The organism is Planococcus sp. ANT_H30, assembly GCF_008369335.1.
In the GTDB taxonomy this organism is placed as follows: domain Bacteria; phylum Bacillota; class Bacilli; order Bacillales_A; family Planococcaceae; genus Planococcus; species Planococcus kocurii.
This window is the reverse complement of record NZ_VOBJ01000003.1, coordinates 171881-375879: the sequence shown is the minus strand read 5'-3', so window position 1 is coordinate 375879 and position 203999 is coordinate 171881. Positions and strand designations below refer to the sequence as shown.

Annotated in this window: 208 protein-coding genes, 7 tRNA genes, 1 rRNA gene, 1 pseudogene, 3 riboswitches and 1 other annotated feature (1 of these 221 cut by a window edge); of the genes and pseudogenes, 167 read left to right on the top strand and 50 right to left on the bottom strand. The window is 41.4% G+C overall.

Translation table 11 applies throughout. The annotated features are described in order from the left end of the window. Positions 1-151 precede the first annotated feature (151 nt). The 8 genes from rrf (at position 152) to FQ085_RS10335 (ending at position 974) form a co-directional block, all read left to right on the top strand. Positions 152-267, top strand: a 5S ribosomal RNA gene (gene rrf / locus FQ085_RS10370). 42 nt (positions 268-309) lie between these two features. Further along, positions 310-382 (top strand) — tRNA-Thr (locus FQ085_RS10365). Between the two features lie 52 nt (positions 383-434). After that, positions 435-509: transfer RNA gene (locus tag FQ085_RS10360), tRNA-Glu, on the top strand. A 4-nt stretch (positions 510-513) separates the two neighbouring features. After that, positions 514-589 (top strand) — tRNA-Val (locus tag FQ085_RS10355). A 20-nt stretch (positions 590-609) separates the two neighbouring features. Further along, positions 610-693: transfer RNA gene (locus FQ085_RS10350), tRNA-Tyr, on the top strand. 19 nt (positions 694-712) lie between these two features. Then, a tRNA-Gln gene (locus FQ085_RS10345) sits at positions 713-787 on the top strand. Positions 788-797: 10 nt separating this feature from the next. Next, positions 798-870: transfer RNA gene (locus tag FQ085_RS10340), tRNA-Lys, on the top strand. A 31-nt stretch (positions 871-901) separates the two neighbouring features. Beyond that, a tRNA-Ala gene (locus FQ085_RS10335) sits at positions 902-974 on the top strand. Between the two features lie 70 nt (positions 975-1044). On the opposite strand, the gene FQ085_RS10330 is transcribed toward FQ085_RS10335, so the two are convergent. Beyond that, the gene (locus FQ085_RS10330) at positions 1045-2124 is read right to left on the bottom strand and encodes a citrate synthase/methylcitrate synthase (RefSeq protein WP_149456531.1); all 1080 of its coding nucleotides are present in this window, start codon (positions 2122-2124) and stop codon (positions 1045-1047) included. 104 nt (positions 2125-2228) lie between these two features. Between FQ085_RS10330 and FQ085_RS10325 the strand changes: the two genes are divergently transcribed. From FQ085_RS10325 to FQ085_RS10275, 10 genes are all read left to right on the top strand, one after another. Continuing rightward, positions 2229-3110 (top strand): LysR family transcriptional regulator, encoded by an 882-nt coding sequence (locus FQ085_RS10325; protein WP_149456530.1) that lies wholly within the window; start codon positions 2229-2231, stop codon positions 3108-3110. A gap of 15 nt (positions 3111-3125) precedes the next feature. Then, a complete protein-coding gene (locus tag FQ085_RS10320; protein ID WP_149456529.1) occupies positions 3126-3689 on the top strand; it encodes a GNAT family N-acetyltransferase in 564 nt (187 codons plus the stop codon). A 70-nt stretch (positions 3690-3759) separates the two neighbouring features. Beyond that, positions 3760-4668: an arginase gene (gene rocF / locus FQ085_RS10315; protein WP_071154072.1), complete on the top strand. Its 909-nt coding sequence runs from the start codon at positions 3760-3762 to the stop codon at positions 4666-4668. A gap of 472 nt (positions 4669-5140) precedes the next feature. Beyond that, positions 5141-5704 carry an RNA polymerase sigma factor SigW gene (gene sigW, locus FQ085_RS10310; protein ID WP_058386699.1) on the top strand — a complete coding sequence of 188 codons (564 nt, stop codon included), beginning with the start codon at positions 5141-5143 and terminating at the stop codon, positions 5702-5704. Positions 5705-5716: 12 nt separating this feature from the next. Beyond that, positions 5717-6340 (top strand): anti-sigma factor, encoded by a 624-nt coding sequence (locus FQ085_RS10305; protein WP_078080035.1) that lies wholly within the window; start codon positions 5717-5719, stop codon positions 6338-6340. A 102-nt stretch (positions 6341-6442) separates the two neighbouring features. After that, positions 6443-7279, top strand: coding sequence for a diadenylate cyclase CdaA (cdaA, locus tag FQ085_RS10300; RefSeq protein ID WP_058386697.1), 837 nt, complete (start codon positions 6443-6445; stop codon positions 7277-7279). Next, positions 7272-8276, top strand: a complete 1005-nt coding sequence (locus FQ085_RS10295) for a CdaR family protein (protein ID WP_058386696.1) — start codon at positions 7272-7274, stop codon at positions 8274-8276. Before cdaA ends, FQ085_RS10295 begins: the two co-directional genes overlap by 8 nt. 70 nt (positions 8277-8346) lie before the next feature. After that, positions 8347-9696 carry a phosphoglucosamine mutase gene (gene glmM / locus FQ085_RS10290; protein WP_058386695.1) on the top strand — a complete coding sequence of 450 codons (1350 nt, stop codon included), beginning with the start codon at positions 8347-8349 and terminating at the stop codon, positions 9694-9696. A 1110-nt stretch (positions 9697-10806) separates the two neighbouring features. Next, positions 10807-12609, top strand: a complete 1803-nt coding sequence (gene glmS, locus FQ085_RS10280; RefSeq protein ID WP_058386694.1) for a glutamine--fructose-6-phosphate transaminase (isomerizing) — start codon at positions 10807-10809, stop codon at positions 12607-12609. A 256-nt stretch (positions 12610-12865) separates the two neighbouring features. Further along, entirely contained in the window at positions 12866-13684 is an 819-nt protein-coding gene (locus FQ085_RS10275) for an STAS domain-containing protein (protein ID WP_078080037.1), read from the top strand. Between the two features lie 80 nt (positions 13685-13764). On the opposite strand, the gene FQ085_RS10270 is transcribed toward FQ085_RS10275, so the two are convergent. Further along, the gene (locus FQ085_RS10270; RefSeq protein WP_149456527.1) at positions 13765-15582 is read right to left on the bottom strand and encodes a putative bifunctional diguanylate cyclase/phosphodiesterase; all 1818 of its coding nucleotides are present in this window, start codon (positions 15580-15582) and stop codon (positions 13765-13767) included. A 417-nt stretch (positions 15583-15999) separates the two neighbouring features. On the opposite strand from FQ085_RS10270, the gene FQ085_RS10265 reads away from it, so the two are divergent. From FQ085_RS10265 to FQ085_RS10220, 10 genes are all read left to right on the top strand, one after another. Continuing rightward, positions 16000-17430: a purine-cytosine permease family protein gene (locus FQ085_RS10265; protein WP_149456526.1), complete on the top strand. Its 1431-nt coding sequence runs from the start codon at positions 16000-16002 to the stop codon at positions 17428-17430. 466 nt (positions 17431-17896) lie between these two features. Further along, a complete protein-coding gene (locus FQ085_RS10260) occupies positions 17897-19048 on the top strand; it encodes a GAF and HD-GYP domain-containing protein (RefSeq protein WP_149456525.1) in 1152 nt (383 codons plus the stop codon). Then, positions 19045-19389 carry a DUF3307 domain-containing protein gene (locus FQ085_RS10255; protein ID WP_071154076.1) on the top strand — a complete coding sequence of 115 codons (345 nt, stop codon included), beginning with the start codon at positions 19045-19047 and terminating at the stop codon, positions 19387-19389. Before FQ085_RS10260 ends, FQ085_RS10255 begins: the two co-directional genes overlap by 4 nt. Positions 19390-19391: 2 nt before the next feature. Then, the gene (locus tag FQ085_RS10250) at positions 19392-21224 is read left to right on the top strand and encodes an adenylate/guanylate cyclase domain-containing protein (RefSeq protein WP_262499783.1); all 1833 of its coding nucleotides are present in this window, start codon (positions 19392-19394) and stop codon (positions 21222-21224) included. Between the two features lie 105 nt (positions 21225-21329). Continuing rightward, entirely contained in the window at positions 21330-21785 is a 456-nt protein-coding gene (gene fliW / locus FQ085_RS10245) for a flagellar assembly protein FliW (protein ID WP_149456523.1), read from the top strand. Positions 21786-21788: 3 nt separating this feature from the next. Then, positions 21789-22013 (top strand): carbon storage regulator CsrA, encoded by a 225-nt coding sequence (gene csrA, locus FQ085_RS10240; protein WP_149456522.1) that lies wholly within the window; start codon positions 21789-21791, stop codon positions 22011-22013. A gap of 229 nt (positions 22014-22242) precedes the next feature. Further along, positions 22243-23484: a flagellin N-terminal helical domain-containing protein gene (locus tag FQ085_RS18395; protein ID WP_149456521.1), complete on the top strand. Its 1242-nt coding sequence runs from the start codon at positions 22243-22245 to the stop codon at positions 23482-23484. A gap of 320 nt (positions 23485-23804) precedes the next feature. After that, positions 23805-23939: a flagellin gene (locus FQ085_RS10230; RefSeq protein ID WP_058386684.1), complete on the top strand. Its 135-nt coding sequence runs from the start codon at positions 23805-23807 to the stop codon at positions 23937-23939. Positions 23940-24367: 428 nt separating this feature from the next. Beyond that, on the top strand, positions 24368-24544 hold the full coding sequence (locus FQ085_RS10225) for a YjfB family protein (protein WP_149456520.1): 177 nt from the start codon (positions 24368-24370) through the stop codon (positions 24542-24544). Positions 24545-24618: 74 nt separating this feature from the next. Continuing rightward, a complete protein-coding gene (locus tag FQ085_RS10220; RefSeq protein ID WP_149456519.1) occupies positions 24619-25140 on the top strand; it encodes a hypothetical protein in 522 nt (173 codons plus the stop codon). 83 nt (positions 25141-25223) lie between these two features. Here FQ085_RS10220 and FQ085_RS10215 read toward each other — a convergent pair whose 3' ends face one another. Both FQ085_RS10215 and FQ085_RS10210 read right to left on the bottom strand, forming a co-directional pair. After that, complete coding sequence (locus FQ085_RS10215) at positions 25224-25535, bottom strand: helix-turn-helix domain-containing protein (RefSeq protein ID WP_149456518.1); 312 nt, start codon at positions 25533-25535, stop codon at positions 25224-25226. A 1-nt stretch (position 25536) separates the two neighbouring features. Beyond that, positions 25537-25899, bottom strand: coding sequence for a type II toxin-antitoxin system RelE/ParE family toxin (locus FQ085_RS10210; protein ID WP_149456517.1), 363 nt, complete (start codon positions 25897-25899; stop codon positions 25537-25539). Between the two features lie 355 nt (positions 25900-26254). Here FQ085_RS10210 and FQ085_RS10205 point away from each other — a divergent pair, with 355 nt between their 5' ends. The 13 genes from FQ085_RS10205 (at position 26255) to flgL (ending at position 36031) form a co-directional block, all read left to right on the top strand. Beyond that, a complete protein-coding gene (locus FQ085_RS10205; protein WP_149456516.1) occupies positions 26255-26995 on the top strand; it encodes a glucosaminidase domain-containing protein in 741 nt (246 codons plus the stop codon). Between the two features lie 306 nt (positions 26996-27301). Next, the gene (gene flaG, locus FQ085_RS10200; RefSeq protein ID WP_149456515.1) at positions 27302-27646 is read left to right on the top strand and encodes a flagellar protein FlaG; all 345 of its coding nucleotides are present in this window, start codon (positions 27302-27304) and stop codon (positions 27644-27646) included. A gap of 18 nt (positions 27647-27664) precedes the next feature. Then, positions 27665-29152 carry a flagellar filament capping protein FliD gene (gene fliD, locus FQ085_RS10195; RefSeq protein ID WP_149456514.1) on the top strand — a complete coding sequence of 496 codons (1488 nt, stop codon included), beginning with the start codon at positions 27665-27667 and terminating at the stop codon, positions 29150-29152. Then, positions 29152-29541 carry a flagellar protein FliT gene (locus FQ085_RS10190; protein ID WP_149456513.1) on the top strand — a complete coding sequence of 130 codons (390 nt, stop codon included), beginning with the start codon at positions 29152-29154 and terminating at the stop codon, positions 29539-29541. The genes fliD and FQ085_RS10190 overlap by 1 nt, the downstream gene beginning before the upstream one ends. 16 nt (positions 29542-29557) lie before the next feature. Beyond that, on the top strand, positions 29558-29935 hold the full coding sequence (fliS, locus tag FQ085_RS10185; protein WP_149456512.1) for a flagellar export chaperone FliS: 378 nt from the start codon (positions 29558-29560) through the stop codon (positions 29933-29935). Positions 29936-30522: 587 nt separating this feature from the next. After that, positions 30523-31320: a flagellar motor stator protein MotA gene (gene motA / locus FQ085_RS10180; protein WP_149456511.1), complete on the top strand. Its 798-nt coding sequence runs from the start codon at positions 30523-30525 to the stop codon at positions 31318-31320. After that, a complete protein-coding gene (gene motB / locus FQ085_RS10175) occupies positions 31310-32074 on the top strand; it encodes a flagellar motor protein MotB (protein ID WP_078080044.1) in 765 nt (254 codons plus the stop codon). The genes motA and motB overlap by 11 nt, the downstream gene beginning before the upstream one ends. A gap of 10 nt (positions 32075-32084) precedes the next feature. Further along, positions 32085-32510 (top strand): flagellar basal body-associated FliL family protein, encoded by a 426-nt coding sequence (locus FQ085_RS10170; RefSeq protein WP_149456510.1) that lies wholly within the window; start codon positions 32085-32087, stop codon positions 32508-32510. A 70-nt stretch (positions 32511-32580) separates the two neighbouring features. Next, complete coding sequence (locus tag FQ085_RS10165) at positions 32581-33006, top strand: hypothetical protein (RefSeq protein ID WP_058386677.1); 426 nt, start codon at positions 32581-32583, stop codon at positions 33004-33006. Positions 33007-33044: 38 nt separating this feature from the next. Next, the gene (flgM, locus tag FQ085_RS10160) at positions 33045-33314 is read left to right on the top strand and encodes a flagellar biosynthesis anti-sigma factor FlgM (RefSeq protein WP_149456509.1); all 270 of its coding nucleotides are present in this window, start codon (positions 33045-33047) and stop codon (positions 33312-33314) included. A gap of 28 nt (positions 33315-33342) precedes the next feature. Next, positions 33343-33828 carry a flagellar protein FlgN gene (locus tag FQ085_RS10155; RefSeq protein ID WP_149456508.1) on the top strand — a complete coding sequence of 162 codons (486 nt, stop codon included), beginning with the start codon at positions 33343-33345 and terminating at the stop codon, positions 33826-33828. Between the two features lie 25 nt (positions 33829-33853). After that, positions 33854-35122: a flagellar hook-associated protein FlgK gene (gene flgK, locus FQ085_RS10150; protein WP_149456507.1), complete on the top strand. Its 1269-nt coding sequence runs from the start codon at positions 33854-33856 to the stop codon at positions 35120-35122. A 27-nt stretch (positions 35123-35149) separates the two neighbouring features. Then, complete coding sequence (flgL, locus tag FQ085_RS10145) at positions 35150-36031, top strand: flagellar hook-associated protein FlgL (RefSeq protein WP_149456506.1); 882 nt, start codon at positions 35150-35152, stop codon at positions 36029-36031. Between the two features lie 384 nt (positions 36032-36415). On the opposite strand, the gene FQ085_RS10140 is transcribed toward flgL, so the two are convergent. Both FQ085_RS10140 and FQ085_RS10135 read right to left on the bottom strand, forming a co-directional pair. Next, a complete protein-coding gene (locus FQ085_RS10140) occupies positions 36416-37258 on the bottom strand; it encodes a flagellar hook-basal body protein (protein WP_149456505.1) in 843 nt (280 codons plus the stop codon). Between the two features lie 14 nt (positions 37259-37272). Continuing rightward, on the bottom strand, positions 37273-38109 hold the full coding sequence (locus FQ085_RS10135; RefSeq protein WP_149456504.1) for a flagellar hook-basal body protein: 837 nt from the start codon (positions 38107-38109) through the stop codon (positions 37273-37275). Positions 38110-38331: 222 nt separating this feature from the next. Continuing rightward, positions 38332-38418, top strand: a riboswitch (cyclic di-GMP riboswitch). 79 nt (positions 38419-38497) lie between these two features. On the opposite strand from FQ085_RS10135, the gene flgB reads away from it, so the two are divergent. From flgB to FQ085_RS09965, 34 genes are all read left to right on the top strand, one after another. After that, on the top strand, positions 38498-38899 hold the full coding sequence (flgB, locus tag FQ085_RS10130) for a flagellar basal body rod protein FlgB (RefSeq protein WP_058386670.1): 402 nt from the start codon (positions 38498-38500) through the stop codon (positions 38897-38899). A 5-nt stretch (positions 38900-38904) separates the two neighbouring features. Beyond that, the gene (gene flgC, locus FQ085_RS10125; RefSeq protein WP_058386669.1) at positions 38905-39360 is read left to right on the top strand and encodes a flagellar basal body rod protein FlgC; all 456 of its coding nucleotides are present in this window, start codon (positions 38905-38907) and stop codon (positions 39358-39360) included. Between the two features lie 395 nt (positions 39361-39755). Beyond that, on the top strand, positions 39756-40052 hold the full coding sequence (fliE, locus tag FQ085_RS10120; RefSeq protein ID WP_058386668.1) for a flagellar hook-basal body complex protein FliE: 297 nt from the start codon (positions 39756-39758) through the stop codon (positions 40050-40052). Positions 40053-40077: 25 nt separating this feature from the next. Then, a complete protein-coding gene (gene fliF, locus FQ085_RS10115; protein ID WP_058386667.1) occupies positions 40078-41718 on the top strand; it encodes a flagellar basal-body MS-ring/collar protein FliF in 1641 nt (546 codons plus the stop codon). A gap of 11 nt (positions 41719-41729) precedes the next feature. After that, entirely contained in the window at positions 41730-42743 is a 1014-nt protein-coding gene (gene fliG, locus FQ085_RS10110; RefSeq protein ID WP_058386666.1) for a flagellar motor switch protein FliG, read from the top strand. Next, entirely contained in the window at positions 42736-43533 is a 798-nt protein-coding gene (locus FQ085_RS10105; protein ID WP_058386665.1) for a FliH/SctL family protein, read from the top strand. The genes fliG and FQ085_RS10105 overlap by 8 nt, the downstream gene beginning before the upstream one ends. Beyond that, positions 43514-44830 (top strand): flagellar protein export ATPase FliI, encoded by a 1317-nt coding sequence (gene fliI / locus FQ085_RS10100; RefSeq protein WP_058386664.1) that lies wholly within the window; start codon positions 43514-43516, stop codon positions 44828-44830. Before FQ085_RS10105 ends, fliI begins: the two co-directional genes overlap by 20 nt. Then, on the top strand, positions 44796-45302 hold the full coding sequence (gene fliJ, locus FQ085_RS10095; protein ID WP_262499782.1) for a flagellar export protein FliJ: 507 nt from the start codon (positions 44796-44798) through the stop codon (positions 45300-45302). The genes fliI and fliJ overlap by 35 nt, the downstream gene beginning before the upstream one ends. Positions 45303-45306: 4 nt before the next feature. Continuing rightward, a complete protein-coding gene (locus tag FQ085_RS10090; RefSeq protein ID WP_058386663.1) occupies positions 45307-46626 on the top strand; it encodes a flagellar hook-length control protein FliK in 1320 nt (439 codons plus the stop codon). A gap of 16 nt (positions 46627-46642) precedes the next feature. After that, a complete protein-coding gene (gene flgD, locus FQ085_RS10085; protein WP_058386662.1) occupies positions 46643-47098 on the top strand; it encodes a flagellar hook assembly protein FlgD in 456 nt (151 codons plus the stop codon). Between the two features lie 42 nt (positions 47099-47140). Next, positions 47141-47929 (top strand): flagellar basal-body rod protein FlgF, encoded by a 789-nt coding sequence (gene flgF, locus FQ085_RS10080; RefSeq protein ID WP_058386661.1) that lies wholly within the window; start codon positions 47141-47143, stop codon positions 47927-47929. A gap of 23 nt (positions 47930-47952) precedes the next feature. Next, positions 47953-48168 carry a flagellar FlbD family protein gene (locus tag FQ085_RS10075; protein ID WP_058386660.1) on the top strand — a complete coding sequence of 72 codons (216 nt, stop codon included), beginning with the start codon at positions 47953-47955 and terminating at the stop codon, positions 48166-48168. Positions 48169-48181: 13 nt separating this feature from the next. Further along, entirely contained in the window at positions 48182-49165 is a 984-nt protein-coding gene (gene fliM / locus FQ085_RS10070; protein WP_058386659.1) for a flagellar motor switch protein FliM, read from the top strand. Next, positions 49155-50186 (top strand): flagellar motor switch protein FliN, encoded by a 1032-nt coding sequence (gene fliN, locus FQ085_RS10065; RefSeq protein WP_058386658.1) that lies wholly within the window; start codon positions 49155-49157, stop codon positions 50184-50186. Before fliM ends, fliN begins: the two co-directional genes overlap by 11 nt. 26 nt (positions 50187-50212) lie before the next feature. Further along, entirely contained in the window at positions 50213-50860 is a 648-nt protein-coding gene (locus tag FQ085_RS10060; RefSeq protein WP_058386657.1) for a flagellar biosynthetic protein FliO, read from the top strand. Next, complete coding sequence (gene fliP / locus FQ085_RS10055) at positions 50857-51546, top strand: flagellar type III secretion system pore protein FliP (RefSeq protein WP_058386656.1); 690 nt, start codon at positions 50857-50859, stop codon at positions 51544-51546. Before FQ085_RS10060 ends, fliP begins: the two co-directional genes overlap by 4 nt. Positions 51547-51563: 17 nt before the next feature. Next, on the top strand, positions 51564-51833 hold the full coding sequence (fliQ, locus tag FQ085_RS10050) for a flagellar biosynthesis protein FliQ (RefSeq protein ID WP_049693911.1): 270 nt from the start codon (positions 51564-51566) through the stop codon (positions 51831-51833). A 6-nt stretch (positions 51834-51839) separates the two neighbouring features. Continuing rightward, complete coding sequence (gene fliR, locus FQ085_RS10045) at positions 51840-52619, top strand: flagellar biosynthetic protein FliR (RefSeq protein WP_058386655.1); 780 nt, start codon at positions 51840-51842, stop codon at positions 52617-52619. After that, entirely contained in the window at positions 52620-53708 is a 1089-nt protein-coding gene (gene flhB / locus FQ085_RS10040) for a flagellar biosynthesis protein FlhB (RefSeq protein ID WP_058386654.1), read from the top strand. Between the two features lie 22 nt (positions 53709-53730). After that, the gene (gene flhA / locus FQ085_RS10035; protein WP_058386653.1) at positions 53731-55770 is read left to right on the top strand and encodes a flagellar biosynthesis protein FlhA; all 2040 of its coding nucleotides are present in this window, start codon (positions 53731-53733) and stop codon (positions 55768-55770) included. After that, complete coding sequence (gene flhF / locus FQ085_RS10030) at positions 55767-56867, top strand: flagellar biosynthesis GTPase FlhF (RefSeq protein ID WP_058386652.1); 1101 nt, start codon at positions 55767-55769, stop codon at positions 56865-56867. The genes flhA and flhF overlap by 4 nt, the downstream gene beginning before the upstream one ends. Beyond that, on the top strand, positions 56860-57729 hold the full coding sequence (locus FQ085_RS10025) for a MinD/ParA family protein (RefSeq protein ID WP_058386651.1): 870 nt from the start codon (positions 56860-56862) through the stop codon (positions 57727-57729). Before flhF ends, FQ085_RS10025 begins: the two co-directional genes overlap by 8 nt. A gap of 35 nt (positions 57730-57764) precedes the next feature. Then, on the top strand, positions 57765-58523 hold the full coding sequence (locus tag FQ085_RS10020; protein ID WP_058386989.1) for a FliA/WhiG family RNA polymerase sigma factor: 759 nt from the start codon (positions 57765-57767) through the stop codon (positions 58521-58523). Between the two features lie 30 nt (positions 58524-58553). After that, positions 58554-58982, top strand: coding sequence for a DUF6115 domain-containing protein (locus tag FQ085_RS10015; protein WP_237150192.1), 429 nt, complete (start codon positions 58554-58556; stop codon positions 58980-58982). Continuing rightward, a complete protein-coding gene (locus FQ085_RS10010) occupies positions 58983-59420 on the top strand; it encodes a YaaR family protein (protein WP_058386650.1) in 438 nt (145 codons plus the stop codon). Positions 59421-59440: 20 nt separating this feature from the next. Then, positions 59441-59791: a PilZ domain-containing protein gene (locus tag FQ085_RS10005; RefSeq protein WP_058386649.1), complete on the top strand. Its 351-nt coding sequence runs from the start codon at positions 59441-59443 to the stop codon at positions 59789-59791. A 365-nt stretch (positions 59792-60156) separates the two neighbouring features. Beyond that, complete coding sequence (locus FQ085_RS10000; RefSeq protein ID WP_058386987.1) at positions 60157-60891, top strand: hypothetical protein; 735 nt, start codon at positions 60157-60159, stop codon at positions 60889-60891. Then, entirely contained in the window at positions 60888-61559 is a 672-nt protein-coding gene (locus tag FQ085_RS09995) for an HAD family hydrolase (RefSeq protein WP_058386648.1), read from the top strand. The genes FQ085_RS10000 and FQ085_RS09995 overlap by 4 nt, the downstream gene beginning before the upstream one ends. Positions 61560-61594: 35 nt before the next feature. Further along, on the top strand, positions 61595-62065 hold the full coding sequence (locus tag FQ085_RS09990) for a hypothetical protein (protein WP_058386647.1): 471 nt from the start codon (positions 61595-61597) through the stop codon (positions 62063-62065). A 248-nt stretch (positions 62066-62313) separates the two neighbouring features. Then, positions 62314-63138 carry a transporter substrate-binding domain-containing protein gene (locus tag FQ085_RS09985; protein ID WP_058386646.1) on the top strand — a complete coding sequence of 275 codons (825 nt, stop codon included), beginning with the start codon at positions 62314-62316 and terminating at the stop codon, positions 63136-63138. 83 nt (positions 63139-63221) lie between these two features. Then, on the top strand, positions 63222-64385 hold the full coding sequence (locus tag FQ085_RS09980) for a saccharopine dehydrogenase family protein (RefSeq protein ID WP_058386645.1): 1164 nt from the start codon (positions 63222-63224) through the stop codon (positions 64383-64385). Positions 64386-64415: 30 nt separating this feature from the next. Continuing rightward, positions 64416-65072: an amino acid ABC transporter permease gene (locus FQ085_RS09975; protein ID WP_058386644.1), complete on the top strand. Its 657-nt coding sequence runs from the start codon at positions 64416-64418 to the stop codon at positions 65070-65072. Between the two features lie 67 nt (positions 65073-65139). Then, positions 65140-65898: an amino acid ABC transporter ATP-binding protein gene (locus FQ085_RS09970; protein WP_058386643.1), complete on the top strand. Its 759-nt coding sequence runs from the start codon at positions 65140-65142 to the stop codon at positions 65896-65898. A gap of 63 nt (positions 65899-65961) precedes the next feature. Further along, positions 65962-66588: an NUDIX hydrolase gene (locus FQ085_RS09965; protein ID WP_058386642.1), complete on the top strand. Its 627-nt coding sequence runs from the start codon at positions 65962-65964 to the stop codon at positions 66586-66588. Positions 66589-66760: 172 nt separating this feature from the next. On the opposite strand, the gene FQ085_RS09960 is transcribed toward FQ085_RS09965, so the two are convergent. Continuing rightward, positions 66761-67117, bottom strand: a complete 357-nt coding sequence (locus tag FQ085_RS09960) for a DUF3899 domain-containing protein (RefSeq protein WP_058386641.1) — start codon at positions 67115-67117, stop codon at positions 66761-66763. Between the two features lie 135 nt (positions 67118-67252). Between FQ085_RS09960 and FQ085_RS09955 the strand changes: the two genes are divergently transcribed. From FQ085_RS09955 to FQ085_RS09940, 4 genes are all read left to right on the top strand, one after another. After that, on the top strand, positions 67253-68893 hold the full coding sequence (locus FQ085_RS09955; RefSeq protein WP_058386640.1) for a peptide ABC transporter substrate-binding protein: 1641 nt from the start codon (positions 67253-67255) through the stop codon (positions 68891-68893). A gap of 555 nt (positions 68894-69448) precedes the next feature. Then, positions 69449-70378, top strand: a complete 930-nt coding sequence (locus FQ085_RS09950; RefSeq protein ID WP_058386639.1) for an ABC transporter permease — start codon at positions 69449-69451, stop codon at positions 70376-70378. After that, a complete protein-coding gene (gene opp3C / locus FQ085_RS09945; RefSeq protein ID WP_058386638.1) occupies positions 70375-71433 on the top strand; it encodes an oligopeptide ABC transporter permease in 1059 nt (352 codons plus the stop codon). The genes FQ085_RS09950 and opp3C overlap by 4 nt, the downstream gene beginning before the upstream one ends. A 13-nt stretch (positions 71434-71446) precedes the next feature. Beyond that, positions 71447-72478: an ABC transporter ATP-binding protein gene (locus FQ085_RS09940; protein ID WP_071154114.1), complete on the top strand. Its 1032-nt coding sequence runs from the start codon at positions 71447-71449 to the stop codon at positions 72476-72478. 50 nt (positions 72479-72528) lie between these two features. On the opposite strand, the gene FQ085_RS09935 is transcribed toward FQ085_RS09940, so the two are convergent. The 5 genes from FQ085_RS09935 to FQ085_RS09915 form a co-directional block, all read right to left on the bottom strand. Further along, positions 72529-73734, bottom strand: coding sequence for an NRAMP family divalent metal transporter (locus FQ085_RS09935; RefSeq protein ID WP_058386636.1), 1206 nt, complete (start codon positions 73732-73734; stop codon positions 72529-72531). A gap of 22 nt (positions 73735-73756) precedes the next feature. Next, positions 73757-74527: a LamB/YcsF family protein gene (locus FQ085_RS09930; RefSeq protein ID WP_149456503.1), complete on the bottom strand. Its 771-nt coding sequence runs from the start codon at positions 74525-74527 to the stop codon at positions 73757-73759. Beyond that, entirely contained in the window at positions 74524-75504 is a 981-nt protein-coding gene (locus FQ085_RS09925; protein ID WP_149456502.1) for a 5-oxoprolinase subunit C family protein, read from the bottom strand. Before FQ085_RS09925 ends, FQ085_RS09930 begins: the two co-directional genes overlap by 4 nt. Next, entirely contained in the window at positions 75488-76186 is a 699-nt protein-coding gene (gene pxpB, locus FQ085_RS09920) for a 5-oxoprolinase subunit PxpB (protein ID WP_149456501.1), read from the bottom strand. The genes FQ085_RS09925 and pxpB overlap by 17 nt, the downstream gene beginning before the upstream one ends. Positions 76187-76418: 232 nt before the next feature. Continuing rightward, positions 76419-77267, bottom strand: coding sequence for a transporter substrate-binding domain-containing protein (locus FQ085_RS09915; protein WP_149456500.1), 849 nt, complete (start codon positions 77265-77267; stop codon positions 76419-76421). Between the two features lie 376 nt (positions 77268-77643). On the opposite strand from FQ085_RS09915, the gene FQ085_RS09910 reads away from it, so the two are divergent. Together FQ085_RS09910 and FQ085_RS09905 are read left to right on the top strand one after the other, a co-directional pair. Continuing rightward, the gene (locus tag FQ085_RS09910; protein ID WP_058386631.1) at positions 77644-78555 is read left to right on the top strand and encodes an ABC transporter ATP-binding protein; all 912 of its coding nucleotides are present in this window, start codon (positions 77644-77646) and stop codon (positions 78553-78555) included. Beyond that, on the top strand, positions 78555-80159 hold the full coding sequence (locus FQ085_RS09905; protein ID WP_149456499.1) for an ABC transporter permease: 1605 nt from the start codon (positions 78555-78557) through the stop codon (positions 80157-80159). Before FQ085_RS09910 ends, FQ085_RS09905 begins: the two co-directional genes overlap by 1 nt. Positions 80160-80285: 126 nt before the next feature. Here the strand turns inward: FQ085_RS09905 and FQ085_RS09900 are convergent, their stop codons facing one another. Both FQ085_RS09900 and FQ085_RS09895 read right to left on the bottom strand, forming a co-directional pair. After that, positions 80286-80975: an LrgB family protein gene (locus tag FQ085_RS09900; protein WP_058386629.1), complete on the bottom strand. Its 690-nt coding sequence runs from the start codon at positions 80973-80975 to the stop codon at positions 80286-80288. After that, complete coding sequence (locus tag FQ085_RS09895) at positions 80975-81340, bottom strand: CidA/LrgA family protein (protein WP_058386628.1); 366 nt, start codon at positions 81338-81340, stop codon at positions 80975-80977. The genes FQ085_RS09900 and FQ085_RS09895 overlap by 1 nt, the downstream gene beginning before the upstream one ends. Positions 81341-81808: 468 nt before the next feature. Here FQ085_RS09895 and brnQ point away from each other — a divergent pair, with 468 nt between their 5' ends. Beyond that, positions 81809-83179, top strand: coding sequence for a branched-chain amino acid transport system II carrier protein (brnQ, locus tag FQ085_RS09890; RefSeq protein WP_149456498.1), 1371 nt, complete (start codon positions 81809-81811; stop codon positions 83177-83179). A 100-nt stretch (positions 83180-83279) separates the two neighbouring features. On the opposite strand, the gene FQ085_RS09885 is transcribed toward brnQ, so the two are convergent. Further along, a complete protein-coding gene (locus FQ085_RS09885) occupies positions 83280-83942 on the bottom strand; it encodes a GntR family transcriptional regulator (RefSeq protein WP_058386626.1) in 663 nt (220 codons plus the stop codon). A 183-nt stretch (positions 83943-84125) separates the two neighbouring features. Between FQ085_RS09885 and FQ085_RS09880 the strand changes: the two genes are divergently transcribed. Beyond that, on the top strand, positions 84126-84482 hold the full coding sequence (locus tag FQ085_RS09880; protein WP_149456497.1) for a SpoIIAA family protein: 357 nt from the start codon (positions 84126-84128) through the stop codon (positions 84480-84482). 53 nt (positions 84483-84535) lie between these two features. Here FQ085_RS09880 and FQ085_RS09875 read toward each other — a convergent pair whose 3' ends face one another. Continuing rightward, a complete protein-coding gene (locus tag FQ085_RS09875) occupies positions 84536-84739 on the bottom strand; it encodes a hypothetical protein (RefSeq protein ID WP_058386624.1) in 204 nt (67 codons plus the stop codon). A 118-nt stretch (positions 84740-84857) separates the two neighbouring features. On the opposite strand from FQ085_RS09875, the gene FQ085_RS09870 reads away from it, so the two are divergent. The 5 genes from FQ085_RS09870 to FQ085_RS09850 all read left to right on the top strand — a co-directional run bounded on the left by FQ085_RS09870 (position 84858) and on the right by FQ085_RS09850 (position 90616). Then, entirely contained in the window at positions 84858-86051 is a 1194-nt protein-coding gene (locus tag FQ085_RS09870; protein WP_078080065.1) for a class I SAM-dependent rRNA methyltransferase, read from the top strand. A gap of 164 nt (positions 86052-86215) precedes the next feature. Next, on the top strand, positions 86216-86527 hold the full coding sequence (locus FQ085_RS09865) for a DUF3817 domain-containing protein (protein ID WP_058386622.1): 312 nt from the start codon (positions 86216-86218) through the stop codon (positions 86525-86527). A 147-nt stretch (positions 86528-86674) separates the two neighbouring features. Next, complete coding sequence (locus FQ085_RS09860) at positions 86675-88414, top strand: ABC transporter ATP-binding protein (protein ID WP_149456496.1); 1740 nt, start codon at positions 86675-86677, stop codon at positions 88412-88414. A 62-nt stretch (positions 88415-88476) separates the two neighbouring features. After that, positions 88477-89241 (top strand): MerR family transcriptional regulator, encoded by a 765-nt coding sequence (locus tag FQ085_RS09855; protein WP_149456495.1) that lies wholly within the window; start codon positions 88477-88479, stop codon positions 89239-89241. A gap of 535 nt (positions 89242-89776) precedes the next feature. Next, positions 89777-90616, top strand: coding sequence for an endonuclease/exonuclease/phosphatase family protein (locus tag FQ085_RS09850; protein ID WP_071153390.1), 840 nt, complete (start codon positions 89777-89779; stop codon positions 90614-90616). 43 nt (positions 90617-90659) lie between these two features. Here FQ085_RS09850 and FQ085_RS09845 read toward each other — a convergent pair whose 3' ends face one another. Continuing rightward, entirely contained in the window at positions 90660-91310 is a 651-nt protein-coding gene (locus tag FQ085_RS09845; RefSeq protein ID WP_149456494.1) for a queuosine precursor transporter, read from the bottom strand. 12 nt (positions 91311-91322) lie between these two features. Then, on the bottom strand, positions 91323-91817 hold the full coding sequence (gene queF, locus FQ085_RS09840) for a preQ(1) synthase (RefSeq protein WP_058386617.1): 495 nt from the start codon (positions 91815-91817) through the stop codon (positions 91323-91325). A 97-nt stretch (positions 91818-91914) separates the two neighbouring features. After that, positions 91915-91962, bottom strand: a riboswitch (PreQ1 riboswitch). Between the two features lie 105 nt (positions 91963-92067). Here queF and FQ085_RS09835 point away from each other — a divergent pair. The 5 genes from FQ085_RS09835 (at position 92068) to FQ085_RS09815 (ending at position 95531) form a co-directional block, all read left to right on the top strand. After that, entirely contained in the window at positions 92068-92970 is a 903-nt protein-coding gene (locus FQ085_RS09835) for a cation diffusion facilitator family transporter (protein WP_149456493.1), read from the top strand. 107 nt (positions 92971-93077) lie between these two features. Next, the gene (locus FQ085_RS09830; RefSeq protein ID WP_149456492.1) at positions 93078-94010 is read left to right on the top strand and encodes a phosphotransferase family protein; all 933 of its coding nucleotides are present in this window, start codon (positions 93078-93080) and stop codon (positions 94008-94010) included. Positions 94011-94103: 93 nt separating this feature from the next. Beyond that, positions 94104-94631 carry a TraR/DksA C4-type zinc finger protein gene (locus FQ085_RS09825; protein ID WP_058386614.1) on the top strand — a complete coding sequence of 176 codons (528 nt, stop codon included), beginning with the start codon at positions 94104-94106 and terminating at the stop codon, positions 94629-94631. Between the two features lie 83 nt (positions 94632-94714). Beyond that, positions 94715-95077 (top strand): nuclear transport factor 2 family protein, encoded by a 363-nt coding sequence (locus tag FQ085_RS09820; RefSeq protein WP_149456491.1) that lies wholly within the window; start codon positions 94715-94717, stop codon positions 95075-95077. 55 nt (positions 95078-95132) lie between these two features. After that, complete coding sequence (locus FQ085_RS09815) at positions 95133-95531, top strand: thiol-disulfide oxidoreductase DCC family protein (RefSeq protein ID WP_058386612.1); 399 nt, start codon at positions 95133-95135, stop codon at positions 95529-95531. A gap of 58 nt (positions 95532-95589) precedes the next feature. On the opposite strand, the gene FQ085_RS09810 is transcribed toward FQ085_RS09815, so the two are convergent. Further along, a complete protein-coding gene (locus FQ085_RS09810) occupies positions 95590-96780 on the bottom strand; it encodes a hypothetical protein (RefSeq protein ID WP_149456490.1) in 1191 nt (396 codons plus the stop codon). 158 nt (positions 96781-96938) lie between these two features. Here FQ085_RS09810 and FQ085_RS09805 point away from each other — a divergent pair, with 158 nt between their 5' ends. Continuing rightward, positions 96939-97808: an STAS domain-containing protein gene (locus FQ085_RS09805; protein ID WP_149456489.1), complete on the top strand. Its 870-nt coding sequence runs from the start codon at positions 96939-96941 to the stop codon at positions 97806-97808. Between the two features lie 62 nt (positions 97809-97870). Here FQ085_RS09805 and FQ085_RS09800 read toward each other — a convergent pair whose 3' ends face one another. Continuing rightward, complete coding sequence (locus FQ085_RS09800; RefSeq protein ID WP_058386609.1) at positions 97871-98371, bottom strand: metallophosphoesterase family protein; 501 nt, start codon at positions 98369-98371, stop codon at positions 97871-97873. Positions 98372-98827: 456 nt separating this feature from the next. Here FQ085_RS09800 and FQ085_RS09795 point away from each other — a divergent pair, with 456 nt between their 5' ends. The 7 genes from FQ085_RS09795 to FQ085_RS09765 all read left to right on the top strand — a co-directional run bounded on the left by FQ085_RS09795 (position 98828) and on the right by FQ085_RS09765 (position 103825). Beyond that, entirely contained in the window at positions 98828-99364 is a 537-nt protein-coding gene (locus tag FQ085_RS09795; protein ID WP_058386608.1) for a dihydrofolate reductase family protein, read from the top strand. A gap of 253 nt (positions 99365-99617) precedes the next feature. After that, positions 99618-100241 carry a cell wall hydrolase gene (locus FQ085_RS09790; protein ID WP_058386986.1) on the top strand — a complete coding sequence of 208 codons (624 nt, stop codon included), beginning with the start codon at positions 99618-99620 and terminating at the stop codon, positions 100239-100241. Between the two features lie 102 nt (positions 100242-100343). Continuing rightward, positions 100344-100691 carry an ASCH domain-containing protein gene (locus tag FQ085_RS09785; protein ID WP_058386607.1) on the top strand — a complete coding sequence of 116 codons (348 nt, stop codon included), beginning with the start codon at positions 100344-100346 and terminating at the stop codon, positions 100689-100691. 7 nt (positions 100692-100698) lie between these two features. Continuing rightward, positions 100699-101130, top strand: a complete 432-nt coding sequence (locus FQ085_RS09780; RefSeq protein WP_058386606.1) for a hypothetical protein — start codon at positions 100699-100701, stop codon at positions 101128-101130. Positions 101131-101193: 63 nt separating this feature from the next. Then, the gene (locus FQ085_RS09775) at positions 101194-101445 is read left to right on the top strand and encodes a hypothetical protein (protein ID WP_149456488.1); all 252 of its coding nucleotides are present in this window, start codon (positions 101194-101196) and stop codon (positions 101443-101445) included. 129 nt (positions 101446-101574) lie between these two features. Continuing rightward, positions 101575-101785: a binding site (T-box leader), on the top strand. A gap of 97 nt (positions 101786-101882) precedes the next feature. Next, a complete protein-coding gene (trpE, locus tag FQ085_RS09770; protein ID WP_058386605.1) occupies positions 101883-103235 on the top strand; it encodes an anthranilate synthase component I in 1353 nt (450 codons plus the stop codon). Next, positions 103232-103825, top strand: coding sequence for an anthranilate synthase component II (locus FQ085_RS09765; protein ID WP_058386604.1), 594 nt, complete (start codon positions 103232-103234; stop codon positions 103823-103825). Before trpE ends, FQ085_RS09765 begins: the two co-directional genes overlap by 4 nt. 481 nt (positions 103826-104306) lie before the next feature. On the opposite strand, the gene FQ085_RS09760 is transcribed toward FQ085_RS09765, so the two are convergent. Further along, on the bottom strand, positions 104307-105161 hold the full coding sequence (locus FQ085_RS09760) for a dimethylarginine dimethylaminohydrolase family protein (protein ID WP_058386602.1): 855 nt from the start codon (positions 105159-105161) through the stop codon (positions 104307-104309). Between the two features lie 149 nt (positions 105162-105310). Between FQ085_RS09760 and FQ085_RS09755 the strand changes: the two genes are divergently transcribed. Next, positions 105311-105745, top strand: a complete 435-nt coding sequence (locus FQ085_RS09755; protein ID WP_149456487.1) for a GNAT family N-acetyltransferase — start codon at positions 105311-105313, stop codon at positions 105743-105745. Between the two features lie 32 nt (positions 105746-105777). Here FQ085_RS09755 and FQ085_RS09750 read toward each other — a convergent pair whose 3' ends face one another. After that, complete coding sequence (locus FQ085_RS09750) at positions 105778-106161, bottom strand: nucleotide excision repair endonuclease (protein WP_058386600.1); 384 nt, start codon at positions 106159-106161, stop codon at positions 105778-105780. Positions 106162-106255: 94 nt separating this feature from the next. Beyond that, complete coding sequence (locus FQ085_RS09745) at positions 106256-106903, bottom strand: SDR family oxidoreductase (protein ID WP_058386599.1); 648 nt, start codon at positions 106901-106903, stop codon at positions 106256-106258. A 132-nt stretch (positions 106904-107035) separates the two neighbouring features. Here FQ085_RS09745 and FQ085_RS09740 point away from each other — a divergent pair, with 132 nt between their 5' ends. Next, positions 107036-107317: a DUF6509 family protein gene (locus FQ085_RS09740; RefSeq protein WP_058386598.1), complete on the top strand. Its 282-nt coding sequence runs from the start codon at positions 107036-107038 to the stop codon at positions 107315-107317. A 39-nt stretch (positions 107318-107356) separates the two neighbouring features. Here the strand turns inward: FQ085_RS09740 and FQ085_RS09735 are convergent, their stop codons facing one another. Continuing rightward, positions 107357-108094, bottom strand: a complete 738-nt coding sequence (locus FQ085_RS09735; protein ID WP_149456486.1) for a SurA N-terminal domain-containing protein — start codon at positions 108092-108094, stop codon at positions 107357-107359. A 266-nt stretch (positions 108095-108360) separates the two neighbouring features. Between FQ085_RS09735 and hisC the strand changes: the two genes are divergently transcribed. The 12 genes from hisC (at position 108361) to FQ085_RS09675 (ending at position 119641) form a co-directional block, all read left to right on the top strand. Further along, complete coding sequence (gene hisC / locus FQ085_RS09730; RefSeq protein ID WP_149456485.1) at positions 108361-109470, top strand: histidinol-phosphate transaminase; 1110 nt, start codon at positions 108361-108363, stop codon at positions 109468-109470. Positions 109471-109633: 163 nt separating this feature from the next. Next, a complete protein-coding gene (locus FQ085_RS09725; RefSeq protein WP_058386595.1) occupies positions 109634-109933 on the top strand; it encodes a hypothetical protein in 300 nt (99 codons plus the stop codon). 207 nt (positions 109934-110140) lie between these two features. Then, positions 110141-111145: a LacI family DNA-binding transcriptional regulator gene (locus FQ085_RS09720; RefSeq protein ID WP_149456484.1), complete on the top strand. Its 1005-nt coding sequence runs from the start codon at positions 110141-110143 to the stop codon at positions 111143-111145. A gap of 18 nt (positions 111146-111163) precedes the next feature. Continuing rightward, positions 111164-112120, top strand: coding sequence for a sugar kinase (locus FQ085_RS09715; RefSeq protein WP_149456483.1), 957 nt, complete (start codon positions 111164-111166; stop codon positions 112118-112120). A gap of 60 nt (positions 112121-112180) precedes the next feature. Beyond that, a complete protein-coding gene (allD, locus tag FQ085_RS09710) occupies positions 112181-113194 on the top strand; it encodes an ureidoglycolate dehydrogenase (protein WP_149456482.1) in 1014 nt (337 codons plus the stop codon). A 20-nt stretch (positions 113195-113214) separates the two neighbouring features. After that, positions 113215-114216, top strand: coding sequence for a TRAP transporter substrate-binding protein (locus FQ085_RS09705; protein ID WP_149456481.1), 1002 nt, complete (start codon positions 113215-113217; stop codon positions 114214-114216). 69 nt (positions 114217-114285) lie between these two features. Beyond that, on the top strand, positions 114286-114783 hold the full coding sequence (locus FQ085_RS09700; RefSeq protein ID WP_149456480.1) for a TRAP transporter small permease: 498 nt from the start codon (positions 114286-114288) through the stop codon (positions 114781-114783). Then, the gene (locus FQ085_RS09695; protein ID WP_149456479.1) at positions 114783-116054 is read left to right on the top strand and encodes a TRAP transporter large permease; all 1272 of its coding nucleotides are present in this window, start codon (positions 114783-114785) and stop codon (positions 116052-116054) included. The genes FQ085_RS09700 and FQ085_RS09695 overlap by 1 nt, the downstream gene beginning before the upstream one ends. 12 nt (positions 116055-116066) lie before the next feature. After that, positions 116067-117086, top strand: coding sequence for a zinc-binding alcohol dehydrogenase family protein (locus FQ085_RS09690; protein ID WP_149456478.1), 1020 nt, complete (start codon positions 116067-116069; stop codon positions 117084-117086). A gap of 12 nt (positions 117087-117098) precedes the next feature. Continuing rightward, the gene (locus tag FQ085_RS09685) at positions 117099-117719 is read left to right on the top strand and encodes a bifunctional 2-keto-4-hydroxyglutarate aldolase/2-keto-3-deoxy-6-phosphogluconate aldolase (protein ID WP_149456477.1); all 621 of its coding nucleotides are present in this window, start codon (positions 117099-117101) and stop codon (positions 117717-117719) included. 15 nt (positions 117720-117734) lie between these two features. Then, on the top strand, positions 117735-118793 hold the full coding sequence (gene uxuA / locus FQ085_RS09680; protein WP_149456476.1) for a mannonate dehydratase: 1059 nt from the start codon (positions 117735-117737) through the stop codon (positions 118791-118793). Between the two features lie 11 nt (positions 118794-118804). Beyond that, a complete protein-coding gene (locus tag FQ085_RS09675) occupies positions 118805-119641 on the top strand; it encodes an SDR family oxidoreductase (RefSeq protein WP_149456475.1) in 837 nt (278 codons plus the stop codon). A gap of 309 nt (positions 119642-119950) precedes the next feature. Here FQ085_RS09675 and FQ085_RS09670 read toward each other — a convergent pair whose 3' ends face one another. From FQ085_RS09670 to FQ085_RS09660, 3 genes are read right to left on the bottom strand one after another with little or no spacing between them, the layout of a single operon-like run. After that, a complete protein-coding gene (locus FQ085_RS09670; RefSeq protein ID WP_149456474.1) occupies positions 119951-120523 on the bottom strand; it encodes a 5' nucleotidase, NT5C type in 573 nt (190 codons plus the stop codon). Then, positions 120520-121623 (bottom strand): bifunctional diaminohydroxyphosphoribosylaminopyrimidine deaminase/5-amino-6-(5-phosphoribosylamino)uracil reductase RibD, encoded by a 1104-nt coding sequence (gene ribD, locus FQ085_RS09665; protein WP_149456473.1) that lies wholly within the window; start codon positions 121621-121623, stop codon positions 120520-120522. The genes FQ085_RS09670 and ribD overlap by 4 nt, the downstream gene beginning before the upstream one ends. Then, the gene (locus FQ085_RS09660) at positions 121610-122371 is read right to left on the bottom strand and encodes a GTP cyclohydrolase II (protein WP_058386592.1); all 762 of its coding nucleotides are present in this window, start codon (positions 122369-122371) and stop codon (positions 121610-121612) included. The genes ribD and FQ085_RS09660 overlap by 14 nt, the downstream gene beginning before the upstream one ends. A 236-nt stretch (positions 122372-122607) precedes the next feature. Here FQ085_RS09660 and FQ085_RS09655 point away from each other — a divergent pair, with 236 nt between their 5' ends. The 3 genes from FQ085_RS09655 (at position 122608) to FQ085_RS09645 (ending at position 124648) form a co-directional block, all read left to right on the top strand. Continuing rightward, positions 122608-123105, top strand: coding sequence for a ferritin (locus FQ085_RS09655; protein ID WP_058386591.1), 498 nt, complete (start codon positions 122608-122610; stop codon positions 123103-123105). Positions 123106-123170: 65 nt separating this feature from the next. Beyond that, the gene (locus FQ085_RS09650; RefSeq protein ID WP_058386590.1) at positions 123171-123902 is read left to right on the top strand and encodes an ABC transporter ATP-binding protein; all 732 of its coding nucleotides are present in this window, start codon (positions 123171-123173) and stop codon (positions 123900-123902) included. Further along, positions 123899-124648, top strand: a complete 750-nt coding sequence (locus FQ085_RS09645) for an ABC transporter permease (RefSeq protein WP_058386589.1) — start codon at positions 123899-123901, stop codon at positions 124646-124648. The genes FQ085_RS09650 and FQ085_RS09645 overlap by 4 nt, the downstream gene beginning before the upstream one ends. Positions 124649-124695: 47 nt before the next feature. On the opposite strand, the gene FQ085_RS09640 is transcribed toward FQ085_RS09645, so the two are convergent. Beyond that, positions 124696-125757 carry a saccharopine dehydrogenase family protein gene (locus tag FQ085_RS09640; RefSeq protein ID WP_149456472.1) on the bottom strand — a complete coding sequence of 354 codons (1062 nt, stop codon included), beginning with the start codon at positions 125755-125757 and terminating at the stop codon, positions 124696-124698. 255 nt (positions 125758-126012) lie between these two features. Between FQ085_RS09640 and FQ085_RS09635 the strand changes: the two genes are divergently transcribed. The 5 genes from FQ085_RS09635 (at position 126013) to FQ085_RS09615 (ending at position 132046) form a co-directional block, all read left to right on the top strand. Then, entirely contained in the window at positions 126013-126405 is a 393-nt protein-coding gene (locus tag FQ085_RS09635) for a DUF485 domain-containing protein (RefSeq protein WP_082707510.1), read from the top strand. Then, on the top strand, positions 126402-127937 hold the full coding sequence (locus tag FQ085_RS09630; RefSeq protein ID WP_058386587.1) for a solute symporter family protein: 1536 nt from the start codon (positions 126402-126404) through the stop codon (positions 127935-127937). Before FQ085_RS09635 ends, FQ085_RS09630 begins: the two co-directional genes overlap by 4 nt. 119 nt (positions 127938-128056) lie before the next feature. Next, positions 128057-129061 carry a S8 family peptidase gene (locus FQ085_RS09625; protein ID WP_149456471.1) on the top strand — a complete coding sequence of 335 codons (1005 nt, stop codon included), beginning with the start codon at positions 128057-128059 and terminating at the stop codon, positions 129059-129061. 272 nt (positions 129062-129333) lie between these two features. After that, on the top strand, positions 129334-130950 hold the full coding sequence (locus tag FQ085_RS09620; RefSeq protein WP_470382024.1) for an ABC transporter substrate-binding protein: 1617 nt from the start codon (positions 129334-129336) through the stop codon (positions 130948-130950). Positions 130951-130966: 16 nt separating this feature from the next. Then, positions 130967-132046 carry a M42 family metallopeptidase gene (locus FQ085_RS09615; protein WP_149456469.1) on the top strand — a complete coding sequence of 360 codons (1080 nt, stop codon included), beginning with the start codon at positions 130967-130969 and terminating at the stop codon, positions 132044-132046. Positions 132047-132097: 51 nt separating this feature from the next. Here FQ085_RS09615 and FQ085_RS09610 read toward each other — a convergent pair whose 3' ends face one another. Beyond that, positions 132098-132919, bottom strand: a complete 822-nt coding sequence (locus tag FQ085_RS09610) for a sensor domain-containing diguanylate cyclase (protein ID WP_262499781.1) — start codon at positions 132917-132919, stop codon at positions 132098-132100. A 138-nt stretch (positions 132920-133057) separates the two neighbouring features. Next, entirely contained in the window at positions 133058-135082 is a 2025-nt protein-coding gene (locus tag FQ085_RS09605; protein ID WP_149456467.1) for a sensor domain-containing phosphodiesterase, read from the bottom strand. Positions 135083-135857: 775 nt separating this feature from the next. Between FQ085_RS09605 and FQ085_RS09600 the strand changes: the two genes are divergently transcribed. Then, the gene (locus tag FQ085_RS09600; protein WP_149456466.1) at positions 135858-136706 is read left to right on the top strand and encodes a mechanosensitive ion channel family protein; all 849 of its coding nucleotides are present in this window, start codon (positions 135858-135860) and stop codon (positions 136704-136706) included. Positions 136707-136997: 291 nt separating this feature from the next. Here the strand turns inward: FQ085_RS09600 and FQ085_RS09595 are convergent, their stop codons facing one another. Further along, positions 136998-137474 (bottom strand): DUF948 domain-containing protein, encoded by a 477-nt coding sequence (locus FQ085_RS09595; protein WP_149456465.1) that lies wholly within the window; start codon positions 137472-137474, stop codon positions 136998-137000. A gap of 214 nt (positions 137475-137688) precedes the next feature. Here FQ085_RS09595 and coaW point away from each other — a divergent pair, with 214 nt between their 5' ends. After that, entirely contained in the window at positions 137689-138504 is an 816-nt protein-coding gene (gene coaW, locus FQ085_RS09590) for a type II pantothenate kinase (protein ID WP_149456464.1), read from the top strand. A 91-nt stretch (positions 138505-138595) separates the two neighbouring features. Here the strand turns inward: coaW and FQ085_RS09585 are convergent, their stop codons facing one another. From FQ085_RS09585 to FQ085_RS09575, 3 genes are all read right to left on the bottom strand, one after another. Next, positions 138596-139141, bottom strand: a complete 546-nt coding sequence (locus FQ085_RS09585) for an MFS transporter (RefSeq protein ID WP_058386579.1) — start codon at positions 139139-139141, stop codon at positions 138596-138598. After that, entirely contained in the window at positions 139138-140568 is a 1431-nt protein-coding gene (locus FQ085_RS09580; RefSeq protein WP_149456463.1) for an FAD-binding oxidoreductase, read from the bottom strand. Before FQ085_RS09580 ends, FQ085_RS09585 begins: the two co-directional genes overlap by 4 nt. A gap of 282 nt (positions 140569-140850) precedes the next feature. Then, on the bottom strand, positions 140851-141408 hold the full coding sequence (locus FQ085_RS09575; protein WP_058386983.1) for a nitroreductase family protein: 558 nt from the start codon (positions 141406-141408) through the stop codon (positions 140851-140853). 154 nt (positions 141409-141562) lie between these two features. On the opposite strand from FQ085_RS09575, the gene FQ085_RS09570 reads away from it, so the two are divergent. Continuing rightward, the gene (locus FQ085_RS09570) at positions 141563-142966 is read left to right on the top strand and encodes a protoporphyrinogen oxidase (protein WP_149456462.1); all 1404 of its coding nucleotides are present in this window, start codon (positions 141563-141565) and stop codon (positions 142964-142966) included. Positions 142967-143076: 110 nt separating this feature from the next. Here the strand turns inward: FQ085_RS09570 and katA are convergent, their stop codons facing one another. Together katA and FQ085_RS09560 are read right to left on the bottom strand one after the other, a co-directional pair. Beyond that, on the bottom strand, positions 143077-144543 hold the full coding sequence (katA, locus tag FQ085_RS09565) for a catalase KatA (RefSeq protein WP_149456461.1): 1467 nt from the start codon (positions 144541-144543) through the stop codon (positions 143077-143079). A 175-nt stretch (positions 144544-144718) separates the two neighbouring features. Then, positions 144719-145732 (bottom strand): C40 family peptidase, encoded by a 1014-nt coding sequence (locus FQ085_RS09560; RefSeq protein ID WP_149456460.1) that lies wholly within the window; start codon positions 145730-145732, stop codon positions 144719-144721. A gap of 432 nt (positions 145733-146164) precedes the next feature. Between FQ085_RS09560 and FQ085_RS09555 the strand changes: the two genes are divergently transcribed. From FQ085_RS09555 to FQ085_RS09515, 9 genes are all read left to right on the top strand, one after another. Beyond that, positions 146165-147721, top strand: a complete 1557-nt coding sequence (locus FQ085_RS09555) for a fatty acid--CoA ligase (RefSeq protein ID WP_149456459.1) — start codon at positions 146165-146167, stop codon at positions 147719-147721. 50 nt (positions 147722-147771) lie between these two features. Continuing rightward, positions 147772-148161, top strand: a complete 390-nt coding sequence (locus tag FQ085_RS09550) for a hotdog fold thioesterase (RefSeq protein WP_410477398.1) — start codon at positions 147772-147774, stop codon at positions 148159-148161. Between the two features lie 132 nt (positions 148162-148293). Further along, entirely contained in the window at positions 148294-149256 is a 963-nt protein-coding gene (locus tag FQ085_RS09545; RefSeq protein ID WP_149456457.1) for a hypothetical protein, read from the top strand. Between the two features lie 186 nt (positions 149257-149442). Then, positions 149443-151107, top strand: coding sequence for a formate--tetrahydrofolate ligase (locus tag FQ085_RS09540; protein ID WP_149456456.1), 1665 nt, complete (start codon positions 149443-149445; stop codon positions 151105-151107). Positions 151108-151241: 134 nt separating this feature from the next. Beyond that, positions 151242-151463, top strand: a complete 222-nt coding sequence (locus FQ085_RS09535) for a hypothetical protein (RefSeq protein ID WP_149456455.1) — start codon at positions 151242-151244, stop codon at positions 151461-151463. Between the two features lie 29 nt (positions 151464-151492). Further along, positions 151493-152794: a DUF4139 domain-containing protein gene (locus FQ085_RS09530; protein WP_149456454.1), complete on the top strand. Its 1302-nt coding sequence runs from the start codon at positions 151493-151495 to the stop codon at positions 152792-152794. 222 nt (positions 152795-153016) lie between these two features. Continuing rightward, positions 153017-153631, top strand: a complete 615-nt coding sequence (locus FQ085_RS09525) for a PH domain-containing protein (RefSeq protein ID WP_058386568.1) — start codon at positions 153017-153019, stop codon at positions 153629-153631. Positions 153632-153828: 197 nt separating this feature from the next. Further along, positions 153829-153930: riboswitch (purine riboswitch) on the top strand. Positions 153931-154077: 147 nt separating this feature from the next. Further along, a complete protein-coding gene (locus tag FQ085_RS09520; protein WP_058386567.1) occupies positions 154078-154665 on the top strand; it encodes a xanthine phosphoribosyltransferase in 588 nt (195 codons plus the stop codon). Continuing rightward, a complete protein-coding gene (locus tag FQ085_RS09515) occupies positions 154662-155978 on the top strand; it encodes a nucleobase:cation symporter-2 family protein (protein WP_149456453.1) in 1317 nt (438 codons plus the stop codon). The genes FQ085_RS09520 and FQ085_RS09515 overlap by 4 nt, the downstream gene beginning before the upstream one ends. Positions 155979-156020: 42 nt before the next feature. On the opposite strand, the gene FQ085_RS09510 is transcribed toward FQ085_RS09515, so the two are convergent. Next, complete coding sequence (locus tag FQ085_RS09510) at positions 156021-157016, bottom strand: alpha/beta hydrolase (RefSeq protein ID WP_149456452.1); 996 nt, start codon at positions 157014-157016, stop codon at positions 156021-156023. 267 nt (positions 157017-157283) lie between these two features. On the opposite strand from FQ085_RS09510, the gene FQ085_RS09505 reads away from it, so the two are divergent. Both FQ085_RS09505 and FQ085_RS09500 read left to right on the top strand, forming a co-directional pair. Continuing rightward, entirely contained in the window at positions 157284-158045 is a 762-nt protein-coding gene (locus tag FQ085_RS09505; protein ID WP_058386566.1) for a hypothetical protein, read from the top strand. 86 nt (positions 158046-158131) lie between these two features. Next, positions 158132-159079: a ring-cleaving dioxygenase gene (locus tag FQ085_RS09500; protein WP_149456451.1), complete on the top strand. Its 948-nt coding sequence runs from the start codon at positions 158132-158134 to the stop codon at positions 159077-159079. A gap of 75 nt (positions 159080-159154) precedes the next feature. Here the strand turns inward: FQ085_RS09500 and FQ085_RS09495 are convergent, their stop codons facing one another. Beyond that, positions 159155-160063, bottom strand: a complete 909-nt coding sequence (locus tag FQ085_RS09495; protein ID WP_058386564.1) for a proline dehydrogenase family protein — start codon at positions 160061-160063, stop codon at positions 159155-159157. 382 nt (positions 160064-160445) lie between these two features. Here FQ085_RS09495 and FQ085_RS09490 point away from each other — a divergent pair, with 382 nt between their 5' ends. Further along, positions 160446-161858, top strand: coding sequence for a hypothetical protein (locus FQ085_RS09490; RefSeq protein ID WP_149456450.1), 1413 nt, complete (start codon positions 160446-160448; stop codon positions 161856-161858). 132 nt (positions 161859-161990) lie between these two features. Beyond that, the gene (locus FQ085_RS09485) at positions 161991-163310 is read left to right on the top strand and encodes an acetamidase/formamidase family protein (protein WP_149456449.1); all 1320 of its coding nucleotides are present in this window, start codon (positions 161991-161993) and stop codon (positions 163308-163310) included. A gap of 105 nt (positions 163311-163415) precedes the next feature. Here FQ085_RS09485 and FQ085_RS09480 read toward each other — a convergent pair whose 3' ends face one another. Beyond that, positions 163416-163976, bottom strand: a complete 561-nt coding sequence (locus tag FQ085_RS09480) for a shikimate kinase (protein ID WP_058386561.1) — start codon at positions 163974-163976, stop codon at positions 163416-163418. Between the two features lie 152 nt (positions 163977-164128). Between FQ085_RS09480 and FQ085_RS09475 the strand changes: the two genes are divergently transcribed. Next, the gene (locus tag FQ085_RS09475; protein ID WP_058386560.1) at positions 164129-165169 is read left to right on the top strand and encodes a lactonase family protein; all 1041 of its coding nucleotides are present in this window, start codon (positions 164129-164131) and stop codon (positions 165167-165169) included. A gap of 35 nt (positions 165170-165204) precedes the next feature. On the opposite strand, the gene FQ085_RS09470 is transcribed toward FQ085_RS09475, so the two are convergent. Next, positions 165205-165534, bottom strand: coding sequence for a hypothetical protein (locus FQ085_RS09470; protein WP_149456448.1), 330 nt, complete (start codon positions 165532-165534; stop codon positions 165205-165207). Positions 165535-165537: 3 nt separating this feature from the next. Continuing rightward, a complete protein-coding gene (locus tag FQ085_RS09465) occupies positions 165538-166116 on the bottom strand; it encodes an SCO family protein (RefSeq protein WP_058386980.1) in 579 nt (192 codons plus the stop codon). A 231-nt stretch (positions 166117-166347) separates the two neighbouring features. Here FQ085_RS09465 and glgB point away from each other — a divergent pair, with 231 nt between their 5' ends. From glgB to FQ085_RS09425, 8 genes are all read left to right on the top strand, one after another. Continuing rightward, positions 166348-168216, top strand: a complete 1869-nt coding sequence (gene glgB / locus FQ085_RS09460; RefSeq protein ID WP_149456447.1) for a 1,4-alpha-glucan branching protein GlgB — start codon at positions 166348-166350, stop codon at positions 168214-168216. Continuing rightward, positions 168206-169354 carry a glucose-1-phosphate adenylyltransferase gene (locus tag FQ085_RS09455; RefSeq protein WP_071153423.1) on the top strand — a complete coding sequence of 383 codons (1149 nt, stop codon included), beginning with the start codon at positions 168206-168208 and terminating at the stop codon, positions 169352-169354. The genes glgB and FQ085_RS09455 overlap by 11 nt, the downstream gene beginning before the upstream one ends. Next, positions 169351-170370 (top strand): GlgC family sugar phosphate nucleotidyltransferase, encoded by a 1020-nt coding sequence (locus FQ085_RS09450; protein ID WP_149456446.1) that lies wholly within the window; start codon positions 169351-169353, stop codon positions 170368-170370. The genes FQ085_RS09455 and FQ085_RS09450 overlap by 4 nt, the downstream gene beginning before the upstream one ends. Continuing rightward, positions 170370-171797 carry a glycogen synthase GlgA gene (gene glgA / locus FQ085_RS09445; protein WP_149456445.1) on the top strand — a complete coding sequence of 476 codons (1428 nt, stop codon included), beginning with the start codon at positions 170370-170372 and terminating at the stop codon, positions 171795-171797. Before FQ085_RS09450 ends, glgA begins: the two co-directional genes overlap by 1 nt. Before the next feature lie 15 nt (positions 171798-171812). Continuing rightward, complete coding sequence (locus FQ085_RS09440) at positions 171813-174200, top strand: glycogen/starch/alpha-glucan phosphorylase (protein ID WP_149456537.1); 2388 nt, start codon at positions 171813-171815, stop codon at positions 174198-174200. Positions 174201-174219: 19 nt separating this feature from the next. Beyond that, positions 174220-175029, top strand: a complete 810-nt coding sequence (locus FQ085_RS09435) for an SDR family oxidoreductase (RefSeq protein WP_149456444.1) — start codon at positions 174220-174222, stop codon at positions 175027-175029. A 92-nt stretch (positions 175030-175121) separates the two neighbouring features. Beyond that, a complete protein-coding gene (locus FQ085_RS09430; RefSeq protein WP_262499780.1) occupies positions 175122-176252 on the top strand; it encodes an MBL fold metallo-hydrolase in 1131 nt (376 codons plus the stop codon). Between the two features lie 4 nt (positions 176253-176256). Next, complete coding sequence (locus FQ085_RS09425; protein ID WP_058386552.1) at positions 176257-176517, top strand: DUF3006 domain-containing protein; 261 nt, start codon at positions 176257-176259, stop codon at positions 176515-176517. 500 nt (positions 176518-177017) lie between these two features. On the opposite strand, the gene FQ085_RS09420 is transcribed toward FQ085_RS09425, so the two are convergent. The 3 genes from FQ085_RS09420 to FQ085_RS09410 form a co-directional block, all read right to left on the bottom strand. Then, positions 177018-177317, bottom strand: coding sequence for a DUF3219 family protein (locus tag FQ085_RS09420; protein ID WP_058386551.1), 300 nt, complete (start codon positions 177315-177317; stop codon positions 177018-177020). Positions 177318-177335: 18 nt separating this feature from the next. Further along, the gene (locus FQ085_RS09415) at positions 177336-178391 is read right to left on the bottom strand and encodes a YkvI family membrane protein (protein ID WP_058386550.1); all 1056 of its coding nucleotides are present in this window, start codon (positions 178389-178391) and stop codon (positions 177336-177338) included. Between the two features lie 227 nt (positions 178392-178618). Then, entirely contained in the window at positions 178619-178948 is a 330-nt protein-coding gene (locus FQ085_RS09410) for a YflT domain-containing protein (RefSeq protein ID WP_058386549.1), read from the bottom strand. 122 nt (positions 178949-179070) lie between these two features. Here FQ085_RS09410 and FQ085_RS09405 point away from each other — a divergent pair, with 122 nt between their 5' ends. The 5 genes from FQ085_RS09405 (at position 179071) to FQ085_RS09385 (ending at position 183484) form a co-directional block, all read left to right on the top strand. Next, positions 179071-179805: an MBL fold metallo-hydrolase gene (locus tag FQ085_RS09405; protein ID WP_058386548.1), complete on the top strand. Its 735-nt coding sequence runs from the start codon at positions 179071-179073 to the stop codon at positions 179803-179805. A 98-nt stretch (positions 179806-179903) separates the two neighbouring features. Further along, positions 179904-180926 (top strand): LLM class flavin-dependent oxidoreductase, encoded by a 1023-nt coding sequence (locus tag FQ085_RS09400; RefSeq protein ID WP_149456443.1) that lies wholly within the window; start codon positions 179904-179906, stop codon positions 180924-180926. Between the two features lie 114 nt (positions 180927-181040). Beyond that, a complete protein-coding gene (locus FQ085_RS09395) occupies positions 181041-181682 on the top strand; it encodes an NAD(P)-dependent oxidoreductase (RefSeq protein ID WP_058386546.1) in 642 nt (213 codons plus the stop codon). 166 nt (positions 181683-181848) lie between these two features. Continuing rightward, a complete protein-coding gene (locus FQ085_RS09390) occupies positions 181849-182118 on the top strand; it encodes a hypothetical protein (protein ID WP_058386545.1) in 270 nt (89 codons plus the stop codon). Positions 182119-182203: 85 nt separating this feature from the next. Continuing rightward, positions 182204-183484 (top strand): purine/pyrimidine permease, encoded by a 1281-nt coding sequence (locus tag FQ085_RS09385; protein ID WP_058386544.1) that lies wholly within the window; start codon positions 182204-182206, stop codon positions 183482-183484. A gap of 441 nt (positions 183485-183925) precedes the next feature. Here FQ085_RS09385 and pepF read toward each other — a convergent pair whose 3' ends face one another. Continuing rightward, positions 183926-185737, bottom strand: a complete 1812-nt coding sequence (gene pepF / locus FQ085_RS09380; protein ID WP_058386542.1) for an oligoendopeptidase F — start codon at positions 185735-185737, stop codon at positions 183926-183928. 709 nt (positions 185738-186446) lie between these two features. Here pepF and FQ085_RS09375 point away from each other — a divergent pair. Both FQ085_RS09375 and FQ085_RS09370 read left to right on the top strand, forming a co-directional pair. After that, positions 186447-186908 (top strand): PaaI family thioesterase, encoded by a 462-nt coding sequence (locus FQ085_RS09375; RefSeq protein WP_058386978.1) that lies wholly within the window; start codon positions 186447-186449, stop codon positions 186906-186908. A gap of 33 nt (positions 186909-186941) precedes the next feature. After that, positions 186942-187145 (top strand): hypothetical protein, encoded by a 204-nt coding sequence (locus tag FQ085_RS09370; protein WP_149456441.1) that lies wholly within the window; start codon positions 186942-186944, stop codon positions 187143-187145. Between the two features lie 28 nt (positions 187146-187173). Here the strand turns inward: FQ085_RS09370 and FQ085_RS09365 are convergent, their stop codons facing one another. After that, the gene (locus FQ085_RS09365) at positions 187174-187470 is read right to left on the bottom strand and encodes a hypothetical protein (protein ID WP_058386540.1); all 297 of its coding nucleotides are present in this window, start codon (positions 187468-187470) and stop codon (positions 187174-187176) included. A gap of 129 nt (positions 187471-187599) precedes the next feature. Between FQ085_RS09365 and FQ085_RS09360 the strand changes: the two genes are divergently transcribed. Next, a complete protein-coding gene (locus FQ085_RS09360; protein WP_058386539.1) occupies positions 187600-188277 on the top strand; it encodes a hypothetical protein in 678 nt (225 codons plus the stop codon). A 117-nt stretch (positions 188278-188394) separates the two neighbouring features. Here the strand turns inward: FQ085_RS09360 and FQ085_RS09355 are convergent, their stop codons facing one another. After that, on the bottom strand, positions 188395-188667 hold the full coding sequence (locus tag FQ085_RS09355) for a GNAT family N-acetyltransferase (protein ID WP_058386538.1): 273 nt from the start codon (positions 188665-188667) through the stop codon (positions 188395-188397). A gap of 142 nt (positions 188668-188809) precedes the next feature. Here FQ085_RS09355 and FQ085_RS09350 point away from each other — a divergent pair, with 142 nt between their 5' ends. Further along, positions 188810-189718 (top strand): catalase family peroxidase, encoded by a 909-nt coding sequence (locus FQ085_RS09350; protein ID WP_058386537.1) that lies wholly within the window; start codon positions 188810-188812, stop codon positions 189716-189718. 40 nt (positions 189719-189758) lie between these two features. On the opposite strand, the gene FQ085_RS09345 is transcribed toward FQ085_RS09350, so the two are convergent. The 3 genes from FQ085_RS09345 to FQ085_RS09335 form a co-directional block, all read right to left on the bottom strand. Continuing rightward, positions 189759-191132 (bottom strand): Glu/Leu/Phe/Val family dehydrogenase, encoded by a 1374-nt coding sequence (locus FQ085_RS09345; RefSeq protein ID WP_058386536.1) that lies wholly within the window; start codon positions 191130-191132, stop codon positions 189759-189761. 106 nt (positions 191133-191238) lie between these two features. After that, positions 191239-192729: a glycine betaine uptake BCCT transporter gene (locus FQ085_RS09340; protein ID WP_058386535.1), complete on the bottom strand. Its 1491-nt coding sequence runs from the start codon at positions 192727-192729 to the stop codon at positions 191239-191241. 85 nt (positions 192730-192814) lie between these two features. Next, positions 192815-193375 carry an SLOG family protein gene (locus FQ085_RS09335; protein WP_058386534.1) on the bottom strand — a complete coding sequence of 187 codons (561 nt, stop codon included), beginning with the start codon at positions 193373-193375 and terminating at the stop codon, positions 192815-192817. Between the two features lie 201 nt (positions 193376-193576). On the opposite strand from FQ085_RS09335, the gene FQ085_RS09330 reads away from it, so the two are divergent. From FQ085_RS09330 to FQ085_RS09285, 10 genes and pseudogenes are all read left to right on the top strand, one after another. After that, positions 193577-194527 carry a threonine ammonia-lyase gene (locus FQ085_RS09330; protein ID WP_149456440.1) on the top strand — a complete coding sequence of 317 codons (951 nt, stop codon included), beginning with the start codon at positions 193577-193579 and terminating at the stop codon, positions 194525-194527. Positions 194528-194986: 459 nt separating this feature from the next. Beyond that, entirely contained in the window at positions 194987-195760 is a 774-nt protein-coding gene (locus tag FQ085_RS09325) for an SDR family oxidoreductase (RefSeq protein ID WP_149456439.1), read from the top strand. Between the two features lie 31 nt (positions 195761-195791). Then, entirely contained in the window at positions 195792-196349 is a 558-nt protein-coding gene (locus FQ085_RS09320) for a TetR/AcrR family transcriptional regulator (protein ID WP_058386531.1), read from the top strand. 21 nt (positions 196350-196370) lie between these two features. Beyond that, the gene (locus tag FQ085_RS09315; RefSeq protein WP_058386530.1) at positions 196371-196793 is read left to right on the top strand and encodes an acyl-CoA thioesterase; all 423 of its coding nucleotides are present in this window, start codon (positions 196371-196373) and stop codon (positions 196791-196793) included. Further along, the gene (locus FQ085_RS09310) at positions 196783-198549 is read left to right on the top strand and encodes an acyl-CoA dehydrogenase family protein (RefSeq protein WP_149456438.1); all 1767 of its coding nucleotides are present in this window, start codon (positions 196783-196785) and stop codon (positions 198547-198549) included. The genes FQ085_RS09315 and FQ085_RS09310 overlap by 11 nt, the downstream gene beginning before the upstream one ends. Positions 198550-198561: 12 nt before the next feature. Further along, positions 198562-199536 (top strand): annotated as a pseudogene (locus FQ085_RS09305) (quinone oxidoreductase family protein). A gap of 361 nt (positions 199537-199897) precedes the next feature. Beyond that, on the top strand, positions 199898-200821 hold the full coding sequence (locus tag FQ085_RS09300; protein WP_058386527.1) for a ketopantoate reductase family protein: 924 nt from the start codon (positions 199898-199900) through the stop codon (positions 200819-200821). 287 nt (positions 200822-201108) lie between these two features. Then, on the top strand, positions 201109-202845 hold the full coding sequence (locus FQ085_RS09295) for a carbon starvation CstA family protein (protein WP_058386526.1): 1737 nt from the start codon (positions 201109-201111) through the stop codon (positions 202843-202845). A 68-nt stretch (positions 202846-202913) separates the two neighbouring features. After that, positions 202914-203177 carry a cory-CC-star protein gene (locus FQ085_RS09290; RefSeq protein ID WP_006829350.1) on the top strand — a complete coding sequence of 88 codons (264 nt, stop codon included), beginning with the start codon at positions 202914-202916 and terminating at the stop codon, positions 203175-203177. Between the two features lie 24 nt (positions 203178-203201). Continuing rightward, positions 203202-203999, top strand: partial view of an ArsA family ATPase gene (locus FQ085_RS09285; RefSeq protein ID WP_149456437.1) — the 5' portion only. Its footprint extends 135 nt past the window's final position; the window shows 798 of its 933 coding nt (coding positions 1-798); its start codon is at positions 203202-203204; the stop codon falls past the right edge of the window.

Here is a 203999-nt window from a genome sequence, read left to right as displayed (position 1 = left end):
GGTAGATAGGTTCGAGGTGGAAGCGTAGCGATACGTGCAGCTGACGAATACTAATCGATCGAGGACTTAACCAACACATTGTATGCGAAAAACTTGCTTGTTTCACCTGTCGTTTATCCAGTTTTGAGTGAACAAACACTCAACCAAATAGTCCAGTGATGATGGCAAAGAGGCCACACCCGTTCCCATCCCGAACACGGCAGTTAAGCTCTTTTGCGCTGATGGTAGTTGGGGGTTTCCCCCTGTGAGAGTAGGACGTCGCTGGGCTATTCTATGTTTATTTTTTATTCCTAATGATTCTTTTACCTTGCTTCCATAGCTCAGCAGGTAGAGTGCTTCCATGGTAAGGAAGAGGTCACCGGTTCGAATCCGGTTGGAAGCTTTTATTCTTTTGAGAGTTTCTGAATAGGAAGTTAACTAGACAATTTTACCAAGGCCCCTTGGTCAAGCGGTTAAGACACCGCCCTTTCACGGCGGTAACACGGGTTCGAATCCCGTAGGGGTCACCATTTTGGAGGATTAGCTCAGCTGGGAGAGCATCTGCCTTACAAGCAGAGGGTCGGCGGTTCGATCCCGTCATCCTCCACCATTTTTTTCGCAAATTCATACGGTGGGGTAGCGAAGTGGCTAAACGCGGCGGACTGTAAATCCGCTCCTTCGGGTTCGGCAGTTCGAATCTGCCCCCCACCACCAGTTTTCTTATAGTTATGAATGGGGTATAGCCAAGCGGTAAGGCAACGGGTTTTGATCCCGTCATGCCCTGGTTCGAATCCAGGTACCCCAGCCATTTTTACTATGAGCCATTAGCTCAGCTGGTAGAGCATCTGACTTTTAATCAGAGGGTCGAAGGTTCGAATCCTTCATGGCTCATTCTTGTAACATCCTTGCGCCTGTTCAGCGCGGGGCCTTAGCTCAGCTGGGAGAGCGCGTCGCTGGCAGTGACGAGGTCAGGGGTTCGAGCCCCCTAGGCTCCATTGTTCCATGTGTATTTGTACTATCCATGTGTAAAAACCCCGTATCCATTAACTTGGATACGGGGTTTTTTTAGGTTCCGATGTATTCGGATTGAGGACGGAAAATCACGTTATGGTCTTGCTGCTCGAGTGCGTGTGCCGTCCAGCCGATAATTCGCGCGACGCTAAACGTTGGCGTAAATAATTGTGTCGGCATCGCAATGGATCGCATAATTGCCGCCGCATAAAATTCGACGTTGGTATAGAGTGCCCGTCCTGGTTTACGGGCATTCAACCCTTTAATGATCTGACTTTCAGCAGCAACTGCTAAATCAAGCCACGAATCTTCTCCTTGGAGTTCCAAGCATTTTTTTCGGAGGACGATTGACCGCGGATCTTCTGTTCGGTAAACACGGTGACCAAAACCCATGATTTTTTCACCTCGGTCTAGCTTGTCTGCAATAACGGCGTTGATTCGATCTTTTGTTTGAATGGTATCCAGTAAATCAATGACCCCTGATGGAGCCCCTCCGTGAAGCGGTCCTTTCATGGTACCAAGAGCTGAGACAACTGCAGATACGAGATCGGATTCAGTGGAAATGGTAACGCGTGCTGCGAATGTCGAAGCGTTCATGCCATGTTCCATTGTTAATTTTAAATAAGTTTCGAGCGCTTGCGTTTGCCCATTTGTGGGTGGCTGTCCGGTGATCATCCATAAGTAATTGGCTGTATGACCAAGATCGTCTCTTGGGCTAAGGGCTTGCTGCCCGTTTTGAAGGCGATAAAAGAGCGCAGTCATTACCGGTAGTGCGGCAGTTAGCGCAACTGCTTGTTCTGCAGAAGGCAAGGTTTGAAATTCACTATGTGTGTAAGCCGATACCAATGTCCGTGAAGCATCCATTAGCGAAGTTTCTTTTGGCAGCAACTGAGCCATTTCAACAATATGTGCCGGCAATTTTCGGTAACTCAGCAATTGGTGTTGGAGGTTTTCCAATTGAACATCATCAGGCCATTGCCCATGCCATAAAAAATAGGCAGTTTCTTCGAATGACCTACCGCGTATGACGGTCTCTACCAATTGTCCACGGTAGCGTAATTCCCCTATATCTCCATCCACAGAAGCAATCGCTGTTTGAACAGCGACAACACCTTTTAATCCAGGCTGAAACATCATAAACTCCTCCTTTTCTTTTAGTTTACGCTCTCTATTTGATAATAAAAATTAAAGATATATAATTGAGACAATTAAGAAAAGTAATCGAGACGAGGGATGTTATGGAAGTCCAGTGGTTGAGAACCTTTGTGGACGCTGCAGAAACCTTAAATTTTAGAATAAGTTCAGAACGGCTGATGATGTCGCAACCCGGCGTGACTGTTCACATTCGGTTATTAGAAGAAAATTTGGGTCTTCTGTTATTCAAGCGCAGTCACAACCGGGTGTCGTTAACAGAAGAAGGCAGGTATTTTAGAGACAAAGCCGAAAAAGTATTAGCACAATTAGATGACAGTGTTGAAGAATTGCATTCCTTTGCTCAAGGGTACCGGAAGACCTGGACGCTTGCTATTTCCCCGTTGATGGCGGAAACAATTTTGCCTTATGTGCTGAAATCATTTATTCGTGAACATACGGAAGTAGAATTGGTAATTCGTGTGGAAGAATCGGAACAAATCGAAGCTTTAGTCGAATCGGAGCAAGTATCGGCTGGGATTTCTGCTTTACCGCCTACGGGTCGGAGCATTGCGCAAGTTGTTGTTTACAACGATCCAATCCTGTTCGTTTTGCCGAGAGATGCTTATGATGACGAGACCGGGCCGCAAGTTTCAGTGGAAGATGCTTTGCGGAATTCCGTACTGTTTACACATCATCACCCTGTTTTTTGGGAAGAGCTATTAGGCAAGTTGCGTTTGCACGTGCCGGGAATTCGAACGATGAAAGTGACGCAAGCTCATATCGCCAAGCGCTTTATACAAGAGGGTCTCGGGGCATCCTTTTTACCAAAATCAATGGTTCGCCGGGAATTGGTGGAAGGACGTTTAATGGAAGCGCATTTTGAGTTGTTTCCATTGCCCGTCGTGTCCACTTACTTTTTAACAAAACATATGGGGATACTTGAAAAAGATTTTATGCGCCGCATTCAATCGGTATACTTTACGTGAAAAGGGGAGAGGGCAATGATTATTGAGTCAGGTGGTATTCGGTTACGCTTATTGAAAAGAGATGATTTTGAAGCCTTATGGGCGCTATACACACCGGAAATTTTCGAACACATGCTCAGCCAAGTAGCGGTTTTTGAAGATTTGGTAGCGTGGCTAGAATCTGGGCTTAATCAGTCTAATGTCCTTATTTTCGCAGTGGAAAATCCACAAACAGCAGAAATCATCGGCACAACGCGCATATATGCAATTGATGAAGCGAATAAAAGCTGTGAAATCGGTGCAACATTCTATGCGCAATCCGCGCAGCGAACGCATGTCAACACAGCAGTTAAGCTTGCTTTACTTAGTTATTGCTTTGAAGAACGTGGCATGATTCGAGTCCAATTCAAAACAGATGCCGATAACATCCGTTCACAGAAGGCGATTGAACGCATGGGCGCAGTGAAAGAAGGCGTGCTTCGCAATGAACGCATTCGCTCAACCGGCAAGCCGAGAGATGCAGTGGTGTATTCACTAATTGACAAAGACTGGCCAACAATAAAAAAGGAGCTGACGAAAAAAGCGAATAAATATGCGTGATTTTGTCTAGTTGAGCCAAAGAGACCTTAGCGGTTACAATAAGTCTATCTTGCTAAGGGGGTATAGAATAATGAATAAATTAACTATTTCTATTATCGGAGTTCCAATGGACCACGGACAAAATCGTCGCGGTGTCGATATGGGACCAAGCGCGATCCGCTATGCGGGCGTAGTAGACCGCATTGAAGAGTTGGGCCATACGGTTACGGATGAAGGGGACATCCAAATTGGTCAAGCAGACGGAAGCGTCGATACGTCCACGAACTTACGTAACTTAAAAGCAATCACAGAAGCGACAGAAACGCTTGGCGATAAAGTATTTGAAGTAGCACAAGCTGGGAACTTCCCGCTCGTGTTAGGCGGCGATCACAGTATTGCAATCGGTACACTCGCTGGGATTTCTGAGCGTCATGAAAACTTAGGCGTTATCTGGTACGATGCACACGCTGACATGAACACAAGCGACACGTCACCATCAGGCAATATCCACGGCATGCCACTTGCAGCAAGCTTTGGACACGGCCACGAGAAATTGACGAACATTCGCGGCTATTCACCAAAAGTAAAACCTGAAAACATCGTCATTATCGGGGCTCGTTCAGTTGACCCAGGTGAGCGTGAATTGATCAAAGAACACGGCATTCGCGTTTACAGCATGCACGAAATTGATAAAATGGGCATGCATGCCGTCATCGAAGATTCGATCCGTTATTTGAAAGAAGAGCGCAAAACAGATGCGGTTCATTTGTCACTCGACCTTGATGGCATCGACCCAATGTACACACCAGGCGTTGGTACTCCTGTTCCAGGCGGCATTAGCTACCGTGAAAGTCATTTAGCAATGGAAATGTTGTATGATGCAGACATTATTACTTCTGCTGAATTTGTAGAAGTGAATCCGATTCTTGACGAGAAAAACAAAACAGCGGATGTTGCGGTTGCGTTGATTGGTTCATTATTCGGCGAAAAATTATTATAAGCAAAAACAAGCGAAAGCCTGTTCAGACTGTAGACAAACTCGAGTTATTCGAATTGTCTACAGTTTTTTTATTGAATACATCGCTCGGGTCGCTTCATCTTGTGTATACAGGATTGTGCGCTTCATGCGACGCTTTCCGCGGATGAAGCTAGTGCACGATATAGGAGCATCTCTTTGCCCTTCGCTGGAACAACGGAAGCTGAAGTTGAGCCCGCAAAAAGCAAAGTGGCTAGACTGATTGGGTTGTGAATCGTTATTTATTTTAATTCGAATTTTTCTGCATTCTGAATAGGCGAAAGCCTGTTTTTTTGTTTCATCAGTTAATAAACTTCCTTAAATGAAAAAACTTGTAAAAAATAGTTGGATTTATTTGGGTACTGTCTGCTACGATAGAATAAGAAAAATAAATGAAACTTTTTCAATCGAGATACGTATACAAAGTACAGCCGCATAGGCGGAGGGAAATGAGATCATGGATGCGTTAGTCAATAAACGAATAGCGAAAGTAATAAAAGGCGATCAGAACGCATTCGCCGAAATCGTGGAGCTTTACCAGCACCAGCTGTATCATATCTGTTACCGCATGCTTGGCAACAAGCAAGAAGCAGAAGATATTGCTCAGGAAGCTTTTATGCGTGCTTATGCAAATATCCGCACGTTTGACCAGAACCGCAAATTTTCCACCTGGTTGTACCGCATCGCTACCAATTTGTGCATCGACCGGATTCGGAAGAAAAAACCGGATTACCACTTAGATGCGGAAGTGCGCGGAGCGGAAGGCTTGAATATGTATTCAAAAATTGCCAATGACGATGAGCTTCCAGAAGAAGAGTTAATGCGGATGGAAGTTCAGGAGCGGGTGCAGTATGAAATTAGTCGCTTGCCAGACAAGTATCGTGCCGCTATTGTATTAAAGTATATTGAAGAATTGCCGCTAGCGGAAATCAGTGAAATTTTAGATTTGCCGTTGGGAACGGTGAAGACGCGTATACACAGAGGCCGAGAAGCTCTTCGCAAGCAATTGAGCAATTTGTAGGAGGCGATCACGATGAATGCGTGTCCGGAAAACATTATCCAATTAATGAACCATCACCTTGACGGCGATACAAGCCCGAGCGAGGAACAACAATTAAAAGAATACTTGGAGAGCTGTGAGGATTGCCGAGAACAATACCAGGCATTAAGTAAAACCGTTGCATTTATCCAAAGTGTTTCCCATATACAAGCGCCACCCAATTTTGTCCAAACAACAATGGAGCGCTTGCCGAAAGAAAAGCAGCGGGCTGGGGTTCAGCGTTGGTTAAGAAAACACCCAATGCTCGCAGCAGCGGCTTTGTTTTGCGTATTGATGAGCACAGCGCTGTTTACGAACTTTAACAACGAACAACAATTTTCTTTTACCAATCAACCGAATCTTGTTATAGAAGGACAGACTGTCGTTGTTCCAGAAGGACAAACAGTTGTGGGTGATATGACCATACGTAATGGAGATTTACGTGTAGAAGGCGAACTTGAAGGAAACGTGACCATTGTTAATGGCGAGTACATGGCATCGAGTGGGGTCATTACCGGTGAAATTGAGGAAATCGACCAAGCGTTTGAATGGCTATGGTATACCATTAAAAACGGCTTTAAAGACGCAGCCACTGTTTTTGACAAAAATGAAGATTAAACCCTTCCTCTCCTAAAGGATGGGTTTTTTCTATGAAGGCAAGCCCAATTCACTTATGCTATAATAAATGCATATGCAGATGTAGAAAAGCGAGGGTTGCAGATGCCTTTTTTTGAAAATTTAACCGACCAAACATCATTTAGACTTCTAGCAAACATCATCGACATTTTATTGGTGTGGTTTGTTGTTTATAAATTGATCACCGTTATCAAAGGAACAAAAGCGGTTCAATTGTTAAAAGGGATCTTTGTTATTATTATCGCGCGCCTCGTGACACAAGCACTTAACTTGGAAACGTTAGGCTGGATTATGCAACAAGTATTAGAATGGGGCTTTTTAGCCATTATTATTATTTTCCAACCGGAATTGCGTCGCGCACTTGAACAGCTCGGGCGTGGCAAATTGTTCTCTAGCAGTACATTAAACGAAGAGTCCGAACGCAACCGATTGATTGAAGCGATGTCCAAGTCCGTTAGCTATATGGCAAAACGACGCATTGGGGCATTGGTATCGATTGAACGCGAAACAGGATTGAGTGAATACATTGAGACCGGCATTCCAATGAACTCAGATTTAACATCTGAATTAATGATCAATTTATTCATTCCAAACACACCGCTGCACGACGGAGCGGTAATTGTTCAAAAAAACCGAATTGCCGCAGCGGCTTGTTATTTGCCACTGTCTGAAAGTCCGTTCATTTCAAAAGAACTCGGAACGCGTCACCGTGCCGCTCTTGGCATTAGTGAAGTGACGGATGCGATTACCATTGTCGTGTCAGAAGAAACAGGCGCCATCAGCTTAACAGCAAATGGCGATTTGCACCGTAATTTATCACTTGAAGACTTTGAAGTAAAGCTTCGTCGAATCTGGTTTGGCGCAGAACAGCAAGAAGTCACTCTTCCTTGGTGGAAGTGGAGGGGGAAAAAGAATGGATAAGATGATGGACAATCGCTGGTTTTTACGGATTACGGCGCTGTTATTAGCCTTCCTTTTATTTTTCTCGGTACAGGCAGACGATAATTCCGCGGTGACAACAGATACTAGCCGTGTGTCGGAAGTGATTGAAGAAGTAGAACTTGAGGTCTACCATGACAATAGTTTGATGGTTAGCGGTGTCCCAAAAACCGCTGATTTGCATTTGAGCGGCCCTGTAAGTGTCGTACAAACGGCACGCCAATTAGAAGACTTCACCTTATTTGTGGATTTGCGTAATTTGCCGATGGGCGAGCACCAAGTCCCGATTCAAACTGAAAATCTTTCTGAACAATTAACGGTTCGAGTCGATCCGGCGTTTGTTAATGTCGTCATTGAAGAGCGGGTGTCGCAAGAATTCCGTGTAGATCCAGAAATCAATGAGCGGATGTTAGCGGATGGTTATATTTTGGATAACGTATCAGTCGATCCAGAAACGGTCATTGTAACGGGTCCTAAAAGCATGATAGACGCTATCAGCTTTGTCAAAGCTACGGTTTCTGGTGAGCAAGGCGTCAAGGAATCCTTCAACACCGCCGCCCGCGTTCGGGTGCTAGCAGAAGATTTGACGAAGCTGGAAAGTGCAGAAATCGAACCGGCAGAAGTGGAAGTCGCGGTTGAAGTTGTTGAATACAGCAAAACCGTGCCGGTAAGAATTGAACCGACTGGCAAAGCCGGTACCGGCATTACCATTAAAAATTGGACGACAACGACGGAAGAAATCCAAATTTTCGGCCCCAAAAGTGTCGTAGATGAAATTACCGAATACGTCGTTGAAGCAGACGCTGCACTGGTCACGGCTAAAGATAGTACCTTAGAGGTAGAACTGGACATTCCTGCGGGAGCTTCTGCGGTGTCACCAGGACAAGTAACGGTAGAAGCCGAAACGGTAATTGACGATTCTGCAAAACGACCGACAGATCAAAAAGATTCAGAAGTGGTCGATAATACAGAGTCATAAATGCTTTAGACATGAAAGAAGCATCAAATAAACTAAATTGAAGCAATTGACTGAAGGAGCGAGTATGGTAATGGGAAAATATTTTGGAACAGATGGAGTACGTGGAGTTGCAAACAGTGAGTTAACACCTGAATTGGCGTTTAAATTAGGTCGCATTGGCGGATACATTTTGACAAAAAGTGCGAAAGACAAGCCGAAAGTGCTAATCGGTCGTGATACACGAATTTCAGGCGAAATGCTAGAAGGTGCTTTAGCAGCAGGGCTACTTTCTGTAGGTGCAGAAGTGATGCGTCTTGGCGTTATTAGTACACCCGGTGTCTCTTATTTAACACGTGTCATGAGTGCAGAAGCGGGCGTGATGATTTCTGCTTCACACAATCCAGTAGAAGACAACGGCATCAAATTCTTTGGTTCAGACGGTTTTAAACTGTCGGATGCACAAGAAGCGGAAATTGAAGCATTATTAGATAGCGCTGAAGATCTATTGCCACGTCCAACGGGTGGCGATCTTGGTAGCATTACCGATTATTTCGAAGGCGGACAGAAATACCTTCAATACTTAAAACAAACGGTTGATGAAGAATTCGAAGGCATTCTGGTAGCACTTGACTGTGCACACGGTGCCACATCTACACTGGCAACGCATGTCTTTGCTGACTTAGATGCTGACATTACGTCAATGGGTGCGTCACCAAATGGCTTGAATATTAACGCAGGTGTAGGTTCTACACATCCTGAGAAATTAGCAGAACTGGTACTTGCTAAAGGCGCAGACATTGGTTTGGCATTTGACGGAGACGGCGATCGTTTAATCGCAGTCGATGAAAAAGGGCAAATTGTAGATGGCGATCAAATTATGTATATTTGTGCGAAGCACTTGCATTCAGAAGGCCGTCTGAAAAAAGATACGGTCGTATCGACTGTTATGAGCAACATGGGCTTTTACAAAGCATTAGAAAGCCACGGCATGAAGAGCAACAAAACCGCTGTTGGTGACCGTTATGTAGTCGAAGAAATGAAGAAAAATGATTACAACTTGGGCGGCGAACAATCGGGTCATATCATTTTCCTTGATTACAATACGACAGGCGATGGCTTGTTAACAGGTCTTCAACTAGTAAATATTATGAAAATTACCGGCAAGAAATTGTCTGAACTGGCGTCTGATATGACGATTTTCCCTCAAAAACTTGTAAATATTCGTGTAACAGATAAACACGCAGTAACAGACAACGCGAAAGTTGCAGACGTCATTTCTGAAGTCGAAAAAGAAATGAATGGCAACGGCCGTGTGCTTGTCCGTCCATCGGGCACAGAGCCACTTGTCCGCATTATGGTAGAAGCCGCTTCATCAGAAGACTGTGAAAGCTACGTAGAACGTATCGCAGAAGTGGTACGTTGCGAAATGGGCTTAAACTAATCAAATCAACTAGTCCCAGTCCGTAAGCATCTTGCTTACGGACTTTTGCTTGTTTAGAAAGTTTTGGATAACCGTAGTTGGAGAAGCTTTTTTGTCAGATTGGTTCTATGATCGAGTTTTGGGGTAAATGAGTGGAAAGAGAGAAACGAAGAAAGCATAATAGACGGACGCTTTCTTGTCTGTAGTCAAGCACTTTTCTGTGTTTCAAAGGAATGAGCATAAGGGTGGCTGCTTTCCGTTCCAGCGCTCGCTTTCCGCGGGCACGGCCTCAGCAGCTTCACTCACTGTGTTCGCTCCAGGGTCTTCGCCACGCGCTGGTCCTGCAGGTGTCGAGCACTTGCACTTCAAGTAGTTGCTGAGATTCCCGACAGAAAAAATAGGCGCATCACAGCCGTTCGTATGTTCGCTTCTAACGGATTTAATCGAGTGTCAGGATCGTTGAACGGTGTGAAGCGAGTCGGTTTCCTGGTTCGGATTCTGAGACCCCCGCGTCCGTACGATCTCAATTCTCTAGCTATGGAGCAAACTAGCGGAGACTCCCGCGGGACAGCGAAGTACCAAAATCCACTCGGGCGCATAGCCCGAGTTAGTTCGGTGCAAGCCCGCAGGACAGCGGAGCTGGTTTGCGGAATAGCTCGTGGCTGGAGAACCATAAGCGTTTTAAAAAAGCGATAAACCTATCAACTGTTTGATTTACATCAAAATTGTAACGTGTTGAAAATGTATTTTTACAGATAAATCAACCAGTATACGGAAAAAAATGATGAAATAGACCTAAATAACTATTTGCTTTAATTGACGGGATTGTGTGGACACTGTATGATAGTAGAGTTGGTTTACGACCGCAGAAAAAGGAGGATCGAAGTAGCTGCGAGGAAAACAATTATAGCGCCTGTACTGAAGAAATGGACGGACAAGTCATCTTCAGTAGACGAGGAGAAGGAGTATCGAGATTTCGGCGGATCCCTTCCGGCCATGAAGCCTGGTCGTTATGTCTATTCTTAAAACAGTCGAGTGATCGATTGGACAACAAGATGGATGGGCTCAAAACAAAGGTGTTTGCGTAAGAGCAAACGCTTATTTGACTTAGACAAATGGAGGAATTACATTATGTGTGGAATAGTAGGATATATTGGTGAAAATGATTCAAAGGAAATTTTATTGAAAGGCTTAGAGCGTTTAGAATACCGCGGTTATGATTCAGCTGGAATTGCGGTTCGTAACGGCAGTGGCGTCAAAGTGTTTAAAGAAAAAGGACGTATTGCTGATTTACGTGGCGTTGTAGACGAAGAGGTTATGGGTTCTACAGGAATCGGCCATACACGCTGGGCGACACACGGCAAGCCAACACGTGCCAACGCGCACCCGCACCAAAATACATCGGACCGTTTTACGCTTGTGCATAACGGTGTGATTGAAAACTATCATCATATTCAGCGCGATTATTTGGCTGGTGTGGAAATGGAGTCGGATACGGATACCGAGATCATCGTTCAATTGATCGGGAAATTCGTTGAAGAAGGCCAGTCTACACAAGATGCTTTCAGTAAAGCACTAACTTTACTGAAAGGTTCGTATGCCATTGCGTTATTAGACGCAGAAGAAGAACAAACAATTTTTGTAGCGAAAAACAAGAGCCCGCTACTTGTCGGTCTGGGTGAAGATTTTAACGTTATCGCATCAGACGCTATGGCGATGCTGCAATTAACAGATCAGTTTGTGGAATTAATGGACAAAGAAATCGTCATCGTTCGTAAGGACAGCGTCGATATTTTAACGTTGGATGGCCAATCGGTAAGCCGTATGCCATTTACTGCTGAAATCGACATGAGCGATATTGAAAAAGGCACATACCCACATTATATGTTGAAAGAAATTGACGAGCAGCCAGCGGTTGTCCGCAAGATCGTTCAAGCATACCAAAACGAACACGATAAATTGACCATCCAACCAGAAATTCTAGAAGCGATGCAAGCAGCTGACCGCATCCACATTATCGCGGCGGGTACGAGCTACCACGCAGGATTGATCGGCAAAGAGTATATTGAAAAATTAGCGGGTATCCCAGTTGAAGTGCATGTTTCAAGCGAATTTGGCTACAATATGCCATTGCTATCGGAAAAACCATTGTTCATCTTTATTTCGCAATCAGGTGAAACTGCGGATAGCCGTCAAGTATTGGTGAAGATCAAAGAAATGGGTCACGCATCGTTAACCATTACAAACGTTGCAGGATCTACGTTGTCACGTGAGTCTGACCATACCTTATTGTTGTTTGCAGGTCCTGAAATTGCGGTTGCGTCAACAAAAGCGTACACAGCACAACTCGCAGTCTTGTCGATTTTAGCTGCTGTAACGGCAGAAGCACGCGGCATTGATATCGGTTTTGATTTGGTTCAAGAGCTAGGAATTGTTGCCAATGCGATTCAAGCACAAGTCGATTCAAAAGAAGAAATGGAACAAATTGCGACAGAATTCTTGTCGACAACTCGCAATTGCTTCTTTATCGGACGCGTCATGGATTATTTCGTGGGACTTGAAGGTTCATTGAAATTAAAAGAAATTTCGTATATCCAAGCAGAAGGTTTTGCAGGCGGGGAACTAAAGCACGGAACAATTGCCTTGATCGAAGAAGGCACACCGGTTATCGCACTTGCCACGCAAGAAGCGGTAAACTTGAACATCCGTGGTAACGTGAAAGAAGTAGCGGCACGCGGGGCACACACGTGCATCATTTCGATGGAAGGCTTACAAGAAGAAGGCGATAGCCTGGTCTTGCCGAAAGTAAACGAATTGCTGTCACCGCTAGTATCGGTTATCCCAATGCAGCTGATCAGCTATTACGCAGCGCTTCACCGCGATTGTGACGTTGATAAGCCGCGTAACTTGGCGAAGTCGGTAACGGTTGAGTAAAGAGTGTTAAATGCATCAACTGTTGATTGACAGCCTCTAGCGGGTGAGCCTAACTGTTTGGCTTTCTATTTTCATGAACTACTCAAAAATCCCCCCTTCGGATGGAAATCCGAAGGGGGGATTTTGAGTTGATGAGCTTAGCTAGATTTTTGAAAAACACTCCTTTAAAAATTCTCCACACAGTAGTGGTTAAATTTCTATCCGCTCCCTGCCCAATGGTATAATCAAAGCAATATAAGAAAAAGGTGTGAAATAGATGTCTTCTTTTAAAGAATTTTCCAAATACATAAGTGAAAACGCTGAACTATTGTCAGCAGAAGTAGTCGATTCAGTGATGCAAGAAGCGAGCTTGGATATTCCGGATTGGGAAAGAGAACGAGCAACTGCAATGTACATTGAATTGCTTGGTTTTTTTGGTTACTCTCTCCTTGAAGGTCAACAAGTCGAAGTGCCAGAAGCTTTAATCGAATGGAGCAAAAAAAATGCTGAAATTCAAGTTTCTTCAGGAGGGCAAATTTCGGCAATTGTTATTCGTTATCCGGTAACGCGTGAAGTGTTTTCAGAGATTTTTACACGCCTTAGTTTGCAATTCGACTTGTCTGTTGTCGAGAGCATGAAAGCGATCAAAGCGATCAATGCTATGTTAGATGTTAGTTTAAATGAGACCTTTTATGCATTTGAACGACTTACTGAAAGGCACCAAGCAGAGACGCGCGTTGAGTTAATCAGTTTATCAGCACCGATTGTACCGGTTTTAGAAGACGTCGTCGTGTTGCCGCTAATTGGGGTAATGGATAGTTACCGAATCGCTCATATTATGAACAACGTCATTCCACGAATTGCCGAGATGGATGTCAATCACGTCATTACGGACTTTTCAGGTGTTTTGACAATCGATGACCACATTGCGCAGTCTCTCCAACAAATTGGAGGAACACTTCGGTTGATGGGAATTCATGTGATTATTGCGGGATTGCGGCCTGACTTGGTTCAAGCCATCGTTCGCAGCGGCATTGATATGCTAGATGCTGAGACCTATGCAACTGTAAAGCAAGCGTTAGAAAGCGTGAAATAACTGAAACAACAATAAAGCCACGTCCCGCAATTTATTGCGGGACGTGGCTTTATTTGATTGGCTCGCTCATTATGTATGCATCAACTGTGAGAAGGCGATTGCGTATTGTGTGCCGGTCGGTAAAGTCGTTCAATTTCTGTAGGAGGGAGCGGGCGATTAAAGTAGTACCCTTGCGCTTGGTTGCAGTCTTTTTGTTTCAAGAATTGAAATTGTTCAGCTGTTTCAACACCTTCCGCAATGACGTTTAACTGAAGGTCATTAGCCATACGGATGATAGTCGCGACAAGTGCTGCGTCTTTTAGATCGGTAATAATATTCCGAATAAAATATTGATCGATTTTCAGCGTATCAATCGGGAATAGCTTTAAGTAACGAAGCGACGAATAACCGGTGCCAAAGTCATCAATCGACAAATAAACGCCCATGGTTTTGAGTTCGTTCATCGTCGCAATAGCTGTAGAAGAGCTTTGAATAATGCTTTCAGTCAGTTCGAGTTCCAAATAACGAGGTTCAAGTCCTGAATCTATTAATGCCGCATGGACCGTTTCCGTCAAATTGGATTGCGAAAACTGGTGAGAAGAAATATTGACGGCTACGCGAAACTTCGGCAATCCTGCTCGTTGCCAAGCTTTGTTTTGCAGACAAGCTTGACGCAAGACGTATTCACCAAGTTGGACGATGCTTCCGGTATCTTCAGCAATCGGAATAAACTCAGCAGGTGAAATTGCGCCCCATTCCGGATGATTCCAGCGAACTAAAGCTTCCAAGCCAACTAGTTGTTCGGTTTTCAAATCGATTTGTGGCTGGTAATGAATAAAGAATTCATCATGCTCCAAGCCTTTTCTCAAATCAATGGCCAATTTAGACTTTCTCAAAACGGATTGATTGATTTCTTTTGTGAAAAACTGAAAATTGTTTTTGCTTCGTGCTTTTGCTTGATACAGCGCAATATCTGCATTTTTTACCAACGTATCTAAATCGGTTCCATCAGTAGGGTACATACTGATGCCGATAGAAGGCGTAACAAATAATTCTTCCGGCTGGAAACGAAAAGGCTTTTTAAAGAGCTCTAAAATTATACGCGCATGATTTGCCGCTTGGGTCTTATCTGTATTTTGCAATAACATAATGAACTCATCTCCGCTCAACCGGGAAATGGTGTCATGTTCATATGCGATGCTTTGAAAACGCGCAGCCACTTCCATCAACAATTGATCTCCTACAGAATGGCTATACGTATCATTCACCATTTTGAAATGATCCAAATCGATGTACAGCAGAGCAAAAGGCTGTTTATTGTCGACATCGTTAAGTAGTGAAACCAAGTGGTCATTAAACAGTCGCCGATTGGGTAAACCGGTTAAGGAATCTTTGTAGACAAGGCTGTGAATTTTTTCTTCTGCCTCTCTTCGCTTGGTGATGTCGCGAATGATGCTTCCGAAAAAGACAACTTTATCGCTTTTCCATGTGCTGAGAGACATTTCAATCGGAAACTCGCTGCCGTCTTTGCGCTCACCCATCAATTCAATTCGCTGACCAATTACATGCGGAACAGCGGTATCCAGGTAACGTTGTAAACCTTTTCGGTGAGCTTCTACAAAGGACTCCGGAATAATGATTTCCAGATTGGAGCCGAGTGCCTCTTCTTTGCTGTAACCGAAAATGGATTCGGCACCTGAATTCCATTGCATAATGATGCCCGTTTGATCAGCTACGATGATGGCATCTGTCGTCGATTCGAAAATGGATTCAAATTTCTTTTCTGATTCAGCAGAGCTGACTTTTAGTTTGAAATCCTGACGATGTCGCAAATAGACAAACAGTGAAATCAGTAAAAAAATAAAAACAGTGGATAGCATCGGGACTAAAAAATGAGTGGGCAGTGAAAAAATATCCATGGAGTAAGCAAAGTCTCCTTTATAAAAAAATTTACTAAGGCTAGTAGTTGTTAAAAGTTTGTTTACACAGCATAGCATAAAAATATACATTAATTGCTAAAAAAATGTTCTTTCAAACTGGGTATGAAAGGATTTTGGTTTCTGCGAATGGGGACTTTGTCCATTTGTGCGAGTTGAATCGATGGGATAAGTTGATTATGGAAAAACAGTGAGCGTACAACTGTTATGCTACAATAGAAAAGAACGTGATTCTTTCCGCTGCAGCAACACTCGTGAGCGGAGAAAATTCGTTTTTTTGTCTTTTTATGAGGGATGTACAAGCTTCGATGCCCTTCTCCTTTTGCAAATGAACGGAAATAGACAAGCTCCTATCTTTTCCAAAAGACAGTAAAAAATGAATACGAAAGGAATGATCAAATGAGATCTGAGATTACCGCAGATCACCAATTGATTGGCAAGAAAAAAAGCTATGGAGATGAATCCACAGGCGATTATACGTTTGACCGTGTTCCGCGTGAAGAACGTAACATGGGCTGGTTGAGTATCACCAATATTACGTTCGGCATCGCAACCGCTATTTTTTACTTCCAAATGGGAAGTGTCATGGCTTTGCAATTTGGAGCTGCCAATGCCATCATTTCCGCCACCTACGCGATACTCGTTGCAGGCATCCTCGGAACCATCATCGTTTACCTATCGGCCAAATCCGGCATGAACGTCAATTTATTATCCCGCGGAGGGTTCGGTTACATCGGGGCCTCGTTAACTTCCTTAATCTATGCATCGAACTTTATCATGTATTGTGCGTTTGAAGGCATGATTTTGGTCACTGCTGTCCATACCTATTTCCCCGCCATCCCCACATGGCTCTTGATCGTTGTATTTGGCACAGTTGTCATTCCGTTAAATTGGTTTGGCATTAACCAATTGGATAAATTGCAGAAATGGTCATTGCCGTTATTTGCCGTATTTTTGATTGCGGCGATTGTCGTTGCTTTCAATACGACATCACAATATGACGGCAGCTTTTGGACATATATGCCAGAAGGTGTCCAAATCGGTGGAACGGCGTTGCTGTTGTGCATCGGGATGCAACACGGCATTATGGGATTAACGGCGTTGATCGCTTCTGATTACGCGCGTTTCTTAAAGCCAAAAGATTTGAAAATCGGTTCGGTTGCCATTGGGTTTATTCCACAAATTTTCTGTTTTGGCGTTATGGGAGGTCTCGGTATTTGGTTTGGCGTAACGCTCGGCGAATCAAATCCCGGCATTTACATTGTGGTGTTGCTTGGGCTTGGCGGTGTGCTGTTTACGATGCTGACGCAAATCCGCATCAACATTACCAATATCTACAGCAGCTCACTATCCTTGTCGAGCTTTTTTGAAAATATGTTTGGCTTTACACCCGGGCGCCGTTTTTGGGTAGTGGTATCCAGTGTCACAGCGATGATGCTCATGCTTGGTGGAATCGTTGACCATTTAGATACGGCAATGACGTTCCAAGGTGTGGCGCTGATGAGCTGGGCTTCGATTTTAGTGACGGATGCATTGGTCGTCAAAAAATGGCTGAACATCGGTCCGGGCTATTACGAATCGAGGCAGAAAAATCTATACAAATGGAATCCAGTCGGCGTCGTGTCGTTGCTCGTGCCAACTGCCATCGGAACAATCGCAGCACTCGGCTACATGGGAACTTTCCTGCAAAGCACAGCCGCATTTTTCGCATTGGTTTTAGCCTCGATTTTAACAGTGGTTTTAGCGGTAGCTACAAAAGGCCGTTATTATTTGAAAAAAGAAACAACCGATATTCCGAAAGAAGATTGGATTGCCGAATCAAAAATCTAAAGCTTAGTAGAAGCAATAAGTAAGCGTCTATTTCCACTTAGAAGGAAGTACAAGAGCTCAAGCAAAAAGGCTCGAGCTTAACGTCCGAGAAGGTGCGGCAGTTGGTGGGAAAAAATAGCAAACACGACCGCAACCTCTCAAAATCGGAGAGGTTGCGGTTTTTTTAAGCCGAATTACTAAGAATGTCAAATTGAGTAAAGAAAAATAAAATAATTTGGGTAATATTGCATAATGGCAAATTCCGCGCTATGATCGACAAGAAACAATAAAACGATAGATAGTGAACGAAGGAAACGAACTTTTCATCATCGCCTCGCCGGTGCAAAGAGACGGAGTCCAGTGAAAAACGAAATTTTTCTACTGGTTTCCTAAAAAGGATGCAAATTAGCAGGCGAAACGCATGAATTCAATAGATGCAACCTAAAATAAAATGTTTTTGATTCGGATCAGCTATCGGAGGAAGTTCATGACACAACTAAAAGAGTTAGAATCCCAAGTTCGCGAACTGGTGATGTTACTGGAAGCTTCTAAGCAGCTCAATTCAAACTTGGAAATGGGTGAAGTGCTGGAAAGCATCTTGCTGCAGATGGTACAAGTGGTGGGAGCCGAAGCAGGAACCTTGTGGGTACTCGACGGAGAGCGCCAAACGATCAAAGCGGACGCGGCGTACGGACCTTCTTCAGCGGATATTCTCAACATCGAATTAAAGAGAGATGAAGGCATTGTCGGCAAAGTGATCGAAACAGGCAAAGCCGAGTTGATCGAAAACGTCGCATGGCATCCAAACTGGGCAAATCGTGTAGACGACTCGAGCGGCTTTATCACCAAGTCGATGATCACCGTTCCGTTAGCAGTGAAAGGCAAGGTGCTAGGTGCTTTGCAGTTATTAAACAAAAAAGACATCGCTTTTTTCTCCGAACAAGACATCCGTTTAGCAGTAGCACTTGCCAACCAATCGGCGCTGGCACTCCACAACAGCCAAATGTACGACGAACTGCAGCGCATGTTGCTCAGCATGATACGAACACTGGCGAAAGTGCTAGATGCGCGTGACCCATATACAGCGGGTCATTCAGAGCGAGTGGCGAAATATTCGTTGTGGATTGCCGAAAAACTCGGAATGGATGCGCAAAGCTGTGAAGAATTATACAAAGCCGCTCTTTTGCACGATATCGGAAAAATCGGTATACCGGACAACATTTTAAGAAAGTCTGAACGACTAACAACGGATGAATATACCACTATTAAACAACATACGGTGATCGGTGCAGGTATCTTGTCCAATATCGAACCAAAAGAAGCCATGGTTCATGCCATTGAAACGGCGTTGTCCCATCACGAGCGACTTGATGGCACCGGCTATCCACATGGCTTGGCAGGCGAAAACATCCCGTTGTTTGCTAGAATCGTTGGAGTTGCCGATGCGTTTGACGCCATGACCACAGCGCGTTCTTATAGCGCAGGTGCTTCTTTCGAGTCGGGAGTGGCAGAGTTGCAGCGCTGCAAAGGGAGCTTGTTCGACAGCCGAGTCGTTGATGCATTTGCGGCGATTTTACAGGGCTGTAATTACCAAATCGAACAATACGAAGCAGGGCAGGGAAGAGGCTACCGTTTATGAATCAGTTTGATGTGTTATTGCTTGGTCATTTAATTGGAGACTTTTTACTGCAAACGAGTTGGATGGCCAAATACAAAGCGACCAAGTGGCTGCCGTTATTCACGCATGTGTCCGTTTACACAGCGGTGATTGCCGTCTTTGGCATGTTATCAGGTGGATTGTCTTTGCCCGCACTAGCGATTGTGTTTATTGGTCATCTTGTCTTAGACCGGAAAACCTTCGTTATGTTCTGGGTGGAACGGATCCAAACCGCGAAAGGTCCAGAAAAAGTGTGGTTGTCGATTGTGGCTGATCAAATTTTCCATGTGATTTTACTGGCCATTGCCATTGCGATTTCCTAGGAGTGAAACGATTGAAACCGAAAACCTACATACTTGAAAAAGAATACGCACTGGACCGAAAAACCGTTTGGCAATTGCTTGCGGACAACAACCGCATGAATTTGTCTATTGGCTTGTTTCCGGTCCGCTTTAGTCCGGCTAAGCAAGACGGAGCGGACGTGTTTTACCGAGAAGCTCATGCCAAAGTGCTCGGACTTGTGCCAATCAGTTGGCAAGAGTTTCCGTTTCAGTGGCAAGAACACGAGAGCTATACAGTCGAACGCCGTTATCTTACCGGGCCGATGAAGCATTACACGTTGACAGTCGAGCTATTCGACAGCGCGGAAAACGGAACCCGGATCAAGCTGACCGCTCGCTTTGTGCCACTTAACGTAATCGGTTACGGAGCGATTTGGGTAACCGCTCTGCCCGCTGTCAAAAAAATCATGGGGTATGTCGATGATTACTTACAGTCTGGAGCAACGACTGTTTTAGAAGCACCACAAAAAACAAGCAAGGTGAATACCAACTTACCCGAACTCGAGCGGTTATCGGCCCTACTCGCAAAGTCACCGGTCAACGGAGACTATGTGGAGTTGTTGCATCGTTATTTAGCGGATAAAGGCGATCACGACGTCGCGCAAATCGAGCCCGTGCAAGTCGCTAAGTTGTGGAACGTCGATTTGGACGAAGTGTTGCGCGTCTTGCTGTATGCCACAAAAGCGGGATTACTAAATCTCAGCTGGAACGTCATCTGTCCGAACTGCCGCGTTTCAAAAGTCGAACACGGTTCACTCGCACAGCTAGAGCAGCAATTTCATTGCGATTTATGCGGCATAAACTATGACGCTAATTTTGATCAGTTTGTCGAGTTGAATTTTTCAGTTCATCCAACGGTACGTCAAGCCTACGCCGAAGTGTATTGCATTGGCGGCCCAATGATCACCCCGCACGTTAAAGCGCAGCAAGTGATCGAAGGGGGCAAAACCGCGAGCTTTGTCGTTCCACAAGGCGAAGACGCGCTACGTTTTCGCGTGCTTCAGGCAAATGACCATGTGTCTGTGAACAGTGGAATAAAATCAAACCAGCTTGTTTACACGGATCTTGGCTGGTCACAAAGTGCAGTGAATGGCTCTCGAAACGTCGCAATCACAAACACCAGCAGCGCAGACATCGTTGTCGCATTAGAACATGCCGATTGGAACAAACAAGCAGTAACGGCTGCTAAAGTCACTGCCATGCAAGAGTTCAGGGATTTGTTTTCTTCAGAAGTGCTATCACCCGGACAGAAAATCGGCATCGATCACGTGACGATCTTGTTTACCGATTTAAAAGGCTCCACACTGCTGTATGAGACGGCCGGTGACTCGAGTGCTTACGGACAAGTGCGCAATCATTTTGACTTTCTGACGGGTCATATTGCCCGAAATTCCGGCAGTGTCGTCAAAACCATTGGCGACGCCGTCATGGCGGTTTTCCATAAGCCAGAAGACGGGCTGAAAGCGGCACTGGCGATTCAAAAAAACCTAGCAGTGTTTAACAAGACAGCGAAAGAAAACTTGGTGTTGCGACTCGGCTTGTACAGCGGAGCAGCCATCGCGGTTAATTCCAACGAACGCCTCGATTATTTCGGCCGCACCGTGAACATTGCCGCACGCATTCAAGGGCAAGGCAAAGGCGGCGACATTGTCCTTAGTAAAGACGTACTCGCGCTACCGGAGTCGGTGGAGTTGTTGAACAGCGCGGACGTACAACTAGAAGAGTTTTCGGCTGAGTTAAAGGGCATCAACGTAGCAGTGGAGTTGGTACGGGTTCGGTTAGCGGAGAATTTAGTGGTGGAAGAATGGGTCGTTTGAGTGCTTTCCACTAGATGGAATCGATAAAAATTGATTGTTAATAAATGCCTGTTGAGATATCTTTATCTGAAGAGGCATTTTTTTGTTAGGGAAAGGGAGTTGGGCATGAAAATTCAAACAGAACAATTCGGAGAAATCGAACTAGCAGAAGAGCGGGTCATTACGTTTGATAAAGGAATTCCAGGATTTGAAGAGGTCAAAGACTATGTATTGATCCCGGCAGACACAGAAGGTGAGTCGCCATTCTTTTTCTTGCAGTCGGTAGAACACGTGGAAGTGAGCTTTTTCTTAGTTGATCCGTTTACGTTTTTTAAAGACTATGACATCAAGCTAGAAGAGCAAATGGTGGAGCGATTGCAGCTAGAAGAGCCGACAGATGCCATCGTTTTAACGACGGTAACAGTCAAGGGTGACATTAGCAGCGCCACAACAAACTTAAAAGCACCACTTGTCATCAACAACAAAAAGCAACAAGGCATGCAAATCGTGTTGAACAACAAAGACTATCAAATCAAGCAGGCGTTATTTCAAGTCGACAACACCGTTGCAAGGCAGGTGTAGAACATGTTAGTACTCGGACGCAAAAAAGGCGAAACCATTGTCATCAACGACGATATTGAAATCACGGTAACTTCGATCGAAGGCGATATGGTGCGTCTCGGCATCAACGCACCAAAGCAAATCACCATTCACCGGAAAGAAGTCTATTTAGAAATTCAAGAAGAAAACAAACAAGCAACCTCGAATGTTATCAACTTGAGTGATTTTTTGAGGTTGCGAAAGAAATAACCCAAAGCCTGCAAAATTTGCAGGCTTTTTCTATACCAATCGCGCCACGGTGGCAGACTCAATTGTTCCTCCAATTGTGGCTGCCGCGGGGGCGCAAAAAATATTCGAAATCTTTTTTCAAAAAACCCTAAACATTTACCAAAGCCCTCCGATATAACTACTGTAAGGCAGTTCAAAAGGATTTGGACGCTTACAAAAAACAAAAAACATTACACGGAGGTAATACACAATGATTATCAATCACAATATCGCAGCACTTAACACGCACCGTCAAATGGGCTCAGCTCAAAGCGCACAAATGGACAGCATGGAGAAATTGTCATCAGGACTTCGCATCAACAGCGCGAAAGATGATGCAGCTGGACTAACAATTTCTGAGAAAATGCGCGGTCAGATTCGCGGATTGGAACAGGCTTCAACAAACGCTCAAGACAGTATATCTTTGATTCAAACTGCTGAGGGTGCTTTAAACGAAACTCAAGATATTCTTCAACGTATGCGTGAGTTAGCTGTGCAATCTTCCAACGATACATACACAGATGATGACCGCAAAGAAATTCAAGAGGAAGTAAACGAACTTTCTAAAGAAATTTCAAGAATTGGTAACGATACTGAATTTAATACGAAAAAATTGTCAGATGGTAGTTTCAAAGCAACTTTCCAAATTGGAGCTAACCAGGGGCAAAGTCTTAACCTCGAAATTAACGACATGAGAGGTAATGCTTTGAATATAACTGGAGTAACTGAAGTTACTGCAGGTGGAGCAGCACCTATGGCTGGTACGCTAACTAAAGCTTCAACTGATGGAACAACACAGACTGCGAATACCATTATTGATGGCAGTTATACTATTAGTGAAGGAGCTCCAGGCACACTTAACTTAGTGGATAGTAACGGTGCTACTGTTGCTACAAGTTCAAATGGTACTACCTTTACTGGTGGCGGAACTGACACTGGCGGAACTCCTACTCAAGCAACTGAAGACTTAGTTTTCGGGTCTGCTTTAACTGCCGGAGCAACAGTTCAAGTATCTGCTAGTGGAGCAACAGTCTCAGCAACTCCTCCTGTTACTTTAACCAATGATAAGCTAGAAGCTGGCGAATACTCAGTAACAAGTGACGGTGGAACCGGTTTTAATCTTCTAGCTTCAAATGGCGATACTATTGGTACATCAGCTAACGGAACGACTTTTGTCAACGCCGATAGTGAAACAATTCTAACTTCTTCTGTTGCATTAACGGCAGGTACTGAATTTAAAGTAGGCGGAATTGACGTTTCGACACGAGAAAATGCTGGAGCAGCTATCACGACAATTAATAATGCAATTAACACAGTATCTTCTGAACGTTCGAAATTGGGAGCTAATCAAAACCGTTTAGATCACACAATCAACAACTTGAACACCTCTTCTGAAAACATTACAGCTGCGGAATCACGTATCCGCGATGTTGATTATACCGAAGCCGCGTAAGCGAGTGGAGGTACAGTCGTCCTGGCCGGTAACAGCCAGAGATTACGACCGGGTGAATTGCTGGAAAGCCCTTAAGCTTTTATTGCCACAACGTAGTTGGAAACGACAAGCGTGACGGCTCGAAAAAATAAAAGATTGGGCAATCAGCAGCCAAGCTCCTGTCTCGAAAGAGTGGAGAAGGTTCAACGACTAGGATAAACCATCTAAGGCAAAAGCTATGGTGATGAAATCCGTAGGTGAGACAGTATACATCAGTACTGTGGACCCGAAGTGCCCGGCCCCTACTAATACTAGAGGGTGAAGATATAGTCTAGTCATTTATGAAAGTAAATGTTCGCACGATGGCGAAAGAAATGATGGAACAAACAAAGAACTCGATTCTTGCACAAGCATCACAAGCAATGCTGGCTCAAGCAAATCAAATGAATCAGTCAGTTTTACAACTGTTGAGATAATTGATTTTAGGGCGTCTAACCGGGTAACGGGTTAGAGTATAACTGGGTGAATTGCTGGAACTTCCTAAAGCCCCATCAACCACAACGTAACTGGAAACGGTCAGCGTGACGGTTTGAAAATGATGAGGATGCACCAATGGATAATCAGCAGCCAAGCTCCTGTGAGGAAACTCTGGGGAAGGTTCAACGACTAGGATAAACCGTCTAAGGCATAAGCTATGACGATGAAATCCGTAGGGTGGCAAGCGCCATTCGAAGTGCCCAGCCCCTCAAGTGTGAGGGTGAAGATATAGTCTATTCTATGATCGAAAGACATAGCGGCAAAGCAAGCCAACCAAGCACCACAGCAAGTACTACAATTGCTACGTTAATTTTAAGAAATCGAGGAGCCTGAGTTTAGGCTCCTTTTTCTATAAGGAGGCGCGTCTATGGATATCGCTGCATTATCAATGGCAATGAGTCAGGCAAGCGTGAGAACTGAAGCGAATGTATCGATTATGAAGAAAACGATTGATCAAGCGGAGACAAATGGTCAGGATGTTGTGAAGATGCTCGAGCAGTCTGTTCAGCCTCATATTGGCGGTTCGGTTGATTTAAAAGGGTGAGCTGAATTTAATCGAAATATAAAAAGGCCATGGAACTGTCCATGGTCTAAAAATATTGAAAGGGGTTTAATAGGTTGGCAAAAGCAGGAGAAAAAAATGTCGAAAGTTATTTACAGGGGATGGATCTCTGGCCTCAGAAAATAGAAGAAGGAGAAGGAAAAACGCCTGATTACAAAGTGTTCAATAATAATAGAGATACGATTTTGTTTTTTTGTGAGGAAAAAACTTTACAATACAAAGAGTTTGTAGGTTTAGAAAACGATACATCGGAAGACGCTATTAAACGTCACATTAGAAAAGCTTTTAAACAATTTGAAGCTGTTAACAAAGAACATAACGTCCCAAATGTATTGATTTTTAATAATTTAGATACAATGATAAATCCTCACGACTTATTTATAACGGTTAGTGGTTACGCCATTACTGAGAATGGAGAAATACTTAAATTGCATAATGTGGGAAGAATCGAAGAAAAGTTAAAATTCATAGATTTATATTTATGGCTTGAAAATGGAGAGTATGTAAATCATATTTGGTCGGAATTAAATGACGAACATGATACAAAATTGAAAACTATTTTTTCTGGATACCTTTGAATTAAAACCGAGTCCTGTAAAGGTTGCTATAAGTAAGGACCGGCTAAGCAAAATCACCAGCCAGCCCATCAAGAGATCACATCTTATTTATTTGCAATCAAATCATCGTGTTCAATCTCAATCTTCAGCCGTGCTCCTGTTTGGGTTCTAACCAATATCCGCTGAAGCTTCTCAACTGTAATATTTTGTGAGCCATTTTCTAACCGTGAGATGAGCGGTTGAGCTACCCCGACCAATTCGGCAAACTGTTGTTGGGTCAGTCCCAGCTGTAATCTCAATGCGATCAATTCTTTTCTTAACTGAAAGTTGATTTGTTCTTCGGGATCGTTCCATATTTTTTCGAAATCCGGATCTTTTTCAGCCCGTTTTTTTGCGTATTGCTCCGCGAAATTCATATTATTCACCCTTCCTATTTATCCAGTCCTTGCGGCTTCGGACAGCTCGCTGAATTTCAGCTTTTGGCGTCTTTTGAGATTTCTTGGTAAAGCCGTGCGTCAGAAGCAAGATAGTTTCTTTCCAAGTAAAGAAGAAGATGCGGTAAATATTGCTGCTATGCTTTACTCTTAACTCATAAATTTTTTCATGCTTAAAATAATCGATATGTGGGTGGCCCCAACGCGGACCAAACCGTTGTAAAAGTTGAATGTCCCTCAATATTTTCTCGGTATCTTTAGCAGGAAGAGCGTCCAAAAATTCTTCTATTGGAGAAGCTCCATCTTCTGTTTCATATATCTTTGTCTCCCAATTCAAATTATCCATAATAGTATATACCTCATAAGTTATATTTCCCTTTATTATAAGGAACAAATCTCCGATTGTCCAAAGTTAGAAAAAACAAGCTATGAAGCTACCTTTCAACTCGAAGAACTTAAAAGTAAATAGAGCTTTCTAGAAGCAAAACGTGCTCCTCTCCTGGCGTAAAAGTACAGTATCACTTTCTTTCGAAATGTCACCTTTTCGTTTCCCAGCGTCAGTCGCAAATTAAGGAACATTTGCGGCTGTCACTGTGACGCCTGAAGTAAGAATTTTTCCTCCCACAATTATCCTATTCTTTTTTCACCCATAATCTTGTACACTAAACAAGATTAACTCGAGCAAAGGGTGTGACAGCTGAATGACCAGTCCAATTTCTTCTAATTTATTTTTATATAATACGATCGCGACGATGGCGAAATCGATGCCGGCTATGGGGCAAACTGGCAGTGACAGTAGTTCTATCGGCAGTTCGACAAGTCCTAGCACGTTTTTCGCGATGCTGATGAATGCCATGATGGAAAGCATGGAACAAACAAATACAGGAACAGCTCCGCAAACAGGCGCTCAAGTTTCATTGCCAACTTTGACGACACCTTTAACAGCGCCACTAACGAATTCTTATAATCCAGCTGTCACAATTCCACCGATTAACACAAAAGAAGTTCCAACGGCTGCAACAGACACGAGTGACTTGAAGTTTAAACCGACGCAATTTATCAAATTAGATAATACATTAGAAGGTAAATTAAACGGAACGGCCGCTCACTTTATCAATGCCGGGAAAAAATACGACTTGGATCCAAATTTATTGTCAGCGATTGCGATTCACGAAACGGGCAATGGCTCGTCACGCGCGGTTAACGATAAAAATAACGTTGCGGGCATGATGGGCAAAAACGGTCTGCGCAACTATGTTTCTGTAGAAGACAGCATTTTCGACATGGCGCGCAATTTGCGTCAAAATTATTTGAATGAAGGCAAAGACACCATCGCGAAAATCGGTGCGAAATACGCGCCCGTTGGAGCCGCAAACGACCCGACAGGATTAAACAACCACTGGACACAAGGTGTCAGCAGTCAATATTCCAAATTGACATAACATCGATTTTCGAAAATATGAGCGTGTAGACAAAAGAGGTATTGGGACGAACTTGTTCCCATACCTCTTCTTTATATTTTTTTACCCAGACGCTAGCGATGGCGCGTCTACGGGGTAGACGGAGTAAGAAGACAGGTGGTTTTCCTGGCTTCTTGCGGGAGTCATCCCCAAAGCGACCAGCGCGGTTTCATTTTCACAAACCTGTCTTATTTTTTTTTGCTTTTTTACTAAAAAAATCTGCTGTTCTGCCGATAACTACTATATAGAGCCCTTTAGTCGATCTGAAGGGAGAGGAGTGTAACCTACATGGAAATAACAAAACTGCCTTCGATAGAATTTCCGAGAGTGAGCGAACCAACCCCAGTAGTACCGAACCAACCCATCGCTCCAGAAGAAAACCAACACCAAGAAGCGCATCAACCCATTACGAAAGAAGCACTTACCGATAAAGTCGACAGCATGAACACATTTTTAGAATCAGCTCAGACCAATGTGAAATTTCAGTTTCATGAAGAAATGAATGTTTATTACGTTCAAGTAATAAATTCGTTAACAGAGGAAATTTTACGCGAAATTCCAAACAAGAAATTTTTAGATATGTATGCCTCGATGGCCGATATGGCAGGCCTCATGGTGGATGAGAAACTATAAGATCGGAGTGAATACACTATGCGTGTTGGTGGATTAGCATCAGGGATGGACACCGAATCAATTGTGAAAGACATGATGAAAGTCCAAAAACTTCCTTTAGATAAATTAATGCAACAAAAAGTATTCACGGAGTGGCAACAAGAAGCATTTCGCGATACCAACCTGTCAATGTCGAATCTCCGGACGAGTGCGAGCAATATGCGACTTCAGTCGTCGTTCAACTCTTACAGTGCAACGTCATCAAACCCGACAAGCTTCACAGTCGCTACGACACCAACTGCGATGAGCGGTTCGTATAAAGTGGAAGTCGTGAATGTTGCGAGTGCGGGGAAGTTAAATTCAACCCTTGGCGTCAGTACAACAGCCGCTGATGGCAAAGTAAATCCAGCAAAATCGACAGACCAGATCGGCGTAGCCGGAAAAATAAAAGTCGGCACCATTGAAATTGAAGTAGCGAGTACGGATACGTTTGAAGGCGTTGCTAAAAAACTTCAGGATGCCACAGCAGCATCCGTTCCAGCGCTTCGGGCAAGTTTCGATAACACGACATCCCGTTTTTTTATCGCTACAAAAGGAATGGGCAGTGAACAAGCTTTTACAATGGAATTTACGGACGCGAACGGAGCAGCCAGTACCGTACTGGCCGACAAAATTATTAATAACGGTACCGCTACAGCAACGGCAGATGGAGCTACAGATGGCTTGATCAAGTTTGACGGCATTGAAATTAAAAATTTAAAAACCAATCAAACCGTAGTGAATGGAATTACGGTCAACCTTCTGCAAAAAGGTGCCGAAACAATCGTTAACGTCCAGTCGAACCCTGAAAAGCCATTAGCCATGATCAAAGACTTTGTCGATAAATACAATGCATCCATCGAGACATTGCAAAAGCAAATCATTGAAAAACGCTATCCCGATTTCCAGCCTTTATCAGACGAACAGAAAAAGGATCTAACGGAAAAAGAAATCGAATTATGGGAAGAAAAAGCGCGCAGTGGATTGCTTCGCAACGATCCAGTGTTAAAAAGTGCCATGCAAGATTTGCGTAGAGCATTTATGGACAAAGTATCCGGTATTGCAGATGGCAACATCAATCACTTGTCGCAGATTGGCATTAACACCGGCTCTTATACAGAAGGCGGTAAGTTGTTCATTGATGAAAAAAAACTGAGCGAAGCGTTAGCGAACAAACCCGATGAAGTGATGGCGTTATTCACGACACGAGACGCTGCGGGCAACGGAGTCGGCGTACGTGTCTACGATACCTTGAACGCCGTCGTTAAAAACCTTAGTGCCAAAGCAGGCAGTGCTTCGGTTAGCATTGACAATAGCACGCTTGCTAAAAACATCAAACAAATGGACGAAGAAATCAGCCGCTGGCAAGATCGTCTGACGCGTATTGAGGATCGTTATTGGAAACAGTTCACAGCCATGGAGAAAGCACTCAGTCAGATGAACTCACAAAGTACCTGGATGCAACAAAGCTTATTCGGTGGCGCGTAATGAGTGATTCAAAACCAATCATGGTTGCTTTTCTCAAACAGACACGTGAGCTTTACGAAAAAGCGCAGCACATCAATTCGCGCATGGAAGACAACGACGAAGGAATCGTTGAATCACTTGAAACCTTGTTCGTTCGCCGGCAAGAATCCATCCGTCAATTGGACACCTTCATGAAGCAACGAGATTTTCGGTGGACAGACGAAGAACATTCGATGATCGAGCAACTAAAAGAACTCGATCAACAACTTCAGCCACTGATCATTAACTTGCACCAATCTTTTTTTACGCAGATCAAGCGCATTACACAAACAAAAGAAATATCCAAAAAATACAGCGGTGCTTATCAGGGGATGGCTACCGCCGGTTCATTTATCGACAGGCGCAACTAAGCAAGGGGGAAAAAGAGTGGCAATCATCAATCCGTACCAAACCTACCAACAAAACTCAGTCATGACAGCATCACCTCAGGAACTAACGTTAATGCTTTACAGCGGCTCTGTAAAATTCATAAAACTAGCAAAACGAGCAATGAACGACAAGAACTTCCAAGAAAAAAACACCAACATCATCAAAGCTCAAAACATCATCCAAGAACTACGCAGCACCTTAAACGCAGACATCGACATGTCAAGAGATCTTGAGCAAATGTACGAATACATGTATAGCCGTCTACTAGAAGCCAACATGAAGAACGATTTAGAAGCATTAGAAGAAGTAGAAACACTCATGACAGACATCCGCAGCACCTGGAAGCAAGCTATGGCGTTGGCCAAAAGCAACTAACTTCTAATCCGCATCGGGCTTAGCTCCTGGACGGTTCGACGCTTAGTACTAGAGTGAATGTAAAGCTAGAGCAGTTTCTCAGTGCTTTCATAAAGAAATGAACTCCACTGGTTACACTCTACAAACTATAAGAACTCGAAAAATAAGAACAAAGAGTGTAAGGCGGCGAAGGGCAAAGATGTGCTCCTGCATTGCTACGCTAGCTTCGTCGCAAAGACTTGCCCTCGCAAGCTTCGGTCAATGTCTTTCCTGCGAGAACAGCACGACCCGCGGCAGCTAGCACCGCGACGTCCTGTCGCGCTAGCTGCATGACTCACATCGTGTGAGCCCGAAAGCGTCCGCCTGAAGCGATTTCTTCTAGAACCTTTCACTTTAACAAAAAAATATGAAATTCACTATTTTTAGAAATAAGATATGGAGCAAAACAACGGAGACTCCCGCGGGATAGCGAAGTGGCGAAATCCACTCGGGCCCATAGCCCGAGTTAGTTCGACGCAAGCCCGCAGGAAAGCGGAGTTGTTTTGCGGAATATCCTCAACCAAGTAAAAAGTATGAAACTACACCTGTAAAAGAAATGAGGTATAAACGTGGATAAGACGTCATGGATAGGAGTCATAATGGGATTTGCTGTGTTGATCGGTGGGATGATCTTGAAAGGGTCAAACCCGATCGCCCTATACAATCCAGCGGCACTCGTCATCATCTTTGCCGGCACCGTCGCCTGTCTGCTCGTTGCCTTTCCGATGGACGAAATCAAGAAAATCCCCAGCCTGTTCAAAGTAATTTTCAGCGATCAAAAATCAGTGTCGATCAGAGAAATGATTCCCATGTTCACGGGATGGGCGATGCTCGCACGAAAAGAAGGCTTACTGGCGCTCGAAGAAAAAGCAGAAGAAGTAGAAGATGCTTTTTTGCAGCGCGGCTTGAAAATGGTCGTGGACGGCCAGTCGCAAGAACACATTCGGGACTTGATGGAAGAAGAAATCGCCGCGATGGAAGAACGCCATGAACTGGGTGCGAAAATTTTCGCGCAAGCCGGTACATACGCCCCGACACTCGGTGTACTCGGTGCCGTTATCGGACTCGTTGCAGCACTCGGTCACTTAGACGACGTAGCGCTTCTCGGTAAATCAATTTCCGCCGCCTTTATCGCCACGCTATTCGGGATTTTCTCAGGCTACGTATTATGGCATCCATTTGCCAATAAGCTCAAGCGGAAATCAGAGTCAGAAGTGAAAACGAAAATGATTATGCTAGAAGGTTTGCTCGCTGTGCAAGAAGGCCTGCCTGTCCGCACCGTAGAAGAAAAACTATTAACGTACTTACCGACGAAAGACCGTGTACTTGAATCTGAAGAGGAGAGCGGTGTTCAAGTTGAAGCGTAAAAAAAAGCATGAAGAACATGTCGATGAAGCTTGGCTCTTGCCTTATGCCGATATTTTGACGCTCCTCTTGGCGTTGTTCATCGTATTATTTGCTTCCAGCCAAGTCGATGCTGAAAAACTAAGTGCTATTGCTAAATCGTTTAACAGCGAACTGCAAGGCGGTACCGGCGTACTCGATGAGCAAGCACCCGTTGAAAGTTTTGATACATCGCCAACAGCCGAGCTAATTGAAGATCCGCCATCAGGCGAAAGCCCAGAAGAAATTTTAGCCGCTAAAGATCAACAGGAACTGCAAGAGTTCCAAACAAGAATTGACGCTTATATTGATGAAAAAGGATTGTCCCCTCGTCTTCAAACTGAAATGACCGTGAAAGGCTTGATGATTACGATTAAAGAAGGCGTGTTATTTGAGTCGGGCAGTTCGGATATGCGAAGCGGGTCCGAGGCAATTGCGAGTGAGATTTCAAATTTATTGATTTCCGATCCGCCGCGGATGATTTTTATCGAAGGACACACAGACAATATTCCGGCAGGGACAAAAGAGTTCCCAACCAACTGGGAATTGAGTTCTGCACGCGCTGTTAATTTCATGCGGATTTTGCTTGAAAACGATGAGCTCGACCCACAGAAATTCAGCGCTTCTGGCTATAGTGAATACCATCCAGTTGCCTCAAATGATACACCTGAAGGACGAGCGGAAAACCGCCGCGTGGAAGTGCTGATTTCACCTTATGAAAAAGAAACTGACGAGTAAGAGGTGTGACATGGGAAAACTAAAGAAAATTATGGGTGTGCTGATTATTGCCATCGTTATCGGAGGCGGAGCCGCATTTTACTTCCTGCAAAAAGATGCTGGAGCCGAAGAAGAAACGTCGTTAAGTGCTGAAGAAATAGCAGAACTAAGCATTGACACCGACATTATTACGACCAACCTAGCATCTTCCGGAAATTTCGGAGTGGTGCAGTTTAATATTTTACTTAGTGATAAGGACACAAAAAAAGAAGCTGAAAAACGGACAGCCGAAGTACGCGCGGCTATTATTGCAACAGTTGCTAGTTTTACGAAGGAAGAATTGATCGGAGAAAGCGGCATTACGATGATCGAGGAAGAACTCATAAAACGGTTAACCGAAGTTTTTGAAAAAGGTACAGTCGAACGTGTATTAGTGACTGAATTTAAATTGCAATAATCACGAATTCCGCTAAACATTTTGTGAAATCTGCCGATATAAATTTATAGAGAAGGTCAGGTGGGTGCATATGAAAGCAAATCAGCTGGATAATTGCCGAATTTGCGGTACGTTATTCTTTAAAGACTACACTGACTATTGCCTGGACTGCTACAAGGAAATCGAAGATGAATTCAAGTTGGTCAACAATTTTTTGAAAATCGAAGCCAATCGCTTTGCGGATATTCAAGAAGTCAGCGAGTCGACGACGGTCTCTGTCAAACAAATTGCCGAATTTATTCGTGACGGCCGTATTTACGCAGAGGACTTCGCCAATTTGGGTTACCCGTGCAAGCATTGTGGTAAAGTAATCAAAAGGCAGATCCTGTGCAGTGACTGTTTCGAGGATTTTTCAGCAAAAATTGATGCGACATTAAAAAATGATAAATTCTTAGAAGAAACCGGAAGAAAACGAGTCAGGCCAAAGGTCAACGCACAGTATTGGAAAATACGGTGATCGAACGAAACTAAATTACACTAGAGGGTGGTGAAGGAATGAATATCGATAAGACCAATAGTTCTTCCTTTATTCAATCTTACCAAAAAATGCAAGTGGCTCCTGTGTCGAAAACAAAGCCATTGCAAAAAGAAGACGAGCTGCAAATTTCAAATGAGGCAAAAGCCATGTTCGAAAAAAATGCCAGTGTGGATGTTGAAAGACAAGAAAAAATTCAGTTGCTGAAAGCTCAAGTGGCATCAGGTGAGTATCAGGTAGACGCAGAAAAAGTAGCAGATAAAGTGCATCAATTCTGGTTTGATAAATAAGTAAAGCGCGTAAAAGAGGAGGAGACGGATGCTGAACTTAGTAGTAAATGCGCTGGACGAACTAATCAGCATACAAAAACAGCTTATCCGTTATGCCGAACGCAAGCAGACGGTGTTGATCGAACGGAAAGTCGATGAGCTAACCGAGCTTGTAAAAGAAGAAACCAAGCTAGTCAAACAACTTGGCCAATTAGAAGACGAACGGCAGCAACTCGTAGCCGACGTGTTGGAAGAGCATCCGGGTTTAACCTTTAGCCAGTTTGCCGAACAAATTCCAGATGAAGAGATAAAACAAGAGCTCTACTCACAATTGACAACGTTACAAATGCTGTTGACCGAGCTTCAAGCAAAAAACAAAACGAACGAAAAAATTCTTGAAGACTCGGTAAGCTTTGTTCAACATATGATTACCCAAGTAACAAAATCAAAACAACAGCATTTTAATTATCAATCACCGGCAAATCAGCAAAAACCACCAACAAACAATCAAGGCTTTTTTGATACAAGAGCTTAGGAATTGTTAGAGAGCGGGGAGAATTATGGTTTCAACATTTCACGGATTAGAATTAGGAAAACGCGGATTATCCGTCGGCCAGGCAAGCATTGCGACGACTGGACAGAATATCGCCAATGTTAATACAAAAGGCTATTCACGCCAACAAGTCAACTCAAGCTCGTCGCCATCTTTAGATATTTGGACAGGCCAAGGTGCTCATACAGGCCAACTCGGAACCGGTGTCACGATTGATTCGATTACACGTGTAAGAGACCGTTTTCTCGATCAGCAAGTACGCGATCATTCCGAAACACTCGGACAGTGGCAAGCCAAGCAAGCAACATTGGACCGCTTAGAAACGATCGTCAATGAACCGAGTGATAGCGGCTTAAGTAGCGCGATGGACGGATTGAAGAACGCGTGGCAAGACTTAGCTAACGAACCGGATAGTTTATCTGCACAAGCCGTTGTAAAAGAACGTGCACAAGGCTTTATCGACGTAGCACAATCAATGAACAAATCACTAGACAGTTTGAAAAGTGAACTGACACAACAATCTACCGAAACAGTGGCCGAAGCAAACGGCTATTTAAAACAAATCGCTGAGCTCAACAAAAGCATCGTCCGCGATGGCAGTCAATCAAATGACTTAAAAGACAAACGGGACGCGCTAGTAGAAGATCTTTCGAAATTGATGTCTGTAAAAGTAGAAGAAAAAGCAAATGGCAGTTACTCGATTAGCCTCACTTCCAACAACCAAGCGCTGGTCACAGGTGAAGCAGTTTCTGAAATCACAGCCGAGGATGCAACGAATACCCCTCAAAAATTTGGTGGGAAATTAGCAGGGTTGGGCGAATCATTAAATACCGCAACAAAATATCAGACAAACTTAACAACTGTAGTTCGCGATTTTGTCCAAGCAAATGGCATGTCGGGAACGGGTGGCAAGGATCAAGCTTTATTCATTGGCGATGCCGCAAACTTTAAGCTGTCTGAGCTAAAAGTGAATTACGAAGCAGATCCTTTGGAACAACAAGCAGCAACAGGAAAAACAATCGCCGCTGCACAAAGTGATTTCAGAAAACTGGTCAGTCAACTCGGTGCAGAAAGTCAATCAGCGACCAACTCGGTTGCCAATCATAGTGCAGCACTTCAAGCGACAGAAAACCGCAGACAATCCGTAACGGGTGTTTCGCTCGATGAAGAAATGGCCAATTTGATCAAGTACCAGCATTCCTATAATGCGGCAGCGCGGTTAGTATCAATGACGGATCAAATGCTGGATACCATTATTAACCGAATGGGTAGCTAATAGCAGAAGCAACGTGGAGGGGAAAACATGAGAGTCACGCAACAGATGCTAAACCAGAATTCCATACGCAATATGAGCCAAAACTTGAGCCGCTTTGAAAAAATCAATAACCAAGTATCGAGTGGCAAACTGCTTCACCGCCCATCGGACGACCCCAATGGTGTCAGTAAAGCGATGAACCTAAAAAGTACGCTTGCCACCAACGCACAATTCGAGCGAAACACAGGCGAAGCCAAACTGTGGATGGACGAAACCGGTCAAAACATCGACTCCATGGTCAATGCCATGCAGCGGGTGCGCGAAATAGCGGTTCAAGGAAATAATGGTACGTATTCAGAGCTGGATCAGACAGCAATGGCCGCTGAAATAGAAGAATTGACAAAGCACATGCGGCAACTGGCAAATGCTAAAGTCAATGGCAAGTCCTTGTTTAATGGTCAAAAAACCGGCGAATTGCCTTTCCCTGAAAAAGGAGACATGACGCCAAGTAGTGCGGACTTAGTCGCTAAAACCTTTACGATCGGAGAAGGCATCAGCATTCAATCGAGTGTTTTGCCCGAGCAGTTGTTTGGCGCTTCAGCTGATGCGGCGAACCTCTTTAACACACTGGAAAGCATGTCCGCCAATTTAAAGGCTGGAACTGCCATCGATTTGGAAAAAATTGATGCCGGAATTGACCGGTTGTTGACAGTGGGCGCTGAAAACGGTGCACGACAAAATCGTCTAGAAGCCGTTGAAAATCGCTTGCTTGCCAGCAATCTTGAAATCAAATCGATGTTGTCAAGAGTGGAAGATATCGATTACGCAGAAGCCGTTATCAAGTTAAAGAGCGAAGAAAGCATCTACCAAGCCAGCCTCGCCGCAACATCAAAAATCATCCAGCCAAGTTTGATGGACTTTTTGAGATAAGAAGTTATGCTGATATTACACAAACCAGCTCCGCTTTCCTGCGGGCGAGCGCCAAGCCGCTTCGTCGCTACGCTCCTGCAGGGTCTCGGCTGTCTCGCTTTCCCGCGGGAGTCTCCACTGGTTTGCTCCATATCTTAAATAAGTCGAACTGGTTATTGATGATAAAGATTGCTACTAATCATTTGTTACCATGCTTCCTAGAAGAAAGAGCGGAAGGCGGCGACTCCTGGGGGATCAGCGCGAGCTGAAGACCCTGGACTGAGCAGAGCGAGGGAAGCGGCTGAAGCCGTGCCCCCCGGAAAGCGTCCGCCTGGAGCGATTTCTTCCGCACAAGCTACATAGAAAAAAGAGCAGGCACCCCGCGGGGTGCCTGCTCTTTTTTTGTTATCCCTTAATTGTATTAACTAATCCCATCATGTCATCTGCGTAGGAAATCGCTCTTCCTTGTGATTGAAATAGCCGTTGCGTGGAAATCAATTCCGCCATCTCATCAGTCAAATCGACATTGGACATTTCCAACGCGCCTTGTTTGATGCCAATCGTTCCATCCGTTTGCTGGGACAAATCGATTAACTGTAAATTGCCATTTGCGAGTTGTTCAGCTTCAGTACCGGTCAGGCGAAAAAGATTGCCACCTATTTTTTCGAGTGAGCCTTGCCGGTTTATCTGGGCAATACCCATTTGGATTTCAGTAGGTTGCTTAGTGGCATCGGTATAAGAAATTTCCAAAGTGCCATTCCCGCTTAACTGAATATCCTTATAATCAGCATCGAAAACGATGGGCTGATTGGTAGCTCCGAGTACCGCATCCCCGTTCGAGGTAACCAAACTCACTTGATTGGAGTTGGGAACTGGTTGAACTTGAAAAGATCCGTCTTTTGTATAAAAAGTATTGCCCTCAGCGGCAATGCGGAAGTAGGCGGATTCCCCTTGGATCATAAAATCGAGAGGGCGATCGGTTTGGCGAATCGAACCTGGCTCATTGCGAACAGCGGTTTGGGACAGAATCGCGCCGGCGCCAATCCGTAAACCGTAAGGCGTGGTTCGTCCAATTTCATTTTGTTGACCGACTTGTTTTTCGATAGACTGGACGAGTGCATCTGAAAAACTCGCTTCTTGCCGTTTATAGCCATTGGTGTTGACGTTGGCGATATTGTTGCCAATCAAGTCGATTTTCTTTTGCAGTTCACTCATCGTGTTACTCGCAGTATTCATTTGGATATTCAATGGTTCACTTCCTCCTAAACGCGTCCGATTTCATTGACGGCTTTTTCCATGCTGCGGTCGTATGCTTGAATTACTTTTTGGTTGGATTCGAAGCCGCGGTATGTCGTCATCATGTCTGTCATGGTTTTGGTCAAGTCCACATTCGATTGTTCAATAAATCCTTGTTTTAAAAAGCTGTTTGTGCCAGCAAGTCGAGCAACATTATCGATAAACTGAGGAGCAGCTTCTGCATCTCCCGTCCAGCGTAAAAGATTCTGACCTTCTTTTACAAATTGCTGTGGGTTGTCCGTGTGACCAATCCACAAGCGATCGCCTTGTGTACCATCTGCTAGAATAAGTTGGCCATTGTCTTGGACAGTAAAATCGGCTGAACCAACTTGAATGGGTTGTTGGTTTTCGCCGAGAACAGGAAAGCCGTCACTAGTCGTTAAAAATCCTTCAGTGTTTACTGCGAAAGAGCCGTTTTTTGTGTAACGCATCTCACCGTTTTCAGCTGTCACTGCGAAAACCATCGACCCTTTTTGTTGGGTATCCGTGTTTAGTGGTAATAATTCATCCAACAACGCCATATCTGTTGAATTTCCAGTTTCTCGTAACGGACCTTGAAGAAAAGACGGAATACCCTCCTGTGGATATACTCCTGTAGTCAAACTACCGATATTTTGGGGGACTATTGTACCTTTTTTTCCGTTTTCGATCGCTACGATGAGTTGGTCTGGAAATGCGCGTAAGACGGCTTTGTCTTCTTTAAATCCTGGAGTATTGGCGTTTGATAGGTTATTTGTCAATATTTGTTGATTCCTATTATTGGCCATCATCCCTGATGTAGCAGTATATAATCCGCGAAACATAGGTTTTTCTCCTTCTTATTAACATAATGATAGATATCGCGTAGCATAACATTAACGAATGAATAAAAATAGTGTCTTATTGATTAATATGGAAGAAATATCATTTTATATTTATAAAAAGAAAAATATACAAAATTATTGAAACATGATACTATCACTTTGTTATTAATTTTTGAAAATAGTACAAAATGATGAGTTTAATAAAAAAATAATAGAATATCATGATGAAAATGGCAAACTTACTCGAAAGGTAAAGACGCAAAGCTACGGGCCTAAATACACAGTGTACAAGGCAGCCGGGTTACCTAAGTGGTATATTTGATAAAAATCCACTTTTTTTAAGTGGGTTTTTATTAGCATATTGATTGTAAAAAAAAGGAGTTTATCGATGAATATATTCCCTAAATCTCTAGAGACCATGGAACAAGCTTTATCGGCTTCTACACTTAAACAGCGAGTTCATTCAGCGAATATCGCCAATGTAGACACGGCTAATTACAAAAGCAAAAAAGTAGATTTCCAAGCAGCGCTCGATACAGCGATGAATCAGCAAAGTCTTTCAAGCTATAAAACAGACAATCGCCACCTGTCGTTTAGCAATGAAGCGGCTGTAGGATCGACTAAAGTTTTAACAAACAACTCAACCCAATATAATAACAATGGCAATAATGTCGACATGGATGTCGAGATGGCTGAACTGGCAAAAAACCAATTATGGTACAACGCCGTAACCGAACGGGTCAACGGCAAACTCAATAGTCTTAGCTCTGTTATTAATGGAGGGAGATAACAAAAATGAGTTTATTCAGTGGATTTAATATTAGTGCTTCAGGGCTGACGGCTAACCGAATGCGCATGGATGTGGTCTCTGCGAACATCGCAAACGCCAATACGAACCGTGCCGAATTAGTGGACGGGGAATGGGTGCCGTACCGAAGAAAATCAGTTGAGTTGTCTCAAAGTGGAACCTCGCCTTTTGCCAATCAATTGCAGTCGGCAATGAATAGGGGAAACACTGCAGTGACAGGTGTTAACGTGTCGGAAATTAGAGAAGACCAGACGCCTTTTACACTAACGTATGATCCGGAACATCCAGATGCTGGAGAAGACGGCTATGTTCGTTCATCCAACGTGGATCCACTAAAAGAAATGGTCGATTTGATGTCGGCAACCCGTTCGTACGAAGCAAACGTCACGGCATTGAATGCATCAAAAAGCATGTTTATGAAAGCTTTGGAAATCGGCAAATAACTCACTTTACTTAAGGTGAAAGAAATTGCTCCAGGCGGACGCTTTCCAAGAGATGGTCCAAAGGAATTTGGACCATCTCTTTGCGACGAAGCTAGCGCAGCGATGCAGGAGCAGCGGTTTCCTAGTGGCACCTACTTAAAATAGTCGGCGCCTTCCGCTTTTTCTTCTAAGAGTCGTGAAGTCACTTATTACTAAATGCTTGATTAGTGAATAACAATTAAGATATGGAGCAAAACAACGGAGACTCCTGCGGAATAGCGAGACGACCAAGACCCCGCAAGGAGCAGAGCGACTGAGGAGGCTTGGGTGCGAGCCCGCGGAAAGCGCAGTTGGTTTGCGGAATATCTCCAGAAAAATGACAAAGCTAAACCTACTATAACTACCTAGGAGGCACCATGGAAAAAATCAGCGGGATTCAAACGCCTTTTATTCAAAACCAATTATTCGACAAAGTGAAGCCGGATAACAAAGTTGAAGGGTTCGGAGAAATATTCAAAGATGCATTAAAAGGAGTAAGCAAAGCACAAAACGAATCAGATAAATTGACCAATCAATTGGTGACAGGAGAAGTTCAGGATGTTCATGAAGTAATGATCGCTTCGCAAAAGGCCAGCTTGTCGTTGCAAATGACGATGCAGGTACGAAATAAAGTGGTTGAAGCTTATCAAGAAGTGATGAGAATGCAAGTATGATTGAAACCGGCAGGATGATGATGAAATGAAAGAAAAGCTTTTAGTATTCAAAACGAAAATGAGCGAATCATGGACCAGTTTTTCTCCTGTAACGAAATGGTCTGTTATCGGCTCTTTTTTTATCACATTAATGATTTTAGGAATCTTCGTTTTCTTTAGCAATCAATCTAATTTTTCTGTATTGTATTCTGATTTGACGGCGGCCGAAGCTGGTGAAATCAAGACGGCGATTGAAGAACAAGCGATTCCTGTGGAAGTGTCGGCAGATGGTAAAACGATCAGTGTGCCTGAAGAGCATTTGGCTAATTTGAAAGTAAGTTTAGCAGCTGAAGGCATTCCGAAAAACGGCAATGTCAATTACGGTACGTTTAGTGAAAATATGGGACTCGGGATGACCGATCGTCATTTTGATGTGGTTGAACGGGATGCGATGCAAAATGAGTTAGCGTATTTGATTGAGCAAATTGACGGAGTGACAGAAGCCAATGTCATGATTACGTTGCCAAAGGAAAATATTTGGATTACCGACGAAGAGCAAACGTCAACGGCTTCGATTGTGGTTCAAGGTGATTCGACTTTGCAGTTGGATCAAAAGCAAATTAATGGCTTGTATCATTTAATCAGTAAATCAGTGCCAAGTTTGCCGCCAGAACAAATTGTGATTATGGATCAAAACGGCCAAGTGTTTGAAGTGCAAGATGCCAATCAAGCAGATACCAATTTGTCGGTTTACCAGCAGCATCGTGAAATTCAAAAAGGCATTGAACAAGATATTCAGCGAGAGTTGCAACAAATGCTTGGCTTATTATTAGGTCAGGATAAAGTGGTTGTTTCTGTTATGACGAATATCGATTTCACTAAAGAAAAACGAGAAGAACAATTAGTGGAACCGGTTGATGTTGAAAATAACGAAGGCTTGGATATTAGTGTTGAACGAATTGTTGAAACGTATTCAAGTGAAGGAACAGTTATTGAAGATGCAGCGGGAACCGGAGAAACGGAAGTGGCTAATTATCCAGGTGTAGACGGTGCTGGAAACAGTGAATCTGAACGAACAGAAGAACGCATTAACAGCGAAGTCAACCGAATCAATCGCCAAATTGAAAAGAGCCCATATGTCGTTGATGACATTACAATCAACGTTGGTGTAGAGCCGCCGATTCCGGATAACCCGGCAAGTTTGACGCAAGAAAACATTGCGGATATCAGTAATTTATTGAAAAATGCAGTGAGTACATCGCTAAGCATGAATGAATTTCAAGCGACAGATGTTGAATTGGAAGATCGAATTTCCGTTTTTGCAACCGAATTCCAAGGACGTCCAGCTGTTGAAGATGAAAAGCCAGAAGTGACATTTTTCGCTGGTATTCCTAATAATCTTCTGCTAGTAATTGGAGCGGCAATTGTGCTGGTAATTGTGATTATTGTTGCCTTGTTATTCCTTCGTAGAAAGAAAAAAGTGGATATAGAAGAAGAAGAATATAGTTTTGAAGGGTTCGAACAGGCATTAGCCAAATCAAATTTACTAGAACCCGAAGAGGAAGAAATCGATTTGTCTGAGTTTAGTAATCGATCCAATCCGAAGCGAAAAACGATTGAAAAGCTTGCCAAAGGACGACCTGAAGACTTTACGAAATTGTTGCGGTCATGGATGGCAGATGACTAGGAGAGTGTCTAATGGTTAGAGGAATACATGATTTAACAGGGATTCAAAAGGTAGCCATTTTATTGGTTGGTTTGGGACCTGAAGTTTCTATTGAGATATTCAAGCAATTGACCGAGCCAGAAATTGATCAACTGACGATGGAGATTTCCAATGTTCGGCAGTTGAAAAACAGTCAAACGGAAAGAGTCATTAATGAATTTTATGAAATGATTTTGGCGCAGGATTATATGAATGAGGGTGGGTTGGTTTATGCCCGAAACATTCTCGAACAAGCGCTGGGGAAAGACAAAGCAATGGACACGATTAGTCGTTTGTCGAACCGACTTCAAGTAAAACCGTTTAGTTTTGCTCGAAAAGCAGACCCTAATCAGATTTTAAACATTCTTCAACACGAACAAGCGCAAACCATTGCGTTAGTGCTGTCTTATTTAGATGCGAAACAATCCTCTAAAATTTTGTCTGAGCTACCAAGTAGCAAACAAGTGGAAGTTGCAAGACGTATTGCTTTAATGGAAAGCACTTCCCCAGACGTTATCCATCAAGTCGAGCAAATTTTGGAACGGAAGCTGACTGCGACTGGCAGCCAAGATTACACCGCGACTGGAGGAGTTGAAGCCATTGTTCGCGTGTTGAGCAATGTGGACCGCAGTACAGAAAAATCCATTTTGGGCGAACTTGAAAAAGACAATGCCGAACTGGTTTCAGAAATCAAGAAACGGATGTTTGTCTTTGAGGACATCGTCAAACTTGAAAGTCGTTCTGTTCAACGAATTGTCCGTGAAGTTAGCGATGCTGATTTGACATTTGCATTAAAAGTAGCAAGCGAAGAAGTGAAAAACAGCATTTATCAAAATATGTCGACACGTCGAGCAGAGGCTATCCATGAAGAAATCGAAGTTATGGGTCCAGTAAAACTGAAAGATGTAGAAAATGCGCAAACAAATATTGTTGGCTTGATTCGTAGTATGGAAGAAAAAGGAGAAATTGATGTATCGCGTGGAGGAGGAGAAGAAATAATTGTCTAATATTATTCGACTTTCCCAGCCTCTTTCTGAAGAAATGAAAATTATTCAGACACGCAAAATTGAGACTCAAAAACCTGTTTTTACTGATCCCAAAATAGATCCGAGGCAACAGCAACAGCAGTTGCTTCAAGAAATCAATGAATTGGAAGCTAAGCGAGAGCAATTGCAGGCTCAACTCGTAAACGATCAGCAAAATGCACAACGAGAAATCGATGAGTGGTGGCAAGAAAAGCAACAAGAATCACAACAGCATGCGCAAAGAGTCGAACAACAAGCAAAGCAACAAGGGTTTCAGGCTGGATTTACAGAAGGACTGGAACAAGCGGAGCAAGACAGCGTTGAAAAACGAGCAGAAATGACTCGTTTACTGGAAATAGCCTATGAAGAAAAGGCCACTATTATTCAGCAAGCCGAACCTTTCTTGCTGTCACTGAGTGTGACGATTGCCGAAAAAGTGATCCATAACGAACTGATACAAGATAGACAGCAGTTATTGAGCATTATTCAGCACGCATTAAAGCAAGTAGAAGAAGCTGAAGACGTCACGATGCAAGTTTCTCCCGAAGATTACTCGGTCATTATTCCCTTTTTAGAGGAGTTAAAAACCTATATCAAAGCCGATTCAGAATTAAAACTAGTTCCTGTAGCGAATCTGACATCAGGTGGCTGCAGAATTCATACAGCGAGTGGATCTTATGATGCGATGATTGATCATCAACTAGAAGAAATCAAAAATCAATTGCTCGCTTACTGTGAGGAGAAAACCAACGATGAACTTGTGGGAAGATGAATACCTGGAATTGCTGAGTGACATTGAACCGATCAAAAAGCACGGGAAAGTGATTCAAGTAATTGGTTTGACGATTGAATCACGAGGACCTAATGCAAAAATTGGTGAATTGTGTTTGCTTTACCCAAATCGCAACGAGCCACCGATTGAAGCCGAAGTTGTTGGATTTAAAGAAAACAGAATCATGCTCATGCCACTTCAGGATCTTTCGCAAGTTGGACCCGGTTGTTTAGTCGTCGCCACGGGAGGGCCACTGCAGATTAAAGTGGGGCCTTCTATTTTAGGGAAAGTTTTGGACGGAACGGGGATGCCACTTGATGAAAGCTTATTGCCTCGGGGGTTGAAAAAATATTCTACTAATAATGCCCCGCCGAACCCGTTAAAGCGCCCGAGAATCGATAAACCTTTAGAAGTCGGAGTTCGTGCCATTGACGGTTTGCTAACTGTTGGCCAAGGTCAACGCATTGGGGTATTTGCCGGAAGTGGTGTTGGGAAAAGTACGTTGATGGGCATGATTGCTCGCAATACAGAAGCAGATATTAATGTCATTGCGCTCGTTGGAGAACGTGGCCGTGAAGTTCGTGACTTTATTGAACGTGATTTAGGTCCTGAAGGGCTGAAGAAATCCGTCGTCGTCGCAGCAACCTCCGATCAAACACCCATGCAGCGCATTAAAGCCGCACTAACCGCAACAGCGATTGCTGAATATTTCCGGGACCAAGGAAAAAACGTCATGTTGATGATGGATTCGGTGACGCGTTTTGCGATGGCACAACGTGAAGTGGGGCTCGCAGTAGGCGAACCACCAACGAGTAAAGGCTATACCCCAAGCGTTTTTGCATTGTTACCGAAATTACTCGAACGCTCGGGTACTTCCAGTAAAGGGACGATCACCGCTTTTTATACTGTTTTAGTAGATGGAGACGATATGAACGAACCGATTGCCGATGCGGTGCGCGGAATTTTAGATGGACATATTGTGTTGGACCGAAAAATTGCTCAAAAAGGTCAATTTCCAGCGATCAATGTAATGGCGAGTGTTAGCCGGGTGATGCACGAAGTGGTATCAGAAGAACATCAACAAGCCGCACGAGATTTCAAACGTCTGTTAGCAGCTTACGAGACTTCTGAAGATCTGATTAATATCGGAGCCTACAAGAGTGGTGCAAATAAAGAGATTGATGACGCCATTCGAGCGTATCCATTGATCCGAGAATATTTGCAGCAAGACATTTACGAGAAAGCCAAAATAGAAGAAAGTGTTGAACGGCTATCCGCACAATTTGGAGGGATTTAAACTGACACAATTCAACTTTCGATTTCAAAAGATATTGGATTTAAAAGAAAATGAAAAGGGCTTTGCGCAGATCCAAATGGCTGAAGCTATCAAACAACATGAAGTAGGACATCAGCAAAAAAGAATGATTCAAAAGAAAATCTCAGATGCTGAGTTATTAAAAAATGCCAAACAGCAAAGTGGCGTCAACATTTCAGAACTTCGCATGTTAGAAGACTATATTTATCAGCTTCAAGGTCAATCGCTTTCTTCCGAAAGAGAATTGGAACATTTACAGAAAAAAGTTTCAGCGTCTCAAGGTGTATTGCAAGAAAAAGCGAAAGAAGAAAAAACGTGGGAAAACTTAAAGCAACAAAAGTTAACACATTTCCAAGAAGAAAACAAAGCGGCCGAACAAAGCTTTTTTGACGAAATGGCCAGTACGCGGTTTTATCGCTTAGCTAAGGCAAATAACTTGGCGGAAGGGACTTGAACGTATGGAAGCTTTAAAGCCGACGTTTCAACAAACCATTAGCCCTGTCACGAAAACAACTTCGAAACCTGTTGTGAATCAAGCGGCATTTGCTTCTTTACTGGAATCATTGGCACTTCCACCTGTTAGCGAACCACAAGCACCTACAGAAAACCTGTTGGAAAACGTGGAATCTGTGCTAGCGTCTTTACAAGAACTACTAGTTGAAGAGCCAACAACTGAGCAGCAGGAAATTCAATACGCCATTCTGCAGTTGCAGCAACTGCAGGCTGACAACAAGCCAACTGGTTTGGCAGCGCCCGGTCAGGTAGCTGCGAATGCATCAGAAGATCCTAGTCAACTCGTTCCACTGCTTCAGAAAATACAACAGCAGCTCCAAATTTTAGTCGAACAATCAGCTGGAGAAACTGTGAAATCCCTGATGCTGAACGAGGTAGAAGGAAAAGCGAATAAGACAAGCGTTAATGGCCTAACACAACTTTCTAAACAACTCGATGATTTGTTGGGGATGCTTGAAAAACAACAAGCCCTAATCACTACGAGTCTTCAACTAAAGCCGGTTATAGCGTCTAGTGAAGAAAGTCGTGCGGTAAAGGATATTCCCACACTTGTTGGTGAATTACTGAAGCCAGTGAGCAACAGTTCTAAGGTGTCTGTTGAAATGCAAGAGGCGTTAAAAGAACTTGAAGCAGGAGAAGGGAAGGTTGTTCCGAAGCTCCAAAGTGGAGAAGAACTTCAAACTCCCAAAGAATCCATAGAAGTGAAAGCGACTCCAGATCTAGCTGCGCAGCCTTTAACGATGACAGCAGATGCTGGAAAGGTTGCCGGGACTCTTGTAAAAGCAGAAGCCAGTCTACAGCCAGTTCCATTAGTACGTTTACCCAATCTTCTAGAAGACCTCGGCGGGATGTTGAAAAATTCAATGCGCTTAGTCGACGGCCAAGAAGGTATGAAAATGCGTGTTAATATTTTCCCGGAACATTTGGGACACCTTGAAATCTTATTGACATCAACCAATGGCAAGCTAGCCGCTCAAATTATGGCAAGCACACCGATGGCAAAAGAAGCGATTGAACTTCAGCTAAATCAGTTGAGAACTTCATTGATTCAACAGGGTGTGGAAGTTGAAAAAATTGAAGTGCTCGAACAAAGCCCACAGCAGCCTTTTAATCAGCAACAACCTCATGCAGAACAGCGGTTTACGCAACAACAAAGTAAAAATTCGCGTAGTGGTCATAGCTATTTTCAGTCTGAAGAAGACGTAGTTAAAGAAACAACAAAGCGATTGCCTGAAGGCTTACCAAAAGTAGATTACACCGTATAGAAGAAAGGGTGTTTGGATGAACATTTCGACAGCGACAACGGGAGCGGCTACTGCCGCAGCGCCAGTGGCCAAGACGGCACCAACAAATGCACTTGGACAAGATGCATTCCTTAAAATTCTAGTGACTCAAATGCAACACCAAGATCCGATGGAGCCGTTAAAGGACACCGAATTTATTGGCCAAATGGCTCAATTTACAAGCCTCGAACAATTGACCAATCTAAATAAAACGATGACGCAATTCGTCAACAATCAAGGAAATTCGTCATTGGCAGATTATGCGCATTTAATCGGAACATCGGTTAAGTGGCAGTCCGAAACAGCGTCAGGTGAAGGAATTGTCAAAGCCTTGTCCAGTAAAAACGGAGAAGTAATGGCAGAGCTTGAAGGATCAGATGTAAAAGTGCCAATCAACTCAATCATTCATATTGAAAAAACGACAGCACCAGCTAATAAACAAGAAACTGTGTAATCCATGGTGGATGAAACGCGGTTCTTGAAAGGGGAAAATTAAATGTTACGTTCAATGTACTCAGGTGTGTCAGGTATGAAAAACTTCCAAACAAAGTTAGATGTTATCGGGAATAACATTTCTAACGTTAATACAGTCGGCTACAAAAAAAGCACCATTAATTTTCAAGATTTGTTAAGCCAGAATATGTCGAGTAGTGGTGCGAATCCGATGCAAGTGGGTCTAGGTTCGGTAACTTCTTCCATCAACGTCAATCACAATGCAGGTTCATTAATGTCTACGGGGGTGGGAACTGATCTTGCCATTATGGGAGACGGCTTTTTCGTTGTGCAAGACCCAGAAGCTACTGGTACGGCAGGACGATACTTAACGCGTGCAGGAAATTTCACGGTAACAGCTGCAGGCGACTTAGTAACAGCTCAAGGGTATAAGGTTTTGAACAATGCCGGAAACGCGATTAACATTGATGCGAAAACCTATGAATCATTTAGTATTAATCGATTGGGTGAAGTGATTGGTAAAGCGGCAAACGGTAATGAAACAACTATTTCTTCTATCGGCGTATCAAAACCTGAAAATCCTTCAGGTCTTCGCAAGTTTGGTGGCTCACTATACGAGATGACGGAAATAGCGAGTGCGGGTGGTTTAGTTTTACAAACAGCTACAGCCGCTAAAACAGAAATCGGTTCTGGCATGCTCGAAATGTCCAACGTTGACCTAACGGAAGAGTTTACGGAAATGATTATAGCGCAACGCGGATTCCAAGCTAACTCAAAAACCATTACCACTTCTGATGAAATTTTACAGGAAATTATGAACCTAAAACGTTAATGGAAGGAGCTTAGTCCATCGAAATGATTAACTTAACTAGGTTAAACCGTTCATCTATCGTATTAAACGCAATCTATATCGAGCGACTAGAATCGACACCGGATACAGTGGTGACGTTAACAACCGGTAAGAAAGTCCATGTACTGGAAACTGTAGAGGAAGTTATGGACAAAGTAACCGATTATTACCGGAAGCTGAACATTTTACCTCGTTTGCATGAGCCGAACCTAGACGAATGAGGAGGCAATCAAGTTGACAGACGTTTTATCAAATGAAAATATCGAAACCATCCTTTCGGCAATGGGCAATCAAGAACCGAAAGTGATTGATAAAAAAAGAAATGTTCAAGCATATGATTTCAAGAAAGCGTTACGTTTTTCACAAGATCAAATCCGTACCTTATCGCGTATCCATGAGAATTTTTCGCGCTTGTTGACTTCTTATTTCTCGGCACAGCTTCGAACATTTGTTCAAGTGACCGTTGAAAAAGTTGAAGAGGTTTCTTATCAAGAATTTGTTCGAAATGTCCAAAAAAAATCGATGTTGGGTGTTTTTGAAGCAACACCGCTACAGGGCAGCATGGTGATGGATTTTTCTCCAGAGGTGGTATATGTCATGTTTGACCGGCTACTGGGCGGGCAAGGCAATCTCTTGCAGAAGGACAGTGAGTTGACTGAAATTGAAATCAGCGTCATTGAACGGGTGTTTTCAAAATCACTGGATTGTTTTGAAGAAGCCTGGTCATCTGTAGTGAAACTGTCTCCAGAACTCAGAGAGATTGAAGTGAATTCACAATTCCTAACCACTTCTCCTCCAAACGAAACGGTCATTTTAATCAAGTTGCAAACAAAAATTGGACACGCAGAAGGCATCATCAATATCTGTTTGCCTCACACAGTGCTCGAGCAAATTTTGCCGAAGCTGTCAGCGAAACATTGGCTGGCAAACCAAAAAAAGGCTGTTGAAACACATGAAATGGAAGCGTTAGAAGAAAAGCTGCAAAGCACCAAAATGGAAATCAAAGCGGTACTGGGAAAATCAACGATCGAACTTGGAGATTTCCTGAACCTGAAAAATGGCGATGTCATTCGTTTGGACGAATCTTACGAGTCACCTGTCACGCTTCAAGTAGACAACAAATTAAAATTTTATGCCCAACCTGGTGTTTCAAAAGGTCGGATGGCTGTACAGGTAACAGAACTATCGATTCAAGGAGTTCAATTTGATGACGACTAATCATCATTCTCCAGAAGAACGTAAAAATTCTTCGGATTACCAGAAGACAGGAGGAAAGGCGATGCCTGAAAACGCATTATCAAAAACAGAGACAGAAGCTATCATCGAATTATTGAACACGTCTCTAGGAGGTTCGGCTGCTTTACTCACGTCGTTGCTTGCAGAACAGGTTTTTGTCACTTCTCCAACGCTAACTGTGACCAGTCGAGATGCTGTATTTGGTTCTATCGGCGCACCGTTTTATGTGGCGCTTGGTGAATATACGGGTTCAGCTAGCGGAATGCAGGTTCTTGCTGTTTCTAAAAAGGACATGGATGCTGCATTAAAGACTACAGAGGACCAAACAGAATTTCAAGCGGTTCAAGAGTTGGTTAGTAAAATGTTTGATTCAGTGGCACAGTCGATGTCAGCGCTGTTAGAAAAAGAACTTGCTTACTCTTTGTCGGGTATGGACGTTGTGGACCAAACGGGTGAATTTTCGTTAGCTAACTTTACGAAAGAGCAGTGGTTTACAGAGTCGGAATTTCAGTTGAATGTTAGCGGAAAGCAAAACATCCGTTTTTGTTTATGTTTGCCTCTACCACTTGCAAAAACCTTGGTGGAGATTTTAACGGCACCGTTTAATCCGCAAGAACTAAAGGAGACAAGTGAAATGCCAAAGCAATCAGATGATGGGCTAAATGAGCAGGCTCAAGCAACACCGACCGTACAAAATGTTCAGTTTTCAAGCTTCGACAATACGGAAACAGCGCCATCTGCACCGAATAATTTGAATATGTTATTGGATATTCCGCTCCAAGTCACTGTGGAGCTAGGCCGTACAAAACGAGTGGTCAAGGAAATACTGGAAATCTCGCAAGGGTCTATTATTGAATTGGATAAATTAGCAGGAGAACCCGTTGATATCTTAATCAATAATAAATTGATTGCAGTTGGAGAAGTAGTTGTCATTGATGAGAACTTCGGTGTCCGGGTAACAGATGTATTGAGCACAGCTGAACGCATCTCAAAACTACGTTAATGATGGATAAAAGGAGTTTACTAAGAGTGCCTAAGTCAAGTTATATGTGGATGCCATTGCTCTTAGCGCTGTTGTTTTTGAGCGCAATGTCGGTACCACTAGCTGTTCAAGCCAGTCCGAATGTGGTGGAATGGCTAAATAATGAAGATCCGGTAGAAAAAACACCCGTTGATGATGTAGAAAGAGCACCGGTAGAAGAAAAAAGCTTAGCCGGTATTATTGTTCAATTAATCTTTTATACGTTGTTGATTGTGGTGATGATTTATGGACTTATTAAGTTTTTAGCGGCACGTCAGAAAAACCTGCAACCGAACCAAGCCGTTAAACTGATGGGTGGTACGCCGCTGGGCAATAACAAGTCGCTGCAAGTGGTGAAAATTGGCAGCCAGATGTACTTACTTGGCGTGGGTGATGAAGTAACGCTCATCAAGGAATTTTCAGATGCGATGGAAATTAACAACATTGAAAAAGACTTTGAGCAGCAACAACCCGCATTATCGAAAAACTTGTTTGATTTAACAAAGAAAAAGATGGAAGGTTTTTCAAAAAAAGCGCAAAAAAATGGCTTTGATCAGTTATTTAAGCAAAGCTTAAACAAACAAAAAGCCCAACAACAAGCGCTTGAAGATGAGTTTGAAAAAGAAACGCAAGACAAGGAAGGACGTCCGCTATGATTCCGGAAATCTTATCTGCTATTAATATTCCGGGCATTGATTTTGGCGCAGAGTCCCCTGAAGATGTCTCAACAACGCTTCAATTATTCTTCCTGCTAACGATTTTGTCTTTAGCTCCAGGAATTCTAATTATGATGACTAGTTTTACGCGGATCATCATCGTTTTGTCATTCGTGCGAACTGGACTCGGTACACAGTCGATGCCACCGAACCAAGTATTGGTTGGCTTGGCACTATTTCTAACATTTTTTGTCATGTCTCCTATCGTAGTAGAAATGAATGAAACTGCACTTCAACCGTATTTAGATGGCGACATGGCGCAACAAGAAGCACTGGATACCGCTATTGTGCCATTAAAAGAATTTATGGCAAAAAATACAAGAGAAAAAGATTTGGCTTTGTTTTTTAAATACGCGGAGCTAGAAAAACCTGACAGCATTGAAGAGATTCCGCTAACTTCATTGGTTCCGGCATTTGCTATTAGTGAGATGAAAACTGCTTTTCAAATTGGGTTTGTTATTTTTATTCCTTTCTTAATCATTGATATGGTTGTCGCCAGTACGTTGATGGCAATGGGGATGATGATGCTGCCGCCAGTCATGATATCGTTACCGTTTAAAATATTGCTATTTGTGTTGGTCGATGGCTGGTACTTAATAATCGAATCGCTGCTGGTCAGCTTTTGACGAAAGGAAGAATACGAATGACTCCAGATATGGTGATCAAACTAGCGGAACAATCAATTTTTACAGTGATTCTTATATCCGCTCCAATGCTGCTCATTGCGTTAGCTGTTGGATTATTGGTCAGCGTGTTCCAAGCGATGACACAAATTCAAGAACAAACCTTAGCGTTTATCCCGAAAATACTGGCGGTCTTTATCTCGCTCGTGGTCTTTGGCCCGTGGATGTTGACCTTGTTGCTAGATTACACACGGGACTTGTTTGAGCAGCTGCCAAGAATTATCGGGTAAACGGACATGGACAAAATTTTTGATATCTTGCCTTATTTTTTACTCATGCTCGTCCGTTTAACTAGTTTTTTTCTAATTGCTCCTATTTTCTCAATGCGAGGGGTGCCCGCTCAATTCAAAGTAGGCATCGCAGCATTTTTAGCGTTTGTCGCTGTGTCGACCTTGCCTATGGGCGAAACGATTCTTTTGGACTCGACGTATCTTTTGTTAATTATTAAAGAGCTGGCGACGGGTTTGGCACTCGGCTTCACTGCAGCTCTCGTGTTGTACACGGTTCAAATTGCAGGCGCTTTTATTGATTTTCAAATGGGCTTTTCGATGGCCAACGTGCTGGATCCACAAACCGGTGCGCAAGTGCCGATTATCGGTCATTTCAAGTACATGATGGCGTTGTTGTTCTTGTTAACTGTAAATGGTCATCATTTGATGTTAGACGGTGTGATGCAAAGCCTGCGCGTGTTTCCGGTAGAGCGATTAGCTATTTCGGTGAAAGCTGAAGACATCGCACAATTTATGACGGGCTTGTTTGCAGAAATGTTCTTGATTGCGTTGCAAATTGCCTTGCCAATCGTTGGCGCTTTGTTTTTAGTGGATATTGCCCTTGGTATTTTGGCGAAAACGGTGCCTCAGCTGAATATATTCGCTGTCGGGTTGCCGTTGAAAATTTTTGTCGGTTTTATCATGCTTTTTCTAACCATGCCCGTGTTTTTCTATATCCTGCAGGTTCTCTTTGAGAAACTCTTGGTGAGTATGGCTCAACTGATTCGTTTGTTAGGAGGAACGTAAGTGGCAACTAGATATCCCTTGGATTTGCAATTTTTTGCGGGTGAGAAAACTGAAAAAGCGACACCGCAAAAAAGGCAAGAATCCAAGCGGAAGGGCCAAGTAGCCAAAAGCCCGGAAGTCGCAGCTGCCATGATTATTATCGGGGGGATTGTGCTGCTGAATTCGCTCGGTGGCTGGATGATGGACCGAATTTTAGCTATTTACCGGATTCACTTTACGCAATATATTTCCTGGGAAATAACACCGGCCACCATTCGTACCTTGTTTGAGCAGATGGCCATGAATGCCTTTTTGTTGATGCTGCCTATCATGCTCGTCGGTATGGTCTTCGGCTTTCTCGGAAACTTTATCCAAGTGGGTGTTATTTTCACATCAGACCCCATCATGGCCAAGTTTGAACGACTAGATCCAATCAAAGGGGCAAAGCGAATATTTTCAATGCGCGCTTTAGTCGAGTTAGGGAAGTCCCTTTTGAAAATCGGCATTATCGGCGGCGCTGCATTTGGCGTATTGTGGGTAGGCAAAGATGAGTTATTTACGCTGTCACAAAAAAGCATTGGCTATTCGTTTTCTTTTATCGGTTCATTGGTTTTCCAAATGGGCTTGATTGCAGGACTGATCCTGCTGAGTTTATCTATCCTAGACTACATTTATCAGAAATACGAATTTGAAAAAGGCATCAAGATGTCAAAACAAGACATCAAAGATGAATACAAAAAAGCGGAAGGCGATCCGCTCATCAAATCAAAAATAAAAGACAAGCAGCGACAAATGAGCATGAACCGCATGATACAGGATCTGCCAAGTGCAGATGTGTTAATCACCAACCCCACGCATTACGCTGTCGCGATCAAGTACGATGCCGAAACGATGGAGGCTCCGGTCATCATCGCAATGGGCAAAGATCATTTGGCGCTGAAGATTAAAGAAAAAGCGAAAGAATTTGGAATTGTGACGATGGAAAACAAACCTCTCGCACGAGCACTGTATGCCCAAGTTGAAGTTGGGGATGCTGTACCGGAAGAATTGTTCCTAGCTGTGGCTGAGGTTTTAGCATATATTTACCGATTAAAAGGAAAAATCCGATAACCCGGATAGAGGAGGGACCCGCGTGAAATTCAGAGATTATGCCATCATGGTAGCCGTTATCATGATTGTGGTGATGATGGTCATCCCTCTTCCGCCGCTCTTGTTAGATGTGTTGATTATGATCAATATCAGTTTGGCACTAACGATCTTGTTAGTGGCTATGAATACAAAAGAACCTCTGCAATTTTCTATTTTTCCTACGTTACTGTTGTTAACAACTTTGTTCCGACTGGGGTTAAACGTTTCGACAACGCGTTCGATTTTGACCAATCAAACAGGTGGACAAGTGATTGAGACGTTTGGTTCGTTCGTTGTTGGAGGAAGCGCCATTATCGGGATCTTGGTATTCCTCATCTTAGTGATTATCCAGTTTCTCGTGATTACGAAAGGCTCCGAGCGAGTAGCCGAAGTGGCTGCACGATTTACGCTCGATTCCATGCCGGGTAAACAAATGAGTATTGACGCCGACCTCGGCGCAGGAATGATTTCGGATCAAGAAGCAAAAAGCCGTCGTGAAAAAGTAAGTTCAGAAGCAGACTTTTACGGGGCCATGGACGGTGCGAGTAAATTCGTTAAAGGAGACGCGATTGCCGGAATCATTATTACCCTCATCAACATCATTGGTGGCTTGCTAATCGGTGTCATGGTTCACAAATTGCCATTTGCAGAAGCAGCGCAGCTGTTTACGCTACTGTCTATTGGAGATGGCTTAGTTTCTCAAATTCCAGCGCTATTAATTTCGACAGCGATGGGTATTGTCGTCACACGTGCAGTATCAGACGGCAATTTAGGGTCAGATATCACAAAACAACTTTTCGCCTATCCAAAGATGTTGTATATTGTGGCCGGAACGTTAGTGATGTTTGCAGTTTTTACACCAATCAGTCCAATGCTCGTTGTGCCGATTGCGGGTGTCATCGCTTATGGTGCTTTCCAAATGCAAAAAACCTTGAAATCTGAGGAAAAACAGGAAGTTGAAATAGGCAAAGAAGATAAAGAAATAGCAGGAATGAAAAGTCCGGAAAGTGTCATTGATTTACTGCATGTGGATGCCATTGAATTTGAGTTTGGCTATGGATTAATCCCAATTGCCGACAAAAATCAAGGCGGCGATTTACTGGACCGTGTTATTATGATTCGTCGACAATGCGCGATGGAGCTAGGTATTGTCGTTCCCGTCATTCGGATCCGTGACAACATCCAACTGCAGCCGAATGAATACATGATTAAGATCAAAGGCAACCAAGTCGCATCAGGTGAAATTATGCTTGATCATTACTTAGCCATGAGTCCGGGCATTGACGACGAATCAGTAGAAGGCATTGAAACCGTGGAACCCGCCTTTGGTATGCCTGCTTTATGGGTCGATGAGGACATGAAAGAAGAAGCGGAAATGGCAGGTTACGCCATTGTTGATCCGCCGTCTGTTGTGTCTACTCATTTGACAGAAGTGATCAAACGCCACGCGCATGAATTAATCGGTAGACAAGAAGTAAAATCGCTCATTGAAAATATGCGCGAAACAGCACCAGCAGTAGTCGAAGAGTTAGTACCAAATTTAATGACCATTGGTGAAGTACAAAAAGTATTAATGAAACTTTTGAAAGAAAAAGTATCTATCCGCAATTTATTGGCCATTTTGGAAACGTTGGCAGATTACTCTACGCAAACAAAAGACGCAGATTTGTTGACGGAGTATGTACGTCAATCCCTATCACGTCAAATTACCTTGCAATACGCTACGCCAAAAGAGCCGTTGCAAGTGATTACAGCAGGCGCGAGTCTTGAAAAGAAATTCGCTGACTCTGTGCACCGGACAGAGCAAGGCAATTACTTGTCCATTGATCCAGAATCTTCTCAAACAATTTTCCAAAAGATCACAGAACAAGCGGCGCAACTGCAGCAAACCGGCGTTCAGCCCATTTTACTGACGTCTCCTGCTATCCGTATTTACATGAGACAATTCGTCGAGCGTTTTGCACCCGACCTGCCAGTGCTGTCCTATAACGAACTAGAGCCGGAGATTGAAATTCAAAGTGTTGGAGTGGTGAACGTCTCATGAGGTTGAAAACATATATCGTCAATACGATGGCGGAAGCACTCCCAATGATTAAAAAGGATCTAGGCGAAGATGCGTTGATTTTAAATACCAAAAAAATCAAGACAGGTGGATTTTTAGGTTTTTTCAAGAAAGAAAAATTAGAAATCACAGCTGGCGTTGATCCAATCCCGCCGAAAAAAGGATTGCCTACTGAAGCGAAATCTCCATCAAAGTGGAGTGATCCAAAAGACTCCTCAGCAGAATTGATCCATGAGTTAAAGAATATGAAACAATTTATGATGAAACAGATGAAAGAAGAGGATCTTCCTGAATCTCTTCGGTTGTTGAAAAAGCAATTGATTGCGCAAGAAATAGCGCCGGATATTTTGACAGACTTGCTAGCAAAATTGATCGCAAGAGATGAATTTAACACTGACCAAACGTTAGAGCGTGTTCAGCGCTTTGCTCGTGAAGAATTGGTCGCAATGATGGATTCGCATCAGTGTGATGAAATTACACAACAACCAGAAATTATTTGTTTTATCGGCCCAACAGGGGTTGGGAAAACAACGACAATCGCAAAAATTGCGGCTGGCTATCTGCTTGCAAAGGATAAAAAAGTGGGATTGATTACTGCGGATACTTACCGTATTGCGGCAGTTGAGCAATTAAAAACCTATGGCAGCATCTTGAATATTCCAGTTAAGGTAGTGGAGTCTTCTGCAGATTTAACGAAAGCAATCGAAGATTTTCATGACTGCGATATCATCTTAATGGATACGGCAGGCCGAAATTATCAGCAGACGCAATATATTGAAGACCTTAAGCAGTTACTGCCAACTGATAGTAAGGTACAGATTCACTTAGTATTGAGCTTAACTGCCAAATACGAAGATATGAAAAAAATAATTAATAATTTCCGCTCCATTTCTATGGATGAACTGCTATTGACTAAAAAAGACGAAACCAGTTCTTCGGGCGCTATCGTGAATTTGATTTGCCATTACGACATTCCGATACGCTATATCGCTAATGGCCAAAATGTACCGGATGACATTATGGCCTGCACACCGGAATTAGTAGCGGACTTCATCTTGGGAGAAAAAACTAATGCTTGATCAAGCCAACCAGTTAAGAGAAAAAATGCTGATAAAGCAATCGGATAAGCCTAGCAAAAAAACCGTTAAAAAAACACGAGTATTGGCAATCGCTAGTGGCAAAGGCGGAGTTGGAAAATCAAATTTCGCATTAAATTTTGGCTTAAGCCTTATTGAACAGGATAAAAAGGTATTGATTCTTGATGTTGATATGGGATTCGCTAATATTGATGTGTTACTTGATCAGATTCCACGTGAAACCATTGCTTCCATGATTGAAAAAGATTTGGCTGTTCGGGATATTATTGAAAAAGGTCCAAATGGCTTGCTGTTCATTTCAGGGGGCAATGGTTTTAACGAACTGTTTCGAATGGATGATCACAAACTGCATAAATTTTTTCAGGAACTGGCCACTTTACAGGGTGAAGTAGACTACATCATCTTGGATACGGGAGCAGGTTTGTCCTACGAAAATCTTCGCTTTATCTTAGCCGCTGATGACGTCATCTTAGTTACTACTCCTGAGCCAACGTCGATTACTGACGCCTATTCAGTCGTCAAGATGGTGCATGGCAAAGATCCAAATGTTCATATGAAGTTAGTAGTCAATCAATGCGTCAGTATCAAAGAAGGACAACAAACAGCTGATAACTTTACCCAAGCAGCAGCTCAGTTTTTAGGGAAAGAGATTGGTGCCTTGGGTTCTATCCCAAATGATTTACACGTGCCAGAAGCTGTCAAAAAGCAACAGCCGCTACTGCTGGTTTATCCGAATAGTGAATCGGCAGTGGCCATTCGTCAACTAACGGGTGAATTTCTACATCTCCGTGTTCCTTATAAACTGGGACTGAAAGGGTTTATTATGAAAATATTTTTTAAATAAGAGCGGCTTGACGCTTGGAAATGGTGGTGAAAATCATGCTGAATCCCAAATTATCAAAAGAAGAACTCTCCTGCTGGAGCGATTGGCAACAACACCAAGATCCAGAAGCTGGCGAATACTTGGTTGAACAATATCTTCCTTTGGTTGATTACGTGATTCAACGGTTCATGATCAGTTTACCGAAAACTGTGGAAAAAGATGATGTCCGCAGCTATGCCTATGAAGGATTACTCGATGCCTTAAGTAAATTCGATATCGAAAGAGATTTGAAATTTGAAACCTATGCTTCCTGGCGCATCAAAGGCGCGATTATTGACGGGTTGCGACATAGTGATTGGTTGCCGCGATCCGTTAGAGAAAAAGTAAAGAAAATTGAAAAAGCCTATCTTTTATTAGAGCAGCAAAATAGCGCTTCTGTGTCTGACGAGGAAGTTAGTTTGTATTTGGGTATTACGAAAGCTGAGCTTAATAAGACAGTTTCAGAAGCAGCGCTATCAACAATGATTTCAATGGATGACGAACACTTTGAAGAACGACGAACAGTGAAAAACCATCACGTAGGCTCGCCAGAACGCCATTTATCAGATCGAATGATGAAAGAATCGCTAGTTCGTGCCATTGAACGGTTGCCTGAAAAAGAAAAAATTACGGTGTCATTATGCTATTTTGAAGAAATGAAATTAACCGAAATTGCCGAAATTCTCGGCGTTAGTGTATCAAGAGTTTCACAGCTTCACTCAAAAGCTATGCTTCGACTGCATGCTTCGATTTTATCTGTACACGATCATTATTGAAGTGAAACTACCAAACAGAAGGCTAAGGTGATGGGGATGGAATGGCTATTGATAGCAGTTAGTACGGGGCTAGTGCTAATGAATATACGGCTGATGCTGATAGTAAAAAAACAGCACATAAATAACAGCTCACCTGAAATTCATGAAAAGATGGCCCAGTTTGTGGCCCAACTTGAAGAAGAAAACAATGAACTTTACAATAAATTAACTACTTACATAAAGAACAGCGAAACCCAACTCGTCGAACGCGTTGAACGATTAGAACAAACCAAGATTGAACAAATCGACAGTCCCGAAAAGTCTACTGTAGAAACAGAGAAAATCATTCAGCTGTCTAGACAAGGGTTTTCTTCGAGACAAATTGCTAAAGTGCTTCACGCCGACTTTGGCGAAGTAGAGCTTGTCCTTAATATGAACAATAAGCAGTACAGTAATTTAAAAGAAGAAGAGGTGCTGTAAATGCGTATTGATAGTCAGAGTACGATTCAAAACGACCGGCTGTTGAAACAAACGAATGGTAACAAGCCGAACGAACTTTTCTCAAATGCCATGAGAAAATCTCAGTCAAAGCTGCAAAATGATTCGTTAAATCAGTTGATGAATAATGTGGATACGCAAGGTCAAAAATTAGCCAATCAACGTACACTTGAAAATTTAGTGAATTATAAGCAAGCTGTTAAGCAATTTGTCTCAGAATCTGTGAGTTATGGTTTACATTTATCAGATGAGCAAAGTCTTACATCAGGCGGTAACTTAAAACCCCAACGAATTATCAAAATAATCGATAAAAAACTAATTGAAATTCAAGACGAAGTATTGAATAATGAAGAAGAAGGAATCGGTACTTTAGATCTAGTAGGAGAAATCAAAGGTCTGCTTGTAAATTTGTATATGTGACCGAGGATGGGGAGAGTGAAATGTCGGAAAATCGTCGCGAATTTTTTCGAGTTATTTTCAACCAGGCTTTGAATGGCAAGGTTTCAGTTTACGGAGGTAATTTTTTACCGGTCGAAATTTATGATGTTAGTGCCGGAGGTTTAGTGTTTTCTTCTGTACTTAATATTCCTTTGGGAGAAAGCGTACGCTGTAGTTTTGAACTAGTAGATAGCGCTTTCTTAATAGAAGGGACTGTTGTTCGAAAAGCGACAGGTATCGACGTGGTAGAATGCGGGGTTGAATTTTCTGTGGATCAAGGAACTTCCTCAGAGTTATTCAAGCAACTAAACCATTACCAAATCCGCAACCGAAAAAGTTTTCTGACGGATTAACTCTAGTACTTGATGAAAAGGGGCTATCCCAAAAGGTCATGAGCAATGACTTTTTGGGATAGCCCCTTTTGCCTACTGAAGAACAGTTAGATGTTCAATGCCATCAGCTAGTTTGGAGCTAAAATAAAAGATCATTTTGTAAGTGAAAGCAAAGATCAAAAGAGCCCTTGAATCTGAATCGCTGACGTCAATAGACTGGATATGAAAACTTGTACACCGAGTTCGAAATAGCTTAGTTCTTCTAACAGCAGGAATTTCTACAGAATATAGAGAAGTAATAGCATACAAAAAAGAAAAAGAAGGTGAAGCAAATAAAAGCGCCCGCAGAGATTCTTTCAGTTTGGCAGCAGTTTGATGGATTTCCCATGGAGACTTTGACAAAAGCTTGGTATTATCAGCGATCAGGCGACCAAAAGCAACGCGATGTCGAGCTCATGAAACAGCACCATGACCAATACGGTATCACAGGGAATTGTTTTGACTTGGCAATTTGGCTGTTAGCAGCTTTTGATGACGCACGGGTTAACGCTTATCCAATAGGCAGTAAGCTAGGAACAGTAGATGCTCACGCAGCTATCATAGCTGAAGACAGGGATGGGCGCAGATTTCTATGTGATTTGGGTGATCAGTGGATCCAGCCCATCTTAATAGATGGAGACAGTCAGAATTTTACAAGCAGTCAATTGTCTGGGTATTTTCCAGGAGCAGAAGTGCAAGTAAAGTCGGTTGGTCAAGAGGTTGAGATGGTCTATTACCGACCCAATGGCAAACAATCCCGTCAACTCTACAAGGTAAAGCCAGTGGAACGTCTCCAGTTTTTAGCGGCAGCTGAGTATTCTCAACATCATATCTCTCCTGAGCCGCTGGTCGAAGTTCGGCTGTATGAAAAAGGAGAGACGCGCCACTGGGAGTTTGATAACTGGAACAGTTTTTTGAGTACAAACACGGGACTTTATCACGATGAGCCGTTAGAAAATCTGGAGGATTGGGTAGATAGAATTCATGAGAAAACAAAGTATGATAAAGCATTTTTATTAGCATCTTTAGGGTTTTATGAGAAGCTGAATCTAGAAAGTAGCGAGACAGGAGAAGTCGAATGATCAAAGTGGTTATTTTTGATTTGGATGGCACATTATTGGACCGGGATAGTTCGCTGTTAGCGTTTGTAGATGAACAATACAACCGGTTAGATGAACACGTAAAGCATGTACCTAAGGCTCTTTTTAGTAATCGCTTTATCGAATTAGATGCCAAAGGATACGTTTGGAAAGACCGTGTTTATCAACAATTAATTGAAGAGTTAGAGATTGAAGGGATAACTTGGCAAACCTTATTAGAAGACTATGTAACCAATTTTAACAAGCATTGCGTACCGTTTCCGAATTTGACTGTGGTGCTTAAGAACTTAGCGAAGCAGTCGCTACGTTTAGGGATGATCACCAACGGCAGGGGACAGTTTCAGTTAGATAATATTCTGTCACTAAAAATTAGCGAGTATTTTGAAGAACTTTTGATTTCTGAATGGGAGGGAATGGCCAAACCCAATCCGGCTATTTTCCATAAAGCGCTGGCACGTTTCGGTGTTTCTCCGAACGAAGCTGTCTATATTGGAGATCATCCAAAAAATGATATACAGGCTGCAAAAGCAATAGGCATGAAAACGATCTGGAAAAAAAGTCAGCATTGGAGCTGCTTGGAGGCAGATGGAGAAATTGATCATTTACAGGAAATCAGCGAAGTGGTTAGGCGCTTAAATACAGAGAACTAATAGACCGAAGAGAGAACGCGGGAGGTGGCACAAACATGATACCTAAAAAGCAATTGCAATTTGAACTGACCGAATTTAAAGATGACCCAGAGTTTATGCGTATACCCGCTACAGAAAATTACGATTACTGGCTCTTGCTGATGGAGTATTTTTTAGCTAAGTCCGACACTTTTGAAATTCATTGCTTTAATGAGGAAGTGACGGCCATAAGAGAGATCACTTCTGACTTAATGGGATTGTTCGAAAGTAAAGAAAAACAAGGTATGACGATTTTTACAGGCTTTCTATCAGCAGATATCATGAAATTTCTGCTGACACGTCACCTCATAGACCAAAAGAGATTGGCATGGTTTTCAGTATTCTTGATCAGTGGGGACCAGCTTATTTTCACTTCTGAGCATTGGGGAACAGAGTTTTTTGTTCCAGACGTAACAGAAGAAGATTTGCTATTTATCAAACATGTGGCACCGGATGAGACGACATTCGACCATTATGAAGAAAATTAAAACTTCCACAGCTTAGTTGTGGAAGTTTTTTATTTTATGCAAAATATTCTTAAAAATCTGAAATTTGTTTGACTTTACTCCTTATTAAGACAATAATAAGAAGACAATCGTTTCTAAAATATGGAAGTAAACAGGGCGATTGTTACGGGTAATTATGCGTATACAGGTTTTGTCACCGCACGTGCTTTAATCTTCTCGTTTATGTACTAATCAACAGAGACAGCCAATTTGAAGATGGAGGAATGAAAATGAAAAAAACGACGATCAGTGCTATTATTTTCTTATTTATTTTTGGCTTTTTAGCAGCATGTGGGGCTGAAGACACATCAAAACCTGCTTCTGAAGGTGGAACAGAAGGAAAATCTGGCGGAGTGCTGGAACGAATGGAAGAATCTAAAGAATTAAATGTAGCATTTGAAGGTACGTATCCACCTTTTAATTTCATCGATGATAAAGATGAATTCCAAGGATTTGACGTTGATATTTCTAATGAGATTGCAGAACGTCTCGGTGTAAAAGCTAACTTTATCGCAACCAAATGGGACGGTTTGATCGGTGGACTAAAAGCGGATAAATTCGATATCATCATTAGCCAAATGACGGTGACAGAAGAGCGGAAAAAGAGTGTCGACTTTACCGACCCGTATGTAATTTCAGGATCAGTGCTAATTACACGTGAAGACACAAACGATATTACAAAGCTTGAAGACATCAAAGGAAAAAAAGTAGGCGTTGGTGGTGGAACAACTTTTGAAGACGTGGCGAATAGTGTAGAAGGCGCTGACGTGAAATTGTACAAAGCTGTAGGCGATTACATTCAAGATTTAACGAATAAGCGTCTAGATGTCATCATCAATGATCAATTACTGATTAGCTACAACATTAAAGAACAAAATCTTCCGATTAAAATTTCAAGCGATATTTTAAACAAAGACGAAATTGGCATGGCCGTTAACAAAGGCAACGAAGACTTTATCGAAAAAGCCAATGCCGCTTTAAGTGAAATGAAAGAAGATGGGACATACGATGAAATTTATAAAAAATGGTTTGGAACAGAACCGTTAGAAAACTAAACGTTCATTGATTGTCTGGAACAATTTCTTTGTCACAAATTTTGATGTTTTTTGTATAAGCGCCATAAGTGAGGGGTGGAGAAATGCATATCTTCGTTTTAGGGACAGGCATGATTGGCACAACAGTAGTAACAGAATTGGCTAAGTATGCTGGTGTAAAAACCATCACAGCTGTTGATATTAACCAAGCAAGCATCGACAAATGTCTAGCTATCGCTAACGATCCGCAAGTAATTGGTAAAGTAGCCGCATTAGCAACAGAAGCCGATATTGCTGAAGTGCTAAAAGGTGCTGACCTAGCGATTGGCTGCCTTCCTCACTCGTTAAGCTTGCCCGCAATAAAGGCAGCCATTTCTTCAAAATGTCATTTAGTTGATTTGGTGGGATCTCATTTTCCAGAAAAATTGGCATTGCATGAACAAGCACAGCAAGCAGGGGTTTTAATCGTCCCAGGTTGCGGAGTCGCACCCGGCATCACCAATTTCTTGGCGGCACAAGGAATTGAACTATTGGACGAAGCACAAGAAGCAATGCTAGCCTGTGGCGGAATTCCGAGATATCCGGATCCGCCTTTAGGGTATCAGGTCGTCTACCGTTTAGAAAGTCTACTTGGACTTTATACAAAACCAGCAACGATCATTCGAAACGGAAAAATTATGGAATTGGCTCCGCTATCCGACTTGGTAGAAATGACTTTTTCTGAGCCAGTGGGTTTATGTGAAACAGTCATTACCGACGCCCACAGTACGGCCTTTATGCTTCAGGGGAAAGTAGAAAACCTAGTAGAGCGAACTGTTCGGTACCCTGGGCATTGGGACAAAATGAGGGTATTAAGTGAACTCGGATTTCTGGATGAAACGCCGGTTGCTATTGAAGATACAGTCATCAGTCCAAAATTATTCGCTCAGAAAGTTTTGATACCAAAAATGTCAGGCCATTCAATTGAAGATATTACTGTTTTAAGAGTAGAAGTAAGCGGCATCAAGCACGGGGTTTCAACAAAACATACGTGGGAAATGATTGATTTATACGACCACGAACGGAAAATAACATCGATGGCTAAAACGACTGCTATTCCAGCGTTACTCATTTCACAATGGATTACCACTAAAAAAATAACAGAGACAGGCGTTATTCCAATCGAAGGTTTAATCGTTCAGGAACGATTCCATCCTTTTTTAACTGAATTGAGCCAATTAGGCATTGAGATTGAGTATAAAGAAGAAACTTTCGTTGAAAAGGAATAGCGTGTTACTTCTTGTCTAATGGGAGGATTTATGGATTTTACAATTGTGATTGATTCATTGCCATCGTTGCTCAAAGCGACAGGAATGACGATTTTTCTCGCAGCTATTTCAATTCTGATTGCGTTAGTTATCGGCTTCTTGACGGCCATTATTCGTATTTTAAAAGTAAAAGTAGTAAACGAAATTGCGAATGTTTATGTGTCTTTAATGCGTGGAACCCCGTTATTGGTACAAATTTTTGTTATTTATTATGGATTGCCTCAAGTTGGTATCGCCTTAGATCCTATTTCATCCGGTATTTTAGCGCTTAGTTTAAATGCAGGCGCTTATTTATCAGAGTCATTTAGAGCATCTATTTTGGCAGTGGACAACGGGCAAATGGAAGCTTCTATGTCAATGGGAATGACCTATTCTCAAGCATTAAAGCGAATTATCCTGCCGCAGAGCTTGCGGATTGCGATTCCGACATTATCCAATTCGTTTATTGTTTTAATCAAAGATACGTCGTTAGTGTCCGTTATCACGGTGACAGAATTGTTGCAGATGTCGAGCTTGATCATAGCGAAAACATTCGAGCCACTGACCATTTATTTAGTAGCTGCAGCGATTTACTGGATATTGATCTCATTTTTCACGAAATTATTGGATCGTTTGGAAATTCGATCATCCAAATACTTGGTCAGATAACATTTGGTTGCATAAAGTCTGCTCACTGTTAATGGGGAAGACTGGATAAAAGGAGATTGATCGGCATATGATAAAAGTTACTGGACTGGTCAAAAAATTTGGAGCTAACGAAGTGCTCAAAGGAATCGATTTAACCATTGATAAAAGCGAAGTGGTCGTCATTATGGGACCCAGTGGATCAGGGAAATCGACTTTGTTGCGGTGCTTGAATTTTTTAGAAGAGCCAACAGAAGGGCTTATTCAAGTTGGCGAATACAAAGTAAACGCGGGAGGCAAAATTGATCGTCACCGCAAAAAAGTAATTAGGGAATTGCGTAAGAAAACAGGCTTTGTTTTTCAATCGTTTAATCTGTTTCCTCATAAAACAGCGATTGAAAATATTATGGAAGGTCCGATTGCTATACATGGCAAAAGTCCTGAAGAAGCCAAAGCGATTGCTATTGAACTGCTTGCCAAAGTCGGGTTAGCTGATCGGGCTGATCACTACCCAGCACAATTGTCAGGTGGACAGCAACAGCGTGTAGCGATTGCTCGCTCTCTTGCGTTAGATCCTTTAGTGATGCTTTTCGATGAACCAACTTCAGCACTCGATCCGGAACTCGTACGTGAAGTGCTATTGGTTATTAAAAGTTTGGCAGAAGAAGGCATGACCTTGGTCATCGTGACGCACGAAATGAATTTTGCAAAAGAAGTTGCCGACCGCGTCGTGTTCATGGATGAAGGGCTGATTATAGAACAAGGTACTTCCAAACAGATTTTTGAAAATCCAAAAGAAGATCGAACCAAACAGTTTCTATCGAAAGTGGAAGCGATTGTCGCAGACTAAACAAACCCGGCCCGATAGATGGCCGGGTTTGTTATTGTACAATGAAGAAAAGGGAGTATGAAAATGGAAAATGAAAAAATACGTATTTACGATGAGAATGGAATTGCGCAAGGAGTTGCTACACGCCAGACTGTGCATGAAAAAGGGTGTTGGCATGAAACTTTTCACTGCTGGGTAGTAGGTCGTGAGAATAATAAAGATATCATTTACTTGCAGTTGCGTAGTAAAGATAAGAAAGACTTTCCAGGATTATTCGATATTACGGCAGCGGGTCATTTAATGGCGGACGAAGCAGTTCGAGACGGCGTTCGAGAAGTTCAGGAAGAGCTTGGACTCCAAGTCGATTTTGCAGAACTAACCTCTCTTGGAATGATTAAAGATCAAATAAACCTGCTGAACTTTACCGACAATGAGCGCTGTCACTGCTTTTTGTACCGGAAGCAAGACAACAATGACGATGCGTTTGAGTTGCAGACAGAAGAAGTTTCTGGCATAGCGAAAGTGGAATTTGAAGAACTGGCTGAATTAGTTATGGGTAAGAAGGAAGAAGTAGAGGTCGAAGGATTTGTCCCAGTTGCGGGTGAAAGTAGCAGATTTAAGAAGCAGATTGGCTTAAAAGATTTAGTTCCGCACAGTCAGGATTATTTGAAGAAGGTTATAAAGCAGATAGGTCTAGCATTAAAAAAATAGTTCCCAACAAAATTTTTGTGCCGTAAAATGGAGCTGTCTCATAGGCTTCTAAAATAAGACAGGCGGAGAAAAAGAAGTTCTTTTTCTCCGTCTGTTTTATTGAATCGTTGCCGATAATGTTGAACTCTCCGATACGACCGGACACGCTTTCTCCATCGATTTTGCATGGAGATTAAAAGAAGGAAACCAACAGACTGCCAATACAAAAAAACAAACCAATTTGCAAAAAAGATTTTCGGTTCGGGAATTCTCTGCGATAAGTGAGAGGAATGAGAGAGCGTTTTTCACTTTCTTGAATCACCTGATCTTTTTTATTTGTTTTTGCAAAAAAGTTTCGAGTACTCGTTAAGAAAGCTGTGAAAAACTGACCTTCGATTAAAATCATCATCGAATAGATCATAATTAATAGCAGTCCAACCAAGAACAAAGCATTGGCCCAGTTAATAAGAGACCAACTTTTATACAGAAAAAAAGATAACAGCATTGATGTGCTCAATGACGTTAGCAATAAAATAGCTTTGAAATTCATAGGTATTGATCCTTTCTTTTCATATCTAAACATTACCACGTAATTTATATTTTTGAAAATTTAAACATCTTGTTGCCTATTTATGCAATAACAATTATGATTAAATAGAATTATCAAAAAAATGGGGGTAGGAAAATGGGGAGAACGAGAAATACGCAAATTTTCATGATTCTGATTGCATTTGTTTTATTCTTATCGGGGTGCAATTTCAATTCTTCGGAAAGTTCGAAAGAAGAAAATGCAACAGAAGGAGAAGCTAAACAAGTACTTAATATTTCGACCACAGCAGACATTCCTACCTTAGATTCTACAAAAGCACACGATGGAATCGCCTTTACTGTATTGAATAACGTTAACGAGGGTCTTTACCGTCAAGATGAAAACAATGAACCAATTGAAGCGTTAGTAACAGACCACACAGAGAACGAGGATCAAAGCGTTCATACGTTTACTTTGCGCGATTCTAATTGGAGTAACGGTGATCCGGTTACCGCTCAAGATTTTGAATATGCTTGGAAACGCGTTATGAAAGATGCAAGCCCGTATAACTTCATGTTCGTAACAGCTGGAATCAAAAATGCTGAAGCCATCATGAATGAAGAAATGGATGCGGAAGAATTAGGAGTTAAAGCAATTGATGAGAAAACATTGGAAGTTACATTAGAAGCAGCGAACCCGTTGTTCCAGTCACTAATGACGTTCCCAACATTCTTGCCGCAAAATCAAAAATTTGTTGAAGAGCAAGGCGATCAATATGCACTAGAAGCAGAAAATATCCTTTTCAATGGACCATTCACATTAGTTGACTGGACGCATGAACAAGGGTGGAAATACGAAAAGAACGCAGACTACTGGGACGCAGACACGGTTAAACTTGACGCAGTCAACGCTTATGTTGTCAAAGACCCAGCAGCAGGGATTAACTTATACGAAACGAACAAAGTGGATCGCATTGTCTTGAGTTCAGAGGCAGTTGATCAAAACAAAGACGACGCGAACTTTGACACAATTTTAGAGCCGGAAATTATTTTCCTTCGCTTTAATCATAATCATCCAGTACTCGGCAATAAAAACATTCGTCAGGCAGTAAATATGGCGATCGATAAAGCGAGCTTAACAGATGTTATTTTGAAAAATGGTTCTACTGCATTAAATGGCGTGGTTCCAAAAGGCTTTTTCAAGTCACCATCGGGTGAAGATTTCCGTGACTTGAATGGAGATTTCAATACAGGAACAGTAGAAGAAGCTCAGAAGCTTTGGACAAAAGGGTTAGAAGAAACAGGAGCAACAGAAGTAGCCATCTCGATTAACATTGCCGATTCAGAAGACCATAAAAAAGTAGCTGAGTACATTCAAGCCCAGTTGGAAGACAATCTTCCAGGACTTAAATTGGATATCAAAGCAGTGCCATTCGCTCAGCGTTTGGAAATCGAAAAAGCCATTGAATACGATTTGTCTCTATCTTCATGGGGCCCAGATTATAGCGATCCGATGACTTATTTGGATATGTGGTTAGAAGGTGGATCGGCTAACCGTATGGATTATTCAAATCCTGAATTGGAAAAACTAGTAGCAGCAGCAAGAACGGAAACGGACCTTGAAAAACGTTACCAAATGCTATTAGATACTGAGAAAATTCTATTAGAAGAAGACGCAGCGATCGTACCACTTTATCAAGAAGGTGCTGCTGTCTTAATGAGAAGCAAAATCAAAAATCTATTGGTGCATCCAACGGGAGCTTCATTCTCTTATAAATGGGTGACGATCGAAGAATAAAACAGGTTTGCAGCTTATAGATACGAGGGTGTAGCCGATTAACGGGACATCCTCGTATTTTTAATGGCTCTAAGATTGCTCAGCATTTCGGCGTTATTACAGCCTTTGCCACTTCGCCAGAGCGTCTTATGCCCGGCAGAGCTACATGGGTGCTTGCGCTTTTCTTGTCTAGCTCCAGCACCCAGCTCTTTGGGTCATAAGCCACTCTAGCTGTGCGGCTGAAAACACGCCACTTCGCCAGAGCGTTTTATGCCCGGCAGAGCTACATGGGTGCTTGCGCTTTTCTTGTCTAGCTCCAGCACCCAGCTCTTTGGGTCATAAGCCACTCTAGCTGTGCGGCTGAAAACACGCCACTTCGCCAGAGCGTCTTATGCCCGGCAGAGCTACACGGGTGCTTGCGCTTTTCTTGTCTAGCTCCAGCACCCAGCTCTTTGGGTCATAAGCCACTCTAGCTGTGCGGCTGAAAACACGCCACTTCGCCAGAGCGTCTTATGCCCGGCAGAGCTACATGGGTGCTTGCGCTTTTCTTTCACATTATAGAACTGAGGTGTTCTTATGAAACGTTATTTATTGCAGCGGATTGGCTTTATGCTTCTTACGTTGTTCATTATTGTGACAGCGACTTTTTTCTTGATGCAGCTGTTACCCGGTACACCGTTTACTAATCCGGAAAAGTTAACGGATAGCCAATTAGCGATTTTAAATGCCAAGTATGGATTGGATCAACCTGTCGCCATTCAATACATACAGTATATTGGAAACTTACTTCAAGGTGATTTGGGTTATTCGTTCCAACACGAAGGACGAACGGTGACGAGTATGATCAGCGACCGGATTGGTCCATCGGCATTTATTGGCTTACAAGCATTAATTTTTGGTGCAATTGTTGGACTGGTTCTCGGAATCGTTTCAGCCTTAAAACATAATTCTATTTTGGATTATGGTTCCGTGACCTTGGCTGTATTGGGGATGTCGATACCGTCATTCGTTTTTGCGGCGTTGCTGCAGTATTATGTTGGTGTGAAATTGGAGTGGCTACCGGTTGCCTTGTGGGAAGGATATTCCAGTACACTGTTACCGTCGATTGCTTTATCGGTAACGGTTACTGCAACTGTCGCTCGGTTTATCCGCAGTGAAATGCTGGAAGTTATCGGTCAGGATTACATTATTACTGCCAGAGCGAAAGGCTTGAAAGAACAACAAGTTATCGTCAAGCACGTTATCCGCAACGCGCTGATTCCGGTTGTGACGATGCTTGGACCACTTGCCGTATCGATTATGACAGGTACCTTGGTTATTGAAAAAATATTCGCTGTACCGGGACTTGGTGAGCAGTTTACGTTATCGATTTTGGTATTGGATTATAGCGTCATTATGGGAATCACTATTTTCTACAGTGCGCTGTTTATTTTTGTGGTCTTTGTGGTCGATATTATTTATAGTTTCTTAGATCCACGCATCAATTATAAGGGGGATTCAGCATGACAAAAAAACCTTCGAAAATCCCCTCACATCAAGATTTGCAGGTGCAAAACCAGTATGCTTATGATGAAATTCCGTCAGACTTATTTGTTAAAGCACCACTGGATCAACGAAAAAGTGAAGAAATTGGTACACCGTCAGTATCTTTTTGGAAAGAAGCTTTTCAGCGTCTTATTAAAAACAAAGGTGCAATGATTTCATTGATCATGCTTGTATTACTAATTGTTTTAGCGCTAATCGGACCTGGAATGAATGACTTTTCCTATCGCGAACAAAACTTAGTGCATTCCAATATGCCGCCGAAAGTGCAAGGCTTGGAATGGCTTGGATTTAACGGTCAGAATTCCCAAGGTGTCGATCAATATGCCGAACGTGATGTCCAGATTAATTATTGGTTTGGAACAGATGAATTTGGTCGAGATTTGTGGACACGCGTTTGGAAAGGGACACAAATCTCGCTGTTTATAGCATTGGTGGCAGCCTTTTTGGATTTAGTGATTGGCGTCATTTATGGCGGTATTTCTTCTTTTTACGGAGGACGCATTGATAATGTGATGCAGCGCATTATCGAAATTCTCATGGGGATTCCAAACTTGATTGTCATCATTCTCTTTATCTTGGTGCTAGAACCGGGCATTACCTCTATTATTTTGGCGATGGTCATTACTGGCTGGGTTGGAATGGCACGTGTGGTTCGTGGCCAAGTGCTGCAATTAAAAGGGCAGGAATTTGTTTTGGCTTCGCGAACACTGGGTGCTTCAAATCCGCGTTTGATCTCAAAGCATTTGTTGCCGAACGTGATGGGTCCAATTATTGTTACCGTGATGTTCACCATTCCAACTGCTATTTTCTTTGAAGCATTCTTAAGCTTTATCGGTCTTGGCTTGCAGGCACCACTGGCGTCGCTTGGTGTATTGATTGAAGACGGCTATAAATCGATGCGTTATTTTCCTTATAAATTGATTTTCCCGGCGTTAGTGATCAGCATTATTATGATTTCTTTCAATCTGCTTGGTGATGGACTGCGTGATGCATTAGATCCGAAAATGAGAAAGTAGGGGAGGGCCCATCATGAGCAATACTATTTTGACGGTTGATAATTTACATGTAGCGTTTAAAACCCAAACCGGTAAACTGACAGCTGTACGAGGTGTAAACTTCGAGTTGAAAAAAGGGGAAACATTAGCGATTGTGGGAGAATCGGGTTCGGGGAAATCCGTAACCGCCAAATCGATTATGCAGTTATTGCCAACAGCTACTACCGAAGTGACAAAAGGCGACATTGTTTATAATGGTGAAAGTTTGTTGAAGATGTCGAAAAGCCAAATTACCAATTTGCGTGGCTCGGAAATTTCGATGGTCTTTCAAGATCCCATGACTTCACTAAACCCAACGATGAAAGTCGGTAAACAAATTATGGAAGGTGTTCAGCGTCATGAGCGACTAACAAAAGCTCGTGCCCGTGAACGTGCGCTGGATATGCTAAAGCTAGTTGGAATTCCGCAAGCGGAAAAACGGCTGGATAATTACCCGCATCAGTTTTCTGGAGGAATGAGGCAGCGTGTGGTCATTGCGCTGGCACTTGCCTGTAATCCGAAAGTATTGATCGCGGATGAACCGACAACTGCGCTCGATGTAACAATTCAAGCACAAATTCTTGAATTGATGAAAGATCTGCAAAAGAAAACGGATACGGCCATTATTTTAATCACACATGACTTGGGTGTAGTCGCCAATATGGCAGATCGCGTAGCTGTTATGTATGGCGGCAAAATCGTTGAGCAAGGGACGGTGGATGAAATTTTCTACAATCCGCAGCATCCGTATACGCTCGGACTGTTGCAATCCATGCCGAAGTTAACTGAAGATCGTGAGCAGCCGTTACTGCCGATTGCCGGGTCACCACCTAATCTGGCAACGCTTGGAGAAGGCTGTGCGTTTGCGGCAAGGTGCCCGCATACAATGACGGTATGCCATACGTATACACCGCAAGATACGGTATCTGAAACAGGGCATTCTGTGGCTTGCTGGCTTCAGGACTCACGGGTTACCACATCATCTGATCGCTCTGAATTTGTAGAAGCAGGACATTCTTCATCTTAAATGCAAAAAACCAGTAAAGCCGAAGTTGGCCTTACTGGTTTTTTTATATTTTATTTGAACAAGGCGGGAATACCGTTCATTAAGGTGTAAACACCCATCCAAGACATGGCTACCACAATGATGAGTCCAAAAATGGTCATCCATAAAGGATGTTTATAGTCACCAACGATTTTGACTTTATGCGCAGCAATTAGCATAACGCCGAGTGCAATGGGTAAAATCAATCCATTTACAGACCCGACAAGAACCAATATGACTACAGGCTTACCAATAATGACGAAAACAAGTGTAGAAATAAGGATAAAGCTGATGGTTAATGCACGATGATATTTTTCAAGAAGTGGACTGAATGTCCGAATAAATGATACCGAAGTGTAAGCTGCTCCTACAACGGAAGTGACAGCTGCAGCCCACATCACAATTCCAAACATTTTATAGCCGACATTCCCCGCTGCTAACTGGAAAACCGAAGCGGGTGGATTAGACGGATCCAATGAAAGTCCTTGAGAAACAACACCGAGAACTGCTAGAAACAGAATGATGCGCATAAGTGAGGCAATAGCAATGGCGTAAATTGAGCTTCTCGTTACTTCGGGCAATGCTTCTTTACCAGTCAATCCTGCGTCCACTAAACGATGTCCACCGGCGAAAGTGATGTATCCACCAACTGTTCCACCGACCAACGTAACAATCGCAAAGATATCAATCGTATCTGGAATAAATGTTTTCGTAATGGCTTCACCGATCGGCGGTTGTGCAGTGATCATCACATAAACGGTTAACCCGATCATAACAAAGCCGAGGACTTGCGCGAAGCGGTCCATTGCTCGTCCGGCTTCTTTTACGACAAAAATACCGATGGCGAGCACACCACTTAAAATGGCGCCGGTTTTCGGATCGATTCCAAATAACACGTTTGTGCCGAGTCCAGCTCCACCGATGTTCCCAATATTAAAGGCCAGTCCACCCATCACTACTAGTAAAGCCAGAAAATAGCCAAGGCCCGGTAAGACGTCATTGGCAATATCTTGAGCGCGTTTTCCAGACACGGCAATGATGCGCCAAATATTCGTTTGTGCACCAATATCAATAATGATGGAAATTAAAATAACAAATCCGAAAGAAGCCAATAAGGTTTCGGTGAAAACGGTTGTTTGTGTTAGAAAGCCAGGTCCAATCGCGGAAGTGGCCATTAGGAAAGCCGCACCAAGCAAAACGCTACGATTCGTATTCTTCATCTTCTTTACATTATTCATCAAAATCCCCCCTTAGTTTGTCTTAAACAAAGTCGCCTATTTTCACAATATGAATGTCCGATTCTTTTAAGGATTTTGAAATCTGAAGGGCAAAAGCAAGTGCGTTGATGCCGTCTCCGTGTATACAAATCGTCTCTGCTTCAAGCGCAACATCGGTTTGTTCAACAGTGGCGACTTTGTTTTCTTTAACCATGCGAACGACTTGATTGATGGCGATTTGTGGATCGGTAATTAAGGCATGGCTCTCAGTTCTTGGTGTTAACGAGCCGTCAATTTGATAAGTTCGGTCTGAAAAGACTTCATTCGCAGTGCGTAAGCCGATTTTTTCTCCAGCTTTAATAATTTCACTGCCCGACAGTCCGAACAGTATCAATTCCGGATCGATTTTATAGACAGCTTCTGCAATCGCTTCAGACAATGACGCGTTTTTGACCGCCATGTTGTAAAGGGCACCGTGCGCTTTGACGTGCTGCAACTGGCCCCCTTCAGCTTTTACAAAGCCGGATAAAGCACCGATTTGGTAAACGACCAAATCGTAAGCTTCTTGAGGAGACAGAGCCATGTTGCGACGTCCAAACCCTACTAAGTCTTGAAGCCCGGGATGAGCCCCCATGCCGACGTTTTTCTCGAGCGCCAGTTTAACGGTTTTTCGCATAATTGAAGGGTCACCAGCATGAAATCCACAAGCGATGTTTGCTGATGTTACGTAATCAAGTATTTCCTCGTCATTGCCCATCTGGTAAGCGCCAAAACTTTCACCCATGTCGCAGTTTAAATCTACTTTAAAAGTCATGTCCATTCCTCCTGTTTTAATTGAATTGCGGCTTTGACTTGCCGAATGTATTGTTCTTGTTCAACCAAGCGCTGTTGCGCATCTAGTAAAGAGATCTCTTTAAAGCGTAGATGTTGCCCTTGTTTCAACTGGCTAATGAGCGGCAAGTCGACAGAGATAATCTGTCCAATTTTCGGATAGCCGCCCGTTGTTTGACGATCTGCAAGCAGGACAATCGGATTGCCGTCGGCGGGAACTTGTACAGAACCAAAAGCCACCGCCTCTGAAATCAATTCGGTGGGATGCTCCAAAGCTAGACCGGCGCCTTCGAGTCGGTAACCCATGCGGTCTGAATCCGAAGAAACGGTAAATACGTCATTAAAAATTCGGTTTTTACTGTCTTCATTGAATAAATTAAATTGCTTTCCTTTGATCATTCGAAGAACGGGTTCTTCAAAATAACGAGCCGGCGGGACTAGCCAGTCGAACTCATTGTCGCTAGTATGCTGGAATGCTAGGGATTGTTGTTGGGTTATGTTTCCTATCGGAATTTCATCCCCTTTTTTTAAGGCACGTCCACAAAATCCACCAATTCCGGCACGCAGATACGTAGATTTGCTGCCCATTATTTCGGGAACATCAATGCCACCAGCTACTGCTAAATAACTCCGCGCACCAATTATAGGCTTACCAAACGTTAGGGTACTGCCTTTGTTGATCGGGTGCATCCGCCACATAGTTACCGGGGCACCATCTAGTTGAGGGCTCAAATCTCCGCCGCACAGAGCAATGACCGCATTTTCGGTAAATTCAATGGTTGGCCCCACTAATGTAATTTCGAGGGTCGCTGCTTGTTCCGCGTTACCGACTAATAAATTGGCTAGACGGTGTGCGAAAGGATCCATGACGCCGCTAGCAATCACGCCGTATTTCTGAAAACCGGTCCTACCTAAGTCTTGAACGGAAGTCTGTAACCCACTTTTAAGGATTTTCAGCATCTGGCTTTTCCTCCCATGCATCATAGTCTTCTTTGGAAATTTCTTTGAAAACAATTTGGTCACCTGCACGAAGTAAACTCGGAACATCGTTTTCAGGAAGAAAGAGTCGAATCGGCGTTCTGCCAATCAATTGCCACCCACCAGGAGTTTCAATCGGGTAGACGCCCGTTTGCAGACCGGCAATGCCGACTGTCCGTTCCAGAATGCGGAGACGCGGAGAATCGCGTCTCGGAGCTGCAATTTTTTCAGACATGCCACCGATAAAGGGAAAGCCGGGTGCAAAACCAATCATATGTACTGAATAAGTGCCGGAAGTGTGGATATCAATAACTTCACGTGGAGTCAGTTTGTTATGTCGCGCTACAAATTCGAGATCAGGCCCAAACTCGCCGCCATAGCACACGGGAATTTCAATGGTGGTGGTTTTGACTGCCAAATCTTCACCTAGATGTAATAGCAGTCTTTCTAGTTCAATTTTTACTTTATCGTAAAGCGCCAAGATGGGATTATAAAAGACCGTTACGGTTACGAACGCAGGAATAAATTCAATCATCCAATCGGGTTTTTGCTTTTCTAGTAAAGTCGATACTCTCCTAACCGCTTGTTTAGTTTGCTCATTGATTTCATGGCCAAACTCGATGACAATTGCTTGGTCGCCGAGTGGCGAAAAAGAAATATTCACCTAGATCTCCTCGTTTCCTGATTATTCTTACTTGTTCATTCTAGTATAGGGGAGGTTGGACAGTATTTGAACGCTTTTGGACAGTATTTTACAAATTTGGACAGTATTTCGGCTAAATTCGACAGTATTTGTGCTGATTTGGACAGTATATCCATTAATTGGAATAAGTTCATCTTTAATTATAAATAAACAACAAAAAAGAAGCCGCTCAAATGACCGCGACTTCTTGCTTTTATTCGTCAATATTCACTTTTTGGGTAGCATCGGCACCGTTAAAGAATTCAGCAGAGATTTCGGCGATTGTGCCATCTTCTAGCATTTCTTCGATAACGCGATCGACGTTCTCAGCTAGTTCGTCGTTGTCTTTGTTCATGACGACGCCAACTTCGGAAGGGCTGTACTTTAGATCTGGATGGATGACGATATCCAGCTCTGGAAACGCTGCAATGGCTAAAGTTTGCAAGTAATAATCATTTAAAATGACATCTGTTCGTCCAATGGCGACGTCACGTAAATACGTTTCGTTTGTCGCGTTGTCGTAGACGACTTCTTCAGCGCCATATTCGCGTGCAGTTTCCATGTAGACAGAAGTTGAAGCACCGGCTGCTTTTTTGCCTTCCAAATCTTCTAATGTCTTGATTCCTGATAAATCTTCTGAACGGACGATTGCTGTTCCGTACGAATATTTAATCGGTGTAGAGAAGATGAAATTTTCTGCGCGGTCTTCTGTGATTTCAATATCATTTGAAGCCAGATCGACTTGTCCTGTTTGAACAGACGTTAACATTTCATCAAAACCAAGCTCTGTGAATTCAATGTCCAATTCCAAGCGCTCACCAATTTCACGAACCACCTCTACTTCAAAGCCAGTTAATTTGTCTGACCCTTCTTCGCGGTAGGATGTTGGAAACAAGGTACCTGATGTGGCAACTGTTAAGCTACCTTTGTCTTGGATTTCATCCCATGCGGATGCCTTTTCTTCAGAAGCTGTATCGTCATCATTTCCACAAGCTGCAAGCAGCGATAATACGGCTAAACCAGCAACTACGGATACTTTTTTACCGAAAGATGAGTTTTTCAATTACTATTCCTCCTATAATTTTTTAGCAATTAAAACATAGCATTATTGAAGAGTAGTGGCAATGGTCAGATTTTAAAATTAACAGAGTGTCAATCGCAGTTAAATAATCTAGAATCACACACGGAAAATAGTTGGAAAAATCAGTTTAATGAGAGGAGGTTATTGACCGACATGACCGGAAGCTTTAATGTGAACGTAGAACATGCTGCGAAAGAACACGTGAAATCCAAAAATTGTAAAGCTAGGTGATAGGAATAAAACCAATTCTATCAACTGGCTTAGCGGATCAGTTCCATTAAGAATGAATCAGCTGTTACTTTTATGAATATCTCGATATTTTGACTAAATTATTTTACGCAAACTAGGAGGGATATCCATGACCATTTTAAGAACAGTTGACTTGACGAAGAGATTTGGGGATTTTACAGCGCTGGACAAAGTGAATATTCAAGTAGAAAAAGGTGAAGTTTACGGGTTTATCGGACCTAATGGATCAGGTAAGTCTACAACCTTGCGCATTTTGCTTGGCATTTTAAAAGCTACAGAAGGACGAACTGAAATTTTTGGTAAGGATTCGTGGAAAGATGCGGTGGAAATCCACAAGCGTGTCGCTTATGTTCCTGGCGACGTCAATTTATGGCCTAACTTAACAGGAGGAGAAGTTATCGATTTGTTTGTCAAACTGCGCGGAGGTAACAACCTGAATCGCCGACAGGACCTCATCGAAAAATTCGACTTAGATCCAACAAAAAAATGCCGAACGTATTCTAAAGGAAATCGGCAGAAAGTCGCGTTGATTGCAGCGCTGTCATCAGATGTAGATTTGTATATACTAGATGAACCGACTTCTGGTCTTGATCCTTTAATGGAGCGAGTTTTCCAGGAATACATTATCGAAGCGAAAACACAGGGGAAGAGCGTTTTATTGTCCAGTCACATCCTATCTGAAGTCGAAAAGCTTTGTGATAAAGTCGCGATTATTCGTGAAGGAAAAATCATTGAAACGGGCTCGTTAAACGAGCTTCGCCATTTAACAGGTTCGGTTTTGCTAGTGGAAACAAAAGAACGAATTCAAGATTTGGCAGGACTTAAAGGCGTGAGTGGCATTGAGCAGAAAGGAAATGCGTGGTCTTTCCACGTGGACACGCAAGAAATGGAGCATGTAATTCGGTATGTTAGTCAGTTCGGCGTAATTCGCATCGAAAGTTCACCGCCGACTTTGGAGCAACTATTTATGCGTCATTACGAAGGAGCCAGTAAACCGACAGGAGCAGGGGGCGGATTATAATGAAGCGACATCTTTTTGAAGGGACAGCAACGTTAATCCTTTTTATTCTCCGTCGCGATCGTCTGCGTCTACCTATCTGGTTGATATCGTTCGCTGCTGTCTCAGTCATTGTTTCCTTAGCTTTTGTTGGCTTGTATCAAACGGATGCAGAAAGGCAAGCGATGGCTGAAACGATGCGGAATCCTGCCATGACTGCGATGGTGGGACCAGGGTATGGGTTTAATGATTACACAATCGGAGCTATGACTGCTCATGAAATGCTTTTAATGACCGCGATAGTGGTCGGTTTAATGAACATTTTGCTCGTAATTCGTCACACACGCACAGATGAAGAAGATGGTCGCATCGAAATGATTCGCTCTTTGCCAGTAGGCCGACTATCGAATCTGTTGTCTATTTTACTGGTGTTGATCGGAGTCAATGTAGTATTGGCGCTATTGACTGCTGTTTCGTTAACGATGCTAGGTATAGAAAGTATGGGGTTTGAAGCATCGTTAGTATACGGTTCTGCTTTGGGCGCGAGCGGATTAATATTTGCTGGTGTGGCAGCTGTCTGTGCACAGCTATCTTCAAACGCTAGAACGACATTGGGATTGTCTTTTGTTGTTTTGTTGCTAGCCTATATCATTCGCGCTATCGGTGACGTGACAAATGAAACCTTGTCTTGGTTGTCGCCACTCAACTGGATTTTGCGAACAGAAGCTTACGTCAATAATTATTGGTGGCCAATAGGGTTAACCGTGACAGTTGCGTTGCTATTGATGGGATTAGCTCTGTACCTCAATTCAATCAGAGATCTCGGATCAGGCTTTTTGGCTTCACGGACAGGAAAAGAAGGAGCTTCAAAATTACTTCTCAGTTCGTTTGGGCTTGTTTTTCGGCTTCAGCGAACCGGTTTACTTGTATGGGGACTAGGTTTGCTACTCATCGGCATTTCTTATGGTTCAATTCTCGGTGATTTAGAATCGTTTTTTAATGAAATTGATATTATGCAACAAATGATTGTTCAGACAACGGGCTCTTCTTTGATAGAGCAATTCATTCCAATACTTATGGCGGTTATGGCGATTATAGGAAGCATTCCGGTATTAATGGCCATTCTGAAATTGAAAACAGAAGAAAAGAACGATCGACTCGAGCATATTTTGAGTCGTGCAGTTTCCAGAAACCACATAATGACTAGTTACCTAGCGATGGCCATTTTAACGGCAGTTGTGATGTTGAGTATCGCGCCTGTTAGTATGGGGCTGGTAGGAAATTTGGTAATGGCAGAAAATCTGTCACTCGCCATGTTTTACAGTTCGGCGATGGTTTATTTTCCAGCAGTTCTTGTTATGGTCGGGGTCGCGTCGCTGTTGCTTGGTTGGGCTCCTAAATGGACGAGTGTGGTATGGCTGTATTTACTGTTTTCTTTTATCGTCGTTTACATGGGCAACCTGTTTCGATTTCCAGACTGGGTAGAAAAATTAACGCCTTATGGTCATGTGCCTCAACTTCCGATTGAGGAGATGGACTATTTAACTGCAGCCATACTGATTTTGGTCGCCATTGGTTTCATTGTCATTGGCATGATTGGATTTAATCGGAGGGATATTGGGAAATAACAACGAATTGAAAGCAATAAAAGAAAGGGCTGTCCCAAAAGGTCACGAAAAACGACTTTTGAGGGCAACCCTTTTTCTCTGTCTTTTTTATTTTAGAGGATTATGAGACAGCCTCTTCTTACTGTTTTACAGGAGCAAAAACGCCGCAACAGGCCCTAGTAAGGCCCCAAGTACAGCACTTAAGGTCATGGCAACAGAGCTCATCGAAGCTTCTTGCTGACCGTATTCAAAGGCTTTTGCTGTGCCCATGCCGTGTGAGGAAGTACCGAGTGCGATGCCGCGACCGATTGCCGAATCGATATGCAACCAGTTTAAAAAGAACGGGCCGATAATATAACCGGTAAACCCTGCAACCATAACGAAAACCGCAGCTAGAGAAGGAATACCACCAAGGTCGCTTGCCACTTGCATCGCGACGGGTGTCGTCAATGATTTTGGTAAAACCGTCAAAATCAGTTGTTCTGAAAAATGGAATAGCTGAGTAAACAGTATTCCGCTCGTCATGCCAACTGCCACCCCTGCAATAATGCCTGAAAAAATAGGGAGTAAATTACTGAAAAGCAAACCGCGTTGTTTATAAAGAGGAATGGCTAACGCGACAACTGCCGGCCCTAAAAGTGTACCGATCCAGCTGCCACCTGTTAAATACGTATCGTAAGGGATGTTGCCGACTACCAATACAACCGATAGGATTGCTGTAGAAGCAAGTACTGGGTTCAATAGCGTTTTTTGATATTTCACATAAACAACATTCGTAAGAAAATAAACAGCAATAGTCAAGGCGGCAAAGAAAACAGCAATTAGATTAACTTCCATTATGAAGACGGCTCCTTTCGCGCGGCGATATATTGACTGACCCAGCCGGATACCGCGATGGTAAGAAACGTACTAACCATGACAATGGGAATTAGTAAAATTCCTTTTCCAGAAAACAGCTCTCCGTATTCAACGACACCAACAGTAGCAGGAATAAAATAAAGTGGTAAAAAAGCCAATAGAAAATGTGCACCTGAATCAATCCATTTTAGTGGAAAAACTTTAAGCATAAGAACAGCAAACAATAAAAGAAAACCAATAATACTGCCAGGCAGCGGAATGTTGAAGAGGGCTTGAATTGTTTCACCTAATAAATAAAAGCCAGTGATGGCGAAAAGCTGAAGAAAGATGTAGATGATTTTCAAAGAGAACGCCGCCTTCCGGTTAGTAATAAAAAACCCTGTTCTTTCCATAGTAAGTTATTTTACAGCATTTCATTTGAAAAGCGAGAGTAGAGGCTGTGTTTGTCTAATCAGATCAGAAATAACGATGCGAGAATCCAAGCTGTATTTTTTGTGGATAGTGTTAGAGTCATTTACCTTTCTTTATTGCGTTACGGTGCGCGTATATCCACATAGAGAAATATGATTTTTGATTATTTATACACTTAATAGTATAGATACTATATTGGAAGAATAACCCGAAAATGACAATTGACTAAATAGACGGAATTTAAAAACAACTTCCGTTGAAAAGCTTGCATTTTGGACTCAATGTTGTATTATTATTTTATGCAATATATCGTATACGTTTTAAAAAGAAGAAACGTGTTATATTGAAATTGTAAATACTAAAGACGAAACCATGGTTTTAATCTACAGGAGGAAATAGTAATGGACAGTAAGTTATCGTTTAAGTCTTATGCAGTAGTAGGGATGATGTTGTTTGCGCTGTTCTTCGGAGCAGGAAACTTAATTTTTCCGGCGCAGCTGGGACAATATGCAGGAACAAACGTATGGATCGCAATCTTCGGATTTTTGATTACTGGTGTCGGCTTGCCGTTACTTGGAATATTGGCAATTGGCTATTCGAAAAGCAATGATTTGCAGGATTTATCAAGCCGTGTGCATCCCGTTTATGGACTGATTTTCACGGCAATGCTGTATTTAACAATTGGACCTTTCTTCGCGTTACCAAGAACGGGTGCAGTTTCGTATGAAGTTGGAGTGGCTCCGTTTATTGGAGCAGGAAACGCAACGATCGGTTTGCTTATCTTCTCATTGATCTTTTTTGGCGTTTCACTTGTTGTGTCATTAAACCCAACAAAAATAGTTGATAGTATCGGAAAAGTTTTGTCACCAGCTATTTTGCTGACGTTGGGCGTTTTGTTGGTCGCCGCTTTTGTGAAACCAATGGGCAACCAAGAAGCACCACAACCGGTTTATAAAAGCGACGCTTTCTTTACTGGATTTACAGAAGGCTATAACACGATGGACGCACTTGCTTCTCTTGTGTTCGGAATTATTGTCATCTCGGCTGTTCGCAAAATGGGCGTGAATTCGCCTAAAGGCGTATTGATGGCTACCTTGAAAAGTGGCGTGGTTGCATCAGCTTTATTGGCAATTGTCTATACAGGAATTGCTTATTTAGGATCAACGAGTACAGCTACTTTAGGTCTTATGGAAACAGGGGGACCCGTACTCAGTGGGGCTTCTGATTATTATTTCGGAACTTTTGGTGCCATGTTGCTTGCTGTCATCATCATCCTAGCTTGTTTAACAACAGCGATTGGCTTGACAGTGGCAAACGCTGAATTTTTCCACAAATTAACGCCGAAAATCGGTTACAAGACGTATGTTGTGATTTTCTCTGTCTTTTCATTGGTCGTGACCAATGCGGGACTTGCGAACATCATTACCTATTCAATTCCTGTGTTAATGTTCTTGTATCCATTAGCGATTGTCTTGATCATCCTGGCGTTCTTGTCGCCGTTGTTCAGACATGCGCAACTGGTTTATGTATCGACAATCATTGTTACATTATTTATTAGTGTCATTGATGGATTGAAAACCTTAACTTCTTCAATCGGAGTCGACAATCCAGCATGGTTGCAGTCGATTATCGATTTTTACGCAGCTACGTTGCCATTATACAGTAACGGTCTTGGTTGGCTTTTGCCTGCGCTACTTGTTATCGCGATCACAACGGTTATTGCTCGGACCAAAAAAACTGTAAAAGTTCAATCGGCTCAGCATAACGCATAATTTTAAGCAATAATGGCGGGTCTGGTAAACCAGGTTTGCTTCTAAAATAAAAGCTGCATCAAAAGCGTCTATGCTTTTGATGCAGCTTTTTCTAATTAGTTTACAGAAGTTTTTCAGTCGACAACTCATCGATCGTACGAATCCAATTGGATTTCATAAGTTGTGTCACTTTAGTTGGATTTTTTTCTTTTAAGGTCTGGATAATTTCGACGTGCTCATCGTATGAGCTCTTAGTTAACATCAATGAATGATGAAAAAATTGTCGTCTTACATGAGACTGGAGACTGCTGAGGATTGAGTGGATATAAGGATTATCTGCAGCATCGACAATAATTTGATGAAACTCTTGATCGATTTTTAAAGCTGAAAAACCATTTTGGCTTTCAATGGCTTCAATAAATCGTTGGTTAGTTTCTTCGAGCAAACGAAAGACATGCTCGTCAAGATTAGGAATAGCAAGTTCTGCTGACAAGGCTTGCAAAACAGCGAGAGGTGGCAACAAGTCTTTGAGGTCCCCTTTTTTAATAGTAGTGACGCGTGTAGCTTTTCCTGGAAACATTTCTACAAACCCTTGAACTTCCAACAGCTGCAGCGCTTCGCGTATTGGAGTTCTACTTAAACTCAATGCTTGCGCCAATTCTGTATCGATTAATTTTTCTTCAGGCTGCAGCGTACCATCAATAATCCATTGCTGTAATTGAAGATAAGCACTTTCTTTAGCTGACACGCGGACTGGCTTAGCGTGATTAACTGGAATAGGCATTACAAGCTCCCCTTTTTACTGCGTAATAGATTCTATTATACAGTAATTGGCACCATCGACAAAATATTTCATGCAATATATCGGTAGATAGCATTAAAAAGTCTGGCTATAGCCGTTTGTTAGCTTCTAAATGGGGAATATGAAAACTAACAACAAGTCTATTACTGACGAGGAGGAATAAAGATGTTGTCATTTGTACCAAGCAAAGACATAGAAACAATCGCTATTGAATTCGAAGGAGCAGCCACATACCGGGATGCGATGAAAATTGATAAAATCATTCAAGAAAAATATGCGGATAAAGGAAAATTCAATATTTATGCCATTATAAGTGAAAGACAAGGCGCATCTTTTGAAGGACTAGAAGAAAGCATGAAAGTAAACATGGATGCATGGAATCATTTTCATAAATTTGCTGTAATCAGTTCCAGCCATATAAAAGAAAAGTCAGCAGAAATAGAAAAATTATTACCGAAACTCGAAGTGAAATATTTTACATTAGATGAAATGAACAATGCTTGGGACTGGATTCAGGAATAGAAAAAGCGTTTTGCATCTGTCATGCAAAACGCTTTTTGTAGTCTGAATCTGCTTTATGACTCTTCTATGCTAATTAAATCGGCTTTGACGATGTGGAATACGCTTAAGACAATCGTTTTCCCTTCGATATTTTCAACAGAAAAAAGACTCACCGAAACCCCTGGAAAGTGGTCTTCAAGAGGTCCTTCAACGCGGATGTTCTCCAGGTATTCCCCATTAGTTAATAGAATATTGTAAACATAAAACTTCTGCTTCATGGCAATTCCTCCTACTGAGTGTGTTGGAAAATTCACATGGCGAGGGTGGGAATCCGGTCAGCTATCGTATACACTAATTATAAAGCAAAACAGTGGTTGACAGATAGGATGAGAGATTATGAATTCGGAAATTTCAGTTAAAATAAACGATAAATTTAAGACAGGTTACGCTAACGGTTATCCTTTAGTGACGAAAGAAGCTTTAGAAAATGCAGAATTTCTCCAAACCGAAGGAAGTATTTTGAAACTTGTTGATAAACAAGGACGTTTTTTAGCAAAAGGCTATTACGGCTTACAAAATAAGGGGTATGGCTGGGTGCTGACCAATGATGAAAATGAAACTGTCGATCAAGCATTTATTGAACGCAAGTTGACGACTGCGATTTCTCGTAGACAAGCTTTTTTCAATAACTCAGAGACGACCGCTTTTCGCGTTTTTAATGGTGAAGGTGATGGTTTCGGAGGGTTGATCATTGATTATTACGACGGTTTTTATTTACTTAGCTGGTATAGTGAAGGGGTTTATACGTTTAAAGATCAAGTCATTGCCGCACTTCAAAATGTGACGGAATGCAAAGGCATTTACCAGAAAAAACGATTTGATACAAAAGGTCAGTATATCGAGGAAGATGATTTTGTTGCGGGCGAACGCGGTGAATTTCCGTTAGTCGTCAAAGAAAATGGTGTGAACTTTGCTGTTTACTTAAACGACGGAGCGATGACAGGAATTTTCTTAGACCAGCGTGATGTACGAAATGTGATCAAGCAAAAATACGCCAAAGGCAAAACAGTACTCAATACGTTTTCCTACACTGGCGCATTTTCAGTAGCAGCCGCACTTGGCGGAGCACGGAAAACGACGAGTGTCGATTTGGCGAAGAGAAGTTCTAGTAAAACGATTGAGCAATTCAGTGTGAATGGCATTGATTTTGAAAATCAGGATATTTTGGTTATGGACGTCTTTAATTATTTTAAATACGCTAAGCGAAAAGAATTAAGGTTTGATGTCGTGATTTTAGATCCACCAAGCTTTGCGCGTTCAAAAAAATACACGTTTAGTACGTCTAAGGATTATACGAACTTGATGAAAGAGGCAATCGCCATTACAGAAAAAAACGGCGTTATCGTTGCTTCGACCAATAGTGCTTCTTTTGGCATGAAGAAATTTAAAGGATTTATCGACAAAGCCTTTAAGGAACTTGGTGGAAAATACAGCATTGTTGAGGAATTCACATTACCTAGTGATTTCCGCGTGCACAAAGAATTTAAAGAAGGCAATTACTTGAAAGTTCTTTTTGTGAAACTAGGATAACGTAGAAAGGTTTCTTTATTCTAGCCTAGTTAACTAAGGAACGACTCATGGTTTGTGTCGAAATTTTGCGTACTTTTGTAGAAAGTTCCCGCGTTCTCCCGCTAATCCCTGTACAGCGTTCCCCTTTCGCTTTTATAATGAAAGCAGAATGCGAGGGATAGTTCATGTTTAAAAATGCGTTAAGCACATTTCGTTTTATGGGCGTAGTTGAAGGCGGTTCACTGCTAATCTTGCTGTTTATTGCGATGCCGTTAAAATATTTTTTTGATTTTCCAGAAGCGGTTAGCGTGATTGGACCGATTCACGGGGCTTTGTTCAGTATGTATATTTTAATTACCATTTATATGACGTTTGTTTTTAAATGGCCGTTCCGTTTTTCTGTAGGTGCCGTTGTTTCAGCATTCGTGCCGTTTGGTAATTTCATTTTAGATAAACGCCTTGAAAATTGGCAACAGCTGAAAACTTTAGCTGCCTAAACACCGATTTTATAAATGGAAACACCTGTGGAATTTTTCTGCAGGTGTTTTTAGTGTATGTAGAACAGCTATAAGTTTTCTGTAATAAACTAGTGAAGAACTAGAGTAACTTCGCTTCATGCGACTGACAGAACAGGGGCTCCTATGATGAAAAAGAACGCTAAAGAAAAGAGTTTAAAGCCGTTTATTTCGCTATTGTTGACATTGAAAATCCCGAAACTTGCGCTAGCTATTGGTTTGACGGCTAGTCTGATTACTACGCTTGTTGGACTTGTGGTACCGTTATTAACAAAAAATCTAGTTGATGGTTTTTCCCTTAATGACTTAAGTGTTCCGTTGATTGTTGGAATCGTTGCGGCTTTTATTGTGCAAGCTGTCATTAATGGCATTTCGATTTACTTGCTCAGCATGGTCGGACAACGAGTAGTCGCTGGCTTGAGAGAGCGCATGTGGGCAAAATTGATCCGCTTGCGTGTCCGTTATTTTGATCAGCATTCCAGTGGAGAAACGGTAAGTCGAGTTGTCAATGATACGGGAATTGTTCGGAATTTAATCACGGATCATTTCCCTTCTTTCGTTACCGGCATTATTTCTATAATTGGGGCAGTAATTATTTTGGTCATTCTGGACTGGAAAATGACGCTTCTGATGATGTTGTCGGTTCCGCTAACAGTTGTCGTTATGGTACCGCTAGGCCGCCAAATGGCCAAAATTTCTCGTAGCTTACAAGACGAGACTGCTCATTTTACGGGGCATGTGCAACAAACTTTGGGTGAAATTCGGTTGATGAAATCTTCAACGGCTGAACATACAGAAGAAACAAAAGGTGTACAAGGCATCCATAAATTGTTTGCGCTTGGTATGAAAGAAGCCAAAATTTACGCATTGATTGCACCGTTAATGTATTTGGTCGTCATGGTCGTTATCGTATCAATCATCGGCTACGGCGGAATTCGTGTAGCAAATGGGGAAATGTCGACAGGTTCGCTCGTTGCATTTTTATTGTATTTATTTCAAATTATTGTTCCGATGGCGACTTTCGCGCGCTTTTTCACAGAGCTTCAAAAAGCCAAAGGTGCGACAGAACGCATTATCGACATTTTAGAATTGCCATTAGAAGAACAACAGCCAAAATCAACTTTAGATATTGCCGGGAAATCGTTACAAATTAATAAGTTAAGTTTTTCTTATGGGGAAGGAGAGCCCGTTCTAGCTAATATCTCATTTGAAGCACAACCCGGTGAAATGATTGCATTTGCAGGACCAAGTGGTGGTGGAAAGACTACAATTTTTGGGTTGATTGAACGCTTTTACGAACCACTGTCAGGTGAGATTTTGATAGGGAACATGCCAATCGATGAAATTTCAATCACGTCTTGGCGAGATCAAATCGGTTATGTGTCGCAAGAAAGTGCTATGATGGGTGGCACCATTCGCGAAAATTTAACGTACGGATTGCCAAACTCGGCAGCAATTTCAGCTGAAGAATTGTGGCAAGTTGCACGTATGGCTTATGCGGAAGATTTCATACGTGGCTTTGCTGATGGACTGGATACAGAAGTCGGGGAACGCGGCGTTAAGTTATCCGGCGGTCAGCGTCAACGAATTGCCATTGCCCGAGCTTTTTTACGCGATCCCAAAATTTTGATGATGGATGAAGCGACAGCGAGTTTAGATAGTCAGTCAGAAGGCATTGTTCAACAGGCCTTAAGTCGCTTAATGGAAGGGCGGACTACTTTGGTTATCGCTCATCGACTGTCGACAATTGTGGATGCGGATAAAATTGTTTTTATTGAAAAAGGGCGTGTTACCGGAATTGGAACTCACCAAGAACTAATAGCGAGTCACGCGCTGTACCGCGATTTTGCCACACAGCAACTAACTTGATTAACCTGCTTGACCTTAACGTAACGTCAAGGTGTAGGGTAGATTCATTAGGAGGTGGAGAAATGGACTATACCGTGCAAAAGTTGGGGGAGTTAGCCGGAGTTAGCACGCGGACTTTGCGTTATTACGATGAAATTGATTTATTGAAGCCGTTAAGAAAAAATGCGTCCGGATATCGAATTTATGGCGCGCGGGAAGTCGATAAGCTGCAGCAAATTTTATTTTACCGCGAACTCGGATTGAGACTGGAACAGATAAAGAACATCGTTAATGACTCTGGCTTCGATAGTGCCAAAGCTTTAAAAGCACACCGGGAAACACTTCTCGCGAAACGGCTGCAATTGGATCTCTTGATTATCAATGTGGAAAAAACCATTTCCACGAAAAAAGGAGAGAGCATGATGGGGGACAAAGAGAAATTTCAAGGCTTTCAGCAAAAACGTGTGGACGACAACGAACAGCAATATGGCAATGAAATACGCAGTAAATATGGTGATAGTCTAGTCGATCAATCGAATGCCAACATGTTAGGGATGGGCGAAGAGAAGTTTCTGGCGTTTAAAAGTTTAGAGCAGCAAGTATTAAACAGCTTGGCAAACGCTATCGAAACGAAAGACCCGTCGAGCGACGCGGCTCAGCAAATGGCTGCGTTACATCGCCAGTGGTTAAACTTTACGTGGCCGTCCTATAGCAAGAAAGCGCATAGAGGACTCGCAGAGATCTATGTGGCAGACGAGCGATTTGCTGCGTATTACAACAAAGTAAACCTTGGAGCCGCTGAATTTTTGAGGGACGCCATTGTGGTTTATACATCACCAGAAGAATAAAAATTTGTTCAAGTGCAGGCAGCCGAGACTTAATAGGCTGCCTGCATTTTTTATGTTGCGATTGGTTTAGAGCGGAGCTTTTGTTTTTGCTGCGCATCTCTAAATTCTACTGAACGTGCATAAACTTTCTTGGACGTGCGTAAACTCTACTGAACGTGCGTAAATTTTCTTGAACGTGCGTAAACTCTTCTGAACGTGCGTAAATTTTCTTGAACGTGCGTAAACTCTATTGAACGTGCGTAAACTCTACTGAACGTGCGTAAATTTCTTGAACGTATGTAAACTCTTCTGAACGTGCATAAACTTTCTTGAACGTGTGTAAACTCTATTGAACGTGCATAAATTTTCTTGAACGTGCGTAAACTCTACTGAACGTGCGTAAACTCTTCTGAAATGGAAGCAAGTCGGACCGCCTCGGATTTTCCATTTACGAAATCTTTACACTCTTGTCACAGCCACTTCATAAGCACTTGTTATACTAAAGCCAATTAAACAGCTGCCAACGATTTATGTTAATCGAAAAGGAGAGGTTTGTATGCACGGGAATCAAAAGAAAGCACCAATTGTCAAAGTCATGTCTTTTAACATTGCTCATGGGTTGGGGATGGATGGAGTCGTCGATTTGGAGAGGACCGCAGGAGTTATCGAGGAATCCTGTGCGAACATTATTGCCTTGCAGGAAGTTGACCGTTATTTTTCTGCTCGCAGTTCATTTGTGGACCAAGTAGAGTGGTTGAGCAAAAGACTTGGCATGCATGCGGCTTACGGAGCTAATATGAGTTTTGCACCTGAAGATTCAGAACGTCCGAATCATCAATATGGCAATGTCATTTTGAGTAACTACCCAATCAAATACGTCGAAAATCATTTATTGACTCAAGTTCCGTGTCCATTTGGAAATAATGAACAACGGGGTCTGTTAGAAACCATCATTGAAGTGGAAGGTAGTTATTTGAGTGTATTTAATACCCATTTAGCGCTGAAAGATGAAGAGCTAGCAGTTAGTGTTGATGAAATTTTGACCCTTACAGAAAAAAGCCGCTTTCCACAAATTCTTGTTGGGGACTTTAATGCCCCACCTTCGAACGGTTATATGCAAAAACTCAACAGCCAGTTCAACGATGCTTTTTTGACAATGAAAAGAGGCGATGCCTACACATATCCCTCTCCTTACACAAATAAAGAAACAGCTGAGATTTTGTCTCCGGCAATACGAATCGACTATATTTTTTCAGATAGCGCTATTGATGTCGTACAGGTAGCCGTTATTGAGACGGCCGTTTCCGATCATATGCCGATTGTAGCGGATATGGTCCTGACTGGTGCGACAGTACACAGTAAAGATGGTTTGCAAAAAGAACGGGCAAAGGTCTAAACAGTCAAACTTCAGCATATATGATGAAAAAACCGGAAGCTCTCTATTGGAGAGCTTCCGGTTTTTGATGTCCGTAAATTTGATGGTCTGCTAGATCGCGTCTGCATAACTTGACGAGTAAATACACCAGTGGCGTATCGGCTGCAGCCACGAGCCATTTGAATGCATATTGTGTCACAATCATGCCAAGTAATACACTAGTTGGCAAAGTGCCATAAAAAGCGATGGTGATGAAAATGCTCGTATCGACCAATTGGCTGACCATTGTTGAGGCATTATTGCGAAGCCACAACTTGGAATGACCATGTTTTTCTTTCAGTTTATGGAAAATAGTGACGTCCAGGTTTTGACTAATAAAGTAAGAAACGAGACTGGCTACAGTAACACGAAAACCTGCAGAAAAGATGGTTTCGAATGATTCTTGATTCGTAAAAAAAGAAGCAGCTGGCAAATGAATAGCAAGAAAAATAAACGCCAGTGCACAAAGCTGTGTAACAAATCCTGCTGTAACGGTTTGTCTTGCAGCTTCTTTGCCATATACTTCTGCAATCGTATCTGTGATCGGGAAAGTGAAAACATAGACGATGACAGCAGCCGGTAAAACAGCCCATTCGCCGATACTGAATAATTTCACCGCGAGTATATTCGATAAGATTAACAAGCCGACAAATGCGCCGTTCAAATAAAGTAACATTTGCTGAGCTCCTTATCGATTGGTAATCGTTTCGGGATTCATGTCGTGATTCATCATCCGGTACGATGCCATTTCTTCGTATTTTGTTCCAGGTTGGCCATAGTTTGTGTAAGGATCAATCGACAAACCGCCACGTGGCGTGAATTTTCCCCAAACTTCGATATACCGAGGATCCATCAATTTGATTAAATCATTCATAATGATGTTAACAACATCTTCATGAAAATCTCCATGATTGCGGAAACTGAATAAATAAAGCTTCAGTGATTTGCTTTCGACTAATGTTTTGTCGGGAATAAAGCTCAAGTAGATCGTAGCGAAATCGGGTTGCCCAGTTTGCGGACAAAGGGAAGTAAACTCAGGACAATTAAATTTCACAAAATAATCACGGCTGTGCAGATTGTCGATGGGTTCTAAAATGTCTGGATCGTATTCAAATTTATACTTGGTGTTTTGATTGCCAAGCAATTCTAAATGCTCGAGCGTGTCTTCGTTTCTTCCTGCCATAAAAACGGCCTCCTTTTAGATGCCCGGTTAGGAAGAGGGTTATAAAAAACGGACAAAAGAAAAAGCCAAATCGCATGTGGATTTGGCTGAGTTTCGACAATCCATAGTTTTTTATAGAGGGTGAAATGCTATGAACCTCTCCCGTTGCCGGGGTATTTACTTTTTACTCATCTATCGTATAAGACTTACTATGCGTTGTCAATCGACCAAATTTGTTAACATATTAGCAACAGCCAAAGGAGAGGATCGCATGGGGCATGATCATGATCATTTTGAAACAGTTAGAAGCGGCAATAAAAAAGCTTTATCTATCGCACTTATCATAACAGCCGGCATCATGTTGCTAGAGTCTTTCGGCGGACTCTTCACAAACAGTTTGGCTTTAATTGCAGACAGCGGTCATATGTTGTCGGATACGGTTTCACTGGTACTGAGTTTGTCAGCTATTTGGTTTGCGGGAAGAGCAGCGTCTGCTAACAAAACCTATGGCTACTACCGTTTTGAAATTCTTACCGCCTTTATTAATGGTATTACGTTATTTGTTATGGCAGGTTTTATCATTTATGAAGCTGTCCAGCGTTTATATGAGCCTGCGGAAGTTCAAGGAGGTTGGATGCTAGTCATTGCGTCAATTGGTCTTGCTGCTAACGTATTGAGCGCGTGGGTGTTAAACCGTGGTGCCGATGTTCAAGGCAATCTTAATATGAAAAGTGCTTATATGCATATTATCGGAGATGCGCTTGGTTCAGTAGGCGCCATAGTAGCGGGCATGCTTATTCTGTTATTTGACTGGACGATAGCGGATCCGCTGATTTCGGTCGCTGTTGCGTTATTGATTTTGCGGAGCGCCTGGGGCATTCTTCAAAATAGCATTCATATTTTGATGGAGGGAACACCTGAGACGATTGATACGCAGCAAGTGAGAGAGCGGCTGCTTGAAATCGAAGGTGTGTTAGACGTTCATGACCTTCACGTGTGGACGATTACATCTGGCATGGACTTGTTTACATGCCACATTGATGTCGATGTCAATATACAAGAGCAAAAGGTTCTTCAAGAAGCTTTGAAATTGGTTTATGATGTGTGCGGAATTGAACATGCCACCATCCAAATTGAAAAAACCGACACTGTACACGACTCACTAAAGGTATAAATTTAAAAAGAGTGGATTATCTGTTAATTTCTCTATCATTGACGGATAGCATCCATATTTTTCATGGTAAACTAAAGGTAAAAGATAGGCAGAAAGGAGCGACAAGAATGGCAGGCGAACAGTATGGATTACAAAAGCAATCAATAGAATGGGTGAAAAGCCAACTAAACGAGCAAGTAGAAATCATCGACGTTGATCCGCTGACGGGCGGAACCTCTTCAAAGCTATTTGAGCTAACTGTCAAAGAGAACGATCAAGTGCTTTCTTACGTTCTGCGACTTTTTCATAAAGCCGATTGGTTGGAAAAAGAGCCTGATTTAGCAAGACATGAAGCAGATAGCCTTCAGTACGCTGAGCAGTCCGGCCTTCTTGTCCCTCACTTAATCGCTTATGACGAAACCGGACAAGAAAATGGCGTGCCTGCAGTATTCATGACAAAAGAGTCTGGCTCTGTCGTACTTCAACCAACTCATGATAACAACTGGACAGATCGACTGGCAGCGGCTTTGGCAGAGTTGCATCAAATAAAGGCAGAAGACTTTCCATACGAATATTTTTCTTATAACGATGCGTTCTTACTTGAAAAGCCGACGTGGTCCAAAGTTCAAAACGATTGGATGCGAGCTTTTTACATTGTTTCTGGAAACCGTCCTAAAGTGCGGGAGTGTTTCATTCATCGAGATTTCCATCCAGCTAATGTGCTGTGGGAAAACGGCGAAATTAGTGCTATCGTAGACTGGGTCAACGCATGTCGAGGGCCCGCAGGAATCGATGTTGGCCATTGCCGTGTCAACCTAGCTCAGATGTATGGAATTTCTGTTGCTAATGAGTTTCTGGCAGCGTATCAGCGGCATGCTGGGAATCTATTTGTTTACGATCCGTATTGGGATCTGGTTTCACTAATAGACACCTTAAATGGATCACCTACTGTGTACCCGGGGTGGAAAGCGTTCGGTATGAAAGGATTGTCTGACGAGTTGGTACGACATCGATTAGATGATTATTTATTAAGTCTTTTGGATCGATTTGATGACTTTTAAGTCCTCCTGCTAAAAGAGTCAGTATCATTTCAGGTTTGATTTCCCCGATAAAGGCAATATAACAATAAGTGAGTTTTTTGAGGAGGAAATTGGATGACAGATGAACAACTAAAGAAATTGAAAAAGCAATTAGTAGAACAAGTAGAATCACTAGAAGAACGCGTAGAGCATACAGAAGAGTTTGAGACGACCGAGCTCTCAAACTACGATAATCATCCTGCTGACAATGCCACAGATTTATACGATCAAGAACGCGGTCTGGCGATGACTCAGTTTAAAGAAGAAGAATTAGCAGACGCTAAAGCAGCTCTAGCTGCAATTGAAGACGGTAGCTACGGGACGTGTTCAGTGTGTGGCAAAGAAATTCCGTTTGAACGATTGGAAGCATTGCCAACCGCGTTGACTTGTATCGATCACGCAGATCAACATCCGGATTTGGAAAGTCGCCCATCTGAAGAAGATGTTCTACAGGCTTCCACAGCACAGCCTGTCAAAAAAGAAGACGATGGCATTCGAGACTACCAAGATAGTTTTGAAGATGTAGAGGATTTTGGCTCGTCGGATACACCGCAAGATCAACCAAGCGAAGATTCACAAGATTTTTTCAAAGACGATAAATAAAACGATCCCCTCCTGCCGTTAGGCAAGGAGGGGATTTAAAAAACAGCACGATTTCCCGGGAAATAACAGCTAGGGGGTTAAGTATGGATAGATTGAAAGAAGAAATTTATAGGCTTGAATGCAGCCACTTGGAGCAAGAGTGTTGGGTTTCAACCGATAAGTTAAGTGAAGTGCTGGACGATGAGTTTTTTGAATTTGGCAGTTCTGGAGGTCTTATTAAACGTCAGGATTTTGAAGGGGATTTTCCATCAAATCCCGACCCAATGGCTATTCATTTTTTCGAAATGCACAAATTAGGTCCAGATGCTGTGCTGACCACGTACCAAATAACCAACTTAAAGACGGGAAAGCTGACGAACCGGAGTTCTGTCTGGAAAAAACGAGAAAATGGCTGGAGATTATTTTTCCATCAAGGAACAGTTTCAGCTAGCAACGTGTTTGAATAAAGAAAGAATAGGCTATTCACATAACAGAACTATTTTGTCGAAGGAGGAATTTTTCATGGAACATGCCATCGTATTATTTGATGGAGACTGCAATTTTTGCGATTCAAGCGTTCAATTTATCATCAATCATGATCCCGCTGGCTATTATCAGTTTGCTTCGTTGCAAAGTGAGATTGGCCAAGAACTTTCAAGGAAATTCAAAGTACCGGGAGATGTCGATAGTTTAGTATTGATCAAGGATGGACAGGCGTTTGTGAAATCTGAAGGGGCTTTAATGATTTCGCATCACTTAACAGGTCTCTGGAAATTGGCGCATTACTTGAAACCATTTCCACGAGTAGTTCGTGACGGCGCGTATGACATTATCGCTAAAAATCGGTATAAAGTATTCGGCAAGTTGGATAGCTGCATGCTGCCCCCTCCTCACATACGCAAACGATTTCTGGACAAATAATAGAACAAGCCCGAATCCGGTAATCCTCGGGTTCGGGCTTTCTTAGGAATAGAAAATCTCAGTAGAAATTGGATATTCGCCAATAGTGACTGGCAGTAGGTCCTGCCATAAAAGCGAGACCTTCACTTTCTTTTTGATGAATGGCCGTCCATTCGTGGTTATCTTCAAACTTCAAATAAACTTCGTGATTGGGCGATTGATCATGTACGCCAATAATGTCATACGTGCCATTTTGATAAAAATCAGCTGATAGTTCGTAATCAATGTTTGGTGACGTTGTGAGTGGGTTTCCTACGCAATGCGTTAAGGTGATGACCATTTTTTGTTCGATTTCTGCTGCTTTCTCTAATTCAATTTTTTGAGAGGAAGCAATATCAGCTTTGCTAAAATTTTTTCGCCAATTGTATCCAATGGTGGGTCCTATGTGCTTGTCCCATACCAATGTCGGACTTTGGTTAAAGTTAATAGTAAGATTGACTTGAGACCGGTAATGCGGTGACTCAGCGTCAAAGCTTCGTCCATCCCCTTGAAAATAGGCAAAAGGGGACAAGAGATTAGGGTTTTTCAATAAGGTATCTGGCAGAAAAGTAGTATAGCGTAATTGCCAGGCTGGGACTAGTTGAGTCGATTCTTTATTGGACAATAAAGAATCGAGAGAAGCAATTTTTTTAGTCAGCCAAAAGTCTTCTGTTGCTGCTTTTTTTTGCGGAGATTTTTGGTGTAAACTATTAAAAAACTTATTTAACGCAATTTTTTTGTCGCTAACCTTTTTTTGAGACTTTACGATTGGACGGTTGCCACGAATCCAGTAAGTTGCTTCTTCGTTCATCGAAACTTGTCGGTCCGTGTACTGATTTTTTTCAACGGTTTCAATAAATGCTCCATTGCGATAGATATCATAAGCCGTAATGCCAACAATTTTTCCCCAAGCTAAAGAAATACGACTGTTAGAAACAATGGTCGTTAAAACTAACTCTGCTAAACGATTGTTGCTGTTCATTTGTCGTTTTTCTGTTGCTGTTTGTAGCTTGATTTTATCTACCCAGTGTCCTGACGCATCTAGGCGTTCAAGTGTATAGGTATACAAGTGACCTTCTTTTAATCCTTCATCTTTAAAGCGATTTTGAGTGCCGGTATAAACCATTTGCCCATCTCGCTTTACGCGGCAAACGTCCTCGGTCGCTGTCCATCTGAAATAAATGAATGTATTGGATTGTTCCAATACAAGAATATCTAATCCGTTTTCCATATTTACACCTCCACATGCTATTGTTAGGCATATACCCTTTCAACAATAAAAATGAACCTTTTTAGAAGAGAATAAATAACCATCATACCGGAAAGCTGTTAATGGCAAGGTCGGTAAAATTACGTACAGAATGAGCAAAGCGGATAGGGGGAACAGCAATGGAAACTGCGCATGAAGCAAAAGGTTTTGGTAACTTTGATGATGCAGCTGCCTATATTTTGCAGTTGCTAAGCAAGCAAATTGGCATTAATTCCTTATTTATTGCTAAAAATGATGGCGAGACAAATAAGATTATTAAAGCACATAATAGCAGTAAGAGCCTTGTAGAAGAAGGGAGTTCGATGCCACTCCCTCAGTCTTACTGCAGTTTGAGCATAAATCACGGACCTACTCCGTTAATCATAGAAGATGTTTCAGCAAGTGAGTTAACTCGTTCGATGGCTATTACAAAAAACTATGGTCAAGGTACATTCGTCGGCGTTCCAGTTTATTACAGCGATCGTACGGTTTATGGTACGATTTGCGGACTAGATGATCAATCCCATAAACTTTCTGAGGAAGACCTTTCTACTTTTGAAATGATGTCGACTTTATTGACCTATGTATTAGAACTTGAGAAAGCCAATCAGCAAATTCAAACACTGACTGCGCCTATCGTGCCAGTAACTAAAGGTGTAGCAATCGTTCCTGTTATAGGTGAAATTACAGCTTCGCGTGCAGAAGTTATCATCAAGCACGTACTTGGAAAATGTAGCCAAGAATCTATGGATTATTTGATTATCGATGTTTCAGGTGTCTTACAAATCAACTCTACTGTTGGGGAATACTTACTAAAATTGGTTAATATCCTGAAAGTAATTGGTGTCACGCCGGTTATTACGGGAATTCAGCCTTTTATGGCGTTAAAAGTGCCACATTTTGCGGCTGCACTAAAAGGGGTCATGATTGAAGCTAATTTAGAGACAGCTTTAAAACAGCTTGGGTTCGTACTGATAAAAGAGTGCAAAGAAAAATCAGACTCTCATTGAGGAGGTCTGATTTTCTTCGTCCTATTTGACTGCAATACGTAGTTAAATGAGTTGCTCGCAGCCTAATTTTCTTTATCAAAGAAAACGTGTTTGAGTTCCCACGAATCGTCTATTTCTAATAAACCAAAAGAATATTGTTGCTGCCTGCGCTTATCGGTTGGTGAGCCAGGATTAAATAATGTCACACCATCAACTTCTCGTATGACGGGTGTATGGGAATGTCCGAAAACGATAATGTCCACATCGTCATCGCTAAACGTGTCATAAGCTTGCTGTTCGGTCGGTTTACGGTCACTGTCACCGTGAACGACTCCGACTTTCAAGTCTCCGAAGGTAAAAATCTTTTTGCGGCCAAACTTTTCAAGAATGTCCCACGGATCGACATTGCCAGTGACGCCATCAATTTCAGCATAAGCTGCTAATTCATGATAGACATCCATCGTTTGCCAATCACCTGCGTGAATGATAAAGTCAGCTTCTTGGCATGCATCCACCAGTTGCTGAGGTAGTTTTTTAGCGCGAAATGGAATATGTGTATCTGAAACAATAACAATCTTCTTCATCTGAACGCCTCCAGTCAGTATCTTCTGTTTACTTTACCAAACAAATGCCTCATCGTCGAAACCTAGCTACTCAATCTGAAGTTTAAGATAGAGTGTCTAATGAGAAGTAAAAAAGAAATATATATGTTGAACTAATAAACCTATAGTAGTCGATATTCCGCAAAACAGCTCGCTTGCCGGGGGCTCGCGCTGAACTAACTCGGGCTAAACGCCCGAGTGGATTTCAGCACTTCGCTTGCTCCCCAAGGCGTCTTCGCTATTTTGCTCCATCTCTTCAGAGACACTTCCCAGCAAAGGCTTGTCCATAGCGACGAAGCGGCATATTTGTTAGATTCTTTAATTCAACCTATATAGTAAAGAAAATCCACAACCTAAAAAAACTACGAGACCAGTCTCGAAGCAGCTTTTAATATCGGAATTTTTGAGGGGCAGCAACTATTGGAGGAGAGAAATGATATGGAAAACAACAGAAAAGTGGTTTGTTACATTGCTACGAGTGTAGATGGATATATTGCAACAACAGAAGACTCACTGGACTGGCTGTTCAAAGCAGCGGAAGGACAAGAAGGAGATATGGGTTACGCTGAATTCATAGCTACCATTGATACGGTAGTGCTAGGACGCAGAACGTATGATTGGGTAATGGCAGCGGAAAATGGTCAATTTCCTTATCAAGATAAAATGAGTTATGTTTTTACATCAACAGTTGCTGAGGAACATGCATTTGTCACGTTTACAGATCAAACGGTTTCAGACTTTGTAAAAGCACTCAAAGAAAAGTCAGGGAAAGATATTTGGGTAGTTGGCGGTAGCGGGTTGCTTCATAGTTTCGTCGAAGAAAACCTAATTGATGAATGGATCATTTCCATCGCCCCGGTATTACTTGGCAAAGGTATTCCGTTATTCAAAGAGGTCAATGTGGAATCCTCTCTGAAGCTCAAATCGGTAAAATCGTATGGAGACTTTGTACAGCTTCATTATAAAAAATTATAAGCAAAACAGGTATCTGAGAAATTTTCAGATACCTGTTTTGCTTTAAACATTCGTTTTTCGATTTCGTAAGAGAAAAGAACTAATGTTTAGCAGGAGAAAGCACCTTTTTTTATAAAAAAATCAGTATCTTATTCATTTTGACTAGTTATCAATAAATTTAAAGTAGTTACGTTGGATTGAATTCATATAATTACAATTATATACTATTAAAAAGAGTCGTTTGTTGATTCTTGGAATTGAAGGGAGAGAAAGTATGAAAAATTTTAAAGCACTATTGTTTGCTTTGTTTACGGTTTTATTTTTAGGTTTTTCTCAAACGTCTGTGGAAGCACATTCGCCAGATTTACACGAAGGTGTTTCTGGACAAGATGTAAAAGAACTACAATCTACATTAGGGAAATTAGGTTATTTCCATACGACAGCTACAGGTTATTATGGTTCTGTAACTAAAAATGCAGTTATGCAGTTTCAGCGTGACTTTAATGTCTCAGCTACGGGCTTTACGGGACCGTTAACACGTAAAAAAATAACAGAAGTTGAGATGATGGCACGTGTTGTAAATGGAGAAGCACGAGGAGAGAGTTATACCGGACAAGTTGCGGTAGCAGCTGTTATCCTAAATCGTATCGACTCTTCTGCGTTTCCAAACAGTATAGATCAGGTTATTTTCCAACGTAATGCGTTTACTGCCATAAATGATGGGCAGTATAATTTGAAACCGAGTGCATCGTCTTACCAGGCTGTAAAGGCTGCGGTGAAGGGATCTGACCCATCACTTGGTTCAACTTATTACTATAACCCGAGCGGTGTTACGGATACATGGATTTTCTCACGCACGACGATTACGAAAATCGGTAAGCATGTATTTGCAAAATAGTTTTGAGAATCGCCCTGGTTTTTACGGGGCGATTTTTTTTGAGGTGAATAACAGGGCAGAAAAGGGTTATACTGAGAAAGAACAATGAGAGGTGGAATTTAAATGTCTGAAAAAAACGTGCAGCAATTGCCGCCGAAAACTTGTAGCATCGAAAGACTCGTAACGAACAAGCAGGATGTCGAAAAGGTTCTGCTTGGTCAGAAATCGGCGACACGCCGGAATGGTCGTTATGCAGATGTAGGAGAAATCATGGTGCTAAACGATAAGAAATTCTTAGTAAATCACGTCTACCAACAAACACTTGGTGAGTTAACAGATGAACTAGTGGCACGAGAAGGATATGCAAGTGTTGAGGAATACAAACAATCAATACTGTCTACTCACGCAGGTATGCCGTGGTTACCTCAAATGACTGTTTGGGTTCACGAATTTCATTTGATGGAAGAGTAACTGCAACATGTACTCGCTCATATTATTCGCTCATATTTTAAGTGCGGTGCTATCTATTGGACCATTCTTTGTCCTTCTTCCTCTAGTTAAGCGAATGGAGACAGCCTCTGGAGATGTTCTTCAGTCGCATATCGTAACTTTTAAATCAGCGACACGCCTCGTTAAGCATGCAGGTCATGTATTGGTTACAACAGGCGTTCTGCTAATTTGGCAAGGACCGTGGGGCTGGGGAACTTCATGGATTTTAGGTACACTGGCTGTTATGGTCGGATCTGTTTTTTTCTTGGCACGTGCGTTCACGCCGACTCTGCGCAAATTTGGCAATGAAAAATTCAACCACTTGCAGTTAGTTAAGAAGTTACATCGTTCATTATGGATTTATATTTTCTTGTTGTCATTGATGCTATGGTTCATGGTCGACAAGCCGAATTTCTGGTAACGAAAAAGACGGGGCTGTCCCAAAAGTCATGAAAAATGACTTTTCGGGGCAGCCTTTTTTTGTATGGATGAGAAATGGCTGATGTCCATTCCGACGGACGCTTTCCGCGGGCACGGCCTCAGCCGTTCTAAAACGAAAAAAGGATACAAAAAATCGTCCATTTCTGTAAAGTGGGAGTTACCACACCACCATTGGAGAAAGGACGATTTTGATGTGCAATCCGAAGATTACTTCCCAAATGATAACCCTGAACAAACTGTATTTCCACGCGCTCGTCTTGTTGTGATTCCAATGATTAAATCCAGAATTGTCTAAATGATTCCAGCTTATAGTTGACAAATCACTGTGGATTTAATACGATAAGCACAACCTTTTTTGTGCGGATTACGGTTGAAGGTGTCGGGAGCGACACCGCCGAAGTCTAGTTGAGCAGAGCATAGTAGAGCTAAATCGATGAGTAAGAAGAGTAGCGCAGATCAACCTCTCAAAGAGAGTCAGTGGCAGGTGGAAACTGACGGGGTGTCTGGGTGAATGGACTTATGAGTGATTCTTTGAACAAGCAGTAGAAGAATCCGTTTCCCCACGTTATCAGGGATCAAGTGAAGGCTTTGTCAGCTTTAACATGAGGTGGTACCGCGGTGATTCCGTCCTCTGCAAGGAACAGTTCTGTTCTTGCAGAGGGCTTTTTTGTTTTAAAAGAGAGTAAAACGTGCAGCAAGGTCTGCGTTTTTAAGAAATGGAGCTGAGTTGAGATGAGTAAAGAAATGAAAATGAGAAAAATTGATGGGGACTCTTTAACACCGATTGCTGTGTTTAACCGACTAGTTGGGGAACGTAAATGCCTGTTAGAAAGTTCGTTAAAAACAAGTGTTACGGGTCGTTATTCGTTTATCGGAGCAAATCCGTCTGTTGGTTATATTGGTCACGGTCAACAATTGCGTGAAATTGATTTTCGAACAGGCGCTGAGAAAATCTACGAGGGAAAACCATTAGAGTTGATCAAAGCACGAATGCCTCGTTACGAAGCAGAAGTAGAGGGACTGCCTTTTACAGGAGGGGCCCTTGGATATATCGGTTATGATGCGATTCAAGTGTATGAACCAATCAAAGCACCAAAAGAAGATAGCTTGCAGATGCCGGATATTCATTTACAAATCTATGAAACCATTGTGGTGTTCGATCACGTAAAAAATGATGTGACCATTTTAACGTTTGAAGACAAGCTTGATGAAATTGAACAACAATTAGCCATTCCTGAACAAGCGGCTATGGCAGTAAATCAGGAATCACTACAATTCGACTCCAAAACGAGTGATGCTTTTTTCCGTAAACAGGTAGAACAAGCAAAAGACCATATTCGTAAAGGTGATGTTTTTCAATTGGTTTTGTCGCAGCGCTTAACGGCAAGTTACAAAGGAGATGCCTTTGCGTTATACCGGAAATTACGCAAACAAAATCCATCTCCCTATCAATTCTTTATTGATTTTGATGGCTATGCAATTGTCGGTGCGTCACCTGAAAGTTTGTTAACAATCCGGGGCAGCCACATGATAACCAATCCGATTGCTGGCACACGAAAACGCGGTGAGACCGACCTTGAGGACAATCGATTGGCAGAAGAACTAGCTAGTGACGAAAAAGAGCAAGCAGAGCATAAAATGCTAGTAGACCTCAGCCGCAACGATGTAGGACGTGTCGCACAAATTGGAACTGTAGAAGTACCGAAATATATGGTTATTGAAAAATACCAACACGTGATGCATCTGGTGTCGGAAGTAACAGGACAGCTGGATAAAAAAATGCACCCATTAGATGCTTTAGTATCCTGCTTGCCTGCGGGGACGGTGTCAGGCGCTCCGAAAGTACGCGCTATGCAATTGATACAAGAATTTGAAGAAGAGCGTAGAGGAGTCTACGGGGGAGCTATTGGCTACTTAGGATTTAATGGCAATCTAGATGTCGCACTGGCAATTCGTACTTTTGTCGTTAAAGATGGAATGGTCCATGTCCAAGCAGGGGCAGGCATTGTCTTTGATTCAGACCCACAAGCAGAGTATGAGGAAACGCTTCATAAAGCGCGTTCACTCACGGAGGTGTTCGGATGATTCTGTTAATCGATCATTATGATTCTTTTACTTATAATATTTATCAAGCTGTTGCTGCTATGGGAGTGGAAGTAGAAGTGGTCCGTTCCGATGTGTTAACACTGGAGGAAATTAAAGCCAAAAACCCGAAAGCAATTATTCTTTCACCGGGACCTGGTCACCCACTGGAATTGCCTGAATCGATTAAACTAATTCAAGAGGTGCACCAATCGATTCCAATTTTAGGGATTTGCTTAGGGCAGCAACTAATTGGAGCAGCATTTGGCGGAAATGTTGTCGAAGCACCATTTATCCGACATGGTAAAGTGTCTCAAGTATCACATGTTCGGCAAGGGTTGTTTAAGAATATGCCACTGCCACTACCGGTCATGCGTTATCATTCACTTGTATTAGAGCCCGAAACTTTGGCTGATTGTTTAGAGGTACAAGCGCGGGCACTCGATGACGACACGATTATGGCTGTTAAACATCGGGACTATCCGGTTTATGGAATCCAGTTCCATCCAGAGTCGATTGGTACGCCGGACGGGGTAGCATTGATGAAAGAATTTGTTATACAGGTCCATGAGGAAGTAGCGAGTCGTTTATAGAACACATGAAAAGAGGCTGTCCCAAAAGTCATGAAAACATTATTTTCAGGGATAGCCTCTTTTGGCAATTGTCAGAAAGGGCTGATGTCCATTTCGACGCACGCTTCGCGGGCACAGCCTCAAGCCATTCTAAACTTAAATCAGGAGATAAAAAACCGTCCATTTCTGTAAAACGAAAGTTCCCATACACTCCTTACAGAAAGAACGATTTTTATGTGAAATCTGAAGCTAACTTCCCAAAAAGGATAGCACGGAAAAGGGATGGTGGACATCCTCTTTGAATAGATAACGCAAAATTGACGCAGAAAGTGTGTTCGGTCCTATCAAAGGCACACGGCGTTCTGGATTGTGGCGTGGACCTACAATTTCTTGAAAGTAGCAGGCATTCGCCAACTGCTTTCAGGGCGCTTATCCTAAAAAGACGATGAAAAAGAATTTCTTTTTCATCGTCTTTTTAGAGACTTATGGGGCAATTGCTTTTTTACACGCGTATCAAAGGCATAGTGCAGCAACGAAAAGCACCACCGGATTTGATAATTTCGGAATAATCGACTTCAATTACATGGAAGCCGCGGGAAGTTAATTGCTTATTCACTTGTGTGTTCTGCGGCTGGCTGAAAACTTGGCGATTGCCAATAGACAGTACGTTGGTGCCTAATGCAAACTGCTCTTTCTCATTGACACGAATTAATGTATAGCGCTCAGCGAGCATTTCGACAGTAGCCCTATCGAGCGCTTCAGGAAAAATGAGTGCTTCTGTTGGTGACAAGATATTAAAGACACAGTCAAGGTGCAGGTATTTTTCATTAAACGAAATAGGCAGGACTTTAAAATCCGGTAGCTCACGCTGTAAATCACCGATAGCTTTTTTGGAAGTACGGCTGCTGATACCGACAAAGACAGTGTCGCGATCGATGATGACATCACCGCCTTCGATGCGATGACCTGTCAAATTTTTGAAGTTGACATCACGTGTTTGCATCCACTTTCGAAGTTCTTGTTCTTCGCCTTGGCGAATTTCAGAGGCCATTTCGCTAATAAACACCGAGTCTCCAATGGTAAATCCAATATCTCGTGTAAATACTTGTTCCGGATAATTTTCAGCAGGCTCAATCAAATCGGTTTGAACACCACGATCAAGTAACGCTTGAACAAATTCATTGTGTTGATTGAGTGCTTTGTCTATATCGATATTTTCGTCCTTATACCTTTTCTGAACATCATTGATGACATCTTTTATCTCCATAAAGCGTGGCGGGCATAACAAAACACGCCGAAGCGAATCGTATTCGCTCTGGCAACGTGCAGATAGACTTTCTTTTATAGTTGATGACATATAGGTTCCTCCAAAGAACATAGTTATTAATTTACTATTCCTTTTGGGTAGTAAATTAAAACATGCTAATTAGGAGATGATACACAAAAAGAGGCGAAAATGAGAAAATGTAAAAAGAAAGTTTTTCGATACAGGAGGAGACTGTTACGATGAAAATTATTCAACAGGAAGTGGCGAAAGACCGAGATTTTATACGGAAGAAAATTATTGAACACAATGTCGCCAATTTGCCGGGAGAAGCGAACTCCCCATTTGAGCAAATGAGTTTTATCGTGCGTAATGAAGAAGAGGTGATTATAGGCGGTTTAACAACTACCGGTTTTTGGCGAAGTCTTCACATCGATTTCCTGTGGGTTGACCCAGCAATCAGAGGTACCGGTATTGGAGAAAAATTGATGGCACGGGCAGAAATTTATGCGCGCAGTAAAGAATATCGATTGATGATTGTCGACACCTTCAGTTTTCAAGCACCTGAATTTTATAAGAGACAGGGATTTTCGGAAATTGGTGTAGTTAACAATCATCCAGTAGGCCATAACCATTACTATTTAGAAAAATGGCTCTTGGATTCATCAAGACAATAAAAAAAACGGAAGCCCAAAAGGCCTCCGTTTTTTTATTCTTGTTCTTTGTAAAATACTTTGTCTACATTGTATTTGGCTTTTTCTGTGTTAATCAAATACGTTTCGTAGATGTCGCGCTCCATTGGATCTTCTATAATGGAAACAGTAATGCGGTAAACTTCTTCACGATGATTCTTCAATGGCGATACTGAATCTTCGAAATGTTTTTTTACACGTTGGCGTAGTTTGCGGGCTTTTCCGACAAACAATAGTTCTCCACTGTGGTTAAAAAATTGAATGATGCCGCCTTTATCGCGTGGAACATCGTGCAAATCGATAAAGCCGAATAATGGTTTGATGACAGCTTCGTCACCTGTAATTTCTTGTTTGCGCTGTGTAATCGTCACATCCGCTTTTGGTGGTTGAATATTAATCATGCTTATCACGTCCTCTAGTTATCGTATTGCCTAGTTTAACACAAAAAAGAGCGGAAATCCATCCGCTCTTTTTCGCCTATCATTCGAAAATTTCTTATAAAGTCTCTAATTGGTCGCCAACAGGCTGCTCGCCTTGCAGTACTTCAAATGTTTTGTGATACGTATTGTTGCGATCGAGTACATCTACTAAGACTTTAGCGACGTCTGCTCTTGGAATTGATCTTCCTTCAAGAGAAGAAAACCCATTTGAAGAAACCTCGATTTTACCTGACTTGTCTTCGTCTGAAAGAGCTCCAGGACGAACGATTGTATAATCCAAATTAGTAGCTTTCAACAGGTCATCTGCTGTGCGTTTTGCTACTAGATAAGGCTTCATCGCCTCGCCACCCGCATCCGGATTGTCTGAGCCAACTGAGCCAAGTTGCACAAAGCGTTTAACGCCGTTGTCTTGTGCGTATTGAGCTGCTTTCACAGAACCCCATAAATCAATGGTTAAGGTTTTATCAGCCCCTGTTTTTGGACCAGATCCGGCTGCGAAAATCACGGCATCTACGCCTTCAAAAGCGGCACTGAAATCTTTTTCTAAATCGCCCAATACGACATTAGCAGCACCAAGTTCTTTCATTTTATCAATTTGATCTTCTTTACGGACCATAGCGGTTGCTTGATGATTTGCTTCTGATAATTCTTTGACAACGTTGCGGCCGACTTGACCGTTTGCTCCAATAACTAGTACGTTCATTCGATATCCACTCCTTTAATTGTCTTCACTCTACTTATATCCCCTTTTAATTTCACGATAAACGTTTTATTTCTTCGTTCAACTGTCCAAAAAGCTGTAGACAAGCTAGAATAGAATAACGGAGGTGTTACAATGCAAATTACAGATTATGTGTTTCACAAAATTAACGACCCTACAGGAATTATGGTGGGTGACCGTTACGAATTCTTGTTGAATGTTGAAGTTGATGAAGAAGATGAGTTATATACAGAGGGCGGCTTAGAACTGCGTGTTATTATTGCTGCAGAAGAAGCAGGAGCTCGTATCGCACATTACAACTTTATCGATAAGCAAACAAGAGGTGCACTTGAGTTTGGACTTGAAGATGAGGAAGAAGAAGAAATTCTTGCTTACTGTTCAGAAAAACTAGCATAATCAAAAACATCCTGCTCAATTTGAGCAGGATGTTTTTGATTATAGGTTAACTTCTATTTCAGCTGTTTTCTTTAGTTCTTCAATTTGAACAACTACAGCCTCTTGTGTTTTTTGCTCTTCGAGAGATGTGCGGATTGTCGGTTCCATTTCTTCAAAAGCGGGTGCTTCTTCTTCAGAAGTTTCTGCAAAGCCCTCATAAGCTGTTTTCACTTCTTCGTCTGTCACTTCTCCTGCTGTTACCTCTTCTGCAACATACTGCTCGTAAATCGACTGTTCACGAAGCTGAACTTCCATGTCAGCTAGCGTAAAGCCAGTTTCTTTTAAGGCTTTGTCCATTACCTCTGTCGATTCAAACTGACCCTTTAGTTCTTCTAAGCGCTCTTCAACTATTTTTTCATCTGCTTGATAGCCTTTTTTTGCTGCGTCTTGCAAGATTACTTTGTTACCAATCAATACGGACAATGCCTGTTCTTTTACAAGGGCAGCATTTTCATCTTCGGACACATTTTGACCTTGTGCAGTTAATGACGATTCTAGTTGACGAGCCACACTATTATAAACTTTGCCCAAAATTTCTTCCTCATTCACGACAACAACTACATCTTTTTGCTCCGGTAATTCTAAAGCTGATTCGGTAGGAGTGTTTTCACCTGCTGTTTCTTCAGTCGTTTCAGGCGCAGTATTTTCTTCGGATTTAGTTTCTTCCTGATCAGAGCACGCGCCTAATGTTAGCAATAAAAGAATTGGGGCGAACACAAATTTCATTTTCTTCATCATTTAAAAACGCCTCTTTCAGTCTGTCTGCTTAACAGTAAAACATATTTTATTGGGTAGCACAAATAGTTGTACGTGCTTGTGCAAATAAAGCCGCAATTCGGTATAATAATAAGAGATAGACAAGTAATAGAATTAGAAAGCTAGAGTAAGCCGCATGTCTAGTGCGGTTTAGCTAGTGAATTCGATTTGAAATGTCCGTTAAGCGTGTTATGATTGTAGGAATCTGTAGATAATGATACATAACTTATACTTTTGGGGGAATCTCTATGACAAGCTCACATACGATTAAAGCACGTAAAACATTAGACAAAATTCAACCATACTCACCAGGAAAGCCAATTTGGGAAGTGCAAAAAGAATTAGGACTTGATCGTGTCATTAAATTGGCGTCTAACGAAAATCCATTAGGGCCTTCGCCTAAAGCGGTAGCAGCGATTCAAAATGGATTGGCAGAACTAAACCGTTACCCTGATGCAGATGCGAGCGCATTGAAAAAAGCCATTGCTAACAAATTTCAAGTAACTCCTCAACAAGTAATTACAACAAATGGTGCTGACGAATTGATTACGTTGATTTCTGAAGCTTTTCTCGAAGCTGGAGATGAAGTCATTGTTCCGTCTCCGTCATTCAGTGAATATGATTTTGGTGCACATATTATGGGTGCCACAGTTGTACCGGTCAAATTCAAAGAAGGATTTGAATATGATGTAGATGCGTTACTAGCAGCAGTAACAGAAAAAACCAAAATTATTTACATCTGTACGCCGAACAATCCAACAGGTACGTATATACCAAAATCAGATTTGGATACATTAGTAGAAGCGATTGATAACGTATTGGTCGTTATTGATGCGGCTTACGATCATTTCGCTGATGCCGCGGACTACACAAATGGTGTGGAATACATCAACGCGGGACAGTCAGTCGTAACATTGGAGACCTTCTCAAAAATTTATGGTATTGCTGGAGTACGAGTTGGCTTTGGAATCGCTCCTGAATCAATCATTCAATCGATTTTAAAAGTAAAAGAACCGTTTAACGTCAATACATTAGCGCAAATTGCAGCAACTGCAGCAATTGAAGATACTGAACATGTACAGACTTCCCAAGAAACCAATAAAGCAGGACGCGAACAACTATACAAAGCCTTTAAAGACCTAGGGTTAACGTACGTTGAAAGCATGGCCAACTTCGTATTAGTGCAGCTGGGCGAAGATGGCGAAGAACTGTACAAACAGTTAATGGCGAACGGAGTTATCGTTCGTCACGGAAAAATTTGGGGCTTACCTGATTACATCCGTGTTTCTGTTGGGACGACAGAAGAAAATCAGTTCTTTATTGACGTTTTAAAAGGATTATTAGTTAAACAAGCATAAAGAAGATGCTCCTGAAACTAGGAGCATCTTTTTTATAAGCTACCGAATTCGTGTATTCATCATTAACGATTTGAGCTGTGTATAAACGTATGCTTTGCTTAAAACCCTGCCTATACGATAAACTTCTAGGAAAAGATTCTTAAGGAATAGGAGGAATGCCAGCTTGGACCAAGTAAATTTATTGTCGTCCATCACTTACATTGATACAGAGCGTTCTATTGAATTCGGAGAAATAAAAATCACCGATACAGAATGTAATATTCACCTATACGAAGATATCGTGGTAACTTCTGCGACGAAATTCCAAGTAGCAAACGTATGGGATGTATCTTATAAGTCCTTTTCATCTGAAGCAAGTTTGTTGTATCTGCATACTCATAGGGGAGTATTAACGTACAAAGTCTATACAGATCCAGATCACTTTGTGGAAACGTTTAAAAAACTGAAAAATAAACATTACTAAAGAAGATAGGGATGGTCCTGTCTTCTTTTTTTGTTGTTCTTTAATAGAATGGTTAACAGCATACTTACCTGTATCTGAATAGTAGTGCTTTTAACACATTCTATCAAACGAAATCAAATTTTCAGAAAAAGGTATTGATTTTATCAAAAGATTCAATTATACTTTCCTAAAACGACTTACTAAACCGGTTTAGTAATGGGAGGAAAAATGAAGAAAACAACAATGCAAGACGTAGCACTAAAAGCAGGAGTTTCGAAAAGTACCGTTTCTCAATTTATAAACAATCGTTTTGAGTTTATGAGCGCTTCAACCAAACTTAGAGTTGAGGAAGCTATTAAAGAATTAGGTTATATTCCAAATCACATAGCTAAGAGCTTAAAGCAGAAGAAAACTGGAACAATTGGTGTAATTGTAGCGAATATTCTTCACACATTTTCAACAGAAATTATTCGGGCAATTGAAGATGAATGTGAAAAAAATGGATTTCACTTGTTTGTTTGTAATGCAGATGATCAACCGACAAAGGAACGTTCTTACATTGATATGTTGGTTGCCAAGCAAGTTGATGGCTTGATCATTTTCCCGACTAACGGCAATAACGGATATTATAAACAGTTGAAAAATGCAGAATTCCCAATTGTGTTTGTCGATAGGGTAATTAATGAACCCATTTTTCCGACACTTTTGTTAGACAATGAAAGCGCTTCACAGATAGCGGTAGATCAATTGGTCAAAAAAGGGAGGAAGAAAATTGGTCTAGTTTCCACTTCGATTGTTCAAAAGGTGACACCGCGAGTTGAACGCATTAACGGGTATAAAAAAGCGATGACATTACACGGGTTAACTATTAAAGAACATTGGATTGTTGCTGAAGAACGGCAGGAAATCGGCAATAAACTTCAGCATTTATGGGATTCTGATGATCGGCCAGAAGCATTTTTTGCAACTAATGATCTGGCATTAATTGAATTATTGAAGTTCATTAAAAAAAATCATTTAGCTATTCCAGAAGACATTGGTGTAATTGCAATCGACGATTCACCATTTCTCGAAATGGCTACAACACCCATTTCTGTTATTAAGCAGCCAACTTTTGAAATAGGACAACAGGCAGCAGAAACTTTACTACAATTAATCGTCAGTAAGGATTTTAAAGAAGAGTATGCAGAGCGGCGCTATCAGCCAATCTTAGTTGAACGTGAGTCCATATAAAGTAAGGGAGGTGAGAGTTTGTCAAAAAAGTTTGGTGTATTAACGATTGGGGATGCCATGATTACGATGAACCCTATGACGACAGGCCCGCTGAAGTATGTAACGCAGTTCGAGCGTAGAATCGGTGGTGCTGAAATGAATTTCGCAATAGGTTGCGCGAGGTTGGGGCTAAACAGTAAATGGATCAGCAGGTTAGGAAAAGATGAATTTGGTCGTGTAATCTATAATTTTGCTCGTGGTGAAGGAATTGATGTTTCAGCAGTCCATTTTGTAGAAGGCGTCCCGACATCAGTGAATTTTAAAGAAATTCATGCAAATGGTTCAGGTAAAACATATTATTACAGAAATCCTTCTCCCATAGAAACTCTCACAGAAGAGGATATTACAGAAGAAATGTTCGACGGTATTCAAGTAGTTCATTTAACCGGTGTTTACTTAGCTCTCGGAGAACGAAATCTAACCATTGCTAAAAAAATAGTGAAAATAGCGAAACAAAGAAACATTATTGTTTCATTTGATCCTAATATTCGCTTAAAGCTCTGGAGTATCGAGAAAGCACGTGAAGCCTACGAAATGATTTTTCCAGAAGTAGACATTTTATTGACAGGGTTGGATGAAATTCAAATGATTTCAGGTAAGCAAACTTTAGAAGAACTGGTGGAATATACGTCTAGTTTCTCAATACAAGATTTTGTAATTAAAGACGGAGAAAAAGGATCAAAACTGTACAAAAAAGGGAGCTGGATTGAAGCACCTGGATTTCCGGTAACACCCGTTGATACGGTAGGCGCCGGAGATGGTTTTGATGCAGGCTATATTTACGGCGTATTGAATCATTTCGATGAAGAGTTCTTACTGCGATTTGCAAACGGAGTTGGTGCGCTCGTGACTACAGTCACTGGAGATAATGAAGGACTTCCCTATTTAGAGGATGTTGAAAACTATATCGGTGGAAGAAAAGTCGTCGAACGTTAACACAATTACGACTTAACAATCGCAAAAAAGAGACTATCCACTTTGAATGGGAGGAACGCCATGGCGACAGTAACTAGAGATTTTACAGAAGTGAAAAAGTTAATTGAAGAAAAACTGTTAAGTGCTGATGTACCAAAAGAACATGCTGCTAAAATTGCTGAAATTCTTGTACATGCGGATTTACGTGGAGTAAACTCGCACGGTGCACTTCGTACAGCACATTATATGAAACGTCTAGAGGCAGGCGGCATTAATCCAGTTCCTAATATTGTATTTAACCAAACCGGTCCGGTAACGGGTGTAGTCGATGGGGATGATGGCTTTGGTCATGTCGTTGCAGATAGCGCTATGAAACGTGCAATTGCGATGGCAAAAGAAAACGGTGTAGGTATGGTAACAGTTATGAACAGTAGCCATTGCGGAGCGCTTAGCTATTTTGTCGAAGAAGCAACAAGACATAAGCTGATTGGTATCGCAATGACACATACTGATAAAATTGTTGTTCCGTTTGGTGGGAAAGAATCATTTCTAGGTACAAACCCGATTGCGTATGGAGTTCCTGGGAAACTTAAAAATCCATTTATTCTGGATATGGCTACTTCAAATGTTGCACTAGGGAAAATTCTTCAGCGGAGAGAAGAAGGCAAGTGCATCCCAGAAGGATGGGGCGTAGATGAAAACGGAACATCGGTAACAGATCCTACAAGGGTTGTTTCTTTAATGCCTTTCGGTGGTCCAAAAGGCTCTGGATTATCTATGATTGTTGATATTTTCTCAGGGTTACTCGCGGGTATGGCATTTGGCCCGCATATCAATGCCATGTACACCGACTTGGATAAGAAACGTAAGTTGGGTCATTACTTCTGCGTGATTAATCCATCATTCTTTACAGATATCGAAAATTTCTTGGAACAAGTAGACAAAATGATTGCGGAGATTCGCGAAGTACCAGCCGCTGAAGGATTTGGTCGTGTTCTTATACCGGGAGAAATCGAACAAGATAACGAAGAACGAAACCGTGAAAATGGTATTCAGCTTGCATTAACTACTTATGAATACTTAAAAAAAACTTAAAACAAAGGGGAGAATAGAAAATGAGAAAGAAATTATTAACAGGTATTTTTGCATCCGTATTGGTATTGGGAGCTTGTGGTTCAAATGAAGAGAAAACAGAAGGTGCTTCGGAATCGGACAAAACAATTGAATGGCGATTTGGTCATTTAGCTGACGAAAATCATATCTGGCATAAAACAGCTTTGAAATTTGAAGAATTAGTAGAAGAGAAATCAGATGGTCAAATGGAAATCACTATTTATCCCAATAACTCACTTGGTGGCGAAACGGATACAATCAACTCAATTCAAGCCGGCACAGCTGATATGGTCATTTCGGGTGAAACTTTGCAAAACTGGGCACCCAATGCAGCTTTAATGGCAGTGCCTTATGCTTTCCGTGATTTGGATCATGTAAAGTCTGTAGTTGAAGGTGAGATTGGTGAGCAGATTAAACAAGAAATTAGCGAAGAAGCAGGGTTAAAAGCTCTTTACTACCATACGCGTGCTCCGCGTAACTTAACATCGAACAAAGCGATTACTTCCCCGGATGACTTAAAAGGATTTAGCATGCGTGTACCGAACGTTCCGTTATTCTTAGATGTATGGCAAGCTGCTGGTGCTTCTCCGCAAGTAATGGATTTTAACGAAGTGTTTACCGGATTACAACAAGGTGTAATTGATGGTCAAGAAAACCCAGTAGACTTAATCCGTAGCGGTGGATTAGCTGAAGTTCAAGACTTTGTAAACCGTACTGAACATGTTTACTCTTGGATTTATATTTTAGTAGGCAATGATCAATACGATGCACTTTCTGATGATTTGAAGCAAGTAGTTCAAGATGCAGCTGCGGAGGCTCAAACTTTTGGTGACGATTTATATGAAGAAGAAATTGCTGCAGTAGAGAAAGATTTAATGGATGCAGGTATGGAATTTGTAGATGTAGACCAAGATGCATTCCGTGAAGTCATGACGCCAGCTGTTGAAGCTTCTTTATCTCCAGAACAATTGGAAGTGTACGAACAGATCCTAGCAGTTGAATAATATGTGAATAGGGCATATTTGGCTATAATGGTCAAATGTGCCCTTCCATTAAGAAAGGAATGAATTCGGATGTCCAATTTCCGGAAACTAATTGATAATACACTTGCCTTTTTAACCGTCCTCAGCTTTGCAGGAGTTATTATTATTGTTACGATTCAAATTATTTCACGATTCACACCATTATCTTTTATTTGGACCGAAGAACTAACACGTTATCTTTTCTTATATGGCATTAGTTTTGGGGCACCATTGGCTTTAATGCGTAATGAATTTATAAATGTGGATATGATTCTTAACCGAATGTCTAATAAGTTCCGAAGATATTATGAGGTGATTATTTATTTAGCTATTATTTTATTGAGCTTAGTCATGGTTATTGAGGGATATAATTTTACATTACTCGGTAATAAGCAAGGGTCGGCAACGATGCCTTTTCAGATGTCTGTTATTCATGCGTCCTTACTGATTATGAGTGTGTTCTTAGTGTTCTATGCAGTTTTAAAAATTATTGACCTAATAAAAAATGAACAAGATTATAGTCAGAACTATGGAGGTGAGGATAACTAATGGCTACACTTCTCTTTGTGTCCTTTATCGTTTTAATTTTCTTAGGAGTTCCGGTTGCGTTTAGTTTGGGGTTAGCTTCGTTTGTTTATCTTATGTTAGCGGGTATTCCGCTTAATATCATTCCACAGCGGATGTTCGGTGGATTAAACTCGTTTGTTTTACTTTGTATACCGGGGTTTATTTTAGCAGGAAACTTAATGAATGCAGGTGGAATTACCGAGCGAATCATCAAATTTGCCAACGATTTGTTTGGCCACATTCGAGGTGGATTGGGACTTGCTAATGTGGGTGCATCAATGGGCTTTGCAGGGATATCTGGAACGGCACTTGCAGATACAGCGAGTATTGGTTCTATTTTAATACCTGCTATGAAAAAAGAAGGGTATGGCGCAGGGTTTTCAGCCGCTGTAACAGCATCGTCTTCTACAGTTGGACCCATTATTCCACCTTCTTTGCCCATGATTATTGTGGGAACTTTGGCATCGCTATCTATTGGGGATTTATTTTTGGCCGGTGCACTTCCTGGTATTCTCCTAGGAGTTGGACTAATGATTCCAACTTATCTTATTTCAGTTAAACGAAATTATCCGAAAGGTGAACGCCAACCAGTTAAAGTAATTTGGAAGAGTTTTACTGGTGCTTTCTGGGCCTTACTAATGACATTCATCATTCTTTATGGTATTTTAGGCGGCTTCTTTACACCAACAGAAGCATCTATTATTGCGGTTCTTTATGCATTTGTCATCGGAATTTTTGTTTACAAAGAATTGCCAATTAAGAAAATACCGGAAATCATGCTATCTTCGATGACCGCTACTGCATCTATTATGTTACTTGTCGGATTTGCCAATTTATTTGGCTGGATTATGGTGCGCGAACAAATTCCACAGCTTGTCGCAGAATCGATTCTTGGCATTTCGACTAATGCCATTATCGTTATACTATTGATCAACATATTGTTGCTTTTTGTCGGTACGTTTATGGAAACCATTGCAGCTTTAGTTATTTTATTCCCTGTACTGTTACCAGTCGCGTTGACAGTTGGGATGGACCCTATTCAATTTGGCGTCATGATGGTCTTAAATCTGGTGATTGGACTAGTTACTCCGCCAGTAGGTGTCTGCCTTTTTGTCGCTTCCCAAATTGGAAAAGTATCTATTGGGAAAACAGCTAGAGAACTGCTGCCGTTTTTAGGAGTCAGTTTGGTAGTGCTTATGCTTGTCGCATTTATTCCACAGATTACGTTGTTCTTACCCAATTTATTTGAATAGGTGGTTGTAAAAATGAAAGCAGTACAAGTTCCAGAAGCATATAAAATACAGATTATTGGACAAACAAAACCAGAGATTCAGCAAAATAATGAGGTTTTAGTGAAAGTAAAACGCGTAGGTATATGCGGTTCAGATATGCATATTTATCATGGTACGAATCCACTTGCGACTCTTCCACGCGTTGTTGGTCACGAGGTAACTGGAGAAGTAATAGAGGTAGGAAGTTCTGTTAAATCTCTGGAAATTGGCGATCACGTTGTAGTTGAACCAATTAACTATTGTGGTGAATGTTACGCCTGTAGAAAAGGACGCCCGAATGTTTGTAAAGAATTATCGGTGTTCGGTGTGCATGAAGATGGAGGGATGCGTGAATTTATCGTCTTGCCAGAAAAACAACTTCATGCTGTAGATAAAGAATTGAACTGGGATGAAGCCGTGTTGGCAGAGCCCTATACAATTGGAGCGCAGGCTGTTTGGCGTGGAAATGTTGAGCGAGGAGATACGGTATTAATTCAAGGCTGCGGCCCTATCGGTATTTGTGTTTTGAAACTTGCTAAAATCGCGGGAGCTACAGTTTATATGACTGATTTGAGCGAAGAGCGTCTAGCTTTTGCAAAAGAAAGTGGTGCTGATGAAGTAATCGATATAGGTACTGAATCTGTGAAAGAACGTGTACTCGAGCTCACGTCGAACGAAGGAGCCAATGTAGTCATTGATGCAGTAGGTCTACCGACTACAGTGGAACTCAGTATTGACCTAGTTTCGCCGGCAGGAAGTGTAGTTATACTCGGATTCAACGAACGACCATCTGCAATCGCGCAATTACCGATTACTAAAAAAGAAATTAATATCGTTGGTTCGAGGCTTCAAACCAATCAATTTGGAAAAGTCATAAGCCTTATGAACAGTGGTACTTTAAAGTCAGATGGATTAATCACACATAAGTTCTCGATAAACGAAATACAAGAAGCATTTGCATTTGTTGAAAATAATCCAGACAAAGTAAGAAAAGCATTAATTGTTTTTGAATAAGGAGATGTATAGATGATTCCTAAAATGGAAGTATACCACCAACTTTTAGATGCAAAAATTGTTGCTGTCATACGGGGGAAAGATGCGAATGAAGCCATTGCGATTGCAGAAACTGCAATTAGTGGTGGGTTAAAAGCAATTGAACTAACTTATACAACACCAAACGTTTCACGGGTTTTTGATAAACTAGCTGGTTCAACCGCATTAATCGGTGCAGGGACAGTGCTAGATGCTGAAACAGCTCGACATGCGTTATTACACGGAGCAGAATTTGTTGTAAGTCCAAATTTTAACCCAGAAATTGCTAAAGTTTGCAATCGTTATAATGTACCATACCTACCAGGTTGTATGACGATAAAGGAAATGGTGCAGGCTACTGAATGGGGATGCGATATTCTCAAACTGTTTCCTGCTAATGGGTTTGAACCTTCTTTTGTCGGTTCAGTCAACGGACCATTGCCTAAAGTTCGCATCATGCCTACAGGGGGTATCAATATTAACAATATGAATGCGTGGCTGGATGCAGGTGCAGTAGCAGTTGGAATCGGCAGTGATTTAACAAAAGCTTATCGTTCAACTGGAGAACAAGGTGTAACAGAATTAGTTAAAGCATATTTAAATCAATTAACGTAAAAAAGGAGGGCACTCATGGATATTACATTTCGTTGGTATGGACGCGATAATGATAGCGTGCAATTAGAACAAATTAAACAAATTCCAGGAACAAACGGTATTGTTTGGGCACTTCACCAAAAGCCTGCTGGAGAAGTTTGGACGAAAGAAGAAATAGCTTCAGAAGTAGAATACATTAAGTCATACGGATTTCATGCGGATGTTGTAGAAAGCGTCAATGTTCATGAATCCATTAAACTAGGCAACGAAGAACGCGATCAGTATATCGAAAATTACAAAGAAACGATTCGCAATTTAGGTGAGGCTGGCGTTAAAGTCATCTGCTATAATTTCATGCCAATATTTGATTGGACGCGGACATCTTTATATCATCCACTACCAGATGGTTCAACAGCTTTGTTTTTTGAAAAAGAAAAGATTGAATCTTTGGAGCCAGCAGAGTTAATCGAAACAGTTGCTTCTGCTTCTGATTTAACACTGCCCGGTTGGGAACCAGAAAAAATGGCGCGAATTCAAGAACTTTTTGCAGCATACGAAGGAATGGACGAAGAAAAACTTTGGGATAATCTAACTTATTTCCTAAAAGCGATTTTGCCAACAGCAGAAGCGAGTGGCATTCAAATGGCGATTCATCCCGATGATCCACCATGGTCAATATTTGGCTTGCCACGCATCATGACAGGTGAAAAGAGCTGGGAGAGACTGATTTCAATCTCTGATTCTCCAGCTAATGGAATTACATTTTGCACAGGATCGATGGGTGCAAATCCAGAAAATAATATCGTGGATTTAGCATCGAAATACGCTAAACATTCGCCTTTTGCTCATTTACGGAACGTTAAAATTTTTGATAATGGGGACTTTATCGAAACCTCTCATTATACTCAAGATGGTTCTATTGATTTGAATGGTGTGGTTCGTGAATTATCAAAACAAAACTACACAGGATATGCGCGTCCAGATCATGGTCGTCATATATGGAATGAAGAATGCAGACCTGGATATGGTTTATACGACCGCGCACTAGGAATTATGTATCTTTTAGGCTTATGGGATGCGTACCAAACAAAGTAAAGGAGGATATCATGTTTTCAACTCATGAACATATAGCAGGACGAACAGCTGTAATTACTGGAGGAAGTGGCGTGCTTTGTTCAGAGATGGCGCGTCAACTTGCGATTCAAAAAGTGAATGTCGCGATTTTGAACCGGACTGTTGAAAAAGGTCAAGATGTAGCAGATGAAATCAATAGAGCGGGCGGACAAGCGATTGCAGTAGCTGCTGATGTATTGAATCGAGAATCTTTAGAAGCAGCAAAAGAGCAAATTCTTGAAGCTTATGGTCGAATCGATATCCTTATTAACGGTGCGGGAGGCAATCATCCAGACGCTGTAACAGACATTGAAATTCATGAAGAGCAAGCATCAGGAAAATCATTTTTTGATTTAGAAGAAGATGGTTTCTCGCGCGTATTCGCCAGTAACTTCACTGGTACGTTTTTAGCTAGTCAAGTTTTTGGTAAAGAATTATTAAAGCAAACATCACCCGTCATTTTAAATATTTCCTCAATGAGTGCTTATGCACCGATGACAAAGGTACCGGCATATAGTGCTGCTAAATCAGCTATTAACAATTTTACGATGTGGATGGCTGTCCATTTTGCAGAAGAAAATTTGCGCGTCAACGCAATTGCTCCTGGTTTCTTTCTGACCAAACAGAACAAGGACTTATTGACTCATCCGGATGGATCATTAACGCCACGTTCTGGAAAAATCATGGCAAGTACGCCGATGAAGCGCTTTGGCAAACCTGAAGATTTAATCGGGACTATGCTATGGCTAATCGATGAAAATTATTCCGGTTTCGTAACAGGAATTACAGTGCCTGTAGATGGTGGTTTTTTAGCTTACTCAGGTGTATAAAATACTCGCATTCTGATGGGTGTACAGAGGATAGATAAAAGAGATGTTGGAATGAGTTTATTCCAACATCTCTTTTGCTATCTCTAATATAAAATGGCATACAAATCAGAGAAGAGAGGATCTTTACATATTGGATATAAGAACCGAGTGCTAGCGAAGGCGCGTCCACGGGGTAGGCGAAGCGAAAAGACAGGTGATTTTCCTGGCTTTTGGCGAGAGCCATCCCCAAAGCGACCAGAGCAATTCCATTCCAACAAAAGACTGTAGAGAACTCGAGTAGATCGAATTTTCTACAGTCAGAACATACACTTACTTTATTTCACTATTTATCAAATCGCCCAACCCATCCCAATTCTCAACACGTGGCAAATCGAGGTGCCGATTATAAGATTGATCTTTGACGATAACTTTTACAGGAGTATTCGTTAAAGTATCCAAGACAGCAGGCTTATCGTCGAAATAATAATCCAGCTGCAAATTTTTAATGATCTCCACTTTTTCCGAATCTTTCATGCCACAGAAAAAGTTTTCTCTTACGATAGGGAAGTCTTGTTCAACCATCCAGTTGAACGTATTGTCAGCATACTCTGGGGGACGTGATGTTATATAGTAGATGTCGTGACCACCTGATTCGAGTTGTTTCAGTAGATCAAGTGCCCCGAAGTAGAGGGGACAGTCCGTGAAATACAAAAAATCCAAAGAGCGATTCCACAAATCCTTGCCTTCTTCATCACTCAATCCGAACGCCTCATGTATTTCGACGCGATTCAAGGCGTGGAAAATATCGATGTCCACACGTTTACCTAATTGCTGTTGGTAATAATGAAAGGCATATTCACGTAAATTAATCAATGTATCGTCTATGTCAAAGCCCAATTTCATGTGCTGCTGCCTCGCTTTTCAGGATAGCCTGTAAATTTAAAGTCTTTGCCAATTTTGCTGAATTCACCATCACGTAAATCGATGGCATCTTTCATCCAGTCCACACCTATTCCTTCAATAAAAGTAGGTGCTAATTTGCCTCCGACTATTTTAGGAGCAAAGTAAAACACGACTTTATCGATTAAGTCATTTTCTAGAAATGCGGCATTGATGGTACCGCCACCTTCGATAAAAAGCGAAGAAATGCCTTTTTCACCAAGTGTCCGAACAACATCTAAAACATCCACTTGCGTATCGTGACTCGTTGCAAAAATAGAAATACCTAACTTCTCTAATGCCTGTCGTTTATCACTATCGCAATTTCGACTTGTGAAAATCCAAGTATCTGCGATTCCATCTGTCAAAAGCTTTGAATCAAGCGGAATACGTAATGTGGAATCTAAAACAATACGAAGCGGATTGCGGCCATTTGGGATTCGAGCCGTCAATTCAGGATCGTCTTCAATTACCGTACCCACCCCCACCAGTATGGCCATATGCTGACTCCGTAATAGATGAACATCCAATCGAGCTTCTTCAGAAGTAATCCATTTGCTGTCAAGAGAGTGAGTAGCAATTTTCCCATCAAGTGTAGAAGCGGCTTTCAAGGTTACGAAAGGGGTTTTACCGACGATGAATTTATTGAACACTTCATTCATTTTTCGTGACTCTTCCTCGCGTATGCCGACGATTACATCGATACCCGCATCTTGAAGCATCCGGACACCGTTTCCGGAAACCAGTGGATTCGGATCTAACGTGGCCACGACAACTCTTTTGATGCCGGCATCGATAATGGCTTGTGCACACGGTCCCGTCCGACCAAAATGGGAGCAAGGTTCAAGCGTTACGTAAATCGTAGCGCCATGACTCTTATCACCCGCCATGCGAAGTGCATGGATTTCGGCATGAGGTTCGCCGGCTTTCAAGTGAGTTCCAATACCGACAATTCCGCTGTTATTGACAATGATAGAGCCGACCAATGGATTTGGATCTGTCTGGCCCTTTAAAGCTTGTGCATTACTGAGCGCAAGGTCCATATAGAATTCATGGCTTGACATGCATCATGTCCTCCTCGTCTTTAAGGTGCCCTGAGCGTTCAATTTTGGTCTGCAAATAATCCGTGTTGTATTGAGACTCGTCTCCCCATAGGGAAGTTCTTGAAGCAATTTTAAGTCCCGCTTTTTCAATAGCTGCAACTTTTTTAGGGTTATTCGTCATTAACGTTACGGGCTTGGTACGCAATGATTGCAATACAGCAATAGCATCACCGTAATTTCTTGAATCGTCTACATATCCTAATTTTTCATTAGCTTCGACCGTATCGTAACCATTTTCTTGAAGTACATAAGCCATCGCTTTGCTGAACAACCCAATGCCACGACCTTCATGATTCGCCAAATAAAATAACGCACCGGTGCCATGGTCAGTAATTCGTTTCATCGATTGTTTTAATTGAAAGCCACAGTCGCAGCGCTTGCTGCCAAAAATATCGCCTGTATGGCAAATAGAATGCATACGAATCAAGGCATCTTCATTGTTCTCAAAATCACCGTATACGAGGACGCTCGATTGCTGATACTCAGCAAGGTTTGCGGAGTTCAGTTTTTCAATAATGCTCTCGTAATCCTCAGTCACTTCATCGAGGCTCAACCAGCAATACCAATTAAATATAAACGTTTCGTTATATAAGTCAACAGGAAGACGGATGGGGCCGACCAAGTAAACGGCGCCTTCTTCAGTCTGGATCATTTGGATTTTTTCTTTTAATAGGGCAAAGACTTGTGGATCTAATTTCATATCGTGCATGCCAACATCCCCTTATATAATTCTTATACAATATATCGTACTACAATCTGTTGATAAAAGTGAGTGGTTTGTACTTAACGATAATTATTATCATTTAAATAAAGTATAATTCCTTAATAATTGATATTTATTATCAATTAGAAACAAATATTCTCATTTGATTTGATTAATTCGATAGGCTATGTTATATTGTCTACATTATAATAATTATAAATAAGAGCGTAGGAGGAATAAAGATGTTATCAGAAAAACTGACGAACGCATTGAACGATCAATTTAATAACGAATTACAGGCTGCACATGCTTATACTGCGATGGCCGCATATTTTTCGAAAAAAGGCTTTCATGGATTTGCAAACTTCTATCTTATCCAATCAAAAGAAGAGCATTACCATGCAATGAAATTTTATCATTATTTAGTGACGATGGATGAAAAACCGGTTCTACAAGCTTTGACTGAACCCAAAAATCATTTTGTTAGCGCGTTGGACGTTCTTGAAAACTCATTGTCTCAAGAAAAAAGCGTAACGAGCAATATTTACGCATTGGTAACATTAGCTGGTGAACTAGAAGAGCATGCGACACTGTCTTTCCTTGATTGGTTTGTTGAAGAACAAATGGAAGAAGAAAAATCGTTCCGCGACATCATTGCGAGAGTAAAAGCCATCGAAGAAGGTGGAGAATACTTCCTGAAAATGGACGATGAGTTTGCACAACGTAAGCTAGAAGCATAATAGTAACGAAGCAGCACACAGAACAAGGTGTGCTGTTTTTTCTGTCTGAAAGGAAGTGATGATTCATGACGATAACTTATAAGCCGGCAATTCATTTCAATCACGTTGATTTTTCATTTGCAAAAACTCCTGTGTTAAAAGAGATTACCGGCTCTTTTCCAGAAGGAAAAATTACGACGCTGGTCGGTCCATCGGGGGCAGGAAAGACAACGCTTTTAAAATTGTGCAACGGCTTATTGTCGACTCAATCGGGAGAAGTTTATATAAAAGACCGGCCGATTGAAAGCTATGAGCCCGTCAAACTGCGTCGCTTAGTCGGAATAGCGCTTCAAAGTGCACCGATGATAACCGGCAGTGTCTATGAGAATTTAAGCTTGCCGCTAGAATTACAAGGCAACTCTTTATCTAAAGAGGAAGCAATTGAATTATTGCATGACGTTGGACTAGAAGAAGAGTTGATGGACAGGAAAGTGAAAGACTTGTCCGGTGGTCAACGCCAAAAGGTTTCAATTGCGAGAACACTCGTCAACAAACCGACAGTTTTACTGCTTGACGAAATCACTTCTTCTTTAGATCGGACGTCCTTACGGGAAATTGAAGAACTGATCGTCAAAATTAACCGGAAATACGGCACGACCATCATCTGGATTACGCATAATCTTCAACAAGCGCTTGAAATTGGGGATTATACGTGGGTAATGATGGATGGTGAAGTCGTGGAAACAGGAGAAAGTGATTTACTCAATGATCCTGTCAATGACAGAGTTCGGCAGTTTGTTAAGGGGGAGGCAGAATGAGTTACTTAACTTTATCCATTACCCTCATTTTTGTAGCGATTCCTCTCTTATTGTCCAAGACCTTAAACCTCGGCTTAGAAAAAGATACAATTATCGCAACTTTACGTTCGATTGTGCAGTTGTTAGCAGTCGGTTACGTCTTGAAATTCGTTTTTGATTCGGAAAGCCTCATCTATATTTTCTTGATGGTTGGCTTAATGATTGTAGCAGCTACACATAACGCCCAGAAAAAAGGATCGGCGATTCGAGGCATTACGATAAAAGTAGCCGTCACCTTACTATCTGTAGAAGTATTGACGCAAAGTATTTTACTTGGCTTTGCCATTACACCGGCTACGGCCCAATACATTATTCCCATTAGCGGAATGGTTATCGGAAATTCCATGGTGTTGTCGATTTTGTTCCTGAATCGTTTTACAGCAGAAGTCGAGTCAAATCAAGACCAAACAGAGCTAATTTTGTCTCTTGGTGGAACGCCGAAACAGGCAATCCATAGACAATTGATCACAGCCATAAAGGCTAGCATGATTCCGACAATTGAAAGCCAGAAAACGGTAGGACTCGTTCAGCTACCAGGAATGATGAGTGGACAAATTATTGCAGGGGCAGATCCAATTCAAGCCGTTCAATTCCAATTGCTCATCATGTTCTTATTGCTGACAACCGCTGCTGTAACGAGTGTTATGCTTGGTTTCTTGTCGTATCCGACGCTTTTTAACCAACGCATGCAGTTAATAAAAAAATGATTTTGATTCAGAGAAAAGGCACATTCGATTACCGAATGTGCCTTTTCTTATGAAGGGTAAAACGTATCGAGTTCAAAAGATCCAGAACCAGGCAATCCTTCGATAAGGCTTGAACCGAAAAGACCCGCTGGAGTGTAATAGCCGCCTTCAATTTTTTCGATTAGCAAGCGGCGTACAATTTCCAGTGAACTGTAGATCGTTAAATCATAGACGTTGGCCGTTTGAATTCGTGCAACTTTTTTAACGCCTTCACGATTGATCGCTTCTCCCCAAATGTAAGCAGGAGAACTGGCGCGATTTTTGCGATCAGGACCTGTCACTTTTTGCTCTACTAGCTTTTGCAGTTTTTGCTTCACCCAGTCTGTCGCGAGTAGCTGTCCTGTTGAACCTACTAGACGGGCGCTATAGATTTGTGACTTGGGCAGTGGAATCCAAGTAGAGATGTTCGGAATGCCTGTTGTGTAGAAAGCAGTCGAGACATCGCCCCAAGGAATGCCCATAGCGGAGCGGGAACCTCGACCAAAATCGATGGTCCGCTGTTGTTTGCCGAGCGGGACGGTTTCCAATATACCTTCTTTTCTATGCATGCTACCAGAACCCAAGCCTTGAATCATGGTTTTAAATGTTCCCGGTGAAACGCCAGAATCTGAATCAAAGCCGAGTGCTAGGTTAACTGCATCCGGTAACTCTTCTTTTAATTTCAAGGCAATGCAGTCTGTTGGCACGATGTCAAAGCCGACACCTGAACATAAAATGATGGCTCTTTCGACAGCTTGAGTGTGTAAGAAATGAGTATGTTCAAAGACAGAAACCTCGCCTGTAATGTCTAAGTAATGTGTTTTTGAAGATAGACAAGCTTGAATCATCGGTTCACTCGTTAGTTGAAACGGACCGGCACAGTGAAGAACCAAATCAATTTCTTCTAGTTGCTCTGCTGCATGTTCATCTAATGGAAAAGCTTGAAAATTTAATGATAATTCTTCTGCTAAGGCCTGAATTTTTTTGGCACTACGCCCTCCAAGTACAGGAGACATACCTCTCCTTACCGCTTCTCTAGCAATCAACTCACCTGTGTAGCCATTTGCCCCATAAATCATCCATTTTTTCATTTCATCGGCTCCTTACTTTTAGCTCCTCTATAGGTATTCTGGAAAACCTAAAGAAATCCTTTGTTCAGTTGTACTGATCGCATTAATAGGGGGCAACAAACTGTTTGCAAAATGAATTTGTATGTTAATGACGAAGCATAAAAGCTGAAAAGAATAAGTGATATATTTACATTTTTTAGAAATAATTATTGACTATAAAAATGAGGGGTGCTTTAATTATTTATGTATTCAGAAAAATAAAAAGGAGTGAGAGATTTGACGAAGGAAATTGCAGGAAGTGAAACCCATAGTAAAAAAAACGACGAAGAGCACGTGCGTGCCAGACAGTCTGGTGGCATGCCTGATTTCGAAAAGATAGAAAATTCATCAAGTTTCAGGGAATTAATGAGCAGAAAAAAGCGCTTTTTGATTCCGACAACAATTCTGTTTTTAGGACTTTATCTTTTGTTTAATATTGTTATTTCGTATACAACTTGGTTGAACGCAACTTTTATTGGAGATATCACATGGGTATGGGTTTTTGCTTTCGGATTGTTTGCAATGACGTGGATTCTTGTAACTGTTTATATGAGACGTGCGGCGAAGTTCGATGAAATGGCTAAAGCCACGTTGAAGGAATTTGACTATGACGAGGAGGAACCTAAATGAATGTTACGGTTATAGCCATTTTCGTTTTTATTGTTGGGATTACGCTTGTTATTACTTATTTTGCAGCGAAACGAACGAATTCTGCTAGTGATTTCTACACAGCAGGAGGCGGGTTAACTGGTTGGCAAAATGGACTAGCTATTGCTGGGGACTATTTGTCAGCAGCCTCTTTTCTAGGAATTGCCGGAGCCATCGCTTTGTTTGGTTTTGATGGGTTCTTGTTTTCTATCGGTTATTTGGTAGCGTATTTGGTCGTTCTTTTCATCGTGGCTGAACCGCTCCGTAATTTAGGGAAGTATACGCTTGCAGACATGATTAACGCACGCTTTAATGCGAAAAAAGTTCGCGGAGCAGCAGCGTTAAGTTCCATTACCATCGTTATTTTCTACATGATTGCCCAATTGGTTGGGGCGGGGGCATTGATTCAATTGCTGTTTGGCATTGATTACATATGGGCTGTTCTGCTTGTTGGCATTATGATGACTATTTATGTATTGTTCGGTGGGATGACAGCCACAAGTTGGGTGCAGATTATCAAGGCAGTGCTGTTGATGATTGGTACGGTTATCTTGTCTTTCCTCGTACTGAAGAATTTCAACTTCAATATTTTAGAAATGTTTACGCAAATGAAGACGGCAACGCCGCACGGAGAAGCTTATTTAAGTCCTGGCGTAAAATACAAAATTCCACTAGATACCATTTCATTAATGCTGGCTTTGGTCTTGGGAACTGCAGGACTGCCGCACATTCTGATGCGTTTCTTTACTGTTAAAGACGCCAAAACGGCAAGAAGCTCAGTGATGTGGGCTACATGGATTGTTGGGATTTTCTATGTCATGACCATCTTCCTTGGTTTTGGGGCAGCCGCTTTTGTCGGATCTGATTTGATTACTGCGACAAACCCAGCCGGAAATATGGCAGCACCGCTTCTTGCCCAAGCGCTAGGTGGCGACGTATTGATGTCGTTCATTTCAGCAGTGGCATTCGCAACGATTCTTGCAGTAGTAGCAGGACTAGTTTTGACAGGTGCATCAGCGTTTGCTCATGATATTTATGGTCAAATTATCAAAAAAGGCCAAGCAACCGAACATCAGCAAATGTTGGCTGCTCGTTATGCCTCTCTTGGCGTATCGGCGTTTTCTATCCTGCTAGCGATTTTTGCACAAAGTTTGAACGTTGCATTCCTAGTATCGCTAGCATTTTGTATTGCAGCTAGCGCTAATCTACCGGTTATCATTTACACGATTTTCTGGAAACGCTTTAATACAACCGGTGCGGTATCAGCGATTTTAACGGGCTTAATTTCGGCTTTGGTGCTCGTATCACTCAGCCCAAGCGTAATGAGTCCTGAAGCGGGAGCAGCAATTTTTGTCGGTGATCCGATCTTCCCATTAACCAATCCTGCTTTGTTCTCTGTGCCGCTTGGATTTATCGGCGGTTGGGTCGGAACGATGCTATCAAAAGAACGCGATCTCAAGAAATACTCCGAGGTCAATGTCCGTGCAAATACCGGCGGCTTTAGACAATTATAAAAAAAGGGAAATCGATGCCTTAACGGGCATCGATTTTTTTGTGAATAATAAAGGATTTAGAAAGACTGCGACGAATTAGGACAGTAAGAAAAAAATCGGAAGTTAAGGGAGTGACATAAATGGCGAAGTTACATTTAATTCCTTACCGCGTAGAAGAAATAACTGAAAGACCCCCGCAAATTCCAGAAGGAGTACGCATGATTGAAGCTCCAGAAGTTTGGAAAGCGGCAGAAAAAGGACAGGGAACAATCATTGCCATTTTAGATACAGGCTGTCAAAAGGATCATCCTGACTTGCAAGACCGAATCATTGGTGGAAAGAATTTTACACCAGATTTTAATGGAGATGCATCGAATTTTGATGATAATAATGGTCATGGCACACATGTAGCCGGAACAGTCGCAGCTTCCTATAGAAAAGAAGGGGGAATAGCCGGAGTGGCACCATCTGCTCAGTTGTTAATAATCAAAGTGTTGGCGGGTGAAGGTGGCGGAGAATACCAAGGAATTATCGACGGCATTCAATTTGCGATTGATTGGAGAGGGCCAAACGGAGAGACAGTAACAGTCATTTCGATGTCGCTCGGTGGTCCAGAAGATGTAGTTGAACTTCATGACGTAATCAAGCGTTCTGTAGGTGCAGGAATACCCGTTGTCTGTGCGGCAGGAAATGAAGGAGATGACGCATACGATACGAACGAATTTGCTTATCCAGGAGCATACGGAGAAGTAATTCAAGTAGGAGCAGTGAATTTTCAGCGCAAGATTGCGAATTTCAGTAATACGAATGATGAAATCGATTTGGTAGCTCCAGGTGTCGATATCTATTCAACCTTCCCAGGAGGAAAATACGCCAGTTTGTCAGGCACTTCAATGGCGACACCGCATGTGTCCGGCGCTTTAGCCTTAATTAAAAATATTGCAGAAAAAGAATTTGCCCGTGAACTGACAGAAGCTGAATTATACGCTCAACTAGTTCGACGCACGATACCGCTTGGCTATCCAAAAACGGCAGAAGGAAATGGCTTGTTGTCATTGGATATTTTGAATAAAATCGAGCAATTGTTTAAAGTGATGAACAAATCGTATCGTGCAAATGAAAAAACAGATCCAAGAAAGTTATAATGAGCAAAGCCATCCCAGTCAAGACGCGCGGATGGCTTTTTTATGCTAAAAATTAAATGAGCGCGTTAAACGAAGAGCTTCACGAACGTATCTCTTAAAAACTTAATAAACAGAATAAATAAATATTAATTTGATAATTCGTTTTTAAATGATTATACTTTAAATATCTTCTTTTTGTCTTTGAATTGACTAGATTAAGTTCCGTTATGCAGAAGAAAGACGCTAAAAACAGTCGAGGAGGAAAAAGAGTGAAGAAAAAAACGCATCGATTCATGTATCTTTTACTGATGTTGGTTTTATTGCTTACGGCTTGTTCTGGACAAACGGAAACCACAAGTTCAGAAAATGATGGAAAAGAAATGACAGAAGAAGATAAGCAAGGTGGCACATTGATTTATGGTCGCGGAGCTGACTCTGTCGGATTGGATCCAATCAATGTAACAGATGGTGAGTCCATCCGAGTCACTCACAATGTTTTCGAAACGTTGTTGGAATACGATCAAAATTTAGAATTGCAGCCGAAATTGGCAACTGAGTATAGTTCGAGTGAAGATGGGTTGACTTGGACATTCCAATTGCGTGAAGGCGTCAAATTCCACGATGGAACTGACTTTAATGCAGACGCTGTAGTCTTTAATTTTGAACGATGGATGGACCCTGAAAATCCTTACCACCAAGGAGATTTCGCTTATTATCCATTCCTCTACGGCGGATTTAAAGGAGACGAAAACCACTTAATCGAGTCTGTCAAAGCAACAAAGGAGCATGAACTCGAAATCAAATTGACACGCAAAACTGCCCCATTCCTTAGTTATTTAGCTATTTCGATGTTCGGGATTGCAAGTCCAGCTGCTATTGAGCAGTATGGTGACAAATTGTACGAGCATCCGGTAGGCACTGGACCGTTCCAGTTTGAAGAGTGGAGCCGTAACAGTACCATTACCTTAGCGAAAAATCCGGAGTACTGGATGGATGGAAAACCTTATTTGGATAAACTTATCTATCAAGTAATCCCTGAAAATGCAGCACGATTGAACGCTCTGCAAACGGGAGAAATTGATGTCTTAGATGGAATGAACGCGGGTGATACGAATATTGTAGAAGAAACAGAAGGGCTAGAGCTGCAGAAGCGTCCAAGCTTCAATATCGGCTACATGGCCTTCAATATGGAAAAAGAACCGTTTGATGATCCATTAGTCCGAAAAGCAATCAATATGGCAATCAATAAAGAAGAAATTGTAGATGCATTCTATAATGGGTTAGCGGACACTGCAACGAGTCCATTGCCTCCTTCACTATGGAGTCATGATGATACGTTGAAAAAATACGATTACAATGTCGAAGAAGCGAAAAAGCTATTAGCTGAAGCAGGATTCGCAGATGGTTTTAAAACGGAATTGTACACAATGAGCAATCCGCGTCCTTATTTGCCGGAACCAATGAAAATTGCTGAAGCAATCCAGTCAGATTTGGCTGAGATTGGAATTACAGCTGAAATCGTCTCGATGGAATGGGCAACTTATTTAGAAGATACCAAAAACGGCAAGCATAGTATGGCTATGTACGGTTGGACGGGTGTCATGGCAGATCCTGATAATTTCTTGTATCCCAACTTAAGTAAAACCAATGCACAAGTGCCGGCACAGAATATCGCCTTCTATAAGAGCGATGAATTTACTGGATTAATTACAGAAGCTCGTGAAACCATTGATCAAGACAAGCGGACTGAGCTTTATAAAGAAGCGCAAGCATTGTTCCAAGAAGATGCACCGTGGGTAATGCTCGCTTATACGACTCCACCGCTCGCACAAAGCGACTATGTCGAAGATTATAAACCGCATCCGATGAGTAATGATTTAATGACGGATGTCTATTTATCAAATCAATAATGGGAGTGGATGATTTTTGTACGAATTGCTGAAAAATCTATGTGAATTAGTAGGACCAAGTGGTTTTGAACAAGATGTTCAGCGCTTTATCAAGGAGGAAATACAGCACAAAGTAGATAGGTTGCAAGTCGATGCGCTAGGTAACTTAATTGCGACAATAAAAGCGACAGATTCCCAGTTGCCATCTATTCTATTGGCAGCACATGCAGATGAAATTGGTTTTATCGTCAAAAAAATTGAAGCGAATGGGACCTTGCGTTTTGAACAACTCGGTGGATTCGATAACCGTGTGCTGTTAGCGCAGTCTGTAACGATTAAAGGTGCGAATGGGTATATTGAAGGGGTAATTGGCACTTTATCTGTCCATTATGTGAAGTGGGACAACCCGAACCGGATTACTTCTCATCGTGATTTGTACATCGACGTCGGTGCATCTACGGCCGAAGAAGTTCTTGAAATGGGCATTAAAGTTGGCCAGCCAATTAGCTATGGCAGCGGCTTGAAGTTAGTTGGAGATAAAAAACGCAATCGCGTAGTTGGCAAAGCACTTGATGACCGCGCAGGATGTGCTGTATTGATCGAACTAATCAATAAGATTCAAGCGAATAAAAAAGACAAGCACGGAGACATTTACTGTGTCTTTACGGTCCAAGAAGAAGTGGGGTTAAGGGGGGCTTCTGTATTATCACCGAATCTCAAACCGGATTTTGCGTTAGCAATCGATACGACACCGACTAGTGATACGTACGATGTTTTAATGACAGGAACGCGACTGCTCGGGAGTGGTCCTTGTATTAAAATCGCTGACAAGTCATTGATATCACATCCGCTGGTTACAGCACTTTTAGAAAAAGTCGCAGTAGAACAGAGCATTCCGCATCAACATGAAATTTTTATGGGTATTGGCACGGATGCCGGAGCTATTCATATGACGTCGACCGGAGTTTCGTCAGGCGTAGTATCTATTCCTTCGCGCTATACGCACACACCTATTGAAATTGTTGATTTGGATGATTTAGAGAATACAGTTCGATTAGTAGAAGCGTTCATTTTTGCTTCAAAGAGACTAGTCGGAAAGGATTTTTTAGACACGTGAATAAAAAAGCCAAGCGCCTATTATCAGGCGCTTGGCTTTTTGCATGAGTAGTTAAACGATAACTACTTGGTTTTTGCCTTTATCTTTTGCTCTATATAACGCATCGTCTACCCATTCAACCATGGAATTAAGTGAGAAATCGTTAGCAAAACTTTTACCGCCTATTGATACGGTGACGTTGATTTGGCAATTCTGTCCTTGGATTTTTAGTTGCTGAATTTCTTGGTTTAGTCTGTTCGCTATCATTTCTAATTCTACTTTGTTGGTGTTTGGTAACAGTATCGCAAACTCATCTCCACCTATACGTGCTGTAATATCAGAGAGTCTTACGGAATTTGTAATCTGAAGCGCCAACTTTTTTAAAACTTTGTCACCGACGGGATGACCGTGCGTGTCATTAATGCCTTTGAAATCGTCCGTGTCAATGTACAACAAAGATATCGGCGTCTTGTTTTGAAGAGCCAGATTTACTTCTTTTGTGAGTTGCTCTTGGAAATAACGTCGATTAAAAAGTGCAGTCAGTGAATCCTTCTCTGCATATTCTTTCAATTGGAGTTCAAGAAGCTTTTGTTTTGTAATGTCTACATGACGAATGACTATCCCTTCAATCGCAATTTCATTTGCTTGAAGAGGGGTAGCTTGCATCGAAAACCATCTTTTTGTTGAAGAAGAATGACAAGGATATTCAAAATTGAAGCAATCTGCGTTTCCTGTTAAGATCGCCTGCAATCCTTGAAATACAGCAGGTTCTTCTGTGCAATGCTGTAGATAATTTATGCCAATACCACAGTTCGATAAAGTACCGCCGTTTGTTACGGCAAATCGATTCCATTCTTTGTTTGTAAAGCAGATGGTCCCATTCAAATCGATCAAACAGATTTGATCCTTTAAAGAATTCAGGATAGAATCATTTATTTTTGGGTCAATTGACAGAAAAGTATTAACTTGCGTTTCCAATACAATCAGCATCTTTCTATATAAGCGATAAGTTTGTGTGATATTTCCTACACACTATTCCCCTTTTTTTTGATTCGAAACACCTATATATTTTGTTAAGAAATCTTTTGGCAGCAAAGGCTTATCGTGAAAGTAGCCTTGGTGAATAGGGCATCCATTCGCTTGTAAAAATAGAGATTCTTCTTGTGTTTCTACGCCTTCTGCTAGTAATGTACAGCCAACCCCTTTTACAAATTGAATAAGAGATTTGAGAACAGCTTCGGATTTTTCATCCTGACCAATCTTGCTAACAAATGATTTATCTAGTTTAATTTTATCGATTGGATAGTCCATTAAATACGATAGCATCGAAAAGCCAGTGCCAAAATCGTCTAAAGCAATTGATATACCTTTTGACTGACAAGTTATCAAGTTAGCCAGAGTGATTTCCGAATAGGTCAATTCTACACTTTCGGTAATTTCAATTTCAATTTGTTCAGAGGATATCTGATTTTGCTCCATAAGTAGAAACAACTCTTTAAAGAATGTTTTACTTGAAAGTAAGGATGCTGTCACATTAATAGCAGTTTTAGGGAAAATGTCACCCTGATTTTTTGTGCAATTAATAAAAGAAAAGACATCCTTCAGCAGACAGTTTGTTAAATTTGAAATAGTACCTGTTTCTTCTGCGATCGTAATGAATTCAATCGGGGAAATAGGTCCGAGTGTTGGGTGATTCCATCTTGACAGTACTTCAACACCGACAAGTTCACCGGTATCACAATTAATTTGCGGTTGAACGACAAAGTAGAAACCAAGTTCTTTTACATTTCCTGACAAGCTCTTTTCAATTACTAGTCGTCGGTTCAAATCAACTCTCATACTTGGCTGGAAAAAGCAGCAAGAAGAACCGTTTTGCTTTTTAGCAGCACGCATAGCGGTCTCTGAGAAAGAAATTAGATTTTCAACACTATAGCTACCTTGTAAATAAGAATAGACACCAATACTCGCGTTCACCGTAATTGAGCGGAGATCTTCTAGAACGATAGGATGGGTAAAGAGTTCTCTAACCTTTTCTGCAAAGTGTATAATGTTTTCGTCTCCTCGATGCAAGTGAAGAAAGACTAGTTCGTCACCGTCGAGGCGTCCAACTAAATCTTTCTGATCAAGTAGTTTCTCCAAATTTTTCGCTATGCTTTTGATGATTTCGTCACCTGTTCGATGGTTATAAAGTGTATTGATGTATTTGAAGTTATCTAAGTTGATATAAAAGAGAGAAAAAGTTTTCTTTTCATATAGAATTTTTTCTAGTTCCTCCTCAAACTTTGTACGAGTCGGCCAATTAGTTAAATAATCGGTATAGGGAATCTTTTGGCGTTCGGCTTCTATGTTATAGTCACTATTATTTTTTTGGAAATATACAGCCAACCCACCATCTCTAACCGGGGATGCTTTGACATTGAACCAATTATTTAACGGAGCATAGAATTCTTTAAACTGAACAGTAACTCGTTTTTCCATAGCGTGATTACATTTTGAATAAAATTCAGTTCCAACAGCTGCAGGAAAACAGTTCCAAAGGGTACGACCAATCATGTCTTCTTTTTTGCATTGAAAAACCTTTTCTGACTCTGAATTTAAAAAGTAAAACTTCATTTGATCGTCTAGAAGAAAAAAGGCATCCGTCATATTTTCAAGAATAACTTCTGTGTCTAAAGAAGGGGTTGCGGGTTTATTCGTTACCAATTGTTTATGCAAAATAATTCCCTTTGAATTATTAGTGAATAAAAACTGTTGATAATGCACAGATAAATAATCTATTTTTTCCTGTGTATAAAATAAGGATAACTGAAATTTTTCTTCTTCGACTCCAGTTAAGACATCTTTTAAACACTGAAGTTCGTTAAAGTTATTCGATTTTTCTAAGCTATTAAAGTAGTTTTCTCCAACTTCCCAAAGAGCATTTTCCGTTTGATGCTTCTGACAATATTTTTTCCAATTTTGACTGGAATGGACAATGATGCCATCACTACTAAGGATAATGATGAAGTCTCCTAGTATTTCGGTTGATTTGTATAGTTGTAACTCTGTATTTTGCATACGTAATCATACCCACCAATCTCAAATTTACTTTAATGTGTTAAAAACATTGCTAAAGACTTTCAAATAACGTAAATACAGTTAAAGGAATGGATAGTTGTAATCATTAAAATAGGTGCAATTCTTTTGTCACTATTGAAAAAGACTTGCATCTATCTAATTGAAGTTTTCAAAGAAATTTAATAATTATAGTATAGGTAGAGTGAATACATATGCTTATTGTATTCGGTATTAGTAACTAATTATATGAGTTTTATACCTAATTTGAAATAGGTATTTTTTTGCGATATATGATTTCCTAATGAATATTGAAATCGAATAATCCCGATTTAAAGTAAAAGAAGATTTTTTTATTTTTTTTTGCATGTAAAGAAGGTCAAAAGAACTGTTTTAAGCTTGTTCAGTGGATTAATTGTAGATTGATTAGGGGTGTATCAACAATTTCAGTGTTCAAAGATAATAGACACATATGTCAGTAGTCGCTAATTTGTAAGATACTATTCATTTCAAGAAGTGCAAGTTGATACTCTATCTGTTATCTTGTTTGAGGTAGCTTATGTATAAGATTGAAACTCTCATTTTAGGAGACAAACTAAACTTCTCGCAATATATTACTGAAGATACGGTAAGTAAAGAGTTTGCAAAAGAAAAGAAACCAAAAAACATTACCCAGAAATGAAATCAACTCTCCATCTATGTTATAAAGGAATATGAGTATGGAATACGATTGTGGTATAAAGATAGTGCTTTACCACAAAAAAGAAGGGATGATTTTTTGTTAGATGTTAAGAATTTTGATTGGGAAGCGCTTCTTTTTGGCGCAGGAGTAATTGCAGCTCAAATTATTGGGATTTTAGTTGCTTTTGTTTTAGTAAGAGCGATTGGGAAAAAACTAATAGATCGTTTCTTCGATAAGCTGTTAGTAAAAGGGGACGTTACAAAAGGTCGTGCGTTAACGCTTCAGAGCTTATCTGAAAATATTTTCTCTTACATTTTAATTTTTATATTGGTGACTACCGTATTCAATATATTCGGTTTGTCTGTTGCAAGTCTCATTGCGGGCGCGGGGATTATTGGACTGGCGATAGGTTTTGGAGCGCAGGGACTTGTTAGTGACGTGGTTACAGGGTTCTTTTTATTGCTCGAAAAACAGCTGGATGTTAATGATTACGTAACGGTTGGGAGTATCGATGGCATTGTGGAAGCAGTCGGACTAAGAACAACAAAGATCCGCAGTTTCGATGGCACCTTGAACTATATTCCGAACCGGGACATTATGACAGTCAGCAATCATTCGCGTGGCAATATGCGAGCGTTAGTCGATATTGGTATCTCCTACGATGAAAACATTGACGAAGCGATGGCAGTCATACAAGCGGCTTGCACGCATGTGGCAACCGAAGACGTAGGAATCGTTGAAGGACCTGATGTTATTGGGGTACAGGCATTTGGTGCGTCGGACGTGACTTTACGCGTTATTGCAAAAGCAAAAAACGGCGAGCAGTGGGCGGTAGAGCGCCATTTGCGTAAAGCTATTAAAGAGGCGTTGGATACAAACGGTATTGAAATTCCATTTCCTCATCAAGTAAATATCCAAAAAAATGGTGGGACTTTAGAAAGTTAACTACAGTATAAGTTGAACAATAGAACCCCCGCTTCGGTCGCTTTGGGCACAGCTCCAGCAAGAAGCCCAGCCCGTGGACGCGCCGGCGCGCCGGCGCTAAGTAACTTGTTGAGTAAGAAGGTATTGTCTATTTTTCCGTTGTGAACGAGAAGATATGGCGCAAATCCTTAGCAACTGGAAATCACTAGTTCAACCGATAAAAACAGAAATAAAAAAAGCGATAAAAACAGTTTTGAGGTAGTGAAAAAGGCAGCCAAAATGGCTGCCTTTTTACGTCCGATTACTTATTTACTAATAGTGTTTAGTATCAGAGAAGGAAGTTGAAGAATGAGTAACATCGCTTCTTTTGGTTATATTGCGGTTTTCCAATGCAACGAGTAGCTTCATCGCCCCGTTGCTCCACTGGTTAACTTCCGCAATATTGTCTCGATTATGGTCTACGCGTGATGCAATATTCCCTGTAATTGCCCGCACTGAAGCATTTAAGTCGATAACTGAGTTCACGGTACCTTTTCCGGCATCCATCAAAGCAGTGATTTTTTCGGATTTCATTTGCATATCTTCTTTCAGCTCGTTGGCATTGTGTGACAGACTTGTTGTTTCGAGTTGAAGTTTGCCCATTCGATCTGTTAAATTGTTGGCGGAATCTTTCATCTTTTTCAGCGGTTCTTTCATGCCTACTATCAGCATAACCACACCAATAATTGCGATGATCAGTGCCACGACAAAGATTGCGAGTGCTATGTAAAGCCACAGTGCATAGTCCATCTTTTTTCCTCCTCTATTCCATTCATGTCTTGAGTATGTTATACCCGTTAAACTTCAGTGATTAACATCCTATTATAGAAGAAAAGAATCTTCATTTCTAGAGCGCATTTGAAACCTTTCCCATAATATAAATGAGTATGGTAGAATTTCATCATATGTCTATAATATTATCTGGCATTTTTCTAGGGAGATGCGAGAAAGAGCAGGTGCGGAAATGATTGTTGGAATAGATGCAGGCGGTACGTTAATCAAAGTGGCGTATACCAACAAAGGGGAAATCCATTTTGAAAAACACCCAATTGCTGAAATTGAGCAAGTTGCCGACTGGGTAAACGGCCTTGGTGACAGTGAAGTTTGTGTGACAGGTGGAAGGTCGGGCGTACTGGTTTCTTTGCTCAACCAACCAGCACAGGAAATGGTCGAGTTTGAAGCTACTCATCTAGGTGTGCAAGTTCTTCTCAAAGAGATGGGTCGTTTAGAAGATGCTTATTTGGTGACGAATGTTGGAACCGGCACTTCTATCCACTGCATTCAAGATAATGTCCATGAACGTTTGGGCGGCACGGGTGTTGGTGGAGGAATGTTGATTGGCTTGAGCCATTTGTTGACCGGCGTTACCCGCTACGACGAAATTGTTTCTTTAGCCAGACAAGGTTCCCGTGAACGAATCGATTTGAAAGTTAAGCATATCTATGAAGGCAAAGAGCCTCCTATCTCAGGAGAGCTGACAGCTAGTAACTTTGGACAAAACTTGTTTGCCATTTCAAAAGATTTGACGAAAGAAGAGCTATTAGCGACGGTTATTGGTCTAGTTGGTGAAACAGTCAGCACAGTGAGTGTACAAGCGGCTCGACAATGTAGAAGCTCGACCATCGTTTATATCGGCTCTTCTTTTATCGACAATCCGTTACTGAAAGAAGTAGTGACAAGCTATACGATTTTGCGCGGCTCTGTTCCTGTATTTCTCGATAATGGGGAATTTTCAGGAGCGATGGGAGCGATGTCTTCGTTAGCTAAAAAAAGAGGTTAGTTACCTGTTAAAAAGACGTCTATGCAGCCATCAAGATGGGTGCATAGACGTCTTTTAGTTTGGCGATGTTACATTCAACATAGTCAACAGCTTATGATACCTCGACAGACTTTAATTTCATTAGCATTAAACCGCTCCAGGCAAAGATGACGGATGCTACATAAAAAATACTGGCAATCGTTAGAAAATCAACGAGATAACCCGTAGCAATAATAGCAACAGCTGCAGCGACAGAAGTCCAGACATGATAGTGGCCGATTTGCGTGCCAGCCATTTCTTTTGTAACATAGCGTGCTAAGACCGTTTTTTCAGAGTTTTTCTGGACAGCACCCAGCATCCCCATGAGAACTTGTAGAATATACACGTGCCAAACTTCAGAAGCTAGTGGGAAAAATAGCAAAAGAATCGCCATTCCCCAAGAATAAACAAAAAGTAACGTTTTATCGCCAACTTGGTCAGCGTATTTCCCAATCAGCGGATAACAAAGAGCAGCCGTCAACGCGAACAAGCCATATGCCCAGCCAAACTGAGCATAGCTGTCGCCAACATTACGAATCAGTAAAATGTAGAAAGGGAAAATCATACTGGACGCCATACCGATTGTGCCTTGATAATAAATAAAACGTTTATAGTTCATGGCCGATACTCCTCATAAAAGAGATTCATAAAGCGGTGATCCGGATCAAACTGGTCTTTCAACTCAAAGAATTCCTTGGTTCTCGGATAAGCTTCTTGCATTTGAGATTTTGTTGGGTAGCCGAAATAAGGTAAATAATAACTACCGTCGTGTGCGAGTGTCACATCAATCATATCCTGAACGACCTTTTCTGTTTCTTTTACACTTTTTGGATCGGTTCCTTGGTTAATGAGTAGCACCAGTGAAAACATGTCTTCTTTTGCATAAGATAAAACGGCATCCTCATTTTTCTCCACATAACGGATCGTGACATTTACTAAATTAAAGTCAGGACTGTTTTCAAGCACTGCTTTTAATGCCGGAATATAGTTTTCAAATTGATCTACAGGAACAAAATACTCCTGTAAAATTTCGGTTCTTCGGCTATTGTCGTACTCCATGAACTCAGAATCGGATCGCATAACATTGTTTCGCGATACGAGATTGCCATCGATTTGTTGTGTGTAGATTTTTTGTGCATTCCAAAAGCTGTCTTTTCCAGCATCATTAATACGTGACAGCCCTAAGAAAAATTTTGGTACTGCTACTAGGTTTTCGGTTTTCAGCTTTTGGTATTGAGCAAGCTTTTGTTGATCTTGAGCTGACTTGTACGTAATGGTGTACATGTCTTCCATAAAAGATTCTGGAGCAATTGAAATTCGAGCTAGGTGCATTTTGGCATCGGGATCGTTGTGTACGTGTTGCTTGAAATAAGATGGGTAATCGCGATAGGACATGCTTGCCGTATCGGTTTCGTACAACTCATCATCAGTCAGCTGTAGTGTGACGTCTAGAATAATACCAAACAAACCATAGCCACCAAGAACCGCATAAAACAACTCGCTATTTTCAGTAGGGCTTAGTTTGATAATGTCCCCGTTAGCATCTATTAGACGCATTGAAGAAACCGTATCAGTCAATCCACCATTTCGAATGTCCAAGCCATGTGCATTCACGCTCAGCGAACCACCAACTGTGAAGATGTTTTGCGATTGACTTACCTTTAGTGAAAAGCCATAAGGATTGATGGCTTCTTGAATGTCTGCCCACGTTGCTCCACTTTGCACAGTCACCGTTTTTGCTGCTTTATCAACGTTGACTATTTGGTTGTAGGGCTTCATATCCATCATGATACCGTTCGGATAAACTGTCTGTCCGCCTTGGCTATGTTGCATGCCTGCGATTGAGAGAACCTCTTCAGTTTTCTTTGCTTCTCGAACAATTTTCTGAAGCTCATCGTCAGTCGTACCTGACCGGACTGTTTTGATCTCGACAGGTAAAAGTCGTTGATGTAGTTCAGTTGCAGGGCCGTTTAGTTGTGTGGCATATAAATAAATAGACAAACCGAAAACAGATAGGTAGATAAGGATTATCCATGCAGCTTTCATAATACCTTCACCCTTTTTTTAGACTCTACGCTCTTTCTCTATAAGACCGTTACTAATTGAAATAGTTCCACTAATTAGTAAATAGTAGTAGGAATTTTAATTTTATTGATCGTGTCCGAGTTGTTGCAAATAAAAAGAGATGTTGCAGGCTGCAGCATCTCTTTTATATCGGGTTAAATAAGTGGCTAACTTACCATTATTCATAAAAAATATACTTTTCAATATTAAAAAAGTGAACTACCCCAATAATTGGAGAAGTTTTAGAAAACAAGCTTAACGATGCTATTCACTAATAATTGTCAGTTTTTCACGGATATCAGTGCGTTGTTGTTTTGCCGGAATATGAGCAGGGTACCCAATCATCATAGTAGCGATAATTTTTTCGCCTGGTTTTACACCAAGGGCTTCACGGAATATAGGGTTGTAGATCCAGTCGTTAGAACGCCAAATCATACCAATGCCGCGTTGCCATGCAGCCAGTTGGAAATTTTGAAGCATCGATGAAACTGCACCGTAGTCTTCGTCCCATCTTCGTTGCCTTGGATCTTCAGGCATAACGACAACCAAATGAAGTGGAATACTCCGGAAGTAGTCGGCTTTGTTTAGCGCTTTTGGTGGAATTTCACCTTCTGGCGTTCGCATGGCTTCCATAAAAGCTTCAACGAATTTTTCTTTCCCAGCAGCTGTATACAATTGAAAGCGCCACGGCTCATTAACTTTATGGTTAGGCGCCCATTTGGCGACATTCAGCAGTTCGATAATTTCTTCCACGTTGATCGCATCATCCTTAAATTTCTTAATGGAGCGTCTTTCTATGATATTCTGATCAATAGCGTTCATCATTAAACGTCTCTCCCTTTCGCAAAAAATGCGGTTATCTATTCTTTATCCTAACACGCAGAGAGATTAAAAGTGTATCAAAAAAGACATGAACAATTAGGCTGACAACTGAAAGTGTTGGTAGAATATAAGTATAGGCAAGGAGTGGATTGAGTTGAAAAAAATTGTTGTAGTCGGCGGGGGAATTACGGGTCTTTCCGCAATGTATTATTTACAAAAACTAAACCTGAAAGAACATCTCGATATGGAGTTAGTACTGATTGAAGAAAAGGAACAATTAGGCGGGAAGATCAAAACAGTGAAAGACTCGGAATTTGTAATGGAAGTCGGGGCAGATTCTATCGTTGCACGTCATGCCAGTGTTCTGCCACTAATAGAAGAGTTAGGCTTGGAAAAACGGATGGTTTACAACGGCACAGGAATTTCATATTTATATGCCAATAATGTCCTGCATGCTATTCCGAAAGATACTGTTTTTGGTATTCCGATGAGTAAAGAGGCTTTGTTTAGTTCAACGCTTGTTTCTGACGACGGCAAAAAGAGAGCGTTAGAAGATTTAAATAGTATGAACGAAAGCTTTACGCGGGATAGCTCAATTGGGGATTTTCTCGAAGCTTTCTTAGGGAAAGAATTGGTTGAAAATCAGATTGCGCCTGTGTTATCGGGAGTCTATTCTGGAAACCTTCATGAATTGACCTTGGCATCGACATTACCTTATTTGGTTGATTACAAAAATAAGTATGGCAGTATCATAAAAGGATTCGAAGCCAATAAAGAATTTTTCCAAGGTGCGGCCAATAAAAAATTTATCTCATTTGATGGCGGTATGCAGGTGTTAATCGACGAATTGGAAAATAAGTTACAACATGCCCGTATAATTAAGGGAGTTGGAACCAAAGCCGTCAAAAAAGAAGCAGCACACTACCGAATAGAGCTTGAAGACGGCGAGACAATAGAAGCAGATTATGTAATTTTAGCAACGCCTCATCAAGTAGCGCAGCAACTTTTAGAAATAGCGGAGCTGGACACGGAATTTGATGAGTTTCTGAATTCGTCCTTGATTAGTGTCTATCTTGGATTTGATATTCCAGATGATCGACTGCCTGAAGATGGGACGGGATTCATTGTGTCGCAGGAAAGTGATTTGCATTGCAATGCTTGTACGTGGACGAGTCGGAAGTGGCGTCATACGTCCACAAACCATAAATTACTCGTGCGCCTATTTTACAAGAGTTCACACCCATCTTACGGTAGGTTAAAGAGTTTAACAAAAGAAGGATTGACAGCGGTAGCGATGGAAGATGTCCGCAAAAGCTTAGGAATTGAAGATGTACCTTTGGCTGTCGAAGTGACTGGTTGGAAAAACTTAATGCCAAATTATCACATGGGCCATAAAACAGCTCTTAGTGCGTTAGAATTGAAAATGGAAGAATTGGTACCGGGTATTAAATTAGCAGGTTCCTCTTATTTTGGTGTCGGAATCGGAGCATGTATTCAAAATGGCTCCGATCTGGCAGAAATTATCGCTAATAATCTAGCCGATCAAATTGAAGAGTAGAAAAAAGGCCAGCAATGGTCTTTTTTTAGGTTTAAAAACAATAAAAAGCCGTTTATCCACATTTTGGATAAACGGCTAATTGAGAAAATAGAAACGATATTATCAAGTACTTATTTTATTTCTGTAAGATCTGGAACCGCAAGACCAAGACCTTCAGCAACGCGTGTCCCAAATTCAGCATCTGCTTTATACAAATGGCTGATTTGACGAAGTTTAATGTCTTCTTTGTCAACAGCATTTAAGCCGCCGACGAAAGTTGCAACAAGACGTTGTTGTTCTTCAGCACTTTGCAAGCGGTAAAGATCGCCTGGCTGTGTGTAATAATCCTCTTTGTAATAAGGCACCGAATCAGTTACCCCAGATACTTCAAGTGGAGCTGGTTTAGCAGCTGCAGTTTCAGTAGGACCCCCATAACTATTCGGCTCATAGTAGACAGAACCACCACCGTTGTTGCCAAAGTTCATTTGGCCGTCGCGTTGGTAATTATTCACTTGGTTTTTCGCTGCATTAATTGGCAGCATTTGGTGATTAGCGCCTACACGGTAGCGATGTGCATCGTGGTATGCGAACAAACGGCCTTGAAGCATTTTGTCTGGAGATACGTCGATACCCGGAACCAAAGTGCCTGGAGAGAAAGTAGCTTGCTCAACTTCAGCAAAATAATTTTCGGGGTTGCGGTTAAGTACCATGCGGCCAACTTCCATTAGTGGATAGTCTTTATGAGACCATGTTTTAGTCACATCGAATGGATCAAAGCGGTATGTGTTGGCATCTTCTAAAGGCATAACTTGTACATACATTTTCCAAGCAGGGAAGTCGCCTTCTTCAATTGAATTGAAAAGGTCTTCTGTATGGAAATCAGGATTTTCGCCAGCGATTTTGTCAGCAACTTCTTGTGTGATGTTTTGAATGCCTTGTTCAGTTAACATATGGTACTTGATCCAAACCGACTCACCTTCAGCGTTGGTCCATTTGAATGTATGGCTTCCAAAACCGTGCATATGACGAAGTGTAGCGGGAATTCCGCGGTCACCCATCAAATAAGTTACTTGGTGCAATGATTCTGGTGACAATGACCAAAAGTCCCACACTGCGTTAGGGTTTTTCAAGTGAGTACGTGGATCGCGCTTTTGTGTGTGGATAAAGTCTGGAAATTTAATCGCGTCTTGGATAAAGAAGATTGGCGTATTATTACCGACTAAATCATAGTTTCCTTCTTCTGTGTAGAACTTTAAAGAAAAGCCACGTGGGTCGCGAACTGTATCCGCTGAGCCTAGTTCACCAGCAACAGTTGAAAAGCGTGCAAACATCTCTGTTTTCTTACCAACTTCCGATAAAAAAGCCGCTTTCGTATATGTTGAAACGTCTTGAGTTACTTCGAAATAACCGTGTGCGCCTGTTCCTTTTGCATGAACTACACGCTCAGGAATACGTTCTCTGTTGAAATGTGCAAGCTTTTCAAGAAGATGAACGTCCTGCAAAAGAATGGGACCGCGTTGTCCGGCGGTTTGAGAATTTTGGTTGTCTCCTACTGGAGCCCCCCAGCTAGTTGTTAAACCTGTTTTGTTCGTAGTCATAAATCGAACACCTCATTTTCTATTTTAATATAAACACTACACTTCTAATCATATCACCCTTTAAATTAAAATCAATACTAAATGATAATAACTATAATTAAGGAGTTTCTATTCTAATGAGCCGTTGAATGTGTGCAAAAAAACAGTACCGGTTGGACCGGTACTGTTTCTATTTTTATTTCGTAACATTTAGGCGTTGGAAGCTATCGAAGTGTGAACCCCAGTAGCTGTCATTGAGACTTGTCACTTGAACACGATCGCCACCTGCGTGAATAAAGCTATTGTTCCCAATAAAAATACCCATATGTGAAATTCCGGCCCGATACGTATTTTTAAAGAAGACTAAATCGCCAATTTGTGGAGAACTCACAGGAGAAGAAATTGCGTCAAAGCCTGTTGTACTGGTTCTCGGAACGTTGAATCCTGCCTGATTGTATGCGTAATAAATAAAGCCGCTACAATCAAATCCACCTGGTGCAGCTCCTCCCCATTTATAAGGGGTACCTAATGAAGAGTTGGCTATAGCAATAACTGTAGAAATGGCTCCAGAACTAGGTGCAGTAGTAGTTGGTTTCGAAACAGTGACCAGTTGACCAGTGGCTGAACTGCCATCAATTATCAAAACTTGGCCCAGACGAATCGAACTTGTTTTTAAGCTGTTAGAACTCATTAATTGCGAAACGGAAACACCGTGCCGCTTTGCAATAGTTGTTAATGTGTCTCCACTCGTTACGCGGTATGTATTGGGTTTAGCAACTGTTGGTGTATTAGCTTGCGCCTTGCCGCTGACTGTTAGCTTTTGGCCGGGACGTATATTGCTATCAGGTAGCTGATTCAATTTTTGAATAGAGCTCACGTTGGTACTGTGAATTCGAGCTATCTGTGACAAAGTGTCCCCGGCTTTGACTGTATATGTACTAGTAGAGATTACTGGTGCTTTAGTTCCGGTATTTTTTGGTGGAGCGGTAGCCGAAGTAGCTGCGACTTTAATGGTCTGATTTGGATGAATCGAAGTAGATGGTAACTTATTCCACGATAACAGCTGATCAACTGAAATCTTATTACTAGAAGCGATCTTCCATAATGTGTCTCCTGGTTTAACGGTATATGTGCTTGCTTCTGTGTTGGAAGCCCCGATCGCCATCGATAATGCAGTAGCAGCAACTAAAGTAAAAATAACTCTTCTCATTCTCAAGCCCCTTTTTCTAATCTTATTTATTTAGTCTATTGTTTTTGTAATTTTCTTAATTCTATATAATTAATTCAATATAGGCAATAAGAATCAATATTACATTTGTGTTACAAAAATAAAAGTAATGATAATTTGATTTTAAATCTTTAAATAAGGAATGTTTAGTTGAAGAATTACAGGCAGACGGAGGTCCTACACAAAATAATATCGGTCAGTTTTAATAAAAGTTAATAGCTCTTGTTAAATGATTGTTTATTGCAAAAAAACATATTAAATTAATCGTTTGCAATAGCGACAGGTGATATAAACATCGTCCAGTTAATGCCTTGATTTAAGATAGATTTAGAGTTGTTGCAATATTGGTTTTTTTCTGACATCATATAGTTAATTTGATAGAACAAATGGTTTCATCAAAAGGAGGAGCACAAAATGTATGCAACACTTGGCAAAGTATTCGATCAGACAGTAAGCATGTATCCAAATAAAGAAGCGCTGATAGATATGAGAAGAGAGAAAAGATGGACCTATTCACAGTGGAGTGATGAAGTTCATCGTTTAGCAAATGCGCTAATTGCTGCAGGTGTCTGTAAAGGAGATCGTGTTTCAAGTTTTCTTTTCAATAATAGTGAATTGCCTACTGCTTTATTTGCTTGTGCAAAGATAGGAGCCGTTTTCAACCCCATTAATTTTCGTTTGAAGCCCGAAGAGTTAGCCTATATTCTAAATGACGCGACACCAGAAATTGTTCTTTTTGAAGAAGCTTTAAAAGATACAGTTGAGAAAATAGCTTCCCAGTTTCCGAGTATTCAATTTTGGTTTATAGACGATACGGTTCCTACTTACGCAATAAGTTATCGGGAACAAGTCAATGCGGCGTCTGCAACAGATCCGCTTGTAGAAGTAGATGAAATGGATATTTACGCGATTATGTATACAAGTGGCACAACAGGACGACCAAAAGGAGTAATTCACTACCACCGCAACATGGCGGAACAAAGTATGACATGCATTGCAATGTTAAAGTATACGAAGAATGATGTGGGGTTAGTCGTCGCACCCATGTTTCATTGTGCAGAATTACATTGCTGCGTTATTCCACGCGTTCAGGCCGGCGCTTCAAGTATTATCATGCATCAATTTAATCCGCAGACGGCAATCGAGACCATTGAAAACGAAAGAGTTACGGTTATGTTTGCTGTGCCGACAATGTGGAGCATGATGACCGAATTAGAAGGAGCCGCATCTAAAGTGAAAACTTTGCAGCGCGGGCTGTATGGAGCAGCTCCGATGGCGCCTGTACTCGTAAAGCGAGTTAAAGAAGTACTGGGAATTGCATTGATCCAAGCTTATGGTCAAACGGAAATGGGACCAGCGATTACCTTTCTTGCTGAAGATGAACAGTTGACAAAAGCAGGCTCAGCTGGAAAACCGGCTTTTAACCACGAAATTCGAATCGTTCGGACACAAGAACAAGGTTCTTCTGAACCCGATGACAAATTAGCAGCATTTGAGGTGGGAGAGATTATTGTTCGTGGACCGAGCATGATGGGTGGTTATTTCCATCGTCCGCAGGCAACGGCCCGTGTGCTATATAAAGGGTGGTACCATACGAGTGATTTAGGGTATATGGATGAAGATGGCTATTTGTTTGTGTCCGATCGAGTTGACGACATGATTATTAGCGGTGGAGAAAATATTTATCCGCGTGAAGTGGAAGATGCTCTTCATGAACACGACATGGTTCAAGATGTTGCGGTTTTAGGGATTCCCGATGAAAAATGGGGCGAAGCAGTGATGGCATTTATTGTTGCAAAAGACACATCACTCACTGAAGAGAAATTGGAAGAGTATTGCCTCGATAACAACAACCTTGCACGCTTTAAGCGGCCCAGATCTTACCAGTTTGTCGATGAACTGCCACGAAATGCCAGCGGTAAAATACAGAAATTTCTGTTGCGTGAACTTTATGCCAAAGACGATAAATAGGGATAACAATAACTAGGGGATATACAGACAAGGAGAATGTTAACGTGCAAATGAAATCAATGAAAGAAACTATTTTAGGTGCATTAGGAATTGAAGTAACCGAGGTTACTCCAGAAAAAGTCATAGCGACGATGCCTGTCCATGCAGCGACTCATCAACCTTTTGGGCTATTGCATGGAGGTGCATCCGTAGTATTGGCTGAAACGGTTGCGAGTATGGGAACGTGGAATTTAATCGATCAGGAAACGGAAATCGCTGTAGGGTTAGAAATCAATGCCAACCATCTGCGCGGTAAGCAGGACGGAATAGTAACCGCCATCGGTACGCCACTCCATAAAGGACGCACAACTATGGTTTGGGATATTAAAATCGTTGATGAAGTTGAAAAATTGATTTGTATTTCGAGATGTACTGTAGCAATTGCTAAAATGAAAAAGTAGTGAATAAGGACGTATAGCAAAACCCTTGCCTCTATTTCTAGAGGCAAGGGTTTTGCTATGTCTATTGTGAGTTTTTCGCGGAAAGGCATGTTAGTATGGACAGTAACAAACTGTAAAGAGAGAGTGGTTACTATGTTTAATTCTTTAGCAGAACTAATGGAAGCAAAAAACTTGAAAGATAAACGCTCGATTCCATGGAGTCAAATTTGCCAAGAAGAATCCTTGTCAGAGAACTTTATTAAAGAAAATTTAGATCAAGTTAACTGGCAGCTGATTTCACGCTATCAAGAATTATCCGAGAGTTTCATACAGAAGTATAGAAGTCGCTTGTTTTGGGAAGATATTATTAAAGCGCAAAAACTTTCGGAACGTTTTATCGAAAATTATGGGACTAAAAAGAAATGGCAGCCGATTAATGTAGAACAACTCAGCAAAAAACAGCAAAAGCTAGTTGAAAAAGAAGGCAAACCGTTTGATGCTGGAGACTACTGGAAGTTTGTCTCCATGAAGCAACAATTGGCGAATTCCAAGGGCTTGTCGCCGGCGTTTATGGAGAGGCATCAGAACAAATTAGCGTGGCATGAACTGAGCCGCTATCAGTACTTGCCGATGCCGTTAATTCATCGACATGCAAATCAAGTAGATTGGCTACTCGTTACACGTCACCAAGTCTTATCGGAACGTTTTATTGAAAAGTACAGCAACGATGTGGAATGGGAAACCATTTCGTTCCACCAACGCTTGTCGGAACGCTTTATCAACCGGCATTACGCAAAGATGAGTTTTATCTCAGCCGAAGAAAAACGTTCTGAAGCTTTTCTTTATAGTCATTTCGATAAATTAGACGCGGCATCAATCGTGGAACATCAAGATGTGGGTGAAGTGAAAAAATACAAGCCGTTTGATGTCTATGTATTGACTAAAGACGATCAGAGAAAATACATTCTGAAATTTCATGATCTAACAGAAGGCTTGGAAACAATCCAAAAAGCTGATGAAGAAGAGCTATATGATCAGCTAGAGGAAAATAGTTTATTGGCAATAATGGAGGAAGACTTTCCGGAACTGGCCATTATCGGAGATTTGCGATTTTGATGCAAGATTTACTTTTTAAAAAAAGTCAACATTTTAACTGTCTGTAAATCTTAGAGACTAAAGGATTCTTCTCTGTTTACCGGTGCATATCAACCGCTTTTCTGAAAGATAGAAAAGCGGTTATTTTTTGTTTTATTGAAAAACAGGTTATACTAAATAAAAAAATTGAAAGTTGGGATTTTATTCATGGCGTTTACTGATTTATCGATTGCGAGCAAAGCGACTATACTGCCGATTTTGGAAATTGCCGAACAAGCGGGCATTTCTAAAGAAGCCTTGGAATTATACGGGAATTTTAAAGCGAAAATCAATGTAGATCAGTTGCCACCTGTTGAAAAATTAGGGAAAGTCGTACTAGTAACGGCAATTAGTCCGACACCTGCTGGAGAAGGGAAGTCTACTGTAACGGTAGGTTTGGCGGATGCTTTTAAACAATTGGATGAATCAGTGGCAGTGGCTCTCCGTGAACCATCTTTAGGTCCGGTCATGGGTGTAAAAGGTGGTGCAACGGGTGGTGGCTTTGCACAAGTGCTACCGATGGAAGATATAAACTTGCATTTTACGGGAGATATCCATGCCATCACGTCAGCCAATAATTCATTAGCTGCGTTTCTTGATAATCACTTACACCAAGGCAATACCCTCAATATTGATCCGCGTCGCATTACGTGGAAGAGAGCATTGGACATCAATGACCGCGCGCTACGCCAAGTAACGATTGGTCTTGGTGGACCTGGACAAGGCGTGCCACGTCAAGATGGCTTTGACATCACTGTAGCCTCAGAAATTATGGCGGTTTTGTGTTTAGCGACTTCGCTAGAGAATTTGAAAGAGCGACTCGCACAAATGGTGATTGGGTATACTTACGATAGAGAGCCGGTAACTGTCAGAGACCTTGAAGTTGAAGGAGCGTTAACTTTATTGTTGAAAGATGCCTTTAAGCCCAACTTGGTTCAGACAATTGAAGGGACGCCCGCTATTATACATGGCGGACCATTCGCCAATATTGCACATGGCTGCAACTCGCTCATTGCAACGAACACAGCTAGAAGAATAGCGGACATCGTAGTGACAGAAGCAGGGTTTGGTGCAGATTTAGGTGCTGAGAAATTCATGCACATTAAATCCAGAAAAGGTGGATTTCATCCGGATGCGGTTGTAATTGTAGCAACTGTTCGTGCGCTTAAAATGCACGGTGGTGTGACAAAGGATCTGTTGTCAGAAGAAAATGCAGATGCCGTCAAGCGCGGTATGGTCAATTTGGCGAAGCATGTAGACACAATCCGTCAATTCGGAATTGAACCCGTCGTAGCACTCAATCGCTTTGCTGGAGATGGCGAATCAGAGTTAGCTGTCGTGTTAGACTGGGCAAAAATCGAAGGCGTTGCCATTGCACTGACGGAAGTATGGGAAAAGGGCGGGCAAGGTGGAATTGCTTTAGCCAGGCTAGTCAAACAAGAATTGCAGCGTCCAACAGACTTTCATTATCTTTATAAAGAAGAAGATCTATTTGAAGACAAACTTCGTGCGATTGTTCAAAAGGTTTACGGAGGAGCAGGCATTCAGTTGTCTGATGTTGCGCAAAAGCAGTTAGTTGAATTGAAAAAATTCGGCTGGGATTCATTGCCGATTTGTATGGCGAAAACGCAATACTCATTATCAGATCAACCTAAATTATTAGGTCGTCCTGAAGGCTTTACGATTACCATACGAGAAATTATGCCGAAACTAGGCGCAGGATTTTTAGTGTGCCTAACAGGCGACATTATGACAATGCCAGGTTTACCAAAAAAACCTGCTGCTTTGAAGATGGATGTAACAAATAATGGCAAAGCGATTGGTTTATTTTAAGAACAAAGACTCGAGTGAAAGCTCTGAGTCTTTTTTGATGGAGAAAAATTCAATCATTAAAAATGAAAAGCCAATCATCGAGAGAGGTGGTAGAATACAAGGAAAGTGAAGAGTAAAAAACGGGAGGAACCAACATGGACTGCCAAATTACTGTTACCGATTTTGTGGAACGAGAAACAGCGATTTATGTCAAAATAGATGTCTATGATCACCAAAAAAACCAGTGGTACCAAGAAGAGTTGAGATTTTTAGGAGAATTGCTGTATGGAGAACTCGTGCATCCGAAAAAATCTCCTCTGACAGAACAATGTCGATTGGGAACCGTTGCTTATGTAAGAGCGTATTTTAACCGCTAGACAAGTTGGATTTGGAAGGGGAGATTTGGATGAAATTTCAATCAACACGCCAACAAGTGACGTCTTCAGGTTTGACTGTTTATAACGATGGATTTGGAATGGTCAAAGAAAAGCGGATGGTTCCAGAAAACAAAGCAGTGACTGACATTCAATTTTTGGATGTCGCTTCAGAGATTGAAGCAGATTCCGTATTGATCGAAGGGCTCCAAGTACTAGAAAAAACGTATAGTACCAACTTCATTAGCAAAGAAAAAATCTTAGACTGGTATATCGGTCAGGTTATTACTGTAAACAATGCAGAATTGGGTGAAGCGATAAAAGTTCGTTTATTGAGCACGTCAGGTAACATTATTGTGGAACAACTCGATACCGGAGAAATCACTATTGATCCGATTGGACAGTTGATCCTACCTTCGCTGCCGGAGGGGCTTTTGATGAGACCGACGTTAGTATGTAAGATCGTGGCAGTTGAAACGGCTACTGAAGTGGGGATTTCTTATTTAACAAAAGGATTAAAATGGCAAGCAAACTACGTCGCGGAAATCCGTGGATCTTATTTAAATCTCACGAGTTGGATTCAACTTTCTAATGATAGTGGGATCGATTTTTTCGAAAGCCGACTCAAGTTGACTTCAGGAAACGTAAATCGATACAAAGAGGCACACCCGTTGCATGCACAAGCGCGGCTATTTGCAGCTACAGAGGAACAGGAGTCTTTTTTTGAAGAGCACACTTTCGAGGATTACCACATGTATAGTATGGCCCGCCCCGTGACCATTTTACAGGATCAAACAAAGCAAATCAGATTGATGAAAATACAAGGAGTAGATTTCCGAAAGGTCTATAAAGTTGAATCGGGTAGTCAGCAGGCAGAAGTTCGTGTGGAGTTTTACAATAACGTGGACAACAAGCTAGGTGTTCCGCTACCTAAAGGAATAGTTAAAGTATATGAGCAAGACAGTAATGACGAAATGGAGTTCATCGGAGAAGATGCTATGACCCACAAAACGAATCAGCAAAAAGTATCGTTAGCTATCGGAAAAGCTTTTGATATCAGTAGTGAAAGCCGGGAGAAAAAACGCAGCAGAAGTGGACATTTTGACTACGTGACTTATGTGTACAAGTTGCAAAATAAAAAATCGGAATCTGTACGAATCGAAGTGACTCATCAGGTTTTCGAACAGATCTGGCAGATGGAATCGTCTAGTCATGATTACGAATTAAAGCAGTCCAATAAACTGGAATTTCGTGTACATCTAGCTGCAGGTAAAAAAGTAGAGGTAGAGTTCACTTATAAAGTGGACAGAAGAACTGAAGAACAAATTCAATAAATGTGAACGATAGTAAATGGAAACAGTGATTCCATTGTGCTCTATGGTTTGATGATTTCTTACGCAATGAGGTAAAACTATTCCTTTAGTTCGATCGATATAGAACCTTTTTTTCAAGAAACCAGCTAAAAGAAGAGCTGGATAATTATGTCGCTCTGCTCGTTTTTTTGATAAAATCAACTCGAACGACTATTACTTTACAGGCAAAGGGGAACGAGTAAAATGTTTAAAAAAATGGCTTCAGAAGCACTTGGCTTATCGGACATAGGAAAAATAATTGACCCGCAAGATTTCGATAAAACGGATTCTGACGACTACGTGATGCACGAAGACGGAGAGAAAATCTATTTTCTAATTAAGACCAAGGCGGATGAATATTGCTTTACAAATCTCGCAATCATTCACGTTGATGGTGAAAGTGCAATGTCGTCTAAACGAACATTAAGACGTTTCCCTTATTCTCAGCACACCATTTCAAATGTTGTTCTCGAAACTGCTGGGAAAATCGACTTGGATATTGAACTTGCCTTTGCTGTAGGAACGCTGCCTTTTAAAATTGATGTTCAAAAACAACAGGCAAATCGGTTAACGGACCTTTACAAATCGTTATTGAGAATTGCTGAAAGCACACACGAAAACGAAATTATTATCAATATGGCAAATGACAGCTTGAACAAGGCCGTTACCATTTTACAAAACTCGCGAGTGGGTGAAGTTGCGTTAGGAGACGAATATTCGAAGCTTACTGATTTTGGTTTTACGTGGATGACTTCCGTTCGCAACCAATACCACGTGAAAGATTTCGGAGATGTGTTTGAGAAGTATATTAATAATTAATAGAGAAAAGATGGCTGCTAACTCAACAGCCATCTTTTTCTAGTTATAAAAGTGAAGTATCCCAAAAAATCCAGAAATGATTTACTAGGAACTAGATAACTATTTATCAACACTAGATACTGCTTTTATCTGAAAAAAAGGAATACTTTTTTAAATCGAGGCTCGCTTGAAAAGCTACAGTAGCGTGCTATAATAAGACCATTCAAATACGATTCACTCATATAACAGCGAGAATATGGCTCGCAAGTTTCTACCAGTTTACCTTAAATAAACTGACTATGAGAAGCAACGAAACAGAAGGATTGGGCCTTTTTAGGTGTCTATTCTTGTTGTTTCCTTTCGAATTCAAGCTCGAAGGACATTGCTCCACTCATGATATGGATGGATGCACGTTCTGAGGGCTTTTTTTCATGCCTTCAGCCGTGACAGAAAGGGAGCTGACGGTTATGAAAAAATTGCAGGACAAAATCTTATCGGACGGCAAAGTCTTGTCGGAATCGGTATTAAAAGTAGATTCATTTTTAAATCATCAAATTGATCCACCATTAATGCAAGCAATTGGAGAAGAATTTGCATTGCGTTTTAAAAATGATGGCATCACAAAAATTTTAACGTTGGAGTCTTCGGGTATTGCACCTGCGATGATGACGGGGTTAGTTTTAGGCGTACCTGCCGTATTTGCAAGAAAGCGTAAATCGCTAACATTGGTTGATCATATGTACACAGCTAGTGTCCACTCATTCACTAAAAATGAAACTAACGATATTTCTGTATCAAAAGATTTTATTCAACAAGATGATGTAGTCCTAGTAATGGATGATTTTCTTGCTAATGGTCAAGCAGCTCTTGGATTATTAGATATCGTTGAACAATCAGGTGCTAAACTTGCAGGCATCGGTATCGTTATTGAAAAAGGGTTCCAGCCCGGAGGCAAATTGCTTCGTGAACGTGGCATCCGCGTGGAAACATTGGCGAATATTGAGTCTTTGGAGAATGGGACAGTGTCATTTTTCGGGGAGGCTAACACGCAATGAAGAAGATGCTGGGCGAAACGGCTTTAGGATTTCAGCATGTATTAGCGATGTATGCAGGAGCGGTATTAGTTCCGCTAATCGTTGGAGAAGCACTTGGACTGACGCCAGAACAGCTAACGTATTTGGTTGCCATTGATATTTTACTTTGTGGGGTAGCGACGATTCTTCAAATTGTCAGCAACCGTTTCTTCGGTATCGGACTTCCGGTAGTGCTCGGCTGTACGTTTACAGCAGTTGGACCAATGATTGCTATTGGGGGACAATATGGCATATCCGCTATTTATGGTGCTATTCTTGTTTCTGGATTATTTGTCGTTTTGATCAGTGGATTTTTTGGAAGTCTTGTTCGTTTCTTCCCACCAGTCGTTACGGGTACGGTCGTTACCATAATCGGAATTACGTTAATTCCGGTTGCAATCAACAATATGGGCGGCGGACAAGGTGCCAGTGATTTCGGTTCACTAGCCAATATTGCTTTGTCTTTTGGAACGCTGTTGTTTATCGTTTTTCTATTTAGATTCTCTAGCGGTTTTATGAAAGCTATCGCGATTCTTTTAGGATTGGTCGTTGGGACAATTGCTGCTACCTTGCTTGGGAAAGTGGATTTCTCTCCTATTGCCAATGCCTCGTACTTCCATATGGTCGAGCCTTTTTACTTTGGAATGCCGACATTTGAATTACCTGCTATTTTAACAATGATTTTAGTGGCGATGGTGTCACTAGTCGAATCGACAGGCGTTTACTTTGCGCTTGGAGACATTACAAAAAAGAACATTAAAGAAAAAGATTTAGCAAAAGGGTATCGTGCAGAGGGATTAGCCATTGTTCTTGGTGGTATTTTTAACTCGTTCCCGTACACTGCTTTTTCACAAAATGTCGGTCTGATTCAAATGTCTGGTGTTAAATCACGAAAAATTATCTTCATTGCAGCTATTATGTTGGTGACGCTTGGATTTGTTCCGAAAATTGCTGCTGTGACAACGATCATTCCTCCATCAGTTCTCGGAGGAGCGATGATTGCGATGTTTGGTATGGTTATTGCACAAGGTATTAAAATGTTGAGCACTGTTGTTACGGATTCTCAAGATAATTCTATGATTATAGCCTGTTCTGTTGGAATTGGTCTTGGCGTGACAGTAGTTCCTGAATTATTCATACAACTGCCTTCAAGCGTTCAAATTTTGACTAGCAATGGCATCGTTGCCGGCAGTGTTACCGCTATTGTCTTAAATATTCTTTTCAATATGCTGCCTTCTAAAAATCGTCAACGTGCAGCAGCAACTGTGAAAGATAATGCAATAAACCAAGGGTGAATAAAAAATGAGCAAGTCGCGAGTTCGCGACTTGCTCATTTTTTATTCACCCTGAACAGAAAGAAATTGAATCGTTTTTTGCAGTGTTTCTTGAGCATCTTCCATACTTAAATCGTATTGATATTCATGCTTCAGGTTTTTTTGAGTGCCTTCGAAAAAGACAGAGTTTACTGGAATATCATGAGATTGCAAAACGTCAACGAGTTCGGTTGACTGAGATACAAAAGGATCTGCATCGCCAACTGTAATGAACACAGGCGGGAAATTAGAACTGACATGTTGAACGGTGGAAAGTTCATCAATTTTTGAGAACGATTCAAAAGGCTCCACACCTGTATAAGCTGCTAAATACTTATCAATGTTTGGAAAAGCGGTCGCTCTCACTGTATCTAAGTTGTACAAGCCGCATAGCAACACGGCTCCTTGAAGCTGGCTATTGGAAATAGCCGGCTGAATGGCCATCTTTTCAGCCAATTCAGTATTGGAAATAAGCGCAGCAACTTGGCTAGCAATCTGAGCCCCTGCTGAGTCACCCCCGATAAAGACTCGGTTCATATCACCACCGTATTCAGCAGCATGAAGTTGCATATAAGCAAGCGCTTGATTTGCTTGCACTACAGGCCTGGGATAAAGCGATTCAGGAGCTAGCGCATAATCAATGTTCGCCACGACGTAGCCCGCATCTGCAAGAGCCATGGCATAATCCTGGCGACTGTCTTTAGAGCCACCAATGTACCCTCCGCCATGTATCCATAAAATGACTGGCATTGATGCAGGTGCATTTTCGGGATAATAAATATCCAACAAGCTATTTTTAGAAGAATTATAGGATAAGTTTTTAACACGAGTGACTCGTTCGGTGATTTCATGAATAGTAGGTGGAGAGCTAAATGCAGCAGAACCTGTAATTTGTATGGACGCTAAAGCATCAGGTGGAGCAGTGACTTCTTCAAAAATGACCATAACAAATAAAAGAGTAATAAATAAAGTAGAAACAATCCATTTTTTTAGCGTTAAGCGTTCCATTTTTACTCTCACGATAGCTCTCCTTTAAACTGAATTTTCACTGAATGGCCTATATTGAATAGCTATCTATTTGGGTATAGATTAAATAAGTCCTATGCGTCAATTCCAATTATGTCCAACTTCTCTATATAATAGCTATGCTAACAGAAAAAAGATAGCGACCAAAGAATTAAGTTCATCAAAATGAAATGTATTTGTCATCATGTTTATGCCAGAACGCAACATAAGGCGGGTAGATTAAGAGGTGAGGCTTTTAAAGCTTCCGAAAGGAGTGGGCGAATGTTTGGATTAGCTGATTTAATTGCATTAATTATTTCTGCATTTATTATATTGCCCGTCGTTGTCTTTTTGAGAGAATCAGGTTATTTGCTGATGAGCTTGATTTTGGGAGTGAAAAACCCGAGGATGACAATTGGTTCAGGACCAAGAATTTTCAAAATAGGGATGTTCGACGTACGAAAATATTATCATTTGTATAGTTGGTATTCGTACGATTCACTAAAACGTGAAGGGAAGTTTGCCTATATAGCACTTTATACAGGTCCTATTTTAGTCAATGTAATAGTAGCGGTGTCATTAAACGCCATGATAGCGAATGGCTTGTTTGAAGAGCAAGCAACGTTTTGGAATCGGTTTGTCTTTTATGCGTTTTACTACGTATTATTTGATGCCGTACCAATGAAAACGGCTAATGGTATGCCGAACAACGGTCTGATTATTTATGAAATGCTGCGTTATGGTAAAAGAACGGATTACAATGACGAACCTTTTCTGCCTTCTACTTCAGAAGTAGAAGAGCAATACAAAGAGGATTCAGAGAAAATTGAAGAAGTTAAAGAACACTTAAAAGATCAAGTAGAAGAAGAACAGGAAAATTCGAATATTACCAAATCTGAAGAAAAAGAAATGAAACAAGAAATCGAAGAAGACAAACAAGAAGACAAAGAAGCGTTGAAGAAAGTCAAAAAGCAAAAGAAAGAACAAATAAAAGAATTTAAAGACAACATGCCGGAGCAAGATACTGAAAAAGAAACCGAATAAGTGACAGGTCACTAGCTATCTTTAATTCGAGATAGTGAAATGGTAAGATGGGTAGATAGAGTTACTAACTAAAGGAGTGCTACGGAATGACAAAAAAATCAATGGGAATTCATCACATTACCGCTATTGTGGGAGATCCTCAGGAAAATGTGGATTTTTATGCGGGTGTATTAGGCTTGCGTTTAGTAAAAAAAACAGTGAATTTTGATGATCCTGATACGTACCATCTGTATTTCGGTGATAAAACCGCCAAACCAGGTACCATCATCACCTTTTTTCCATGGGGCAATGCGTACAAAGGGAAAATCGGAGATGGACAAGTCGGCGTTACTACTTACGCAGTACCGACTGGAGCTTTAGCTTTCTGGGAAAAAAGACTGCAAAAATTCGAGATTCCATTTTCAAAAACAACACGCTTTGAAGAGCGTTATTTAGCATTTGATGATCCACATGGCCTTCATTTAGAACTGGTGGAAAGACAATCCGGGCAACTGAATAATTGGGAAACTCAAGAAGTGACAGAAGATGTGGCTATTAAAGGTTTTGGAGGTGCAACTTTATATACAGCTAATGCTGAAAAAACAGCTGAATTGTTAGAAACCGTTTTAGGACTCGAAAAAATAGGAGAAGAACACGATTTATTGCGTTTCCGTGCAGCAAATGATCTCGGTAATATCATTGATGTGAAATTATCTCCAGTAGGTACAGGACAAATGGGCGTTGGAACTGTCCACCACATTGCTTGGCGTGCAAAAGACGATGCAGATCAACTAGACTGGAAAGAGCAGATAGAAACTTATGGGCTGGGCGTAACACCTGTTCAAGATCGACAGTATTTTAACGCGATCTATTTCCGCGAATACGGGGACATTTTGTTTGAAATCGCTACGGACCCACCAGGATTTGCGATAGACGAACCCCAAGAATCCCTTGGCGAAGCGTTAATGCTGCCCGAGCAGTACGAAACACATCGAAAAAATATTCAGCGTAATCTGCCGCCTATTAGAGTAAAAAATCTAAAATCAAAAAAGTAAAAACATGTGAGCACCTAAAAGTAGAAGCTAGATAACAAGAAGCACCTTCGGAAAATTCGAAGGTGCTTCTTGTTGTTATTTAGAAATCATACTTTTTAAGGCCAAATTAATGTTTTGAGGTCTTTCGGCTAACCTTCTCATATAGTACGCATACCAGTCTTTACCAAAAGGAACGTAAGTGGTGAAAGAAAATCCTTCTTTTGCCAAATCTTTTTGCATTTCTGAGCGGAAACCGTATAACATCTGGAACTCAAAGCGGTCTAGAGAAATATTTTTTTCTTTTACGAATGCTTTTACCTGTTCAATGATATGGTGGTCATGAGTCGCAATGGACGTATATCCAGGAGCTTGAAGATGGATTTTGATAAGTTTTAAATAATTTTCATCAATCTCTTTCTTTTCTTGGTAGGAAACTTCTGCGCTTTCTTTGTAAGCACCTTTTACGAGCCGAAGTCGTACATTTTGCAGGTTTTCCACATCTTTTTCGGAACGGAACAGATAGGCTTGAATAACGGTACCTACATTTTCGTATTCCTGGAGCAGCGTTTTGAGAATATCAAGCGTTTGTTGCAAGTGATCATAATCTTCCATATCTAAGTTGATAAAAATATCATAACTAGCTGCAGCTGCTACAATTTCCTGAATATTTTTTAGGCAAAAGGCCGTGTCAATGTCCAAACCGATTTGTGTTAATTTAACAGACATATGTGCATTAACGCCATAAATCTGTATGGCTTCAAGTGTTTTTAATATGGCTTCTTTCGCTTTTGTGGCTTCTTCTTCTGTGTGGACAAATTCACCTAAGCTATCGATTGTGGCACTAATTCCATTGGCATTCAGTTCCTTTACAGACTGCATCATGCTCTTGATATCAGTCCCAGCGACGACTTTTCCTGCGCCTAATTTCAATCCCCATTTTTTAGCGGCACTATTTAACGCTTGGTTTTTGGACAACCCGATAAAGAAATTTTTTGTTACACCCACTTTAATTCCTCCTATACTGTTAAAACACTTCGTCGATAGCCAAGCTTTAGAACAGGAAATCCCCTGCTCAATGAAATACAGTCTAATTTCCGGAGGAAGTTGCTGTATAATCCATTATTACCTCAGAGCATATCACATATTAACTGAAAACAAAAAATCTTAGCGTAGATAGATGCTGTAGACAGTCACGCTTTTGTTTAGTTGGTTGATTAAAAAAATTAGCATGTCAATGCTCCCATGATGAGTAGAGAATACATCCGTCTGCCGTAGGGACGCGCATTAAGGAATAGGCAAGCTTAACAATGCACTAGGTTTTAACTGTGAAGCTGTAAAATAAGTGTAGAATGGAAAAAGTAGTTGTTAAAAGTGAGGAGGATTTATCATGAATCAAAAAGCAGCTGTGAGTTTTATGATTTCAAGTTCAGTATATGCCTTGCTGCATTTTATCACTTACTTTTATGAAAGTGCCTGGTTAACGTTAATACTTTCTGTTTTAGGAGTATTCATGTTATTGTCAGCAGCGTTCTTATTACCTCTCAAGAAAATTCAGTTGCAATTGTTTCTAGTGATTGCAGCTTTAGCTGTACTGTTTTTCACGAGTGATTCTTTCTTAGACGATTTAATTTTGGGATTGCAGCAAATGAGAAATTTGATTGGGTTGTTGCTGATCGTGCCAATGATTAGCTGGGTTTTGAAGGAAGAGCCTTACATAGAAGAAATTATGAGTTATGCTCACAACTTTTTAAATAAGAGCCAGAAGTTCTATTTTGGATTAATGGCAATGACTCAAGTGATTTCGCATTTTCTGTTATTTGGTGTCGTACCGATGATGTACCACTTTATTGATCGTTTTTTAAAAGATCATAAAGGAGAGGCATGGGAAAATTTCAAAGGAACAGCTATTTTACGTGGTTTTGGACTTTCTACAATGTGGGTTATCAGTATTCCAAGTTTCATTTTTGCGGTAGAAGCATTAGAAGCAACTCTTTGGAAATCGATGGTGCTCGGCTTTATTTTTGCTTTGGCCGGGACCGTCTTATCAGTAATTTTTTCGTATTATCAAGAAAAGAAATACGGGATGGATTTTTCTTTTGTTTTGAAACAAGAAATTGAAAAAGCCATGCGAAATTCACGCAATCAAGGAAAATGGAATAAAGACGTAGCGGAGTTTGTCTTTTTATTTGTGTCTCTTTTTGGAACGATTTTCTTTGTACACGAAACGACGGGATTGGAATTTTTGCTGACCATACCACTGGTCATTTTAGTGTGGACTTTCCTTTATTTTGGATGTAAAAAGAGATTGTCTAACTTTGTTGTGGAAATTCGGTATTATTTTTCCGTAGGTATTGCGAAACAAGCCCAGCAATTTAGCATTTTAGTAGCTGCTGGATTATTGATTTATGCGCTAAATCAATCGAATGTTGGTGACTACGTTATTAACGGGATGAATTTTTTAACAGGGATCATTCCACTGTTAAATATATTGTTCTTAATTCCATTCATTGTGATCCTGCTAGGTTTTATTGGATTGGGGCCGTTGCCAGTAATCGTTTTGGTGACAGGGGTTCTGGAGGCTGTGCCATTTCCGTACCCACCTGAATTGGTTGTATTAGCCGTTACTTCTGGAAGTGTCATTTCTATCATTTTGTCACCTTTTGTTATGCCTGTAATTATATTAAGTAGCGTAAATGGCTTAAGTGGAATTCGCAATGGCTTGCAATTTAATTTGAAATTTGCAATTGCTTTTTACATGATGGTCCAATTGTTTATCCAAACAGCTATCTATCTATACTGAAATTTTCAATACACATAGGAGTCTCTAAAGACTTTTATGTGTATTTTTTATTCAGAAGACCTAAAATTGTAAGGCAGAGGAACATGGCGTATAATTTGAAATAACTGAATATTAAAACTTGGGGGTAGGGAAATGAATAAAAAAATACTTGCTAAAAAAACAGCGGTCGAGACTTTACTAGTTAACCGGTATATTGATGGCGTGTTAGATCCCGGAAAAGAAATGTTGGGTCCTATAAAAGATGGAGGTCATATTATTGCCCACACAGCTCCAGGTTGTTGGGGGCCGATGATTACGCCTTGTATTCGAGGGGGGCATGAAGTGACGCTGCCTGTCTATGTCGAAGGTGCAGAACCGGGAGATGGCATCGTTATTAAAATTAAATCAGTCGAAGTAACATCCCATGCCACTTCCTCAGGAAATGACAGTCCTGTTGAAGGTCGTTTTCTTGGAGACCCTTTTATCGCGGTAAAATGCCCAGGCTGTGGAACGATGTATCCAGATACTATTATTAGAGGTGTTGGACAAGAAGCTATTCGCTGCGCTAAGTGCGATGCGGATGTGACACCATTTGTTTTTACTAACGGCTATACGATGTTTTTTGGAGAAAAGGGCGACGTAGGAATCACGCTATCCAAAGAAGCAGCCGAAACAATTGCGGAAAATGGCCGGGGTTACATGAAAACGCCTGAGAACTCTGTACAAAATCCAATTGTCACTTTTGCACCGCACGATTTAGTTGGAACCATTGCACGCATGCGGCCGTTTTTAGGTCAACTCGGAACAACGCCTTCTCGTCCGACACCGGACTCACATAATGCAGGAGATTTTGGTTCTTTTCTTGTCGGAGCTCCGCACGAATACGCAAGTACACAGGAAGAATTGGAAACTCATCGGACAGATGGTCATATGGACATCAGCCGTGTTCGGGCTGGAGCCGTATTGATTTGTCCAGTGAAAGTACCAGGTGGTGGGATTTATCTAGGGGATATGCATGCCATGCAAGGGGACGGAGAAATTGCTGGACATACATCGGACGTTGCCGGTATTGTTCATCTTGAAGTTCATGTCGTTAAAGGATTAAATAATGCGGGACCTATTCTCTTGCCGAATGTCGAAGACCTACCTTATACGGCTAAACCTTTTACAGAACAAGAAAGACAGACGGCTCAACAGCTTGCAAAAAAATGGAATATTGACAAGCTAGAAGAGTCGCTGCCGGTTTCTTTTGTCGGTACAGGACCAACTTTGAATGATGCTACAGAAAATGGACTGCAACGCGCAGCCAATCTGTTTAACGTTACAGTTCCAGAAATCATGAACCGAGCTACCATAACGGGGTCAATTGAAATTGGTCGACACCCAGGAGTCGTAACAATCACGTTCCTCGCACCCGAACATTATTTAGAAAAAGCAGGGTTGTTAAACACAGTAAAAGCACAGTACTCCTAGAAAAGCGGAAGTGCCTGTAGAGCTCTGACAGGTATAAGACGGTCTGACGAAGCGGCGCTTTTTGCCATATGAAAAACCGCCAAGTCTATATGGCGGCTTCTGGTATTATTTCGGTTGGGGCGCATTAATTTCCCATGATAACTTCAAAGCATCTGCCAAGTAATCAGCGGCTTCTTCTGCCTCAAAATGATCTACTTGAAATTTAGAATGATTTAATGAGTAAATACGTTGCCGTTCTAGAAATAGCATTTCGATATCTTCAAGAGAACGTCCCTGTAACAAAGGACGGTTGTCAGCGAGAATATGAATACGTTCTTTCCATGATTCCCAGGAAATATCGAGAAATAGAACGATGCAATTGGCCATACAAATATCCTGAATCTCCTTTTGCAAAAAGGCACCGCCACCAACGGAAATGATATTGAGAGGGCGCTGGCTATACTTTACAATCAACTCTTTCTCTTTAGCCCGGAAGGCCTGTTCGCCATGGATTTCGAATATTTTCGGAATTGGCATTGTATAAAACTTCTCGATTTCCTCATCGATATCAACAAAGCTACGATAGAGTTTTTGAGCCAATAGTTTGCCAACAGTGGTTTTTCCCACTCCCATAAATCCGATGCAGACAATACTTTTTTCGCGAATGGATAAACCGAAATTTCTCATGAGCAACCTTCTTTCTCTTTTAATAGCTTAGTCGGGTTCATAGCTTACTTTACCTTATCTGTATAGAAAATTCATAAGAATTGTCAATTAACTAATTTGAATCAGAAAATCAATTTCGAGTTTTATGACATCTAGCTTCAAGGAGGAATTTCATGACATCTACCTATTTGCTGACAGGTTCGTATGCATCAGAAAAAGAACAGGGCATTAAGCTCTGGGAACTTGAAGGCATGACCGGCGAATTGACGGAACTGATGGGTATAGGAGGGATTGAACGCCCTTCTTTTATTGCTGTTCATCCAACGGGTACAAGTTTTGTCGCTACGAGTGAAGTCGGGGACGGCCAACTAGTTAGTTACTGGGTCCATCCAACTACAAAAAAAATAGTCGAAATCAATCGCCAATCTTCGAATGGTGATCATCCAGCTCACGTGACAATTGATGAAACGGGTCAATGGCTATTATCCGTTACTTATTCAGGAGCTACAGTTAATGTCCATCCGCTTTATGCAGACGGAGCAATTGGAGATTTGGCAGCTTCTGTAAAGCATGAAGGAGGAGGGCCTAACAAAAATCGGCAAGACGCCGCTCATCCTCATTCAATTATTCAAATCCCAGGAAAAAATCTGTTCTTGGTATCGGACTTGGGCACCGACACAATCTCTACTTATAAACTAGATGCCGGAACCGGTGCCTTAACGTTTAAATATGCTGTACAAACAGAGGCGGGAGCAGGACCTCGTCATTTAAGTTTCCATCCCTCAAAAGCTTTTGTCTATTCAGTAAACGAAATAAATTCCACGTTGATGGTCTACAAAGTCAGTCAAGAAGGCAAACTGGATTTTTTACAGCTATTGCCTTTAGTGCCAGATAGCTATGAGGGAGAAAATACCAGTGCAGAAATTGCAGTTTCAAGCGATGGCTGTTTTGTCTATGCGTCAAACCGTGGTTACGATAGTATTGCCTCTTTTGCTATCCAGGAAAATGGAACGTTAGAAACGCTCGGATTGACAGAGTCCGGAGGAGAAGGACCGAGACATTTTGCTTTGATTCCAGGAAATGAGTGGCTAGTAGTAGCGAATGAAAACTCCCACACACTTGCTACGCTGAAAATGAGTTGTTCAGGCATGCCTTGTATCGTTGAGAATATTGTCCAAACGACAGCGCCTGTATGTGTAAAAGTGATCAAATAAGAAAAAAAGACGGAGAGTGTCTCCGTCTTTTTTTCTTACCAATCTTTTGATTTTTTTTCGACAATGTCCAGTTCTTTCAAAAGTCGTATAAAACCACTGTCTCGATTGCCTTCAAATGCTTTTTCTGTACACGAAGAGTGCGGAGGATAATTTAGTTCAAGAGCCTTCTCCAGAGTTTCTTCTTCTAAAAAGTTGGTGGCGTCCGCCTCTTCAAAGCAAGAAGGTGCAATATATGTTCTAAACGAATGTTCCAAGATCACACGAGTTTCTGGCGCTGGCACGTTTTCTCTCGGGATAAAGAAAAGCAGTAGCAATAGCAGGGCAGCGAGAAACAACACGCTCATCCATATTTTTTTCTGCTGCATTTATTATTCCTCCGTTAATAGAATTTTTGCATCCGCTAAAATATCCTCTACCGGTGGATTCAACCCATCATACGCCTTCATAATGATTCCTTCTTTATTGACTAAGTAAAAAGAAGTGCCATGAAGAACTTGATCATCATTTTCAGGTTTTCTGGCTAAAGTTCGGAAATTATCCATAGCAAAGTCATCAATTTCTTGGGAGGTATAACCGGTCAGCAGATTCCAACTAGCTAAATCAGCTCCGTAATTTTCTGCATAAGATTTCAAGACTTCAGGCTTGTCAAACGAAGGGTCTACACTGAAAGAAACCGTTTCAACAGCCAATCCTTCTTCTTTTAACTGTTCTTGCAAGTCTGTCATGTTGGCCATCATTGGCAGGCAAACGGTTGTGCAGTTAGTAAAAACAAAATCAGCAAGCCAGACGTCACCTTCTAAGTCAGCTAAGCCGAAATCTTCGTTGTTGTGATTAGTAAAAGTAAAATCTTCTATTTCCCACTCAAGTGGATCTTCAACGCCTTGGTTGCAGGCAGCCAGAAAAATGCTGAAGAAAACTGCTAGTAATAGTCCTCTATATTTTCTCAAAAATGTCAGCCTCTCTTTCAATAACAGATATCCTCCTAAGCGTAGTGGAAATTATGCTGTCAAACAAGGGCACAAAGGAAAAGAAATGTGTAAACATTTCGAACAGATATCCTTCTGAATTCCTATATTTATCTAAATTTTTGAATAATTTTGTATCTTGACAAGGTATTTAAGAGTCTTACGTAGAATTAAAAAGAGACATGGAACCATTGAACTATTGGAGGTGCAAAAATGAATGATCTTCAAAGCCATCTTACTCCAGACAAGTTGGAAGCTTTCCATGCAGGTCTGATGAAAGACGCTTATCTTTATTTTGGAGCGCATACCGCTACAAATGAAACAACATTTACTCTATGGGTTCCAGGTGTGACTAAAGTAGCGGTAGCCTGTACACATCCTGAAAGTCTCGTGGAAGAATTTTTTCAAATGGAACAGCACGTTCTTGATGAAACCATTTGGCAAGTAAGAATTCCCCGGAGATTAACTGGATACGCTTATGAGTATATCTTTGAAACACTAACTGGAGAAGTAGTAAGGAAATCTGATCCGTACGCTCAAATGAGCGAAATGAGACCAGAAACCAAATCTATAGTAGCAGCTTCTTCTAAACACACTTGGTCAAAAACTGTATTGCATCAAAAGAAAGTTTTAAACAATAAGCACGGTGAAAAACCGATAGCAATTTACGAATTGCATATTGGGACATGGAAACGTAATGCACAAGGGGGTTTTTTAAATTATCGTGAATTGGCAGATGAGTTGATTCCATATGTTTTGGAGATGGGTTTTACGCATATAGAAATTCTGCCCATCACAGAACATCCGTTAGATGAATCTTGGGGCTATCAGACGACTGGTTATTTTGCGCCAACGAGCCGATACGGAACTGCTGATGATTTGAAGTATTTTATTGCTAAATGCGCAGAAAAAAAAGTTGGCTTAATTTTAGATTGGGTACCGGGTCATTTCTGCGTCGATGAACATGCACTGGCAAACTTTAACGGTGGCTATTTATATGAATACGAGCAGGAGGACCGGCGTGCCAACCCAGACTGGGGAACGTTGAATTTCGATATTCGAAAGGGAGAAGTCGCTAGCTTTTTACTATCGAGCAGTCACTATTGGCTAAGCGAATTTAAGTTTGATGGTTTTCGTATGGACGCTCTAATTTGTTTGCTATTTGTACCAAACCGTGAAGAGGCTATACCTAACGAAGAAGGTGCGGCTTTTCTAAAGAAGTTGACAAACAGTTTAAAAGAGCATCATCCAGAAGTTTTGTTAATTGCAGAAGACGCGTGGAACTATCCAAAAGTGACACACGATACAGCAGAAGGAGGAGTCGGCTTTCATTATAAATGGAATTTTGGCTGGATGCGTGACACGCTGGATTATATGGAAACTCAGCCATCAAAGCGTTCTGAGGTGCATAAAAAAATGAACTTCTCTCTCGTGTATCAGTATGAAGAGCGTTATCTTCTTGCACTTTCCCACGATGAAGTAGTAAATGGCCAAGGTTCTTTGCTGAACAAACTTCCAGGGACCTTGAGTGATCGTTTTGCTCAACTCAGACTACTCCTCAGTTTTTGGATTGCTCACCCAGGGAAAAAATTGCTTTTCATGGGTCAAGAGTTTGGTCATTTTGAAGAATGGAATTTCACATCAGAATTGGATTGGCATTCCTTGGGAACCGAAGAACATAAAAAAATGGCTAATTTTACAAAAGAATTACTGTCTTTTTATAAAACTGAAAAAGCTTTTTTTGAATTAGATGATCATCCGGACGGTTTTACTTGGATCGATGCGGACAACCACCAACAAAGTGTAGCTGCCTTTATTCGTAGGGGCCATTTGCCGCAGGATGAGTGTATTGTGGTGTGTAATTTTTCAGACCAACATTATACGGATTTTGAATTGGAGGTTCCTGAAAACAATACCTATGAAAAAATTTTTACGTCAGAAAGCAAACCTTCAGAAATAGCGGTTGGTGCGACAAATCATGCAGGTGAGGGCTTGATGTATGCCATTTCAATCGATTTGCCAGCATTTACATTGATTATCTGGAAACTAAAGAGAATGGGAGGGAATCAACATGAACGATAAAGTCGTTGCAATGTTGTTAGCCGGCGGACAAGGGAGCAGATTAAAATCATTAACGTATACAATAGCAAAACCCGCATTGCCGTTTGGCGGAAAATACCGAATCATCGATTTCCCGTTGTCCAATTGCACCAATTCAGGAATCAATACCGTTGGCGTGCTGACACAATACCAGCCGCATGTCCTTCATGAATATATCGGACTGGGAACTCCGTGGGATTTAGATCGACGTCACGGGGGAGTCACGATGCTACCACCTTATACCGAAATAGAAGGGGTTAAATGGTATGCAGGTACAGCCAGTGCCATTTATCAAAATATCAATTACCTTACATCATGTGATCCCGAGTATGTTTTGATTCTATCAGGAGATCATATTTATAAAATGGATTACGAAGTACTAATCGACTATCACAAAGAACATGAAGCAGATGTCACCATTTCGGTGCTAGAAGTTCCGTGGGAAGAAGCAAGCAGGTTTGGTGTTATTAACGTCGATGACAGCATGATCATTAAAGAATTTGATGAAAAACCAGAAAATCCAAAAAGTAATTTAGCTTCTATGGGTGTCTATGTATTTAAATGGAAAAAGCTAAAAGAATATTTAGAAATAGACAATTTAAATAAAGAGTCTTCTCATGATTTTGGTATGGATATCCTACCGGCTATGCTAGAAAAAGGCGAAAAAATGATTGCTTATCCATTTAAAGGATACTGGAAAGACGTCGGAACGGTTGAAAGTCTATGGGAAGCCAATATGGACTTGCTTGATTTGAACTCTGGCTTAAATCTTCATGACTCTGCTTGGCGTATTTTTTCTTCAAATCCACAATTACCACCACAGGTGATTAATAAAACAGGTAATGTTCAAAGCTCTATGGTTAACGAAGGCTGCGTAATTTCTGGAGACGTTTCAAAGTCGGTTGTTTTTCAGAAGGTAACGATTGAAGAAGGAGCTGCCGTTTCTGAAAGTGTCATCATGAGTGGCTCCACGATAAAAAAAGGTGCCAAGCTTCATCGGGTAATTGTACCGCCGAATTTAGAGGTGCCGGAAGGATTTGAAATCCATGATCAGCAGGATGAAGTGGTTCTTCTGATTCAAGAGCAATTGGATGAATGGAAGGAGCGTGAGGGAAAATGAACTTACTCGCTGTAGTAGACGCCTCTGTTAATAAAGAAGGATTACAAGATTTGACGATGCAACGAACTGTTTCTTCAGTACCCTTTGCGGGGCGTTACCGATTAATTGATTTTCCATTATCGAATCTCGTCAATTCGGGAGTCAATACGGTTGGCGTATTTCCATCGAATCCCTTTTCTTCTCTGCTAGATCATATTGGTGGAGGGAAAAGTTGGGACTTAGACCGAAGAAAAAACGGCTTGTTTTTTCTGCCGGTTACGCAGCGAAATGGTGGATTATCAACCGTTGGCCCATTTGCAGCATTAGAAGAGCATATGCAATTTTTTACAAAAAGTATTCAACCTTACGTTGTCGTCATTAATAGCTTTGTTGTTACTCAATTAGACTTTAAAGACATGCTGAAGCAGCATATCAAATCAGGTGCTGATTTTACAGAAGCGGTTAGTAGCGGAGTTTCTTTGAAAACCTATATTCTGTCTAAAGAGTTGTTAATTGAACTGATTCAAACGCACCGTGATAAAAAAGTAGTAAGTGTCGAAGATGTCGTCAATTTAAAGAAAAGTCCTTATACGTTTAATGACTATGAATACAGCGGATATTTTGCAATTATTGATTCGATTCAAAGTTATTTCCAAGCGTCGTTGGCTTTGTTAGATGAAGAAAATAGGAAGCAGTTATTCCTACCAGATCGTCCAATTTATACAAAAGTCAAAGATGAGCCTCCAACGCGCTATATCCACGGGGCCCATGTTAAGCGAGCTTTGGTAGCCAATGGCGGCACCATTATGGGGAGTGTGATGGATAGTATCATTAGTCGGGGAGTTTGCATTAAGAAAAATACACAATTAGAAAAATGCGTGATTATGCAGAAATGTGTAATCGAAGAAAATTGTGATTTGTCGTATGTAATTGCAGACAAAGAAGTTCATATCGGTGAAGGAGTCGTTTTACGTGGAACTGCAGAACAGCCGATTGTTTTACGTAAAGGAGCAATCGTCACGAAGGAGGATTTATGATGAAAGTCATTATGGCAGCAGCAGAATGTGCACCTTTTGCAAAAGCTGGAGGATTAGCAGATGTAATCGGAGCCTTACCGAAAGAACTTAGCAGATTAGGCCATGATATTACGGTCATTATACCAAAATATAGCTTGATCTCAGAACAGTACGCATCGAAATTTATCTTGAAAGAATCTATCGAAGTGCATTTTAAAGGACGCCAACTTCCTTTTAGACTTTTTGAATACAAACAAGCCGGAGTAACCTACTTGTTTGTAGAAAATGATGATTATTTTAAAAGAGAACAAATTTACGGACAAAAAGATGACTCTGAACGATACGCTTTTTTCAACCGATCCGTGCTAGAAATTGTCCAACTTCAAGAGCAGCAAGCAGATGTAATTCATGTGCACGACTGGCATACGGCTATGATCCCGTTCCTCCTAAAGGAGGATCAGCGATATGCTTCGATTCAAGCAATTAAGACCGTTTTGACCATTCACAACCTGCAATTTCAAGGTAAATTTTCAAAAGAAAAGTTTCTGGAGAATTTTGAAATGGATGAGCGTTACTATGACGAGGGAATTGTAGAATGGCGCGGTGGCTTCAACTCTTTAAAAACAGGCATTTCCTACGTGGATAAAATAACGACTGTGAGTCCGACTTATCGAGACGAAATTTTGACAGATTTCTATGGAGAGAAACTAAATAGTCTTCTACAAGAAAAGCAACAAGATTTAGTCGGTATTTTAAATGGCATTGATACAGAAGTCTATAATCCAGCGACGGATCTTGCCATCGTACGGGAATTTGATGCAATGAGCATGGAAGGAAAGCAAGTCAATAAGCGTGAAATCCAATCAAAGGCAGGTCTTCCTGAACGTGGAGATGTTCCGTTACTAACAATGATTTCGAGGCTAGCAGGACAAAAGGGAGTTGACGTCTTGCAAGAAGTATTGCCTAATTTGTTGGAAAAAGAAGATGTTCAGTTTGCTTTATTGGGTTCAGGAGAGGAAAAGTACGAGCAGTTTTTCCAGAAGTTAGCAGCTGATTTTCCAGATAAGGTTTATATTCATATTGGCTTTGATGAGGCCTTTGCACATCTACTATACGCAGGAGCGGATATTTTCCTCATGCCTTCTCATTTCGAGCCTTGTGGTTTGAGTCAATTGATCTCAATGCAATACGGAACAGTCCCTGTAGCCAATAGAACAGGCGGATTGAAAGACACAGTCATTGAATACGATGAAAATTTAAAGACCGGTAATGGATTCTTGAGCGATTTTTCACAGGACAAGCCCTTTGATCTTGCCCTCCAACGATGTTTAGATTTTTACCGACAGCCTAAGCATTGGGAAACAATCAAGAAAAATGGCATGGAAGGCAATTATTCATGGTCGCGTTCTGCGACAGAATACGCCAAACTTTATGAAAAGCTAATCTAAAGGGGCGTGCCAATGATGTTTTCTTCTAAAGAAGAGTTCAAAAAAAGCTTTATCACACGAATCGAATCTAAAGATATGAGAAAAACGACGGAGCTAGCTTATGAGATACTGTGGGAAATGACTTGTGAGTGGATCAAAGAGAGTTGGGATCGAACAAACGGGCTGTATAAAGAAAATGATGAAAAACAATTGTACTATTTCTCTATCGAATTTCTGATTGGTCGTGTTTTAGGACAAAACCTTATGAATATAAATGCTTACCACATCGTTAAAGAAGGTCTTGATGAACTGGGCTTTCAACTTTCTGAAGTAGAAGAACTTGAAGTAGAGCCGGGTCTTGGTAATGGCGGGTTAGGAAGATTGGCAGCTTGTTTTATGGATTCGCTGGCTTCTCTTCAATTACCGGGACATGGCTATGGGCTGCGCTATAAAGGGGGGCTATTCACTCAGCATTTCGTCAATGGCTATCAGACAGAACAACCTACGGAATGGATACAAGAAGAGCACAACGCAGATGCTCGTCGTGAAGACCTAGCAATAGACATTCCTTATTATGGAGACGTTCAATTAGTCATGGGGATAGACGGACTAAAGATGAAGGTAGAAAATTCGGAATGGGTCAAAGCAGTACCTTATGATATGCCGATTGTCGGAGCAAATGGGGGGACAGTTAATACACTTCGGTTGTGGCAGGCAGAAGTTTCAAATCTCCCGTTTCCCGGAGATAAAGATTACTTGGTTTATGAACAAGAAACCGCCAAGATCACCGACCGACTTTATCCTGATGATTCTCTAGAATCTGGCAAAATCCTCCGTTTGAAGCAACAATACTTTCTCTGTAGTGCATCACTCCAAGATATCTTGAACAATCGCAGCTTTTCTATGGAGAAACTTCCAGAAAATGTCGCCATTCAAATCAATGATACACATCCAGCTTTGGCCGTTCCAGAATTGATGCGCTTATTGATTGATGATCATCACCTCACTTGGGAACAAGCTTGGGATATTACGACGCGCACTATTTCCTATACAAATCATACGATTTTGGAAGAAGCGATGGAAAAATGGGACAGTCGGCTGATTCAATCTTTACTGCCAAGAGTCTATACGATTATCGAAGAAATCGACAAGCGTTTCAAAGAAAGTCTAGAGACACAAACTATAGACGAAGAAACATTTCGAAAGCTGTCAATTATTGAAAATGGTGTGATTAAAATGGCCGTATTAGCAGTAGTAGGAAGCTATAAAGTAAATGGTGTGGCCAAACTGCACACAGAAATTTTGAAAAAACGAGAAATGAAAGAACTGAACGAACAGTTTCCGAACAAGTTTCACAATAAAACCAATGGCATCGCACATCGAAGGTGGCTCGTTAAAGCCAACCAAGAGTTATCTGGACTAATTACTGAAACAATTGGACCTCGGTGGATTGAAGAGCCTGAACGTTTAAACGAATTGCATTATTTTGCTCAAAATCATTCCTTTCTTCAAGATTTTCAAGCGATTAAAACCTTGAAAAAAGAACAATTACTTTATCATCTTCAACGAAATGAAAATATAATTGTAGATCCAGCTTCTATTTTTGATATCCACATTAAACGTGTTCATGGCTATAAGCGACAGCTAATGAACATCATGCATATTCAAATGCTTTGCGATCGAATTAAACAAGATTCAACGTACCAGCCACATCCACGAACTTTCTTTTTTGGAGGAAAGGCGGCGCCGAGTTATCATTTTGCCAAACAAGTAATTAAAATGATTAATACGGTGGCAGTGAAAGTGAATAATGATCCACTGCTAAGAAAACACCTGCACATTGTCTTTGTCGAAAATTACAATGTCACGCAAGCTGAATACTTAATTCCAGCAGCTGATGTGAGCGAGCAAATATCTACCGCTTCTAAAGAAGCTTCCGGTACGGGCAATATGAAGTTGATGATGAATGGGGCATTGACGATTGGTACCTTGGACGGTGCGAACGTCGAAATATTCGAGCAAGCTGGTCAAGAAAATGCGTTTGTCTTCGGGATGCGTGCTGAAGAGGTTATGCAGTATGAAAAAGAACAATCCTATGATCCGAAAGAAATAATCAATTCAGATCCTGAAATTAAAAAAATGATGAAGCAGTTGGTTGATGGAGAATGGACAGAAGGAAAAGAGAATGTTGACTTTATTGTGGGGCAGCTGTTAGAAGATAGGGACCCTTATTTTGTTTTGAAAGACATTCACAGCTACTCAAATGCACATGAACGAATTTTGGCAGCTTATGCGAATCCAGTAAAATGGGCTGAAATGTGCGTCAAAAATATCGCTGCTTCCGGTATTTTCTCAAGCGACCGTACCATTCAGCAATATTCGAATGATGTTTGGCATTTAACAAAAATCCCCAGCGTATATTAGTCGGTGAAAGGGTGGAAATATGGCAGATCATCATTTTGATAACACTGATTTAAAAGACTATAAGGCCAGTGGAGCACTCGTTGGAAAAGTTGCAATTGTTACAGGTGGCAGTAGTGGTATCGGTCAAGCAGTAGCAATCGCTTACGCCAAGGAAGGCGCTAAGGTGGTTATCGGTTATCTAGGAGACGATGAAGGTGCTCAAAAAACCATCACATTAATTGAAAATTATGGGGGCAAAGTGAAAGCGTTAAGCGGTGATTTAGGGAAATCAGCGAATTGTGATGAGTTGGTCCAGTTTACTTTAGCGGAATTTGGCCAAGTGGATATAGTGGTCAATAACGCAGGTTACCAATATCCTCAAACTTCACCACTTGATATTACAGATGAACAACTACTTAAAACTTTTGAAATCAAAGCCTTTGCTATGTTTTATTTGACGAGAGCGGCGCTTCCGCATTTAAAAAGAGGTTCACGAATTATCAATACCGCATCCATCAACGCTTACCGGGGACATTCGGATTTGATTGATTATGCGGGAGCAAATGGCGCGATGGTTGCGATGACGCGGTCGCTGGCAAGACGGTTAGTGCGCGAAGAAATTGCAGTGAATGGCATCGCACCAGGGCCCATCTGGACACCGCTAATTACAAAAACTTTCGGTGATTTAAATCCAAATGTCGCTGATGATTTTGGTGAAGATGTTCCAGCTGGACGTCCAGGGCAGCCGTACGAATTGGTGAAGGCCTATGTTTTTTTGGCAGATCCGCAAAATTCATATATGACAGGTCAATTTTTGCATATGAATGGTGGCGACTATATGTCTACGTAAATAGAAGAAAGCAGGGCAAGAGACGTTTCTTGTCCTGCTTTTTCATTTCTGTTTTCATATGCTAAAATTTAGTGGAGAACAGGAGTGAGTTTTTGAAAAAAAAAGTAGTGTCCTTCCTAGTGATTTTAATGTTACTGTTGCTGTCAGCTTGCAACAAAGCAGCTGAGCAACCAAAAGACGAAGCAGTGAATAATGAGGAGCAGCAAGAGAACGATAAAGATAAAGTAGAACAGCCTGTCCTAAACGAAGATGTTGCAGAAACCTTGAGTGTACATTATATAGATGTTGGCCAAGGCGATGCCACACTAGTAGAATTTGAAGGGTTTTTGATGTTGATTGACGCGGGCCATTGGAAATCAACCCAAGTAGTAGATTACTTGAAGCAGCAAGGCATCAAAGAAATTGATATTGTGGTGGGTACTCATCCGGATGCCGATCATATTGGTCAACTGGCACAAGTAATCGGAGAATTTGAGGTTGGAGAAGTGTGGATGTCCGGTAATACGAGTAGCTCTAATACATTTACAAATGCGCTGCAAGCTATTGAAGCGAGTGATACAGCGTATGATGAGCCGAAAACAGGTGACATTTTTGATGTGGGCTCTTTGCAAATTGAAGTGCTACATCCAAAAGAACTTACCGGTGCAGCAAACGAGGAATCCATTTCATTAAGAATCACCTATGGGGATGTCGATTTTGTTTTTACAGGAGATGCGGGCATTACAGAAGAACAACAAATGATTGACAGTGGTATCGAGTTAAATGCGGAAATTTTGCGTTTAGGACACCACGGTTCCAATACATCAACCAGTGCGGCTTTTTTGAAGGCAGTTAATCCTGACGTTGCAATTTATAGTGCAGGAGCCGATAACTCTTATGGACATCCGCATGCAGAAGTAATTGCAGCTGTAGAAAATGCGGGAGCAGAAGTCTACGGGACAGATGTCAACGGCACGATTGTGGTGGAAACAGACGGTAAATCCTATCGTGTGAAAACGCAGAAGAAAGGCGTTCCCACTGAAGGAGAAAATCGGTGTATCGATTTGAATATTGCTTCTTCAGCGGAATTGCAGGAGATATCGGGAATTGGCGATGCTTATGCAAAGGCAATTATCGAGCAACGACCGTTTGAAAGCGTGGAAGAATTAATTGATATTAAAGGAATTGGGCAAGGGACGCTGGAGGTTATTCAAGAACAGGGCCTGGCTTGCATAGGAGGGTAATGCGATGAAAGGAATTTTGGACCGTATTGAAGACGGTAGATATGCGGTCATCTTAGTAGAAGCAGAAAAACTTGAATTGATCTTGCCTTTCGATTGTTTGCCTGCCGGAAGCCATATTAATTCTTGGTTCACGATTGATGCAGAAAACAGACAACTTTCTATCATTCTGGATGAAGAAACCTCTCTTATCAAAAATCAACAAACAGAAGAGCTGATGGATCGATTGAGAATGAGAAAAAAAGGAAGCCGTTTCAAAAGAAAGTAAAAAGAAGGGGATGTCTTAAAAGGTCGTAAACAATGGCTTTTTCGGTGCAGCCCCTTTTGTCTGCTAAAGAACAAGCTGATGTCCATTGCGACGAAGCTAGCAAATCTTACAGAAGCATATCTTTGCCTTTCGTCGTCCTTCATTACCATCAGCCATTTTGACTCTAGAAAAAGAGACGAAAACCACTCATTTCTGTAAGAAGACGCAAAATTGATGGAAAAAATGTGCTTGGTCGTGTCAAGCGCAATCGGTCCTTCCTAAAATTATACTTTCAGGAACTCGAAAAAGTACACACCGATTTTAGGATTGTCGCACGGGCTCACAATTTTTTGGAAGTAGCTGGTATCCATCAGCTACTATCTGCATTTTCGGCGGCAATTCAAAAAAACAGACGGAGAAAAAGAAACGCTTTTTCTCCGTCTGTTTTATGTTAGAGGCTTATCGGACAAGCTCCTCTTTGTACTTGTATATAAGTTATAACGGTTTTCTACTTAAGCTATCTAATCTTGTTCCAGCAGTTCTAAATGGTAATCGGCTACTTGATTGGGTTTGTACAAATCGGTAATCGATGTTGAGTAATCGATAATCGATGCATTGAAATCCAATTCTTGAGCTGGAATACGGATTCGCAAATTCAGTTGATATAACAATATTGCAATGTCATGATAGTCTTCACTTGTTACCTTGAAGTCAAAAGAAATTTTTCGTTTGTTTGAGTGAACATTCGAATCCTCCATTAATTCTGCTTTGAAATGAAGAGCTTCTAGTTTAGTATCGTTGATCCAAATAATCGTTTTCATTACTCGCTTCACCTCTAGTTATTGAAGTTTTGTTTTATGCGGTTGTCGAATGTCTGCAACAATCAAAGCGATAACAAGGAACAAACCGAGAAAACCGATGGTCGGATAAAACAGACTAACAAGTTTCGTGAAACCAACAAAGCTCAATACATAAGCGACAAGCCCGACAGCAATGATGAACATGCGAGATTTCATCGTACCCATTTCAACAAAGCGCGCTGAGAATGAAAACAGCATGCTGACAGCGGTGTTGTAGATCATGCCAAAAAGAATGAATGACATGAAGACTCCAAGAATTGGTGATAAATCATCAGCTATTTGCAGTAAAGGCATTTCTGCGCTACCGACAACATCCACTTTGGAGAAAATCGCCAAATGGCTCAAAATAATTAGACCACCTAAAATAAGTCCGCCGATGAGTCCCCCACGTGCTGCGACTTTTTCGTCTTTTTCAGTACCACCCATGACAATGGCCATTGAAGCACCGACAGCTATATTAAATGATACGTAATTTATAGCGGACAGGAACCAGTTGGGTAGAACAGAAGCTTGATCATTAGCGATGGGGTTTAATGATGCAAATGTGGCATCCATCGTCAGTAAACTATAGACCGCTAAAACTACAACGGCAATAATTAAAAATGGTGTAATACTACCAATGATAGCAATGACTTTTTTAACATTCAGCATGATGGTCAAGACGACTAGAATCGCCATGACTGTACTACCAAGTGGAGCTGGCAAATTGAATTGCTGAGAGAAAATAGAGCCTGCTCCGGCAATCATCACGACACCCACTCCAAAAAGAGTCAGAATGATGATGTAATCAACAATCGTACCAATTATTTTTCCGCTAATCCCAAAAATAGCTTCTTTATGTGATGTTGTTTTCATACGACTTCCCAGTCGAGTTAAACTCATTCCTAAATATGCAAATAAAGCAGTTGCTAAGATTGCTGCAATAGTTCCCATATAGCCAAAGCTAGTAAAATACTGAAGAATTTCTTGGCCAGAAGCGAATCCGGCACCGACAATAATGCCGACAAAGGCACTTCCCATTTTTAAACTTTTCATGTTGTTCCCCCTTGATGCTGATTGCTACGGATGTAAGTTTTTTAAAAATTAGAAAATCCTTATCTAAATATAGCAAAAAAATAAAGCCGATACAATAAAAAAGAGAGGTAAAGCGCTGGCTAACTCTATATTAGTAACACTTAAATAGGAGGGAAAAATCAGTGGACATGTTGAATTGGTACATAAAAAAGCATTGCCGATTCGACCGGCAATGCTTTACTAGTGAATTACTTTACGTCTTTATTTGCAATAATAACCAATTTCCCTTTATCAAGCTCTTCTTCATACTGTTCTGCTTCTTGATCAGATAATCCAGCAGCAGCCATCTTCGCGCGAAGCTCGTCGCCTCGTGAAATTGTCATGTTTTTCATGCTGTCGAGGAAGCCTTGTTCTTTCATGCCGACTTCTTCAGTGTCTAGTGCTTTCGAGATGTCCTTGCCACGCTTTTTATCATGCGCAAAGATGTAAATATCTTCATGTGTGTATCCCTGTGCTTCTAGTTTTTCGATTTCTGATTTGGCTTGAAGTGCGTTTTCGACTGTCATTTTTACTGTCAATGTAATCCCTCCAAATAATTTCTAACTTAGTAGTATATATACCACGATGCAAGAGGGGTTAAACAAAAGGATGTGTGACAAATCAGTTATACTGAAAGAAATTGAAGCTAGGGAGTGATTTTTTGAAGATCATACCGATTGGAATTTGGGGAGGCTACCCCAATAAAAATGAAGCGACTTCGGCATTTTTGATTGAACAAGAGGGGTTTCGCTGTTTGGTTGATTGCGGCAGTGGAGTAATAGCAGCCGTACAGAATTACACAGAGTTACGTGAGTTGAATGCTGTAATTATTAGCCATTATCACCCAGATCACATTGCCGATATTGGTGTACTTCAACATGCGGCTATGGTAGGTATGCAGTTAAAGGAATGGCAAACGCCTTTGTTAATTTATGCACATGACAAAGATTCAGAAGAATTTAGCAAGCTTTCCTATAAAGGGGTGACAGAAGGGCGTGCGATACAAGCTTCGGAAACAATGGAACTCGGACCGTGGCAAGTGTCATTTTGTGAAACAGTTCACCCTGTTTATTGCCTAGCTATAAAATTCACTGCAAACGGTCGGACAGCTGTATTTACTGCAGATACCGGCTGGAAGCATGAGTTACTGGATTTTGCTCGAGAAGCTGATCTGTTAGTTGCTGAATCGAATCTCTATGAGAAATACGTCGGTATCATTCAAGGACATTTGAGTGGCAAACAAGCAGGAGAGTTGGCGGAACAGGCAGGGGTTAAGCAACTGCTACTAACACACTTACCTCAATACGGAGACTTAGCCGAGATTTTGCAAGCGGCTAAGTCTAGCTATACTGGCGAAGTTGAGTTTGCAAAGATCGGCAAAAAATATATGATTTGACTCTCAGCTGACATAAGCTAGCAGCAGGCAGATAGTTTGTGTGCTAGCTAGTTTACTTTTATCCTTAAAGCATACGAAAGCTGAAAGGAAGTTTGACGATGACACAACCTATAGATTCGGTTCCAATTTCCGTTCTGGATTTAGTTCCAGTTCGTGAAGGCGGAACGACAAAAGATGCATTAGATGAAATGGTCACGATTGCCCAGTACGTAGAAAAACTAGGATACAGTAGATTCTGGCTTTCTGAGCACCACAATACAGCTACACTAGCAAGTTCTGCTACAGCAATATTGATTTCTAAAGTGCTTGAAAACACCGAATCTATTCAAGTAGGTTCGGGTGGCATTATGCTACCTAACCATACGCCATTGGTTGTCGCAGAGCAATTTGGAACTTTAGAAACGATGCATCCAGGCCGTTTAAACCTCGGTCTTGGCAGAGCACCAGGTACAGACATGCAGACGGCGCATGCGCTCCGCAGAACGACGCAAGAAACGGCATTTGCTTTTCCGCAAGATGTTGTCGAATTGCAAAGCTATTTAAACTCTCTTGAAGAACAAGGTCCTGTCCGGGCGCATCCAGGCGTAGGAACGGGAGTACCGATTTACATCTTAGGTTCTAGTACTTCTAGTGCACAGCTTGCAGCACGTCTTGGTCTGCCATACGTATTTGCAGCTCATTTTGCACCGCAACAACTAGAACAAGCCTTACAAATTTACCGCAACGGCTTCCAACCTTCTGAATACTTGGCTGAACCGTATGTGATGGTTTGCGTCAACGTTATCGGAGCTGACTCCAATCAGGAAGCTGAAATTTTATCAACGTCTGCTGATCAATTTTATTTGAATGTCGTAAGAGGTAGTAAGAATTTATTGAAGCCGCCACTTGATACGATGGACGGACAATGGAGTTACCGCGAGGAAATGATGGTGCGGGGAATGTCGCAATACACGTTCAAAGGTGATGAAGAAACGATAAGCGAGCGTTTGGGAACGTTTGTAGCCGACTTGCAGATCGATGAAGTAATTGCGGTTTCTTATATCTACGATCAGGAGAAAAGAAAACGCTCGTTTGAAATTCTCAAACAAGCCGCAAATCGCTTTACTGTTGCTACTGTATAAATTTCCAGTGAACCACTCAATAGCTCGTTGAAGAGTCTGACAAAAATCTGCTAAAGCAGTGCAAACGGATTCTATTGTTTTCTATATAGGGAATAGAGACTGGAGGAGAGGTAAATGAAAATAGGAATTATCGGAGCTACAGGAAAAGCGGGCAATCTGATTTTAAAAGAAACGTTAAAAAGACGTCACGAAGTAACAGCCATCGTCAGAAATTCACAGAAAGTCGAAAACCCAGACGTGTCAGTGATTGAAAAGGACGTCTTCAGTTTAACGGCAGCAGATTTGTCGCCATTCGATGTTGTAGTTAATGCATTTGGTGTTCCACCCGAAAAGGCTAAGCAGCACATTGAAGCTGGAAGAATTTTAATAGAAGCATTGAAAAAAACTCAAGGAACTCGTTTGATCGTAGTGGGAGGCGCCGGTAGTTTGTTCGTTGATGAAGCGCGGACAACTCGCTTGGTTGAAACCCCTGAGTTTCCTGAAGCTTTTAAATCAATCGCGAGAGGACAAGCGCAGAATCTAGCCGATTTAGAAGCGTCAGAGGGAGTTCGGTGGACATTTTTAAGTCCCGCGGCATTTTTCGATCCCGATGGACGCCGTACAGGTCGTTACCAAAAAGGCGACGATGGGTTTATTGTTAACCGTAAAGGCAAAAGCTATATTAGCTATGCTGACTATGCAATTGCCGTAGTTGATGAAATCGAAAGCGGTGAACATGAAAACAAGCGATTTACTGTGGTTTCTGAAAATCATTAATAGCCTGAAAAAGTCGATTTCACGTGAAGTCGGCTTTTTCATTAGTATGAAACTCTTGGAGGATCAAAAGAACTTGCCATGAAATGTTCACGTTCCGTAAAAGAATAGCCTTATGAATCATGTATAATAAGATGAAACTTGAGGTTTAAAGGTGGGAATCAATACAATGGATTTTTTATATTTTCCTGAAGACAAATCGGAATACATCCCTGGGATTATTTCTGTCGTTATTATATTTATTTTGTCCGTGCTGATTGTTCGGTTATTAGTTAAAGCTTCTCGTAAACAAGTGAAACAACTGGAAGAACAAGGTTATCCGGCAGTATATAAAGATGGTTTTGACGCTGGAAAATCAGATCAAGATGTCGTAGATCCACAAGAAGCGGTACGCATAGCGAACGAAAAAAAAGCAGCACATAAAAAAACGAAGTCCTGACAACTGTCAGGACTTCGTTTTTTTTATGTTTCAATAGGTGTATACTGTAATCATTGATAACAGCCAAGAAGTGGAGAAATTGATTATGAAAAATATTTTTGGTGGAGTGCAATGGGCGGTTTTCCTGATCGCCTCTTCCATTGCAGCACCAGTCGCAATTACCGGCATCTTCGGTATGGACACGACAGATGCGGCATTATTTGTGCAACGAACTATATTCGTACTCGGAATTGCTTGTTTAGTACAAGCGTTTATCGGGCACCGAGTGCCAATTAATGAAGGACCGGCCGGGTTATGGTGGGGAGTTTTCATTGTTTATGCGAGTTTGGTTGGAATACTATATTCAACTATGGAAGCATCTCTCCAAGCGTTGCAAAGCGGCTTATTATACAGTGGTGTTTTGTTTATTGTGTTTGCTTATACAGGCTTAGTTGATAAGCTGAAAGTCCTCTTTACACCAACCATTACTTTTGTTTACTTATTATTGTTGGTGCTTCAAATTAGTGAGTCGATTTTGACTGGCCTATTTGGAATCGTTTCAGAAGGCGACCCAGTGGATGGGGTCGTACTAATAGGCAGTATTGTGATCATCGTATTGACTTTCTTTTTTATGAATCACAAAGCAGCTTGGGTTAGCCGTTATTCTGTTTTGTTTGCAATTGCTGCAGGTTGGTTGATTTTCTGGGTGATTGGCAAATTGCCAGAAGCTGAAAACACCACTAGTGACTTAATTTCCATGCCGGAAATGTTAGTTTTTGGACCGTTGATTTGGGATAGTGGGATGTTCGTCACAGCCTTGTTTTTGACGATTTTGCTGATTGCCAATATGATGGCATCAATTCGTGTGATGGAGAGTGTTTTGAAGAATTCTTTTTCAATTGAGGTACCCGATCGTATTAAGCAAGCATCCGTAGCATCAGGAATCAATCATATTATTGCTGGATTATTTTCTTCAATTGGACCTGTACCTATTTCTGGAGCGGCTGGGTTTGTTAGTGCCACGAAAACACCAGCGCTAAAGCCTTTTATCTTTGGCGGTGTGATTGTTGTGTTGATTAGTTTTTTTCCGGATATCATGGCAATTCTTGCTTCGCTGCCAGCGCCGGTAGCGTACGCTGTCATTTTTGCAGTATTCACCAAAATGGTGGAAATGGCCTTTATTGAACTAGAATATGAAACAAATAAACAGCGTGCTTATAAAGTAGTAGCTTTTGGTCTGATGAGCGGTGTTGGCATCATGTTTGTACCGACTGAAAGCATGGCGAACTTGCCTTCTGTTGTGGCAGCTACGTTATCAAATGGTTTAATCACCGGTACCATTATCGCCATTGCTGTAGAGCAGCTATTATTGTGGCAGAAAAAATGAAAATGGAAAGAGCCTTACGCAGCTACTTTGCGTAAGGCTCTTTTTTAGACTTTGGGGCGCTTGCGCTTTTTTGTGTCCAGACTCCAGCGCCCAGCCCCTCGAGTCGCTTCAGCTTGGCCACTAATGGCTGAAAAACGCCATGACTGCCCAAGCTTCCAGCGCTTGTCGGAGCTACACGGGCGCTTGCGCTTTTCTTATTGTCCAGACTCCAGCGCCCAGCCCCTCGAGTCGCTTCAGCTTGGCCACTAATGGCTGAAAAACGCCATGACTGCCCAAGCTTCCAGCGCTTGTCGAACCTACACGGGCGCTTGCGCTTTTCTATGTCCAGACTCCAGCGCCCAGATTCTAGGGACATAAGCCAACCCAGCTGTGCGGCAAAGTGCGCCGCTTCGCCGGTTTGTCTTATGCCCGTCGAATCTACACGGGCGCTTACGCTTTTCGTTATTCCGCTTCGATTTCGTTAGTAAGACGGACGAGTTCGTCAACCAATTCTCCGATATAGGAAATCGTGTCGCGTAATGGTTGTTCTGTCGTGATATCGACTCCAGCCATCTGTGCAAGTTCTACTGGTGATTTAGTGCCGCCGGCTTTTAAAACTTCCAACCATTCATCTACGGCTGGTTGTCCTTCATTTAGAATTCGCTTGGATACTTGAGTGGAAATGGTCAATCCCGCGCTGTAAGTGTACGGATATAAGCCGAGGTAGTAGTGAGGCTGACGCATCCACGTCAATTCAGCGCCATCTGTAATGTCGACAGCATCTCCCCAGAATTCTTCCAGAACACTGCGTTTAATCGTATTCAGAATTCCCGCATTGACGCTTTGCCCCGCATCAATCCGTTCATACACTTTGCGCTGATAAGCAGCTTCAAGTAAGTGTGTAACGAAGTTATGATAATAGGTTCTAGCGACGATTGATGAAATTACCCAGCGTTTAAATTTCAGGTCTCCCGAATTTTTCAATAAATGATTAGCGACAAGCATTTCATTCATTGTAGAAGGTGCTTCGATAAAATAAAGAGACGGCCGGGCATTAAGAATGTTCTGCTCTCGGTTGGCATTATAGAAGTGACCCGCGTGGCCAAGTTCGTGAGCCAGCACAAAGACTTCGTTCATGCGACCAGTCCAAGAAATTAAAATATAGGGATGATTTCCGTAAGGGCTCGAACAGAAAGCGCCGGTAGATTTCCCTTTGTTTTGGGCAAAGTCGATCCATCTTTCAGAATAAGAGCGATCGACCATTTCAATATAATCCGGACCCATAATGGCAAGAGCATCATCGATATATTGTTTGGATTCTTCAACCGTAATTTCGGGTTCGTAGCTCGGATCTAACGAAATTTTCAAATCGGCGAAAGTCATCCGATCCAGTCCATGGACTTTCTGCAATAGTTTGGCGTATTTTTGCATATGAGGTGCAAGTTCCTTTGTGATTAAATCAATTTGGCGATCATAAAGAGAGCGATTTACTTCTTGGTTAAAAAGAAGGTAGTCAAAAATACTGTCATAACCACGTAAATCTGCTGTTGTTTTTTCCGTCTGCAATTGTATATCGTAAGTTTTAGCCGTCGTATGCTGATAGTCTTTTAGTTTTTTTGAAAAAGCGTCAAATGCTGCACGACGAATTTCTGTATCCGGTTCTGCTTCCCAATCCCCTTCGAAAGAGACATAGCTAAGTGGATACTGTTGACCGTTTACTTCAAAATCCTCAAAGTTCATATCGACCATTTTTGTTGTATTGTAAAGGCCATAAGGTGCGTTAAATGTCGATGAGTAAGCGGCCAAGCTTTTTTCTGCTTCTGGATGCAGTTGATAAGGTTTTTTTCGGAGAAGTTTTTTAAGAAATACGTTAAATTCTGCTGATTCTTCTATTGCTTGCTCTACTGTTTCTTTCGGCAAAGTGAGAAGTTCGCTAGTAATAAAAGAAAGTGTGCTGCCAATTTTAGCGGCAGCTGCGCCAAACTTACTAGATTGCAGCTGAGCCTTATCGTCTGTTTGATCTGTGCTGGCTGACAAATTTGCATGAGTGCTTAACAATACTAACTTTTCTAGAAAAGCCATGTAGTCTGTTAACACTAAAATGATAGTAGACGCATTGACAATTTGCCCTTGGAATTTTTGGTTTAGATCTTCGGCTTCTTGCTCGAGACTTTCTAAGGCCAGATTGAAATTGTCAGAGCTGTTGTATAAACTGGATAAATCCCATGTCTCTTCGACGGGTATAGTTGAACGCGGGGGTAAACTTGTAACCATATAATCTCTCCTCTATGTATTACGGATTTCGAACTAATTACTAGTATAATCGGCAAATATAAAAATGTAAAAATAAATTTCAGAATTTATTAAAAAATTTTAAAAAGTAGGTTTATTTATAGATTAATGGTGGTACTATATAAATACAAGGCGGAATCACCGTCAGAAGAATACGACTGGATTCGATCCAGAATCGCCTTCGGACGAGAAATTGCACAGCCTTGGCGGGAAATTTGCTTTACTGACGATATTTACTCTTGTCAGGGACCATCGTTATTCAGGTTTCTATCCGGTAAGTGTTTCAAACAGTAAGCCGTAAGTTTTTTGTGGAAGTGCATTTGAAAGCCTGACTGCAGTACCGAAAAATTCACTGAGATATTGATGTGAATGCAATTGCCTTATTGGCGAATGACAGTCAGCGTAACTAAACTGCAATGACGAGAGTTTCGTATTCGTCAGAGATGTACAGTTTGTAGAAAGAATTTAATAGGATTTTCCGCGTGCAAAACTCCCTCAGGGTTTTCGAGGGATGGAAAAAGGAAAAAGCATGATCTGATGAAAAGGATCATGCTTTTTCCTTTGGATTTTGAAATATCAGTTTTTTAGTGTAGGCTATTTGTATAGACTTTTGAAAAGTTAAAGTTTATGTAAGGTATGTTCAATGCTAAAAAAGGAATAGGGGGAATTAGTCGTGGAGAATCATTCAATAATGGCAATACAGGACGAATATGCAGAAGACTTTGCCTGGTGTTATGGTTGCGGTAGACTCAACACAGAAGGTCATCAATTCCGTACAGCCTGGAACGGCGAAGAAACTGTTACTTTATATAGACCCAAACAAGTACATACAGCAATTCCTGGATTTGTTTACGGAGGATTGATTGCTTCGTTGGTTGATTGTCATGGAACGGGTTCGGCGTCGTTAGCACTGCACCGAAAAAACGGTTTTGAGCCAGGAAGTGGGGAAGCACCGCCACGTTTTGTTACAGCTTCTTTACAGGTTGATTATTTAAAACCGACACCTCAAGGAATTGTTTTAAAAGCAGTTGGCAAAATCGAAGAAATTCATCCAAAGAAATTTAAGGTGAAGATAGAGGTCTTCGCAGGTGAAACGCTATGTGCAACAGGCGAGGTCAAGGCAGTAGTAATGCCGGCTTCTTTTGCTAAATAAATTGAAGTGGATTAGAAAAAGGAGTGCTTGACGATGATGGAGGATAAAAAAGAAAAAGAACTAGAAGAACGTTCACAACCTATAGAACCGGAAGAAATTGAAGCAGAAATTGAACCGGCCGAAAAGGATTCGAAGTTTGATAAAATCTATAGCAATGTTGCATCTAACCGGTACGAAAATCTGCAGACGAGTTACATTGAATTGAAAGCTAAAGAACTGCGGAAACGCAAAAAATAAAAGATTGAGTGCGTAGGCACTCGATCTTTTATTTTTTTGAAAGTTTTTCAATTTCTTCTGAAACTACAAAAGCCAAATCATCGTTTCCAAACATTTGGAGAACATCCAATAAGGTTTCGTGGCTAAGGTCCAGTTCTTCGCCATCTGCCTGATCGATTGCAACAGTCAGGACAGAACTTTGTAATTGTTGTGGGTATGCACGCTGATAAAGTTCAGCGGGGTTTAGTTGATAGTTTATACACCATTGAACAAAAAGTTGTACCATGATTTGTTCATCTTGTTGGTATTTTTTAATGATGTATTCATCTCGATTTTCATAGTCCATGTATAGGCACCTCCACCATAAATAGATTAGTGATAGTAGCATACCAAACTATTCAAGTACCTGCATGGACTTCTGCCCATTTTTCCTCTAGAATGGAGGCATAGCAACAATAGTATCGGAGGATGAATTATGAAGTTATTGCAAGTACGAAAAGGACAATTCGTTTATTACCAAAATGAATTGCACAAAGTTTATTCTGTAAAACCGCTGGCTAAAAGGTCAGTACTGATGTTCCGTGTTAAAGATATGGAGCAAGTCTCAAGCAAAGCTGACGAAGTCACATTCTACAAACCAAAGCACATGGATTCTTTCTTATTCTTTGGTTCTAGATTTACTTTGCGTGAAAATCAGCCGGCAGAAGAAGGCGGCTATATCTTAATCACTAAACCAGATCCGGATTACATGGATCATTACTCGCTCAATGAATTTGAAAGAGTTGAGTCGGTTGAAGGGAAAAACGTTATTACGACGCGTCAAAATACGGTGAAATCAAAAGAATTTCTCGTGATGACACCTGGCGAAGAAGCGAGTAGCAACGATATCGTTTACTTTGATAAATCTAAGGTGTCGGCTGAACAGCTCGAGCAAGACGCTCAATTAGAAGAAGTACTGCGTGAGAAAAACGCAATTCGCCCTTCTATTGGAGATGTCTACTTGAACTTGGATAATACAGGAACGGCAATGGTAGTGGCGATAGTTGAAGAAGAAGTGATTCTGGGTACAGGAGAGCGACTTACTTTTCACCAATTGTACAAAGCAGATAACTGGAGTTATTTGTATAACATCACGGATGGCGAATTTAGATAGAGAGTATAAAAGGCGACCCCATTGCGGGTCGCCTTTTAGTTCGGTTATTTTTCCAGCACTTGGCTGGATATCTAAAAATTACTTTGCTTAAAGCAAGTTCTTGCTCTAGGCGGGTGATTATTTATTTTCCAGTACATCCTGGAATTCGGGTGTTTTTTCGATAACGCTATTGGCAAATGGGCATTGGGGGTCTATTTTTTTGTTTTCACTGCGGGCGTATTCCACAATTTGTGCAACTAGTTTTTGACCGATTCCCTGCCCTTCTAACTGTGGAGACACTTCAGTATGATCGATAGTTAGTACCTCGTTTTTTGTTGTATAGCTTAAAAATGCTATTTCTTCGGAATTTTCAATTGCTGAGATTTTTTTATTTTCCTGTATGAAATCCACTAACGTTCCCTCCTCCGATTACTAGTTATCCGACTGTCTTTTACTGTATTCCCTTTAGGAAAAAGAATATTCATTTATGTTCATCTAAATGAAGAAGTTAAAAGCAGAAAAAAGGGTATGCAACGATATAAGAGGTGATGAAATGAAAAAACTGGCAAAGACCACTATTGATCAAATTGAAAAGGTGTTTGATGTCCCAACAGGTTACCGGAGAGCTCATGCAAGAGGAAAAAGCTATAAGGCTCGTTTTATAGCAAACGGTTCCGCTAGTCATTTAACTGTAGCGCCCCATTTCCAAAAAGGAGAAACCGCAGCATTTGTCCGATTTTCACATTTTTCTCCAGATCCAACATGGGCTGATGCGATGTCTCCAGTCAAAGGAATGGCCGTTCAATTCCTTTTGCCGGATGGTGAAATGACGAATATCGTAGGTGTCACCTCTCCTGTTTTTTTTGCTAAAACACCTGAAATCTTTTCTGAAATGCTTGGCGTGGTAAAGTCGTTTAAAAAAGGAAAGCCTAGTTTAAAAGAGCTGGTAAGCTTATTAGCTGATTATCCTGAAAGTGGGGCGATGCTCAATAATATTCGAAAAATGCAGGCGCCTTCTAGTTTTTCTACAGGTCAGTACCATTCCATTCATGCGTTTTATTTGATTAGCCAACAAAGTCAAAAGCAGCCGATTAAATATCTTTGGGAACCGGAAAATGGAGTAGAAACTTTGTCTCCGCTTGACGCAATCGCTTTACCGGTCGGATTTTTCGAAGCAGACATGGAAGACCGGATTGCAAAAGGTCCTGTAAAATTCCAGCTTGATGTCATAATAGGTCAATCGGAAGACCCCACGGATGATCCGACGAAAGAATGGCCAAAAACTCGGGAAAGACTAACGGTTGGTTATTTGGAAATAACGGAAAAAGCACCAGAGGCAGAAGGTATTTTGTTCGACCCGACTGTTATGACAGCAGGGCTCGAATGTTCAGAAGATCGAATTCTAAACTTTCGGCATCATGCATATGAAATTTCTCATCAACGCAGAATGTCAGAAACGTAAACAACGCACAGCCCTTGATAAGGCTGTGCGTTGTTTACGTTTAATAAAGCTTACCCTGTCGATAAATGACAGTCGATAATCGCATAACCGCGTGAATAAAGCAGTTTTGACGAAGAGCAAATGGATCTCCATAGTACTGCGGGAGAATCATGTCCATCGTTTCTTTCATTTTGTCTATCAATAGCCGATAGACTTCGGCTTCGTCATAAAATTGAGTTTCACGTCCTTGTAGCCACTCAAAATAAGAGACAATGACCCCCCCGGCATTTGCCAGAATATCAGGAATGATAACGACTCCATGCTCACTCAAGTATTGATCAGCTTCTGGTGCAGTCGGAGCGTTCGCGCCTTCAATGATGATTCGTGCTTGAACGTCTGCCATATTGTCTTTTCGAATTTGGTTTTCTAACGCTGCGAGAAGCAAGATATCCACGGGTAACGTAACTAGGCAGTCACGATCTTTGATTTCAGCCTTAATAGCAGCGTTTTGCAGCTGCTCTTCTGTGGATGGTAAATCACCACGATTCGTTTTGGCGAATTCAATTAATGTAGGTATATCCAATCCGTCTTCATTGTATAAAGTAACGTTGCGGTCACTAACAGCGACAATTTTATGTTTGATTAAATGGCAGTGATAGGCTTCGAGGGCGGCTACAGAGCCCACGTTTCCGAATCCTTGAACCGCCATTTTTAATGGCCGGTCGTATAACTCTAATGTCGTTTTGGCAAAAAGGTTGTCGCTTTGGGCAAGCATTTGCTCATTGGCTTTCACGTAATCATGAAGTAAATAACGGAATGTAAAGTATACTCCTTTGCCAGTTGCTTCACGTCTGCCAAGTGAACCACCATTTACAACACTTTTACCAGTAAAACTTCCTAGGTAAGGGGTGCCGTCATGGATTTCCTTATATTCTGCCATCATCCAGTCCATTTCTCGTTCGCCCGAACCCATGTCTGGTGCAGGAATATCTTTGTCAGGACCGATAACATCTGTGAAATACCGAACATATTCTTTAGAAATGAGATTGAGTTCTTTTTCTGAGTAGTTCCTCGGATTGATGACGATGCCACCTTTTGCTCCTCCAAAGGGTACTTTGTGAAGAGCATTTTTTAAAGTCATCAAAAAAGCGAGGTTGATGATTTCATCTTCATTGACGCTTTCATGGAAACGGATACCGCCCTTATAAGGACCCATTGCATTATTATGCTGTGCGCGATAAGAAGGAATTCGGACCACACTTCCATCATCTAATGGAATCCTGAGAAAAGATTTATGTAGATTGTCGGGGGTGGAAAGAATTGCACTTAGTGAAGTGAATGCCTGTCTGCGATTTTCTAGGTCGGGTAAAAATGAATCATTTTCTAGCAAGGCATCTAATGATTCCTGTATCACTTTTTGAGTTTCTGTCTGCATGACTAGAACACCTCCAAATGTATAGTATAGTTATCCTTACCCTAACTTTCTTGGTTTAATCAATAAGAAAAGCCGTCTTCAGAAACATTCCCGAAGACGACTTTTTTTATTTTTTATTTTTTATCATGTCCATTTCTGAATTTAATGCTTTGAATAAAGAAATGACCATTAAAATAATGACAAAAGAGAAGGGCAATGCCGCAACGATGATGGTATTTTGTACTGCGGTTAAACCACCTACGGATAATAGAATTGCAGCTACCGTCGATTGAGCAATTCCCCATAAAATTTTGATTTGATTGCTGGGCAGTAGTGAACCGCGTGTTGATTGCATTCCTAGCACAAAAGTGGCTGAATCAGCGGATGTGATAAAGAATGTGCTGACCAGTAAAATAGCGACAATTGACATGATAAACCCAAAAGGCATCTCATTGAACATCGCAAACAAAGTTTGTTCAGCTGGGAAAGAAGCTAAATCTATACCACTCTTTTGGAAATTGATTGCGGTTGTTCCAAAAGTGGCAAACCAGATCGATCCAAAAATCGTTGGCGCAAGTACGACACCTGTCAGAAACTCGCGAATGGTGCGGCCTTTAGAGACGCGCGCGATAAACATACTGACAAATGGTGCCCATGAAATCCACCATGCCCAGTAGAAAATAGTCCAACCGTCCAACCAACTACGGTTTTCCGCATTTAATGGAGCAGATTTAAAACTTGTGCTAATTAGGTTTTGAATGTATTCTCCGAAATTTTCTGTGAACATATTCAAGATTAACAGAGTTGGGCCTAATATTAACACCATTACTAAAAGAACGACGGCTAAGACCATATTGGTATTAGACAAATACTTGATGCCTTTGTTAAGTCCTGACCATGCTGAAATGATGAATAGAATGGTGACCACACCTATAATTGCCATCTGTACCCAATAGGTTTGAGGTGCGCCAAATAAATAAGCGAGTCCACCATTAATTTGAGCAGCACCAAAGCCAAGTGAAGTTGCTACGCCAAATACGGTAGCAAAAACAGCAAGCACGTCAACAAGCGTTCCTAACGGACCATTCATTTTATCACCAAAAATTGGCTTTAATGTTGACGAAATTAATGCAGGTTGGCCTTTTCTAAATTGGAAAAAGGCTAAAGATAAAGCAACCATTCCGTACATCGTCCAAACGTGAATCCCCCAATGATAAAAAGTTCGTTGCAAGGATTCCTTAAATGCCTCATCAGTTCCTGGAACAGCAGTTGCAGGTTGAACAGCAAAGTGAGATAAGGGTTCCGAAGCGCCATAAAAGACGAGACCAATCCCCATACCCGCAGAAAACAACATTGAAATCCAGCTGAATGTTGAGAATTCTGGGCGATCGGAATCTTTGCCGAGTCTAATTTTGCCGTAAGGACTCACAATGATAATGATGACAAAAATCATGAGAATTGCCATGATCAATAAATAATACCAACCGAATGTTGTATTGATAAAATTGCGGATACTTCCAGTGGCGGACTCAAAGGCTTGCGGCGCGATAACGCCAAAAGCAACAGTTAAAATTACTAGTGCAAATGTGATATAAAAGACTTTCGAAGCTTTTTTCATAGAACCCTCCTGAGGAAATTTTTAACATAGCCTTTAAGGGTACCTAAAAGCAGGTCTATAGTCAACCGCTGTGGCACACTCGTCTTTAATCATGCCACTCCTCCATTTGTTCTTCTTCTGCAACAACGCGGAGGTCATCGCCAGTTATCGTTAGTACTTCATAATCTGCTGTCTCTGCGTAACGTTCGGCTTCTTTTTTTATGAATTTTGGAGAACCATCAGTTTCTTCATCATAGACGATTAAAATGCCATCAGAATTGCGCAGAAAAAATTTGTTTTTCTCGATAAATTGCCAAGGCGCCTCGTAAGGCTTACTAGTTAAGCTGCGATGGAAGTCGGCGCTGTCGATGATCATTCGGTAGTTTTCTTGCTTAGTTTCGTTCCATCTTTTTTCTTGATCGATAAACGGTGTTAACAACGCATATTTTAATTGAGGAAATTCTTCTTTCAACTCAAGAACGACTTCTGCAGCCCAAGTTTCGATACCAAGCTGGCCACTTAAAATAACCCATTCGAGCCCTTCGTCAAGTAACACACGGAATCTGTTTTCTAGCGCTTTTTTAATAAAGCGAATACCGGGATTCTTTTCGTCAAATATTCCTAGTTCGTGCTGTTTGTAACCAGTGACGACTAATCGCTTCAACAATTTTTTCACTCCCTTTAAAAGATTTGAAATTTTAGTCTACATGAAAGAAGAAGGATTGAATACTCAAGCCGTTTGTAAGTGACAACGGCAAGTACTTACTGATGATCTGAATTACTGTAATAGTTAATTTACTTGAGTGTGAGTATGATAAAATACAGTCCATATAGAAAAATTCAATCATTAAGAGAGGAAGTGAACAAGGTGGTTAGCTTAAATGACGTAAAAAAAGCACATGAGGAGATAAACGATATTATCCATAAAACTCCGATTTTAACATCATCACTTTTAAACGTCCGTTGTGACAGAGAAGTTTATTTAAAAGCAGAGCATCTCCAAAAAACGGGTTCTTTCAAAATAAGAGGAGCTGCCAATGCAGTCAAGCAAGCAATGGCAGAAGGAGCGTGCTTTATCACAGCAGCGTCGTCAGGGAATCATGGGCAAGCAGTTGCCTATGTTGCCAATCAGCTGGGCATACCCGCAGTGATTGTCGTACCAGAAGATGCGAATCGTGCCAAAGTCTCAGCTATTAAAGCATACGGTGCAGAAGTTGAATATTGCGGGTTAACATCCGCTGATCGAATACCAAGAGCTAAGCAACGTGCAAAAGAAAATAATGGAGTATATATACCCCCGTATGATCATCCTGCTGTTATCGCTGGGCAAGGCACTGTTGCACTTGAAATTTTACAACAAGTAATGGAAGTTGACGTTATTGTTGTGCCAGTAGGAGGAGGTGGCTTGATGGCTGGTGTTCTTTGTGCGGTCAAGAACATGAAGCCGACAGTTCGAGTGGTAGGTGTCGAACCTGAATCAGCAAATGATACATTTTTATCACTTCGACAAGGGGAAATTACCGCAATTTCCGAAACTTCAACTATCGCTGACGGACTGCGTACTTTACAACCGGGTAATTTAACCTTTCCTATTTTGAAAGAGCATTTGGATGATTCCGTTCTGGTTACAGAAGCTGAGATAATAGAAACTCTTCAATTTTTGATGGAACGTACAAAGCAACTTGTCGAACCATCAGGAGCCGCTGCACTCGCTGCTGTCATGTCTGGGAAAGTAGGGGGCAAAAATGACAAGGTTGCGGTCATTTTGTCTGGTGGGAATATCGATCTTCATCAAATTTCGAATATGTTAGAAAGTTGAATGGTTAAATGCGAGTCGAATAACAAACTAAAAGTTACGATGTTCGGTGAATAGATGAAGGCAGCGACAAACACCAGCAAAGAAAAAATAGTGAACATCTAATGAAAATGAAAAGCTGGGTCTGTCCCATAAGCCTCTTACATAAAACAGCCGGAGAAAAAGGATTCTTTTTCTCTGGCTGTTTTTTGACTGCCGCCGAGAATATAGAAAGCAGCTGACGGCAATGAAAACGGCAACTTCCGAGGAAGCGTACGTCGCAATGAACATCAGTTTGTTCTGTAGCATGCAAAAGGAGCTGCACTTAAAAAGTCATTGTTCATGCTCTCTTGGGATAACCTTTCTACTTACTATGAAATCCTTTCTTGCAATACAAAATGAGAAGCGGTAACATAAATTTTAAGTATTCTGAACATACCGACTAGTTAGTATAGGGTCGATCAGCAGTTAGGAGGATGACAAATGAGTGTAATGGCGTTATTTAAGCTAGATGGTAAGACGGCAATTGTGACAGGAGGTGGCCGAGGTCTTGGGGCTATGATGGCAGAAGCTTTTGCTGAGGCAGGAGCTAACGTTGTCTTGTGTTCGCGAAAAGTAGAGGCCTGTCAGGAAACAGCAGACAAACTAGCAAAGATGGGAGTCGCTACATTAGCATTGGCCTGTGATGTCACCAATGAGTCTGATGTAGAAAACCTTGTGCAACAAACACTAGAAACGTTTGGTTCGATAGATATTTTGGTCAATAATTCGGGAGCCACGTGGGGGGCACCTGTTGTTGACATGCCGATAGATGCCTGGAAAAAAGTGATGGATGTAAATGTTACGGGCACATTCCTGATGAGTCGTGAAGTCGGAAAAGCGATGATCCAACAAAAGAGCGGAAAAATTATCAATATCTCATCAGTTGCCGGATTGGGTGGAATTGATCCAACGTTAATGGATACGATTGGCTACAACACCAGTAAAGGAGCCGTCATTACTTTCACGAAAGATTTGGCTGCAAAGTGGGGACAGCATAATATCAATGTCAATGCGATTGCCCCTGGATTTTTCCCAACCAAAATGTCAAAAGCAGTGATGGATAAAGGTCAGGAAGGGTTATTATCCAGAACGCCTTTAAATCGCTTTGGGACAGAACAAGACTTAAAAGGGACTGCTGTATTTTTAGCATCGAAGGCATCTGATTATATCACCGGAGATGTCGTAATCGTTGACGGAGGTATGCATGTGCTGTGAGCTATAGGAAAACGAATGGTGGTAGATAATCATGAAAAATGACATTAAACAAAAAAGCATTCTTCTGTTTGAAAAAAAAGGTTTTAGTGAGACATCTATACAAGATATTGTCGAAACTCTAGGCGTAACTAAAGGGACCTTCTACTATTATTTCACGAGCAAGGAACAATTGTTGATGGATATTCACGTAAGTTATATTGATGATTTACTAGAACGTCAGGAAACAGTTCGTCTAAATCAGCTCAGCAACCGTAAAAAGCTAGAAGAGCTTATCGCGTTACTAATTATAGATATCGCGAATCATGGACCGAGTGGCAAAGTATTCTTCAGAGAAATGCGCCATCTTTGTGAAGACAATGCACGAGAGGTAAAAAGAAAGCGTGAAAAATTCCGAAAAAACTTGGAAGCCATCATAAGTGAAGGCATTGCTCAAAATGAATTTAAGAAAGAGCTTGAGCCCGGTATAATTGCTTTTGCCATTTTAGGTGTTACTAATTGGAGTTATCAATGGTTTAATCCATCTGGAGAAATTTCAGCAGATCGGCTGGCGCGTGTATACAGTGATTTAATTTTTAATGGCATTGTTTAATAGATGAAGGAGGAAATAGAAATGGCATATGAAATTCCAGTGAAGACACGGTTTTGCGAGACAGATGCATTGGGCCATATTAATAATGTTAGTTATTTCATATACCTAGAAGAAGCGCGGACAGATTTTTTTGCGGAACTTGGCTTTGGACGCGACCTCAATAACTGGAAGATTATTCTTGCCTCAATTTCTTGTGATTTTGTTAGTCAAGGCTATTACAATCAAAAGTTAATCGTTCAAACAGAAGTTAGTAAAATTGGGAATTCAAGCTTCCAGTTAGTACATAAAATCAAAGATGCAGAGAGTGGCGAACTGATTGCAAAAGGGCGAGCAAATGCCGTCCATTTTAACTTTGATACACAAAAAAGCGAAAGCTTACCTGAAGAAAAACGCCAGCAACTTGAAAAGTATTTGATCAAGGAGGAAAGCCACCGTGGAAACTAAAACCTCAACATATAAAGGGGCAGCTTTTCTTTATCAATCCTCTGAACACTTTTTCACACCGGAAGACTTTACTGATGAACATAAATTGATTGCTAAAACGGCTACTCGCTTTCTAGAAAAAGAGGTACGGCCAAATAATGATGAAATCGAAAAACAGAATTTTGGCTTGGTCAAAATTCTGTTTAAAAAAGCTGGCGAACTGGGTTTGCTCGGTCATAGTGTTCCAAAAGCTTACGGGGGGCTAGGTCTAGACAAAATAAGCAAAGGACTAGTTGGTGAATCGCTTGGTTCAGCAGGAGGCTATGGCGTAGCGCATTCTAATCATACATGTATCGCCACTTTGCCAATTACCTATTTTGGAACAGCAGAGCAAAAAGAGCGGTACTTGCCAAAACTCGCTTCTGGTGAATTTATCGGTGCGTATTGTCTGACTGAACCCGGGGCAGGGTCGGATGCTCTTTCTGCGAAAACCACTGCTAAACTCGATGAGGCAAAGACTCATTACCTATTAAATGGAACGAAAATGTTCATCACAAACGCGGATTTTTCAGATACCTTTATCGTTTATGCAAAAGTAGATGGCACAGCGTTTACGGCATTTATCGTTGAAAAAGACTACCCCGGGTTATCTCTTGGACCTGAAGAGCAGAAAATGGGCATCAAAGGTTCTTCTACGCGTGCAGTCATTTTTGAAGATTGTCGAGTACCAGTAGAAAATCTGCTTGGTGAAATCGGCAAAGGCCACATGATCGCTTTGAATGTCTTGAATTTGGGACGCTTCAATTTGGGTTCTGCCTGCATGGGCGCAGCAAAATACGGACTAGAGTTGGCACTGAAATATACCAAAGCACGTCACCAGTTTGGTAAAGCGATTGCTGAATTTACAGCTACGCAAGAAAAAATAGCGGATATGGCATTACGTATTTATGCTTCTGAGTCGTTGCAATATCGGACAGCGGGGTACTTAGAAGACGCGCTTGGTAATCTTTATGAATCACAAGATCATGGCGTAATTGCTAAACAGTTAATGGAATATGCAGTCGAGTGTGCAGCGTGTAAAGTATATGGCTCGGAAACGCTTGACTTTGTTGCGGACGAAGCACTTCAATTGCATGGGGGATATGGCTATATTAAAGAATACAAAATAGAACAATTGTACCGAGATTCACGAATCAACCGAATTTTTGAAGGTACAAATGAAGTGAACCGCTTGTTGATACCTGGAAATTTGTTGAAGTTGGCAGCGAAAGGGGAAGTACCGCTTTCCCAACTGGTGGCTTCAACTATTGAAGAAATGGGGTCGCCTCTAAAAATAGCAGATGGTCCTATTTCCCGGGAAATAGAAAGCGTAGAGGCGATACGCCGCATCTTCTTGTTTTGCATAGGAATTGCGTATCAAGCATATGGCAGTCGACTGAGCGAGGAACAAGAAATTCTGATGATGTTGGCCGATATCGCAATTGCTTTATATGCTTTGGAATCGGCAGTGATTCGAACCGCGAAAGCAATAGCAACAGATAAGGAACAGCTATCTGCACAGAAACTGCCATTGGTGCAGGCGTTGAGTGGGGATGCATTGCTAGAAGTAGAAATGAATGCGCGCAAATTGCTGCAATATGCTTCTCCAGAAGATCAATTGGTTCGTAATACTACCGCTGTGACCAATGAATTGAGTCGGCTACAGCGGGGTGGCTTGAATAAGATTAAACGTCAAATAGCACAAAATGTATTGAGTGCAGATCGTTATATTTGTTAGGGGGGCTTTAAGATGAAAGTTATTAAATTTGAAGAATATGGTGGGCCAGATGTTTTGCAATGGGTTGAGGCTGAAAAACCAGATCCAAGTGTTAGAGAAGTGGTTATTAAAGTAAAAGCGATTGGTGTTAACTATGCAGACACGGCGAGACGTGAAGGAAAGTACGTGGTACCAACAGAATTGCCTTACATTCCTGGATCTGAAGTAGCAGGTGTAATTGTTGAACTTGGAGAAAATGTATCACAGTTTAAGGTAGGTGATCGTGTCGTCGCACTTATCGGCTCCGCAGGGTATGCCGAATACGCTGCAGTTGATGAAAGTGTTTTAACAAGAGTTCCTGAAGGTGTAGGTTTTGAGCAAGCGGTCGCCTTGCCGCTTCAAGGATTAAGTGCTTATCATATATTGAAAACTATGGGGCGTCTTGAAAAAGGAGAAACTGTATTGATCCATGCTGCTGCAGGCGGTGTTGGTGCAATCGCGGTGTAATTAGCAAAGATTTTTGGTGCAGGAAAAATTATTGCGACAGCTAGCACTGAAGAAAAGCTATTTCATGCACAAAAAATGGGAGCAACCCATCTAGTTAACTACACAGAAGAAGGCTGGGTAGATAAAATAAAAGCTATCACGGACGGTAAAGGTGTCGACTTAGCACTCGAAATGGTTGGTGGTGAAGTATTTAATAAAACCGTGAAATGTCTTGCTCCATTTGGTAGGTTAGTCATTTTTGGAGCAGCCAGTGGAGAACAAGCTTCATTTAATCCAGGCCAATTAATGCGTAAAAATCAATCTGTTATCGGCTTTTTCTTACCACAGATTATGCGCAACCCTGAATTGATTCAAAAAAGTTTTAGTGAACTATTAGCTTATATGAAGACTGGTGAATTGATTTTAACGATTGGTGGAACTTATCCACTTGCTGAAGCTGCCAAAGCGCATTATTCGCTGCAAGGACGGAAAACCATTGGGAAATTGGTTCTCAAGCCATGACATAGTAACTGTCTGTAACATGTTTCAATCCCATCCCCATGCTTGAGATGCTCGGAGTTAAACTAATTTAAATTGAATTGTCCTTTTGGTTAAATCGTGTAAATTGCTTTTTAGCGGAACATGGTGAGAGTTGGATAGTTTTCGGCGCAGGTTTAAACAATGACCTAACGTGGAGGTTGTCGGAATCTGAATTAGCGAACAAAAATGTCATCGAGATACTGTTGACTTGCTACCATCCTTATCCTTTTGATTATGCAAGAGGGTTGGCACACTTGGAATATCTACGGTACAAAAGAATGTACGCGCAAAATAATTCATGGGATTTGGCAACATGAAAAAAGTATAGACAAGGAGTGAGAAAATGAAAATATTAATTGTTGGAGCAGGTGCAATTGGTGGATATTTTGGTGGTCGTTTAGTAGAAAAAGGAGAAGACGTTACGTTTCTTGTAAGAGCAAACAAAAAAGAAATATTGCAACAAACAGGTTTAAACATTCGAAGCAAAAATGGAGATTTACAATTTTCACCGAAGTTAATTACTAAAAGTGATAATAGCAAGCCGTTTGATGTTGTGCTCATTTCTACTAAATCCTATCAGCTTACGACTGCAATCGAAGATGTTCAGCCATTCGTCGGTCCAGAAACCATGATTCTGCCTTTGCTAAATGGGATTGCTCACTTACAGATACTAATCCGAGCATTCGGAGAAGAAAAAGTTCTTGGAGGCTTGTGTTTTGTCGAATCGACTTTGGCGGACGACGGCACAATTGTCCAGACCAGTCCTGTCCATCAATTGGTTTACGGGGAACGAACAGGTCAACAGACAGAACGGATTGGCAAATTAGAGTTGGCCTTTAAAGGAACCAAAGCAGAGTTCGTTAAGAGCGATGACATCAATCAAGATATGTGGCATAAATATTTGTTCATCACAGCGATGTCTGGCATTACATCAATGATGGAGACGTCTATCGGACCTATACGAGATCTTGAAACAGGACAACACGTTATCCGTGTGTTTTTGGAAGAACTTGTAGCTATTATGGAAAAAATAGGTGCACCAATCGCACCAGCAATTGCTGAAACACAATTCCAACGGATTAATGATATGTCAGCGGAAATGAAGTCCTCCATGCAACGTGATATTGAGAAAATGCAGCCTACGGAAGCCGAACATTTGCAAGGTTACTTACTTGGGAAAGCTAAAGAAGTGCAGCTTTCTGTTCCTATTCTTGAAATTATTTTTACAAAATTAATGCTGTACGAACAAAGACAGGCTGTTCAATAGTTTCAAGAAACATTGCTCAGGCTAATCGTTTGCAACTTCCTATCTGAATAAATGACAATAATTTTTCTGTAATTACTGTTACAACGTGTATACTGTCGGAGTGATTTCTTTGTTTCCAATTCTAGGTGGGTAAGAGAGAGGGAAGTTCTTAATACATGTGTACAGCTGTAGCATTTGTGAAATAAAAGAAATATTTGTCAGAACATTTACATTCTTTTGACAATCATCTATGATTGGCATACAAGCGATTTTTTAGCGTTTGTAAAAAAAGAGAAGGAGCTGGATTCATGAATGCTATTGCACTTGCTGCTATCGGAATTTTCATCTTTATACTAGGTTATCGCTTTTATTCCAAATTTATAGCAGAAAAGATTTTCAAACTTGATCCGAACTACGTTACTCCTGCACATCGCTTTAAAGATGGCGTCGATTTTGTTCCGACCAACAAATTTGTTTTATGGGGGCACCATTTTACTTCTGTTGCTGGAGCTGCGCCGATTTTAGGACCCGCTATTGCTGTTTATTGGGGATGGCTACCGGCAGTGTTATGGGTAGTTTTCGGTACAGTCTTTGCGGCAGGTGTTCACGATTTCGGGACATTGGTTTTATCAGTTCGAAACAAAGGACAATCAGTCGGAACACTTGCACACCGGTTGATTGGTCAACGAGGAAAAGTTTTGTTCTTGTTTATCATTTTAATTTTAGTGCTAATGGTCAACGCAGTATTTGCTTGGGTGATTGCTAAACTATTTATCTCATATCCAGCTAGCGTTGTGCCAGTATTTATTCAGATTCCTTTAGCTGTTTGGATTGGTCATGCTGTTTATAAGAAAAATAAGAAAATGCTTATTCCTTCGTTGTTTGCTTTGGCAGTTATGTATATAACCGCTATCGCCGCCAGCCAAATAAGCTTTCTTCAAATTGATCTTGTTCAATACATGGGTGGAGAAAATGGCACTGGAATATTCGGTCTCGATCCGATTTCCACCGCATTCTTTATTTGGATTATTGTTTTGATGATCTATGTTTATATTGCTTCTACTCTACCGGTTTGGAAACTACTTCAGCCGCGTGATTTTATCAACTCTCATCAATTGATCGTTGGGCTTGGTATTCTTTATCTTGGTTTGTTATTTACGAACCCTAAAATCACAGCACCAATGACCAATCCAGATGCCGATATCTCCTGGTTTCCGTTGTTGTTCATCACGATTGCCTGTGGTGCAATTTCAGGATTTCATGGACTTGTTTCTTCCGGAACTTCTTCAAAACAGTTGGATAAAGAAACAGACGCCCGCTTTGTCGGTTATTTAGGGGCAATTGGAGAAGGGATTTTGGCATTGATTTCCATCATTGCTGTTATTACATTATTCCCCGACCGTGAATCGTTCTTTGCAACTTATAGCAGTTTCCAAGCATCTAATGGAGCTGGTTTAGGGGCCTTTATCGAAGGTGCTACCAATTTAGCTCAAGGATTGCTGATTCCACCGGAAATCGCTTCAACAATTGTTTCGATTATTGTTGTTTCATTTGCTGCAACAACTTTGGATACTTCGGTTCGTTTAATGCGTTACATCATTTCGGAATTAGGTGTCGAATACAAAATTCCATCTCTTGAGAAAAAACACGTCGCAACGACACTTGCCGTTGGAGCAAGTGCAGCATTAGTGTTGCTTCCTGAAGGACCAAACGGATTTGGGTCAGGTGGTTACTTGTTATGGCCATTGTTCGGAACAGCCAATCAGTTACTCGCGGGTATTAGTTTATTGTTAATTTCCATATGGCTTAAGAAGCTCGGGCGAAATTACATGATCACTATCATCCCGATGATTTTCCTTATGTTTATGACGCTTTGGGCGATGTTCCAGCAAGTGTTTTTGCAGTGGGCGTGGTATGCAGAGCAGCCAAGTATGCTGTTGTTCATATTTGGAGCTATCATCTTCGTCTTTACGTTATGGATTATCCTAACCGCTGTCCAAGCATTATTGAATAAAACAGATCCAGGTTTCTCAGAAGAAGAATAAAATGAAGAATGGCCAAGGGATCATGCATTTTGTGATCCCTTGTATTTTTAGTAGAGAGAGGTGCTACTATGTTGGTGTTCGATAAATTAAAACAATTGATCGCTTTCTATGAAGCTGTCCTTGAATTGCCGCATCGCACTGAAATTGCACGTGAACTTCGAGATGAAGATGATCTCTTTCTTCTAATGCTCTACTCGGAGATGCTCGGCATTCCCAATCCAGTTTATTACTACACATTGGAATTGTATCCGTACATGATTGAAGAGTTCCATGATTGGCATCTGCGGATGGGCATGGATAAATCACCGTTAACCGGCATTCGTTGCTGTTAGGGTTACAAGGAATGAGGGAGTAGGATGGATGTACTATCAAAAAGCATCATTTTTGTTGGAGGCAAAGGTGGCGTTGGAAAATCGACATCTGCTGCAGCCATTGCCTGGAGATCAGCCAAAGAAGGCAATAAAACTTTATTGATTTCAACAGATCCAGCACATAATGTGGGCGATATTTTTAATGAGAACATTGGTGGTAAAACAAAAGCAATTGCCGACAATCTCTACGCGCTGGAAATTGATCCTGAAATTGAAACGGATAACTACATTAAAACAGTAAAAGCCAATATCAAAGGTACGGTTTACTCCAGCATGATGGAGGAAGTGAACCGACAATTGGATACGGCGAAAGCTTCTCCAGGTGCAGATGAAGCAGCATTGTTCGATAAACTAATTCATATTATTTTAGAAGAACGACAAAACTTCGACAAATTGGTGTTCGATACAGCTCCGACTGGTCATACTATCCGACTTTTGACTTTGCCTGAGTTGATGGGTGTTTGGATTGACGGGTTACTTGAAAAACGGCGTAAGACGAACGAAAACTATACACAGTTGCTAAATGATGGTGAACCTCGTGAAGATCCTATTTATGACGTGTTGAGAGAACGACAAGAGCGTTTTTCTAAAGCACGGGATCTCTTGCTAGATGAAAAAGAAACAGGATTTATCTTCGTCTTAAATCCAGAACGGCTGCCTATTCTGGAAACCAAAAAAGCATTGGATTTATTGCATCAATATCATCTTCATGTAAAAACGTTGATTATCAATAAAATTCTGCCAGAAGAGGCAGATGGTGAATTTTTAATGGAGAGAAAAAAA

What these genes read in the sequence shown, in the direction of transcription:
- flgB (WP_058386670.1), top strand. Translation starts at nt 38,498, where the DNA reads ATGAATATATTCCCTAAATCTCTAGAGACCATGGAACAAGCTTTATCG.
- FQ085_RS09345 (WP_058386536.1), bottom strand. Translation starts at nt 191,132, where the DNA reads ATGCAGACAGAAACTCAAAAAGTGATACAGGAATCATTAGATGCCTTG.
- FQ085_RS09940 (WP_071154114.1), top strand. Translation starts at nt 71,447, where the DNA reads ATGAGCAATACTATTTTGACGGTTGATAATTTACATGTAGCGTTTAAA.
- FQ085_RS09485 (WP_149456449.1), top strand. Translation starts at nt 161,991, where the DNA reads ATGAATAAAAAAATACTTGCTAAAAAAACAGCGGTCGAGACTTTACTA.
- FQ085_RS09645 (WP_058386589.1), top strand. Translation starts at nt 123,899, where the DNA reads ATGAGTTACTTAACTTTATCCATTACCCTCATTTTTGTAGCGATTCCT.
- flgC (WP_058386669.1), top strand. Translation starts at nt 38,905, where the DNA reads ATGAGTTTATTCAGTGGATTTAATATTAGTGCTTCAGGGCTGACGGCT.
- FQ085_RS09930 (WP_149456503.1), bottom strand. Translation starts at nt 74,527, where the DNA reads ATGACTTTTAAAGTAGATTTAAACTGCGACATGGGTGAAAGTTTTGGC.
- FQ085_RS18395 (WP_149456521.1), top strand. Translation starts at nt 22,243, where the DNA reads ATGATTATCAATCACAATATCGCAGCACTTAACACGCACCGTCAAATG.
- FQ085_RS09780 (WP_058386606.1), top strand. Translation starts at nt 100,699, where the DNA reads ATGTACTCGCTCATATTATTCGCTCATATTTTAAGTGCGGTGCTATCT.
- FQ085_RS09320 (WP_058386531.1), top strand. Translation starts at nt 195,792, where the DNA reads ATGAAAAATGACATTAAACAAAAAAGCATTCTTCTGTTTGAAAAAAAA.
- FQ085_RS09295 (WP_058386526.1), top strand. Translation starts at nt 201,109, where the DNA reads ATGAATGCTATTGCACTTGCTGCTATCGGAATTTTCATCTTTATACTA.
- glgB (WP_149456447.1), top strand. Translation starts at nt 166,348, where the DNA reads ATGAATGATCTTCAAAGCCATCTTACTCCAGACAAGTTGGAAGCTTTC.
- FQ085_RS09350 (WP_058386537.1), top strand. Translation starts at nt 188,810, where the DNA reads ATGAAAAAACTGGCAAAGACCACTATTGATCAAATTGAAAAGGTGTTT.
- FQ085_RS10325 (WP_149456530.1), top strand. Translation starts at nt 2,229, where the DNA reads ATGGAAGTCCAGTGGTTGAGAACCTTTGTGGACGCTGCAGAAACCTTA.
- FQ085_RS10190 (WP_149456513.1), top strand. Translation starts at nt 29,152, where the DNA reads ATGAGTGATTCAAAACCAATCATGGTTGCTTTTCTCAAACAGACACGT.
- FQ085_RS09905 (WP_149456499.1), top strand. Translation starts at nt 78,555, where the DNA reads ATGAAGCGACATCTTTTTGAAGGGACAGCAACGTTAATCCTTTTTATT.
- FQ085_RS09675 (WP_149456475.1), top strand. Translation starts at nt 118,805, where the DNA reads ATGTTTTCAACTCATGAACATATAGCAGGACGAACAGCTGTAATTACT.
- FQ085_RS10260 (WP_149456525.1), top strand. Translation starts at nt 17,897, where the DNA reads ATGACACAACTAAAAGAGTTAGAATCCCAAGTTCGCGAACTGGTGATG.
- FQ085_RS09365 (WP_058386540.1), bottom strand. Translation starts at nt 187,470, where the DNA reads ATGGACTATGAAAATCGAGATGAATACATCATTAAAAAATACCAACAA.
- FQ085_RS09630 (WP_058386587.1), top strand. Translation starts at nt 126,402, where the DNA reads ATGAATGTTACGGTTATAGCCATTTTCGTTTTTATTGTTGGGATTACG.
- FQ085_RS10320 (WP_149456529.1), top strand. Translation starts at nt 3,126, where the DNA reads ATGATTATTGAGTCAGGTGGTATTCGGTTACGCTTATTGAAAAGAGAT.
- FQ085_RS10170 (WP_149456510.1), top strand. Translation starts at nt 32,085, where the DNA reads ATGGGAAAACTAAAGAAAATTATGGGTGTGCTGATTATTGCCATCGTT.
- FQ085_RS09400 (WP_149456443.1), top strand. Translation starts at nt 179,904, where the DNA reads ATGACACAACCTATAGATTCGGTTCCAATTTCCGTTCTGGATTTAGTT.
- FQ085_RS09340 (WP_058386535.1), bottom strand. Translation starts at nt 192,729, where the DNA reads ATGAAAAAAGCTTCGAAAGTCTTTTATATCACATTTGCACTAGTAATT.
- FQ085_RS09825 (WP_058386614.1), top strand. Translation starts at nt 94,104, where the DNA reads ATGACAGATGAACAACTAAAGAAATTGAAAAAGCAATTAGTAGAACAA.
- FQ085_RS09555 (WP_149456459.1), top strand. Translation starts at nt 146,165, where the DNA reads ATGTATGCAACACTTGGCAAAGTATTCGATCAGACAGTAAGCATGTAT.
- FQ085_RS09440 (WP_149456537.1), top strand. Translation starts at nt 171,813, where the DNA reads ATGTTTTCTTCTAAAGAAGAGTTCAAAAAAAGCTTTATCACACGAATC.
- FQ085_RS09500 (WP_149456451.1), top strand. Translation starts at nt 158,132, where the DNA reads ATGACAAAAAAATCAATGGGAATTCATCACATTACCGCTATTGTGGGA.
- FQ085_RS09965 (WP_058386642.1), top strand. Translation starts at nt 65,962, where the DNA reads ATGGAAAATGAAAAAATACGTATTTACGATGAGAATGGAATTGCGCAA.
- FQ085_RS09490 (WP_149456450.1), top strand. Translation starts at nt 160,446, where the DNA reads ATGAATCAAAAAGCAGCTGTGAGTTTTATGATTTCAAGTTCAGTATAT.
- FQ085_RS09925 (WP_149456502.1), bottom strand. Translation starts at nt 75,504, where the DNA reads ATGCTGAAAATCCTTAAAAGTGGGTTACAGACTTCCGTTCAAGACTTA.
- FQ085_RS09690 (WP_149456478.1), top strand. Translation starts at nt 116,067, where the DNA reads ATGAAAGCAGTACAAGTTCCAGAAGCATATAAAATACAGATTATTGGA.
- FQ085_RS09585 (WP_058386579.1), bottom strand. Translation starts at nt 139,141, where the DNA reads ATGAACTATAAACGTTTTATTTATTATCAAGGCACAATCGGTATGGCG.
- uxuA (WP_149456476.1), top strand. Translation starts at nt 117,735, where the DNA reads ATGGATATTACATTTCGTTGGTATGGACGCGATAATGATAGCGTGCAA.
- cdaA (WP_058386697.1), top strand. Translation starts at nt 6,443, where the DNA reads ATGCCTTTTTTTGAAAATTTAACCGACCAAACATCATTTAGACTTCTA.
- FQ085_RS09315 (WP_058386530.1), top strand. Translation starts at nt 196,371, where the DNA reads ATGGCATATGAAATTCCAGTGAAGACACGGTTTTGCGAGACAGATGCA.
- flgF (WP_058386661.1), top strand. Translation starts at nt 47,141, where the DNA reads ATGTTACGTTCAATGTACTCAGGTGTGTCAGGTATGAAAAACTTCCAA.
- FQ085_RS09855 (WP_149456495.1), top strand. Translation starts at nt 88,477, where the DNA reads ATGGACTATACCGTGCAAAAGTTGGGGGAGTTAGCCGGAGTTAGCACG.
- FQ085_RS09455 (WP_071153423.1), top strand. Translation starts at nt 168,206, where the DNA reads ATGAACGATAAAGTCGTTGCAATGTTGTTAGCCGGCGGACAAGGGAGC.
- FQ085_RS10005 (WP_058386649.1), top strand. Translation starts at nt 59,441, where the DNA reads ATGTCGGAAAATCGTCGCGAATTTTTTCGAGTTATTTTCAACCAGGCT.
- FQ085_RS10165 (WP_058386677.1), top strand. Translation starts at nt 32,581, where the DNA reads ATGAAAGCAAATCAGCTGGATAATTGCCGAATTTGCGGTACGTTATTC.
- FQ085_RS09990 (WP_058386647.1), top strand. Translation starts at nt 61,595, where the DNA reads ATGATACCTAAAAAGCAATTGCAATTTGAACTGACCGAATTTAAAGAT.
- FQ085_RS09685 (WP_149456477.1), top strand. Translation starts at nt 117,099, where the DNA reads ATGATTCCTAAAATGGAAGTATACCACCAACTTTTAGATGCAAAAATT.
- sigW (WP_058386699.1), top strand. Translation starts at nt 5,141, where the DNA reads ATGGATGCGTTAGTCAATAAACGAATAGCGAAAGTAATAAAAGGCGAT.
- FQ085_RS10090 (WP_058386663.1), top strand. Translation starts at nt 45,307, where the DNA reads ATGGAAGCTTTAAAGCCGACGTTTCAACAAACCATTAGCCCTGTCACG.
- FQ085_RS09740 (WP_058386598.1), top strand. Translation starts at nt 107,036, where the DNA reads ATGCAAATTACAGATTATGTGTTTCACAAAATTAACGACCCTACAGGA.
- flaG (WP_149456515.1), top strand. Translation starts at nt 27,302, where the DNA reads ATGGAAATAACAAAACTGCCTTCGATAGAATTTCCGAGAGTGAGCGAA.
- FQ085_RS09540 (WP_149456456.1), top strand. Translation starts at nt 149,443, where the DNA reads ATGGCGTTTACTGATTTATCGATTGCGAGCAAAGCGACTATACTGCCG.
- FQ085_RS09545 (WP_149456457.1), top strand. Translation starts at nt 148,294, where the DNA reads ATGTTTAATTCTTTAGCAGAACTAATGGAAGCAAAAAACTTGAAAGAT.
- fliE (WP_058386668.1), top strand. Translation starts at nt 39,756, where the DNA reads ATGGAAAAAATCAGCGGGATTCAAACGCCTTTTATTCAAAACCAATTA.
- FQ085_RS09695 (WP_149456479.1), top strand. Translation starts at nt 114,783, where the DNA reads ATGGCTACACTTCTCTTTGTGTCCTTTATCGTTTTAATTTTCTTAGGA.
- FQ085_RS09515 (WP_149456453.1), top strand. Translation starts at nt 154,662, where the DNA reads ATGAAGAAGATGCTGGGCGAAACGGCTTTAGGATTTCAGCATGTATTA.
- FQ085_RS09790 (WP_058386986.1), top strand. Translation starts at nt 99,618, where the DNA reads ATGAAAAATTTTAAAGCACTATTGTTTGCTTTGTTTACGGTTTTATTT.
- FQ085_RS09605 (WP_149456467.1), bottom strand. Translation starts at nt 135,082, where the DNA reads ATGCAAAATACAGAGTTACAACTATACAAATCAACCGAAATACTAGGA.
- FQ085_RS09660 (WP_058386592.1), bottom strand. Translation starts at nt 122,371, where the DNA reads ATGCACGATATGAAATTAGATCCACAAGTCTTTGCCCTATTAAAAGAA.
- FQ085_RS10255 (WP_071154076.1), top strand. Translation starts at nt 19,045, where the DNA reads ATGAATCAGTTTGATGTGTTATTGCTTGGTCATTTAATTGGAGACTTT.
- FQ085_RS09720 (WP_149456484.1), top strand. Translation starts at nt 110,141, where the DNA reads ATGAAGAAAACAACAATGCAAGACGTAGCACTAAAAGCAGGAGTTTCG.
- FQ085_RS09850 (WP_071153390.1), top strand. Translation starts at nt 89,777, where the DNA reads ATGCACGGGAATCAAAAGAAAGCACCAATTGTCAAAGTCATGTCTTTT.
- FQ085_RS10205 (WP_149456516.1), top strand. Translation starts at nt 26,255, where the DNA reads ATGACCAGTCCAATTTCTTCTAATTTATTTTTATATAATACGATCGCG.
- FQ085_RS09480 (WP_058386561.1), bottom strand. Translation starts at nt 163,976, where the DNA reads ATGAGAAATTTCGGTTTATCCATTCGCGAAAAAAGTATTGTCTGCATC.
- FQ085_RS09835 (WP_149456493.1), top strand. Translation starts at nt 92,068, where the DNA reads ATGGGGCATGATCATGATCATTTTGAAACAGTTAGAAGCGGCAATAAA.
- FQ085_RS09420 (WP_058386551.1), bottom strand. Translation starts at nt 177,317, where the DNA reads ATGAAAACGATTATTTGGATCAACGATACTAAACTAGAAGCTCTTCAT.
- FQ085_RS09375 (WP_058386978.1), top strand. Translation starts at nt 186,447, where the DNA reads ATGGCAATACAGGACGAATATGCAGAAGACTTTGCCTGGTGTTATGGT.
- FQ085_RS09325 (WP_149456439.1), top strand. Translation starts at nt 194,987, where the DNA reads ATGAGTGTAATGGCGTTATTTAAGCTAGATGGTAAGACGGCAATTGTG.
- FQ085_RS09435 (WP_149456444.1), top strand. Translation starts at nt 174,220, where the DNA reads ATGGCAGATCATCATTTTGATAACACTGATTTAAAAGACTATAAGGCC.
- flgL (WP_149456506.1), top strand. Translation starts at nt 35,150, where the DNA reads ATGAGAGTCACGCAACAGATGCTAAACCAGAATTCCATACGCAATATG.
- FQ085_RS10270 (WP_149456527.1), bottom strand. Translation starts at nt 15,582, where the DNA reads ATGGATATTTTTTCACTGCCCACTCATTTTTTAGTCCCGATGCTATCC.
- FQ085_RS09620 (WP_470382024.1), top strand. Translation starts at nt 129,334, where the DNA reads ATGTATCTTTTACTGATGTTGGTTTTATTGCTTACGGCTTGTTCTGGA.
- FQ085_RS09820 (WP_149456491.1), top strand. Translation starts at nt 94,715, where the DNA reads ATGGATAGATTGAAAGAAGAAATTTATAGGCTTGAATGCAGCCACTTG.
- FQ085_RS09300 (WP_058386527.1), top strand. Translation starts at nt 199,898, where the DNA reads ATGAAAATATTAATTGTTGGAGCAGGTGCAATTGGTGGATATTTTGGT.
- FQ085_RS09885 (WP_058386626.1), bottom strand. Translation starts at nt 83,942, where the DNA reads ATGCCTATTCCAGTTAATCACGCTAAGCCAGTCCGCGTGTCAGCTAAA.
- FQ085_RS09550 (WP_410477398.1), top strand. Translation starts at nt 147,772, where the DNA reads ATGAAATCAATGAAAGAAACTATTTTAGGTGCATTAGGAATTGAAGTA.
- FQ085_RS09935 (WP_058386636.1), bottom strand. Translation starts at nt 73,734, where the DNA reads ATGAATAATGTAAAGAAGATGAAGAATACGAATCGTAGCGTTTTGCTT.
- FQ085_RS09580 (WP_149456463.1), bottom strand. Translation starts at nt 140,568, where the DNA reads ATGAAAGCTGCATGGATAATCCTTATCTACCTATCTGTTTTCGGTTTG.
- fliP (WP_058386656.1), top strand. Translation starts at nt 50,857, where the DNA reads ATGATTCCGGAAATCTTATCTGCTATTAATATTCCGGGCATTGATTTT.
- katA (WP_149456461.1), bottom strand. Translation starts at nt 144,543, where the DNA reads ATGACTACGAACAAAACAGGTTTAACAACTAGCTGGGGGGCTCCAGTA.
- FQ085_RS09865 (WP_058386622.1), top strand. Translation starts at nt 86,216, where the DNA reads ATGTTTAAAAATGCGTTAAGCACATTTCGTTTTATGGGCGTAGTTGAA.
- FQ085_RS09535 (WP_149456455.1), top strand. Translation starts at nt 151,242, where the DNA reads ATGGACTGCCAAATTACTGTTACCGATTTTGTGGAACGAGAAACAGCG.
- FQ085_RS09450 (WP_149456446.1), top strand. Translation starts at nt 169,351, where the DNA reads ATGAACTTACTCGCTGTAGTAGACGCCTCTGTTAATAAAGAAGGATTA.
- trpE (WP_058386605.1), top strand. Translation starts at nt 101,883, where the DNA reads ATGAGTAAAGAAATGAAAATGAGAAAAATTGATGGGGACTCTTTAACA.
- FQ085_RS09395 (WP_058386546.1), top strand. Translation starts at nt 181,041, where the DNA reads ATGAAAATAGGAATTATCGGAGCTACAGGAAAAGCGGGCAATCTGATT.
- FQ085_RS09845 (WP_149456494.1), bottom strand. Translation starts at nt 91,310, where the DNA reads ATGTTACTTTATTTGAACGGCGCATTTGTCGGCTTGTTAATCTTATCG.
- flgD (WP_058386662.1), top strand. Translation starts at nt 46,643, where the DNA reads ATGAACATTTCGACAGCGACAACGGGAGCGGCTACTGCCGCAGCGCCA.
- FQ085_RS09795 (WP_058386608.1), top strand. Translation starts at nt 98,828, where the DNA reads ATGGAAAACAACAGAAAAGTGGTTTGTTACATTGCTACGAGTGTAGAT.
- fliN (WP_058386658.1), top strand. Translation starts at nt 49,155, where the DNA reads ATGACGACTAATCATCATTCTCCAGAAGAACGTAAAAATTCTTCGGAT.
- FQ085_RS09910 (WP_058386631.1), top strand. Translation starts at nt 77,644, where the DNA reads ATGACCATTTTAAGAACAGTTGACTTGACGAAGAGATTTGGGGATTTT.
- FQ085_RS09525 (WP_058386568.1), top strand. Translation starts at nt 153,017, where the DNA reads ATGTTTAAAAAAATGGCTTCAGAAGCACTTGGCTTATCGGACATAGGA.
- fliQ (WP_049693911.1), top strand. Translation starts at nt 51,564, where the DNA reads ATGACTCCAGATATGGTGATCAAACTAGCGGAACAATCAATTTTTACA.
- FQ085_RS09655 (WP_058386591.1), top strand. Translation starts at nt 122,608, where the DNA reads ATGTTATCAGAAAAACTGACGAACGCATTGAACGATCAATTTAATAAC.
- FQ085_RS09755 (WP_149456487.1), top strand. Translation starts at nt 105,311, where the DNA reads ATGAAAATTATTCAACAGGAAGTGGCGAAAGACCGAGATTTTATACGG.
- FQ085_RS09370 (WP_149456441.1), top strand. Translation starts at nt 186,942, where the DNA reads ATGATGGAGGATAAAAAAGAAAAAGAACTAGAAGAACGTTCACAACCT.
- FQ085_RS09705 (WP_149456481.1), top strand. Translation starts at nt 113,215, where the DNA reads ATGAGAAAGAAATTATTAACAGGTATTTTTGCATCCGTATTGGTATTG.
- FQ085_RS09775 (WP_149456488.1), top strand. Translation starts at nt 101,194, where the DNA reads ATGGATGAGAAATGGCTGATGTCCATTCCGACGGACGCTTTCCGCGGG.
- csrA (WP_149456522.1), top strand. Translation starts at nt 21,789, where the DNA reads ATGTTAGTACTCGGACGCAAAAAAGGCGAAACCATTGTCATCAACGAC.
- FQ085_RS09805 (WP_149456489.1), top strand. Translation starts at nt 96,939, where the DNA reads ATGGAAACTGCGCATGAAGCAAAAGGTTTTGGTAACTTTGATGATGCA.
- FQ085_RS10010 (WP_058386650.1), top strand. Translation starts at nt 58,983, where the DNA reads ATGCGTATTGATAGTCAGAGTACGATTCAAAACGACCGGCTGTTGAAA.
- flgM (WP_149456509.1), top strand. Translation starts at nt 33,045, where the DNA reads ATGAATATCGATAAGACCAATAGTTCTTCCTTTATTCAATCTTACCAA.
- FQ085_RS10155 (WP_149456508.1), top strand. Translation starts at nt 33,343, where the DNA reads ATGCTGAACTTAGTAGTAAATGCGCTGGACGAACTAATCAGCATACAA.
- FQ085_RS09975 (WP_058386644.1), top strand. Translation starts at nt 64,416, where the DNA reads ATGGATTTTACAATTGTGATTGATTCATTGCCATCGTTGCTCAAAGCG.
- FQ085_RS09520 (WP_058386567.1), top strand. Translation starts at nt 154,078, where the DNA reads ATGAAAAAATTGCAGGACAAAATCTTATCGGACGGCAAAGTCTTGTCG.
- FQ085_RS09425 (WP_058386552.1), top strand. Translation starts at nt 176,257, where the DNA reads ATGAAAGGAATTTTGGACCGTATTGAAGACGGTAGATATGCGGTCATC.
- allD (WP_149456482.1), top strand. Translation starts at nt 112,181, where the DNA reads ATGGCGACAGTAACTAGAGATTTTACAGAAGTGAAAAAGTTAATTGAA.
- FQ085_RS09875 (WP_058386624.1), bottom strand. Translation starts at nt 84,739, where the DNA reads ATGAAGCAGAAGTTTTATGTTTACAATATTCTATTAACTAATGGGGAA.
- flgK (WP_149456507.1), top strand. Translation starts at nt 33,854, where the DNA reads ATGGTTTCAACATTTCACGGATTAGAATTAGGAAAACGCGGATTATCC.
- FQ085_RS09760 (WP_058386602.1), bottom strand. Translation starts at nt 105,161, where the DNA reads ATGTCATCAACTATAAAAGAAAGTCTATCTGCACGTTGCCAGAGCGAA.
- FQ085_RS09470 (WP_149456448.1), bottom strand. Translation starts at nt 165,534, where the DNA reads ATGCAGCAGAAAAAAATATGGATGAGCGTGTTGTTTCTCGCTGCCCTG.
- FQ085_RS09800 (WP_058386609.1), bottom strand. Translation starts at nt 98,371, where the DNA reads ATGAAGAAGATTGTTATTGTTTCAGATACACATATTCCATTTCGCGCT.
- FQ085_RS09640 (WP_149456472.1), bottom strand. Translation starts at nt 125,757, where the DNA reads ATGAAAAAATGGATGATTTATGGGGCAAATGGCTACACAGGTGAGTTG.
- FQ085_RS09960 (WP_058386641.1), bottom strand. Translation starts at nt 67,117, where the DNA reads ATGAATTTCAAAGCTATTTTATTGCTAACGTCATTGAGCACATCAATG.
- rocF (WP_071154072.1), top strand. Translation starts at nt 3,760, where the DNA reads ATGAATAAATTAACTATTTCTATTATCGGAGTTCCAATGGACCACGGA.
- fliW (WP_149456523.1), top strand. Translation starts at nt 21,330, where the DNA reads ATGAAAATTCAAACAGAACAATTCGGAGAAATCGAACTAGCAGAAGAG.
- FQ085_RS09955 (WP_058386640.1), top strand. Translation starts at nt 67,253, where the DNA reads ATGGGGAGAACGAGAAATACGCAAATTTTCATGATTCTGATTGCATTT.
- pepF (WP_058386542.1), bottom strand. Translation starts at nt 185,737, where the DNA reads ATGGTTACAAGTTTACCCCCGCGTTCAACTATACCCGTCGAAGAGACA.
- FQ085_RS10225 (WP_149456520.1), top strand. Translation starts at nt 24,368, where the DNA reads ATGGATATCGCTGCATTATCAATGGCAATGAGTCAGGCAAGCGTGAGA.
- FQ085_RS09870 (WP_078080065.1), top strand. Translation starts at nt 84,858, where the DNA reads ATGAATTCGGAAATTTCAGTTAAAATAAACGATAAATTTAAGACAGGT.
- FQ085_RS10330 (WP_149456531.1), bottom strand. Translation starts at nt 2,124, where the DNA reads ATGTTTCAGCCTGGATTAAAAGGTGTTGTCGCTGTTCAAACAGCGATT.
- queF (WP_058386617.1), bottom strand. Translation starts at nt 91,817, where the DNA reads ATGGCAGGAAGAAACGAAGACACGCTCGAGCATTTAGAATTGCTTGGC.
- FQ085_RS09765 (WP_058386604.1), top strand. Translation starts at nt 103,232, where the DNA reads ATGATTCTGTTAATCGATCATTATGATTCTTTTACTTATAATATTTAT.
- FQ085_RS10135 (WP_149456504.1), bottom strand. Translation starts at nt 38,109, where the DNA reads ATGTTTCGCGGATTATATACTGCTACATCAGGGATGATGGCCAATAAT.
- fliG (WP_058386666.1), top strand. Translation starts at nt 41,730, where the DNA reads ATGGTTAGAGGAATACATGATTTAACAGGGATTCAAAAGGTAGCCATT.
- FQ085_RS09625 (WP_149456471.1), top strand. Translation starts at nt 128,057, where the DNA reads ATGGCGAAGTTACATTTAATTCCTTACCGCGTAGAAGAAATAACTGAA.
- brnQ (WP_149456498.1), top strand. Translation starts at nt 81,809, where the DNA reads ATGGACAGTAAGTTATCGTTTAAGTCTTATGCAGTAGTAGGGATGATG.
- FQ085_RS09700 (WP_149456480.1), top strand. Translation starts at nt 114,286, where the DNA reads ATGTCCAATTTCCGGAAACTAATTGATAATACACTTGCCTTTTTAACC.
- fliR (WP_058386655.1), top strand. Translation starts at nt 51,840, where the DNA reads ATGGACAAAATTTTTGATATCTTGCCTTATTTTTTACTCATGCTCGTC.
- FQ085_RS09745 (WP_058386599.1), bottom strand. Translation starts at nt 106,903, where the DNA reads ATGAACGTACTAGTTATTGGAGCAAACGGTCAAGTCGGCCGCAACGTT.
- opp3C (WP_058386638.1), top strand. Translation starts at nt 70,375, where the DNA reads ATGACAAAAAAACCTTCGAAAATCCCCTCACATCAAGATTTGCAGGTG.
- FQ085_RS09475 (WP_058386560.1), top strand. Translation starts at nt 164,129, where the DNA reads ATGACATCTACCTATTTGCTGACAGGTTCGTATGCATCAGAAAAAGAA.
- FQ085_RS10075 (WP_058386660.1), top strand. Translation starts at nt 47,953, where the DNA reads ATGATTAACTTAACTAGGTTAAACCGTTCATCTATCGTATTAAACGCA.
- FQ085_RS09810 (WP_149456490.1), bottom strand. Translation starts at nt 96,780, where the DNA reads ATGGAAAACGGATTAGATATTCTTGTATTGGAACAATCCAATACATTC.
- FQ085_RS09950 (WP_058386639.1), top strand. Translation starts at nt 69,449, where the DNA reads ATGAAACGTTATTTATTGCAGCGGATTGGCTTTATGCTTCTTACGTTG.
- FQ085_RS09860 (WP_149456496.1), top strand. Translation starts at nt 86,675, where the DNA reads ATGAAAAAGAACGCTAAAGAAAAGAGTTTAAAGCCGTTTATTTCGCTA.
- FQ085_RS09670 (WP_149456474.1), bottom strand. Translation starts at nt 120,523, where the DNA reads ATGAAATTGGGCTTTGACATAGACGATACATTGATTAATTTACGTGAA.
- coaW (WP_149456464.1), top strand. Translation starts at nt 137,689, where the DNA reads ATGATTGTTGGAATAGATGCAGGCGGTACGTTAATCAAAGTGGCGTAT.
- FQ085_RS09650 (WP_058386590.1), top strand. Translation starts at nt 123,171, where the DNA reads ATGACGATAACTTATAAGCCGGCAATTCATTTCAATCACGTTGATTTT.
- FQ085_RS09575 (WP_058386983.1), bottom strand. Translation starts at nt 141,408, where the DNA reads ATGAACGCTATTGATCAGAATATCATAGAAAGACGCTCCATTAAGAAA.
- FQ085_RS10210 (WP_149456517.1), bottom strand. Translation starts at nt 25,899, where the DNA reads ATGGATAATTTGAATTGGGAGACAAAGATATATGAAACAGAAGATGGA.
- FQ085_RS09995 (WP_058386648.1), top strand. Translation starts at nt 60,888, where the DNA reads ATGATCAAAGTGGTTATTTTTGATTTGGATGGCACATTATTGGACCGG.
- FQ085_RS09900 (WP_058386629.1), bottom strand. Translation starts at nt 80,975, where the DNA reads ATGGAAGTTAATCTAATTGCTGTTTTCTTTGCCGCCTTGACTATTGCT.
- FQ085_RS10305 (WP_078080035.1), top strand. Translation starts at nt 5,717, where the DNA reads ATGAATGCGTGTCCGGAAAACATTATCCAATTAATGAACCATCACCTT.
- FQ085_RS10025 (WP_058386651.1), top strand. Translation starts at nt 56,860, where the DNA reads ATGCTTGATCAAGCCAACCAGTTAAGAGAAAAAATGCTGATAAAGCAA.
- FQ085_RS09985 (WP_058386646.1), top strand. Translation starts at nt 62,314, where the DNA reads ATGAAAAAAACGACGATCAGTGCTATTATTTTCTTATTTATTTTTGGC.
- glmM (WP_058386695.1), top strand. Translation starts at nt 8,347, where the DNA reads ATGGGAAAATATTTTGGAACAGATGGAGTACGTGGAGTTGCAAACAGT.
- FQ085_RS09980 (WP_058386645.1), top strand. Translation starts at nt 63,222, where the DNA reads ATGCATATCTTCGTTTTAGGGACAGGCATGATTGGCACAACAGTAGTA.
- glgA (WP_149456445.1), top strand. Translation starts at nt 170,370, where the DNA reads ATGAAAGTCATTATGGCAGCAGCAGAATGTGCACCTTTTGCAAAAGCT.
- FQ085_RS10295 (WP_058386696.1), top strand. Translation starts at nt 7,272, where the DNA reads ATGGATAAGATGATGGACAATCGCTGGTTTTTACGGATTACGGCGCTG.
- FQ085_RS10275 (WP_078080037.1), top strand. Translation starts at nt 12,866, where the DNA reads ATGTCTTCTTTTAAAGAATTTTCCAAATACATAAGTGAAAACGCTGAA.
- fliI (WP_058386664.1), top strand. Translation starts at nt 43,514, where the DNA reads ATGAACTTGTGGGAAGATGAATACCTGGAATTGCTGAGTGACATTGAA.
- FQ085_RS09785 (WP_058386607.1), top strand. Translation starts at nt 100,344, where the DNA reads ATGTCTGAAAAAAACGTGCAGCAATTGCCGCCGAAAACTTGTAGCATC.
- FQ085_RS10000 (WP_058386987.1), top strand. Translation starts at nt 60,157, where the DNA reads ATGGAGACTTTGACAAAAGCTTGGTATTATCAGCGATCAGGCGACCAA.
- fliF (WP_058386667.1), top strand. Translation starts at nt 40,078, where the DNA reads ATGAAAGAAAAGCTTTTAGTATTCAAAACGAAAATGAGCGAATCATGG.
- FQ085_RS09385 (WP_058386544.1), top strand. Translation starts at nt 182,204, where the DNA reads ATGAAAAATATTTTTGGTGGAGTGCAATGGGCGGTTTTCCTGATCGCC.
- FQ085_RS09390 (WP_058386545.1), top strand. Translation starts at nt 181,849, where the DNA reads ATGGATTTTTTATATTTTCCTGAAGACAAATCGGAATACATCCCTGGG.
- FQ085_RS09880 (WP_149456497.1), top strand. Translation starts at nt 84,126, where the DNA reads ATGTTGTCATTTGTACCAAGCAAAGACATAGAAACAATCGCTATTGAA.
- FQ085_RS10020 (WP_058386989.1), top strand. Translation starts at nt 57,765, where the DNA reads ATGCTGAATCCCAAATTATCAAAAGAAGAACTCTCCTGCTGGAGCGAT.
- FQ085_RS10265 (WP_149456526.1), top strand. Translation starts at nt 16,000, where the DNA reads ATGAGATCTGAGATTACCGCAGATCACCAATTGATTGGCAAGAAAAAA.
- FQ085_RS09595 (WP_149456465.1), bottom strand. Translation starts at nt 137,474, where the DNA reads ATGGACTATGCACTGTGGCTTTACATAGCACTCGCAATCTTTGTCGTG.
- glmS (WP_058386694.1), top strand. Translation starts at nt 10,807, where the DNA reads ATGTGTGGAATAGTAGGATATATTGGTGAAAATGATTCAAAGGAAATT.
- hisC (WP_149456485.1), top strand. Translation starts at nt 108,361, where the DNA reads ATGACAAGCTCACATACGATTAAAGCACGTAAAACATTAGACAAAATT.
- ribD (WP_149456473.1), bottom strand. Translation starts at nt 121,623, where the DNA reads ATGTCAAGCCATGAATTCTATATGGACCTTGCGCTCAGTAATGCACAA.
- FQ085_RS10215 (WP_149456518.1), bottom strand. Translation starts at nt 25,535, where the DNA reads ATGAATTTCGCGGAGCAATACGCAAAAAAACGGGCTGAAAAAGATCCG.
- FQ085_RS09360 (WP_058386539.1), top strand. Translation starts at nt 187,600, where the DNA reads ATGAAGTTATTGCAAGTACGAAAAGGACAATTCGTTTATTACCAAAAT.
- fliD (WP_149456514.1), top strand. Translation starts at nt 27,665, where the DNA reads ATGCGTGTTGGTGGATTAGCATCAGGGATGGACACCGAATCAATTGTG.
- FQ085_RS10015 (WP_237150192.1), top strand. Translation starts at nt 58,554, where the DNA reads ATGGGGATGGAATGGCTATTGATAGCAGTTAGTACGGGGCTAGTGCTA.
- FQ085_RS09560 (WP_149456460.1), bottom strand. Translation starts at nt 145,732, where the DNA reads ATGAGAAGAGTTATTTTTACTTTAGTTGCTGCTACTGCATTATCGATG.
- FQ085_RS09735 (WP_149456486.1), bottom strand. Translation starts at nt 108,094, where the DNA reads ATGATGAAGAAAATGAAATTTGTGTTCGCCCCAATTCTTTTATTGCTA.
- FQ085_RS09815 (WP_058386612.1), top strand. Translation starts at nt 95,133, where the DNA reads ATGGAACATGCCATCGTATTATTTGATGGAGACTGCAATTTTTGCGAT.
- FQ085_RS09290 (WP_006829350.1), top strand. Translation starts at nt 202,914, where the DNA reads ATGTTGGTGTTCGATAAATTAAAACAATTGATCGCTTTCTATGAAGCT.
- FQ085_RS09750 (WP_058386600.1), bottom strand. Translation starts at nt 106,161, where the DNA reads ATGATTAATATTCAACCACCAAAAGCGGATGTGACGATTACACAGCGC.
- FQ085_RS09970 (WP_058386643.1), top strand. Translation starts at nt 65,140, where the DNA reads ATGATAAAAGTTACTGGACTGGTCAAAAAATTTGGAGCTAACGAAGTG.
- FQ085_RS09415 (WP_058386550.1), bottom strand. Translation starts at nt 178,391, where the DNA reads ATGAAAAGTTTAAAAATGGGAAGTGCCTTTGTCGGCATTATTGTCGGT.
- FQ085_RS09530 (WP_149456454.1), top strand. Translation starts at nt 151,493, where the DNA reads ATGAAATTTCAATCAACACGCCAACAAGTGACGTCTTCAGGTTTGACT.
- FQ085_RS09830 (WP_149456492.1), top strand. Translation starts at nt 93,078, where the DNA reads ATGGCAGGCGAACAGTATGGATTACAAAAGCAATCAATAGAATGGGTG.
- FQ085_RS10230 (WP_058386684.1), top strand. Translation starts at nt 23,805, where the DNA reads ATGAAAGTAAATGTTCGCACGATGGCGAAAGAAATGATGGAACAAACA.
- FQ085_RS09505 (WP_058386566.1), top strand. Translation starts at nt 157,284, where the DNA reads ATGTTTGGATTAGCTGATTTAATTGCATTAATTATTTCTGCATTTATT.
- flhF (WP_058386652.1), top strand. Translation starts at nt 55,767, where the DNA reads ATGAGGTTGAAAACATATATCGTCAATACGATGGCGGAAGCACTCCCA.